The organism is Kribbella amoyensis (genome assembly GCF_007828865.1).
Classification (GTDB): Bacteria; Actinomycetota; Actinomycetes; order Propionibacteriales; family Kribbellaceae; genus Kribbella; species Kribbella amoyensis.
The window spans coordinates 1921186-2147308 of the sequence record NZ_VIVK01000001.1 but is presented as its reverse complement, the minus strand read 5'-3'; the positions used below and the strand labels follow the sequence as shown (position 1 = coordinate 2147308).

Here is a 226123-nt window from a genome sequence, read left to right as displayed (position 1 = left end):
CCGGACGTCGTCGAAGGTCAGCGTGGCCGGGACCGCCTGGCCCATCGTCACGATCCGCCCGGACGTCCAGCCGCGGTCCCGGTCGACCAGGAACGCGGTGAACCCACCCTTCGGGCCGAGCTCCGGGTCGGTCACCGCGATCACGATCGCGAAGTCGGCCTCGTTCCCGCCGGTGATGAAGGTCTTCTCGCCGCGGATCACCCAGTCGTCGCCGTCCCGCCGCGCCGTGGTCCGGATCGCGCGGGTGTCCGACCCGGCCCCGGGCTCGGTGATCGCGAAACAGGACCGCCGTTCGCCGGCGATCGTGGGCACCAGGTACTCCGCGCGCTGCCGCTCGTCGCAGTGGTACAGGATGTTGTCGGCCTCGCCGCCGAACGAGAACGGCACGAAGGTCCGGCCGAGTTCGCTGGTGATCAGCGCCTGGTCGACCGCGGGCAGCGCCATCCCGCCGTACTCCTCGGGCGTGCCGAGGCCCCAGAAGCCGAACGACTTCGCCTTCGTCCGGAGCGCGCGGACCACGTCGGACTCGAGGCCCGGCAGCCCTTCGCGTTCGCGGCGGAGGACCTCGTCCTCCAACGGCATCAGCTCGCGGCGGACGAACTCCCGGGTGGTGGACCGGATCGCCTGCTGCTCGTCGGTGAGCGAGAAGTCGACCATCACGCGCCTCCGTCCGTCGGGATGCCCCCCGACGACGACGTTAGACGGCGAGCGGGACCGCGCGCTTGTGCACGGTGCGTCGGTGGTACCCGATGATCGTCTCGGCCGCCTGGTCCTCGATCTCGTGCCCTTCGAGGAAGTCGTCGATCTGGTCGTAGCTGACCCCGAGCACGGTCTCGTCGGGGACGCCCGGGTTGTTCGTCTCCAGGTCCGCGGTCGGGACCTTGCCGGTGATCTCCGGGGCCGCGCCGAGCTGGGCGCCGACCGCGCGGACCCGGCGCTTGGTCAGGCCGGACAGCGGGGTCAGGTCGCAGGCGCCGTCGCCGTACTTGGTGAAGAAGCCCATCACCGCCTCGGCCGCGTGGTCCGTGCCGACGACCAGGCTGCCGCGGGCACCGGCCACCGTGTACTGGGCGATCATCCGCTGCCGGGCCTTCACGTTGCCGACGTGGAAGTCCTCGCGGTCGCCGAGGTCGGAGTGCCGGACCGCTTCGACCATCGCGTCGGTGGCCGGCTTGATGTCGACCGTCAGCGTCTCGTCCGGCCGGATGAACTTGAGCGCCCGCTGCGCGTCGTCCTCGTCGTGCTGCACCCCGTACGGGAGCCGCATCGCGACGAACCGCGCCGACCCGCCCCGCTCGCGGACCCGTTCCACGGCGAGCTGACAGAGCCGGCCGGCGGTACTGGAGTCGACGCCACCGCTGATCCCGAGCACGTACCCCGAGGCGCCGGTGCGATGCAGCTGGTCGGCCAGGAAGGCGATCCGGCGCTCGATCTCCAGCTCCGGGTCGAACGACGGCGTCACGCCGAGCTCGTCGATGATCAGTTCCTGCAGGTAGCGACGGTCCTCGCTCATCGGTCTCCCTCGGCGTCGGCGTGGAGCATCAGTATCTGATGCCGCCCAGCCTCGCCGACCGGCGGGCGTCCCCCACGGCCGGTCCGGGACTCGGACACAAAAAAGGATTCCCCGCGCACCCGGAAGAGCTCACTTACCCTTGCTGCCTTCCGGCCCTGGGGGGTTTGGGCGAGATACCGCCACGCGGGGAACCAGCCAAGAGTGTACGGGATGACCGGGGCGCGAGCAGAATCCGGGGTTGCCGACCCGGCCTACCGTGGCAGGGTGAGCACACTCTCCTTCGGCCCGTTCGGCATCACGACCGGGCTCACCAGCTCCCCCGAGTCCCTGCAGGCGGCGGCCGTCGCCGAGCAGCTCGGGTACCCCGCGATCTGGCTGTCCGGCGGCCCACTGCCCGGCCTGCAGACCATCGTCGACCTGGTCCGGGCGACCAGCTCGATCCGCTTCGTCAGTGGAATCCTTGCCGTCGACACCTACTCGCCGACGGATGTCACCGCGACGTACCAGGCGCTGGAGACCGAGCACCCCGGCCGCTTCACCGTCGGACTCGGCGGCGCGCACGGTCCTCGGCCGCTCGGGACGCTGACCACCTATCTCGACCAGCTCGACGACGTACCGGTGGATCATCGCCTGCTCGCCGCGCTCGGTCCGAGGATGCTGGAACTGGCCCGGGACCGCACGGGCGGCGCGTACCCGTTCCTGATCACGCCGGAGTACACGGCCGAGGCGCGGCGCATCCTGGGCGCCGACAAGCTGCTGTCGGTCTCGCACCTGGTCGTCGTGGAATCCGATGCCGACCGGCTCGCGCGATCGCCCGAGAACCGATCAGTTCCTTCGTCACCCTGCCGGGCTACGCGGCCTCGCTGCGCCGGATAGGCTTCACCGAGTCCGACCTCGCCGAGCTCCCCGATGCGATGGTCGACGCGCTCGCAGCGTGGGGGACGCCGGCCGACATCGCCGCCAAACTCCGCGAACACCACGCCGCCGGCGCGGACCACGTCGCCGTCAACGTCCTCACCGGGGTCACGGGGCCGCAGCCGGTCGAGCAATGGCGCACACTCGCCCCGGTGCTACTCGGCTGACTTCCGCTGGCGTTCGAGCAACGCGGGGATCCAGTGGTCGCCGTACCGCTGCTGGAGTTCCTCGCGTTGCCAGTCGTCCCCGGTGACCTTGCCGCGGCACAAGGGTGAGCCGCAGCGGCAGTCCAGCGCGTACTGCGTACCGGTGCTGGTGCCGTAGTCGCTGGTGATCTCCTCGCCGGTCGCGATGTCCCGGCGGGCCGTCAACGTGACCGCGTCCACCCACCAGGTGTTCGGATCACAGCTGTGGTTGCCATAGGCAATTGCGGGCCGTGGATCCGTCGGCAGGACCAGGTGCTCGTCGTCGGCCAGCGTGATCGTGTCGACCGGTGGATTCCGCAGCAGCCGCTCGAGCTCGGCGGTGCGGGTCCGACTCGATCAGCTTCTGGACCGCCGCCACGTCCTCCGGCGCTACCGGGCGGATTTCCACGCCGCCTCCAACGCATCCACGTCACCGGCCATGATCACCCGAACGTGCTCCGTGACCAGCTCGACCGGCCAGTCCCACCACGCGATCTCGAGGAGCCGCTCGATGTCGTCCTCGCTGAACCGCTTGCGAATCAGCTTGGCCGGATTCCCCCCGACGATCCCGTACGCCGGTACGTCGTCCACGACCACGGCCCGCGACGCCACGATCGCCCCGTCCCCGATCGTCACGCCCGGCATCACCGTCGCGCCGTACCCGAACCAGACGTCGTTCCCGACTACGGTGTCCCCACGCCCCGGCAACCCGGTGATCAGGTCGAAGTGCGCGCTCCACGCCCCACCCATGATCGGGAACGGGAACGTCGACGCCCCGTCCATCCGGTGGTTCGCCCCGTTCATGATGAACGTGGTCCCCTCCCCGAGAGCGCAGTACCTCCCGATCCGCAGCTTCTCGGGCCCGTAGTGGTACAGCACGTTCTTGGTCTCGAAAGCCGTCGGATCCACCGGGTCGTCGTAGTACGAGTACTCCCCGACCTCGATCAACTCCGACCGCACCACCGGCCGTAACATCACCACCCGCTCGACCCCGTCCATCGGATGAACCCGCAGCGGATCCGGCACACTCTCCATCCACCCGACCCTAGACGCACCCACCCACGCCCCGCCCCCCGATTTCACCCCCACCCCCTCCGTCCCGTATCCTCTCGCCTTGGAGGATTCGCCTAGAGGCCTAGGGCGCACGCTTGGAAAGCGTGTTGGGGGCAACCCCTCACGAGTTCGAATCTCGTATCCTCCGCCGCTCCCTCGGAGTCGCAAAACCACAGGTCAGACGGTGGTTTCGGGCTCTACAGGGATGAGTTGGGAAGAAGGCCGGTCGCATCCGCGATCGGCCTTCTTCTCGTTCGGTGTCCTGTCAGTCCGGAGCCATACCTGCGAGCCTGGGACCGCAAGAGACCTCGAGCGCCAGGAGGAGCGATGTCCGAGGAAACGATGGAGCGCGTGGTTCAGGAGGCTCTGACTCGCGACGGGATCACCGATCAGGTCATCGCCGCGGGCCAGTTCAACCCCCGCGGCCAGACCGGCTCGCTCTTCGCCGGCGGTTTGGTGAGCGGCAGCTTGGGCGAAGTCGGTGGCTCGGCAGGTCAGGCCGTCGGAAACGTCGCGGGCGGGATCGGTGGCATGCGCGCGAACGCGGCCGCCCACGGGATGCCCGAGTTCATGCTGGTCGGAGTGACCGCCGATGGGGTGTACGGCTTCGAGGGCCGGTCGCGCAGCAAGGAACCCGGCGCGATGGTCTTCAAGGTCTCAAGGGCAGGGCTGGAGGTGAAGGTCCACCAGCGAGTGAACGTCAGGGTGCTCGAGCTGATCCATCCCGAGACCAACTCGCGGATCGAACTCGAGGGCGGCAGGCTGCCGCTAACCCATTCCAAGGACGTGATCGAAGCACTGGCTCACGGCGACACCGTCTAGCTGGGTGCCCTGAAGAGCGGGCGGTTCGAGATGCGCCCCGCGTGGGTGTCGAGCAAAGTCAGGCACGAGAACCCCACCGGCACCCTCGTCGGGGGGCGTCGTCCTCCCCCCGCCTCTGTCTCGACCTGCACCGCTGACAGCGCCGAACAGGCTCCCCCACACCGGGGGAGCCTGTTCGCGTGGGTGCCCCGGTGTGGGGGAAACCGGAGCCAGTGAGGAGCGGTGTTCGTCAGCTGGCGAGGCCTGTGCAGCGGGCGTTGCTGCAGGCTCGCATTGGGCTGGGGGCTCCTTCCCACCAGGTGATGGTGTTCATCCAGATGGGGAGCACGCCGCCGGTGGTGTTCTTTTTGTAGCCGGCCAGGTGGCCGGCGGCGGTGCGGAGGGTTACGTTGCTGCCGGAGTTCAGCAGGGCCTGGGCGTGGTAGCCCCGGCGGGTGCCGCCGGTTCCGTTGCAGTACCAGAGCCGGATGGTGTCGCTGTGGGCCCTCGCGGCCACGCGGCACGGCGAGGCGGCGACCGCGGCGGCTGTGGTGGTTGAGCCGGTCGTGCTCGTTGCCGCTTGTGTCGGTGCGGCGACGAGTAGTGCTCCAGCGGTCAGTCCCGCGGCTGCCAGACCTGTCGCGATGATCGATCCCCGAGTCATCTTGTCCCAATCGGTAGACGTTGCCTGTTCTCCGCAGTACATCGGGCCGTACTTTCAGAATGCTTTCAATCCGGTCGAAAGGGTCCTGCGGTTTCACCCATGATCGGGAGTCGGCTCGAGGCCCAAAACCGGTTGCCTGGGTGTGACGTCGAAACAAGACTGCGGCGGCATGGATGACGATGAGCTCGATGGTCTGTTGAAGAATGAGCGCTACCCGCGATCCGGGCGGTATTCGGGGCGGTGGATGGTCGACGGGGTGATGGGGCCGAACGCCGTCTGGCAAGCGGAAGCCTTGGGCGAGGTCATCCCGCTGGAGGCGGGCATGCGAGTGCTGGACCTCGGCTGTGGGACGGCGCTGAGCTCGATCTTTCTGGCGAAGGAGTTCGGGGTCGAGGTGTGGGCCACCGATCTGTGGGTGAAGCCGGACGAGAACTGGGGACGGATCGTCGACGCGGGAGTCGAGGGGCAGGTCCATCCGGTCTCCGCGGAGGCGCATGAGCTGCCGTTCGCGGACGGGTTCTTCGACGCGGCGATCAGCATCGGGGCGTACCACTACTTCGGGACCGACGATCTCTACCTCGGGTACTTCTCGCGGTTCTTGAAGCCCGGTGGGTGGATCGGGATCGTTCAGCCCGGCCTGGCCGAGGAGTGTCCGAGCTATCCGCCCGCCGGGCTCGAGGAGTACTGGCATTGGGATTTCTGCGCGTGGCACAGTCCGGACTGGTGGCGCCGGCACTGGGAGAAGACCGGTTTGGTGACCGTCGATCTGGCGGATCGGCTGGCCGAGGGTTGGCGGGACTGGCTGCACTGGAACGAGGTCTGTGATCGCGACAGCGAGGCACCGCAGTGGGAAGCGGACATGCTTCGCACTGACGCCGGCCGGTTGCTCGGATTCACCCGTGTCGTCGCGCGCCGCAACCCGGAATGACAAAGCCCGGGCATGCACAGTCCGGTACCGGCGGAATCTCCGGGCCCGAGGCAACAGTCGGCCGAAGTACGGGACGAGTACGGTCAGCGAACTGCCGTTGCCGATCCGTAGGCTCGAGCGTCCGTCTCGTCGGACCTCGTAACCGAAGCGCCACCACGCGATCGGCGTCGGTGGCACCCCCCAAGGAGACTGTGTACATGTTGCTGGCTGTTCGAACAACCCTGGCAGGCGCCGCCTGTGTCCTGGTGGCCCTGACCGGGTGTTCGGTGAGCTTCGGCGATCCGTCCATCTCGAAGGAGACCCTGGAGAAGGGCATCACCGACGCGTTGGAGAAATCGGTCGGCAAGCGGCCCGACTCGGTCACCTGCCCCGGCAAGGTGAAGGCGAAGACCGGAGAGTCCATCCGCTGCGAGCTGGCCTCGGGTTCGTCGAAGTACGGGCTGACCGCAACCATCTCGTCGTACGACAAGGACACCAAGAGCGTGCGCTACGACATCAAGGTGGACCAGAAGCCTGCCAGCTAGGCAATGACCCGGAGAACGAAACCGGGGTGGCTTCCTGATCAGGAAGCCACCCCGGTTTCGGTTGCGCAGGTCAGGCGCGGAACACTCCGAAGGAGTGGATCGTCACCGTGCCGGACTTGCTGACCTTGTTGAAGCGGAGGCGGTAGGTGCCGCTGGGGACCTTGCCGAAGGAGAGCGTCGAGACTCGCTTGAAGGTGGAGCAAGCGAAGTCCGAGGTCTGGTCCGCGTCCCGCCAGACGCCGTTGACCTTCTTCTGCAGTCGCGCGTCCCAGTAGCCGCCGGCCGCCACACCGTAGGTGCAGGAAGCGTTGAAGGAGATCTTGATCGTGCCGCCGTTACCGCTGAAGGTGCGGAGCGCGACGACGGACTCCTTGAACTTGTAATTCGTGCCCTGGACCAGATAGGTCACCGCTTCACTCTGCTCCGCCTTCGCGACGAAGGAACCGGAAAGCACCAGGACAAAGGCGAGAACCGCCAGGGCGCAGTGTTTCAGCTTGCTCAAATCACACCTACTCGTCGAAATCCCCCGTGCCGCCCCCTGTACGCGCGCCATGCTACGAGCCACCCCCGCCAAACCTCTGCCCGTACCAGACCCGTACACCGCAGGTTGGGAATGCCTGTCAGCACAGGTAATTACGGATACGTGATGCTGACCTGTTCGCTGAGTAACCAGGCTGGGGTTCAGGTGAGTTGTTCGGCGAGGCCGACGATGATGCCGCCGGGGCCGCGGACGTAGCAAAGGCGGTAGGTGTCCTCGTACTGGGCGATACTGCCGACCAGCTCGGCGCCGTGGGTGCGTAGGCGGGTGACTACGTTCTCGATGTCGTCGACGGCGAACATGACGCGGTGCATACCCACTGTGTTGTGCGGCTGATTCTCCGGGACCGGGGCGATCGCCGCCGGGGTGACGTACTTCGCCAGTTCGAGGCGGCTGTGACCATCGGGGGTTCGCAGCATCGCGATGTCGCAGCGGACGCCGTCGAGTCCGGTGGTCTGGTCCGCCACCGGGCCCGCGACCTGCGCCTGGCCCTCCAGTTCGAGACCGAGTTCCTCGAAGAACGCGACCGCGGCCGTGAGGTCCTCGACCACGATGCCGACGTTGTCCATCCGCTTGATCGTCATGATGACGGTTCTCCCTCTTCGTTTCGCGGCCTGCCGTGGCCACCGTTGTACCTAGGACGAAGCCGGCGCCACGGACTCGACACCCGGAACGCCACGACTTCCGTGAACCTGACTTCGATTGCCGGACAGCCCTGGTTTGCAGGGGTTTTCGGGGCCGTTGACTGGCCTCGCGTGCCGGGCTAGCGTCGGCAGGGATCCCGTCGCTCTTTGTCGGTCACGCCTCTTCGCGTGGCTCGGTGACGGACGCCGGGGGGCTTTGGAGCAGCGATGACCGCGCCGCTTCCGCCTCGGCGCGTGGCCTTTCGGGTCCGGCATTCCGGCCGGCCCGGTCCGGACTGTCTTCCGCTGGTTCGTGAGCTGGTGATGCCTCTGGTCTGCCTATCGGCGGTCACCGCGGTTTGACATCACTTGCTCGGGCTCCGTCGGGACGACGGAGCCTCTCGGAGAGGAGCTAGCAGTCGTGCCAGGCAACAAGGCGGTTATTTACCAGGGTCCGGGTGAGGTCACGGTCGAGTCCGTCGACTACCCGACGCTCGAACTGAAGGACGGACCGGGAGTCAACCCCGCGAACGTGGGCCGCAAGGTCCCGCACGGCGCGATTCTCAAGGTCGTCGCCAGCAACATCTGCGGGAGTGACCAGCACATGGTCCGCGGCCGGACCACGGCGCCCGCGGGTCTCGCACTGGGCCACGAGATCACCGGCGAGGTGATCGAGACCGGGCCGGACGTCGAGTTCATCAAGGTCGGCGACCTCGTCTCGGTCCCGTTCAACATCGCCTGCGGGCGGTGCCGGAACTGCAAGGAGGGCAAGACCGGAGTCTGCCTGAACGTGAACCCGGACCGGCCGGGCTCGGCGTACGGGTACGTCGACATGGGTGGCTGGGTCGGCGGGCAGGCGGAGTACGCGTTGGTGCCGTACGCGGACTGGAACCTGCTGAAGTTCCCGGACAAGGACCAGGCGATGGCCAAGATCCGCGACCTGACGATGCTGTCCGACATCTTCCCCACCGGGTACCACGGCTGCGTCACGGCGGGTGTGGGCACCGGGTCGTCGGTGTACATCGCCGGCGCGGGACCGGTCGGACTGGCCGCGGCCACGTCGGCCTTCCTGCTCGGCGCCTCCGTCGTCATGATCGCCGATCTGCAGAAGGAGCGGCTGGACCAGGCCAAGAGCTTCGGCTGCGAGACCATCGACGTCTCCACGGGCGACCCGCGGGACCAGATCGAACGCATCCTCGGCCGGCCGGAGGTCGACTGCGCCGTGGACGCGGTCGGGTTCGAGGCGCACGGGCACGGTGGCGAGGCCGGGACCGAGCGGCCGGCGACGGTGCTGAACACGGTCATGGACGTCACCCGGGCCGGTGGCGCGGTCGGTATCCCGGGGCTCTACGTGACCGGGGACCCGGGCGCGAGTGACGAGGCGGCGAAGGTCGGTTCGCTGTCGATCCGGCTCGGCCTCGGCTGGGCGAAGTCGCTGGCGTTCACCACCGGCCAGTGCCCGGTGATGCGGTACAACCGGGCGCTGATGGAGGCGATCCTGCACGACCGCACCCAGATCGCGAAGAACGTGAACGCCACGGTCATCCCACTCGACCAGGCACCACAGGGCTACGCGGACTTCGACAAGGGCGCGGCCCGCAAGTACGTCCTGGATCCGCACGGAATGATCAAGTAGTCAACGGCGAGTCGGGAGCAGGGGTGATCCTGCTCCCGTCTCTCTGTCCGGACGCATCCGTACCGCGATCCGGCAGCGGGCGTAGCATCGAATGTCCCTTGGGGGGTTCATCACCCAGAGAGCAACGCCCATGAGCAACGACACCCAGTTAGACCTCGAGTTCGCTTACACCACATACCGCGACTCCTGCCGCGACCTCTATTCCCCGTACTACCTCTGCCGCCGGCCGAGCGGCCACGATGGTGCCCACGCAGCCGGCTTCGGTACAGACCGACTCCGCTGGGAGCACGAACACGGCCGCTCACCCCACCAGCTGTCCTGACTCCTCACAGCAACGGAATGAGCTTCGCCTCCTCGTGATCGAGGTGGTCGTTCAGGTCTGCGATCAGGCGGTCGACCTTGGGCAGTACCTCGGCCGGGGGTGCCGGCGTACCGACGAGGTGCTGGAGTTCTTCGAGCACGACGGCGATCTTGTCGTGCTCGGACTGGAGTTCGGCGATGGTCGGGGCCAGGTCCGGGTGGGCTTCGAGGAGGGCCGGGAAGAGGCCGATGCTTTCGCCCGTGTGGTGGTAGTGCAGGCCCTGACACAGGGTCAGGCAGTTGATCTTCAGCTGAGCACCGAGCTTGGGTCCGGCGGCGGCGAGTTCTTTGCCGATCACGGTCAGTTCGCGGCGGAAGAGGCCGTGGATCATCAGCAGGGTCTCGGCGAACGAGCCTCCGCGCGGTGAGCCGGGATCGATCTGGCTCAGCGCGACCACGGGAATCGTGCGGGTCGTCCTGGCCTGGTACTCGCCCCAGCCGGCGTCCGCCTCGACCAGGCGGGCGAAGATCTCGTCCCGCTCGGCACCCTCGAGGACGGCGGCGTCCGCCTCGTACGTGAAGGTGCCGGTCTCGACGGTGACGCGGGGCGTGGCGAGGAGGTTGTGGTACCAGTCGGGGTGCTTCGGGCCGCCGCCGGCCGAACCGACGACGAGTACGCGGCCGTCCTTGTCCGGGTAGTAGCCGAGGACGGTCGTGTGCGGCTGCCCGGAGCGGGCGCCGACGGTGGTGAGCAGGAGCAGCCGGGCACCGGCGAACGGTCCGCCGACCTCGCCCTGGTTGGCGCGGAACTCCTGGATGATCTGCTGGGTGAAATCGTTCAGCATTCGCTGCTTTCTGTGCACGGTGGGCAGCACGAAGTGCCCACGCGGAAACGCGGGATAAAGGATCCGTCGCAGCTACGACGGCAGTACCGAAGAAAGAAGCCCGGGGAGAAAGGAGGGCCCCGAGCGGCCCACGCCGCGCTCAGCGCGCAGCCGGGAACCCAACTCGTCCTTGGCTCGAGGCCGACCCGGCAGTCACACCGCGATCCTACGTGACTGCGAGGCCAGGTCGGAGAGAATATCCGCGTGGAAGCCGCACCGTTGCGTGATCGCCTCGTCCAGGCCGGCGTAGAACTCCTCGAGGAGACCGGCCCCGCGGACCTGAGTCTGCGCGCCATCACGCGCCGCGCCGGCGTCTCGCACGGCGCCCCGCGCCGGTACTTCCCGACCCACAACGCGTTGCTGGCCGCGATTGCCGCGACCGGGCTCGCGGATCTCGCCGAGCGCCTCGCCGCCCCGATCGAGGCACCGCCCGGATCCGAAGCGCCGCGCCCGGCCAAGGCCGGGCACAGGACCGGGACAGACCAGGCGGCCGAGGCGAGGTTGGTCGAGTTGGCCCGGCGCTACTTGGCGTTCGCGGCGGAGCGGCCGGCGATGTTCGAGCTGATCTTCCGCCACGACCTGCTCGAGGGTGCGGGTGGCAACCTACGCCGGACGTCGCTCCCCTTGCTGGAGTCGATCGCAACGCTGATCGGGACCGCCGCCCCCGACACCGACGACACTCGCGAACGCGCCCTCGGCCTGTGGACGAACCTGCACGGCGTCGCCGTACTCCGCGCCACCCGTTCCCTCGAGCTCACCTTTGGGGGCGGCGATCCAGCTGTCCTCGCCGACCGAGCAGTCCGCGCCTACCTGCGGTAGAGCTCCAGATCGGCGACGACGCCGTAGTGGTCGCTGAGCTGGGGCGGGTCGGTACCGACGAGACTGGCGTTGGTGACTTCTGCGCGGATGGCATGGGTGTGGGACGAGCCGGTGAAGATGTAGTCGATCCGGCGGTGGTGGATCGACTGGCCGAGGAGCTTGCGGATCTCGGCGGCACCCAAGGGGTTGCCGGTCGTCCAGGTGTGACCGGGTCCGCGGTCCGCGGTCGTCCAGGCGTCGACGTAATGCGCACTGCGGCCGTGCAGTGACTGCAGGCCGCAGAGGTACCTGATCCCCGCCGAGTCCGGAGCGGCGTTCAGATCGCCGGCGATCAAGGAGGGGACGTCGGTCCGGTGGCGCGCGTCGAGCTCGGTCAGGTCGAGCAGTTGGCGTTCGCGGGCGGCCGCGTGGTCGAGGCGCCATGGGGTCGTCGGGGTGATCACTAGTTGGTCGCCGAAGCCCGGCAGCTCCACCGCGACGGCGAGCGTCCACCAGTGCGGGTCCTCGGTGGACTCCCGGACATCGGCCACGCGATGGGGCCGACGGGTCGCGATCGCCGTCCCGTCGTGGGCGAAGTGGTCCGGCAGGCCGGGGAGGACGTCGGCCTGGTGAGTCGCGTGGGCCAGACCGGTGCCGGCGAGGATCTCGGCGAGCTGGTTCCATCCGTCGATCGGATACCGGACTTCCTGAAGGGCGACGACGTCCGGAGCCAGCCGGCGCAGTTCGGCGTTGATCGCCGCGCTCCTTTCCCGGCCGCCTGTGTCGCTCTGGACGTTCAGCGTGAGCACTCGTTGGCGCATGACTGCCTGAGTTCCCCAGAGATCGCCGGCCCAAAAGTCACGAAAGGTGAGCGCGTGAGTTCGGCCGGTCACAAACTTGCGGCAATAGCAAGGTTCTGACAGAAATCCTGCGGGGGTGTGGCGAAAAATATTGAGGAAAGCTGTAACGCACTTCACCTTGTGACGATAAATGGAACGAGCGGCCTGGCTGGGGGGCTTGGTGGACGCTCCGGTGTTTCTTCGGGACCACCGAACGTGGAGGGGCCCCTGCAGGTGCTCACCCGGGGCGGGGTGAGTACCTGCGAAGGGGACCCGACAAGGGGGGACAGTGCGTCCCACGGGGCGGTGGGACGCACAGCAAGAGCCGACGTCGGCCCAGGTGGCCGACGCCGGCTCTTCTCCTTGTCCGGGGTCGTCAGCCCTTGATGCCCACGTTCGCCATGCCCTCGACGAACCGCTTCTGGGCGAACACGAACATCACGATCATCGGCAGCGTCGCGAGCGCCGTCCCGGCCATCAGGTACGGCCACTGCACCTCCGCCGGGTTCTGCGCGAAGATCGCCAGGCCCAGCTGGAGTGGCCGCATCGAGTCCGACGTGGTGATCATCAGTGGCCAGAGGAACCCGTTCCAGGCCGCCTCGATCTGGAACACGCAGATGGTGATCAGGGCGGGCTTCACCAGCGGCGTCATGATCCGCCAGAAGATGCCGAACTCGCCGAGCCCGTCGACCCGGGCCGCCTGGGCCAGCTCGCTCGGGATCGACACGTAGAACTGCCGGGCCAGGAAGGTGAACAGCGGGGCCGCGCCGAGCGGGATGATCAGGCCCCACCACGAGTTCAGCCAGCCGATGCCGCCCTGGCCGAGGATGTTGTTGCCGCCGAACAGCGGGATCGACTTCACGATCAGGAACAGCGGCACCAGGATGATCTGGAACGGCACCAGCAGCAGCAGGATGAAGTAGCTGAGCAGCGCCTTCGAACCGCGGATCGGCAGCTTCGCCAGCGCGTACCCCGCGGTCGTGCAGACCGCCAGCGTGAACGCCGTCTCACCGACGGCGATGATCAGGCTGTTCCGGAAGTACCGCAGGAACGGCGCCGTCTGCATCGCCTCGACGAAGTTGCGCCAGCGCAGTTCGCCGGGCAGCCAGGAGAACTTCATGATCTCCAGGTCGCTCTTGAACGCGGTCAGCACCATCCACACGAACGGCGTGATCATCAGCAGCGCGCCGATCGTCAGCACCACGTACAGCACCACCCGGCCCGGGCGGATCGAGGGCTTGCCGGCGGAGACCGCGGGCACCGTTGCGCTAGTCATTGACATCCGCCTTCTGGAGCAGGCGCCCGACGCCGATGAAGAGCGCGATCAGGATCATCATGATCACGGTCTCGGCGGACGCGTAGCCGAGTTTGAGGTCCTGGAAAGCGTTCTGGTAGATGTCCAGCACCAGCACGCGGGTCTCGGTCCCGGGGCCGCCCCGGGTCATCACGTAGACCAGGTCGAACACCTGGAACGTGCCGACGATCGAGGTGATCAGGACGAAGAACTGGACCGGGCCCAGCGCCGGCCAGGTGACGTTGCGGAACTTCTGCCACCGGTTCGCACCGTCCAGGTCCGCCGACTCCAGCAGATCCCGGGAGACGCCCTGCAACGCGGCCAGGTAGATGATGATCTTGGTCCCAAGGCCCTGCCAGATCCCGACCACCATCAACGACGGCAGCGCGGTCCCCGGCTCGGCCAGCCACTGGTTCGGCGCGAACCCGAACAGGCCGAGGAACCCGTTCGCCAGACCCGAGCCCGGGTTGTAGATCCACAGCCAGATGGTGGCGATCGCGACCGTCGCGGTCACCGTAGGGATGTAGAACGCGGTCCGGAAGAAGCCGATCGCGCGGATCTTCTGGTTCAGCCCGATCGCGATCGCCAGCGAGATCGCCATCGACAGCGGGATCACCACGATCGCGTACAGGACCGTGTTCACCAGCGACGCCTGGAAGTCGACGTCGCGGAAGAGTTCGGAGTAGTTGCCGAACCCGACCCAGCTCCAGGAGTCACCGAAGCTGTAGTCGGTGAGGCTGAGGGCGAGCACCGCGATCACCGGGACGACGATGAAGATCGCGGAGTGCAGCAACGCCGGGGACAGCAGCAGCCAGCCGGTCCGGACCTGACTGCGGATCAGCTTGCGGCCGTCCTTGGCGGGCGCGACCTTGCGCGGCTCGGTGACCCTGCTGGTGGGGTGTTCCAGGGTGGCGCTCATCGTGACTGTCCTGCCAGGTTGGCCAGTACCTTGGCGGGATCCTTCTGACCGAGGACCGCCTGGGTGAGCTGGATGTCGAAGTTGCCGCGCATCTCCAGCCAGTTGGCCGGCGGGCTGTTCTCGTTGACCGCGTACGGCAGACCCTCGGCGACGAACTTGCTCAGCGGGTTCGACTGCGCCTGCGGCGAGTTCACCGCGTCCTTGTACGCCGGGATCTTCTTGTTCAGCTTGGCCATCGCGTCCAGCGTGGTCGGCTTGGTCATCGCCTCGATGAACGACCAGGCCGCGTCCTTGTGCCGGCTGCGGGAACCGATCGAGGCCAGGTCACCACCCAGGTACTCGATCTCCTTCCCGCTGTTGAACCGGAAGAACTTCAGGTCGTCGCAGTTCTTCTGGCCGATGCCCTTGTCGGAGCAGTCGACCGCGCCGCCCACGATGCCCATCGCCGCCTCACCAGTGAAGACGAGAGGCTGCTTGGCCGCGTTCTCCTGGCCGTACGGCTGGACGTTGTTGATCATCGACTTGACCCACTCCAGCGTCTCCAGGCCTTTCTGGTTGTCGAAGTTGGGCTCGCCGTTGACGTAGACCGGCGTGCCCGTCGAGGCCAGGAAGGTGATGTAGGACTGCCGGAACCCGCTCGCCGACGCGAGGTCGAACCCGCTCCGGGTGATGGTGCCCTCGGCGTCGCGCTTGGTCAGCTTCTCCGCCGCCACCTTGATCTCGGCGAGCGACGTCGGCGGCTTCTCCGGGTCCAGCCCGGCCTCGCGGAACGCGCTCTTGCGCAACGCGACCGCGCGGGCGTCGGCGATCAGCGGGTACGCGTAGATCTTGCCGTCGTAGGTGGCCGGCTCGACCAGGCCGGGGGTGCTCTTGTCCCGGATCAGCTCGGGCGTCACCCCGTAGTCGCCGAGGTCGGCGAAGATCCGCTTCGACGCGAACGGCTGGATCCAGCCGACGCCGGTCACCATCACGTCGTACGGGATGCCGGCCGCGATCGACGTCGACATCTTCTCGTTCAGGTTGTTGTACGTCGCGAAGTCCGGCTCGACCTTCATCTTCGGATAGGCCTTGTGGAAGTCTTCGACGACCTTGTCGAACGCCTCGCGTCCCCGGGTACTGGTCGGGAACGACGGGAGCAGTACCCGCAACGTCCCGGTCGCCTCCGCGGGCGGCACGCCGTCCGTACTCTTGTCGATCACCCCGTTGCCACAGGCGCTCGCGACCAGTCCCACGACCGCCGCCAGCACCACCAGTCCAGCACCACGTCTCACAGGGGAACTCCTTCGCTCCGAGGACCCCGGCGGCCCGTGAGCACCGGACCACCGAGTGCAGCGAAAGTATGGGAAAGGGCTTTCCTCGTCAATACCCCAGCGGTCGAATGAACAAAATCGATCACGGATGGGAACCTACCCGCGCTGGTTCCGTCAGCCGGAACGACTTTCGAGGATTCTCGGCTGGTTGGTGGCGCCACAGGACTCGCGGATTCTCAGCTCGGGGAGGAGGTTGAGGTGCTGGGTCGGGTGCGGCTGGGTGGCCTGGAGTTTGCGGAGGAGGAGCTCGCAGGCGGTCTCGCCGATCGTGTACTTCGGCGGGCAGACCGCGGTCAGCGGGACGACGGCGAGCGCCGCGGTCTCGTCGTTGTACGCGATGACGCTGAGGTCCTCGGGGATCCGGAGGCCCTTCTCCATGGCCCGGTCGAGGAGGCGGGCGGCGTGTTCGTCGGAGTGCACCAGGACCGCCTTCGCACCGAAGGACTCGCACTCGGCCAGGAAGGCGTCCAGCTGGGACAGGGTCGTCGGGTCCTCACCCCGGGCCGGGAGCTCGACCGGGGAGACGAAGACGTCGACGGCGAGCGCCTTGGCGGCCTGTTCGATGCCGTGGCGGAGCCAGTGCGCGGTGACGCTGGCGTTGAGGTTGATCCCGATCCGGGTGTGCCCGAGGGAGGCGAGGTGGCGCAGCGCCAGCGCCGTACCGTACGCGTGATCGGTGCGGACGTGGTCGTACTCGCGAGCCACGTGCGGGAACCCGAAGGCGCGTTCCATCAGCACCACCGGGACGTCGATCCGGTCCAGCCAGCGGCCGAGGTCCCTGGCCCGGCCGTCACCGAGCGCGGTACTGATCAGCAGCCCGGCCACGCCGAGACCGAGGATCCGCTCGACCCGTTCGCGTTCGACCTTCACGTCGTACCCGGACACGCCGAGCACCAGCCGGGCGCCGTACCGGTCGGCCGTCGCCTCGGCGCCGCGGATCACGTCGGTGTAGTAGAACGTCGAGCTGGGGACGACGATGCCGACGGTGAGCTGGCTGCCCGGGGTCGACCGGCCGGCCGAGCTGGTACCGACCGCGCCACCGTGGACCCGGCGGAGTTGCCCGGCCGCGTCCAGCTCGGCGAGATCACGGCGTACTGTGATCGCGGACACGCCGAGCTCGGCGGCCAGTTCGGCCACCCGGAGCCGGCCATGGCGGCGCAGGCTCCGCAGGATCAGCTCGTGACGCTCCGGTGCCAGCATGTGGTCGGTCCCTTGTGATCTGTGCGTGATTGTTTGTGATCATACGATCATCACCGGCCGGTGAAGAACCAGAAGGAGCCGAGGTGACCGAAGGAACCAGCAGGACCAACGTCGTGATGGCGAAGCTGTCGATCGTGGGCGACCTGCTGCTGTTGCAACTCCTCTTCCTGGTGCTGAGCTTCGGCATCGTGACGCTGTTCCCGGCCGCATTCGCGCTGCAGCGGGTGCTCCCGTACGCGATCGGCCAGGAGCACCCTGCGTTGCTGCGCCGGTTCTGGACCGAGTTCAAGTGGGCCTTCCGGCGGTTCTGGCTGACCGGGCTCGGGCTGTACTTCGGCGGGGTGGCGCTCGCGTTCGGGCTGCTGTTCTGGACGTCGACCGGGGGCGTGATCCGGTACTTCGCGCTGGCGGTACTGGTGCCGTTGACCGGGATGATCGTCGGGCTGTATCTCAGCGCGCTCGCCGTGCTCCCGGATGCCGGTGACGAGACGACACCACGGGCCCTGTTCCGCGCGGCCAACCTGTTCCTGCTCCGCAAGTCGCTGCCGATCGCGGGTGGCGTGGTCGCGCTGGCCACCTGGTTCCTGCTGGTCGCGCGGTTGCCCACCGTGTTCGTGATCGGTTCCGGGCTGGTTCCGGCGCTGCTCGCGTACTGGATCTCGCGAACGCCGGCGAAGCGCCAGGAAAAAAGTTCCGGGGACGTGTCAATCTGAGCACCTCTGGTCCGACGTAGGGGTGTAGGCACCCACACGGACCAGAAGGAGAACGACCGATGTACGCGACGACCGAATCCCTGGCGACAACGCCGACTGCGCCGGGCGGCCGCTCGCGCTGGGCGGCTCTCTACACACTGTGCGCGGGCATGTTGATGATCGTGCTCGACGTGACCGTGGTGAACGTGGCCCTGCCGGTCATCCAGGACGACCTGGGCTTCACCAACTCCTCCCTGGCCTGGGTGGTGAACGCGTACCTGATCGCGTTCGGCGGGCTGCTACTGCTGGCCGGCCGGCTCGGCGACCTGCTCGGCCGGCGGAACATCTTCGTGGCCGGGCTGACCGTGTTCACGCTCGCGTCGGTCTGGTGCGGGCTGGCCGGATCGCAGGAGATGCTGGTGGCGGCCCGGTTCGTCCAGGGCATCGGTGGCGCGCTGACCTCCGCGGTGATCCTGGGCATGATCGTGACGTTGTTCCCCGAGCCGCGCGAACAGGCCAAGGCGATCGGCGTGTACGCGTTCGTGGCGTCGGCCGGCGGGTCGATCGGCCTGCTCGCGGGTGGCGCCCTGACGCAGGCCATCAGCTGGCACTGGATCTTCTTCGTGAACCTGCCGATCGGCATCGTGACCGCGGCGCTGGCGATCCGGCTGATCGAGAAGGACAAGGGCCTCGGAATGGGCCGCGGGACCGACGTACCGGGGGCCGTGCTGATCACCGCCGCGCTGATGGTCGGCGTGTTCACCATCGTCAGCCCGGCCGCCGAGCTCGGCTGGACCGCGCCCCGGACGATCGCGCTGGCGCTGCTGACCCTGACCCTGCTGGCCTGCTTCGTCGTCCGCGAGGCGACCGCCGCGAACCCGCTGGTGCCGCTGCGGATCTTCCGGTCCCGCAACCTGACCGGGGCGAACCTGATCCAGGCGCTGTCCAGCTCCGGGATGTTCGGCATCTTCTTCCTCGGTTCGCTGTACCTGCAGCGCGTGCTCGGGTACGACGCGCTGGAGATCGGGCTGGCGTTCCTGCCGACCACGCTGGTGATGGGACTGCTGTCGGTCCGGTACTCCGAGAAGCTGGTGATGCGGTTCGGCGCGCGGCGTCCGCTGATCGCCGGGCTGGTGCTGATCGTGATCGGGCTGGCGCTGTTCACCCAGGCGCCGGTGGACGGTAACTACTTCGTCCACGTCCTGCCGGTGCTGCTCCTGCTCGGCCTGGGTGGCGGCATCTGCTTCCCGGCGTTGATGGGGCTGTCGATGGCGGACGTGAAGCCGGAGGACGCGGGTCTGGCGTCCGGCCTGATCGGGACGACCGCCGAGGTCGGCGCCGCGCTGGGCCTGGCCGTCCTGGCCACCCTCTCGGCCACCCGGACCGAGTCGGTCGCCGCCGCCAAGCCGGTCCTCGAGGCCCTGACCGACGGCTACCAGTTCGCCTTCGCCGTCGCCGCCGGCATCGTCGCAGCCGCCGTCGTCATCGCCTGCACCGTGATGCGGCCGGCCCGCGAAACCGAGCCGGTCGAAGAGGAGCTGGCCCTCGACGCGGCCTGAGTACCACCAGACGAACCCCGAGCCCGTCACCAACCGGTGGCGGGCTCGGGTGTTCTCGTGCGCGGACAGTTGTTCGCACGGGTTTTGTCCGCAGGGGGTGTGGGCTGGGTCGTGGTTCGGGGGTGGGATGGGGAAGGATGTCTGCCTGACGGGAACCGCCGACGGGGCGGCTGACATTCTCGTCGCCCAGTTGGACGTAGAGGGGATACGGCACAGTGGTTTTGCAGTCGATCGAGCAGCGGATCGCCGCCGAGCTGGAAGTCGGCGAGGGACAGGTCCGGGCAGCCGTCGGGTTGCTGGACGAGGGCTCGACGGTTCCGTTCATCGCCCGGTACCGCAAAGAGGTCACCGGGATGCTCGACGACGCGCAACTGCGCACACTCGAGGAGCGGTTGCGGTACCTGCGCGAGCTCGAGGAGCGCCGGCAGACCGTGCTCGAGTCGATCGAGAGTCAGGGCAAGCTGGACGACGCGCTGAAGGCGTCGATCCTGGCCGCCGAGACGAAGTCGCGGCTGGAGGACATCTACCTGCCGTTCAAGCCGAAGCGGCGGACCAAGGCGATGATCGCCCGCGAGGCCGGCCTGGAGCCGCTGGCCGACGGGCTGCTCGCGGACCCGGGCGTCGAGCCGCTGGCCGCGGCCGCGGTGTTCGTGAACGCCGCGGCCGGGGTGGCCGACGGGCAGGCCGCGCTGGACGGCGCCCGGGCGATCCTGGTCGAGCGGTTCGCCGAGGACGCCGACCTGATCGGCGAGCTGCGCGAACGGGTCTGGGGCCAGGGCCGGCTGGCGTCGACGGTGCGCGAGGGCAAGGAGACCGACGGCGCGAAGTTCTCGGACTACTTCGACTTCGACGAGCCGTTCGCGAAGATGCCGTCGCACCGGATCCTGGCGATGTTCCGCGGCGAGAAGGAGGACGTGCTCGCGCTCAGCGTCGAGCCGCTGCCGGAGGGCGCCGAGGTGGACGGCCCGACCGAGTACGAGACGACGATCGCCCGCCGCTTCGGTATCGAGAACCAGGGCCGCGCGGCGGACAAGTGGCTGGTCGAGACGGTCCGGTGGGCCTGGCGGACGAAGATCCTGGTGCACCTCGGCATCGACCTGCGGATGCGGCTGCGGCAGACCGCCGAGGACGAGGCGGTCCGCGTCTTCGCGGCGAACCTGCGCGACCTGCTGCTCGCGGCCCCGGCCGGTACCCGGGCGACGATGGGCCTCGACCCGGGCTTCCGGACCGGCGTGAAGGTCGCCGTCGTGGACGCCACCGGCAAGGTGGTCAACACCGGCGTCATCTACCCGCACGTCCCGCAGAACCAGTGGGACAAGTCGATCGCGACACTGGCCGCGCTGGCCGCCGCGCACAACGTCGAGCTGATTGCCATCGGCAACGGTACGGCCTCGCGCGAGACCGACAAGCTGGCCGGTGAGCTGATCGCCAAGCACCCCGAGCTCAAGCTGACCAAGGCGGTCGTGTCCGAGGCGGGCGCGTCGGTGTACTCCGCGTCCGCGTTCGCGTCCCAGGAACTGCCCGGGATGGACGTGTCGCTGCGGGGCGCCGTCTCGATCGCACGCCGGCTGCAGGACCCGCTGGCCGAGCTGGTGAAGATCGACCCGAAGTCGATCGGCGTCGGGCAGTACCAGCACGACCTCCCGGAGAACTCGCTGTCCCGGTCGCTCGACGCGGTCGTCGAGGACTGTGTGAACGCGGTCGGCGTCGACCTCAACACCGCCTCCGCGCCGCTGCTCACCCGGGTCTCCGGGATCACCCCGGGACTGGCCGACAACATCGTCCTGCACCGCGACCAGAACGGCCCGTTCAAGTCCCGGTCCTCACTGAAGGACGTCCCGCGGCTCGGCCCGAAGGCGTTCGAGCAGGCGGCCGGCTTCCTCCGGATCCCCGACGGCGACGACCCGCTGGACTCCTCCAGCGTGCACCCGGAGGCGTACCCGGTGGTCCGGCGGATCCTGGACCGGACCGGTTCGGACCTGAAGGCGCTGATCGGGAACAGCTCCGCGCTGCGGTCGCTGAAGGCGGCCGAGTTCGTCGACGACACCTTCGGGCTGCCGACCGTGACCGACATCCTGGCTGAGCTGGACAAACCGGGCCGGGACCCGCGGCCCGCGTTCAAGACCGCGACGTTCGCCGACGGGGTGGACAAGATCGCCGACCTCAAGCCGGGGATGAAGCTGGAGGGCCAGGTCACCAACGTGGCCGCGTTCGGCGCTTTCATCGACATCGGTGTCCACCAGGACGGGCTGGCGCACGTGTCCGCGCTGTCGAAGAACTACGTGAAGGACCCGCGCGAGGTGGTGAAGCCGGGCGACATCGTCAAGGTGAAGGTGCTCGAGGTCGACATCCCGCGCCAGCGCATCTCGCTCACCCTCCGCCTCGACGACGAGCCGGGCAGCGGTGGCGGTGGCGGCCGCTCAGGCGGCGAGCGTGGCCAGAACCGTGGCGGCGGCCGCGGCGGCAACTACAGCAGTGGTGGCGGTCGCGGGCCGGGTGGCGGTGGCCGCGGTGGTCAGGGCGGCGGTCAGGGCCGGGGCGGACAGGGCGGCCGCGGTCAAGGTGGCCAGGGCCGCGGCGGGCAGCAGAAGGAGACCCCGATGGACGAGGGCTCCCTCGCCGACGCCTTCCGCAAGGCCGGCTTCACCGTCCGCTGAGCCTGCAGCAGTAAGCACTGATCCGGCCGGTACCCCGCGGGGGTGCCGGCCGGTTCTGCGTCTGCGCCGGTCGCTTCTAGGCGGCGAGATGCGCCTCCAGCGTGCGTTGATGGGCGTCGAGCCAGTGGAGGGCGGTCTGGACGTCTTTGTGCTTCTGTGCGGAGAACGGGTCGGTCTGAGCCGCTCGGAAGGCGAGGATGCGCTCTTGTTCGCGCCGCAGGGCGGGGAGGAGGGCCGCGTGCAGCTTGGGCCCGTCGTCAGCGGCGTACGCGTCGCAGGCCAGGCGGAGAAGGCGAGCATGCTCCCCCGCCGACGTCGACGAGAGGCCGAGGTCCAGGAACGTCCACAGCAGATACGCCAGGTCGTCCGCCCGCGGTCCGGGCGCGGCTCCGTCGAAGTCGATCACGGCTGTCGGGTGGCCGGCGGTGAGGATCGTGTTCCACGGCGCCAGGTCGTGATGGCACACGGTCTCGGCGTCACCGGCCTCGGGCGTACCGGCCAGCGCGTCGTGGATCGCTCGAACCAGCCGCACCATCGCGACCAACTGCTCGTCGGTCCACTCGTACCGACCGTGAGCCGTCTCGCCCGCCTGGTAGCTGAGGATCTCGCGCCCGTACTCGTCGACCCCGAGGAACCGCGGCACGCCACCCACGTCCGCCTCCGCCAACCGCAGCAGAACCCTGTGCGCAAAGGGAGATCGCACGCTCATCGGCCGACGAACGGTCTCGCCGACTCGTACTACGCCGGCCACCGTCCGCCCGCCGGACAACGGCCGTTCCACGTCGCTCATACGGATCACGTTGCCCAGGACAACCTGCCCTAACCCTCGGACGACAGCAGGATCAAGTCGAGCAGCCGATCCAGATCGGCCTGGGTCGGTGGCCCGGGAAGGACCTCGGCCAACGCCTCCAACGTCGCCACGAGGCGCTGCTCGACCGTACGCCGGGTGCGCCCCTTCGCAAGCCGCCGCAGGACCGCCTGGGCGCGCGCCGAGGACGCGACCAACTCGCCGAGCTCCGACGTCGTACCACCATCCTCCACCGCATCCGAAGGGGACGCGATGGTGATCCGGAGCTCGGCCCCGAGTGCCGTGGAGAGGCGGTCGAGCGCGGCGACGGTGGGGTTGCCGCGGCCGTTCTCCAGGTTTGCGATGTACGGCACCGACAGGCCCGCGTCCATCGCGACCGACGCGATCGTCCGGCCGGCCGCCTTCCGGCGCTCACGCAACTCCGTGCCCAGGTCCATGCCGACAGCATATCCCTACAGAACACACTTGCCGAAAACTGTTCTGACAAGATAACGTCGCCGACCGTGCGGGACTTCCGGCTGGTGTGGGCGAGCAGCGCGATCTCGGGGATCGGATCGTGGCTGCTGATCGTCGCGATCCCGGTGCACGTGTTCCAGGTGACCGGATCGGTGGCGGCGACCGGGCTCGCCCTCGCGCTCGAATCCCTGCCCGCATTGGCGATCGGGCCATGGGCCGGCGTCCTGCTCGACCGGTGGCACCTGGCCCGCGCGATGTGGCTCGCGGATCTGGTCAGCGCGGCCGCGGTCGCGCTGATCCTGTTCGCCGACTCCCCGAGCCGGATCTGGCTCGTCTACGTAGCGATCCTGGTCGAGAGCGTGGCGACCACCGTGTTCCGGCCGGCGGCGCGCGCCCTGGTACCGGCCGTGGTCGGCACCGGGCCCGAACTCGCCAGGGCGAACGCGCTGACCGCCTTCTCCGGCAGCGTGATCCGGCTCGCCGCACCACCACTCGGCGCACTCCTCCTGGCCGGCCCGGGCATCACCTTCGTCCTCTACACCGACATCGCCAGCTATTTGTTGTCAGCAGCAATCATCGGCGCGATCCGGACCCAGCCACCGCGCTCCCAGGGCGAGGCCGCCCGGCCACTCGAAGGCTTCCGGTACGCCGGCCGCCACCAGGCACTGCGCGGCCTCCTGCTCGGCAACGGCATCTTCTTCACCGCCAACGCGGGCCTCACGGCGCTGCTCGTACCGTTGACGGTGGATCGCCTGCACGCCCCTGGATCCATGGTCGGCTACCTGATCTCCGGACTTGGCGCCGGCTACCTCGTCGGGGCCGCGCTGGCCACGAAGGCCCAGTCCTGGTTGGGGATTCGCGACCTCCTCGCGACGACCCAGGCCGTGGCCGCGGTCGCGTTCTTCGGGCTCGTCAACGCGCCGTCGGTTCCGTGGGCAATCGCGGCCACCTTCCTCCTGGGCATCCCCGGCAGCATCCTCCTGATCACCACCCAGACCACCCTTCAGCGAGCCACCCCAAGCGACCTGCTGGGCCGTGTCGGCGCCCTGTTCTTCGCGATGGACGCCCTCACCGTCATCGTCGGCGCACTCCTGGCGCCGGCCCTGACCCACCTGGCCGGGCTTCCCGTGACTCTCAACCTGCTTGCTGCCATGGCCGTCCTCGCGGCGCCCGTCACGCTCGCCGCGGTACCGCGTCATCCCGCCGACATCAGCCTGCCGAGGACGACGCCTTCCCCGAAGCCGTGACAGCGGATTCGCGGGCGTCGTACGCGGCGCGGGCGGCGGCGATCTGCGACTGGTGGGTCTCGGTCCAGGTGACGAGGGACTGGATCGTGGCGTGCAGGGTGACGCCGAGCGGAGTGAGCTCGTAGTCGACCCGGGGCGGCACCACCGGGTGGACGGTCCGGCTGACCAGGCCGTCGCGCTCGAGCTGGCGCAGCGTCACGGTGAGCATCCGCTGGCTGACGCCGTCGATCGTCTTCTTCAGCTCGGTGAAGCGCATCGATTGGTCGTCGAGCAGCGCGATCACCAGCAGCGACCACTTGTCGCCGATCCGGTCCAGGATCTGCCGGACGTCGCAGTCCTCGCGGGTGTCCCACTGGAACGCGTCCACGGTGCAGCAGGAGTGACTCGGTTCCTTTGAAGTGCCTTCTTCCACAAAACCTGATGGTTCCTCACGATGGGTTCAGTTACAAGAGATAACCGACCTCACGATGGGGAACCACCAATGTCCTCGACCGTCACCCCGGAGCGCCTGACCGGGCGCTCCTGGGCCGTTCTGCTCGTCCTCTGCGGCGCGATCTTCCTGGAAGGCATCGACGTCTCGATGATGGGCGTCGCGCTGCCCTCGATCCGGGCCGAGCTCGGCCTGTCCACCGCCGAACTGCAGTGGGTCGTCAGCGCGTACGTGCTCAGCTACGGCGGCTTCGTCCTGCTTGGCGGCCGGGCCGCGGATCTGCTCGGCCGGCGCCGGATGTTCGTCGGCTGGCTGGCCGTCTTCCTGGTCTTCTCCGGCCTGGGCGGCTTCGCGACCGAGGGCTGGGTACTGATCCTGGCCCGCTTCGTCACCGGGGTCGCGGCCGCCTTCATGACCCCGGCCGGCCTGTCCATCATCACCACCACCTACCCGGAGGGCCCGCAACGGACCAGGGCCCTGCTCGTGTACGCCGGGACCGCGGCGGCCGGGTTCTCGCTCGGCATGGTCACCGGCGGCCTGCTCACCGCGATCGACTGGCGCTGGGTGTTCTTCGCCCCGGTCGTCCTGGCCACGGCGCTTCTCGTCAGCGCGCTGAGACTGATCCCCCAGGAGGCCGCCGTCGCCAGGGTGTCCGGCGGCTTCGACCTCGCCGGAGCGCTGACGTTGACAAGCGGAATGCTGCTGCTGGTCGCGACCGTGGTCCGGGCCCCCGACGTACCGGTCGGGCAGACCGTGGCCACGGCGATCGCGGGAGCGTTGTTACTTGCGGTGTTCGTCGCGATCGAACGGCGAGTGGCGGCGCCCCTGATCCGGTTGGGGCTGCTGCGCAATCTCCCGTTGGTCCGGGCCAACCTCGGGGCGGTCCTGCTGGTCGGGTCGTTCGTCGGGTTCCAGTTCGTGGCCGTGCTCTATCTGCAGGAGTTGCGGCACTGGTCCGAACTGGAGACCGGACTCGCGTTGATGGTGATCGGTATCGACGCGGTCCTCGCACCGACGCTCACGCCGCGGCTGGTCGACCGATGGGGCAACAGCCGGGTGGCGTTCGGCGGATTCGTGTTCGCGGCCGCGGCGTACGCGTTGTTCCTGCCGGTCGGGGTGGACTGGACCTACCTCGCGATGCTGCCGACGCTGATCCTGCTCGGACTCTCGTTCGCGCTCGCCTACGGGCCGTTGACGATCGCGGCGACCGACGGAGTGGCCGAGGAGGAACAGGGCCTGGCGAGCGGCGTGCTCACCACCTCGTTCCAGTTCGGGTCCGCGCTCGGGCTGGCCGTGGTCGCCGCCGTCCTGGCCTCGTCCGAGGTGCTGACCCTCGAGAGTTTCCGGACCGCGTTGGTGGTCCCACTGGTCGCGGCGGTTCTCGGGCTCGCGGCGACCGGACCCGGCCTCGCGAGGAGAACGCTCGTCTCCTGAAGGAAAACCTTCCGCCGGCGGCGGGTGGACGGCGTGTCCGCGCCCACCGCCGGCGGTTCGGTCGGCGCTGCGTACCGGAACTGTTGCCGTGAGTTACCAGGGCATCCGACTATTCAGCGCTCACCGAAATTGCCCGCACTGCCCGAATCGTATCCCTAAATCCCTGCAAACATTCTTGACAGCGGTATTCACGTGACCTTCTCGAACCCCTCCCCGACGCCCTGACCTGCGGTTTCACCGGCCGGCGGCGAGCAGCGTCAAGGCTCTGTAAAGGTCCCTGCCGAACTGTTCCCGGTACGCCAGGCTTTGTTGTGTTCTTTATCCAACGCCGCAACCGTTGCGTCGCCCGGCAGCACACCGGGTGACCGATCAGCAGAAGAAGGCACAGGATGAGCGAGTCGCTGGAGATCGCCACGGAGCACCGCCGGGTGCGGGTCTGGTTCGGCGCTCACCCGATCGCGGACCACACCGCCGCGGCCGACCAGGCCGCGCAGTACGAAGAGGCCATGCGCCGGCGGTTCGCCTCGCTCCGGGTCACCAACGAGCCGGTGCCGGCGGCAACCACGCTGGAGACGGCGCGATGACCACCCGCCCCACCCTCCTCGGCTACCTGCGCGCCGACGCGCTCAGCTGCGCCGAGGAACTGGCCGACGCGACGGACTCGCTCGTCGCCTTCGCCAGCGCGGAGGGCTACACGCTCGGCACCGTGTACACCGAGCGGGACGCCGCCGAGTCGGCCGCGTTCCACGCGCTGCTCGACGAGGTCCGCCGGACCGACGTCCGGGCGGTCGTCGTCCCGACCATGCAGCACCTCGGCGCGGTCGGTTCGCCGGCGGCGCACCAGCAGATCGAGTTCCACCAGGCCGGCGGCTGGACGGCCGGCGCGTTGTAACCCACAGACAAGCGGAGCCGGCGTCTTGACCCCTGCATCGGCGCCGGTTCCGCTCTCCAACTTCCACAGCTGCACCGGGGATGCCCGGGTGGTAGTGGACCCGTCGAGGCCCCACCGGCTGCTACCGGTGGGGCCTTGTCGTTGCTCCGGCGCCCCGGCCGGGCCGGACGGTTGCGTCAGGCAATGATGGTGTAGCCGTAGCGCTTCATCACCGCGGCGGTGGCGGCGTTGAAGACGCCGGTCGCCGGGAGCCCGAACCGCTGCTGGATCTTCCGGGTCATCTGCTGGAAGTGCAGGTGCCACGGGACCCCGGACGGCGGCCGGACCTCGTGCCGGCCGATCGCCGCGACCTTCGGATGCGCCGCCCAGGCGAGCACCTGGGCCCGGTCGGCACCCCACACCCCGTTCATCGCGTCGTTCTTGCGGGCGTACTCCATCGCGCCGAGCGAGATCGTCCGGTTCGGCGGTGGCGGCAGGTCGACCACCGGCCCCGGTGCGCCCGGGTGGTGCTTGCGGAAGATCTCCCAGGTCATCCCGTAGTACCCGGGCGGTCCGTCGTCGCGGCCGCGGTTGGCCAGCCCGTTCTTCAGCCGCCGGTACTCCGCGATCTGGTGCGCGGCGCCGCGGGACAGGTCCTTGTCGCCGGCCGCGATCGCGTGCACGTGGTACGGCCAGTTGCCCTGTGCCGGCGTCCGCAACCAGGCGGCGAATCCGACCTGCCGGAGTACCAGGACCACCGTCCGGCGCTGGCCCGCGTCGAGGTCGGCGGCGGCCAGATCGACCGCGCCACCCCCGTCGTGAGTCCCGGCCGAGGCGGTCACGCCGCCCTTGTTGTACGAGCCCTGCAGGATGGTGAACTGGAACGTGGCCAGCTTCTCCGCGGCCTGCAACATCGCCACCGTCCGCAGGTTCAGCTGCTTTCCCCGCCAGGTGATCCTTGCCTCAGGCATCGATCTCCTCCGGCGGCGTGGCCAGGATCCGGTCCGCGTCCTCGGCGGCCCCGAGCGCCTCCAGCTCGTCCAGTTCGTCCTCGGTCAGCTCGTCGTCGTGGATCGCGTCGAAGCCGTCCGGCATCGTCCACCCCTTCCCCCGGGTCACGTCCGTGGCCTCCCCTGCCAGCGGAACCGCGGTTCAGCGTAGGTGGGCCCGGTGTCACCGTCCAGGTCGCACCCACGGCCGAACGTATGAGGAACGTGAACTTTTCTCCTGGTGGCGGGTGTGATCGCCCTTCGGCCGGGTACGAGTAGAGATGTCCCGCGGTTCAGTCGGCCCCATTCGGGCATGGGTGGAGCTCACCGAGCCGCGAGTTCTCCCACTGAGGGGCGGGAGAACGACCGACGGCGGCGGGCGTATCCCACGGTGCGCCCGCCCCTGGCGGTGATCCGGTGGCCACCGACTCCAGCCCCGTGCGTATCCCCGTGTACCGGGCGCCTCTGCGCTCCCGTCGCGACGACGTCACCCCGGACTCGACCGTCGACCGCGCCTTGGTACTTGGCCTCTGCGGCTTCGGTGGCATCCTCCGTCCACCGCCCATCGACCTCGACGACGCCGTCGCCGGCCTGGCCGCGGCGTACGACGTGCGCTCGGCACGCAGGCTTCGACGCTTCGCGGAGGTCGCCGACGGCGCTTTCGTCTGGACGCGGGAGCCAGGGGGCGACTATCACCTGGGGCGGATCGAGGGGCCTTGGTTCTATGACGATGCTCCCGAAGCGATCGCTGTTGATCTGGTGCAGGTGCGGCGGTGTTCGTGGCGCGCGGTCGACCCGGTGCGGGTTCCCGGTGGGGTTCAGGAGACGTTCGATCGGGGTGGGCGGAACTTCCAGCGGATCCGTAATCCGGAGGTGGAGATCGCTACCGCGAGGCTAGGGTGCCCGGGGTGATCGAGCTTCCCGCTTCCTTCCTTGCGATGCCGCGATGGTGGTCCGAGGGGCACGAGTGGCTGACCGGGTTGCCTGCTGCTGTCGAGGCGCAGTGTGACTTCTGGGGTTTACGGGCCGACGGCGACGTCCTGCACGGGTCCAACGCGATCGTTCTCCCGGTACTGCGGGACGGGGTGCGGCTGGCGCTGCGGATGTCGCCGCCCGGTGCCGAGGTCGAGGACCAGGCGCGGGCCTTGCGTTGGTGGGCGGGCCGGGGTGTCGTCGAACTGGTGGACGCCCAACCCGACCACGGCGCCCTCCTCCTCGAACGACTGGGCGAGCCACTCACCGAACAACCTTTGGACGAGGTCCTCGGCGTACTCGGGCAGCTGATACGCCGGTTGGCGGTCGCGCCCGATCCGGAGTCCCGCTCGACCGCCGACATCGCGCGGGTCCGCGGTGTGCAGTTGGGGCCCGAGTACGAGCGACTCGGGCGGCCCTTCGACCCGGCGTACCTGCGGGCGGCCGAGCGGATCGCGGACGAGCTGTCGACCGCGGTCACGGATCTCGCCGTCAACGGTGACTTCCACGCGGACCAGGTGCTGCGGGGCGGACGCGAGCCGTGGTTGATGGTGGACCCGGTGCTGTACCGGGGCGAGATCGAGTACGACCTGGCCCGGGTGCTCTGGACGAACGTCGACGCGATGCCGACCGGCGGCGCGATCCTCGAGCACTTCGGCACCGTGGTCGAGACGGCCGGGCTGGACCGGGACCGGGCCCGCGCCTGGGTGGTCTACCGGACCGTGGACTACTGGCTCTGGGGGCTGTCGGCCGGGCTGACCGAGGACCCGGTCCGGTGTGCGCGGCTGCTCGGCACCTTCCTGTAGTGGCAACCCCCTGACGCGGCAGGGGGCTGGCGGTGACAGCGGGTGAGGTGCACAATGCGGGCGAGGGGACCTGGGGAGGGATCGGATGGGGGAAGTCGTCGTCGCGCGGGACCTGAGAGGCGAGTCCGGTGGCCCGTAAGGCGCTCGTCGTGGCCACCGACGAGTACCTCGACACGGGTCTGCGGCAGCTCCGCAGCCCGGGCCGGGACGCCGTCGCGTTGACCGAGGTCCTCGGCGACCCGGCGATCGGCGCCTTCACGGTGACCGTGCTCCGCAACGCCGGAATCCAGGAACTCCGCGAGCAACTGGACGCCTTCTTCTCCACCGCGGACCGCCACGACGAACTGCTCGTGCACTTCTCCTGCCACGGTCTCAAGGACGACGGCAACGACCTGTACCTGGCCGCGTCCGACACCCGCGCCGCGATGCTCGCGTCGACCGGCCTGCCCGCGGACTTCGTCGCCCGGCGGATGCGCGCGAGCCGGGCCCGCAGCATTGCGTTGCTGCTCGACTGTTGCTATGGCGGCGCGTTCGAACGGGGCATGCTGGCCCGCGCCGGATCCGACGTACCGGTGCTCCACTCGTTCAGGCAGGACCATTTGGCCGAGGGTGCCGGGCGGGTCGTGATCACGGCGTCCAGCGCGGTCGAGTACGCGTTCGAGAGCGGCGACCTGACCGAGCAGGGATCGGCCGAGCCGTCCGTGTTCACGGCGGCCGTGGTCGAGGGCATCGCGAGCGGGGAGGCCGATACGGACGGCTCCGGCACGATCAGCGTCCACGAGCTCTTCGCGTACGCCGAGCGCCGGGTCCGCCAGGTGAATCCGCGCCAGACGCCGCACCTGTGGTCCTTCGGGACCCGCGGCGACATCGTCGTGGCCCGGTCTCCGTTGCGCCGGATCACGCCGGCCACGTTACCGGCGTCCGTACAGACCGCGTTGTCCGGTGACCGGATCAGCCGTCTCGGTGCGGTCCACGTGCTGTCCGACCTCGTCGACGATGCCGATCCGGCCATGGCCTTGGCCGCGGTCCAGGCGTTGCAGTACCTGGTCGGTGACGACAGCCGGTCCCTGTCCGAGGCGGCCCGCAATACGTTGCACCGGATCCGGTTAACCGCGGAGCCGAGGGTGGTCGAGGTCGTCGCCGGTTCAGCGGTGCGGGCGGAGGTCGTACTGGGTGGGTCGGCCCTGTCCGTCGCGGCGCGGGTGGAATCGAGCCCGGAGTGGATCGAGGTTCGCCAGGTCGGCGACCACCTGCACCTCACCATCGACACGGCGGACGCGGCCGAGGCGTACATCCAGGCGGCCGGGCCGACCGGGTCCGTCGACATCCGTGTGACGGCGACAGCGCGGGCGATGGAGCCGCCGCCCCGACCGGTACGCCCTGCGCCGGGCGAGGCCCAGTTGCTGGAGTTGCGGCTGTGGATGGCGGCGGCTGCCCTGCAGTTGCTGGTGTTGTTCCTGCCGTTGGACGGTGAGGGTTACCGCCTGATCGGCAGCGGTGACAGCGGTGCCGACTTCTGGCTGTGGTTCGTGGTGTTGCTGGGGACCGCCGGCCTGTTGGCGACCGCCGGAGTCCGTGGGCGCCACCCCGGACCGGGTGGACTCGTGGCCGGGATCGCGGGTCTGTTGCTGTCCGCGTTCTTCACGGTCGGGGCGATCTCCGTCTGGGTGTCCGACGGGGCCGGCGCCGGTAGCTTCGTCGCGGTCCTGGCGACTTTGCTGGCGCTCGCGGCCCTCGTCCTGATGGTGCACCGACGCCGAACCGCGCCGCCGGGCGAACCCGATCGGCGCGCTGCGGATCAGCGGGACTTGCGCAAACCGGTCAGCTGAAGCTCGGCGAACAGCCCGACCGCGGCCGCCTGGGCGATCACGAAGGCGATCCCCAGCCCGGTCAGGTCGACCAGGAAGAGCAGCGCGAGGCTGGCGATCACCCAGGCGACGTTGACGACGATCACCTCGGTCACGGCCGTCCGGTTCAGGGCCGGTCCGCGGCCGATCATCAGCAGGGCGGCGGCCCACAGCAGCAGGAAGGCTCCGGCGCCGAGGCTCAGCCCCAGCGGCAGGCCGAGCGGCCCGTCCAGGGCCCAGCCGGCGGCGAGCAGCAGGACACCGAGCCCGCCGGACGCGACCGCGTCCAGCCGGAGGACCTGGGTGAGGAACCGGCCGGTCACCACGTTGTTGCTGACAGCATCGAGGTTGGTGCTCATCTGGGTTCTCCTTCGAACTCTGTTCCGATGCCGAGAAGCTTGCCGCCGGACCACGGCGATGGTCGATGACGTCCGAGGTAATGGCGATGGTCACCTCAGCGGTTACCGTCGAGCCATGACTGCGATCGCCGAGGAAACCTTCCAGCGCCCGGTCGGGCAGCTGCTCCGCGGCTGGCGGGAGCGCCGCCGGCTCAGCCAGCTCGACCTGGCCAACCGGGTGGACGTCTCCACCCGGCACGTCAGCTTCGTCGAGACCGGTCGCGCCAAGCCGAGCCGTGACATGGTGCTGCGGCTGGCCGAGCACCTCGACGTCCCGCTCCGGGACCGCAACCAGTTGCTGCTCGCGGGTGGGTTCGCCCCGATCTACAGCGAGGCGTCCCTGCACTCGCCGGCGATGCTGGCGATCCGCGAGACACTGCGCCGGCTGCTCAAGGGCCACGACCCGTACCCCGCGCTGGTGGTGGACCGCTGGTGGAACGTGGTCGAGGCGAACGCCGGAATCGCCTTGTTCACCGAGGATGTCGCGCCCGCCCTGCTCGGCGCCCCGATCAACGCGCTCCGGTTGATGCTGCATCCCGACGGCGTCGCCCGGCGGATCACCAACCTGCCCGAGGTCCGCGCGAGCGCGCTGGCGAGCCTGCAACGCCAGGCCGCGAGTACGGCGGATCCGGAGTTGCAGGACCTGTACGAGGAGATCCGCGGGTACGCCGCGGGCGAGCGCGCCGAGTTGCCGGGCCCGGCCGAGGTGGTGATCCCGCTGAAGCTGCGGCACGGGGATCGCGAGCTGTCCCTGCTGACCACGATCGCGACGTTCGGTACGCCGTTGGACGTGACCGTGTCGGAGTTGATGATCGAGCAGTTCTTCCCCGCGGATGAGGCGACGGCCGAGTTCCTGCGGCAGCGCTGATGCTGCCGGACCAGGGGCTCGGTGACACGCGGGAGCTGCACCTCGCGTGGTTGCGGTACTACCGGTCGACCGTCGAGCGGAAGCTGACGGGACTGAGCGAGGAGGAGCTGCGGACCAGCCGGTTGCCGTCCGGGTGGTCACCGCTGGAGTTGCTGCGGCACTTGGTGTTCATGGAGCGACGGTGGATCCGCTGGGGGTTCACCGCCGAGCAGGTGGACGATCCGTGGGGCGATGCGGACGCGGACGACCAATGGCGGCTCGCTCCCGGCGACGACCTCGACGGGTTGCTGGGTCGCCTCCAAGCTGGCGGCGAGCGGACCGAGGAGATCGTGGCCGCGGCCGAGCTCGGTGCGTCGGCCGCGGTCGGTGGGAGATTCGGCGCCGGGGCGGAGGTTCCCACGTTGAACTGGATCCTGTTCCACGTGCTGCAGGAGTACGCACGGCACGTCGGTCAGCTCGATGTTGCCCGCGAGCTGGCCGACGGCCGTACCGGTGAATGAAGGCGAGGATCTCTACTTCTGCGCGCTGGGCGTCGCCTTGGCCGACGGCTCCACCGTGCTCGGGTCCGACGGCTCCTTACTCGGAGTCGGGTACGGCGGCTTCGCCGTGCTCGGGAGCGTCGGCGTCGCGCTCGGATCCGACGGCTCCTCACTCGGAGTCGGGTACGGCGGCTTCGCCGTGCTCGGGAGCGTCGGCGTCGCGCTCGGGTCCGACGGCTCCTCACTCGGTGTCGGGTACGACGGCTTCTCCGTCGGGGCGAGGGAAGGCGTGGCCGGTTCCCGCGGACCATCGCTGGACTCGCACGCCGGCAGCGAGGGCGTCGCGTCCGGGACCGCGGACGGCGTCGCATCCGGCACCGACGGCTTCTCGGTCGGCTGGCCCGGCAGGGACGGCTGCTCGGTCGGCGCGCCCGGTGTGGCCGGCACCGACGGCTTCTCGGTCGCGAGGGACGGCTGGCCGGGGAGCGAGGGCCCCGGGCTCGGCTCCGCGGTGACCGGCACGCAGGTCGGGGCGGCCTTGCTCGGCAGCCCCGTCGACGGGACCGGGTCGCCGGCCACCAGGGTGCGGACGCCGGAGGGCCCGCCGACCGCGGCGGACACCGTCGCGACGGTACCGGCCGCCGCGACCACCCCGGCGGCGGTCAGACCACGCCGGACCCAGGTGAACCGGCGGCCCCGGCGCATCAAGCTGGCCGGGTCCGGCTGCCACGGCTCCAGGTCGTACTCGAGCGCTGCGCGCACCCGCTGCTCGTCGCTCATCTGTGTCCTCCCACTCCGGTTTCGATCAGGTCGGGTGACAGCCGCAGCTTGGTCAGCGCGCGAGACGCGGTGCTCTTGACGGTGCCGAGCGCCATCCCGAGCAGCTCGGCCGTCTCCGCCTCGGAGAGGTCCTGCGAGTACCGCAGCGCCACCACCGCCCGCTCCCGTACGGTCAGTCCGGCGAGCGCCGCCAGGACCGCCTCCCGGGTGTGGACCTCGGCGGCGAAGTCGGCCACGGACCGCTGGTCCCAGTCGTTGTCGACCGGATCGCTGGGGACCTCCTTGGTCCAGCGCCGCCGGACCTGGGAGAGGAACCGGTTCACCAGCACCCTGCGGACGTACCGCAGTGGATCGCTGTCCAGCCGGTGCCATTTCGGGTACGACCGCATCAACGCCTGCTGGACGAGGTCCTCGGCCGTGTGCCGATCGCCGCACAGCATCTCCGCGAACCGGAGCAACGGGGTCGACTGCGCCTGCACGAACCGCTCGAAATCGGCGTCCGCGGCCCGGGTCATCGCGTCTCCTCTGCGTCTGTCACACCGGTCCAAACCCGCTCGGCCATCGAAAAGGTTCTGTCCGGTCAGCAGATCCTTCGAAGAAATTTATTGACGACGCTATACAAGACGGCGGTTCCTTTGTCACATTAGGTGAGCCGGGCCTCGCGCCCGGTAGCCGACACCTCACCGCCCCGGAGGTACACCGCCCATGCGCATCACCCGAAAGTCCCCAGCCGCACTCCTGGCCGTCGCCGCGCTGGCCGCGGCACCCCTGGCCGCCACCGTCCTGCCGAGCGCGGCCAGTACGCCGGACCCGGTCGCCGTCGCCGCGCGTCCGGCCGAGGGATCCACCAACGTCACGGTCGACGGCCACCGGATCATTCTCGGCGACGCCCGGGCCACGATGGGTTCGGCCGAGATCCGGCAGCGCTCCGGGATCGCGAACCTGGATCCCGTCCGCTTCCCCGCCCCCACCTCGGCCGTCGTGGTCGGCTACACCACCGGGACGCCGGACCGCTCGACCGCCGAGGTCGACGTCCGCGCCCTGGTCCGGGACCAGTGGTCGGAGTGGACGCCCGCCAAGCCCGGTACGCCGACCGCGCTGCCCGGCGCCAGCGACCAGGTGCAGCTGCGGATCATCGTCAGCGCGCCCCCGCAAGGCGCGAAGCCGTGGGTCGCCGACGTCACCGTGCAGCCGACCGACCAGGCGGACCCGAGCCGGATGGCGATCCAGGCGGCACCGTTGAGGTCCCGCGTCTTCGCCACCCGCGAGGGCCTGGTCGGCGGGACCACGGCGAACGGCCACGTGATCGTCAACCGGGACCACTTCGTCGCACTGCCGTCGCGCCGCGGCCTGGCGAACAAGGGGTCCGGCAACTACTCGGTCAAGGTGTGCACGACGACCGGGACGATCCGGTGCGCGTTCGAGCCGGTCTGGGACGTCGGCCCGTGGAACACCAAGGACGACTACTGGAACCCGAGCGCCACCCGGGAGATGTGGAAGGACCTGCCGCAGGGCAAGCCGGAAGCGCAGGCCGCGTACCAGAACGGGTACAACGGCGGGAAGGACCAGTTCGGCCGGACCGTGGCGAACCCGGCGGGGATCGACCTGGCCGACGGGACGTTCTGGGACGCGCTCGGCCTGTCGAACAACGCCTGGGTGGACGCCACCTACCTGTGGACCGGTGACGGCGGCCGTGGCACGGTCTCGATCTCGTCCGGCTATCTCAACGTCCGCAGTACGCCGAGCTCCAGCGGCGCCGTGGTCGGGATGGCGGGCAAGGCCGCACAGGTCCCGGTGGAGTGCCAGACCACCGGGCAGAGCGTGTCCGGTTCGCAGGGCACCAGCAACGTCTGGCTGCGGGTCCACGCCGGCATGTACGTCGCGAAGGCCTGGGTGAGCGCCGGGTCCTTCGGCGCCTGCTGAGCCAGGCTCGGAGTACGACAGAACCGCGGGGCCTCCGGAAGCCCCGCGGTTCTGCCTTGCCTGCCTACTTGGCGAGCGGGTCGCCCTTCGCGTCGCCGAACTTGCTCAGCAGCTTGCCGGCCGCGTCGTAGCTGAAGACCGACACCGCCGGCGGCTGCGGACCCGGCGACTTCTTGGCCGCGGGATCCGCGGTCAGCTGCGCGGAGGACTGCACCCAGCCGGGGATCCCGCCGAGCCGGTAGATCTTGCCGTACCAGGCCTTGCTGCCGCGGGTGTAGACCACGGTGCTCACCTCGGCGCTCTGGAAGACCGAGCTGACGACCGGGCCGACACTCTGGATCCCGGGCGTGCTGGGGTCGCCGAGGTTGTCGTTGCCCAAGGTGCGGCGCCAGCCGAACGGCTCGTACGCCGGTTCGCCCGGCACCCGGCTGATCACGGCCCACTCGGTGCCCTTGGTGGCGAAGAACAGGTGCGGCGCGATCTTCACCTCGGCACCGGCCGCGAGCCGGCCGACCGCGGGGCGCTTGTTCTGGAACACGTACTTCGTTGCCTTGGGCGCTGGTTTCGGGTTCGCCGCCGCCACGCGCCCGGCCGGGTTGTCCTGCTGCGGGACCTGCTGGGCCGCGCTGGTTCCCGGGCCGCCCGCGACGGCCTGCTGGTCGGTACCGGTGACGGCGGCGGTGGCGATCATGACGCCGGCGACCGCGGCGGCCGCGAGGCCCGTCGCGACCAGCCGAACGGTCCGCTGCCGGATAGGGGTACTGCGCATTTGGTTGCCCTCCACAAGGATTGGGGTTGCTGTCGGGCTGAAGGACGCCACGCACCCGGCGAAGGGTTCCGTCAACTGTGCAACGGATCCGGGGCAGACCCGAACCGGCCGACCAGCTTGCCGGTCCGGTCGTACGCGAAGACGGAGACGTTCGGCGGGAGCGCGCCGGGCTTCGTCGTGGGATGCGCGTCCAGCTGGACCGAGGCCTGGACCCAGCCGGGGATCCCGGCGAGCCGGTTCACCTTGCCGTACCAGGCCTTGGTGCCGTCCACGTAGATCACGGTGGTCGCCGTCGGGCTGCGGAAGACCGAGGTGTAGATGGCGCCGACGCTCTGCAGGCCGGGCGTGGTGGGGTCACCGAGGTTCTCGTTGCCCATGGTCCGTCGCCAGCCGAACGGCTCGTACGCGGGTTGCCCGGGCTCGCGCACGATCACGGCCCACTCCTCGCCCTTGGTCGCGACCGAGGTGTATTGGCCGATCTTGGTCTCACCGTCCCGCGGTACGGTCCCGACCGGCGGTTCCTCGTTCTGGAACTGGTACCGGCTGGACTGCACCGGCGTCGATGGGCTCGTCGACGGCGTGCCCGCGATCGCCGGCTCCGGCGGCGGACTCGACGTACCGGCGGTCGCCACCGTCACGGCGGCCACGGCAACCACCGCCGCCGAGGCGATCGCGCCCGTGGTGACGATACGGATCCGCTTGCGGCGATGGGCTCCCGCGATCACCTTGGCCGGGTCCAGCGGATCCGTGTCGGCCGGGGTCGATCGGAGGGCGGTCTGGATCTCCTCGTCGTTCATACGTGCTCTCCCACTTCGCTGCCGCTCAACTCGGGGGCCTCGCGCAACTTCCTCAGCGCCCGGGCGTTGGCGCTCTTGATCGTGCCGACCGCGACCCCGAGGACCGCGGCCGTGTCCGCCTCGGTGAGGTCCTCGACGTACCGCAGCACGATGACGGCGCGCTCCCGCCGGGTCAGGTGCCGCAACGCCCGGCCGACCGCGAGCCGCCGGTCCACACCGGCCGCCGGGTCGGTGACGGACCAGGTGAGCTCCGGTTCGAGCTCGGCGGCCCCACCACTCGGCCGCTCACGCCACGGCCGCCGCCGGACCCAGGACAGATGCTGGTTGACCACGGCCTGCCGGACGTACCCGAACGGGTCACCCAGCTCGATCCGGTCCCAGCGCTGGTACGCCTTCTCCAGCGCGGTCTGCACCAGGTCCTCGGCGAGCGCGGGATCGCCACAGAGCATCCGCGCGATGTGGACCAATCGCGCCGACCTGGCCACCACGAACGCGGTGAACTCCTCGTCCCGGCTCTGCCGCATGTCCTCTCCCGTCACCACCCCTTCACCCTCAGGACGCCCAACCCGTACACAAGGTTCTCCCCCAACCCCCGAAACCCCCACTTTGTGCACCAAGCGGCCGAACTGCCGCGCCGCCGCCGACTGAGCGGCGCACAAACTCGCGCTCATCGCGCGGGGGTGCGGGGCGCCGAGGGGGCGCCGGGCGCGGTGGGCCACTTTGTGCGCGAAGTGGTCGAACTGCTGCGCTGCCGACGGCTGAGCGGCGCACAAACTCGCGTTGATGGCGCGGGGGTGCGGGGGCGGGGAGGCACCGGGCGCGGTGGGCCACTTTGTGCACCAAGCGGTCGAACTGCCGCGCCGCCGACAGCTGAGCGGCGCACAAACTCGCGTTGATGGCGCGGGGGGCGCGGGGGCGCGGAGGCGCCGGGCGCGGTGGGCCACTTTGTGCACCAAGCGGTCGAACCGCCGCGCCGCCGACGACTGAGCGGCGCACAAACTCGCGCTCATCGCGGGGCGCGAGGCGCGGGGCGCGGGGCGCGGGGCGCGAGGCACGAGGCGCGAGGCGCGAGGCGCGAGGCGCGGGGGGCGAGGAGGCGCGGGGCGAGGAGGGCCACTTTGTGTACCAAGCGGTCGAACTGCCGCGCCGCCGACGACTGAGCGGCGCACAAACTCGCGCTCATCGCGCGGTGGCCAGGGCCGAGAAGGCGCCGGGCGCGGGCGCGGGGCGCGGTGGGCCACTTTGTGCGCGAAGTGGTCGAACTGCCGCGCCGCCGACGACTGAGCGGCGCACAAAGTCGGGTTGATGGCGCGGGGGGGGTGCGGGGGGCGGGGGGCGGGGGCGGGGGGCGGGGGCGGGGGGTTAGCGGGGTTGGAGGGTGGGGGCGGAGGTTGGGGTGGAGGTAGGGGTGGTGGGGGTGAGGTCGGCGGCCAGGCGGACTCGGTTGCGGCCGGCGGCCTTGGCGGCGTACATCGCGCGGTCGGCGCGGAAGATCAGGTCGTCCACGGTCGTCCCGTCGGACGGGTACACCGCGACGCCGATCGAGACGGTCAGGTGGAACGTGTCCGGGTCCAGCTCGGGATCGTCCAGGACGCCGGCGCACATCGCGGCCAGCGGGCTCGCGGCGACCGCGTTGCGGAGGCGGTCGGCGGTCACCGTCGCGTCGGCGAGATCGGTGTCCGGCAACGCGATCACGAACTCCTCGCCGCCGAACCGGCCGATCACGTCCTTGGCCCGGATCGCGCTGCGCAGGATCGTCGCGACCGCGCGCAGCGCCTCGTCGCCGACCAGGTGGCCGTGGGTGTCGTTGACCTGCTTGAAGTGGTCGATGTCGATCAGCAGCACCGCCATCGGCTCGCGCTGGGTGCGCGCGGTCCGCAGCATCTCCTCGGTCCGCCGCCGCCACCAGTCGACCCGGCCGAGGCTCGTCTTCGGATCGGTCTGCGCCTCGGTCTCCAACTGGCCGAGCAAGAGTGCCCGTTGCGCGGTCAGCATGATCGGGATCGCCACGAACGTGAACCACGGACTGACCAGCGCGGCCCCGGCCAGGACACAGCCGAAGGTGGCCGCGGTCGCGTCGACGCACAGGTCGTCCTTGCTGCCCAGGGTGTCCCGCCGGCCGCTGCCGGGGACGATCAGCGAGATCGCCAGCCCGCAGAGCAGGGTCTCGGTGGCTACGTACGCGATCGCGGCGGCCGTCATCGACACCACCAGGCCGAGCGAACTCGACCCGACCAGGTCGCGGGCGCCGATCAGGACAGCGTGCGCCGCGCCGACCGCGAGAACGTGCACCGCGGTCGAGTACGTCCACCGGTACGGGATGCAGCGGCCGGCCCGGATCCGCCACCAGCCCCGGAGCAGGACGACGACTCCGATGGCGAGGGCGGGGTGCAGGATCAGCGCGGCCGCGATCATCCAGGCCGGGGCGAGGTCCTTGTGCAGGGCGCCGCCACCACGTCGCCGGTGCTCCACCCGGCGGGCCCCTTCGACCGCGATCAAAGCCGACGCGACCAGCGCGCCGACCAGCTCGAGCTCCTGCCAGGACGGCAATTCGGTGAACGCGCGGACGACGTACCCGATCGCGAGCAGGTCGACGAGGACCACCACACCGAACGCCGGGACCGTCAGGGTCCAGAGCGCCCAATTCCGTACCGCTCGCCTACTCTGCGCAACCATCCCTCTCACGGTACGACGAGTGCGGGCTCAGGCCCAATCCACGACGGCGCGCCTGTGGACAACCCGTTGGACGGCTGACGATTCAGTCGTTTGATCAACGATCAGGCGCGTCAGCGCTTCCGTTTCGCGGCTCCGAAGAGACCGCGGACGATCTCCCGGCCGGCCGAGCGGGCGAACTGCTTGAAGGCCGACGAGCCGATCACCTGCTCGACCATCGACTTCTCCTGCTTGCGCGACCGCGGCGCCTCCTGCTGCTGCGGCGCGGGCGCCTCCGCCTCGGCCTGCTCGGCCCCGGCCTGCACCTTCGCCGCGAGCATCTCGTACGCCGACTCGCGGTCCACCACCGCGGAGTACTTCGCGTTGTTCGGCGAGGCGTGGACCGTGGCCGCCAGCTGCTCGGCCGTCGCCGGGGCCATCAGCGACTGCGGTGCGCGGAACCGGGTCCACGCGACCGGGGTCGGCGCGCCCTTCTCGTTCATCACCGTCACGATCGCCTCGCCGATCCCGAGCTGGGTGAGTACCTCGCCCAGGTCGTACGCCGACTTCGGGAACGTGGACACGGTCGCCTTGAGCGCCTTGGCGTCGTTCGGGGTGTGCGCCCGGAGCTGGTGCTGGACCCGCGAACCGAGCTGGGCCAGCACGTCGTCGGGCACGTCCTTCGGGGTCTGGGTGACGAAGAAGACGCCGACGCCCTTGGACCGGATCAGCCGGACCGTCTGCGCGATCGAGTCCAGGAACGCCTTGGACGCGTCGTTGAAGAGCAGGTGCGCCTCGTCGAAGAAGAACACCAGCTTCGGCTTGTCCACGTCGCCCACCTCGGGCAGGTCGTGGAACAGGTCGGCCAGCAGCCACATCAGGAAGGTGGAGAACAGGGCCGGCCGGTCCTGCAGGTTCGGCAGCTCGAGCAGCGAGATCACGCCCTTGCCGTCGCGCTGCTGGAGCAGGTCGGCGGTGTCGAACTCGGGTTCGCCGAAGAACGCGTCCGCGCCCTGGTCGGCGAACCCGATCAGCGCCCGCAGGATCACGCCCGCGGTCGCGCTGGACAGCCCACCGAGCTCCTTCAGGTCGGCCTTGCCCTCGTCACTGGTCAGGTGCTGGATGACGGCCCGCAGGTCCTTCAGGTCCAGCAGGGTCAGGCCGTTCTTGTCGGCATAGTGGAAGATCAGCCCGAGCGACGACTCCTGGACGTCGTTGAGGCCCAGCACCTTTGACAGCAGGACCGGGCCGAACGACGTGATCGTGGCCCGGATCGGGACCCCGGTGCCCTGGCCGCCGAGCGCGTAGAACTCGGTCGGGAACCCGGCCGCCGTCCACTCCTGGCCGATCGCCTTGGTCCGGGCGAGCAGCTTCTCGCTCTCCTGGCCGGGCTGGGAGACGCCGGACAGGTCGCCCTTGATGTCCGCGGCGAACACCGCGACCCCGGCCGCCGACAGCTGCTCGGCCATCAGTTGCAGCGTCTTCGTCTTGCCGGTACCGGTGGCGCCGGCGACCAGACCGTGCCGGTTCACCATCGACAGCGGGATCCGGACCGCCGCCTCCACGGTCGGCGTTCCGTCGACCAGCAGCGCCCCGAGCTCGAGCGCCGGCCCGTCGAACGCGTACCCCTGCTTCACGGTTTCCACGACGTCCGGTGTCTCGGCCATGTCAGCGCTGCCTTTCGAGCGACGAATTCCCCTGCGCTCGGCATGCTAGTGCCTTGGCTCGACCCGAAGGCCGAACTCAGCCGGGTTCGACAAACGGTTCCAGCAGGCCCGGTACCGCGTCGCGGGCGAAGTCGAGCCCTTCGGTGGCGTCGGCGTCGCGCGCGGAGTACGCCCCGGAGCCGGCCGCCGTGATCGCGCTGAAGGTGGCCAGGCCGCGGCGGCGCTGGAAGACGGTCTGCCGGACCCGCCAGCCGAGGACGCCGTCGCGCCGCAGCGCCGCGGTCGACCGGCGGATCGTCCCCGACCGGGTGACCAGATAGTTGCCGGTGATCCCATGACCGAGCGCCCGGTACGAGTCGCGCGCGAGCAGGATCGCCGCCGGGAGCAGCAGGACCGCCAGGATCACGGCCAGCTGGATCAGGACGCTGGTGAGCCACACACCGAGTACGGCCAGGACGGCGACCGGAAGGACGGCCATCGCCAGCGAGATCCGCAGCCGACGGCCCAGGGCGGCGCGCGGATGCGGGGTGAGCTGCGCGGCCGCGGTCGGGGCGACCTTCTCGCGCAGGACCGCGGCGGCGATCCGGTCGGCCACCTCCTTCGGTGCCGGGGGCAACAAGACCTTGTGGTCGGTCTTCTCGTCCTCCTTCTGCCGGACCAGGCCGGTCGCGATCGCGTCCACCCGGGCGGCGCCGACGAGCCGGGCGCCGAGCGGCTCGACCACGTCGACACCGCGGAGCCGGCGTTCCTCGATCGAGATCGACCGGGTGGTGAACAGGCCACGGCGGACCCGGAGCGTGCCGGGCTCGCGGTCCAGCCGGTAGTTCCACCACATCTCGACGAACAGGCCGAGCGAGCCGATCACCCCGAGCACGCCGAGCAGCGCGACCAGGACCAGGATCGCGCCGACCAGCGGGAACCCTGCGAACCGGTCCCGGACCCAGTGGATCAGCTCGTCCTGCAGGGTGAACCACTCCGACACCTGCATCGCCGCACCACCGGCGGCCAGGCCGAGCGTGGGCGCCAAGAACGAGATCGGCGCGTACCGGATCCAGGCCGGGTCGAGCACGGCGAGCGTCCCGTCCGCCTCACCACGCTGCCCCGGCAGCAGTTCGAGGCGGAGCCGCTCCCCCTCCGCGCGGGTGACCGGGCTCAGGGTGAGCGTCCCCTCGCCGGCGTCCGCGTGTTCGCCCGTCCCGATCTTCACCGCGACCAGGCCGAACAGCCGGAGCAGCGGATTCGCGGTCAGGTCGACACTGCGGATCCGCTCCCGCTTGAGCGACCGCCGGTGCAGTACCAGCACGCCCGTGTGCAACTCCGCCCGCTCCACGCCCACCCTGTACTGCGTACGCCGCCACCGCACGTACTCGAGGAGTGCCGCGGCCGCGACGAGCAGTACGGCCGCGGGAACGACCCACGCGAGCGCAGTAAGGACCGACCACCCGGACGCGATGCCGAAGACAGTCGGTACGCCGGCGCTGATCGCCACGCCGGCGCCGAGCACCGCGGCCACATGGACCGCGCGTCCGTCGAGCCGCTGCCAGGTCTGCTCGGAAGAGGGTGCGGCGGTTTCGGTGGTCCCGGGGTCGCTCATGTCGCGTCACCCGGGGTCGCCTGGGTGGTCCGGGTGAGTTGCTCGGCGAGGTCCGCGGCGAGCTCGTGGCCGAGCCCGCGGATCTTCACCGCCCCCTTGGCCGAGGCGGTGGTGACGACGACCGTGGACAGCTTGAACGCCTGTTCGACCGGGCCGCGCAGCGTGTCGACGGTCTGGATCCGTGACATCGGCGCGATCCGCCACTCCTGCCAGAAGTACCCGGCCCGGACGTACACGGCGTCGTCGGTGACCTCCCAGCGGTGCACCCGGTACCACCACAACGGCAGCACGGTCAGGTACGGCAGGCCGATCACGGCGACGACGGCGGCCGGTACCAGCAGCCAGGTCCGCGCGGGTGGGATCAGCAGGCCGAGCAGGACCAGGACCAGGACCGGTGGCCCGAAGACGAGGACCGCGTTCACCCGCCAGACGGCGAGGATACGGCGGTCAAGTGTGTTGGTGGGCGGCCTCAGCCGCACGGAGCCCGACATGATTCCCCAGATCTCGACAGCGGTGAGCGGTCTCGATGCTAAGGCGGCCGGACCCCGTGGGGCGTCCACCGAAAGTCTTACAGTTGTCCATCGATCAGCGGAGCACGACGACCTTCGTCGTGACCGTGGTGAAGGCCCAGATCGTGTCCGACATCGATTTCTGCACCCGGATACAGCCGTGCGAGGCCTTCTTGTTGGTCCCGAGCAGCCAGTCGCCGTGAATCTGCGCGCCGTTGCTCCGGTACGTCGGGATCTGGTGGAACCCGATACCGCACGGCGCGAACCGGACGAAGTTGTTCAGGTAGAGCTTGCCGCCGTCGGTGTTGCGCTTGACCCGGGCCGCGCGGCCGCACTTCGAACCGGTGCTGTACGTGCCCGGGCGCAGGTAGCTCGGGTTGTCGATGATGCCGCCCTGCCGGACGACCTTGCCCTTGGCATCGATCACCCAGAGCCAGTTCTGCCCCTGACTGATCACGATCCGGCGGCCGCCACCGCTCCCGGCCGGAACCGCCCGGACGTCGCACCGCTTGGCCGACGCGGCCATCAACCGGCCGTACGTCGTCCCGCCGAGCGAGCCGTTCTGGGTCATCCTGTTCGCCGCCTGGAACCGGATCGTGGCGGCCTGGGACATCTGGCCGATCTTGCCGTCCACCGGCCCGGCGTAACAGCCCAGCTTGTTCAGCCGGGTCTGGGCCGCCTTGTTCTGCGCGACGGTGAGCGCGTCGGCCGGCAAAGTGGTGCCCGCGATCGCGACGACGACGGTCGCCGCCCCCGCGGCCAGTTTGAACAACGTCTTCATGGATACCCCCTGTGTTGTCCTTCTTTCCCGAGCAGACGCACCGCGGCGAGTAAAGGTTGAGTCTTGATATCGACTTTTCCGGTGACATTCCCGACCTCTCCCCCGACCTTGTGCACCGCTAGACTTCGGGAGGTGATCTTCAAGCGCGTCGGGGAGGAAAGGCCGTACCCCGATCACGGGTACCGGGCCAAGGACTGGTCCGCGCTGCCGCCCAGGCAGGTGCGGCTGGACGAGCTTGTCACCACCAAGGGCACCCTGGACCTGAACGCGCTGCTCGACGAGGACTCCACGTTCTACGGCGACCTGTTCGCCCACGTCGTCGAGTGGAAGGGTGACCTGTACCTCGAGGACGGTCTGCACCGTGCCCTGCGCGCGGCCCTGCAGCAGCGCTCGGTCCTGCACGCGCGGGTCCTGGTCGTGGACTAGCGATGGCCGTCCTCCAGCCCCAGCCGAGACCGCGTTCGCGGATCCACTGGCGGACGCCGGTCACGATGATCGCCCTGCTCGCGATCCTGGCCGGTGGCTTCTGGTGGGGCTGGAAGTCGCTGACCACCAGCAACGCCGAGGCCAACTGCGTCGAGCAGACGCTGCCGAACAACCGGATGGTCCCCAAGCAGGTCGTGGTGAACGTCTACAACGGCGGCGCCAAGGCCGGGACCGCGGGTCGGGTCGGCGAGGAGCTCGAGAAGCGCGGCTTCAACGTCGGCAAGATCGCCAACGAACCCAAGGGCGACAAGATCGACGTCGTCTCCGTCCGCGGCAGCACCGACGACGCCCCCGAGCTGAAGCTGGTCGCGGGCCAGCTGAACCAGAAGGCCCTGACCGTCGGCGACAACCGCCCGGACCACACGGTGGACGTGGTCGTGGGACCAGGCTTCACCAAGCTGAACACCAAGGGCCTGCCGTCGGTGGCAGTCCCCGCGGACAGCATCCACTGCCTCCCCATCGTCCGCCCCACCCAACCGATCCCCAACGGCCAGAACCCGAACTGACCCCGCGGCCAGGGACCGGCAAACCTGACGAGACCTGAACAACCCGACCAGGCCTCGAACACACCTGGCCACGCCTGACACCAAACCGGGACCTTGAACACGACGGGGGCTGTCCCCGGTCCCCAGTACCTGTCCGAGGTTCGGCCGCGGGCGGCGGGAGGGGCGGGGAGCACGCAGGGTCAGTGCTGTTCGCGGCCTCGTTCGCCGAACCAGCCTGCTAGTCTGCCGGCTCTGCTTACTGCGCGTAGTCGGCGGACGGTTTGTTCGCGGAGGGCGTTGGGGGCGACCACCAGGACCGCGTCGCCGGCGCGCAGTACCGTCCTCCGCTCCGGGACGAACGCCTGCTGCTCGCGGATCACCAGCGAGACGGACACGCCGTGCGGCAGCCGGAGTTCGCCGATCTCCACGCCCGCCAACCGGGACTGGCTCGGGATCTGGACCTGGAGCATGTCCGCGCCCAGCGACTCCAGGGGCGCGACGTCGATGTCGACCTCGTGCGCCGCGTTGTCGTCGAGTACTCCGAGCCGCTTGGCCAGCCAGGGCAGCGACGGGCCCTGGAGCAGCGTGAAGAGCAGCACCAGCACGAACACCACGTCGAAGATCCGGTCCGCGTGCGGGACGTGCTCCGCGAGCGGGATCGTCGCCAGCACGATCGGTACGGCGCCGCGCAGCCCCGCCCAAGCGAGGAAGGTCTGTTCTCGCCACGGGATCCGGAACGGCAAGGCCGACAACCAGACGGCCGCGAACCGGCCCACCACCGTCACCGCGATACCGATGACCAGGGCGATCACCACGTCGTTCAGGCGGATCCGGCCCGGTGAGGCGAGCAGGCCGAGCATGACGAACAGGCCGATCTGGGCCAGCCAGGCGATGCCGTCGACGAAGGACCTGGTGGCGACGCGGTGCGGGAGCTCGGCCCGGCCGAGGACGAGGCTGGTCACGTAGACGGCCGCGAAGCCGCTGACGTGGAGGAGGACGGTGCCACCCGCGTACGAGATGACGGCGAGCGAGACGATCGCCAGCGGGTACAGGCCGGCCGAGCCGAGGGCGACGCGGCGGAGCAGCCCGACGCTGACCGCGCCGACCACGAAGCCGAACAGCGCGCCGACGACCAGTTCGTAGATGACCAGGCCGCTGAAGTGCAGGAAGCCCTTGTCGGCGACCTCGCCGGTACTGACCAAGGTGACCAGCAGGACGGTCGGGGCGTCGTTCAGACCGGACTCGGCCTCCAGCGCACCGCGGAGCCGTGGACGGATGGGGACACGGCGCAGTACCGAGAAGACGGCGGCGGCGTCGGTCGGGGACGTGACGGCGCCGAGCAGGACGGCGAGCTGCCAGTCCAGGCCGAGGACGAAATGGGCGACACAGGCCACCACGCCGACGCTGATGGCCACGCCGAGTGTGGCCAGGACGACACCCAGTGGCATCACCGGGCGGACTTCGTTCCAGCGGGTGGTGAGGCCGCCCTCGGTCAGGATGATCACCAGGGCGGCGAAGCCGAGCGCGTGCGCCAGTTCGGCGTTCTCGAACTCGACGCCGAGGCCGGACTCGCCCAGCAGCAGGCCCATCCCGAGGTAGATCAGCAGCGACGGCAGCCCGAGCCGGCCGGACAGCCGCACGGCGACGATGGCCACCAGCAACACCGCGGCGCCGGCGAGCAGGATCCGGTCGAGTTCGTGCACGTCCACAGCGGCCCTTAGGTCGGGGCCTGCATCCTAAACGAGCCGTGCCCGCGGCAACGAATCATCCACGGAACGGAATCACCGGTCGTCGCACCTCCGCCCGGACGGCCCGGAGACAAGCGAAGACCCTGACGCATCACACAGCATCAGGGTCTTCGGCGTAACGTCCGTCCCGAAGAACGGTTGGCGGTGGCGGAGGGATTTGAACCCTCGGACGGGGGTTGCCCGTCACGCGCTTTCGAGGCGCGCTCCTTCGGCCGCTCGGACACGCCACCGCCGGAGAGGCTATCAAGGTCTGTGCCCAATGAAGAAATCGCGCAGCCGGGAACCCGTCTCGTCGGCCATGACTCCGCTCACAACCTCGGGCCGGTGGTTGAGCCGGCGGTCCCGGACGACGTCCCAGAGCGAGCCGACGGCACCCGCCTTCTCGTCGTACGCGCCGAACACCAGGCGGTCGATCCGGGACAGCACGATCGCGCCCGCGCACATCGTGCAGGGCTCCAGGGTGACCACCAGGGTGCAGCCGCTGAGCCGCCATTCGCCGACGTGCCGGGCGGCTTCGCGGATCGCGAGCACCTCGGCATGGGCGGTCGGGTCGCCGGTCGCCTCGCGTTCGTTGTGGCCGCGGCCGATGACCTCGCCGTCCTCGTCGACGACGATCGCGCCGATCGGTACGTCCGCGCTGCCCTCGGCCTTCTCGGCCTCCGCCAGCGCCAGCAGCATCAGCCGGGACCAGGCCCGGTACGCCGGACTAACCAATGGCCTCGATCGCCTCTTGGAACTGGGTGCCGAACCCGAGCGCCTCGGCGACCTCCTCGAGCATCTCCTCGGGGTACAGGTCGACGTCGTCGATCAGCGCGCCGAGGTCCATCGCGCTCATCCCCAGGTCGGCCACGATCGCCAGGTCCCCGGCCGGGACCTGGTCGTCGTCGTCCTCGGCCAGCGGGATGTCGAGCTCGTCCAGCACCTGCCGGGCCAGCGGCCACTCGGTCGCGGCGGTGACGTCCGACATCAGCAGCCGGGCCCGGCCACCGACCACCCGGAGCAGCACGAAGAAGTCCTCGTCGACCGAGATCAGGCCGAGCACGCCGGTCTCGCCCGGGTACCGGCGCAAGGAACTGACCAGCGCGGACAGGTCGGGTTCGCCGCGCAGGACCAGTGGCGTCACGGTCCACACGCCGTCCTCGGCGTACGCCGCGAGCGCGAAGTCGAGCTCTGTCGTGGTCATCTGCCCAGGATCAGACACGGGCTCATCGTCGCAGACTCAAGCTCCGGACGGGAGGTGTCCGCGATCTCGACGCGGTATCGGTGCCGCCCCGATTCGCGCTCGACGCCTCCTAGGGCTGCACGGTGAACGGACCGAAGGTGCCGGAGCGGCTGCTGGCGACTCGCGGGAGCGCGGTCGGGTAGTCCAGAACCGCGGTGAAGGTCTCGCCGGCTGCGAACGGGACGGACCAGTGGGTGAAGAAGTAGCCGCTGCTGGTCGTCCGGGCCTGGCCGACCACGGCCCAGCCGGCGTCGGCCGGGCGCTTGGCGATCACCCGGACGACCTCGTTCGGGAGCCCGGTGTACGTGCCGTTGGGCTGCCTGGCCTTGAGGAAACCGAAGCTGGACATCGTCGTCCCGAACTTGACCGGCGGGCCCGCCGTCGGAGCCACGGTGCCGGTCAACCAGCTCGGCTGGGTCGGCAGCTGCTTGACCGTGACCGTGACCTCGCGGCTCCACGGGGTGTTGTCCAGCCGCTCGCCGGACACCACGACGCGCAGCCGGTACACGCCGGCCCTGGTCGGCCTCCAGTAGCGCTCGTACGCCCCGTTCGCGCCGATGAAGCCGTACGACCCGGTGGTTGCCCACGCCTTGCCGTTCCACAGTTGCAGATCGGCCTGCAGGCGGCCCGGGTACGCCGTCCCGCCGACCTTCCACCATGCGTTGGCGTAGGCGTTCGGGAGCGGCTGCAGGTAGCTCATCGCGATCAGCTTGTGTGCTGTCACCCACTCGGTCAGCTCGGCCACGTAGTTCCCGCCGGCCTCCGTGGTCGCGCGAAGCGTGGTGTTCTGGGTGAACGGGACCGTCACCTTGTACCGGCCGGCCGCGTCGGTCTTCGCTGTGGCGATCAGCAGGTTCCGGGTCCAGTGCCGGATCGTCACCGTGGTGTTGGCGGCCGGCACGAGGGCCCCGGTGTTCGAGTACCTGCGGAGCTGCCCGGACAACGTCGTCCGGGCGGCACCGCTGGTCCGGGCCGGCTGGTCCAGCGTCAGCTCGCTGCCGCGATAGACGTGGAACCGCACATCCGTCTCGAGGATGTTCGCGCCGTGCGTGACCCTGGTGATCACCCAGTCGCCACCCCCGGTCGCCGCGGTCAGCGAGAGGTACCCGTACCAGGTCCAACTCGGCGGCATCCCTCGGCCGCCCTGATGGGTCAGCGCGACTGTGGTCCTGCCGGTCCCGTCCGCTTTCTGCACGTCGACGGTCATGCCGCTGCAATCGACAGCGTCGTGGAAGGCCCGCATCTCGATCGGTACCTGCCGGGTGTTCTTCAGCACGATCGTCTCGACCGGGTCGGTGTCCTGGCTGATCGTCGGCGGCACGGACAGGCAGTCGTCCTCGGCGGCGGCCGACACACTCACCTGCCCCGTGACCCCGAGCAGTACCGCGGCGAGAAGGACAACGAGACGACGGCGCATGGCCCACACTCCTTGACGGGATCCCTGTCTGCTTGATGCCGGGATCCGGCCGGAAGTTGTGGGTCAGTGGTGGTACGTCGCCCGGCGCATCGCCTCGCGGAGCTGGCGGACCCGGGCCCGGCGGGGAGCGATCCGGTCCCGGAGGGCGCGGGCCTCCTCCAGCTCGCGGAGGAAGGCGGCACGGCGACGGAGCCGGTCGAGTTGTTCGGGCGTCTTGCCGGTGTTCTCGGTCACGGGCATACGTCCTTCGTCGGTCGAGGCCAAGCGCCCGGGGCGGGCAGGTGCGCAAACCCAAATCGACTGCGCTTCGACCGTAACAGCGTGCGAACTTTCCGGCAGCGAATCGCCGACGGTACGTTGGCGGCCATGCAGATCCTCGTCGTGGACCACCCGCTCGTCGCCCACAAGCTCACCGCGCTGCGGGACGAGCGGACGGACTCGCCGACCTTTCGGCGGCTCACCGAGGAGCTCGTCACGCTGCTCGCGTACGAGGCGACCCGGGACGTCCGGACCGGGCCGATCACCGTACAGACCCCGGTCGCCGAGGCCGAGGGGATCAAGCTGACCTCGCCGAAGCCGCTGGTGGTACCGATCCTGCGGGCCGGGCTCGGCATGCTGGAGGGGATGTCGCGGCTGCTGCCGACCGCCGAGGTCGGGTTCCTCGGGATGATCCGGAACGAGGAGACGCTGACCGCCTCGACCTACGCCGAGCGGCTGCCCGAGGACCTGCACGGCCGGCAGTGCTACGTGCTCGACCCGATGCTCGCGACCGGCGGCACGCTGGCGGCCGCGATCCAGTTCCTGGTGGACCGCGGCGCCGACCACATCACCGCGATCTGCCTGCTGGCCGCGCCCGAGGGCGTCGAGCGGGTCGAGCGCGAACTGGCCGATCTCAACGTCCCGTGCAACCTGGTGATCGCCGGGATGGACTCGCACCTGAACGACAAGGGCTACATCGTGCCCGGCCTGGGCGACGCCGGCGACCGGCTGTACGGCGTCGCCCAGTAGAGCTCAGACCAGCGTGTTCCGGTAGAACAGGTTGGCCCGTCGGTCACCGCCGACACCGGAAGCGAACCCGAAGAACAGCCGCGCCGTCGGATCGGTCGAGCCGTACACGGCCATCCCCTCGGCCTCGCGGTAGGTCAGGCTCTTCCCGGCGAGGGTCAGGAACGTCTCCACCACCTCGCCGGAGTTGATGTCGTAGCACCACAGCCGCGAGTTCGCCTTGGTCTCGTCGGGCTCACCGGGGTACGCCGTGCCTTCCCAGAAGTACGCGTACGAGCCGTACAGCGTCCAGCCCTGGAAGGAGACGCCGGCCGTCATCGTCGGCTGCTTGAAGCTGGCCAGCACGGTGCTGAAGTCACCGCGCGCCGCGGCGGCCAGCGAGTACACGTTGACATGCATGCCGTCGGCGAGCGAGTACCGCACCCCGAGCCGGCCGTACCGCTGGTCGACCGCCGGGGTGAACACGCTGCCGTCGGCCACCGGCTTCCACTTCGTCAGCGAGGCGGAGTCCTTGGTCAGAGTCGCGCCGTTCTGCCACGGAAAGCGGCAGATCTGCCGGCCCCGCCCGTTCGCGGTGTCGACGTCGGTCTCGGTCCACAGGTACGACGTGCCGCCGACGGCCTCGGCGCCGATCGAGACGGCGTGCCCGAAGCCGGACAGGTACATGTGGCCGAGGACGTTGCCGGCGAAGTCCAGCCTGGTCAGGGCCAGGTCACCGCTGTTGGCCGGGCTGCCGGCCTTCAACTGTCCGGCGAAGAGCCGGTCGTTCGGGGTGTCGAAGGCGAACGACTGCAGCACGGTGACATCGCGCAACGGCTTGTGCCGGAAGAACTCGTTGGTCGTGGCGCTCATCCGGAACCGCTTGGTCGGTGGCAACGAGAGCGCGCTCTGCGGCGGCAGACCCGGCGCACCGGGACGGCCCGAGGGGCGGGTGGACGGGGCGGCGGAGGCGGGGGTCCCGACGGTACCGGCAGCGAGGATCGCACCGGCCCCGGCGAGCAGCCCGCGACGGGAAAGGTCCATAGCCCGCGACGGTAAATGTCTTACCGGGAAAAGTCAGTAGCTCGCACACAAATTTCTGCGAACTCCCCAGGAATCAGTGTTACGAAGTCGGCAGGTCCGCCGCCTCCAGGCAGACCAGCTGGGCCGGGGTCGGCGCCGCCAGCTCGGCCAGCCGGTGCGCCTGCCGCTCGGTCATCGCCTGGAACACCTGCCGCGCCGACCGCCCGTTGCCGAAACCCTCGCCGCGCGGCAACACCTGGAACAGCTCCGCCAGCGCAGTCCGCGCGTCCCCGCTCAGCTCGTACTGGTGCTCGCCCGCGTGGTACTCCACGATCGCCACCAGCTCGTCGGCGGAGTAGTCGTCGAACAGCAACGTCCGGGTGAACCGCGACGACAATCCCGGGTTCGACCCGATGAACCGGTCCATGTCGTTCACGTACCCCGCCACGATCACCACCAGGTCCTCGCGGTGGTCTTCCATCATCTTCACCAGCGTCGCGATCGCCTCGGCACCGAAGTCGTTCCCGATCCCGACCGGCGCCAGCGAGTACGCCTCGTCGATGAACAGCACGCCACCGAGGGCCTGGTTCACCGCGGCCGTGGTCTTCGGCCCGGTGTGGCCCACGTACTCGCCGACCAGCGCGGTCCGGTCCACCTCGACCAGGTGGCCCTTGCGGAGCAGGCCGAGCGCCTTCAGGACCCGGCCGTACAACCGGGCGACCGTGGTCTTGCCGGTGCCCGGATTCCCGGCGAAGACGAGGTGCCGGCTCAACGGCGGTGCCGGCAACCCGGCCTCCTGCCGCATCCGGACCGCCTGCATCAGCTTCACCATCGACTGGACGTCCCGCTTCACCTTGTCCAGGCCGACCTGCTCGTCGAGCTCGGCGAGTACGTCCTCGAGGGTCTCGTCCTCGGGCGGCATGCTCTCGTCCAGCACCGGCTCCGGGACGGCGCCCGGCTCGTTCGCGGTGGCCGTGGCTCCGGTCCGCGCCGCTCCGGCCGACGGGGTCGAGGCCGCCATCGGTACGCCGTCGACCGTGCAGTCCTCGAACTTCGGGTTCGCGCCTTCGTCCAGACCGGCCGCGCCCACGCAGTCGCGGATCCGGAGATGCCGCAGGACCGGCGAGCTCCCCGCGCTCAGGTGCAGAGCCGGGTACTTCGTGCCGACCACGTCGCAGTCGGTGAACGTCCCGCCGGCCTTCTCGGCGAGGTAGATCCCGTTCTTCGCCACCCCGGTGACCCGCAGCCCGTTCACGGTCGGCGTGACCCCGGACCAGACGACCAGGCCGGACCCTTCGCTGTGCTCGATCGAGCCCCCGGAGATCTCCGCGCTCGCCCCGCTTCCGACGACGACGCCGGCCGCCTTGGTCTTGCTCACCCGGACAGCGTCCAGCCGCGCCGTACCGCTGCCGGCCAGCTCGACCCCGGTCCCCTTGGTCCCGGTCACCGAACACGCCACCAGGCTGGTCCCGGCCTTCGACTCCAGGTGCACCCCGGTCGATCCACCGGAGATCCGGCAGTCCTCGGCCCTGACCACCGCGTCGTCCACCACCGACAGGGCGGTCAGGCCGACGTCGGTGATGCCGCAGCCGTCCACCTCGACCCGGGCCGCGTCGGTCGCGTGAATGCCGTGCTCGGCACCACCCCGGACCAGGCAGCCGTCAAGCCGTACAGTCGTCGTCCCGGCCAGGTGAAGCGCGCTGAACGCCGACCGGTCGAACCGGGTGTCGGTCAGCACCGCCTGCGCCGCGTCGGTGATCAGCAGCCCGTTCGCTCCCGAGTCGGCGACGGTGCAGCCGGTCATGGTCAGCTCGGCCTCGTCCTGGACCACCAGGCCACTCGCCTGCGTGTCCCGCACCCGGCAGTCGGTCAGCTCGGCCTTGGCCTTGCCGGCCAGCTGGACCGCGGCCGCGCCCGCCTTGTCGATCGTGGCTTCCATCAACGAACCGGTCGATCCGTCCTCCAGCAGGACGGCGGCCATCCCGGTCCGGCGCAGCACCGAGTCGGTCATCGTCAGCCGGGCTGAGCCGCGCAGCCGGAACCCGTACGCGGCCGTCGCGGTCATCCGGAGACGGTTCACCTCCAGCTGCGCGGCCCCGGACAGGACGACGCCGATGCCGTCGATCTTCTCGATCGTGGTGTCCTCGAGCTGGGCCCGGATCCGGCCGGACAGGTGCATCGCGGCCAGCCGGCCAGTGCTCAGCGTCGACCGCTTCACCAGCACCGAGGTCACGCCGTACCCGCTCAGGTCCGCGCTCTGGCTGCCACCTTCGTTGCCGCGGGCATGGATCCGGCCGCCGGTGACGGCACAGTCCTCGATCAGGACACCGGCGCCGCCGGAGACCCCGATCGCCGGGGTGTCACCGTCGTCGGCGGACCGGACCACCAGACCACGTAGCCCGCACTCGATCCCCTCGACCACGAGCGTCGGCTCCCCGGCGCCCCGGATCCCGACCAGCTCGACACTGCCCTGACCCTGCTCGGCGACCACGGCCACGGAGCGGTCCAGGACGACCTGCTCCTCGTAGCGGCCGGCGGCGACCAGGACGACATCCCCTGGGCCGGCGGCGCGGACCGCGTCGGCGATCCGCCGGTAGGTCCCCCGCCCGCCCTTGGGCGCCACATACCTAGTCGTCACGACCGCTCCCCGTCGCCCGGTCCGGAGGCCGCGGGCGGCTGAGCACCGGGCGGCAGGACCAGGCCTGAGTTGGTTGTCTCCAGCGGTGGCACGGTAACACTGGGCGGCAGCTCCAGCGGTCGCGACCACGGCGGGTTCATCGACGCGCGCAGGGCCGGGCCGAGCAGTCCCAGTGCCATCCCCTTCTCGAAGAGCTTGAGCCCGAATCCGGCGGCCAGGTCGGCGACGCCGCCCTTCTGGAAGTACCGGCCGGCGCTGAAGCCCATCCCGATCGTCCGCACCATGCCGAGGCTGTTCGCCACCGCGTACCCGGTCGCCATCGACATCCCGCCCTCGGCCAGCGCCTCCCAGCCGGACAGCTGCACCGGCTTGCCGTCCGGACCGGTGACGCCGAAGATCGCCGCGTTCATGCTGCCGGTGACCAGGCCGGTGAGCGGCAGCAGCAACATGCCGAGCCCGTAGTCGAAGGTCCCGGCCCGCCACTTGGTGACGCCGGCGTTGCCCGCCCACTCCACGCCCCAGGTGGCGTTGTTGTTGGTCGGCCGGTTGGTGACCAGCTTGCCGCCGTCCAGGTTGCCCATCGTCGACTTCAGCTCGCGCAGCGAACCACCGAGCTTCGTCTCGGTCAGCGCGGTCCCGGCGACCGTCCGCAGGGTCGTCCCGACCGCGGCGCTCATCAGTGCCTTGAGGGCGTCGGTCCCGGTGAACGGCTTGTTCTGCGCCTCGGCGATGATCGCCAGGATGATCAAGCCGGCGGCGTAGTCGAGGACGAACTCCGTGCCGACGGTCAGCAGCACCTTCTGGGTCAGCAGCCGCGAGTACGAGGCGTAGTTCGCCTCCATCCGGAGCGGGTCCCGGCCCGGCCGCAACGTCTTCGCGTCGAACGACCAGTCCGAGTGCATCAGCCACGGCTGCCGCTGGGCATCACCGATCCGCGCGTTCCAGCCGCGGAACTCGGTCAACGGGCCACGGAAGTCGAACTCGTTGCCGGTCAGCCGGAGCCGGCCGTCGCGGAGCTCGAAGACCAAGCCGTTCTGGGACCGCTCACCGACGACCGCGCCGGTGTCGTCCCAGAGCTTCCACTGGCCGTGCACCTTGTCGGTCTCCAGGTAGTTCGCTCCGGACAGCGCCCGTTCCCGGACGATCTTGTCGAAGTCGAACTCCTTCCACTGGGCCAGATCGGAGCGGCCGTTCGCATCCACGGTGTACTCCCGGACCCGGACCGGCCGGCCGTCGCCGAGGTGCTGCGGCGTCTCGAACCGGACCTGCCGGACCGACTGTGCGGTCCCGGGCTGGAAGTCCGCGTGGTACTTGGCGTTCTGGCTCCAGCGCGCCGACCAGGTCCCGTCGCCGGTACCCCAGCGCCGGTCGAAGGTGATCGCGCTGTCGGTCCTGCTCCCGAACTTGTCGAACTCCGCGCTGTGCCAGTTGTTGTTGGCCGACTTCCAGGACTCGACGTACCGGCCCTCGTCGAGCATCCGGCGGTCCCGGACCAGGTTGCCCGCGGCATCGAAGTCGCGGAACGAGTTGTCCCAGGTGATCGACTCGTCCCGGGATCCCTTGAAGTGCAGGCGATCGCCGCCGGGGCCGGTCGGGGTCCCGGTGGCGTCCAGCTCCCGCCAGGTCCACCGCGAGCCGTCGGCCGGCCCGGTCGCCTGGACGTAGCGGGGCGGCTGGTTCCCCCGGACCCCGGGGACCAGGTGCTGCTCGCCGACCAGGTTGCCGTGCGGGTCGCGCTGGATCCACAGGTTGGTGTTGCCCGGCTCGGGGAACTCGCGGACCTGGCCGCCCGGCTCGCTCTTGCGGATCAGTACCCAGTCCGGGTCCTGGCCGGGCCGGCTCGGTCCGGGCAGCCGGACGAAGTCCTCCCAGCTGCGGGTGTCGTCGTCGAACACCCGCCAGCCTCGCGAGGTCTCGTTGTCCCACGCCTTCGCCGGCCGGCCGTTCAGGGTCGGCAGGGCTGTCTCCGGCGGAGTGACCTGGTCCCCGACCTTGAGCTTGCTGCCGTCGTGCAGCTTGCCCTCGAACCGGACGAAGTTCCCGGCCAGGTCGACGTCGACGAACGACTCGTCGCCGGCCTGGTAGCGGATCCCCCGCTGGTTGCCGCCGGCACCGGTCGTCTCCCAGCGGTGGATCTGGTACTGCTGATCCTTCGCGATGTGCGCGGTGTACCCGTCGAACGTGCGGTTGTTGTCCTGCACCAGCTCGCGGAACCACACCGGCGGCCGCTGCTCGCCGACCCGGGTGGCCACGACGAGGTCGCCGTTCGCCAGCGTCTTCCCGCTGCCGATCGGCTTGTCGCCGGTCCCCCGGACCTCGAACTCGCCGGACCGGGTCAGCCCGTCGGTCCCGTTCTCGAGCTTGTACTCCTGGTACTGGCGGGCCCGGTCGACGCCGTGGAAGGTGCCCCACTTCTGCTGCGCGACCTCGGTCCCGGTACCGATCGTGACCCGGTCGGTGAAGCCGTCGCCGACGCTCTCCCAGGTCCGCGGCCCGGACGCGACCAGGCCGCCTTCGGCGTCGAACCGGTTCCAGGTCCAGGTGTTGTCGGTGCCGCGGATCGCGAGTACGTGCCCGGTGATCTCCTTCTCGGCCTTGCCCATCGGGCCGACCTGTTCGGCGATCGGGTTGTCGTACTTCTGCAGCCCCTGCTCGTAGTGCCGCACGGTCCGGCCGGTGTGGTCGACGTCGCTGAAGGAGAAGCCGCCGGTGTCGTGGTGGCGCTTGCCCCAGTTCGTCATCGCGCCGGCGCTGTCGTACGTGGCCCAGGTGGTCCGGCGGTCGAAGTTACCGAAGCCGAGCGTGTCGGTCCGCCGGAAGCTGTCCAGGACGGTGCCGTCGGGCAACCAGCGGCGTTCGAAGACCTGCACCTCCTTGGCGGTGGAGCTGAGCAGCTTCACGTTGCCGTTGCCGGTCCCGGCGATCTCGACCTTGCCGTGCAGGAAGCCACCGGTCCCGACGTGGTCCGTCGAACCACCGGTCCGGCTCCAGGTCCCGGCGACGCGGTCCACCACGTACTGGTACTCGGTGGCCTGGCCGTTGCGCACGACCGGGAAACCTTGCTCGGTGAGCTGACCGGTCCGCGAGTACTGGTGGTACTCGCCGTGGCGCGGGCTGCCGGGCGCCTGCAGCTCGATCCGGACACCGCCCTGGGCGTCGATCGTGACCTGGTGCGGCGTCGTCGTCGGGGTACCGGACCTGTCGGTCCAGGTGATCGTCCCGTCGGGGTCACGGGTGACCCGCGAACCGAGCTGCCCGGCGCCGAGCGGATCCAGGTCCGTGACCTCGCGAATCAGCGTGCCGTCGGTGTCGTAGCGGAAGGTGCGGTTGCCCTCGGTGACGTCGAAACGGCCACCAGGCAGGGATTCCAGCTTGGTGCCCACGTTGGGATCGACCAGTTCGTGGGTGATGCTCAGGCCGGTGTTCTCCACCTTGACCTTGACGTCACCGGGGAGCTGCTGGATCTGCACCTCGACCACGTCCTCCGGCCAGGAAGCGGGCCGCGGCAGCGGGGCGAACTCGTCGCTGTCGTGCAGGATCGTGCTGCGCAGCTTGGCCGCGATCCCGCCCAGCTCGGTGCTCTCCCAGGGTCCCTTGGTGATCTCGCGGGCACCGCCGGCGAACTTCACCCCGACCGTCCCGGCGGCCGTGTCGTGGGTGACCGTGACGGTCAGCTCGTCGGTGGAACCCGGCCGGCTCACGGTCAGCGTGGTCAGGTTGCCGTCGGCACTCGTCTCGGTCCGGACCACGGCGTACTTGTACCCGGGCCAGTTGCCGATCGCCTGCTGGTCGAAGGCGCGGACCAGGTCGTCGTACGCGGTCGTCAGCGGCATCCCCGGCCACGGCTCGCGGAGGAACCGGCGGAGCTTGTCGGCCGGGATCTGGACCGCCTCGACCGGGATCACCTTCAGCGTCACCCCGTCGACCACGACCTCCTTGGTGTCGCCGGTCCGGACCAGCGTGGTCGGCGCGAGCGTCACCTCCGACTGGGCCTGGTTCAGCGCGGGTGGGTCGGTGTCGAGCCGCTGGTACCCCGGTGGGTACGACATCGCCAGCTTGCCGTGCCCGGCCGGGACGTCGATCTCGAAGACGTAGGTGTTCTCCGGCAGGCCCTTGCGGGTCCACTCGACCTGGAAGGCGAGATCCTGCGAGGTCGAGCTCGGCAGCCGCTCGACGAACTGGTGGCCGGACGCGGTCGCCTGGTCCATGTCGACGCTGCGGTACAAGGTGATCGGGCGGTCCGGGCCCTTGAACAGCAGCTCCTGGGTGACGTCGTGGAACCGCACCGTGTCGTCGATCATCGCCTCGGGATCCTTGACGAAGCCGCCGTACCCGCGCTTGCCGGTGAAGGCCGCGGTCTGCACCTTGCGGATCATCGCGTGCACCCCGGTGCTCTTGTCCAGCGCCTCGGTCAGGTGCAGGCGGGACGCGTCGAGCGCGTTGTTCCAACGGGCCGCGTCCCCGGCGAACCCGTCGGGAAGTGCGGCCGGGGCGAGCGGGGTCGAGGTCGGGTGCGGCGTCTGGAAGGACCCGCTGCGGGCGTACACCTGCGGGCCGTCCGGCGTCGCGACGATCAGGCCGTCGTCGGTGATCTTGACCGGCCACGGCTGACCGAGCGCGTCGACCACCTGGGCCGACTTGGGTACTCCGCCGGGGCTCAGCGACAGCGTCACCGACCGGCCGTCGAGGCCTCCGCCGACGAGCGCGAACTCGTCGGAGATCGGTACGAGCTTGCCGCCGAAAGGCTTGAACAGCCAGGTCTCGACGCTGCTGACACCGTCGTCGCCCAGCCGGTGCACCGCGACCAGGTTGTCCGCCGTGAGCTCGGACCGGAACCCGGCCGTCGTCCCGGTCAGCGAGAGACCCTCGTCCGCGAGCCGGATCCGCAGGTCCGTGCCCGGGACCACCCCGGTCCGCGGCCGGCCGGTGAAAGCGGTCAGGTCGCGCGCGTTCGGCTGGCCGATCGGTTCCGGCATCCGCCGCCAGGCCGTCGGCGCCAGCTTGCCGGCGAACACGTCGCTGTTGTGCAGCAGCCCGGACTTCAGGTCGGTCGCGAACCGGGCGTAGTCCGTCCCGCTCCAGGTCCCGCCGAAGAACCGCTCGCCGTTGAACCGCGCGACCACCGACACGGCATCGGCGTCGACGTCGCGGGTCACCGTGATCACCAGCCGGTCGTCGGTACCCGGTTTGGTCACCCGGATCACGTTCTCCAGCCGGTCCGGCCGGATCGCCGAGGTGACCGACACGTCCCGCAGCCCCTGGAACTTGCGCAGCGCGTCGCCCGACAGCGCCTCGGCGAAGTCGTCGAACGCGGTCCGCGAGCCCAGTCCCGGCCACTCCTCGCGGATCAGGCGGTCGTACTGGGCCGAGGGCAACTGCTCGGCGCGGACCGGGATGACGGTCAGGTCGCCCATCGGCCGGTTCTCGCCGGTCCGGATCAGCCTGGTCGGCGCCAGCGTCACCTCGTATTGCGCCTGGTTCACCGCCGGCGCGTCCCCGTCACCCGGCCGGTACCGCTCCGGGTAGGCCATCGCGAGCTTGGTGTGCTGCGGCGGGACGTCGATCTCGAACACGACCCGGCTGCCCTTGACGCCGTTGTCCGCCCAGGTCCGCTGGAACTCCAGCCCGTTGGACGTCGAGGACGGCAACCGCTCGACGAACTCGTCCGCCTTCGCCGCCATCGGGTCGAGCGACATCCCGCGGTACACCGTGACGCGCGGGTTGGGGCCGTGGAACGCGGTCTGGGTGGCCGTGGTGACGAACTCATCCACCTTGCTGATCAGGTCGTTGGCGTTCGTCGTCGACAGGTCGACAAAGCCGCCGTACCCGCGGTGCGAGGTGAAGGCAGAGTTCGTGACGTCGTCCATCAAGGTCAGGATCGTGTCGTCGGCCTGCGCGGCGGCCAGGTGGGTCCGGGACAGCTGCACGTTGTCGGCCCAGCGCTGTGCGGCCACCGGATCCTGCAAGTGGGCCGCTACCGGCGTCGGCGCGTCCGCGGTGACGCCCTGGTCGAGCTGGCGGAACGCGCCCGTCGCCCGGTCGTACTTCAGGGTGCCGCCCGGCGAGGCGATCGAGATGGTGTCGCCGTTCGCCTTGACGGGCCAGTGCACGCCGTCCAGGTCCTTGATCGTCCCCGCGTACAGGCTGCCGCTGAAGCCCTCGTCTGTCATCCGGAGCCACTGCCCGTTGAGGACGTCGCCGTTGAGCTGCAGCGACTCCCCGGTCAGCACCAGCCCGCCGCGGCGCGTCGGCCGGTACTCCCAGGAGTGCGCCACGCTGCCCTCGGGGGTCAGCTTGGTCACCGACACCGAGGACCCGGTGTGCTGGACGTCGATCTGGCCACCACGCGGAGCGTCGATCGAGATGACCGTGCTGCCCTGCACGGTGACCCGGACGTCGCCCGGGAGATCATGCGCCCGGACGGTCGTGTCGGCCATCGGGTTCATTCGGACCGAGCTGCCCTCGGGCCGGGTCGGTGCGCCACCGACGAGGCGCGGGCGGTCCTGGATCGAGGCCGCGAGCAGGTCGTCCAACTGCGCCCGCACGGTGTCGAACTGCATCCCGTGCTTCGCGTCGAACGACCCCTTCAGCGCGGTGAACCGGTCGGACGCTGCCCGCAGATCCTGCAGCGCGTTCTCGCCGAGCGAGGGACCGCTCGACGGACCGTCGACCCGCTCGCCCAGTTCGTCGTACTTGGCGCCGGCCGCGCGGTAGTCGTCGTACGCCCGCTGGACCCGGCCGAAGTCGTCGAGCCGGGTGGTGAGGTCCGCGTCGGTGTCACCGACCCGGCGGAACAGGTCGACCCGGGCAGCGTTCTCGGCGTCCCACACCTGCGAGATCGGCTGCGGCGAACCCGCGTTCTTCCAAGCGGCCGGCTCGATCCGTCCGGCGAACTGCTCGCTGTTGTGCAGCACACCACCGCGCAGGTCGGTCGCGATGTGCGCGAACTCCGCCTTGCTCCACGCCTTGTCGAAGACCAAGTCCCCGTGCAACTGCCCGCTGGTGACCCGGACCGAGTCGCCCTCGCGGGTCACGGTGATCACCATCTGCTCGGCCACGCCCGGCTTGCTGACGTGGATCGTGCGGACCAGTCCGTCCGGGCTCAGCGTCGAGTGCACCGACACGTCGGCCATCCCGTCGAACTTGCGCAGCCCGTCCGCCGAGAACGCGCGGCCGAAGTCGTCGAAGGCGGTTTCGGCCGGCAACCCGGACCACTTCGCCGTGATCATCTCGTCGTACCGGGCGGGCGGGATCTGCTCGGCCCGGACCGGGACGACGGTCATCCCGTTCTCCACCCTGGACGGGCCGGTGCGGACCAGGGTCGTCGGGGCCAGGGTGACCTCGAACTGGTCCTGGTTCCACGCCTTCGCCTCGTCGGCGCCGCGCTGGTAGCCGTCCGGGTACGACAGCGCGAGCTTGTTGTGCGCCGGCGGGACGTCGATCTCGAAGACGACCCGGTTGCTCAGTACGCCGTTCTTGGCCCACTCGTCCTGGAACTTCATCGTGCTGGAGGTCGAGATCGGCAACCGCTCGGTGAAGCTGGTCGCCTTCGCCGCGGCCGGGTCCATCGACACCCCGCGGTACACGGTGACGTGGTCGGCCGGGCCCTTGGTGAGCAGATCCTGGGTGACCGAGTGGAAGGTGCGGACCTTGGTGACCAGGGTGCCGTCGGCCAGCGCGCTCGGGTTCACGTACCCCTCGTAGCCGCGCTTGGACGTGAAGGAGCCACCCATCACGTCCTTCATCAGGTTCTCGACGGCCTTGGTGTTCGCCGCCTCGCCGAGATGGGTCCGGGACAGCTCGGCCTGCGCGGTCCAGCGGTTCGCGTCGGTCACGTCCGGCGGCGGGACCGGCCGGCCGAGCTGGTCGCCGGTGTGCGTGACCTGGCCTTGGAAGGTGCCGCTCCGGTCGTACTTGAAGACGCCACCCGGGGCCGCCACGACCAGGTCGTCACCGGACACCTTGACCGGCAGGCCGCCACCGAGATCGTCCAGGGCGCCGTCCAGCTTGCCCGCCATCCCGGTGGCCGCGCCGAACCTGCCGGCCAGTGGACCGTCGACGAGGTGGAAGCTCTGGCCGATCAGGTTCGGCCGGCCGAAGCCCTGCCGGAACGTCCAGCTCCGGACCACGTCCCCGGTGCCGCCGAGCTCGGAGACCGTCACCTCGCGGCCGTTGACCGAGCCGGTGAACGAGTCCGCGCGGCTACCGGTGAACGTGACCGTCGCCCCGTCGACCTGGTACGAGACACCCCCGCCGGGGACCTCGAACGACCGGCCCGCCCCGTCCAGCTTGGCCCGCTTCGGCAGTTGGTCGAGCTCGCCCCGGACGTCGTCGAACTCGACGTCGTGCTTGCGCTTGAACGTGGTCTTCGCGGCGTCCAGGTCGATCCGGACCTGCTCGCCGACCGGCAGGTCGGAGGCCGGCCCGTCGGCGCGATCCCCGTGCAGGTCGAAGGTCCGCTGCGCCTGCTGGAAGTTCGTGTCGGTCTGCTGCAGCCGGGCGAAGTCCTCCATCCGGGCGTCGACCATCGCATCGGTGTCGCCCGGCCGACGGAACACCGTGGCCTTGAGGGCCAGATCCTGGTCCCACCGCGGGTTGAACGAGCCGTTGCCGTGCCAGTCCGCGGGCTTCGACATCCCGACGAACAGGTCGTTGTCGTGCAGCGTGCCGGCCCGCAGATCGGTGGCGATGGAGCCGAACTCGTCGCCGCTCCACGGACCCCTGGTACTGGTGACGCCGTCCGCGGTCGAGGTCACCGTCACCGCGTCGTCCTCGACGTTCCGGGTGACCGTGATGGTCAGCTCGTTCCCGTCGAAGCCGGGCTTGCTGACGGTGATCGTGTTCACCAGGCCGTCGTCGCTGAGCTTGGACGTCGCGGTGACGTCGGACAGGTTCGCGAACTTCCGCAGATTCGCCTGGTCGAACGCCTTCCCGAAGTGCCCGAACGCCTCGGCCGACGGCATGCCGCTCCACCGCTCGAGGATCAGCTCGTCGACCTGGTCCGACGGGATCTGCTCGGCCTTGACCGGAATGACGGTCAGCCCGTCGCGCTCGAACGACTCACCGGTCCGCTTCAGCACGGTCGGCGACAGCGTCACCTCGAACTGCTCCTGGTTCAGCGCCTTCGCCTCGGCCGCACCCGGGGTGTACCCCCCGGGGTACGACATCGCCAGCTTGCCGTGCCCGGGCGGGACGTCGATCTCGAGGACGACCCGGTTCTGCGGGGCGCCGGCGCTCTTCGACCAGGTCGAAGGCTGGAAGTCCCAGGCGCTCGACGTGGAGATCGGCAACCGCTCGACGAACTCGTCCGCCTGCGCGGCCACCGGGTCCATCGACAGGCCGCGGTAGACCTTGGTCCTCCCGATCGGTCCCTGGCCGAGCAGGTCGTCGGCCGCCCGGTTGAAGTCGTCCACGGCCTCGATCAACCGATCGGCACCGAAGGACCGCACCGCGTCCGGGTCGAGGAAACCACCGAAGAACCGCTTGTTGGTGAACGCGCCTTCGCGGATCTGGAGCATCAACCGGCGCACGCCGTCGACCTGGTCGATCGCCGCCAGGTGGGTCCGGGACAGGTCGACCTGCGCGAGCCACTGCGCCTGACCTGCCTCGTCACCGTCCAGCCGGGTCGGCAGGTTGATCGCGGGCCGCGGACCGGCCACGCCCGGCTCGACCCGGAGGAAGTTCCCGGCCCGGTCGTAGAACTCCGGTCCGTGCGCCGACGGGACCCGGAACTCGCCCGTGGAGCCGGAGAAGGTGACGCCCAGCCGCCCGCCCTGGCCGTCGGGGACCCAGGTGGTCTGCGGCAGGCCGGCGTCGATGTCCACGGTCAGCCGGTGACCGTTGGCGCTGCCACCACCGCTCAGTACCAGGTCGTCTCCGGTCAGCATCGGCTCGCCGGTCCGGCGGTTGAGCTGGAAGGTCAGCGTCCGCAGGCCGTCGTCGGTCGAGACCGTGAGCGTGTTGCCGGTCAGCACACTGTCGTACTCGCCGGCGCGCCCGCCGCTGAAGTTCGCCCTGGTGCCGTCGAAGCTGAAGGTGGCACCACCACCCGGTACGACGACCTGCTGTGATCCCGCACCGAGCAGCCGCGGCCGGTCCTTGAGGGACTCGGTGATGAGGTCGTCCAGCTGCTGCTGGATCCCGTCGACCTTCATCCCGTGCTTGGTCTCGAAGGTCGCCGTCGCGATGTCCAGCTCGTTCCCCGCCCGCTGGACGGCGGCCTCCACGTCGAGGCCGACCGCGGGACCGTTCGACGGGCCGTCACCGCGGTGACCCAGCGCGGCCAGGTCGTCGAGGGCGACGTCGAGCCTCGCCTGCGCGACCTGGACCTCGCGGAAGTCGTCCATCCGGACGGAGACGACCGCGTCGGTGTCACCAGGCTTGCGGAACACCCCGGCCTTGGCGGCGAAGTCGTTCTGCCAGGCCTCGTCGAACGACTGCGTGATCGGCCGGGCCGGACGCGGCTGCTCCTTCAACGGATCCAGGGTCACGTCGTCCACGGTCTGCTGGACCGACCCGGTCTCCGGCTGCTTGCCCTTGACATCGATCTCGGGCTGCTTGCCGTTGACGTCGATCTCCGGTTGCTTTCCCTTGAGGTCCAGGTCCGGCGGCCTGCCGGTGAGGTCGGTCTCCGGGCGCGGCGGCGCCGGGGTCCCGGTGATCTCCTCCCACTTCGCCGGGTTGGTCGTGATCAGCCACTCGGCCTTCTGCGGCGCCGTACTGACCTTCACGATCTTGCCGGTGGACCAGTCCGCCTTGTCCGGGAACTCTCCCCGGTACCAGTTCGCCAACGCGTCGGCCTGATCCGGGTCGCGGACGAACGCGTTGATGTCCTTGACCGCCTGCGGCCGCCCGGCGCCGAGGTCCGCGAGCGCGTCGGTCACCGTCACGACCGGGACCTTCTGCTGCGGGACCAGGTGCTTCAGCCCGTCCGGTACGGAGCGGAACTCGAACAGCAGCGCCTTCTCCCCGGCGATGACGGCGTCGTTGATGCCGTGCCCGGCCACCTCGCCACCACCGAGCAGGTACGCCTTGACCTCCTTCCAGGCCAGCTGATCACCGGGCGCGGGGGTGTCCCGCAAGAGCTTGAGCGTCGCGAGCCGGTCGCCGTCGGACAGCGACTCGAGGACGATCTTCGGCTGCGTCCGCGGCAGTACACCCCAGTCGTTCTTCACCGCCGGGTCGGTCAGGCTCCGGTTCGTCGCACCCGGGAACTCGCCGATCGAGATGCCGTGCTTCTCCACCTGCTGCGAGGTGAACGTCATGATCGACTTCAGGTACGTGTAAGCACCCGCCACCGCGTCCGGGTCGTCCAGCTTGTTGCCCAGAGCCACCAATGCGGCGTCGTTCCGGAACTCCGCCTTGTACCAGGGGTTGTCGGCCAGCAGCCGGAGTTCGTTGGTCGCGCCGCCGCCGAAGTCGGAGGCCTTCACCCCGACCGTGATCTGCTGCCCGGTCACCGGCATCTGCACCGAGCCCACGTCGTCCAGGGCCATCCCGGCGCCGCCGGCCAGGACGTGCCGGTTGTTCGAGATCTGCAGCTCGAACCGTCCGTCCGGACTGCGCACCGGCTCCATCGGCTTGTGGTTCGCGGTGTTCAGCCGGCCCTTGAACACGTCGAGCAGGAAGTCGGTCGCGTCGTCGGCGACGCCGGCCGCGGCCTCGTCCCCCACCTTGCCCGGGTAGGTGACCAGCTCCACGGTGTGGGTCCGCCACTCCTTGCCGCCGGCGGCCACGTCCGGCAGGTCCGCCGGGTTCCCGTACTTGCCGTTGTTCATGTCCTTGGTGACCATGACCACCGGCTCGTCGGTGTCGACCCGCTTGACGAACGCGAAGGTCCGGTCGGTACCCACCGGCATCGCCACCACGAAGCCGCGCAGTTCGCTCTCGGACCCGTAGGAGGCGCTGTCGAACTCCTTCCGGAACGCCGGCGCCGGCACCTGCACCGGCCGATCGACGGCGGAGCCGCCGGGCGCGGGACCGCGGTTCACCACGGCCGGTGCGGGCGGAGGTGGCGGCGGCGCGGTGTGGGACGCCGCGGGAAGCGGAGGCGGGGGTGGTGGCGGCGCGGTGTGGGACGCCGCGGGGAGCGGGGGCGGAGGCGGTGGGGTGACCGAGTCGGTGGACCGTCCGTCCATACCGCCGAGCAGCCGCGGCCGCTCCTTCAGCGACTCCAGCGTCAGCTCGTCGAGCTGCTGCTGGAGGCCGTCGGCATCCATCCCGTGCTTGCCTGCGAACTCCGCCTTCGCCGCGGACAGATCGGCCTCGGCGGCGCGCAGGTCCAGGTGCACCTTGTCGCCGACCGACGGCCCGGAGGACGGCCCGTCGATCCGGTGCCCATGGATCGCGACGTCGTCGACCGCGGCGTCGAACTTGGCCTGGGCCCGCTGGACCTGGCCGAATTCGTCCATCTTGGCGTTGACCGCGAGGTCGTCGTCGCCCGGCTTGCGGAACACCCCGGCCCTGGCCGCGAGGTCGTTGTCCCAGGTCGAGCTGACCGCCTGGCTCTGGAACTTGCCCTGCGCGGTGTAGACCGAGCTGATGCCCTGGGAGTCGATCAGCTGGATCTCGCCGCTGTCGAGCTGCCGCACGCCCGGTCCACCCGGGACGGCGTCGCCGCTGATCGTGGTGACCTTGAGCTCGCCGTTCACGCCGCCCGGGACCAGGACGTGATCGTCCGGCCGCAGGATCCCGTCGGCCCGGGTGAGCCGCAGCCCCTCGTCGAGCTTGAGACCGCTGCTGTCGAACCGGATCGTGGTCCCGGTCGCGCTGTCGGTGAACCGGATGTTGCCGCCGGCCAGCACGTCCATCCGGCCGTTCGGGCCACCCCCGTACAGGTGGTAGTTGGAGATCCCGCCCGCGGTGCGCTCGACCTTGACGACGACGGCCGGGCGGTCCGGGATCCCGGTCAGCGGGATCTCGGCCCGGCTGGCGATCGTGTTCGTGCCGATCCCCGAGGTGGCGATGTCGGCGCCCTTGGCCAGCGAGTACCCGGGGTCGTGGACCAGGTTGGTGGCCTTCGGGGCGACCGGGACCAGCTGGGTCTCCAGCGCCTGGCCCGGGGTCGGCGCGTGCCCGGGGATCCCGACCTGGCCGAGGCTCTCCACCGGTGCCGTTGCGGTGGGCAACGGCTTGTCACCGACCAGGATCGTCGGGGTGTGCTCTTGCGAACCGGCGTTTCCGGGCAGGTCCTGCTTCGGGTTGGGCCCGGTGGTGTGCACGGTGGTCGGCTGGACGTCGAGGTCGACGGCCCGCGTCGGTACCGCGACCTGCTGCACGTTGACCGTCGGCGGAACCGGCGCGGTCTGGGACCCGGCCAGACCCGGGTTGTCGACCCTCGTGACGACCGGGGGTGTCGCCTTGAGGTCGGCGCCGGCCAGGTTCGGATTGACGGTCACGTCGGCCCCGGGCTTCACCGCGCCGACCGGGGGCGGGGTGACGCCCTGGGACACCGCACCCGGATTGTGGACCAGGTCGAGGGCGGCGCTGATCCGGTCGGCGACCGGCGACGGGACCGAGTGGGTACCGCTGAAGGTCGGGCCGTTGGGCGTACCGAAGAGCTCGTGGGCGATCGACCGGATCTGGCCGGCGTGGAAGCCGTTCGCCGCGCCGTCGAAGATCTGCTGGCCGAAGTGCGAGGTCACCGTCGGCGGGTTGGCCCGGATCGAGGTCCCGGCCAGATCGGTCAGGCCGGTCGAGCCCGACGGGTTCGAGACGTGCAACGAGCCGAGGTTGTTCAGCGCCGGCGTCTGCACGTTGGTCGTCCCCAGGTGCGTCGCTCCGACCTCCGGGGTCCCGACGTGCGGGGTCGGGACCCCGGTGACCCCGGTGGTACCGATGGCGACGTTGTTGACGTGCGGCGCGGGGACGTTCGTGGTGCCGATGTTCGCGAGCGCCGTGTTGTTCACGTGCACCGCCGGCGGGGTCGCGCCGGTGGCGACGTCGATCGGCCGGATCGCGACACCGGCCTGCGGCGTGGTCACGTTGGTGAGCGCCGTCGTCGGGATCTGCGGCGTCCCGGCGCCGGCGGCCGGGTTCACCACGCCGGGCGGGACGTTCGGGATCTGCAGGCCCGCGTTCGCCGGGACCTCCAGGCCGCCGGGCGTGGTGATGGTCGGCGTCACGGTCTTGCCGAAGTCGCCGTTGCGGAGCGGGATCAGGTCCGGCAGGTCGACGGTCAGGTTGCCACCGCGGAAGCCGGCGCCGATCGCCTCGCTCGGTCCCTTGAAGTTCAGCGGGACCAGCTCGACCGGCTTCAGCAGCTGCGCCTTGAAGTCGTGCCAGGCACCGGTCTTCCCACCGCCGGTGTCGGTCTGGATCGCCGGGCTCACCTTCGGGACCTGCGGCAGCCCGAACACGTTCTTGCCCAGCACGCCGCGGTCGAACACACCGATCTTCAGCGCCTTGGCGAAGGACTGGAAGTTGGTGAACCCGAGCGCCTTGAAGGCCCGGATCTCGTCCCCCGCGACCGGCAGGAAGATCCTGGTCCACTGCAGGTTGCCGAAGTGCGCCTTGGTGAAGTTCCAGGTCCCGGACAGACCGGTCTTGATGCCGTTCACGACCACCGAGAAGCCGCGGCCGAGCGCCGGCGGGATGGCGGCGATGCCGGTCGTCAGCTTGCTGATCCCGGTGAGGCTGATCTTGCCGAAGTTGTTGACGAAGTTCGCCGCCGTGACCGGGAAGTTGTGGATGTTCTTGATCACGAACAGGCCGGTCTCGGTGATCGACAGGGTGCCGAGCCCGGTCAGCCCCTTCAGCCCGGTGAGCAGGCCCTTGAAGGTGAAGTTCCCGTTGAAGATGGTCTTGATGCCCTGGGTGATGCCCTTGACCCCGGCCCCGATCCCGGACCCGACCGCCTTCATGATGCTGAAGATCGGCAGCGCCTTGGTGGTCGGCGCGATCAGCCCGAGGCCGGCCAGGAACAGGTCCAGGAAGCTCGCGTCCCCTTTGGCGACGTCGACGATCGTCTTGATGAACAGGGCCAGGTTCACCCCCAGCGCGATCAGCGCGATCGGGCCGCCGAAGATCAGCGCCGGGATGATCAGGATGATCGCCAGCCACTTGAAGGCTTCCCAGAACGCCTCGCACTCCGAGATCGGCAGCTGGATGTCGGAGACCCCGTTGATCTTGCCCGCGTAGGTCGAGGCCTGCTCGGACTGGTACTCACCGGCCGACTTGGCGGTCTCCTTGTGGGTGTCGCGGTCCGGGTCGTCCTCGGACAGCCCGCGGCCGGCCGCCAGCGCGGCGTCGGCCTTGCCCTGCTGCTCGATCACCACGTCGCGCCAGTCCCGCAGCGCCTGGGCCGAGGTCTCGAACGCGGACGCCACGTCCTCGACATGGCCGCGCAACCGGCCGTCCACCTTGCCGCGGAGCGCCTCGGCCGTCTTGCCGACGAACACGCTGTCGTCGTTCTTGTTCATCACGGCTTCGATGGCGTCGATGATCTCCCGCGCCTTGCCGCCCATCTTCTGCAGACCGTCGGCGAGCGACTTGATCTTCTCGGGGTCGCCGGGCGTGGGGTCGCTGCCGAGGCCGATCGCGTCCCAGTCTCCAGGCCGTGGCATCCGACCCCCTTCCCCGTGGCTGAAGTGGTCCTCCGCAGAGTCCACGCCGCAGGGCGCCCCACGGTTCAGTCCGGCGGCCGGAAATTCCGGCGGAGACCATTTCTGAACCTCGCGCGCCGCTGCGGCGTGGTCTGGGTGGAACCGGCTGGACAGCAGGAGGTGCGATGGCCGACATCAAGATGGACTACAACCTGCTCAACGACGCGAAGAAGGACCTGCACGAACTCGCCAACGACCTGATCCCGTCGATGGACGACGACGTGTTCAAGTCCCTCGGCGACGGCAGCGCGGACGACGAACTGGGCAGCAGCGAGATCTCCTCCGCCGTGTACTCCCTGCAGTCCAACGCCGAGTACACGATGGGCAAGGCGAAGGACGGGCTGACCAAGCTCGGCGACTCGTTCGGTTCCGTCGGTGAGGCGTTCCTGCAGTTCGACGCCGAGATCGCCCAGGGCATGCACGCCACCAACAGCAACCTGGCGCTGTCGAACTACCAGCGCGAGAAGGCCACCTGGGACTACTACCTGGAGCACAAGGACGAGTGCGTCGGCGACGACCCGCCGGACTTCTGCAGCGCCACCGACCCCGGCGACGACCCGCCGCTGGACCAGACGATCGTCACCGACCGGGGCAACGTCAACACCCACCTGACCCTGGACGACGAGGGCAACGTCATCAAGGAAGAGACCACCGTCACCTACGACGGCAAGACATACACCTCGGTGACCGACTACAGCGACGACGGCAACACGATCGTTTCCAACAGCAACTATCCCGACGGCAGCACGGTGCACAACGAGACCAAGCTGGACGACGAGGGCGGTTCACACAGCGTGTCGACCAGCACCGACACCGACGGGAAGAAGGACGTCACCGACACCACCATCGAGCCCGACGGCAGCGGTACCCAGACGGTGACCGACTCCGACGGCACGGTGCACGAGTACACCCGGGGACCGGACGACTGGCGAGGGACCAGCCAGGACTGGGTCGAGACTCCGGAGAGCATCGAGGAGAACGGCGGCGACACCACCTGATCCACCCCGCTACCGCGGGATTGTCCACGCCACCAGGAACGGCCGACCAGGAAGTGAGTGAACCGTCATGGCGCAAGACGGCATCAACCTCGAGTACGGCAAGATCGAAGAGGCGGCCGGCCTGCTGAGCGACGCGAACGCCCGGCTGGTGCCGCAGATCGCGACGCTGCACACCCGGGTGAACACCCTGGTCGAGGACGGCCTGGTCTTCAAGACGTCGAGCGACACCATCCGCAACCTCTACAACACCTTCGACACCTCGCTGCGGGAAGTTGTCCAGGGCATCAAGGAGTTCTCCCTGATGTTCGAGGCCATCGAGCAGAACGCGAAGGACTTCGACCAGGGCATCAAGGACGCGCTGCCGGGCTAGCACCCGACGGCGACCCGGCGCCCGGACATCCCCTCCCACCCCAGTTTTCAGCCCAACCAGGAAGTGAGTGAACCGCCATGGCGCAAGACGGCATCAACCTCGACTACGGCAAGATCGTCGACGTCACCAACCTGATGAAGAACGCGCACGAGCAGATCGTTCCGCTGATCGGCACGCTGCGGGACCGGGTGAACACCCTGGTCGAGGACGGCATGGTCTTCAAGCAGTCCAGCGAGGTCATCCGCAGCACCTACAACAACTTCGACTCCAGCCTGCAGGCCGCGGTGAAGGGCATCAACGACTTCTCCGACATGTTCAACGGCATCAAGAAGAACGCCGAGGAGTTCGACCAGGGCATCACCGACAGCCTGAACCAGACGAAATAGGGCCGGTCCGGCCGAGCTCGTCCGAAGAGCTCCGGAGAGATCCCCGCGGGGAACTCCCGGAGCTCTTTGCGTGCTGGGAGGTTCCGGTCCTCAGACGCGCAACGTGGTGAGCGGGAGCTGGACGGCGACCGGCGTGGAACCGGGTCCGGTGGTCCAGGCCCGGCCGGTCCGCGGGGCGGCCCGGGTGATGTTGTGGTTCAGGCGTACCCCGATCAGGTCGCCGTCGCCGAAGGAGCGGGGCTCGGTGACCACGCCGCGGCGGGCCCGTCGAGCCGCGGTCGGCCAGCCGCCCATGCCGGACTGGAAGCCGTCCGTGGAAGCGGCGAAGACGAGCCCGACGCCGTTGTCCCGGCCGGAGACGATGATCTCCTTGAGGACCCGGTCCGCCGCGGCCGACATGAGCAGGTCGGCGTCGTCGATCAGGACGACCTTGGGACCGCTGATCTGGTCGAGGGTCGAGCGGAGCACGTCCTCGCCGGGATCGGAGTCACTCATCAGCACCACCTGCGGATGCCGTTCGAGCATGCGCAGCTGGCTCTCCCGCGGGGTGATCAGGACCAGCGACGTCCCACCGGCCAGCAGCGAGACGGCCAGACAGGACAGCGTGTTGCTCCGGCCCGACCCAGGGGGCCCGAGGACCGCGAACGACGACGCGACCCCGGACAGGTCGACGCCGAGCGGACCGGCGTCGTCGCCACCGAGCCCGATCAGACCCCACAACGGTCGCCGGTCGTCGGCCGGGACCAGGTCGTACGCGGCCGAGAACTCCACCGACGTCGGCAGTTCGGCGACCGGGATCGGGCGCCGTGCCGCCGGGACCTTCGCGTCCCGCTTCCTGGCCGCGACGGCGATCTCGCGGATCGCCTCCACCTGCGCGGCTCCGCCGCCTTCGGCCAGGACCGCGACCTGGGTCTCGGAGCCGGTCAGGACGTGCCAGCCGCGACCGGCGTTCACGTGCGCGGGGACCTTGGTGAGCCGGAGGCCGGCCGCCTGGTAGTCGGTCCGCTCGGCCTGGCGCAGCAGCAGTTTGTGGTCGTTGTGCGAAGCCAGCCGCCCGCCGAGCAGGGAGCGTTCCGAGGTCATCACACAGTGGACGCCGACGCCCGCGCCCTCGCGCAGCAACCGGATGACGTCCTGCAGCATCTGGCCCTGGTCGTGGTCGTCCAGCGTCGCCGCCAACGCGTCCCAGCCGTCGATCAGGACCAGGATGTGCGCCGGGCGGTCTGCCTTCGGCAGGGCCTTGCGCAGCTCGGTCAGGCCGGTGGCGTTGTGCTTGCCGGCCAGCTCCTGGCGCTCGGTGATCTCCTGGTTGAGCCGGCGCAGGACGCGGCTCATGCGCTCCATGTCGTGCCGGGACGCGACGGCTCCACAGTGCGGCAGCGCCTCGAGTACGGCCAGACCGCCGCCGGCCGCGTCGAGCCCGTAGATGTGCAGATCGGCGACCCCGATGTTCTTCGCCGCGGACCCGGCCAGGGTGCGCAGCATCTGGGTCCGGCCGGTGCGCGGGGCCCCGATCACGTACAGGTGGCCGAAGGTCTCGAAGTCGACCCCGGCGACCCGCTGCTGCTGCAACGCGGGCAGGTCTTCCAGCGCGTACGGCGCGAACAGCGCCTGGTGGCTCGTGTCCGGCAGCTCCGACAGCAGCATCTGCTCCTTGAGCGCCGGCCGCCACGGTTGTGGCTGGGGCGTGAAGTCGTCCAGTTGCTCGGCCGCCTGCCGGATCGCCTCGACCAGCGCGTTCAGGTCGGTGACCGCGGGACCGGTCGGGGCCGCGTCCTCGATCACCGGCAGGTCGTCGAGCTGGACGGCCTTGCCGAGCGACGCCCAGTCGAGATCGGTGACGTGCACGTTCGACGGCTCGACCGGACCCTGCTCGACCAGGTCGTCGGCGAGATCGCGTTCGGCGCCGACCCAGGCGGTCTGGAACAGGTCGGCCAGCCGGGGTCCGCGCCGGATCACGGCCCGGCCGGGGATCGACGGGTTGATAGAGGCCGCCTCGTTGACGTCGACGACGTCCTGGCTCTCGGCCGGATCGGTCACCCGCAGGGCGATCCGCAGGTTGGTGTTCGCCCGGATGTCGCCGGTGACGACACCACCGGGCCGCTGGGTCGCCAGGATCAGGTGGATGCCGAGCGAGCGGCCGCGCTGGGCGATACCGATCAGCCCGGGGACGAAGTCGGGGATCTCGCGCACCATCGCGGCGAACTCGTCGATGATCAGCACCAGCCGCGGCAGCCGGGCGAGCTCCGGATCCAGGACCCGCTTGGCCTGGTAGTCGGGCAGGTCCTTGGCGTCGGCCGCGGCGAGGATCCGCTCCCGGCGGCGCAGCTCGGCCTCGAGGGACTCGAGCACCCGCTCCACCAGGTGGGTGTCGAGGTCGGTCACCATGCCCAGGGTGTGCGGCAAACCGGCACACTCCTTGAACGCGCTGCCGCCCTTGTAGTCGACCAGGACGAAGGTCAGCTCGTCCGGCCGGTTGACGGCCGCCAGCGACGCGACCATGGTCTGCAGCAGCTCCGACTTGCCGGACCCGGTGGTCCCCGCGATCAGGCCGTGCGGGCCGTCGGCCACCAGGTCCACCGCGAGCCGGCCGTCGAAGTCGGCGCCCAGCACGAACGCCGTACTCGCCGGGCGGCGCTGCCAGCGGCCGACCAGCGTCTCCGCGGTCGGCGGCTCCAGGTCCAGCTCGTCCAGCAGCTTGACCCGCTTGGGCAGACCGGCGTCGTGGTCCGGGCTGACGTCGCGGATCGGGGCCAGCGCCCGGGCGATCTGCTCGCACCACTCGGCGGTGACCAGGTCGATGCGCACGTTCTTCTGGTCCGGAAGGCCGGGCCGCTTCACGGTCAGGTGCTGCAGCCCGGTCGCGAGGACCGCGCCGCATTCCTCGGGCAGCAGCCGCTCGTCCCGGTCCAGGCAGATGCTGTACACCCCGACGGACGGGCCGTCGGTCAGAACCTGGATGAACCCCGGGACGTCGCGCAGCCGGCGGGCCCCGTCGGCGATCACGACGACCTCCGGGTCGGACAGCGGCGCGTTCCGGCCGGACGCCTCGATCCGGCGCTGCCGGCCCTGGACCTGGGAGATCAGCTCGGTGACCCGGGCCGTCGTGGTGGCGTCGTCGTTCGCGATCAGGACCGCCGCGGGCGCGCCTTCCGGCCGAAGATGCGGCAACCAGCGGACCCAGTTCCAGTCGTCGGCGCGGTCCGGCTCGGCCAGGACGACGATGCGCAGCATCCGCGGCGAGTGCATCACCGCGGCCTGGATCACCATCCAGCGGCTGAGCGAGCGGGATTCCGCATCCCGCCCGGCGATCCCGATGACGCCGTGTCCCCGCAGCGGAACAGCGACCGGCGCGTCCGGGATGGTCCACCGGATCGTCCGGTGGTTCTCCTCACGGCTCTGGTCGTCCAACTCCTTCAGCGACGGCTGGTCGGCGGTACCGAGCCGGAGCAGCAGGTAGTCGGGGTCGGACCGGCGGCGCTCCCACAACCGGCTGCCCGGCATCGTGGCGAGCTGGGCGATCCGGACCGGGTCCGGCGCGGTCACGTTGCGGATCAGGCGTTCCCGGGCGACCGCGTCGCTGATCTCCTCCTCCAGCGCCGCCTTCCGGGCGTTGTACCGGCGGATCGCCTCCAGGTGCTCGGCCCGGTTGTTCTTCCGGCCGCTGAAGAAGTTCATCCCCATCATCAGCGGGCTCAGCATCGTGAAGACCAGGAAGTAGTACGAGTTCAGCAGCCAGACCATCACCATGCCGAGCACCACCGGTGCGATCACGATCGGCCACGGGAACGGCCGCTTCGGCGGTGGGGTCGGCGCGGTCGGCAGCCGCAGCTTCTCGTCGTCCAGGTGCGGCGCGATCCGCGGTGGCCGGTTGTAGTCCAGCCCGAACCCGTCGTCGGAGAACCGGACCGCGGCCACCGGCTCCAGCGAACCGCTGCACCGCAACAACACCGAGCCGACCGAGAGGTCCTCCTCCGGCAGCCACTCGTTGATCTGGCCGACCGGGCTCTCCCCCGGGTCGATCGCGGGTGATCGCTCGTCGGCGGCCGGGTTCGCCAGGTCCTTGACCCGGATCGCGCTGGTCGCGGCGTCGTCGTCGGGCGGCCCGATCAGCCGGCTCATCACCTTGCCGTTCATCGGCTCGGTCTGGTGCCAGTACGTCTCACCGGCCGGCCCGACCGTGATCCACAGCCCACGCGGCGGTACGCCGGAGCCGTTCAGCCGGATCGCGCAGAGCGGGTCGGACCCGATCTCGTGGCTGCCGGGCCCGATCCGCCAGATCCGGCCCGCGTCCGGACCGGAGACCGCGTGCAGCTCGACGGTGACCGGGACGGGCCCGGCCGGTCGTTGCAGCAGGTCGGGCGTGTCGGCGGGGGCACCGATCCCGAGGACACCGCCGTCCCGGACCCCGGACCCGGCCAGCGGCGCGGCCGGGTTGAGCTTCCGGCGGCCCACGAACAACGCCTGGCCCGGGCTGCCCAGGCTTTCGGCGAGGGCGCCGACGGAGAGCCCGCGCGGGAGCTTGACCACCCGGTCGGTCCGCCGGGTGCCCTGCTGCTCGACGGTGGTGAGGTTCAGGTCCACGAGGTCGCCTTCGGTGTCGACGCGTCGGTGGGCCGGTCGATCGGCCGGCCCTGGTCCGGACCGAGCACCGAGACCCCGGACACCCCGGCCGGTACCCGCAGGTCGTCCAGGTCGTCGGTCGTGGTCGCCGGCCGGGCCGGTCCCCGGGTCTCGAAGTCGTGCGGCGGCAGCCGGCGGACCGACCGTGCGACGGCCCTTGCCAACGGCAACGGGTCGATCTTCAGCCAGGACGCCGCGCCGTGCAGCCGCAGGCCGCGCTCGGCGGTCGCTTCCACCAGCCGCGAACTCCCCCGAGCCACCCCGAGGCTGACGAGCCGGACGCCGGACGGGACCGCCTGCTCCACCGGCGCCGCGCCGACCACGAACCACGCCCCGATCCGCTTCAGCGCTTCGTCCAGCCGCAGCCCGTCGTGCCGGTCATGGATGCCCTCGGCAACATCGACCGCCCCGGCCGGCAGCCGGACGTCGAGCTGCGCGGCCAGCGCCTGGACGACGGCCTTGGCGGTCCGGGGCACGCCGTACACCGACAACGAGGGCGGTCCGGCCAGCAGGTCGATCATGATCGCGCTCCGGCCCTCGCTCCCGGTGCCGAGACAGACCAGCAACGGCGTTTGGGCCGGCGTATGGCTGGACGGCAGCGAGTACTCGGCGAGCTCGTCCCGCGGGATCCACCACAACCGCGGATCGTCCTCGTCCTTCTCCCACGGCTCGGGCAGCGGCCGCTCCACCGCGGAGCCCGCGACCAGGACGCCGATCCGGCGCTTGGTCAGTGCCAGTGCGTACGGCACCATCGCGGAGTCGACCGCGGCCGCGAACGTCATCGCCTGCTCGGCCTGGGCCCAGCCGGCGTGGTTCCGCAGCACGCGCATCAGGAAGCGCAGCCGGCGGCGGTACCGGACCCGGTCCCGGATCGGATCGGTGAAGGCGTGCACGGTCCGGCTGGTCTCCCGCTTGATCCAGCGGAACAACCGGCGCCAGCCGCCGAGTTTGCGGACCAGCAGATTGAGCAGGACGAGGAACAGCAGTCCCAGGCCGATGTACCCGAGCACCTGGTGGGTGCTGCTGCCTCCTCCCATCGCGCTCATGCAGCGGCCTCGCCCCAGTCGCGGCGCAACAGGTCGGCGCGCAACGCGCGGACCGCGGTGTGGGTCCGCGACTTCACGGTGCCGAGCGGTACTCCGAGGGCGGTGGCGACGACCTCGCCGGGCTGGCCGCGCAGGTGGACCCGGACGATCACCTCGCGGTGCGCGGGGGACAGCCGCCGGAGCGCGTCGACCAGGACGTGCCGGTCGGTGACCCGCTCGGCCGGGTCCGGCGCGCTGATGGTGGTCGCGAACTCGGCCTCGCACAGACCGCTCGGGACCGCGCGCCGCTCCCGGCGGTGCAGGTCGACGACCAGGTTGCGGGCGACCCGGAACAGCCACATCCGGATCGGCCGGCTCTCCCAGTCCAGCGTCTCGGCCTGCTGCCAGGCGCGCATCAGGGTCTCCTGGACCACGTCCTCGACAGCGAACGTGTCCCAGCCGACCAGGCTCTTCACGTAGCGGCGCAGGCTGTCGCGTTCGGCCAGACAGAGCTCGATCGCATGCATCCTGCCGGGGCTGATGTCGTTGATGACGGACCTCACAGGTTGGGGCGGTACAGAGCAGAGACCCGAAATTCGCTGTTTAATTTAACTTCTGAAGACAACCGATGCAATCGCTTCCGATGAACGATGCGTAACGCCTATGGTTCATCGAGTAACGGAACGGTGATCTTCGGGGTCACGTTCGATTCCGGCAACGACCCCGCGAACGCTCGACCTGGCCGCCCTTGCCGGAGGCGGCCGGCTGATCGCCCTAGACGCCTGGAGTTGACGTGCGGCCTCCTCGATTCGCCCGGTCCCGCCGGTCCGACGGTCCGGGCTCGACCCGGTTCGCCAAGACGTTCGCCCGCCGTCCGCTGACGCCCCGGGTGACGTCGCTGCCCGACCGGCGGGCCTGGATGACGACGGCCTTCGTCACCACCTTCGTGGCGGGCGCGGCCGTCGCCGTCCCGATCCTGACCCACCTCGGCGGCGGGAAGTCGGACACGATCGTCAGCGTGGACGCGCCGCTCACCTCACGAACCACCACCACCCCGACCGCCACGCCCACCAGCACGCCGACCACCGGCCCGGAGGTGACCAGGACCACGACCGTGACCGGGGAGCCGCGCGTGTCGGTGGCGACCGCGACCGTGACGGTGACCGCGCCGGGCGGCCAGGAGACCGTGGTCCGGCCCGGCACCACCGTGACGTTGCCGCCGACAACCACCACGGTGACCGCGCCGGGCAAGCCGTTGCCGCCGCCGGCGCCGCTGACCGCGACCACGACGGTGACCACCAAGGTGACCGAGAAGGTCGAGCAACCGCAGCCGATGGTGCAGAAGGACCCCGACGGCGTGCAGCCGATGCCGAACGCGCCGGCCAGGTTGCGCAGCGACGGCGCCGCGCGGTGCGTGGACGTGAAGGACGGCCGGGCCGGTGCCGGGACCGACGGCACCCCGTTGCAGGTCTGGGACTGCCACGACGCCGGTGGCCAGATCTGGTCGTTCAAGACCGACGGCACCGTCCGCGCGCTGGACCAGTGCATGGACCTGGCCTGGGGCTCGATCGCCGAGAACACCCCGGTCCAGCTGGTCGCCTGCAACGGCAGCGCCGCCCAGCAGTTCCGGATCACCAACTCCAACGAGCTGGTCAACCCGGCCGCGACCGGCAAGTGCGTCACCGTGGACGGCGGCGACAACGGCAAGCGGCTCTTCCTCCGCACCTGCACCGGCGCCGAGAGCCAGAAGTGGCACCGGAACGCGACCGACGCCGACCGCAAGATCGGCGCCCAGGGCAACTGAATCGCGCCGGGAACCCCTTGCCTAGAAGGCGTACGGGAACCCGGACCAGTCGGCCGGGCGCTTCTCCAGGAAGGAGTCGCGGCCCTCGGCGGCCTCGTCGGTGCCGTACGCCAGCCGGGTCGCCTCGCCGGCGAACAGCTGCTGCCCGACCAGGCCGTCGTCGACCAGGTTGAACGCGTACTTCAGCATCCGCTGCGCGGTCGGCGACTTGGCGCAGATCTTCCGGCCCCAGTCCAGCGCGACCGCCTCGAGCTCGGCGTGCGGGACGACCTTGTTGACCATGCCCATCCGGTGCGCGTCCTCGGCGGAGTACTCGTCGCCCAGGAAGAAGATCTCGCGGGCGAACTTCTGCCCGACCTGACGGGCCAGGTACGCCGAGCCGAAGCCGCCGTCGAACGAGGCCACGTCCGCGTCGGTCTGCTTGAAGCGGGCGTGTTCGGCGGAGGCGAGGGTGAGGTCGGCGACCACGTGCAGGCTGTGCCCACCGCCGGCGGCCCACCCCGGGACGACGCAGATGACCACCTTCGGCATGAAGCGGATCAGCCGCTGCACCTCGAGGATGTGCAGCCGGCCCGCCTTCGCCGGGTCGATCGTGTCGGCGGTCGTGCCCTCGGCGTACTTGTACCCGTCCTTGCCGCGGATCCGCTGGTCACCGCCGGAGCAGAACGCCCAGCCGCCGTCCCGCGGGGAGGGGCCGTTGCCGGTGAGCAGCACGCAGCCGACGTCGCTCGACATCCGCGCGTGGTCGAGCACGCGGTACAGCTCGTCGACGGTCCTCGGCCGGAAGGCGTTGCGTACCTCGGGCCGGTTGAAGGCGATCCGGACCACGCCGGCGTCGACCGCGCGGTGGTACGTGATGTCGGTCAGGTCGAAGCCGTCGACCGCCTTCCACGCCGACGGGTCGAACAACTCGGAGATCTGTACGTCCTCGGTCACGGCACCGAGGATATTTCAGCCCGCCGGGTCAGCGTTTCCCGGTGCTGTCCCGCAGCACCACCTCGGCGCTGAAGGTCTCCGTCTTCGGCTCGCCGCCCTCGACCGCGAGCTCCAGCGCCCGGCGGCCCATCTGCTCCAGCGGCAGCCGGACCGTGGTCAGCCCGGGCCAGACGTCCCGCAGGGTCGCGATGTCGTCGAACCCGGCCACACCGAGCTGCCCTGGCACGTCGACGCCGCGGCTGCGCAGCGCCGACATCGCGCCGACGGCCATCACGTCGTTGACGGCGAACAGGCAGTCCAGCTCCAGCTTGCGGGCGAGCAACTCCTCGGCCGCGCTGTGGCCGCCGTCGCGGGTGAAATCGCCCGGCAGGACGGCCACCGGCTCGAGCCCGGACTCGGCCAGCCCTTCGGCGAACCCGGCCCGGCGGTCCCGCGCGGTGGCGAGGTTCTCCGGGCCGGACAGGATGCCGAACCGGCGCAGGCCCTGGCCGACCAGGGACCGGGCCAGGTCGGCCGCGCCCTGCCGGTTGTCCGGCTCGATCGTGTGCGCCGGCATCCCGGACTGGCTGACCAGCGCGAGGCCCGCACCCGACGTGAGAAAGGTCTCGATCTCCACCGCGGTCCGGGCCAGCACCTCGGCGTCGGTCCGGCGGCTGCCGATCATCACCGCGGCCCGGGCGCGTTGCGCGCGCAGCGAGGACAGGTAGGCGATCTCGCGGTCCGCGTCCCGGAACGTACTGGCCATCATCACCAGCAGGCCGCGTTCGTCGGCGGCCCGCATCACGCCGTTCGCGATCGCCGCGAAGTACGGGTCCTCGATGTCGTGGACCAGGATGCCGACCACGTTCGTCGACGACTTCGCCAGCGCCTGCGCCTGCGCGTTCGGCGTGTAGCCGAGCTCGGCGGCGGCCGCGCGGACCCGTTCCTGCAGCTCGGGACGCGGCACCCGGTCGCCCCCGTTCAGCACGCGGGAGGCGGTCGCGACCGACACACCGGCGCGCTGCGCCACGTCCAGCAATGTCACCGGAGCTCGCAGATTCATCGGTACCCACCTTCCGGACAGCTCCCCCTGGGTGGCGGTCACCCTATCGGACCGGAGGAGTCCACTACGCTGCGTGGCGGTCAAGTGGCCGCGATTATCGTCAGAGCCTGGCGTCGGCGCCACAGGTTGACTAGCCTTCCCAGCCATGACGACCGTCCGCGCCAGGGTGACCGTCCTGGCCTCGTCCACCGTGCTCTGCCTGGTCACGGCCACCGGCACCGCCACGGCCGCCCGCATCCCGGACGGACCCCCATCGGCTCCGGCCGACGCTCCGGCCGTGGTGCCGTCGAGCCTGGCCACCGGTGTCCCCGAGCACGTCGACGCGCGGACCCGGAGCACCCAGCCGGTGTACGACTACGCCGGCGCGATCCGCGAGTCGGTCTTCGTCGACACCACGATGGACACCGACTCCGACGGGCAGCCGGACGTGATCGCGGTCGACATCGTCCGGCCCCGGGAGACCGAGGCGGCCGGCGTGAAGATCCCGGTGATCATGGACGCGTCGCCGTACTACGCCTGCTGCGGCCGCGGCAACGAGAGCGAGAAGAAGACCTACGACGAGACCGGCGTCATCCAGAAGATGCCGTTGTTCTACGACAACTACTTCGTCCCCCGCGGGTACGCAGTAGTCGGCGTGGACATCGTCGGCACCAGCCGCTCCACCGGGTGCGGCGACGTCGGCGGCAAGGACGAGATCGACTCCGTGGTCGCGGTGATCGACTGGCTGAACGGCCGGAACACCGCGCGGACCGGGGACGGCCGACCGGTGAAGGCGTCCTGGACCACCGGCGCCGTCGGGATGATCGGCAAGTCCTACGACGGCACCCTGGCCAACGGCGTCGCCGCCACCGGGGTCCGCGGGCTGAAGACGATCGTGCCGATCTCGGCGATCTCCTCCTGGTACGACTACTCCCGCTCCGGTGGCGTGCCGTACTCGATCGACTACATGCCCTGGCTGGGTGGGTACGTCGGCCACGACACCCCGGCCTGCGACGCGGTTCGTGCCGACCTCGGCGAGTCCGACGACGACGAGACCGGCGACTACACGAAGTTCTGGGCCGAGCGCGATTACCTGAAGGACGCCAAGAAGGTGAAGGCCTCGGTGTTCGTCACGCACGGGCTGGCCGACTACAACGTCCAGACCAACCATTTCGCCCAGTGGTGGGACGCGCTGGCGAAGAACAACGTGCCGCGGAAGATCTGGCTCGGCCTGGAGGACCACGTCGACCCGTTCGAGTTCCGCCGGGACGCCTGGGTGGACGAGCTGCACCAGTGGTTCGACTACTGGCTGCAAGGCCTGCGGAACAACGTGATGCGCGAGCCGCAGGCGTCGGTCGAGGTGGCGCCGGACCAGTGGCGCGACTACAAGACCTGGCCGGCCACCGGCAAGACCGTCGGCGTCCCGCTGGCCGAGGGCAAACTCGGTGCCTACGGCAAGGGCACGGTGACGGTGACCGACGACCCGACGCTGACCGAGGACACCGTGGTGGCCACGCCGACCGACGTGATCGCGGGCCGGCAGATGTTCCTGTCCGCGCCGCTGCCGACGCCGATCCGGGTCAGCGGTACGCCGACCGTGACGTTGCGGGTCAAGGCCGACTCGACGACCACGCCGATCACGGCCCGGCTGATCGAGTACGGCGAGGCCGAGCGGTACGCCGGGGTCCGGCGGACGGATGTCAGTACCTGCGAGGGTTCCAGCACGGAGTTCGACGACAGCTGCTACTACACGGTCGAGAAGTACACCGAGGCGAGCGACCACGGCATCGTCAGCCGCGGCTGGATCGACGCCGCGCACAGCGACTCGCTGAGCAAGCCGAAGCCGCTCACCCCCGGCCAGTGGACCACCGTGACGGTGCCCCTGCGGGCGCAGGACGAGGTCATCCCGAAGGGGCGTGTGCTCGGTCTCGCGGTGACCTTGAGCGACACCGAGTGGACCACGCCGAACGACACCGGCGCGACCATCGACATCGACCTGGCGCACAGCAAGCTCAACCTGCCGGTCACCGCCGGCAAGGTGACCGCCCCGGCGAAGCCGCAGCCGATCGACGTCCGGATCACCAACCCGACCGAACGCCCGAACCTGCACGACCCGCTCGGCTGATCCGCGCGGCCGCGTCCGCCCGGTGATCGGAGGTCTCCACCGGGCGGGTAGGGCGATTAGCCTTGGCCGGTGCTCACTCACGAGGTGCTTCCGCCGACCGTCGTCCCCACCGCCGCGCCCGGCCGGCTGACCTACTCCGCCCCGGCCACCCGGTGGTTCGAGGCGTTGCCCGTCGGGAACGGCCGGCTCGGCGGCATGGTGTACTCCGGCGACCGGGTCGAGCGGATCGACCTGTCCGAGTCCACCGCGTGGTCCGGCGCCCCCGGGTCATCCGATGTCAGCCCGACCGCCCTGACCAAGCTGCCGCAGATCCGGCGACTCCTGCTCACCGGGAAGTACGCCGAGGCGCAGGCGCTGGCCGGCGACCACCTGCTCGGCCGGCCCGGCAACTTCGGGACCAACGTGCCGTTGCCACCGCTGCTGGTCGAGTACGCCGGGAGCGGGACCGCGTCGGCGTACGAGCGGTCCCTCGATCTGGCCGACGCGATCGTGCGGACCTCGTTCGAGCTGGACGGGATCACGCATCGGCGCGAGGTGTTCGCCACCCACGCGCACGGCGTGCTGGTCGCGCGGTTGACGACGAGCGCGCCGACGACGTGCACGATCTCCCTCGGCGAGGGCGCCATCCCGGTCGAGGTTTCGGCCGACGAGGACACGCTGATCGGCAGCGGCCAGGCGTACGAGACCCTGCACAGCGACGGGCGGACCGGCGCGACCGTGGAGATCCGGGCCCGGGTCGCGACCGACGGCGTGCTGTCCACCGGGACGGACGAGGTGCAGGTGACCGACGCGACCACGGTGACGATTTTGGTTGCTGTGGGCACCGATTGGCAGGGCGAGGACCCGATCGCGCGGACCATGGAGCTGCTCGCCGACGTCCCGGGGTACGAGGTGTTGAAGGAAGCGCACCTGGCCGACTACGTGCCGCTGATCGGGCGGGCGGGGCTCGACCTCGGTCGTACCGACGATGCGGTCCGCGGGTTGCCGACCGACGAGCGACGGGCCCTGTTCGCCAAGGGTGGTGAGGATCCCGAGCTGCTCGCGCTGTACTTCCAGTACGGGCGGTACCTCACCATCGCAGGATCGCGGCCGGACTCGCCGTTGCCGCTGGCGCTGCAGGGTGTGTGGAACGACGGCCGCGCCTCGGGTGGTCCTTGGACGAACGACTTCCACCTCGACATCAACACTCAGCAGAACTACTGGGCCGCCGAGATCACCGGACTCGGCGAGTGCCAGCTCCCGTTGTTCGGGCTGATCGACCGGCTGCGCGCGAGTGGCCGGGTCACCGCCGCGGAGATGTACGGCGCGCCCGGCTGGGTCTCGCACACGGTCACGAACGCGTGGAGCTACTCGGCCCCCGGCTGGGGTCTCGGCTGGGGCCTGCACGTCACCAGCGGGATCTGGATCTCCCTGCAACTGTGGGAGCACTTCGAGTACCACCGGGACCTCACGTTCCTCGCCGACCGCGCGTACCCCGTGCTCCGCGACGCCGCGCAGTTCTTCCTGGCGTACCTCACCGAGGACCCCGAGACCGGCCAACTGCTCAGCGGTCCGTCGGACTCGCCGGAGAACTGGTACCTGACCCCGGACGGCGAGCAGTGCTCGATCTCGCTCGGCGCCACCTGCGACACGGTCCTGATCGAAGCGCTGTTCCGGATCTGCACCGAGGCCGCCGGCCTGCTCGACGTCGACGCGGAACTCCGCACCGAGCTCACCGCCGCCCGGGCGAAGCTGCCGCCGTTCCAGGTCGGCAAGCACGGCCAGCTGCAGGAGTGGCTGCACGACTTCGACGAGGCGGTCCCGAGCCACCGGCACACCAGTCACCTGATCGCGCTGTACCCCGAACGCCAGATCACCCCGCGCGCCACGCCGGACCTGGCCCGCGCCGCCGAGGTCACGATCGAACGCCGCCAGGCCGCCGACGGCTGGGAGCAGACCGAGTGGGTCGAGGCGAACCTGCTCACGTACTACGCGCGGCTGCTGAACGGGGACCAGGCCTTGCACCATCTCCGCGGCCTGGTCGCCGACGCGAGCGAACACAACCTGCTGTCGTACTCTGCGGGCGGCATCGCCGGCGTCGTCCAGAACGTCTACTCCTTCGACGGCAACGCCGGGGGGACCGCCGGGATCGCCGAGCTGCTGGTCCAGTCCACTCCGGACGAGATCGAACTGCTCCCCGCCCTCCCGACCAGCTGGCCGGCCGGATCGGTCCAGGGTCTCCGCGCCCGCGGTGGCCTCGCTGTCGATCTCACCTGGTCGGACAACGCGCTCACCGAGGCCCGGATCATCGCTGCGCTGCCGTCGTCGGTGCGGGTGCGCCTCGGCGAGGATGTCGCCGAGCTCGACCTGGCGGCGGGTCAGTCGGTCCGGATCACCCGGACCTGACCAGCCGCCGATTTCGGTGCCCTGGGCAACTCAACTCGGGGCGCCGTCGGCGATGTAGTGCATCGGGTCGCCGAAGCCGAGGTCGCGGATCCCGGCGGTGTGGAACGCGCCCACCAGCAGGGACCGTCGGTGCGCCGCGAAGGTGAGGACGTGCGCGACCATGCCGCCGTAGGTGAACACCCGCGGCGGTTCGCAGGTGGTGTCGACGAAGCTCTCGTCGAACCGGCCGTCGTCGTTCAGACGGTTGACCAGGGCAACAAAGCGGGAACCGGCCGCGGCATGCCGGTCGCGCAGCTCGCCGATCGGCGTGGTCACCTGGCGGCCGCACTCGGGCACCTGGAACGGCCGGTCCTCGACCGAGGCCAGCCACATCTCCTCCTGCCAGACCAGCCGGTCCAGCAGGTACCGGATCGACACGTCGTCGTCGATGCCCTCGACGGACAGCTCGATCGGCCGGTCCAGCGCCTCGGCGTCCAGCCGGGCGCCGCGTTCGATCAGCTCGCCGGTGAGCCAGACGTGGTGCTCGACCATCCTGACCAGTACGTCCATCCCTCTCGCCTCTTTCCTCGCGGGCAGGCGCAGACCTGCCGGTGGCTGGAAGTGCACCCCGCTGGGCGCGTCCAGGAAGAACACCCGGGACGTTTCCCGCCGCCAGACGCGCGGTGACATCCCGTACGCCCGGGCGAAGGCCCGGGTGAAAGCCTCGTGCGACCCGTAGCCGGCGTCGATCGCCAGCTCGAGTACCCCGACGTTCTCGGCCAGCAGCCGGTACGCCGCCCGCTCGAGCAGCAACCGCCGCCGGAACGCGGCCGGCGACTCCCCGGCCGCCGCCGTGATCACCCGGTCGTAGTGGTACCGCGACAGGTGCGCCCGCCGCGCCAGCTCGGCCCCGGCGGGACACGATCCGTCCAGGCTCTCGGCCACGGTCTCCACGAAGGTTGCGAACACGTCGGTCATGAACCCACTGTGCACCTCGCCGGCCACCCGGACTTGATCAAAATTGCTGACCTGTCGATTCCGCCGGTCCCCGTTCGTGTGGACAGTGAGAGCACTGCCTTCGAGAGGAGCCCCCCATGTCGTTCACCGCCGCCGAGGTCGAGTACCTCCAAGCCCATCGGCTGGCCCGGTTCGCCACGGTCGGGCCGACCGGCCAGCCTGACCTGGTCCCGGTCGCCTGCGAGTACGACGGCACCCATTTCTGGGTCGGTGGCGCCGGTCCGCAGGTCGTCCGCACCCGCAAGTTCCGCAATCTGCGCGAGCACCCGATGGTCGCCCTCGTGTTCGACGAGCTGCTGTCGCTCGACCCGTTCGTCGCCCACGGCATCCGCGTCTACGGTCTCGCCGACCCACCGATCACCCGGACCGGCATGGTCGGACCGGGCACCTACAGCCGCATCCACCCCACCCTCTCCTGGAGCTGGAACCTCGACGCCGAACCACTTCCCCCGGGCGAGGTCTGGTACCCCATGCACCGCACCGTCCACTGACCCGCGGACGCGCACCACTCACCAACGCGTCACAGTTGCGCGCTTGCCCCTGCGGCTGAGCCTGACCGCCGCCGAGCTCGTGAGGTTGGTGAGTGGTGGCGGTCCGCCGGCCAGCGGCGCTGCTTGCCGGAGTACTCTGCGATGTGTAGTAGTCTCCTGCGCAGAACACCGGAAGGAGAGGCCCCGATGGATCCGAGCCAGTTGCTCAAGGGAGTGCTCGACCTGGCCGTGCTCGCCGTGCTGCGAGAGGCGGACGGGTACGGGTACGACGTGTTGCGGCGGTTGCGCGCGGCCGGGCTGGAGGACGTCGCGGACGCCTCGGTCTACGGCACTCTCCGGCGGTTGTTCGCGGCCGGGGCGCTGACGTCGTACGTGCAGCCGAGCGAGGAGGGCCCGCATCGCAAGTACTACGGGCTGAACCCCCGCGGCCGTGAGCTGCTGACCGAGTCCACCAAGACGTGGAACCACTTCGCCGACACGATGTCGGGCCTGCTGCGCGAGGAGGCGGCGTGAACAGCACAGTGACCGGAGCGGTCGCGACCTACCTGGCCCAGGTCCGGGCCGAGCTGAGCGACCTGCCGGCCGGCGAGCTGGAGGACGTCCTCGAGGACGTGGCCGGCCACCTGAGCGAGGTCGCCGGCGAGTTCGAGACCGAACCGACCGTCGCGGGCCTGCAGGACCGGCTCGGGACACCCCGCCAGTACGCCGACCAGCTACGGACCGCGGCCGGGTACCCACCACCCAGCCAGTCGGCGGACCGGGTCGCCGGCCAGGAGGCGGCTCGCAAGGCGCTGCGGTGGGGCGTGATCGCGGCCTCGGTCGGACCGTTCTTCCTGCTGATCGGCCTCTTCGGCGGCTCCCGCGACGGCGCCGCCTTCCTCGGCCTGATCGGACTGACGGCCCTGATCGTCGCCGGGTACCTCGGGGTCCGCGCGCTCCGGGGCAACGATCCACGGGTCGTCCTGGAGACTCCCCGGGGCCACCAGGCGGAGGGCGCGATCCGGGAGACGATCGACCAGATTCCGCCGGCCGTCCGGCAGGAGCTCGTCGCGATCGGCCAGCCGGTCTGGTGGGTCGCCCGCGGCCTCGTCGGCGGCGGCGCGTTCTTCGCCCTCTTCGGCGCGGGGGCGGTCACCGTGGTCGGCGCGCTCGCCGGCGCCGCGATCTCGGTCTGGATCGGCCGGCGCACCCAGCAGGACCGCCGCTGGCTCTGGTACGTCGTCCCGCTCAACCTGGTCGCCGTCCTGCTGGTACCGGCCTGGCTGGCGGCGAGCTTCGTCGGCGCCTCGCCCAGCCTGTTCTCGTTCAACGACTACCGCCCCAGCAGCGGCTACAACTACACGCCGCGCGGCCTGTCCTACGACGGGGACCCGATCAGCAACGTCTACCCGTTCGACGAGCAGGGCCGGCCGGTCCAGGTCCGGCTGTACACGCAGCGCGGCGAGCCGATCAACCTCGACCTGCAGGACTGCGCCACCACGTACCGCACCCGGCCGGTTGACCAGAGCACGCAGACCGTGACGAACCTGTTCCCGCTGGCCGAGATCCAGCCCGACGAGAACGGTCTGAGCGACTCCGAGAGCTGCCAGGACTCCACCAAGGCACCGTTCGTCCCGCCGCCGGCCCCGGCGACCCCGACACAGACGAACCCGACGCCGACCCCGTCCGGCACCCCGACCACCACTCCGACCGACCGGCCGTCCGCCCCGCCGACCAAGCCGTCGGCGACACCGAGCGGGACGCCTGGAATGACGTTGACGGTCAGTCCGAGCCGCTGACTACCCGAGCTGGGCTACACCGAGGCCGCCGCCACCGGCCGGTACGTGTAGCCCAGCCGCCGGTACACCGCGATCGCGGCCGCGTTCTCCGCGTCGACCATCAGCCCGCACCGGCCGTACTGCTGGACCAGCTCGGCTGTCACGAACGCGCAGACCTGCCGCGACAACCCCTGTCCCCGGGCATCGACCCTGGTCGCAACGCCGGCGAGCAGCCCGATCTCCGGCGCACTCCACGCCTCCGCCGCGATGCTCTGCACGGACCCGGCCTCGTCCGTGATCCCCGCCCACCGCTGGACGCCGGCACGCCCCGGCCACGCGTACGACGACGGCGCCGCCTCGGCCAGCAACTCCTCGACCCCGGCATCGCCGTCGAACCAGGTCGCCGTGGTCGCGTCCGCCGGAGCCGCAGCCGTGTCCATCCAGCCGAACGCGGCCGCGAACGTCAGCTCCGGGACCCGCTCGACCAGGCCGCGGATCACCTGCTCGTCACCGAACGGCCGGAAGCTGGTCCCCACCTCGGCGAACACCCCGGTGACCAACGAAGCCAACGCATCGGCCGGGCCGTACACGGCGAGGCGGTCCCGCTTCGACAACAGCGGCGACGCCACGGCCACCGCGTCCCCGTCGGACCAGGCTCGGACCTCGTCGCCGAGGCGGCCCTGCCCGGACCAGACGATCATCGGGTCGTCGTCCACCGCCGCGGCGAGCTCGGCGGACGTCAGGATTTCGCGCACCCGGCCATTCTCAGTCCCCGGCCCGCTGGAGCGCGTACGGGGTCAGGTGGTGGTACCCGCGGACCGAGACCCGGCGGAGTCGCCGCAGCCGGTACTCGTGGTGGCCGTCGAGCGCCGCGGCCAGCTCGCGGTCGGCCAGGACGCGGCCGGGTTTGCACTCGGAGGTGAGCCGGGCGGCGAGGTTCACGGTCTCGCCGTACACGTCGCCGAGGCGGATCAGGATGCTGCCGTACGCCAGGCCGATCCGCAGCTCGGGCAGCTCCTCGTCGGCGGCGGTCGTCTCCTGCAGGGCGAGCGCGACGGCGGCACCCTGCGCGGCCGTGTCGGCGACGAACAGCACCTCGTCGCCGATCGATTTGATCACCCGGCCGCCGTGGTGCGCGACCACGTCGGCGGTGGTGCCCTCGAACCGTTCGATCAACTGGCCCAGCTCGGCCTCGCTCATCCGCCGGGTCAGCCGGGTGTAGCTGACGATGTCGGCGAACCCGACCGCCCGGATCCCGCGGGCCAGCTCCTCGGACCCGGCCATCGCCCGGCCGGCCGCGGCGGCGAGATGCCGGCGCCAGGCGTACCGCTGCAGCCGTTCCATCGCGGGCAGCAGCAGGTCGGCGACCTCGATCGCCTCGTCCGCGGACAGCTTGGACCGGCCGAGGAACTCCAGGAACATCGCCGACTGCCAGGACGCCAGCCGGGACTGGGTCTGGCCGAGCTTGCGGGCCAGCGACGACTCGACCGCGGGATCGATGAACCCGTCGTCCTCCAGCGCCGCGACCAGCCGGAGCGCCTCGACGTCGTCGTCGGTGAAGGCGACCTCGTCGTCCGGCACGGTGGCGAAGCCGAGCGCGCGCCACATCCGCTCGGCCCGGTCGCTGGAGATGCCGGCCCGCCGGGACACGTCGGCCCGGGTGAACTTGCGCTCCCCGCCGAGCAGCGTGCGCTCGAACTCCTTCTGCAGGTCGAGCAGGTCGGCCGGAGCACTCGGGCCCGACGTCGGGGCGGCGTCGCCGGCTGGGTCAGACCTGGTCACCGCGGCGCTCGGCGATGGTGGCGTCGATGGCGTCCCGGAAGTTCGGCAGCCGGCTGGTCAGGTCGTCGAACTTCTCCCGGGTGAAGTGCAGCAGCTGCAACCGGGACCGCGCCGTGACCGTTGCCGTCCGCAACCGGTTCTGCCGGACCGCGACCTCGCCGGCGATGTCGCCCGGCCCGAGCTCGGCGATCTCCTCGCCCTTGACCCGGACCGCGGCGGTCCCGGCCAGGATCAGGTACGCGGCGTCCGGTGGGGTCTGCTCCAGGATCAGCGACCAGCCGGCCGGGACGGAGACCTCCTCGCCGGCCCGGAAGATCTCCTTGATCTCCCGTCCGGTCAGCTCCGCGAACAGCGGCAGGTCCCGCGGGGACGTCCTACCCAGTGCCACGTCGATCCTCCGAGCCGCCGGGCGGCGAACCCAGCGCGGTAGCCGATGTTTCCAGTCGGTAACTCTAACGGCTGAAGCCTCCCGGGGTCACCGGCCAGTCACTCTTCGAGCCGTTGACCTGTGCCGGGGCGGCGGCTACGGTGACGAGAAATCGATTTCCGATGTGCCAGCCCCACTGAGGAGACTTCGCATGCCGAAGCGATTCCTGCTCGTCCTTCCCCTGGTTCTCGGCGCGGCCCTGCTGCCCGGTTCCTCGTCCCCACCGGCCGAGGCGGCCGCGGTCCCGTCGCCCGCGGAGAAGATCGCGAAGCTCACCGGACCCGGCTCGATCAACGACACCGAGGCCCGCTTCCAGCTCAAGTCGACCGACCTCGGCATCCTCTGGGACAACGGCTCCGGCGAGATCCTGACCGCGTTCGGCGACTCCTACGGCGCCGGCTGGACCGGCCCCGGGGGCGGCGCCGGCGACCCGGCCACGCTGGACTGGCGGTGCAACCTGCTCTTCCGCAGCAAGGACCGCGCCCTGGCCGACGGGATGTCGCTGGACAGCGCCGCCGAGGACCGGCCCGGTCACGCGAAACAGTTCCTCGACTGCAAGAAGGTCGACCGTGACGAGCACACGGTGATCCCGACCGCGGGCATCGCCGTCGGGAACCGCCAGTACGTCCAGTACATGTCGGTCAACTACTGGGGTCCGGCCGGCAGCTGGTTCACCAACTACTCCGGCTTCGCCTACTCCGACGACAACGGCGAGACCTGGACCAAGGACCCGAAGGCGCGCTGGCAGAACACGGCGGCCTGGGACGACACCTTCCAGATGACCGCGCTGATCCGCGATCGCGGGTACGTCTACATGGTCGGGACGCCGAACGGCCGCTTCGGCAACGCGTACCTGGCCCGCGTTCCCGAGCAGCAGGTGCTGACCAAGAACGCCTGGCGGTACTGGGACGGCCGGAACTGGTCCCCGCAGCAGAGCGCGGCCGTCCCGATCGTCGTCGGCCCGGTCAGCGAGGTCTCGGTGCAGTGGAACGCGCATCTCGGGAAGTGGCTGATGATGTACCTCGACGAGCAGCGCGCGTCCGTCGTGCTGCGCTCCGCCGACGCGTTGACCGGACCGTGGAGCGGCGAGCGGGTAGTTGCCAAGGGCACCGACTATCCCGGGCTGTACGGCACGTACATGCACCCGTGGTCGTCCGGGTCGGACCTGTACTTCACGATGTCGCAGTGGGACCCGTACAACGTGTTCCTGATGCGGACCAAGCTCACCGACGACGGCCCGGGCACCAACCTGGTCACCGATCCCGGCTTCGAGGAGCAGACCGGCGCCACCCCGTCGGCCCCGTGGCAGCTGAACGGACGCGGCGGCATCGACCGGACCGACCTCGGTCACACCGGCAAGAACAACGGGTACCTCCGGGACTCGATCGGCGCCCACGCACTCCAGCAGAACGTGGTCGTACGTCCCCATCACCGGTACCGGTTGTCCGCCTGGATCCGGACCGCGGACAACAACCGGGACACGGTGCTCGGGGTCCGGACGACGCAGGGAAAGCCGATCGCGACAAAGCCGGGCGGCGCTTATCCGCACTACACGAAGGTGAGTGTGGAGTTCGACTCCGGCCGGGAGTCGCTGGTCCAGCTGTACTCCGGCTTCGTCGGACACGGCCAGGACGTGTGGTTCCAGCTCGACGACGTGATGCTCGAAGAAATCCGCTGACGCCGGGTCGTCGAACTCAGGAGGCGGTCGGGCTCAGGACGAGTTCGACCGCCGGGAGCGGCGGGTCCGGCGGGGACGCGGTGTCCTCGGCCGGACCGGGCGCCGTGGCCCGACCAGCCGCGGACCGGCCAGGCGGTCCTCCAGCCGGCGGGCCTCGCGGCGGATCGGCTGCGCGACGTACTCGCCGAGGATCACGCCCGAGGCGATGGCGACGCCGATCGCGAGGGCGGTCGCGAGGCTGACGATGCCGACCAGGTTGCTCTGGCTCATCAACTCGAACAGGCCCTTGTAGATCGTCAGCCCGGGCAGCAGCGGCACCGTCCCGGACACCACCACGACCAGCGGCGGGACCCCGGCCCGGCGGCCGAGTGAGTAGCCGCCGAGACCGACGACGAACGCCGCGCTCGCGGTCGACCAGGCCGGACCGAAGTCGGCCCGGCTCATCAGCGTGAACACGGCGGATCCGGCCGCCCCGACCAGGGCGACCGGCAGCAGGGACCGCAGCGGCGCGTACGACGCGAACGCGAACGCGACCGCCATCAGGGCGCCGGATCCGACCATGATCGGCAGATTCGCGAGCTGGATCGTCTGCACGTCCAGGCTGAGCGGCAGCCCCAGCTTCAGCCCGATCGCGAGCCCCATACTGACGCCGGCGATGATCCCGCCGGTCAGCAGCATCGCTTCCAGCAACCGCGCGGACGAGGTCACGTAGTACCCGGTGAGCGCGTCCTGGACCGCACCGGTGAGGGCGATCCCGGCCAGCAGCAGGATGATGCCAGCGGCAACGACCAGGGACGGTTTCACCGGCGCGTGCACGGCGTACAGGATCAGGGCGACCGCGGTCGCGACGAAGGCACCGGCCACCTGCTGGTAGAAGGCGGGCAGCCGCTGCCGGGAGAACCACCGGTTGCCGGTCTCGATCGCGATCGCGGTGAGGAAGGCGACCAGCGTGATCAGCCAGCCACCGCCGAGCAGCAACGTCGCGCCGCCGGCCATCACGCCCCACGCGAGCACCGAGCTCCAGCGCGGGAAGGGCGGACCGGCCGAGACCAGCCGGTTCAGCTCGCGGCCCGCCTCGTCCCGGCTCACGTCACCGCGGGCGAACCGGCGGACCAACCGGTCGACGTCGGTGAGCCGCGAGAAGTCCTGGCCGCGGTACCGGACGATCCGCAGGTGCGTCTCCGGGGCGACGTCGGGCGCGGCCTGGTACGAGATGGTGATCGAGGTGTTGGTGATGTCGACCTCGCAGCCGCGGAGCCCACCGGCCGCGGCCACGGCCAGTACGGTCGCGGTGGCGTCCGCTGTACCGGCGCCGCTGGAGAGCATGACTTCACCGATGCGCATGGCGAGGTCGAGGGTTCGGTAGACGTCCCGTTGCTCGTCCCTGGCGTCCTGCTCGTCCTGGGCCGCCTGCTCGACCTGGGCCGCCGCGTGTTCGACGATCGCGACCTGCTCGCTCAGGACCTCGGCATCGAGCTCGAGCTGCCCGTCCGGCGGGGCCTGCGTCTCGTCCCGCAAGGCCCGGGTCTCGTCCTGCACTCCCCGGACCTCGTCGCGAACCCGGCCCAGCCTCCGCCCGGGTGCCACCTGTTCCTCCACCGGTCCACCGCCCTCGGCCACCGTGCTCCTTCCGTTCGTCCCCGACGCTAAGCCATCCAGCGTCACCCCTCGTACGCCGTACCCGCTCGCCGCGTCCGAAATCACGGCCCGGCCGGTCCGGCGGCGGGACCGGAGCGGGACCGGTCCGGATCCGGTCAGCGGTTTGAGCAATCGCTTTCCACCACAGGTTGACTCGCCGTGATAGCCCACCTAAGGTTGCGCTCACAAGCCTTGGAAAGCCCTTTCCAAGCGGAGCGGACCAGGAGGCGTGGATGTGTGAGCTCGACGGTGCACCGGCTGCGGCCGAGACGCCGGGCTCCGCGGCAGCGCTACCCGGGGGGATCGGGGTGTCGTTGCTGACCGTGTACGACCTCGAGGCGCCGGACGGCCTGGTCGGCGGCACCCCGCACCTCCACCTCGCCTGCCGCGAGGGGTACTACGTGGTCGACGGCACCGGCTCGGTCCAGACGCTCAACGCCACCGGGTACACCGAGACGCCGTTGCGGGCCGGGACCCTCGTCTGGTTCGACCCCGGCACGATCCACCGGCTGGTCAACGACGGCGGCCTGCGGATCTTCACCCTGATGGCGAACTCCGGCCTCCCCGAAGCCGGTGACGCCGTCCTGACCCTGCCGCCCGAGCACCTGACCGACCGCGAGACCTACCTGGCCGCGACCGCCCTCACCGGCGAGGGCGAGGACCGTACCGCGGCCGCGATGCGCCGCCGCGACCTGGCCCTGGCTGGGTACGGGGCGCTACGGGAGGAGTACGAGCAGGACGGGCCGGCCGCGCTGGACGAGTTCTACCAGGCGGCGATCCGGATCGTCCGGCCGCAGCTCGCCGACTGGCGGCGCCGCTGGGAGCAGGGTGCCCGGCGGCAGGCCGACGAGACCGGGCGCGTCCTCGACGCGCTCGAGTCCGGCGCGGGCCCGCATCTCGCCGGTGCCGAGGTGCACCGGCTCGTCGAACCCACCGAGACCGGCCGGCACGGGATGTGCGGCCATCTCGACGTCTACGACCTGCACTCCACCGCCTTGACCGCGTCCCCCGGGGCGCACGGCGTAAGAACCACCGCCCCGACACCAGAACCCAGCGCACCAACTGCGCGAGAGAGGTAGCGACAGTGAACGATCGACGCGTCGGCATCGTGATGAACGGCGTCACCGGCCGGATGGGCCTGCGCCAGCACCTGGAGCGGTCCATCGTGGCGATCCGCGAACAAGGTGGGCTGACCGCCGCGGACGGTTCGAGGATCATCCCGGACCCGATCCTGGTCGGCCGCAACGAGCTGAAGCTGCGCCGGATCGCGGAGCAGTACGGCCTGACCCGGTGGACCACGGACCTGTCCGAGGCGCTCGCCGAACCGGACGTGGAGATCTACTTCGACTCCCAGCTCACCCAGCTCCGGGAGAAGGGTGTCCGCGCCGCGGTCGAGGCCGGCAAGGCGATCTACTGCGAGAAGCCCATCGCCGAGGGCCTCGACGCCGCCGTCGACCTGGCCCGGCTGGTCCGCGACTCCGGGCTGAAGAACGGTGTCGTCCAGGACAAGCTGTCGCTGCCCGGTCTGCGCAAGCTGAAGCGGCTGGTCGACGGCGGGTTCTTCGGCCAGATCCTGTCGGTCCGCGGTGAGTTCGGCTACTGGGTCTTCGAGGGTGACTGGCAGGAGGCGCAGCGCCCGTCCTGGAACTACAAGCAGGAAGAGGGCGGCGGCATCATCGTCGACATGTTCTGCCACTGGCGGTACGTGCTCGACCAGATCTTCGGCCCGGTGCAGTCGGTGTACTGCCAGGGCGCCACCCACATCCCGACCCGGGTCGACGAGCAGGGCCAGGAGTACACCGCGACCGCGGACGACGCGGCGTACGGCGTGTTCGAGCTGGAGGGCGGGATCATCGCGCAGATGAACTCGTCCTGGACCACCCGGGTGTTCCGCGACGAGCTGGTCGAGTTCCAGGTCGACGGCACCGAGGGGTCCGCGGTCGCCGGGCTGCGCAACTGCCGGGCCCAGCACCGGTCCGCGACGCCGAAGCCGGTGTGGAACCCGGACCTACCGGCCACCGAGAAGTTCCGCGACCAGTGGGCGTCGGTGCCGGACAACGAGGTGTTCGACAACGGCTTCAAGGTGCAGTGGGAGATGTTCCTGCGGCACGTCGTCGAGGACGCGCCGTTCACCTGGGACTTCGTCGAGGGCGCCAAGGGTGTGCAGCTCGCCGAGCTGGGGCTGCAGTCCTGGCGCGAGGGCCGCAAGCTGGAGGTTCCGGCGCTGGACATCGAGGCGAAGGCATGACGCTGTCGCTGCGACTCCCGACCGGGCCGGCCGGCCTGGCGGAGTACCGGTTGACCGGCACACCTGTTGCCCAGGGCACCTATGAGCCGGCCCGCGGCCGGCTCGCCTTCGCGGCGGCGCACGTGGTCGCCGATCCGCTCGGGGACAACGCCCCGGGCGCGCCGGCCGTGATCGACTGGGAGCACACGCTCGAGTTCCGCCGGCACCTGTGGTCGCTCGGGTTGTCGGTCGCCGAGGCGATGGACACCGCGCAGCGCGGGATGGGCCTGGACTGGCCGGCGACGCAGGAGCTGATCCGGCGGTCGGCGGCCGAGGCACCGGACCAGCGCATCGCGGTCGGCGTCGGCACGGACCAGCTGCCGGCCGGTCAGCACCCGCTCGACGCTGTGATCGCCGCGTACGAGGAGCAGCTCGCCGTGGCCGAGGAGGTCGGCGCGCAACCGATCCTGATGGCCAGCCGGGCCCTGTGCGCGGCCGCGGCCTCCCCGGACGACTACCGCAAGGTGTACGACCGGCTGCTCGCGCAGTCGTCGCGTCCGGTGATCCTGCACTGGCTCGGCTCGATGTTCGACCCGGCGCTGGCCGGCTACTGGGGCAGCGACTCGCTCGACACCGCGGCCGACGTGGTGGTCGAGCTGATCGCCGAGAACCAGGCGAATGTGGACGGCATCAAGGTCTCGCTGCTGGACGCCGGCAAGGAGGTTGCCCTGCGCAACCGGCTGCCCGAGGGCGTCCGGCTGTACACCGGTGACGACTTCAACTACCCGGAGCTGATCCGCGGGGACGAGCAGCGCTACAGCGACGCCCTGCTCGGGATCTTCGCCGCGATCGCCCCGGCCGCCGCGGCCGCGCTGCACGCGCTGGACGACGGTGACGTCGCGCGGTACGAGGAGGTGTTCGCCCCGACGGTGCCGTTGGCGCGGCACATCTTCTCGGCGCCGACGTACTACTACAAGAGCGGGATCGCCTTCCTGGCCTGGCTGAACGGGTACCAGCCCGGCTTCACCATGGTCGGCGGGCTGCAGACCGGGCGGTCGCTGCCGCACCTCGCCGAGACCTTCCGGCTGGCCGACCAGGCCGGCGTGCTGACCCGGCCGGATCTCGCGGTCGAGCGGTTCCGGCAACTGCTGGTCGTCAGCGGGGTCGACGCGTGAACCGCTACAGCCTGAACCAGGCGACCACCAAGTACTGGCCGCTCGAGGACGTCGTCGCCGCCAGCGCCAAGGCCGAGCTGGACTGGATCGGGCTGTGGCGCGAACCGGTCCAGGAGTACGGCGTGGAGCGCGCGGCCAAGCTGGTCGCGGACGCCGGGCTGCGCGTCTCGTCGTTGTGCCGCGGCGGGTTCTTCACCGCGACCGACGACGCCGAGCGGCGGGCCAAGATCGAGGACAACCGCCGCGCGATCGACGAGGCGGCCACCCTCGGGACCGACGTCCTGGTGCTCGTCAGCGGCGGCCTGCCGGCCGGTTCGCGGGACGTCGACGGCGCCCGCGCGATGGTCACCGACGGCCTGGCCGAGCTCGCGCCGTACGCCGGGGAGCGCGGCGTCCGGCTCGCGGTCGAGCCGCTGCACCCGATGTTCTGCTCGGACCGCTGCGTGGTGTCGTCGCTCGGCGGAGCGCTCGACCTCGCCGAGCAGTTCCCGGCCGACCAGGTCGGCGTGATCGTCGACGCGTACCACCTGTGGTGGGACGCGGACGTGTACCGGCAGATCGCGCGAGCCGGTGACCGGATCTGCTCGTACCAGGTCAGCGACTGGATCGTCCCGCTGCCGGCCGACAACCTGCTCGGCCGCGGGATGATGGGCGACGGCGCGATCGAGCTGCGCCGGTTGCGCGAGGCCTGTGACGCGGCCGGGTACGACGGCCCGGTCGAGGTGGAGATCTTCAACCAGCAGTTGTGGGACGCGCCGGGTCAGGAGGTCTTCGACCTGGCCTACCAGCGCTACACCGAGCACGTTGCCTGACGCAAAGAAGTTTGCCTGAAGCCCCTGAATCACCAGCCGAAGGAGAACCCCGAGCGATGAGCGACCGGACCATTCCCGCCGACGGAATCGGCATGCACCTCTACACGATGCGCGAGGCCCTGGCCGAGGACTACCCAGGAACCCTGCGCCGGCTGGCCGACATCGGCTACCGGACCGTGGGGGTGAGCGGCCGGTTCGGTCATTCCGCGAAGGAGATCCGGACCTTCGCCGACGACGCCGGCCTGCGGATCGTGCTCGAACACGTCGGGTACGGCCGGCTGACCGACGACTGGGAGGGCGCGCTGGCCGACGTACGGACGCTCGGTGGTGAGTGGGTCGTGGTGCCCTCGTTGCCGAAGGAACTGCGCAGCCCGGCCGGGTTCCGGGAGGCGGCGGCCGCGTTCACGGTGGCCGGCCGGGCCGCCCGGGACGCTGGCCTGAAGCTGCTCTTCCACAACCACGGGTTCGACTTCGCCGAGGTCGACGGCGAGGTGCTGTTCGACATCCTGGTGAACGAGGTCGAGCCCGACCTGCTCGGCTTCGAGCTGGACCTGTACTGGGTGGTGAACGGCGGCAAGGAGCCGATCGACTACTTCCGCGACCACCCGGGCCGGTTCCCCGCGCTGCACGTCAAGGACATGGCGGAGGACGGGTCGTGGGCGGACGTCGGGACCGGTCGGCTCGACTTCGCCACGATGTTCACCGAGGCCGAGAGCGGTGGGGTCCAGCAGTGGCTGGTGGAGCACGACGCCCCGACCGACCAGTGGCAGTCGGCCCGGACGAGCTACCAGAGTCTGGCCGACTTGCGGTACTGATCCGTTCACTGTCCGTGAGATAGGCTCAGTTCTCGTCACTGTTCGCGAGCGCGGGCCCCCGTCCGGCATTTCTGGTCCGCGGTGACAGGGCGGAAGGCGCTGTCCCGAGCGCTGGATCTGTCACTCTGGAAGGGGGCCCTCACCACGGCGGGGTCCCGTGAGGCCGCTGACGCCGTGACGGAGAGAGCAGTGCCGAACGAGCCCACGGTGCGGTTGACCGCGGTGCGCCGTCTGTACGAGGTCAGCACCCGGATGGGGGCTGGGCGGAGCCTGGCCGAGACCTTGCAGGCTGTCGTCGACGGGGTCGTGACCGGACTCGGCTTCGGCATCGCGGTGCTCAACCTGCGGCATCCGGACGGCAAGTTCGAGGTGATCGCGGTGGCCGGCTCCCCGGAGGCCCGGGAGGCGCTGCTCGGGACGGTCAGCGCCGCGGACATCTTCGACGGCGAGTTCAAGATCGCGGACGAGTGGGGCCGGCTCCGGTTCGTGCCGCACGAGCGACTGCCCGAGGGCGAGGTCGTCGGCTGGGTCCCGGACGTCCCGGTGTCGGCCGATCCGAGTGCCTGGCATCCGCTGGACGCGTTGTTCGCGCCGCTGCACTCGCCGGACGGGGAGCTGGTCGGGATGCTGTCGGTCGACCTGCCCGAGGATCAGCGCCGGCCCGGCCCAATCCACCGGGAGCTGCTGGAGATCTTCGCCACCCAGGCCGGCCTGGCGATCGACAAGGCCCGGCTGACCGACCAGCTGCTGGCCGAGAAGGTCCGGCTGGAGGCCAGCGAGACCACTTTCCGGCTGGTCTTCGAAGGGGCCGGCAACGGGATGGCGACGCTCGCGTTCGACGGCCCCGAGGCGGGCCGGGTGCTGCGGGTCAACGACGCGTTCTGCCGGATCACCGGATACCCGCACGATCGGCTGATCGGCAGCCGGTTGCTCGACTACCTGACCGACGGGGACGCCGGCCGGACCCGGCGGGAGCTGCAGGAGCTCGCCACCGGGACCGGGCCGTACCGGTTCGAGCGGACCTTCCGGCGGGCCGACGGCCAGGACATCTGGCTCGGTGGCACCGCGGTGATCGTTGCGCAGGGCAAGGACCAGCCACGGATCCTGCTGATCCAGATCGACGACGTGACCGCGCGCAAGGACGCCGAGCGCGAGCTCCAGCATCACGCGGCCCACGATCCGCTGACCGGCCTGGCGAACCGGCGGCTGCTGCAGCACCGGTTCGAGGCCGCGCTGCAACGGTCCCGGCAGCGCGGGCGCCGCGGCGTCCTGCTGTTCTCGGACCTGAACCACTTCAAGCAGGTCAACGACCGGTACGGGCACGAGGCCGGCGACAACGCGCTGCGCGAGATCGCGGACCGGCTGCTGACCGCGGTCCGGCACGGCGACACGGTGGCCCGGCTCGGCGGGGACGAGTTCGTCATCCTGGCCGAGGAGATCGACGGCACCGACCTGGACGCCCTGATCCGCCGGGTCGAGGAGTCCATCGGCCGCCCGCTGGCCGGTATCGACGTCCCGGTCACCGCCAGCATCGGCACCGCCGTCGTCAGCCCGTACTCCGCCGACCTGGACGAACTCCTCCGCACCGCCGACCAGGCCATGTACGAGGCGAAGCACCGCGACCGCTGATCCGGGGCTTGGCGGGAGACCATACCAAAAGGTATGGTCTGGGCCATGAGCGTTGCAGCGGCAATCCAGGCACCCCCGCGGCTGACTCGCCGGGTGCCCGTGCTGACCAGCGGGTTGGGCGTCGTCCATCTCGTCTACGCCGTGGCCGAATCACCCGATGTACTCCGGGCGATGGCGGCCGACGGCATCCTCGCGGCGGCGAACGACTACCAGCGCGACTACGTCACCTGGTTCGTCGTCGCCGGCTTCACCCTCCTGATGACGGGCAGCATCCTCCGCTGGACCGTCCGCAGAACCGGCCAGGTCCCTCCATCGGCCGGCTGGTGGCTCCTCGGCACCGGGATCTTCGCGGTGATCCTCGAACCAACCGGCGGCGCCTGGGCCCTCGTCCTCCTCGGCGCCCTCACCGCCTACGCGAGCCGGCAGGAGGTCAGGAACCCAGCTTCGTCAGAGCCTCGTCGGTGAGGCGGTAGACGGTCCATTCGTCCTGGGGCCGGGCGCCGAGGGATTCGTAGAAGTCGATGGCCGGCTGGTTCCAGTTCAGGACGGACCACTCCAGCCGTTGGTAGCCGTTGGTGACGCATTCCTGGGCGAGGGCGACCAGGAGGGCTTTGCCGAGGCCGGTGCCGCGGTGGGTCGGGTCGACGAAGAGGTCTTCGAGGTAGATGCCGTGGACGCCGCGCCAGGTGGAGAAGTTGAGGAACCAGAGCGCGCAGCCGACCACCTCGCCCTCGGGTTCGGCGACGTGGCAGAAGACGGCCGGGGTCTCGCCGAAGAGGGCCTGCTCGAGCTGGTCCGCGGTCAGGTGGCACTCGTGCGGGGCGCGTTCGTACTCGGCCAGGCCGTAGACCAGGGTGACCAGGGCGGGGACGTCGTCCGGCCGGGCCCGGCGGATGCGTTCGTCGGTCTGCATGCCGCCTATCCTGCCTGGTCATCCGCTGACCGCGATCGGGAAATCCACGGCACTCGTTCACCTCGGCGTCGGATGCGGGTCACCTGGCGACTGCAGGCTGACCGGGATCCCCCATCCGCCAAGGAGGAATCCCCATGCCAGTCTCCCGTCGTCGGTTCCTGGGCTACGGAGGTGCCGGCACCGCCGCCGTGCTCCTCGGTACCGGGGCCTGGGACGCCTCGACCACCTACGCCGCGCCGTCCGGTACCGGCAACCCGTTCACGCTCGGGGTCGCGTCCGGCGATCCGCAGTACGACAGCGTGGTGCTGTGGACCCGGCTCGCGCTCGACCCGTTCGCGGTGGACGGCCACGGCGGGATGCCGGCCAAGCCGGTGCGGGTGGAGTACGAGGTGGCCCGGGACGAGCGGTTCAGGCACATCGTGCGCCGGTCCAGCGTGGTCGCGACGCCGGAGCTCGGGCACTCGGTGCACCCCGAGATCACCGGGCTGCAGCCCGACCACGAGTACTTCTACCGATACCGTACCGGCACCGAGGTGTCCGCGACCGGCCGGACCCGGACCACGCCGCACCCGTACTCGTCGCCGCGCGAACTGCGGTTCGCCTTCGCCTCGTGCAACGCGTGGCAGGACGGGTACTTCACCGCGTACCAGCACCTGGCGGCCGAGGACCTGGACCTGGTCGTCCACCTCGGCGACTACCTGTACGAGTCCGGGGTGAAGACGAACAAGCGCGGCGTGGTGACGGATCCGCGGTTCCACACCGAGACGTTCGACCTGGCCCGGTACCGGCTGCAGTACTCGCTGTACAAGGCCGAGGCACCGTTGCAGGCGGCGCACGCGGCGCACCCGTGGATCCACACGTTCGACGACCACGAGGTGGAGAACAACTGGGCCGGCGACCTGTCCCAGGCGGACACCGAGCCGGACCAGGACCCGGTGGTGTTCCGGGCCCGGCGCGCGCAGGCGTTCCAGGCGCTGTACGAGAACATGCCGCTGCGGCACGAGCAGATGCCGTCCGGCCCGGACATCCGGTACCACCGGCGGCTCCCGTACGGCCGGCTCGCGGACTTCACCATCCTCGACACCCGGCAGTACCGGTCGGATCAGCCCTGCGGTGACGGCGCCTCGTCGACCTGTGACGACCGGTTCGACCCGGACACCACGATGCTCGGCGGCAAGCAGCGGAAGTGGTTGCTGGACGGCTTCCGGCAGTCCCGGGCGCGCTGGCAGGTGCTGGGCAATCAGACCCCGATGGGCCAGACCGACTGGACCCCCGGCCCGGAGACGCACGTCTGGCTGGACCCGTGGGACGGTTATGTTGCTGAGCGCAACAAGGTGCTCGAGGCCGCGCAGGACGAGGGCGTCCGCAACCTGGTGGTCATCACCGGCGACCGGCACCAGAACTACGCGCTCGAGCTCAAGCGCGACTTCGCCGACCCGGACTCGGCGACGGTGGGTACCGAGTTCGTCGGGACCTCGGTGACCAGCGGCGGGGACGGTTCGGACAGCACCGCCCAGGGCGAGCAGTTCCTGGCCGCGAACCCGCACCTGAAGTTCTTCAACTCCCAGCGCGGCTACGTCCGCGTCACGGTCGACCGGGACAAGTGGCGCTCCGACTTCCGCGTGCTGCCGTACGTCAGCAAGCCGGACGCGCCGATCAGCACCCGCGCGACATACGTGGTGGAGGACCGCCACCCGCACGTCCACCTGGCCTGATCGCCGGCGGCCGTCGTCGCGAGGCGGCGGCCGCTCGCAGCCGGTCCGTCACGGCCGGTGAAGCCGGTCGAGGCCGGGCCTGGTGCGCCTATCATCGGAACCGTGGGCGTCCGGATCGACCCGCACGACAAGATCGACGCACTGACCGGTGCCGTCGAGGATCTGGCCGGGCAGTTCACCCTCCAGCCGCTGTTGCGGCGCATTCTCACCCGGGCGATCAGCCTGCTCGGCGGTGGCGCCGGGTCGATCTGCAGCGTGGACGAGCAGGCCGGGGTCTACCGCAAGGAAGCCGACCTCGGGGTGTCCTGCCAGGAGGGCAGGTCGTTCCCGCTGGACGAAGGCGTCACCGGTGCGGTCGTCGCGAACCGGGCGCCGATGGTGTTCGACAGCTACGCCGAGGTCCGCGGCGGCCACGTCGCACCGGGTGAACGCGACCGCCTGCACGCCACCGTCGGTGTACCGATCGAGTGGGCCGGCCGGATCATCGGGGTCTGCGTGGTGTTCAGTACCGATCCCGCGCTGCGGTTCCGCGACGAGGACGTGCGCCTGCTCGGCCTGTTCGCCAAGCACGCCGCGATCGCGATCACGAACGCCCGGTTGCACGCGGATGCCGACGACCGGACCCGGCGGCTGGCCGTGAGCGCCGAACGCGAGCGCGTGGTCCGCGACGTGCACGACGCCGTCGCCCGCGCCCTCGGCTCGATCCTGATGCACATCGACGCGGTCGACGGCGCCCTCGATCCGGCCACGGCCGCCCACCTCGCCGCGGCCCGGACCACCGCGGGCAACGCGCTCGCCGAGACCCGCCGGACCGTCCTCGGCCTGGGTCCCGCGTTGCTCGAACCGCACTCGCTGGACGACGCGCTGGCGATGGAGCTCGGCTGGGCCCGCTCCACCACCGGGATCCGCACCGACCTGGTGGTGACCGGTGAATGGCCACACCCGGCGCCCGAACTCGGCCAGCAGGCGCTGCGGATCGTCCAGGAAGCGCTGACCAATGTCGTACTGCACGCGCAGGCCAGCCTGGTTCGCGTCGGTGTGCTCTACGGCACCGAGGATCTGACGATCGTGGTCGAGGACAACGGCTGCGGCTTCGACCCGGCCCGGTTGGCCACCGGTCCCCGGACCGGTCTCGGCCTGACCGGGATCGTGGCCCGGGCCAAGCACCTCGGCGCGGACCTGCAGATCGAGTCGACGCCGGGCTGGGGGACACGGGTCCGCGCCCATGTCCCGTACGAGCGCACTGCGATCGGTGGACGGTCCGGCGAGGACAGCTGGCGGATCCTGGTCGTGCATCCACGACCGATCGTCCGGGCCGGCCTGGTTCGCTTGCTGGCCAGGGCGGAGCCGGAGATCCAGGTGGTCGGCGAGATCGGTGAGGCGCGTGCCGTGGTCGACGCGGTCCGCGTGCTCGAACCGGATGTCGTGCTCCTTGATCTGCAGATGCCCGAGTTGGACGGCGCACGGCTGACGTCGTACATCCGCGCCGCCCGGCCGGGGACCTCGATCCTGGTGCTGGCCGACGACACCGCGGACGACCTGTTGCGGGCCGCGGTGATGGCGGGTGCGCGCGGCTGTGTCGGATCGGCTGCGGACGGTCCAGCGCTGGCCCGGGCGGTACTCGCGGCGGCGCGTGGTGACGTCGCGCTCACCGAGCAGGTCCTGCACCGCTTCGTCGGAGCGCGGGCGGAATCGCTGGACGAGGCGCTCACCGAGCGCGAGCACGAGGTCCGCCGCCTGGTCGAACGCGGCCTGCCCGACAAGCGGATCGCGAGCTTGCTGGGGATCTCGGTGAAGACCGTCGAGAAGCACGTCGGCTCGGTGCTGCGGAAGACCGGATCGGCCAATCGGACCGCGCTCGCGCATCGGTCCGCGGTCCAGCGCGCGACCCCTCGGTAGGGGGAATCCCTACCGAGGAAATGGGGGATTCCACGCCTGAGCAAGGGCGTTCTCGCGGTTAGCGTCAGCTCTGTGCCAGTCGTTCCGTTGCAGGAGATCCTGTCCGACGCGTTCGCGCGCCGGTACGGCGTCCCGGCCATCAACATCCTCAACGACCTCACCCTGGAAGGCGTCCTCGCCGCCGCGGTCGAGAGCCGTTCGCCGCTGATCGTGCAGACGTCGGTGAAGACCGTGAGGTCGATCGGCAGTGACGTTCTGTACGCGATGTGGATCGCGATGACCAACGACATCGACGTCCCGGTGACGCTGCACCTGGACCACTGTCCCGAGCGCGCCGTGATCACCGAGTGCCTGGACCGCGGCTGGAACTCGGTGCTCTTCGACGCGTCCAGCATGCCGCTGGCGGAGAACACCCGGCAGACCGTCGAGGTGGTCGCCGAGGCCCGCCGGCACGGCGCCCACGTGGAGGGCGAGATCGAGGCGATCACCGGCGTCGAGGACGACCACGGGTCCGACGAAGAGGCGCAGCGGCTCAGCTTGGAGGCGTCGCTGGACTTCCTCGACGTCACCGGCGTGGACGTGTTCGCCCCGTCGATCGGCAACGCGCACGGGTCGTACAAGAAGGCGCCTGTCCTGGACGCCCAGCGCGTGTCCGACATCGTCGCGGCGCACCCGGTACCGATCGCGCTGCACGGTGGTAGCGGCTTGTCGGACGCGCAGTTCCAGGATCTGATCGCACGCGGGTGCGCCAAGGTGAACATCTCCACCGCGCTCAAGGAGACGTACATGAAATCGAACCTCGACTTCCTGCGCGCGACCGCGGAGAAGGACAAGTGGGACCCGCCGTCGCTGTTCCGCGCGGTCCGGGCCGACGTGATGGAGCTGACGAGCGCGCTGATGACGCAGTTCGGCAGCGCCGGACGGGCCGGGTGAGGCGCGTGCCCGCGGTGATCTTCGACTGCGACGGGGTGCTCGCCGACACCGAGCGGTTCGGCCACCTGCCGGCGTTCAACCAGACCTTCCAGGAGTTCGGGCTGCCGGTGCGGTGGTCCGAGGAGGAGTACGGCGAGAAGGTCAGGATCGGCGGCGGCAAGGAGCGGATGCGGTCGCTGCTGACGCCTGACTTCGTCGAGGAGGCGGGCCTGCCGACCGGCGCGGAGGCGCTGGGCGAGGTGGTCGCGCGGTGGCACCGGCGCAAGACCGAGATCTACGTCGGGATCATCGCCAGCGGAGCGATCCCACCACGGCCCGGGATCCACCGCATCATCGAGGAGGCCGCCGCGGCCGGCTGGATCCTCGCCGTCGCGTCCACGTCCGCCGAGGAGTCGGTCCGCAGCGTGCTGGAACGCGCGGCCGGCGCAGACCTCGCCCAGCGGTTCGGGGTGTACGCCGGGGACGTGGTCCAGCACAAGAAGCCCGCGCCCGACATCTACGAGCTGGCCGTGGCCGGTCTGCACGCCGATCGGGATCGGACCATCGTGATCGAGGACAGCAGCAACGGCCTGCTCGCGGCCCGGGCCGCCGGGCTGACCTGCGCCGTCACGGTCAGCGGCTACACCCGGGACGAGGACTTCACCGACGCCGCGCTGGTCGTGTCGTCGCTGGGCGACCCCGGCACGGACACCGAGGTGATCGCCGACCCGTTCGGCCTCGCGCCCCGGCCGTTCGTCCGGCTCGCCGATCTGGACGCCCTGCTCAGTACGGCCGGCAGTCCGGCCTGACCAGCCACCTTCGGGGGAGATGACCATGGCAACGCAGAGCTTCGCCGACCTGGAGTTCGTCGTCCGGACGATGGCCCAGACCGCCGTCGACAACGAGAAGGCGTTCGGGGACCTGGACGCGGTCGTCGGCGACGGCGACTTCGGCTACTCGCTGGCGCGTGGCTTCGAGATCGTGCTGGCCGAGTGGGACACGTTCGACCGGTCCGACGCGGGCACGTTCCTGCAGAAGGTCGCGCTGGTGATCTCCAAGCGGATCGGCGGCACGTCCGGACCGTTGTGGGGGACGGCCTTCCTGCGGGCCGCGTCCGCCGTGAAGGGCAAGCAGGACCTGACCGGTGACGACGTGGTCGCGATGTTGCGGGCCGCTGCCGAGGGCATCAAGGTGCGCGGCAAGTCCGACGTCGGCGACAAGACCCTGCTCGACGCGCTGGTCCCGCTGACCGACGCGGTCGAGCAGCGGCTGGACAGCGGCACCGGTACGAGTGGTCCCGAGGTCGCCAAGGTCGCGGCCGAGACGGCCCGGACCGCCGCCGACGCCACGGCCACGCTGCAGGCGATGCGCGGCCGGGCGAGTTACACCGGCGAACGGAGCATCGGCTCACCCGACGCCGGTGCCGTCGGCATCGCCGTGATGGCCGAACGGGTGGCGGCCGAGTGGCCGTCCTGAACCGCCCCGATCTTCCCGCACCCACGAGAGCAAGGAGCGACCCGTGAAGAAATTCGTCAACGACCCGAAGAACTTCGTCGCGGAGATGCTGGAGGGGCTCGCCCTCGCCAACCCGACGACGCTGAGGTACGTGCCCGAGTACAACCTGATCATGCGGGCCGACGCGCCCGACCCGAACAAGGTCTCGATCGTGCAGGGCTCCGGCTCCGGCCACGAGCCCGCCCACGTGATGACGGTCGGCAAGGGCATGCTGGACGCCGCCTGTCCGGGCGACGTGTTCGCCGCTCCGCCGACGGACTACGTGTACGAGACGGTCAAGCTGGTCTCGTCGCCGAAGGGCGTACTGCTGCTGGTGAACAACTACACCGGTGACCGGATGGCGTTCGAGATGGCGCAGGAGCTCGCCGAGGCCGAGGACATCACGGTGAAGACCTTGTTCATCAACGACGACGTGGCCGTCCAGGACTCGACGTACACGGTCGGCCGGCGCGGGGTCGCGGGCAACTTCTTCGTGATGAAGGCGGTCGGCGCGGCCGCGGAGCGCGGGGCGGACCTGGACGAGGTGGCCCGGATCGGCGAGAAGGTCAACAGCGTCACCCGGACGATGGGGATGGCGCTCACCGCGTGTACGCCGCCGGCCAAGGGCTCGCCGTTGTTCGACCTGCCGGCCGACGAGATCGAGATGGGCGTCGGGATCCACGGTGAGCCGGGCCGCAAACGCGAGAAGCTGATGCCGGCCAACCAGATCGTCGACGAACTGCTCACCGCGGTCGTGGACGACCTGCCGTTCCAGTCCGGCGACCGGGTCGCGCTGATGGTCAACGGGCTCGGCGGAACGCCGATCAGCGAGCTGTACCTGATCTACGGGTACGCCCACAAACAGCTGGACAGCAAGGGCATCACGATCGCCCGCAGCTACGTCGGCGAGTACTGCACCTCGCTCGACATGGCCGGCGCGTCGATCACGCTGGTCCGGCTGGACGACGAGATCGAGAGCCTGCTGCGGGAGCCGGCCGAGATCGCGATCCGGGTGTTCTGACCCGGGGGCCCGTGCCCGCCGTCCGTGCAGTGGAGGCGGGCACGGACCCGGTCAGGGCCGGCCGTACACGCCGAACGCGTCGAACGCGATCCAGGAGCCCTGGTCCTTCAGCAGCTCGACCACGTTCTGGCCGGGTTCGAAGAGGTTCCGCGGCAACGGGCGCTCGACGTACGACGGTTTCAACGGCGACCCCGGGTACGTCGAGTCGGCGATCAGCGAGCCCTTGGTGGCGCCGTTGGCGAAGGTGATCCGCTCCACCTGGGTGCCGTTCACCGACAGGATCGCGGACCCGGGGATCGTGGCGTGGCTGTCGATCAACCAGAGCGCCAGGTCGAGGTCCTTGGCGGGGACCGCGGCCAGGTCGAACCGGAACCGGACCCGGTGGTTCTTGGAGCCCGCCCACTTGTCCGACGGGCCCGGCTGCAGGTAGCTCCAGTGCGTCGCCGGGACCGACGTCCCGTAGGTGTAGTCCACGTCGTTCGGGAACTTCGCCGGGTACTGCGAGCTCTGGTCCGGCGAGAGGGCGAACTCGGATCCCTTGCCGTCGTACTGGCCGACCCGCGCGATCGGGCGGCCCGAGACGGTGACCGAGGTCTGGTTCGCCGCCTTGATCGTGGCCGACGGCTTCGAGGTGTTCCCGGCCGCGTCGACGGTGACGACCCGGTACGACCTGGTCACGCCGGCGAAACCGAGTCCGCGGTGGACGAAGTGCGGGTACACCGTCTTGCCGATCAGCGACCAGCCCGCGTTCGGCGCCGCGCAGTACACCGCGTAGTGGTCGACGACCGTTGCCCAGGGCACCGGGGTCCAGTCCAGCGTGGTGGTGCCGATCTGGCCGGAGCCGCGCAGGCCGGTGATCGGTGGGGTCGGGGGCATCAGAGGGCCTCCAGTCGGGGTGCGCCGGCGGGGGTACGGAACCGGGCCACGGTCTTCGGCTGGGCGTTCGCGTCGGCCTCGACGTACGGGAACGCGACGAACTCCGACACCATCTCGGTCGGGGTCAGGGTGGCGTGCACGTAGCCGCGGCGCGCGTTGTACAGCTTCACGTACGGGTGGCGGAGCCAGTCCTGCGCGTACTTGTCGGTGTCCGCGCCGTCGCCGTCGGACCCGATCGACGAGCAGACCAGCTCGACCCCGACGGTCCGCGAGGACGGATCGGCGAAATCCGCCTTCAGCTCGGACGCCACGTGACGGTGGATGTCGCCGGTCAGCACGACCGGGTTGCTGGTGTCCTGCAACGCGGTGACCAGGCGGCGCCGGTTCGCGGGATAGCCGTCCCATTGCTCGATCCGGTCGTTGCTGACCGCGCTGACCACGACGCCGTTGGCGATCAGGTTCCACGTTGCCGGGGAGCCGGTCAGGCCGTCGTACAGCCACTGCTCCTGGGTCGGGCCCATGATCGTGCGTTGCTCGGAGTTCTGGTCGGCGGCGTCGACCGGCACCGGGTCGCGGTGCTGGCGGGTGTCGAGCAAGTTGAGCCGGGCCAGGGTGCCGACGTCGAACCGCCGGTACACCTGGGTGTCCGGGCCCTGCGGCAGGCTGTTCAGCGAGAGCGGGAGGTTCTCGTAGAACGCGCGGTACGCCACGGCGCGACGATGCACGAACAGCTCCGGCGGGATGCCGTAAAGCGAGTTGTCCGAGCCGTAGTTGTTCTGCACCTCGTGGTCGTCCCACGTGTGCAGCCATGGCGCCGACGCGTGGGCGGCCTGCAGCTGCGGGTCCGTCTTGAAGAGGGCGTACCGAAGCCGGTACTGCTCCAGCGTCTCGATCTCCACACCGTGCTCCGGCCCGACCTCGACCCCCTGGCGCCAGAGGTTGCCCCCAGCAACGATGCCGTACTCGTAGATGTAGTCGCCGAGGAAGAACACCGCGTCCACCTCGCGCTGGGCGAGATCGCGGTACGCGGCGAAGTGCCCGTGGTACCAGGCCTGGCAGGACGCGAGCGCGAACGTGAACCGCGAGGCCGCGCCGGCCGGGAGCGTCTTCGACCGGCCGGCCGGGCTGACCTCTTTGCCGACGCGGAAGCGGTAGAAGTACTCGCGACCCGCGGCGAGCCCGCGGACCTCGGGGTGGACGGAGTGGCCGAGATCGGCCGAGGCGATCGCGGTGCCGGTCTTCACGACCTTGGCGAACCGCTCGTCCTCGGCGACCTCCCACTGCACCGGGACGTCCTCGCGTGGCATCCCGCCGTGTCCGTCGAGCGCGAGCGGCTCGGGCGCGAGGCGGGTCCACAGGACGAAGCCCTCGGTGGTCGGGTCACCGGACGCGACGCCGAGAGCGAACGCACCGGACGGTACGGCGCGGCGCGGGCTCGCGTCGGCACTGGCGGGTGCCGCGACGCCGAGGGCCACGGTGGCCGCGGTCAGGCCGCTGAGCTGGAGGAACGACCTGCGGCCGAGTCCCGGCGGCAGGGGAGGTTGGGAGGGTGGCGGACGGTGGGCCATGAGGCGGGGCTCCGATCTCGGATCTCGCGGGCGGCGATGCCACGATCTTTCCGCCACATTCTTACGTAATCACCGTTCGATAAGTAACCCCTTGACATCGATTCAGTGCCACCAGTCATCACAGCGAGCGGAATTCCGTGTTGGATTTGCGGCCACCCGCGCGCGAGGTTGGAACCATGGCAGACCAGACCCCCAGCACCCGCCGGATCCGTGACGTCGAGGTCAGCGCGATCGGCCTCGGCGGTATGCCGATGTCGATCGAGGGCCGGCCCGACGAGCAGCGCTCGATCGCGACCATCCACGCCGCCCTCGACGCCGGGATCACCCTGATCGACACGGCCGACGCGTACCACCTGACCGCGACCGACGTCGGCCACAACGAGTCCCTGATCGCGACGGCGCTCGGCTCCTACGGCGGCGACACCTCGAACGTCCTGGTCGCGACCAAGGGCGGCCACCTCCGTCCGGGCGACGGCTCCTGGCAGGTGAACGGCTCCCCCGAGTACCTCAAGCAGGCCGCCGACGCGTCGCTCAAGCGGCTCGGCGTGGACGCGATCGGGCTGTACCAGTTCCACCGGCCGGACCCGAACACGCCGTACGAGGACTCGCTCGGCGCGATCCGCGACCTGCTCGACGCGGGCAAGATCCGGCTGGCCGGCATCTCCAACGCGAACCCGGACCAGATCCGGCAGGCCAACGAGATCCTCGGCGGCCGGCTCGCCTCGGTGCAGAACCAGTTCTCCCCGCGGTTCCGCTCCAGCGAGCCCGAGCTGGACCTCTGCGACGAGCTCGGTATCGCGTTCCTGCCGTGGTCCCCGCTCGGCGGCATCTCCCGCGCCGCGGATCTCGGCGAGTCGCACCCGGCGTTCCACCAGCTCGCGGCCGAGCTCGGGGTCAGCCCGCAGCAGGTCACGCTGGCCTGGATGCTGGCGAAGTCACCGGTCGTCATCCCGATCCCGGGCTCGAGCCGGCCCGAGACGATCCAGGACTCGTACCGTGCGACCGAGCTGAGCCTGACCGCCGACCAGGTGCGCGCACTCGACGCCGCCTGAGCCCCGGAATACGGCGGTACCCCCTCGCGTTGCGGCAGGCAGCAAGATCGAGTCAGCAGCGACGGGAGGTCCGTGATGGAAGACATGCGTGCACTGAGCTACGGCCTCGGCCAGCAGTACTTCGAGGAGCGCGACTACCGCGGAGCGATCCGCGCCCTGGCCCCGATCGTCGAGGAGACGCCCGAGGACGTCGGGACGCGGCTGCTGCTGGCCCGCGCGTACTACCACGCGGCCCTGCTGAAGCCGGCCGAGGAGCAGCTGCGCGAGGTCCTGCAGCGGGAGCCGACCGAGTCGTACGCGCACCTGATGATGGCGCGCACGCTGGAGCGGCAGTCCCGCGCCGACGAGGCGGGTAAGCACCGCCGGATCGTCGCGGCGCTGACCGGCGACGAGGACCACCTCCAGCCGCACCGGCCGTAGCGATCGACCGCCCCGGAGAGACTTCTCCGGGGCGGTTGTCCATTCCGGGCCGGGTCGATCGTCGTGGTGTCGACGACCGATCGAACCTGGAGGATGCGATGGCGGACCACGTGTGGGATCTGGTGCGGGCGGAACGAACGGCGCTCGCCGAGGATCTCGCCGGCCTGACGGACGCGGAGTGGGAGACGCGCTCGCTCTGTACGGAGCTGTCGGTCCGTGAGGTGCTCGCTCATCTGACGGCGGGCGCGACGCTGACCTTTCCCCGCTGGATGGCGGGCGTGATCCGGCACCGCTTCAACTTCGACCAGCAGCTCGTGGTCCGGCTGCGGGAGTACCTGGGCGACTCGGCCGGGGAGACGCTGGCCGGCTTCCGCGCGACCGTGCCGCGGACCACCTCGCCGTTCGGGCGCTGGAGCGGCACCGTGAGCATGCTCGCCGAGACGGTCGTCCACGCGGAGGACATCCGCCGGCCCCTCGGCATCGAGCGCACCTACCCCGAAGAGGTACTGACCAAGGTCGCCGAGCACTACCACGGCAGCGATATGACCGTGCCGGCCAAGTCCCGCGTCAAAGGCCTCCACCTGAAGGCCACCGACTCGCCCTTCGAAGCCGGCCAGGGACCGACCGTCACCGGTCCGACCATCGCCCTCATCATGACCACGACCGGCCGACCGGCCCATTTCCCCCTCCTCAGCGGCCCCGGCAAGGCCACTCTCCAAAGCCGCTGCTGAGTCTGTCGCGGAATGGAGCGGGCCGGACTGGCGTTACCCCGAGCAGATGTAGTTTAATAATGAACTACAGAGCTCCTGAGGAGGGCAGATGCAGTTCGGTGTGTTCACCGTCGGCGACGTGACCGAGAACCCGACGACCGGGACCACGGTCAGCGAGGCCGAGCGGATCAAGGCGATGGTGACGATCGCGCTGAAGGCGGAGGAGGTCGGGCTGGACGTCTTCGCGACCGGCGAGCACCACAACCCGCCGTTCGTGCCGTCGTCGCCGACCACGCTGCTCGGTTTCGTCGCCGCGCGGACGTCGAAGCTGGTGCTGTCCACCTCGACCACACTGATCACCACCAACGACCCGGTGAAGATCGCCGAGGACTACGCGATGCTGCAGCACCTGGCCGACGGCCGGGTCGACCTGATGATGGGTCGTGGCAACACCGGCCCGGTGTACCCGTGGTTCGGCCAGGACATCCGGAACGGGATCCAGCTAGCGATCGAGAACTACGCCCTGCTGCGCCGGCTCTGGCGCGAGGACGTGGTCGACTGGGAGGGGAAGTTCCGTACGCCGCTGCAGGGGTTCACCTCGACGCCGCGGCCGTTGGACGGGGTCCCGCCGTTCGTCTGGCACGGGTCGATCCGCAGTCCCGAGATCGCCGAGCAGGCGGCGTACTACGGTGACGGCTTCTTCCACAACAACATCTTCTGGCCGGTCGAGCACACCCAGCGGATGATCGACCTGTACCGCCGCCGGTTCGAGCACTACGGCCACGGCAGCGCCGACCAGGCCATCGTGGGGTTGGGCGGCCAGGTGTTCCTGCGGAAGAACTCGCAGGACGCGGTGCGTGAGTTCCGGCCGTACTTCGACAACGCGCCGGTGTACGGGCACGGTCCCTCGCTGGAGGACTTCAGCCGGGAGACCCCATTGACGGTGGGCAGCCCGCAGGAGGTGATCGAGCGGACCCTGACGTTCCGGGAGAAGTTCGGTGACTACCAGCGGCAGCTGTTCCTGATGGACCACGCCGGCCTGCCGCTGAAGACGGTGCTCGAGCAGCTCGACCTGCTCGGCGAAGAGGTCGTCCCGGTGCTCCGCAAGGAGTTCGCCGCCAACCGGCCCGCGCACGTCCCGGACGCGCCGACCCACGCGTCGCTGAAGACGGCGGCCGAGCGGGCCCACGCGCTGGAGTCGCTGAGTACGCCGGAGTCCGTGGCCGTCGACGGGATCAACCAATGAGCCAGGGCGAGCGCACGATCGCGGTCGTGACGGCCGGGCTGACGACCCCCTCGTCGACCCGGCTGCTCGCCGACCAGCTCGCGGCCGGCGTCCGGGACGCCCTGGACGGCCGCGGAGTACCGCACAAGCTGGTCGTGATCGAGCTGCGCGACCACGCCCACGACCTGACCAACAACCTCCTCACCGGCTTCCCGACCGGGGCGCTGCGCGAGGTCCTGGACACGGTGGTGCGGGCCGATGCGCTGATCGCGGTCACGCCGACGTTCAGCGCGTCGTACAACGGCCTGTTCAAGATGTTCTTCGACGTCCTCGACGACAAGGCCCTGGTCGGCAAGCCGGTCCTGCTCGGCGCGACCGGCGGTACGGAACGCCACAGCCTGGTCCTGGAGTTCGCCCTCAGGCCGCTCTTCGCCTACCTCCAGGCGGTAGTGGTCCCGACCGCCGTCTACGCAGCCTCCTCCGACTGGGGCCCCCACGCCGCGGCGTTGAAGGCCCGCGTGGACCGCGGGGCCAACGAACTGGCCGACGTCCTCACCAACCAGGCCCCCAAACCCCCGACCGACCCCTTCGAGAACCCCACCCCGTTCGAGAACCTCCTCCAGCAGTAGGAATTGACGGGCGCCACGTGGGAGTGGCGCCCGATACTGCTGCGCATGGAGGTACTCGGTGGGTTTCTGCTCGCTGCTCCCGCTCAACGGGGTGAGTGGCAGCGCGACGTTGTGCCGAACCGCTTCCTGACGATCGGCGGCTGCGCACTGGACGACGCACTGCGGCCGGAGTTCACGGACTGGTTCACCAATCGCGAACGGGTCTTGCGGTGGATTCTGAGCCGGACGGGAGGCGACGCGGCGCTGGAGATGCCGTGGGTTGTTGTGTCCCTCGCCCGGTGTGGTTCGTCGGGTGAGAGCTGAGCTCAGAATCTTCTGAGATTTCTCTCGATCAGAATGTCGAGCGGGTGAGGATCGGTCTCGATGTAGCGTCTGAAGGGCCGATCGGCGGCCGCTCAGACGTTAGGGATCGAAGATGAAGTACGTCCTGCTGATTCACTCCACCCCGCAGCCGTGGGGCCACCCGACCGGCAACACCGTGGCCGAGCACCAGGCGCTCCCCAAGGCCGAGCGCGACCGGCTGAACTCGAACTTCGAGAAGCTCCTGAGCGAGCTCCAGGAGAACGGCGAACTGCTCGGCGGCGAGGCCCTGGGCGACCCGATCACGTCCCGCCTGTACCGCTACACCGGACGCCCGGTTGTCACCGACGGCCCGTACTCGGAGGCCAAGGAACACCTGGCCGGCTTCTTCCTCATCGACGTCGACTCCCCCGAACGCGCCGACGAGATCGCGCAGGTCTTCGCCGGTCCCGGCGAAACCATCGAGCTGCGGCCGATCCACGTCTTCTGAGGCGGTTGGCCGAGCCAGTCCGTCGTACTGGCTCGGCCAGGGATCAACTCCCCGCGGCGACCAAGCGGGTGTGCTGCTCGCCGAGGCCGTCGGCCCAGACGCGCAGTATCACTGGTTCAGCCACCCTTGCTGCTTCGCCCAGTTGAGGTAGGCGATCCCCAGGGCGTGCGACCCCTGGACGGGGACGAGCTGCACGGCGTCGTACAGCCGCAAGGTCTGTTCGTGGACGATCGAGTCCCGCTCGGCGTACGGCATCCAGCGGGCGCACTGCACCGCGTTGGCCGGGACGGCGTCGACCGTGCCGTCCACGCGGTACCAGATTTCGGTGGCGGACCGGACCACGTTCTGCCGGAACGTCGCGGCGAACCGGTCCATGTCCTGGCCCAGCCCGTCGTCGATGCCTGCCTCGAACGCGGCGTGCACGAACTCGAGGCTGATCGCCGCGTGGCTGATGTCCTCGCGCTGCCGGCTCGCCGGGTAGAACGGCGTGTACTCCGAGAGCCCCTCCTCCCGGCTGTAGCCGCGGCCCAGTTCGCTGTAGGGCGGCCAGTAGTTCCACACGTAGGCGCCGTCGGCTTCGAGGGTGAGCCCGGCGCGGTACGAGATGAGCATTTCGTTCACCCGCGTGCGGTAGCGCTGCTCGCCGGTCGCCCGGAACAGCTCGACCATGGCCAGCCCCAACCCCTGGCTCTGGTTGTACGGCTGGATGAGGCCGTCGAAGGGAATGGGGGCACCCTTCGGCCACACGTAGTCGCCGCCTCCGTCCGGGCGCGTTTGGTACTCGCGGTCGTGGAACGCGACCGCGTCACGCGCCGCACTCAGCACGTCGAGCGCCTTGCGACGGCGAGCCCCGCGGTTCAGGCCCGGCGTCTTCAGCACCATCCGCGCGTACCTGGCGAGTGGGTAGGCAACCTGGCCGGTGTGCACCGCGAACACGTAGTACTGGGGTGTGAAGGTGGTCGTGCCCGCGCTCGGAGGGCCACTACGGCGGGGCGACTTCCGGAGATCGACGGCCGTCCAGCGGGCCGCCGTCGCGTACGCCGCGTTCACCGCGGGGACGACGTAGGTGGCCGCGCCGGGGTCCAGCGAGACTCCGCGCAGCGTGACGACCGTGGTGGTCACGGGATTGCGCAGGACCAGGTCGAAGGTGTCGCCGGAGACGTTGAGCACCTCGGCGGTCGACTCGGCGCTCCGCGTTCCGGCCCACCGCAGCTGGATCGCGGCCTTTCCGGCGCCGTCCAGGAGCACGCCGTGGCCGGCGGTGTAGTTGGAGGCGGTCCGCCAGACCTTGCCCGAGCGGCCGGCGTAGTCCTTGACGCCGCGAGCGTGGTCGGTCGTCCTGATGACGTGGGCCGCGCGCTCCTCGAAGGTCCGCAGGTACTGCTCGTCCTGGTAGGCCTCGTACATGCGGAGCAGCCCGAGCATGAAGTAGGCCTCACCCCACGCGTACAGACCGGCCTCGTTGTGCATCGGATCGATGGCCAGGTACGCCGACTGGGCGGCGGCGAACGCCGCGGGCGACTCGTAGTCGAGCGCTGCCGCGAAGGGCTGCTCGGCCGCGAAGGGCTGGCCCACGGCGGACGCCGAGGCAGCCGGTACGCCGGTCCAGGCGAGGGCACCGGCGGCGGTGGAGCCGAGGAGGAGGTTGCGCCTGCTGATCGGTGGGGTCATCTCGTTGCCTCACTGGGAGAAGGGCCGGACGGGTGGGTTCAGGGCGCGGCCACCGAGACCCGACATAGCACGGCCGCTCATGTCTGAAACCTGGCTTCTGGAGTCACGATTTCGATGACCGTAGCTCACAACAACGAGACCAACCAGCGATGGCCCTCACAATTTTTCCTGAGAAGATCTCAACCTTCTCGTTGAAGAACGGCCGAGATGCCTGAGCATTTGATGTCTAGAAACAGCGTTTAGGACATCGGACAACGACGACAGCCGCGGGAACCGTTCGACCAGCCAGGTCTGGCACTCAGGGCACTCGGGATCGAGCTGAACGACCTCGGCCTGTTCACGGCATCAGTTGGCCGCCGTTGACTTCGATGATCTGGCCGGTGACGTAGGAGCTCATGCGCTCGGAGGCCAGGTAGAGGATGGTGCCGACGCATTCGTGCGGGGTGCCGGTGCGGCCCATCGGGATGGTGGTGAGCATGGCCTTGAGCTGGTCCTCGCCGGTGTGGCGGTCGTGGAAGGGGGTGCTGATGACGCCCGGGGAGATCGCGTTCACGCGGATGTTGTCGGCGGCCAGCTCCTTCGCCAGGCCGCGGGTGAAGGTGCTGACGGCCCCTTTGCTGGTCGCGTAGACGACGGAGCCGCCGCCTCCGCCGTGCCGACCGGCGATCGAGGTGACGTTGACGATCGCGCCGCCGTCCTGGGCGCGGAAGACCGGGACGATCCGCCGGCACATCGCGAACACCGAGGTGATGTTCACGTCCATGATCCGGTGGAACTCCTCGTCCGGGACCTCGCTCACCGGGGCCCGCCGGACCAGGTCGCCGGCGTTGTTCACCAGGACGTCGATCCGCCCGTACTTCGCCAGCACCGCGTCGACCAGCGCGTTCGCGGAGTCCGGGTTCGCCAGGTCGGCCTGGTGCACCGAGCCGGTACCGCCGGCCGTGGTCACCGCGTTCAGCGTGTGCCGGGCGCCGTCCTCGTTCGCGTGGTAGTGCAGCGCGACGGCGGCACCCGCCTCGGCGAACCCGACGGCCGCGGCCGCGCCGATCCCGCTGCTCGCGCCGGTCACCAGGACGACCTGATCCGTGAAGTCGAGGAGTCTCATGGCCCCCATCGTGCCCAACCGCCCGACCCACACACGACCCGGTCCCGCCCTGCGAACCAGCGACCGGCGATCAGCCTCTCCAGTTGTCCTGACGCAGCGGCTTGGTCGGCATGGACGTAACTTTCCGGGCCTTCCGTTCGCTTTCGCGACCGGATTCGGCCAGCTCCGAAGTCCCGCTAGCGCTCCGATTCTGCCGTCGCCCGCCGCGAGTCGGATCGGCTGATGAGTTGGAGGGCCAGTGGTGTCAGTGTGTGGAGGGCCGCGCCCCGCTGACGATGGGTGGAGATCAGACCGGCAGAACGCAGCACGGTGCAGTGCTCGGATGCCGACGCCGGTGAGATCTCGAGACGGCGGGACAGTTCGCTGGTGGTCGCGGCGAGGGTGAGGCTGCGGATCACTGTCGCGCGGGTCCTGCCGACGAGATCGATCAACGGATCGGCCGTCGCCAGCCGGCGCCGCGGGTCCGCAGACAGCTGAACGGTGGGATAGATCAGCATCGGCCGGTAGCCCGGCACATTGTGAATCATGCAGTTGGTGGTGAACGGGGAGGACTGCAGCGCCAGGCCCCGGCCTGCGAGGTCCAGTTCGTAGTCGTTGGTCCCGTCGACCTCCAGCGTCGGGCCGGCCCACCTGATCGTCGGGTGCAGGCCGGCCAGCAGCTCGCGCGCACCTGACGCCATCAAGGTCCGGGATCGGAGCGTGAGGTCGGCATTGTGGCGCCTCGCCAGCTCTGCGGCGGCCGGCCCCAGAACGGCCGTGTGGAACTCACGGACCGCGGCGCCGAGCATCCGCCTGGAGGTGGCGGTACCGGCCGCCAATCCGCGCAGAAAGGGATGCGTGTCGGTCTGCAACCACGGTTCGAGCTCATGGCGCAGCACGTCGGAGGGCGTGGCGATCAGCTCGTCGATCGCCGATTCGAGACCAGACTCGGTGAAGGGCGTCAGGAAATCCGGGAACTTGCCGTCCGGCGTCACCAACCTGAGCAACGGCTGAGCCGGCGACCGCAGCCGAGTACGCATCGACCGCTGCCACCGGCCAAGCTCTGGAGAAAGCTGCCGGCCCCTCATTGCCCGAGCCGCGAGAGCCGCCTGCCACAACGGTGACGGCTCCGTCGGGATTGTCACCCGACCGAGGTCCTCGGGACCGAAATGTATCCGGAACATAGTCCGGCAATCCTCAAGCCCCTCGAGGGTCACGGACAACGCCCTCGCCGTCTGCCGGGCGACGCGGTACGCGCCGACGACGCGTCCACAGCGCGGATCCCGGCGGTAGCCTCGACGGATGGGCTACGACCTGGCGAGGCTCGAGGTGCGCCGTTGGCGGGTGGCGGACGCGTTGCGGCTGACCGCGGCCCACGCCGACCCGGACATGGCGAACCAGGGCGGCATCCGGGACAAGGCGACCGCGGTCGACTGGATCGGCCGGGTCGCGGATCTCGACAACGGACACGTGTACGCCGTGGCCGACGCGGACGACCATCCCGTCGGTTGTGTCGCGGTGACCAACATCGACCGTCACCAGGTCGGCTGGACGTGGTACTGGACGATAGCCGACGTCCGCGGCCAAGGGGTCGCCCGTGACGCTCTGCGGGCCCTGGTCGACTGGGCCCACCACGACGCCGGCCTGTACCGGCTCGAGCTGGGTCACCGCGTCAACAACCCGGCTTCCTGCGTCGTCGCGGGCAACGCCGGCTTCCTGTACGAGGGCGTCGAGCGCGAACGCCTCGCCTACGACGGCACCCGGTACGACGTGGAACGGCACGCCCGGCTCGCCGCTGATCCGCTGGACGCGCCGCTGCGCCCGGTCCACGTCGTCCCCTGACGGATCAGCCAGTTCGGGGACACGACCGGACCCGTCGACAGGTGCGGGAGCCGTTCAGCACTTACCGTTACGAGCATGGCGAAACCGTCGAAGTTCGAGTCGTTCGTCTTTGTCGTCGTGGGGGTGGCGGGTGCGTTCGGGTTCCTGACCCTGGTCCGGCGGGCCTGGGACACCTGCGCGGTGAAGATCAACGACCTCGGCAACGGGGTGACGCTGCTGTTCCTCGGGCTGCCGGTCGCGCTGATCGTGAACATCGGGTTGTTCGGCCTGGTCTTCCGGCTGTCCAAGGGCCAGGGCAAGTTCGTCAAGCCGTTCCTCGCGGCCGCGATCGCCGTCGCCCTCGCCGATCTCGCGCTGTTCTCCTGGGCCGGGACGCCGGCCACGCTGCCGGCTTCGGTCTGCCCGGCGAACGTGCCGGCCTGGTGGCCGGAGTGGATCCCGACCTAGGTCTCGGCTCGCTTCACGCCGATGCGGGCGGTGAGAGCCTCCGCGTCGAAGGGCGCGTGCACCTTCACGTCGTTGTCGAAGTACGCGAACACGTCCCGGCGTTTGCGGCGCGCGGCCGGAGCGAGAGTACGGCCGTCCTTCGGCGTACCGCCCTCGTGCCAGGTCCGGATCTTGGCGGCCCAGCGGTCCAGCGCCTCGTCGTCGTATCCGCTCACATACAACTCGTCGGCGCCGTGCAACCGGACATAGACGAAGTCGGACGTCACGTCGTCGACCATCGGCCACTTCCCGGCCGTGTCGGCGCAGACCAGCGCGACGTCGTGGGCCCGCAGCAACTCGACGAACTCGGGGGTCTCGAACGACGAGTGCCGTACTTCCAGCGCGTGCCGGACCGGCGCGTCCACCGAACACGTGAGCAGGCTCCGGTCCTTCATCCGGTCGTCGTGGTGGTGGGCCAGCTCGGCCGCCTCACCCGTTGACCTGGGCAACTTCTCGAAGAACGCGGCGAGCCGGTCCGGGTCGTACCCGAGGGTCGGCGGCAGCTGCCAGAGCACCGGGCCGAGCTTGTCCGCCAACGCGAGCACGCCGGACGCGAAGAAGTTCGCCAGCGGCGCGTCCACGTCGGCCAGCTTCTTCAGGTGCGTGACGAACCGCGGCCCCTTCAGGGTGAACACGAAACCGGGCGGCGTCTCGTCGTACCAGCGCTGGTACGACGACGGCCGCTGCAAGGAGTAGAAGGACCCGTTCAGCTCGATCGAGTTCAGCCGGCTCGACGCGTACTCCAGCTCGGCCCGCTGCGGCAGTCCGTCCGGGTAGTACACCTTGCGCCAGGGCGGGTACCGCCAGCCGGAGATCCCGACCCGGTACGGCGTCGCGGCCCATCCGTTCATCGGTCTCCCGGTTCCTTGCCGGGGGCGCGAGATCGGTGGCCCCGCGCCCCTTCCTCGATCTGGTCAGCCCAGCTTACGGAGCTCCGGCACGACGTCCTCGGTGAACTGGGTGAGGAACCGCTCCTGGTCGTGGCCCGGGCCGTGCACCACGAAGTGGTTGAACCCGGCGTCCAGGTACGGCTGGAACTGCGTGACCACCTCGGCCGGGTCGGACGCCACGATCCAGCGCTTCGCGACCTGCTCGATCGGCAGCTCGTCGGCCAGCCGCTCCATCTCGGTCGCGCTGTCCACGCTGTGCTTCTGCTCCGGGGTCAACGACAACGGGGCCCAGAACCGGGTGTTCTCCAGGGCGTGCTCGTGATCGCGGTCGTAGGACACCTTGACCTCGAGCATCCGGTCCACGTCCTCGAACTGCTTGCCCGCCTTCTCGGCGCCCTCCTTGACGGCCGGGATCAGCTTCTCGGTGTAGAGGTCCATGCCCTTGCCCGAGGTCGCGATGAACCCGTCGCCCACCCGCCCGGCGTACTTGGCGACCAGCGGTCCACCGGCGGCCACGTAGACCTTCAGCGGGACGTCCGGCCGGTCGTAGATCGAGGCGTTGACGAGCGGGTAGTACGGTCCGTCGGAGTTCACCTCGTCCTTCGTCCACAGGTCCCGGATCAGCCCGACGGCCTCGCGCAACCGGGCGAACCGCTCCTTGAACTCGGGCCACTCCATCCCGGAGACGGCGATCTCGTTCAGCGCCTCACCGGTACCGACGCCGAGCATGATCCGGCCCGGGTACAGCTCGCCGAGGGTGGCGAACGCCTGCGCGATCACGGCCGGGTTGTAGCGGAACGTCGGGGTCAGCACCGAGGTACCGATCAGCACCCGCTCGGTCCGCTCGCCGACGGCGGCCATCCAGGCCAGCGCGAACGGCGCGTGCCCGCCCTCGTGCCGCCACGGCAGGAAGTGGTCCGAGACGGTCACGCTGTCCAGCCCGAGCTCCTCCGCCCGGACGGCGTACTCGACCAGCTCCCGCGGCCCGAACTGCTCCGCCGACGCCTTGTACCCGATCCGAATGCTCACCCTCGACTCCTCCACCTAGGTCCGTGCTCCAACACAACCCGATCATCCCCCGGGTTATGCCATCACCCCGGGGTGGTCACCGGAGCGGAGTGGCGAGGCGGCCGATTTGATCAGACCGGCGCCGAAGCTGTGCATCAGCGGCCCCGGCGGTTGGGAGCAGACTCAGTGGGCACCGGGAAAGCAATGGCTTTGGCCGGAAGGAGGGCCGTGTTCGTGCTCGTTGACAGGTTGCCCACCTACCGCCGGATGTGGACCATCGGCGCCTGCAGTCTCGCCGTCCTCGGCGCGGCGTGCGCGCTGTTGTTCGTCCGGCCGACGACCGCCGCCCTGGTGGTCGTCCTCTCGTTCACCATCGCCACCGGAGCCCAGCTGAGCATCCGGCTCGCACATGAGGACGGGCCGGGCGTCCCGGCCCACGAGATCATCAGCCTCTCCCTCGGCGCCGCCGTCGCCGTTCTGGGCGTCGTCGGCTACGCGATGACGGCAGGATTGTCGACGATCGCACTGCTCGCCGTGGTCGCGATCACCTCGCCTTGGGTGCTCGCCTATCTCACGGGCACTCCGGTGAGCCTCACCGGTACTCCGCGGAGCGCGCCGCGGTCCGCCGAGCAGACCGACGAGATCCCGGACGCGACGATCCGGGCGAAGATCTTCGACCCGACCCCGCCCGACGTCGGCGAGCTCAGCGACGAGGAGCTGTGCCGGGCCTGGCGCAAGAGCTTCACGGCGCTCGGGGAGGCCGTCTCCGCTCCGCAACGCGAGGCCGTCGTCAACGCGCGGCTGGCGTATCTGGACGAGTTGGAGCGCCGGAATCCGGAGAGCTTCGCGCGGTGGATCGAATCAGGTCCGCGGGCCGCGGGCGATCCGGGCCGGTTCATGCTCCCGCACCAGCAGCCTCCGCCCGGGTGAAGCGGATCAGGTGGATTCGTGCTGGTCGTTCGACCCGGGGGTGAAGAAGCGGGACGGGTTCCCGGCGGCGCGCGGGTTCGACTCGAGCCAGCGGGAGAAGCCGGCGGGATCACGGCGTTCGAGTTCGTCGAGGTAGGCGACCCGGGCGGCGATGACGTTCAGGCGCTCGCGGACGGTACCGGCCTTCTGCAACGAGGTGAAGCTCCGGCGCCAGGCGAGACAGAGTTCCGCGTCCGTGAGCCGTCGCGCGTCCATCCCCACGCCCGGCCGGTCACTCGCGTCCCGGCTGCCGCGGTCACTGTTGGTCCAGTCGTTCCCGCTCCGCTCGCGGCTCGTCCAGTCGTTCCCGGCGCGACTCTTCTCGCTGTTCTGGTGAGCGCTGCCGCTGTCGGTACGGGCCTTGTCAGCGTCGTCCTTGGCCCTGCGCCCTTGCTCGGTGTGCTCGGTGTTGCTGGTGTGCTCGGTCTTGCTCGGGCCAGGCTTGTGCCGGGTCACCTCGCGGTCTGGCTTGCCGCGGCGAGCCCTGCGTCGTCTGCCCCGGCCCGTCGGTTCATTCCCGGCATTCCCCCGATCCCGACCGCCGGTACTCGTCTGTGCCGGGTCGTCGTCAGGCGGGACCCGCCACGACCACTCCGACGGTGACGGCAGTTGCGGCGGCGTACTCTGCCCGGCCCAGGGCGCCCGGTCCCGCCGGGACTTGCCCCGCCGACTGGTGAACCACCCGACGACCGGCGGCGAGGTCAGCACGACCACCGCCACCAACCCGACCGTGGCCGTCCGGGCACTCAGCGCGTACCCGCACAGCGCCACCGCGACCACGCCCGCCACCACCGAGCTGCGGAACACCGAGCCGATGACCTTGCGCGGATCCTCCTCCTCGGCCAGCCGCCGGCTGAGGAACACGGTGATCCCGATCCCGAACCCGACCAGGAACAGCACCAAGCACGTCGCCGGCGTCGCCAGGAGCAGCGCGGTCAGTACTCCGATCCCGGTCAGCATCCAGACGCTGAAGAGCCACCCCCAGGCATACGACGACGACCGGTCCGCACCCGTCGACCACGACATCAGTCACGCCCCCTCCCAACCCCCAGAGCGTGCTCCCTCCAGCACCCTCGTCACCTCACCCAAGGGGGATGACCCGGGCACCAATTTCACCGGGATCCGGCCGCCGCCGACCGCCTTGTCCACAGGTGCGGCGGCTCGGTTGGATGGGGACCCCGCCGGGGTGGCATGGTTGGCGGCGGCCGGGTGGTTCCGCCGGTCCGGGTCCAGGTGAGAGGGGGCTGCTGGTGCCGGACGTCTTCGCCGGGCGGTTCGAACTCGTCGACCCGGCGGGTTCTGGTGGGACCGGTACCGTCTGGCGCGCCTGGGACCGTCGGCTGCAGCGGTTCTGCGCCGCGAAGGTGCTGCGGCAGCGGCATGCCGGGGCGCTGGTCCGGTTCGTCCGCGAGCAAGGGCTCCGGCTGGATCATCCGCACGTGCTCAGCCCGTACAGCTGGGCCGCCGAGGACGATCAGGCGCTGCTCGCGATGGACCTGGTCGGCGGCGGTTCGGTCAGCACCCTGATCGCCGACTTCGGCCCGCTGCCCGAGCGGTACGCGGCCGAACTCCTCCGCCAACTGCTCGAAGGCCTCGACCACGTCCACGAAGCCGGGCTCGTCCACCGCGACGTGAAACCGGCGAACCTGCTCCTGGAAGCCACCGGTACCGGCCACCCGGTCCTGCGGCTGAGCGACTTCGGGATCGCGCTCTCCCTCGGCGAACCCCGCCTCACCCAGCAGGGCGCCGTCGTCGGCACCCCCGGGTACCTGGCTCCCGAGGCCCTCGCGGACGAACCGCCGTCGCCCGCCCAGGACCTGTACGCCGTCGGCGTCACCGGCTGGCAGCTCCTCACCGGCGCCGAACCGCCCGTCGGCGGCGCGATCGAGCTCCCGCAGGACGAATCAAGCGTTCTCTGGAAGGTCGTCGAAGGCCTCCTGCATCCCGACCCGCTGCAGCGCACGCCGTCGGCCGCGGACGCACTGTCGGCTCTCGGGCCGACTCTCGAAGTCGCCTTGCAGATCCCGGCGGCCACGGCGGACGGCGAGCTCATCGAGGTCTTCAACCACCTCCCGCCGCTCCCGCCGCGCTACCGTTTCCGCACCGAGCCCACTCCCCAGCCAGAACCGCACCCGGCCCGACATCCCGAGCCGTCGCCAGAACCGCAGCCCGAGCCGCAGGCCCAACCGTCGCGCGAGCCGTCGCCCGGGCCGCATGCCGAACCGCAGGCCGTACCGTCGCCCGAGCCGCAGCCTGAGCCGTCGCTACCGGTGACGGGGCCGACTCCCGAGAACGCCCCTACCATCACCATGCCTCTCCCCGCCGACTCCCCAACTGGCGATCCAGCAGTCGGCACCTCAGGGGATCAGCGCGGTCGTCGGCGGCGGGTCCTGCTGGCCGGTGGTGGACTGGTCACCTTGGCGGCCGGCGTGGCCGCGGTCCTGCTGTTGCTCGACGGGATCGGCAACACTCCCGGGAACACCCCACCACCCACCAGTACGCCCAGCCCTTCGGTCACTCCGACAGTCGACAACCCTGCACGCACGGAGACGCCGGCGCCGAACGCAGAGGTGACGGCGGGGCAGTCCTGTGGATGGCAGGAGGCGGGCGAGGTCGAAACGGCCGCTGACGGCACCCAGGTCGAGTGCCGCCAGCAAGGGTCGTCGTACCGGTGGATCAAGGTCGCCTAGCGCCCCGCGTCGGAAGTTCTGTTGGCGCTACCGGCGCGGGGCTGAGATCCAGCCGCCGTTATCGCTGGTTGGGCCAGCCCTGCATCGGGTTGCCCGGGTAGGTGGGCGGTGTCGGAGGCTTACGGCGGCGGACGACGACGGCCGTGACGGTGACCGCGATCGCCAGCAGCAGGACCACGCCGGCGCCCGCGAGGATCCAGGGCAGCATCGAGGACTCGTCCGAAGTCGGTCGCGCGTCGTCGTCGTTCCCGATCGGCCCACCGGCTTCGGTGGTCGAACCGCTCGGCGTCGGCTCCGAGGCGCTCGGTTCCGGGGTCGGCGAGGCGGCCGGGGTCTCGTCCGCCGAGCCGCCGTACTCCGGACCGGCCACCTTGTCGCCCGCGACCGCGACGTCGACGGTGACCGGGACTCCGCCAGGCGGGGTGTCACCGGAGGCCACGCCGAGCTTGACGACGATGTAGTACCAGCCGTCGACGCTCGCCTTGCGGAGCGACGAGTCGTTCGCGTTCCGGTTGAGGTACACGGCCCGCGGGGTCGCGATCGGCTTGCCGTTGCTCGGCAGGACCTTGGTGGACCCGGTGTACGCGGTGGTGTCGAAGCGGATCTCGTTGCGGATCGGGCTGAAGAGGCCGGTCCGGATGTTCGTGGTCGCCCCGTCCGGCCGACCGGCGAAGGTGACCCGGTACGCCAGGCCCTGGCCCCAGTCCAGCTTCACGCGGTAGAAGAGCTCTTCGCCGTAGTAGATGGTCTCGCCGTACCGGCCGGGTCCGCTCAACGTGGTCGCCTCGTTGAAGGAGCCGCCACCGCGAACCCCGCGCACCGCACCCGCGGGCGGCTGGGCGAACTCGACCAGGCTCGTCTGCGCCGGCTCCCCCTGGCTCCCGGTCACCGGCGGCTCGATCCGGAGCAGCAGCTCGACCGGCACCCGGTCCGCACCTCCGCCACGGGCGTCGCGGGTCACACGGAACACGTACTTGCCGGGGACGCTGCAGCCCTTCGGTTTGGACGAGCCGGCGACCGTACCGTTCCAGCTCAGCATCGTGGTCAGGGAGCCGCCGTCCTTGGCTCGGGTGTTCAGCTCGCGCTCGGACTGGTAGCAGTCGGCGCCGTTCGGTCCGGTGACCTTGATGTCGAGCACCTCGAGGTCGCGCGGGTTGCCCCGCGGAAAGACGGCCGTCGCTGCGAAGTACGCCGTGTCGCCCGCCTTCAGGTCGACGGCGTAGAAGCGCTCCTCGACCGGGTCGAGCGTGTCCAGGTACTGCCCCGGCGTCATCGTCGGGGCGGTGACCGGGTCCGCGGTCCCGGTGATCGGCTTGCCGGTGGGCTCGTAGTGACGCAACGCCCGCTCGGTGACCCGGCCCAGTACGCCGAGGAGGGAGTCCGCGTCGGTCGCGTCGTGGTACGTGCCGCCGGTGTTCTGCGCGATGCAGGCCAGCTGGGCTCGCGCGTTGGCGTCGACACGGAAGCCGATCGTGTGGACGTGCAGATCCACGCCCTGCTTGCTCAGCTCCTTCGCCACCTCGCACGGCTGCGGCGGAGCGCAGGTGTCCTCGCCGTCGGAGACGAGCACGATCGACCGCTGCCCTTCCTTCGGCAGCTGGGCCGCCGCGGTCCGCAGGGCTTGCCCGATGGGCGTGTAGCCGCTCGCCTTGGTGGCGCTCACGGCCCGCTTCAACGCGGCCTTGTCGACGGTCGTCACCGGACGGACCACGCGCACGTCGCGGCACCCCGCGGCCTTCTCCGCCCCGCTCGACCCGGTGCCCGCGCCGTAGATCGCCAGCCCGACCTGCGCCTGCGCGGGCAGCCCGTCGACCATCGACCCGACGGCGCGCTTGGCGGCGTCCATCCGGGTGCCCTTGCCGCCGACGTCCCGCGCGGTCATCGACCCGGACGAGTCCAGCACGACCATCACGGGCGACAACTCACCCTCGGCGGCCGCGCTCGGAGCATTCGCGAATGAGAACGCGCAGGCGAGCGCGGCCAGCGCTGCGAGGGCGGCAGTACGGCGTATCATGGCGTCTCCAGGCTTGACGGCTTGGACTTTCCGGTTCGGACAAGGAAAATCTAGCGTTTGCAGATGCAATTTGCAAACCGTAATCGCGAGAGAGGTGCAGTGACGGACCCGCACGCACGGAACCTCGAGCTCCAGGTGGAGTGGTACGGCGAGCCGCTGGGCGGCCGGTTCCGCCGGTTGCTCGCCGGCTTGCAGATCTCCCAGGCGCAGCTCGCGGGCATCCTCGGCCTCTCCGCGCCGATGCTCTCGCAACTGATGTCGGGCCAGCGAGCGAAAATCAGCAACCCGTCGGTGCTCTCCAGACTGTTCCAGCTGGAGGAGGCCGTCAGCGAGCCGACGTGGCCCGCCCTGTCCAAGGAGGAGCGCGAGCACCGCCTCGACCTCATCCGCGCCGCCCAGGTGTCCACGCTGACCGCCGCCCCGCCGTCGACGGGCACGCCCGAGCAGACGACGGCCGGCGCGACAGACCCGGTCGAGATCGTCCAGTCCCTCCTCCGCAACGTCGCCTCGGCCTCCGAGCTGGAAGGCGCCGCCAAACTGCTCGACGACCAGTACCCGGACCTCGCCGAAGCCCTCCGCATCCTCGGCGCAGGGCGTACCCAGGAAGCCCGCACGTACTACACCCGCGTCACCCGCCACGGCTGATTGCCTAGCGCAACCTCACGGGGTACCAAGGCGTACGGTTTTGACAAACCCACTGACGGACGGTCTGTCCACTCACCCGACAATGAGGAAGGTGATCACCACCCTCACCTGCGAGGCCGTCCGCTGGGTAGCCGACGACCCGTTCCCCGGGCTGGTCGAAGTGACCTTCACTGAGGCGACCTGACAGGAAGCTTGTTCGCTCAAATTCTGGCGGCGATGAACGGTCGTCCCTGGATACTGGCGGCATGACGCTTCGTGCCCACAATCCGGCCTCGGTGTTTCCGCCCTATCGCAACTACGCCCACGCCGTCGAGGTACCTGCCGGGGCTCGCACGCTCCACATCAGCGGGCTCAACGGCTTCGACGAGACCGGCCAGATCATGCCCGCGACCTTCGAGGAGCAGATCACCAACGTCTGGCGGCACCTGGGCAACGTGCTGACCGACGCGGGCATGGACTACACCGATCTCGTCTCGTTGCGCTTCTTCCTGACCGCGGCAGATCTCGACCCGGCGAACGTCGACGCGATCGCCGAACACCTGGGCGATCACCTCGCCGCCCGAACCGTGGTGGTACAGCAACTTCTCGACCCCGCCTGGCTGGTAGAAGTCGAGGCAATCGCCGCGAAGGTCGACTGACGGCACCGCGGCTCAACAGACAGGGACAGACCGTGAGGACGAATATCTCATCCGGCTACGCCTACGAGGAGACGTACGGCTATTCCCGCGCTGTCCGCGTCGGCGATCAGATCTTCGTCTCGGGCACCACAGCCCGCGCACCCCACCTCGACGGCGACGCTTACGAACAAGCCCAAGCAGCTCTGGCGACTGTGGCTGATGCCTTGGCCCAGGCGGGCGCATCTCTGGAACACGTGGTGCGCACGGTCGTCTACGTGCGCGACATGGCGGACGCCGACCTGGTCGCCCGAGCCCACTCGGAAAGCTTCGGAGACGTCCGCCCGGCCAGCACCATCGTCCAGGTCTCCGCACTGACGCCCGCCACAGCGAAGGTCGAGATCGAAGTGACAGCCATCCTCTCCGATTAGCTCGGCACAGCTGAAGTGCTGAAGGTTCGCAGGCTTAGGCGTTCTGGTGCTTGAGCCATTCCTCTGAGGACACGCGTTTGCCGTCAACAGTTGGGTGCAGGCGTTCCCAGGCAGCCCGTAGCCGAGTACTGCCTTGGCACTCGCCACTCGGAAGCCTCCCGCGTGGATGTCGAACACGTCTGACGGCCACTCGTGCCGATTGACCCCCCAGAAGTTGGTGAACGGGTGGGCTTCCCGGGATTCCACGAGGAAGAGTTCGACCATGATGCCGTCGATCTCGAATGCTCGCTTGTGCGGGAATCGTTTGGCCGCGATCTCGTCCACGTCGCCGGTTGCGAAGTACGTGTCCACGGCATCGAACGTCTCCGCCGGATACAGCAGGTCGATGTCGCGGTGCGGTCGGGGCGTGGTCAGTCCGAGTACTTCCGCGGCCCAACCACCGAAAAGCCACGTCCTCAGGCCGGCCAGCTCCAGCCGAGTGACGACATGCCTAACGAAGTCGAGGTCATTGGTCCCAACCATGGTGCGAACCGTAGGCGATAGCCGCCCGGCTTGGGGACGAGCATTCAACTGAACGGATATCGGCGTCCCGTGCCCTCCTGATCGCACGTCATGACGGCATCGACGCCGCATCTTCCCCGTCCGTCTGACAGCCGCCGAACTCGCCTCACAGCAGTCCCTTGGTTTCATCGGCCGGGAATCTCGTGGTGTGACAGCGAAATGGCAGTGGTGGTGGCAGAGGTTTGGCAGAGGCGGCTCCTAGGTTGCTTGGTGACCGATTACAGGAGGGACGCAGATGCGTAAGAGTGTTGGTGCGGCGGCGATGGCTGCGGCGGCGATGGGTTCGTTGGTGTTCAGTGCTGGGCCGTCTGCCGCACAGACCACAGGTGTCGACCGTGTCGGCGAATACCTGGCGTCGACGTTGCCGGCCGGGCCGCCGGAGGCTCGTGCGGTCACGGCCAACGGCGACGTGAAGTGCACGCGGAGCGATGTCAGCAACTCGTGGGTCACCTGGTGCAACCGGAAACCGGTCGATGGTGACGACGGGGGTGTCAGCGGCTTCGCGAACGTCCACAACACGCGGGTCAGCGGGTACGCCGACCTCGAGTTCACAGCTCTCGGCGAGAAGATCAACCTCCGGGCCAGCTCAGGGCTGGTGACCCATTTCGGCGTGTACGTCTGGCGCGGGTCGAAGTGGCAGACCGTCTTCAGGCACACCGAGTACGACGGGCACATCAGCAAGAAACTCGAACGGGACTGCCCCGAGTTCAGTTGACTCGTGGGGTGTGGTGGTTCAGGCCGCGAGTACGACCGGTTGAAGTGTCTCAAACTCGATGGGTGTGAGTTTGCCGAGGCCGCGTTGGCGGCGTCGGCGGTGGTAGGTGGTCTCGATCCAGGACACGATCGCCAGACGCAGTTCGTGTCTGGTGGTCCAGCGTCGTCGGTCCAGAACATTCTTCTGCAGCAGGGCGAAGAATGACTCCATCGCGGCGTTGTCGCCGCAAGCTCCGACGCGGCCCATTGATCCGCGCAGCTGGTAGGCCTTCAAGACCCGGACGAATTTCGTGGACCGGAACTGGCTGCCGCGATCCGAGTGCACGATCAGATTGGCAGTTGGTGCCCGCAAGGCGATCGCGTTCCGCAGCGCTGACACCGCCAGGGACGCCTTCATTCGTGACCCGATCGAGTAACCGACGATCCGGTTGGAGTAGACGTCCTTGATCGCGCAGAGGTAGAGCTTGCCCTCAGCTGTGGCGTGTTCGGTGATGTCGGTCAGCCAGATCAGGTTCGGTCCGGCCGCGCTGAACCCGCGTTTCACCAGGTCGTCGTGCACCGGTGGGCCGGCCTTGCGGGTCAGGCCGCGTTTCTTGGCGTGGATCGACCAGATCCGCTCCTGCGAGCACAACCTGGCGACCCGGTTCTCACCCGCGGCGACTCCGGCGTCGGCGAGCTCGTCGGCGATCAACCGGTACCCGAACGTCGGGTCATCGGCGTGAATGTCGATGGCGACGTTGATCAGGTGCGCATCGTCGAAATCTCTTTGCGTGACAGGATTCTTGCGCCACTTGTAGAAGGCTTGGGTGGTGAAGCCGAGTACCCGGCAGGTCACCGCGACAGGGATCGCGTCGGCGGCGAGGTCAAGGACCAGCGGGTACATCATTTTGGGTTGACGTCGCGGGCGAAGTAGGCCGCGGCGCGCCGCAAGATCTCGTTCTCCTGCTCCAACTGCCGGTTGCGCTTCTTCACCTCGCGCAGCTCAGCCGACTCCTCCCGAGTGGCGCCCGACTGGTGACCGTCCTCGATATCGGCCAGCTTCAGCCAGCGCTGCAGACACGACACGGAAATCCCGAAGTCCTTCGCGACCTGCGCGATCGGCGCCTCACCCTTGCGGGCAACCGCGACCACATCACGACGGAACTCCAACGGAAACGCTTTCGGCACGACAGACATCCTTCCAGCAAGGACCCAAGTCCTCACAGATCAGGAGTCAACCGAACCCGGGGCAGTCCCAACTCAGCATCCCCGACGGCACACCGGTCTACGTCGGCGTTTGCACCGACTACGGGGACCAGTGCGCGGGCCTGGGAACGCTGAAGGCCTGACCCGGGCGCCCTTGCGACTGACCGCTCCCAGTCGCAGGGCATTCGCAGACCTTCAATGGCCGCCTCTCAGCTCCTTGCGTAGCTGGGCGCAGGTGGTCTCGTAGCGGGTGATCGAGCCATCGGGATTCTGCTGGTCCCAGGCTTCGAGTTGCTCGCCGTACGCGACGTAGCCCAGGCGCTCGTACAGGGCCTGGGCTCGGGGGTTGCTCAGTTCGACCGAGATCTCGGCGCGGTCCAGGCCGCGGGCCAGGATCCGTTGCTCAGCAGCCCCGATGAGTACCGTCCCGATCCCGCAGGACTGCAAGGCCGGGTGCACGGCCAACTGCCACAGCGAACCCGCACCGGGATGCGGCACGTAGTCGACACCGCCGATCGCAACGGGCAGGTCGGTCTTGGTGCAGACGGCGAGATAGTCGACCTCCCCGTCACGTGCTCGGTCGAGTTGCCTGGCTACCTGCTTCAGATGCAGGTCACTGCCGGCGAAGCCACACGCGGCCAGGTCCGCGTCGGTCAGATCTCTCACGGCCAGATCGAGTACGACTTCGGTCATCCTCATCACCTCCTCGCGCAGTCTTCTGTGGAAATCCCCAAGGTGACAACGGGTTTCCCGACCTCAGACAGCTCGAACTTCGGCGAGACGCTTGACCGAGTACTCGTCGTCCCAGCACACGGCGGCTTCCCAGGCAGCCGACGCTTGAACGGCGACGTCGTACGCGCGATCCTCAAGTCCGGCGGCGTTGTCCGGCAACACCAGGTCGAGGTCGGGCACGTCGACATGCGCCTCGTCCCAGTCGATGAGCGCAACGTGATCCGCAGACATGCGGACGTTGCCGGGGTTGGGATCGCCATGGACGACGGAGGTCTCACGTCCGGTGAGCCGCGCCCACGCTGCACGGCATCGGACAACACCCTCGGGCGGCATCGCGCCGAGGTCGACCTTTGTCCCGGTCTCGGCGTGCAGCAGATCGGTCGACGATCGCCAGCCCGGACGCTGCGGCCAGCCCTGCGTCAACCGATGCAGCTCGCGCAACGTACCGGCCACCCGCCGCCAGTCGTCCTGCGTCTCGGGTGGCCCACCCTCCACGTACGTCATCACCACGAGGCCATCGGCGAACAGCCGGCCGTCCGCGGTCGGGATAGGTACCGGAACGGTCAGACCTTCACGGTCGAGGTGTTGGAGGAGCTCGGTCTCCCACGCGAGGTCGGCATCGCTCCTGGAGCCGAGCCGACCAACCGCCAACTGTCCATTGACGCCCAAGCTCCACACGTCATTGGCGACACCGCCGGCGAGCCGTTCGACACGAACGACGTCCTCACCCCACTGCCCGAGCACTTCCCAACCCACCGACCAGATCCTACGGGCTTCCGAGCTTGGCCGGCGCTGGTGTGGCAGGGGTCGGGAGGTAGCGGGTCGTGGTGAGAGCCGCAGCCGCCAGGGCGCAGGCGGAAGCCGCAGTGAGGATGAGGAGTGTGTAGCCGTGGGCGGTTGCCACGGCGGCGGCGATGGTGGTTGGGGTGCCGAGGATTCCGGCGATGGTGGCGTATCCGCGATCGCCGTACCGGTCGAGGATGATGGCGGGTTTCGCCAGCGAGGCGACTCCGAAACCTAGGCCGAAGGCGATCAGGCAGCCTGCAGCTCCGGCGATGCTGTGGCCGGCGGCGGGTAGGAGCGCCAGAGCCGCGCCTTGCAGAAGAACGATGCCTGCGGTGATCGAGGTCATGGGCAACCATCGGCGCAGGATCGTGACAGTGACGCGGCCGGTGACTGACAGGAGACCGAGGAGGCCGGTCAGGGTTGCGGCGGTTGTCGGGCTGTGGCCGAGCCGGGTCAGGTACGTGACGAGGTGGACGCCGATGACGGCCAGGGCCGAGCTGTGCAGAACGAACGCGACCGCGAGCATCCAGAAGCCGGCATCGCGCAGCACCCGGCTGGGTCGACCTGCGTTGCGGTGTACCTGTGACCGTGCTGGTGCCGGCGCGGTCGAGCGCAGTACGAGGGCGTGCAGCGGGATGGTGACGACGGCGAGCACGGCCGCGAGTACGACGAGGGTTTGCCGCCAGCCGTAGGCGTGGATGAGGTGGCCGGTGAGCGGGATGAAGATCGAGCTGGCGAAACCGGCGACCAGCGTCACGCTGAGCAGAGCTGTTGTCCGGTGTTCCGGTGCGGTGACGGCGACGACGACCGCGAAGGCCGACGGATACAGCACCATCGCCGACGCGACGCCGAGGACGACGAACACGCCGTACAGCTGACCCGGCGACTGCACCCGCGACCATGCCAAGACCGATCCCGCGGCGATGATCGCACCGACCGTCATCAGCGCGTGACCGCCGCGGCGGTCGAGCCAGCGTCCGACCGGGATGCCGAGGACGGCGCTGATCAGCGACGCTGCCGTGAGCGCTCCGGTCGCGAGTGTCGCGGAGACGCCGAGCTCGGTCCGGATGGGCTCGAGCAGGGCGCTGAAGGCGTAGTACAGCGTGCCGTAGCTGACCGTCGTGGTGATCGCGAGCGCCGCGACGACGTCTCGACGGACACCTCCGCGACCGGTGGTGACGCGGCCGGTCGCGGAGGTTGCCAAAGGCATCAGCCGCAGCAGCCGGAAGACTTGTCCTCGACGACGGTCAGCAGTCCGCCGCTGATACCGGTGGCCAGTCCGCGGCCTGCCGGTGCGGAGACCTCAACCGCCTGGGGGCCCGGGCCGCAGCAACCGCCGGCCGTGTCGGCGGTGTCTCCATAAGCGAGGTTGGACGAACACACACCGGTCTCCGGGAGATCGAGCTGGACGTCCCGTGCGGCTTCCCAGTCCCCGGCCAATGCGGCGACGACAGACCTGGCCTGCTCGTAGCCGGTCGCGAGCAGGAACGTCGGCGCACGACCGTAGGACTTGGCGCCCACCGCGTAGTACCCGGGCTCGGGATGCGCCAGCTCGTCGACGCCGTGCGGCGGAACCGTGCCGCACGAGTGCTTGTTCGGGTCGATCAGCGGTGCCAGCGCGCGAGTGGAGCCCAGGATCGGGTCCAGGTCCAGGCGCAGCTCGGACACCATGCCGTGATCGGGCCGGAAGCCGGTTGAGTTGACGACGGTATCCGCGACCACCTCCCGCTCGCCGGACACGAGCCGCACCCGGCTGTCCGCGGCGCGCGCGATGGCCTCGATCCGGAACGAGCTGACCAGCTCGACACGGCCGGACTGTACGAGCTTCTTGAGCCGGGAGCCGAGTGCACCCCGGGCGGGCAGTTCGTCAGCCTCGCCACCGCCGTACGTGCGCGCCTGGTCGGTGCCTCGCACAACCCACACAACCTCGGTCCCCGGTACCTCCTTGGCGAGCTGACCAAGGTCGAGCAGCGTCGTCGCGGCCGAGTGCCCCGCGCCGACGACCGCCGTACGACGCCCCGCGTAGCGATCCCGGTCGGCGCCGAGGACGTCGGGCAGCGCGTGCGCAACGCCTTCGACGGTCTCGACCTCGCCGCGGGCCGGGATGCCCGAACCGCCGAGGACGTTCGGCTCACGCCAGGTACCGGCCGCGTCGATGACGGCCGACGCCAGCAGCTCGGTCCCGTCAGCGAGCCGGATCAGGAAGGGCGCGGCCTCGCGGCCGGTGGTGCGGATACGGTCGAAGCCGACCCGCGTCACGGCGACCACGGGCGCGTCGTAGCGGATCCGGCCGTCCAGCTCCGGCGTCTTCGTCAGCGGCGCGAGGTAGGAGTCGATGAGGTCGCCGCCGGTCGGGAGCTTGCCCAGGTCGGGTTCGGTCCAGCCGGAGCGTTCGAGCAGTCGGCGAGCCGCGGAGTCGATGTCGTAGCGCCACGGGCTGAACAGCTTCACGTGCCGCCATTCCTCGATCGCCGCCGCGACACTCGGACCGGACTCCAGGACGGTGAACTCCACGCCACGCTCCGCGAGGTGCGCGGCGGCCGCAAGACCGACCGGCCCCGCACCGATGACGACGACCGGCGCCCCTGTCTGCTCGCTCACGATGCCAACTCCCTATCTTGAAGATCATCGAAACAACAGTCAGCTTGCCTCGTGATTCGACAACAGTCAAGATAGACACATGTCAAAACAGGAGATCGTGTTGACGCCCGTCCCGGGCGCGGGCTGCTGCGCGCCGATCTCTGACACCGCCCTCGACCCAGCGGGGGCCGCCGAGGGCGCGGTCGTGTTCAAGGCGCTCGCCGATCCGATCCGGCTTCGGTTGTTCTCGATCATCACCTCGGCCGGTGACGAGGTCTGCGTCTGTGATCTGACGCCTCAGTTCGACGTGAGCGGGCCGACGATCTCGCATCATCTGAAGGTGCTGCGGGAGGCTGGCCTGGTCGACTGCGAGCGGCGCGGCACCTGGGTCTACTACTGGCCGGTGCCCGAGCGGCTGCAGTGGATCGCCGGCCTCCTGGCCGTACCGGAGACCACCTCGGCACATTGAGCACCGAAACCAGCGCAGGAGCGTCCTCGTGAGCAAGCCCACCGTCCTGTTCGTCTGCGTCCACAACGCCGGACGCTCCCAGATGGCCGCCGGATGGCTCCGGTCCCTGGCCGGTGACGACGTCGACGTACTGTCGGCAGGCTCCGAACCCGGAGGCCGGATCAACCCCGTCGCCGTCGAAGCCATGCGAGAGGTCGGCATCGACATCACCGCGAACACACCACGGCTGCTGTCGCCCGCGGACGTGCAGGCCAGTGACGTCGTCATCACCATGGGATGCGGCGACGCCTGTCCCTTCTTCCCCGGCAAGCGCTACGAAGACTGGAAGCTCACCGACCCGGCCGGCCAACCGATCGAGGTCGTCCGCCAGGTCCGCGACGAGATCCGTGCCCACATCGAGAAGCTGGTCGACGAACTGCGAGCCGACCAGGACCGGCTCCAGCTTTGATGTCCTGGGAGGTTGATCAGGCTCGAGCCTGTCGGATGTCCATGCTCTACTGCACGAATGCACAAGGTCGTTCTTGGCGCGCTGGTTCGCAGGGATCGAGTTCTCCTCGTCCATCGGAGCCCGAACAAGCGCGCGTATCCCAACGTGTGGGACCTGCCCGGGGGAATCATCGAGACCGGCGAGTCAGAACTGGGCGCACTCACGCGGGAACTGCACGAGGAACTCGGCGTAGAGATCGCGACGGACTCGGCCTCTCACCTGTGTCGGCTGACCGCAAGACCTGCCGAAGAGCCGGTACTCCTCAGCGCCTGGCTCGTCCGTGACTGGCAGGGAACACCGGCGAACGTCGCCCCCGAGGAACACGACGACATCGGATGGTTCGGCCTCGACGAGATGCCGCCCCTCGCTCACCTACCCGTACACACGGCCCTGGTGGAAAAGACCAGGTCATCCACCTGACGGATCCGGTCTTCCGCTGGTGGCGAGCGTGTCGGTTGCGCCGCCGGGCGGCCAGCTCGCCGTGCTAATCTCAACGTCGCAGGCGCGGGTTCAACCCCGGTCGTAGGGCGCAGCGGCACAGCAGCCGAAAGGGCAAGGCCCACCTACTTCAGGACCGAAGAGGGAGCGCCATGCCCAAGCTCGAAACCTACAAGAAGCAGGCGAAACTGCTCGTTCGCTGGCACCGCGAAGGAAACTTCTCGATCGGTGGTCGCATCCGACAGCTCGCGCGCTATCGCACGCTGTCCGACCGCGAAGCACTCGCGCTGAAGTTTCCCCTCACCGAAGCCCAAGTGATCATCGCCCTCGAAGCGGGCTGCGCCAGCTGGGCCGAACTCAAGGCGAGCACGGAAGCGGCCCCGCCCACCGACGAGCAGCCGGAGACTCGGAACACGGCGGCCGCGAGCGCCAAACCGGTGCTGTACGTCGCCGACGTCGAGGCCTCCGCCACGTTCTATCGGGACCAGCTCGGCTTCCGGATCGACTTCTTGCACGGCAACCCGCCGTTCTACGGGTCGGTGTCGCGCGGCGGCGCGACCTTGCACCTGAAGTTCGTCCACGAGCCGGTGTTCGCGGCCGGTGCCGCAGAACGAGAAGGGCTCATCATGGCGTTCGTCGATACGCCGAACGTCCGCGAGATCTACCGGGAGTATCTGGCCGCCGACGCCGAGATCGTGCAGAAGCTGACCAAACAAGCGTGGGGCGGCACCGACTTCATCGTGCGCGACCCGGACGGCAACGCGATCGCGTTCGTCGGCTGAGTCCCGACGCGGGCCGAGGCATGCCGGCCGACCTCCTTGTTCGGGCCTCTGGACAGAAAAAAGCCCAGGTCAGAGAGTCTCTGCCTGGGCCTTCGATCTGCGCGCTCGGAGGGATTCGAACCCCCAACCTTCTGATCCGTAGTCAGATGCTCTATCCGTTGAGCTACGAGCGCTGGACAACGTCGAGTAACGATACATGGAGACGGGCTGGGGGTGTTAATCGGCTGCCCGAGGGCGACTCGCGGGGATCTGGTCGGGGGTCGGCGGGAGGGTCTGGGGCTAGATTCCGGGCATGGATATCGGGGCCCTGCTCGGTGGGCGGGACATGGGGGACGTGTCGAAGGCTGTCGGGTTCGTGGTGGAGAACTCGGACGACTTCGAGAAGGTGCTCAAGCTGGTGCGTGGGCTGCCGGACGACGCGGTCGGGTTCATCGGGCGGTTGCCCGAGTTGCTGAAGACGATCGGTGGTGGGTTGGCCGAGGCCGGGGATCAGGCGGCGAAGGCGGCTTCCGCGTTGGTCGGGGACGACGGCGAGGGCGGGGCCCGGCGGGCGCTGAGCGGGAGCGCGGACACGATGAACGCGGCCAAGGACCGGTTGAAGGACGCCGCCGGGATGCTGGCCGGGCTGGCCGGTGAGCTGGACAAGATCCCCGGCATCGGGGACGCGGCGGCGAAGCGGCTGAACGACGGGAGCGGGCAGATCGGCGGGGTCGCGACCGAGATCGAGAGCCTGGCCGGGAACCTGCAGGACCTGTCCGGGATCCTCGCGTCGGTCGGCGAGGCGCTGGCCGGCCTCGGCGGCAAGTTGTCCGAGTCCGGCGGCTCGGTCAAGACCCTCCTCGGCTGAGAACACCGACGCAGCGGAACTCAGTGCAATTAGTCCGGAACTCGGTGGAACCGGTGCGATCCGGTTCCACGTCTAAGACCGCATGCCGAGGCAGCGAACGTTGAGTGGTCAGGGAGAACCCAGCCATGGCTAAGGTCACGGGGGTGGCGCGTCGAGTGGTTCGGGGTACTGCGATCGCCTGCGGTGTTGCCGCGGTCGCCGGGGTGGGATTCGGGTTCGCGGCCGGGAAGCCGGTGAGCCCCGACGAGATCGCGGTGGCGCGGAAGCTGCCCGGGGACCTGTGCGAGCGGATCGGTGACATCTCCGCCTTGTTGCCCAAGGCCACGACCCCGGCCGCGCTGGTGCAGACCGGGAGTACCGAGGTGCACTGCCATGCCGAGGTCGCGGCGTCGCAGCAGACCACGTACACGTCCGGCACGCTCGACATCTACGTCACGCCGCACGCCGGCAAGCAGGGCGGGGCGAACCAGCCGCCGCTGCGCCCGGACACGATCGCGCGGCAGGCGTTCGACCGGGAGACCGGGCAGGCGTTGAAGGACCGCCCGTACCCGACGAAGGTCGACCGCTCCGGCCGGACCGGTGGCCAGGACTGGTCGATCTCGGTGGCCGTGGTCCGCGACGACCTCGTCGTCCGGGTCGAGTACTCGGCCCACCCGGTCACCAAGGAGAAGGCCGAGCAGGCCGCACTCGTAATCGCGGACCGCGCGATCTGGGAGGCGAAGTGACCAGCACCCCGGAGATCAACGGGTACCGGTTCGACCAGCGGCTGCTGGACCACCCGCTCGCGGAGATCTGGCGCGGCCGGTCGTTCACCGGGATGGAGGTCGTCGCCCTCGTACTGAGCGAGGCGGGCGCGGCCGATCCCGTGGTGCGCGAGCGGCTCGACCAGGCCAGCCGGGTCGCCGCGCTCGAGCCCGGCCGGCAGCAGACCCCACTCTGGGCGGCCAACCTGACGGCGGTCCGGCCGTACGCGATCACCCAGCTGGTACCGGGCGAGTCCGGCGCCGAGCGGTTGATCGATCCGCTCGACGGGTTGATCGGCAACGACACGGCCTCCGTCGACGCCGTCCGCGCCCAGCTCGCCCAGTACGGCGCCGCCCCCATCCCCGCCGAAGCCGTCCAGGCCACCGCCCAAGACGCACAACCCCTAGCCGATCCCACCCAAACCCATGCGCCCGCGACCGGCCCGGAGACCGATCTCGCGACCGGCGCGAGCGGTGGCAGCCTGGGCGCCGACGGGGCTGATGGGGGCGACGCGACGGATGAAGACGGGGAGCGGAAGCGGCCTTGGATGTATGTGGCTGCCGTTGCTGCTGTCTTGGTGGTCTTCAGTGTCACGTTCTCGGCCGGGGCGGCGATCGGGGCGGCGGTGAAGGACGACGGGCAGGCTCCGCAGAGTGCGCCGCCGGTCGCGGTCAGTCCGAGCCCGTTGCCGACGCCGATCCTGCTGCCCGGGATCCCGAAACCGTCCGGGATCACGTACGTCCCGCCGGCGGTCGGGTTCGAGGGGCTCACCGGGGTCTCGTACGAGAAGGGCGCGGACATCCAGGTGGTCGATGATCTCGGATTGCCGTTCAACTTCGGGTTCCCAGCGCCGCCGATCGCCGACGAGCGGATCGCGGCCGAGTCGTCCTCGATCATCTACCGCCGGGTGACGAACTCGGACCCCCGGAACGCGCGTCTCGACGTCCGGATCGCGGTGCACCCGTGCCGCGACCTGGCCGGCTGCCTCGCGGACCGGGCCGGGTTCGACCAGGCGTGGACCAAGGAGTACAAGGCGCCGCGGCCGACGGACGCCAAGGACGGGCGGACCTGGTTCACCCGGCAGCAGGGACCGCCGTACGCGCTGACGATGACGCACGCGTTCGCCCGCAACGGACAGTGGTGGCTCGTCGGGGTCGCCGCGACCGGGCTGCCCGGCGAGGAGCAGGCCGTCCAGCGGATCGTCAACGACATCTGGCGCCAGACCCCCTGACCGACCGCTCCGACGGCCGCCGGACCACAAGCACTCCGACCCCGGCCGTCGTGACTCGACCACCGGACGTCACCACCGGACGAAGTACCGGAAAACAGCTCTTCGGACCGCAGACCGGCCCGCGCGATCACCGCGCGTGGCCGGTCTTTTCGTGGGAAAGCGATTGTCGGACAAAATCTGTGACCCGCCTCACGCGGAACCGGTTCTCAGCACCCCATACGGTCGCTTATCGTTAGTACCACTTGCACACTGGTATACGTCCACTGGACACACTGGTCTGCGATGCACACACCGCCAGCCAGAGCTAGATCGAACCGTCGGAGACCCCGGCGGCCGGTGTCGTACCCCTCAACGCCGAGGGGCGCCGGCGCCGGGACCGATCGCGAGAGGGAAAGAGCCGCCGATGACGACCACCGCCAGCCCTGCCCAAGAAACCGCCCATCCCGGGGACGCCCTCAGCGTCGAGAGTCCCGCCGCCGACCTGAGCGCCGCCCCGACTGAGCACGCAGGCTTGCTGGCCTGGGTCGCCGAAGTCGCTGCCCTGACCCAGCCCGACCGGATCCACTGGGTCGACGGCTCCGACGCCGAGTACGCCCGGCTGACCGACGAGCTGATCGCCGCCGGCACCCTGGTCCGGCTGAACGACGAGAAGAAGCCGAACTCCTTCTGGGCCCGGACCGACCCGTCCGACGTCGCCCGGGTGGAACAGCGCACGTTCATCTGCTCGGTCGACGAGGCCGACGCCGGTCCGACCAACAACTGGATGGACCCGGGCCAGATGAAGGCGCTGATGACCGAGCTGTACCGCGGCTCGATGCGCGGCCGGACGATGTACGTGGTGCCGTTCTGCATGGGTCCGCTGACCGCCGAGAAGCCGATGTTCGGGGTCGAGATCACCGATTCGGCGTACGTCGTCGCCTCGATGCGGATCATGGCCCGCACCGGCGCCGAGGTGCTCACCAAGATGGCCACCGACGCTCCGTACGTGCCGTGTCTGCACTCGGTGGGCGCCCCGCTACAGCCGGGCCAGGCGGACGTGCCGTGGCCGTGCAACGAGGAGAAGTACATCGTCCAGTTCCCCGAGGAGCGGGCGATCTGGTCGTACGGCTCAGGCTACGGCGGCAACTCGCTGCTCGGCAAGAAGTGCTACTCGCTGCGGATCGCCAGCGCGATGGCCCGGGACGAGGGCTGGCTGGCCGAGCACATGCTGATCCTGAAGCTGATCTCGCCGGCGAAGAAGGTGCACTACGTCGCGGCCGCGTTCCCGAGCGCGTGCGGCAAGACCAACCTGGCGATGCTCGACCCGACCCTGGAGGGGTGGGAGGTCGAGACGCTCGGCGACGACATCGCCTGGATGCGGTTCGGCGCGGACGGCCGGCTGTACGCGGTGAACCCGGAGTTCGGCCTGTTCGGCGTCGCCCCGGGCACCGGCTGGAAGACGAACCCGAACGCGATGCGCACGATCGAGAAGGGCAACTCGGTCTTCACCAACGTCGCCCTGACCGACGACGGCGACGTCTGGTGGGAGGGGTACTCCGAGACCCCGCCGGACCACCTGACGGACTGGAAGGGCCGGGACTGGACGCCGGACTCGGGCGAGCTCTCCAGCCACCCGAACAGCCGGTTCTGCACTCCGATCAAGCAGTGCCCGATCATCGCCGACGAGTACGAGGACCCGAACGGCGTGCCGATCTCGGCGATCCTGTTCGGCGGCCGCCGGGCCACCACGGTGCCGCTGGTCACCGAGGCGCGGGACTGGGAGCACGGCGTGTTCATGGGCGCGACGCTGTCCTCGGAGACGACGGCCGCCGCGGTCGGCGAGGTCGGCGTGGTCCGGCGCGACCCGATGGCGATGCTGCCGTTCATCGGCTACAACGCGGGCGACTACCTGAACCACTGGATCACGGTCGGCAAGGACAACGACGCGGCCAAGCTGCCGAAGATCTTCTACGTGAACTGGTTCCGCAAGGACGAGGCCGGCAAGTTCGTCTGGCCGGGCTTCTCCGAGAACAGCCGGGTGCTCAAGTGGGTGATCGACCGGCTCGAGGGGGAGGCGGCCGCGGTCGAGACGCCGATCGGCCGGGTGCCGACCCCGGAGTCGCTGGACGTCAGCGGGCTGGACCTGACCCCGGAGGCGCTGCAGGTCGCGCTGCACGTGGACGCCGAGGAGTGGAAGGCCGAGATCCCGTTGATCGAGGAGTGGTTCGCCAAGCTCGGCGACAAGGTGCCCACCTCGCTGAAGGTCGAACTCGACCACTTGAAGGCTCGACTGGGCTGACGGTCGGGGGTAGGAGAAGAGGCGCCTCGGTCCTGGCGGGCCGAGGCGCCTCGCCCTGTCCGGACCGGCGATCAGGCCGTACTGCCGTGGTGCGCGGCGAGGATCGCGCGGACCGCGTCGCCGGGGACCGGGGCGAAGTCGCGGTACGCCTGCCCGACGGCCGAGAAGTGGTCCGGGATCCACGCGCAGACGACGTCGTCCACCTCCGCGGCCAGCCGCCGGCAAGTACGGGCACCACCGACCGGTACCGCGACCACCACGCGCGCCGGTCGTTCCCGGCGGACGGCCTGGATCGCGGCCCGCATCGTCGAACCGGTCGCGAGTCCGTCGTCCACGAGCACCACGGTCCGGCCCTGGATCGGCGCCGCGGCACGGCCCTCGCGGTACCGGGTCTCGCGGAGCCGGAGCTCGGCCTCCTCACGATGGCGGACCTCCTCGAACGCGGACTCGGAGACCCGGGCGAGCACCGACTCGTTCCGGATCACCTGGACCTCCGTCCCGGGCCCCGCGATCGCGCCCATCGCCAACTCGGGCTGCCCCGGCAGACCCAGCTTGCGCACGATCAGGACGTCGAGCTGCCCGCCCAGCGCGGCCGCGACCGGAGCGGCGACCGGTACGCCACCTCGGGCCAGTCCGAGGACCAGGACGTCATCGTCGTCGACCACCTTGGCCACGTGCTCCGCGAGCGCTCGTCCCGCGGCGGTCCGGTCGTGGTACGGCCTGCGCATCGCCGCTCACCTCCCCACCTCTGCCGTGGTTCCGGCATCGGGTCGATCAGCACCAGCTTCTCGCTTCCGGCGGCCGCGTGCAGCCGTAGCTTGGAAGCATGGTGGAAATCCCGGAGAGCGCGCGGGCGGTGCTCACGTCGAACGCGCTGGCGCACCTGGTCACGATCAACCCGGACGGCAGCCCGCAGGTCTCGGTGGTCTGGGTCGGGCTGGACGGCGACGAGATCGTCGCCGGCCACGTCCCCGAACACCGCAAGGTCAGGAACATCCGCCGCGACGGCCGGGTCGCGCTGTCGCTGGAGACCACGCACCGCAACGAGTTCGGCCTGGTCGAGTACCTGGTGGTGACCGGGACCGCGCGGATCACCGAGGGCGGCGCCGTCGAACTCCTGCGCGAGCTGGCCCACACCTACCTCGGGCCGGACGCGGAGTTCCTCCCGGGCGACGACTACCCACCCGGATTCGTCACACACATCACGGTCGACCGCCTCGGCGGGGTCGGGCCGTGGGTGTCCTGACGCTCAGAGACTGATCTGGTCGATCGGTACCCGGACGGTGCATTCGTGCCCGTCGTCGTCGGTGTACTGCACGAGGGCGAGCAAGCCTTCGGCAGTGTGCAGGCGGCCGATCAGCCACGCCGGGCGGCGGTGCCGGCCGACCACGGCCAGCACATGGGCCGGCAACGGGGCCTGCAGAATCGGACGGGGGTCGTTTCCAGGCGGCCGGACGAGGGAGTCCGTCATCGCCAATCACACCCTTTCGCGAGGGGACCAAGCGCAAACCTTCACCCGCTCCTCACCCGGTGACCCTGTGCCTTGTGGGCGGATCACCTCGGGCCATTCCACAACGTACCCACGTGGCGCGCGATCACCCGTGGTGCACAGCTTTATGTTGGTTCAATGAAGGTTGGCGTGATGCTTCCGGTCGGCGACAGCGACGGCGTGGCCGGGGCTCCCCCGAGCTGGGCCGACATCCGTACGTTCGCGCGGACGGCGGAGAGTACGGGACTCGACTCGGTCTGGCTGGCGGACCACTTCCTCTACCAGGCACCGGACGGCGCGCGGTACGGGACGCACGAGGCGTGGACCCTGCTCAGCGCGGTCGCCGCGGTGACGGACCGGGTCGAGCTCGGCACGATGGTGCTGTGCGCGACGTTCCGGGATCCCGGGCTGGTCGCGAAGATGGCGGCGGCGGCGGACCTGGTGTCCGACGGCCGGCTCGTCCTCGGGGTCGGCGCGGGCTGGCACGACCCGGAGTACGAGGCGTTCGGGCTGCCGACCGATCACCGGGTCGGCCGGTTCGCCGAGTGGCTGGAGATCGTCGCGCGGCTGGTCCGCGGTGAGACGGTGACGTTCGAGGGGAAGTACCACCAGGTCCGGGACGCCGCCCTGCTGCCGCCACCCGCTCGGCGGATCCCGCTGCTGGTCGCGAGCCGGCAACCGCGGATGCTGGACCTGACGGCGCAGTGGGCCGACGCCTGGAACACCGCCTGGTTCGGCGCGGTCGACGAGCGCGTCCAGAGCCGGTTGCGCGACCTCGGATCGGCGGTGAGCCGCAGTGGCCGGCCCGACGACGCGATCGCCCGGACGGTCGGGATCGTCGTCCGCGACCCGGACCAGCCGGCCGGCCCGGATGCGGAGCCGAACGCCCTGACCGGCAGCGTCGAGGATGTGGCGAGGGTCATCAAGGACTACGAGGCGCTCGGCGTCGACCACCTGATCGCGGTGCTCGAACCGATGACGCCGCGCTCGGTCGAACGCCTCGCCGAGGCCGGCCGGCTGGCCACCGGCGGCTAGGGCAACCCGCCCGGAAACGAACGAGCCGCTCGGGACCAGGCCCTGAGCGGCTCGAACTCAACTGCGGAGGCGGCGGGATTTGAACCCGCGAGAGGGGATCACCCTCAACCCGCTTAGCAGGCGGGCGCCATCGACCGGACTAGGCGACGCCTCCTCCGACGGTCCCCTGCGGGACACGACGACGGCCAAGACTATCCGGACAGACGCCCCGGCGGCAAAGCGGGGCCTGGGACGGCTTGGGAGTGTCGTCCTTTCGCTGTGTACCCTGGCCCGAATCGACGGGGATCGAAGCGTCAGGTCAACCGAGGAGGCCGTGCCGGCGTCTGAAGAAGTGGAGTACTGAGCCTTAACGGGCTCGAGGACGCAATCAGGGCCGCCAAAGTGCGGCCCTTGTCGCCGCCACGTCGTCGATCCAGGGAACGGAGCCCATGTCGCGGAGCACTCGCGCAGCCGGCCGGAGGTCTGCGCCCAGGGGCAGCCGGTCGAAGCACCGGGCGCACCGGGCTCGCTCCATGTCGAAGGCCATCGGTCTCACCCTGGTCAGCGCACTGATCCCCGGCTCCGGGTTCCTGATGGGCGGCCGGACCAAGCTCGGCGCCTTCGTGGTCACGCTCAGCGTCGGCCTGCTCGGTCTCGGCGCGTACATCGGCCTGACCAAGCGGGAGGCGGTGCTCGAGCTCGCGGTCGACCCGCGCCAGCTGCTGATCGCGACCGCCGGTGTCGTGGTGGTCGGCCTGCTCTGGATCTGGGTCGTCGTGCAGTCGCACAAGTTGCTCCGCCCGGTCAGCCTGACCGCGGTCGGCCGGTTCGCCGGCTCGGCGTTCGTCGGACTGCTCTGCTTCGCGATCGCCGTCCCGACCACCGTCGCCGCCCAGACCGTGATGGCGCAGCGCGACCTGGTCGGCAGCGTGTTCGCCTCCGAGGGCAGCTCCAAGTCGGCCACCCGGCCCAAGGTCGAGGACAAGAAGGACCCGTGGGCGAACACGCCGCGGCTGAACATCCTGCTGCTCGGCGCGGACGACGGCGCCGGCCGCGACGGCACCCGGACCGACACCGTGATGGTCGCCTCGATCGACACCAAGACCGGTGACACCAAGCTCGTCTCCCTGAGCCGGAACTGGATGCGGATGCCGTTCCCGGAGGACTCACCGCTGCACAAGTTCTACCCCGAGGGCTTCTGGGACCCGAGTCTCGGCAATGTCGAGCAGCCGGAGTTCTACCTGGACGCGATGTACCGGAACCTGCCGGCCGCGCATCCGCAGGCGCTCGGCGCGTCGGACAACGAGGGCGCCGACGTGCTCAAGGTCTCGGCCGGCGAGGCGCTCGGCCTGGACATCGACTACTACATGCAGGTGAACCTCAAGGGGTTCGAGTCGATCGTCGACGCGCTCGGCGGGATCAAGGTCAACATCAACTACAAGGTGCCGATCGGCGGCGACTACAAGGGCCCGGGCTCGGCCGACGACGTGCTGCCGAAGGACTACCTGCAGCCCGGCCCGGACCAGAAGCTGAACGGGCACGACGCGCTCTGGTTCGCCCGCGGCCGGTACGGCCTGAGCGACCCGTCCCGGCAGGAGCGGCAGCGCTGCACGATCCACGCGATGGTGAGCAGCGCGAACCCGGCCACCCTGGTGACCAAGTACAAGGAAATCGCCGCGGCCAGCAAGAAGCTGCTGCAGACCGACATCCCGCAGGAGATCCTGCCGGCGTTCATCGAGCTCGGGCTCAAGGTGAAGACCGCGAAGGTGTCCAACATCGACCTGGACAAGGACAAGAACTTCCCCTCCGGCAAGAACCCGGACTACGAGGCGATGCGCGAGATCGTCCAGAAGGCGATCGCGCCGAAGCCGGCCGCGTCGCCGACCACGACCGCCGGCGAGCCGTCGACCACGCCGTCCCGCAAGCCCACCACCAAGCCGACGGGCAAGCCGAAGCCCACCAAGCCCGGTGGTACCGAGGACCTGAGCGACGCCTGCGCGTACCACCCGGCGAACCCCTGACGGCAGGAAACGGCCACCACCGCCGACCAGCACCCGTGGAGCTTCGACAATGAAGCTGACGGACGACCTGGGGACGGACGGGATGCGGATCAGAAGTATCGCCACGAGTGCCCTTGCCCTTGTCCTGCTCGCCGGGTGCAGCTCGTCGGGCGAGGAACCGGCGGCCGCACCTCCGCCGAGTCCGGCCCCGACGACGCCGACTGTCCGGCCACCGCTGACGGTCCCGCAGTACCAGGCGCTGCTGGCCGGGATCGAGCAGCGGATCCGGCCGCTGCTGGTCCAGGCGATGGCGACGAAGACGCTGCCGGCGACCGATACCGCGCGGGTCCGGCTGGCTATCGCGCTGGAACGTGAGTACAAGGCGGCCGAGCCGGTCACCGCGCCACGGGGCCTGTCGTCGGAGCACCACAGCCTGCTGGCCGTCCTCGGGAGCTACCGCAATCTGCGGACCCTGTTCAGCACCGCGATGCTGGAGAAAAAGAACGGCTGCGGACTGCCGAAGCCGGTGGCCTCACTGCTGTACGAGGCCAAGCGCGACGTCTACTACTCGGTCGGCGGCAGCTCGCTGAAGGCGCTCACCGAGGACCTGGCCAAGGTGAAGATCAGCTTCGGCAAGACGATGATGCCGGCCGGGCCGGCGGATCCGCCGCGCCGCGACCGCCGGGGCGTGAACGGCAAGGTGCTGCAACGCTCCGGGCCACGCGGTTCCGGGGTCCTGCAGATCACCAACGACGACGACTCCGACGTCGTGATCGCCGCCGTCGCCGGTGACCCGAAACGGCCGCTCGCGTCGATCTACGTCCGCGGCGACTCCAAGGCCACGCTGTCCGGGATCCGCGGCACGTACTCGGTGTACGTGAAGTCCGGGTCGGACTGGGACTCCCGGCGCGGCCTCCTTCAACGAAAGCTGCTCGTACGAACGGTTTCAGCGGTTGTTCGACCAGCGCTCGAACTGGCGGATCAGCCTGGCCAAGACCGAGCTCGGGAACGCGATGACGAGTGAGGTGCCGGCCTTCTGAGATCCTGGGTCGATGCGTACGACGTACCGGATGCGGGCAGGGCGGTTCCTCGGGATCCTGGCCGCCGGGTTGATCCTGCTCGGGGTGGCCGCGATCCTGTGGGCCTTCGGGGTGCCCGCTGCGGTGGTGGCGGTGTTCCTGGTCCTCGGTGGGCTGGTCGCCCTGGCCGGGTTGTGGATCCTCGCCCGTCCCCCGGTTCTGCTCCGGCTGTCCGACGACCGGATCGAGGTCCGCGGGCTCCGGACCGAGTGGACCGACATCACCGAGGTCGGCCGGGCGGAGACGACCCACGGTGAGGCCGTCGTGCTGCGGACCAAGCAGGAGGACGGCTCGATCCTCGTCCCGCTGGGCTGGCTGGCTCCGGCGAAGGCGGGTCAGCTCGAGACCGAACTGCGGGACCGGCTGAACAAGGCCCACGGCTACACCATCTGGGACGGCACTGCCGGCGAGGACGGCGATCCCGCAGAATGACCGTGCCCTTCGTTCCGGTTCGTTCCTGAGGAGTCGCCGCGTGCTGTCGTTCGACCTGTCCGCCGAGGACCTGGCCGTCTACCCGGGCACGAACCCGCGACCGGCGGACTTCGACCAGTACTGGGACAAGGCGCTGGCCGAATTGGCCGCGATCCCGGCCGACGCCGAGTTCGCCGAGGCGACCGAGTTCCCGCTGCCGTTCGCGCGGGCCGAGCACCTGTACTTCACCGGCACCGGCGGCTACCGGGTGCACGCGAAGATGATCCGGCCGCACGAGCCGACCGGTCCGGCGGTGCTGATGTTCCACGGGTACGGCGGGGAGCAGCCGAAGTGGATCGACCTGCTCCCGTACGCCGCTCGCGGGTACACCGTGGCCGCGTTGGACGTGCGCGAGCAGGTCGGGTACCGCAGCGGGACCCAGCAGCCGAACTCGTTCGACCTGCACCACCACCTGGTCCACGGCCTCGACGGTGGCCCGGACGCGTTGCTCTACCGGCACGTGTTCCTCGACACCCGGCGGCTCGCCGACCTCGTCCGCGCCCTGCCCGAGGTGGACGCGGCCCGGGTCGCGACCACCGGCTGGAGCCAGGGCGGCGGCCTGAGCCTGGTCTGCGCCGCGCTCACCCCGGAGATCAGGTACGCCGCGAGTGTGTACCCGTTCCTCACCGACTACCGGCGCGCCTGGGACCTGAACCTGGATCGCGAGCCGTACAACGAGATCACCACCTGGTTCAGGAAGCGGGATCCCCGGCATCTGCGCCGGGACGAGGTGTTCACGACCCTCGGGTACATCGACCTCCAGCACCTGGCCCCGCGGATCCAGGCCGAGGTCACCCTCTTCGTCGGTCTCGAGGACCAGGTCTGCCCACCGTCCACCCAGTACGCGGTCTACAACAAACTCCGGTGCCGCAAGGAGATCCGCACCTATCCCGACTTCGGCCACGACGACCTCCCGGGCGCCATGGACGACATCTACCAACTCATCGGCGAGAAACTCTGACCGCGCTCACGATCCTCGGCACGGCCGCGCCTTATCCCCAACCGGACCGGCCCTGCTCGGGGTACCTGCTGAGGGGCGGCGGCGCATCGGTCTGGGTCGACGCGGGCCCGGGTTCGCTCGCCGAGTTGCTCCGGCACACGACGATGGCCGAGCTGGATGCGATCTGGATCTCCCACCTGCACCTCGACCACGTGGGCGATCTGCTCAACGCGTACTACGCCCTCGCTTATGGTCAGCTGCCGGCGCTGAGCCGACCCGTACCCGTGTACGCGCCGGCCGCGCTCGGTGCTCGGATCGCGGGGTTCTTCGAGCAACCCGATGCGGGCTTCGTCGGTGACGTACTCGAGCTCCGTCCGCTGCACGACGGGCACGTTCTCGAACTCGGTGGTCTCACGGTGACCAGCCGCTTGGTGGATCACGGGATCGAGGCGTACGGGCTCCGGGCGAGCGCCGACGGTCACACGCTCGCGTACTCCGGTGACTGCGCTCCCTGCTCGGCATTGGACGAGCTGGCGGACGGGGTGGATCTCCTGCTCTGCGAGGTGGACTCGGATACGCCGACCGAGGTGCACCACACGCCGGAGCAGGCAGGCGCGTTGGCGCGGCGTACCGGCGTCGGGCGGTTGGTGGTGACGCACGTCGGACCGTCGCTGGTGCCTTCGGTGGCGACCGCTCGGGCCGCCGAGGTTTTCGGCGGCCCGACGGTGTGCGCGGAGGTCGGCGAGACCCTCAGCCCCTGGTAGACCCGCAGCACCCGCCACCACCTGATCGCTTGGTGAGTGCTGCGCGTCCGCCTGGGTCAGTTGGCTTCCTTGCCCGCCCAGTAGTGCCAGGCGGGTGAGACCACCGGCGACCTGGTCAGGCCGTCCGGCCAAGTGGCCGGCAGATCGTGGCTGCGGGCGGCGTAGAGCACCACCTCGGCGGCGATGCGATCACCGCGGACCGCGACCCTGGCCGCTGTCTCCGCCCGCATGTCCGAGAGGTAGTGGATGGCCGGCAGGAACTCCGCGCTGAGCCGTGGACTGAGCCGGCCCACCGGTTCGTCGTCGAGCCGGATCTCCACCACGATCCGGTGCCGGTCCTGGTAGCCGTCGTCCTCCTCGACCGCGTGCAGGGTGCCGTACGCCCAGCACTCGCCCTCGGGCCGGAAGAACGGCGCCAGCACCTCCGGCCGGACGTTGCCGCCCGGGACCACGATGCCGCTGCCCGGCGGCAACAGGTGATGGCTGCCCGGTGGTGGCAGGTTCACCGGGACCAGCATGTGCGGCTGTCCCAGCGCGACCGCCACGCTGGCGTGGAACGCGATGCCCTGGTCCTCGGCATCGGCCCAGGCCGCCGGCTCCCACTCACTGACCCACAGATGGCACGGCACCTGCGGTTGCAGGCCTTGCGCCACCAGATCCGCCAGCACCGGGTGGTACCGGTGCGCGTCGTCCCTCGGCAGGTAGCCGACCACTTTGTCCTGCACCCGCACGGCGATGGAGCGCGGGTCGAAGCGGTTGTGCGGTTCCGGGACGAGATCCGCCACGGTGTCCAGGTCTGCGCCGCGCGCCGGGATCGGGTCCGGAAACAGGCTACGGATGGCCTGCTCGTGCTGGCTCTCGCGCACGACTTCCTGACCACACCACAGGGCGTCTCCCCACAGACTGAACGGAATCAGTTCCATACCTTGCCCCTCCAGTCCCCCGTGACCGGTTTACTCGGCTCATCCCGTCCAGGGCCCTGGCCGTTACACCGAGTGAGCGTATGAGAACTAGACTGCCCCACCGAAGGCCGTTTCACGCATGGATCGACGACCTGTTGCGGAACGGTGTCCGCTCGTCCGGACTCTGGACGCGTTTCGTCCTGTGGAGCGGGCTTTTCGGGAGAATCGTGCATTTGCACGGGAAGGAATGCCATGCAGGACAGAGATTCCGCGGTCGCGCCGATCGTCGACGCCGACGCCGTCGAGCACGCGGTCAAACGCCTCGACGGGGTCGCGGTGCGTACTCCCCTGCAACGCAACCTCCGGCTCTCGGAACGGACCGGTGCCGAGGTCTGGCTGAAGCGCGAGGATCTCCAGATCGGCCGCTCCTACAAGCTCCGCGGCGCCTACAACCTGATCGCCCAGCTCGACGACACCGCGAAGCAGGCCGGCGTGGTCTGCGCCTCCGCCGGGAACCACGGCCAAGGTCTCGCGTACTCGTGCCACGCCCTCGACGTCAAAGGCCGCGTCTTCGTCCCCCGTACGACGCCCCGGCAGAAGCGGGACCGCATCGCGGCACTCGGCGGCAGCCAGGTCGAGGTGATCGTCACCGGGGACACGTACGACGACGCCGCGGCCGCCGCTTCGGCCGAGTCGGCGACGACCGGCGCGACGATCGTGCCCGCCTTCGACGATCCCCGAACCGTCGCAGGACAAGGGACCGTGGCCGTCGAGCTCGTCGACCAGCTCGGCGCACCCCCCGACGTCCTGGTCGTACCGGTCGGTGGTGGCGGCCTGGTCGCGGGTGTCGCGACGTGGCTGGCCGAGCGGCATCCCGGGGTCCGCATCATCGGGGTGGAACCGGCCGGCGCGGCAAGTATGGCGGCGGCCCTGGCAGCCGGGGAGCCGGTGACCCTCGACCACCTGGACAGCTTCGTCGACGGCGCCGCGGTCCGCCGGGTCGGCGAGGTGACCTTGCCGCTGGTCGCCGCGGCCGGGGTCGAGCTGACCTCGGTACCGGAGGGCCTGGTCTGTTCGGAGATGCTCGCGCTCTACCAGACCGACGGCCTGATCGCGGAGCCCGCGGGGGCGCTGTCGCCTGCTGCGCTGGGCAACGGGGTCGCCGTGAAACCCGGTGAGACGGTGGTCTGCTTGTTGTCCGGCGGCAACAACGACGTCAGCCGGTACGGGGAAATCCTCGAACGCTCGTTGGTGCACGAAGGGCTCAAGCACTACTTCCTGGTGACGTTCCCCCAGGAGCCGGGCGCGTTGCGGCAGTTCCTCGACGAGGCGCTGGGGCCGGACGACGACATCACCCGGTTCGAGTACGTGAAGCGGAACAACCGTGAGACCGGCGTCGCCCTGGTCGGTATCGAGATCGGCCGCCCGGGAGACCTCACCGGCCTCCTCGACCGGATGACCGCAGCGCCCCTGGACATCGAACGGATCCAGCCCGATTCGGTCGAGTTCCGCTACCTGGTCTGAACCCCACCTGGGGACCGTGAACAAGGAATAGCCTGTTCAAGGTCCCCAGTTCCTGGTCACTGTCGACTACCTGCGCTTCGACGAGTGCCGGGGCCCGCGTTCGTCGAGCACCCGCTCCTGCGGCTGCGTGGTTTGTTGCCCTGGGCCCATAGGATCCGGTCCGCCCGCTTCGGCGGCCGTCGGGGAGCGCCTGATTTCGGATTCCTGCGCGCCGTCGGTGCCCCAGGTGTTCGCGTGGGGGTTGCCGCCGGTGGGCTGGTCCGGGTCGACGGTCTCGGCGTGGGTGCGGTGTTCGTCGGACTCGGCTCGGGCTTGGTCGGCGGCTTGCTGCCGCTCGGTGGCGCCGGCGGCGAGACGGCGAGCTTCGGCAGCCTTCTCGTCCGCTACTGCCTGGGCCTTGCGGGACCTGGCTTCGACCTCGTCGGCCGCGGCTTGCTGCTTGTCGGCCTGGGCCGCGGCCACGCGGGCCTGCTGTTCGTGTTCGTGGGCTTCCTGCCGGTCATGGTCGAGGCGCCGCTGCTTCGACTTCTTCGCCGTCGCGGCGATCAGCGCCAGCAGGATCGCCACGACCACCACGGCCAGGACGATCCACACCACTGTCATGCCGTCCATCGCTCCTCCTCGGCTCGATGTTCGGCGCCCCCGGTACCCGCCCGCCAACCAGCCAACCAGCGGCCGGCGCGCGGTGGTGCGGACACGCGCCGGCCGAAGACGGGGAGGTCGGACGAGGCGGGCTCAGACGAGGCCGCGGTGGGCGGCCCAGACGATCGCCTCGATGGCTGTGCCGACGCCGAGGCGGTCGCAGGTGGCGCGGACGCGGCGGCGGACCGTTCGTTCGGAAAGGTCGAGGCGTCGGGCTACCGCGTCCATCGGGAGGCCGGTGGCGAGGAGGCGGAGGAGTTGGAGGTCCTCGTGACTGATCTCGCGGTGCAGGACCAGCCGGGGCGGCGGGCTGAGGGTCTCGTTGTGCAGTGCGGTCATGCTGATCACCTGGTTCCGAACACCCGGGACTCGGCGGCGTCCCAGTCGGCCAATTTGCCCTGCGGTGCGTAGCGCCGTAGGGGATGGGTCGCGCGGACTAGTGCGCGCAGTGCGGTCAGGTCCGGCAGCGGCGCCCCCAGCGCGCGAGCCTGGACCAGGACGTTGCCAAGGGCCGACGCCTCGACCGGACCCGCGAGAACGGGCAGGCCGCACGCGTCGGCGGTGAGTTGGCAGAGCAGTTCGTTCTGCGAGCCGCCGCCGATCACGTGCACGACGTCGACCGCGCGGCCGGTCACCTCCTGCGCCTGCCGCACCGTCCGCCGGTACGCCAGCGCCAAGCTCTCCAGGACGCACCGGGCGACCGCACCTCGGGAGGCCGGCTTCGTCTGGTCCGTCCGGTCGCAGAACTCGTCGATCCGGGCCGGCATGTTGCCCGGGGCAAGGAACATGCTGTCGTCCGGGTCCACGAGGGCCCCGAACGCGGGCGCGGCGGCCGCCTCCTTGAGGACCTGGGTCAGCTCGTCGGTCGCCCACACCCGCAGGCATTCCTGCAGGATCCACAGGCCCATCACGTTCTTCAGGAACCTGGTCCGGCCGTCGACCCCACCCTCGTTGGTGAAGTTCGCCTGCCGCGCCTCGGCGGTCAGCACCGGCGCGGGCAGCTCCAGGCCGACCAGCGACCACGTCCCCGAGGAGATGTAGGCGAAGTTGTCGGTCTCGGTCGCCGGCACCGCCACCACCGAGGACGCCGTGTCGTGTGACCCGACCGCGATCACCGGAGTCGCCGGATCCAGCCCGGTCTCCTCGGCGACGGCGGGCAGGATCGGCCCGATCACGTCCCCCGGCTCGCGGATCGCCGGGAACACCTCGGGTGGTAGGCCGACGCGCCGGGCCAGGTCCTCGCTCCAACGGCGCGCGCGGACGTCGTACAGCTGGGTGGTGGAGGCGTTGGTCGCCTCGGCACCAGGGCGACCGGTGAGCCAGTAGCCGAGCAGGTCCGGGATCATCAGCAACGACTTCGCCTGGGCGAGCAACGGCTCCGCGACCACCTGGTACAGGGTGTTGAAGGGCAGTTGCTGGAGCCCGGTCACGGAGTACAGGTCCTCGGCCGGCACCGTGCGGAGTACGCGCTCCATCACTCCGTCGGTGCGGGCGTCCCGGTAGTGCACCGGATTCCCGAGCAGGCGGCCTTCGCCGTCGAGCAGGCCGTAGTCGACCGCCCACGAGTCGATGCCGATGCCGTCGACCGCACCGATCGACCGCAGCCCGGCCAGGGTCTCGCGGTACAGGCCGAGCACGTCCCAGTGCAGGGTGTCGTGGACCCGCACCGGCCCGTTCCAGAACCGGTGCACCTCGGTCAGCTCGAGCACGTCGGCACCGACCCGGCCGAGCATCACCCGACCGCTGGAGGCGCCGAGGTCGACGGCGGCCAGTCGAAGACTCATCTACGGCAACTCCTCTCCGGTGTCATGGCGGGGTGGGATCGGCTACCGCAGGAACGCGGCCGCGACCCCGGCGTCGACGGGGACGTGCAGGCCGGTCGTGTGGGTCAGGTCCCCGCCGGTGAGGGCGAAGACGGCGGCGGCGACGTGCTCCGGCAGGACCTCGCGCTTGAGCAACGTCCGCTGCGCGTAGTACGCGCCCAGCTCGGACTCGGGGACGCCGTACACCGCGGCGCGCTTGGCACCCCAGCCGCCGGCGAAGATGCCGGAGCCGCGGACCACGCCGTCGGGGTTGACGCCGTTGACCCGGATGCCGTGGTCACCGAGCTCGGCGGCGAGCAGCCGGACCTGGTGTGCCTGGTCGGCCTTGGCCGCGCCGTAGGCCACGTTGTTCGGTCCGGCGAAGACCGCGTTCTTGCTGGAGATGTAGACGATGTCGCCGCCGATGCCCTGGTCGATCAGCACCTTCGCCGCGGCCCGGGAGACCAGGAACGAGCCCTTGGCCATCACGTCGTGCTGCAGGTCCCAGTCCTTCTCGGTGGTCTCCAGCAGCGGCTTGGAGATCGAGAGGCCGGCGTTGTTCACCACGAGGTCGACGCCGCCGAACGCGAGCACCGCCTGCTCGAACGCCTCGGCCACGGCGTCCCCGCTCGACACGTCGGCGCTGACCGCCACGGCCTTGTCCGGACCACCGATCTCCTTGGCGACCGCCTCGGCCGCCGCGGCGTCGAGGTCGGCGACCACGACGCACGCACCCTCGGCGGCGAGCCGGAGCGCGATCGCCTTGCCGATGCCGGATCCGCCACCGGTGACGAAGGCGATCCGGGTGGCCAGCGGCTTCGGCTTCGGCATCCGCTGGAGCTTGGCCTCCTCCAGCGCCCAGTACTCGATCCGGAACTTCTCCCGCTCGTCGATCGGCGCGTACGTCGAGACCGCCTCGGCCCCGCGCATCACGTTGATCGCGTTCACGTAGAACTCACCGGCGACGCGCGCGGTCTGCTTGTCCTTGCCGAAGCTGAACATGCCGACACCGGGCACCAGCACGATCGCCGGATCCGCACCCCGCATCGGCGGGCTGTCCGGCGACGCGTGCCGCTCGTAGTACGCGGCGTAGTCCTCGCGGTAGCTCTCGTGCAACTCACGCAGCCGGGTGATCGCGTCCTCGAGCGGAGCGGTGGCCGGCAGGTCCAGGACGAGCGGGCGCACCTTGGTCCGGAGGAAGTGGTCCGGGCAGGACGTACCGAGCGCGGCCAGCTCCTGCAGCCGCTCGCGGGCCGTGAACTCCAGCACCACCTGGTCGTCGTTGAAGTGGCCGACCTGCGGGTTGTCGGTCGACGCGAGCCCGCGGATCACCGGGGCCAACGCGGCCGCGCGCTTCCGCCGCTCCGCCACCGGCAGGGCTTCGTACCCGGCGACGACGGCGCCGAACGGCTCGGCGGACCCGCGCTCGGCGAGGAACTTCTCGGCGGTGTGGATGATCTCGAGCGAGTTCGCCTCGCACTCGGCCGAGGTGTCGCCCCAGGCGGTGATGCCGTGGCCGCCGAGGATGACGCCGATGGCCTGCGGGTTCTCCTGCTTGGTGCGGGCGATGTCGAGGCCGAGCTGGAACCCGGGCCGCCGCCACGGCACCCAGACCACCCGGTCGCCGAAGCACTCGGCGGTGAGCTTCTCACCGTCGGCGGCGGTCGCCAGCGCGATCCCGGAGTCCGGGTGCAGGTGGTCGACGTGGGGCGCGTCGACGAGGCCGTGCATCGCGGTGTCGATCGAGGGTGCCGCTCCGCCCTTGCCGTGCAGGCAGTAGTCGAACGCGGCCACCATCTCGTCCTCGCGGTCGACGCCGGGGTAGACGTCGACGAGGGAGTTCAGCCGGTCGAGGCGGAGCACCGCCAGTCCGGCCGGGGTGAGCGTACCGAGGTCGCCGCCGGAGCCCTTGACCCAGACCAGGTCGACCGGCTGCTGGGTGACCGGGTCGGTCGCGGTGCCCTTGGCGGACGTGTTGCCGCCGGCGTAGTTGGTGTTGCGCGGGTCGGCACCGAGTCTGTTGCTCCGGGCAACAAGCTCCGCTGCGGTGTCGCTCACTCTCATGCTCCCCATCCGGCCTGCTGGCCGTCGGCTCGGTCCTTGCTGATCTGCTCGAAGTAGCCGCTGCGCTTGTACGCCGCGACCGGGTCCGGGTCCAGGCCCTGCTCCGCGCGCAACTCGGCGAGCAGCGGGCGGACGTCGGTGTTGTAGGCGTCCATCAGGGCGGCGTTGGCCCCGAGGACGTCGCCCTCGCTCTGCGCCTTCCGCAGCGCGTCACGGTCGACCAGCAGCGCCTTCGCGGTCGCCTCCTGGACGTTCAGCACCGAGCGGATGATCGCGGGTATCTTCTCCTCGATGTTGTGGCACTGGTCGAGCATGAACGCGATCCCGCGGTCCGGGTCGAGCGCGTCGCCGCGGACGATCTCGTTCATGATCCGGAACAGCTGGAACGGGTCGGCAGCGCCCACCATCAGGTCGTCGTCGGCGTAGAACCGGCTGTTGAAGTCGAAGGCGCCGAGCTTCTTCGCCCGGAGCAGGAACGCGACGATGAACTCGATGTTCGTCCCCGGCGCGTGGTGGCCGGTGTCGATGCACACCGTGGCCTTCGGGCCGAGCTCCAGGCAGTGCGCGTACGACGTGCCCCAGTCCGGGACGTCGGTGGTGTAGAAGGCCGGCTCGAACAGCTTGTACTCCAGCAGCATCCGCTGGTCGTCGCCGAGCCGGTCGTACACCTCCCGCAGCGCGGTCGCGAGCCGGTCCTGCCGGTCCTGGATGTCGTCCTGGCCCGGGTAGTTGGTGCCGTCGGAGAACCACAGCTTCAGGTCCCGCGACCCGGTGGCGTCCATGATGTCGACGCACTCGAGCAGGTGGTCGGTGGCCTTGCGGCGGACCCGGGGATCGGGGTGCGTCACGCTGCCGAGCTTGTAGTCGTCGTCCTGGAACACGTTGGAGTTGATCGCGCCGAGCCGGACGCCCTGACCCTTCGCGTACGCCGAGAGCGCCGCGTAGTCGGACACCTTGTCCCACGGGATGTGCAGCGCGACGCTCGGGGCGACCCCGGTGTACCGGTGCACGACGGCCGCGTCGGCGATCTTCTCCTCCGGGGACCGCGGCACGCCCGGCTGGCTGAACACCTTGAACCGGGTGCCCGAGTTCCCGAACGCCCAGGACGGCAGCTCGATCTCCTGGCGGCGCAGCGCGGTCTTCACGGCTTCGGTCGTCATGGCTCAGTCCTCTGCGGGTGGGGTCAGGTGGAAGATCTCGCGGAGCAGCAGGAACGACTCGTCCGGCGGCCGGCCGTCGTCCCCGGCGAAGAACTCGGTCATCTCGGCCTGCCAGCGGGCGTTCACCTCGGTCGCCGCCATCGCCTTCTGGGCGGCGTCCAGGTCCTCGGCCTCGACATAGCCGATCAGCAGGCCGTCGTCGCGGAGGAAGAGCGAGTAGTTGTGCCAGCCGGCGTCCCGCAGCGCGGCCTGCATGTCGGGCCAGACGGTCCGGTGCCGTTCGACGTACTCCTCCAGGCGGTCCGGGCGGACCTGGAGGCAGAAGCAGTAGCGGTTCACGAGATCCCCAGCGGCGGAATTGAAACGACGCAGTCACCGGCGAGGGACCGCGCCGAGCCCGGCCGCACACAGGGTCGGGGACGGGTCATGGCCACCTCCGTGGGTTCCGGGCCGATTGCTGAAAGGTTTCAAGAAGATTGCACGAAAGTACGGGCGGGCGGCCCGGCGCGTCAAGGCCTGGCCGGCAAGTCTGCGGACATCCGCAGGCACCTGCTGCGGAAATCCGCAGGTGGACCTGGCGGACAACCACAGGTTCGGCGGGTACGCTTCGACCGCTATCACGTTTCAAACCGGGGAGGCCGCGTGGCACCATCCAGCGCAGGGCGCGCCGGCCGCCTGCCCGATCCCAAGGAGCCGGTACCGTCCCCGGGCGCGCGCACCACGGCCCGGCCGGGAGCCCGCGTCGCCGGCCGCCGGGTCCCGGTGCAGAAGTCCGGCAAGCCGGGCAAGTCGCGTCAGGTCCGGGCGGCCGCCGGGGTCAAGGACGTCGCCGCCGCGGCCGGGGTCTCGCTCGGCACCGTCTCGAACGTGCTGAACCGGCCCGAGATGGTCAGCCCGGCCACCCGGGCCAAGGTCGAGGCGGCGATGCAGTCCCTCGGCTTCGTCCGGAACGAGTCGGCCCGCCAGCTCCGGGCCGGGAGCAGCCGGATCCTCGCGTACCTCATGCTCGACGCGGGCAACCCGTTCTTCACCGACGTGGCCCGCGGGGTCGAGGAGGCGGCGACCGATGCCGGGTTGTCGGTCTTCCTGTGCACGAGCAACGAGGACGCCGCCCGTGAGGCCGACTACCTCGACCTGCTCGAGCAGCAACGCGTCCAGGGCGTCCTGATCACGCCGATCGACTCCGACTCGACCCGGCTGCGTACCTTGCCGATGCGTGGCACCCCGGTGGTACTGGTGGACCGTTCGCTCGACGACGCGCAGCACTGTTCGGTCGCGGTCGACGACGTCCTCGGTGGCGAGGTCGCGCTGGCCCACCTGATCGAGCTGGGGCACGAGCGGATCGCGTTCGTCGGTGGGCCTACCACGATCGGCCAGGTGACCGATCGACGCCAGGGGGCCCGGCAGGCGCTCGAACGGGCCGGTCTGCCCGCCGCGAACCTGGTCGAACTGACCACCAAGGCACTCACCGTGGCCGAGGGTAGGGGCGCTGGGCAACGACTTGCCGGGCTGCCCGCGGACCGGCGTCCGACGGCCGCCTTCTGCGCGAACGACCTGCTGGCGTTGGGATTGCTGCAACAGTGCGTGAGCCTGGGGCTGCGGGTACCGGAGGATCTCGCGATCGTCGGGTACGACGACATCGAGTTCGCCGCGGCCGCCGCGGTACCGCTGACGTCGGTCCGCCAGCCACGCCAGCTCCTCGGCAAGACCGCGGCCGAACTGCTGCTGGACGAGTCGTCGAACCCCGATCACGAACACCAGCGAGTCACCTTCACCCCCGAGCTCGTCGTCCGCACGTCGACCCGAGGAAAGACCGCCCGCTAGTGTCCTGAGTCGGAAGTTCGGCGTGAGATTTCGGTGTTCAGGTGCGTGCCTGGGCGCCGAGAGCGCCGGCGAACTTCCGACTCAGGACACTAGGTCCTGACTTGACCTGGAGTCCACTCCAGATCAGATCGTGGCGGGTATGACGAAACTGAAGCTCGCGCTCGGCGCGATGGAATTCGGCACCCGGATCGACGAGAAGACCTCGTTCGCCCTTCTCGACGAGTACGTCGACGGTGGTGGCGAGTGGATCGACACGGCCAACTGCTACGCGTTCTGGCAGGACGAGAGCGGCCGCGGTGGACAGAGCGAGGAGCTGCTCGGCCGTTGGTTCGCGGCGCGCCCCGGCGTCCGCGACCGGGTCAAGCTGGCCACGAAGGTCGGCTGCGAACCGCTCTGGCCCGGCAGCTTTCCCGAGCACACCGAGGGCCTCGGCCGGCAAGCGATCGACGCGGCCGTGGAGACGTCGCTGCGCAGGATGGGCATCGACCACATCGACCTGTACTGGGCGCACCGCGACGACCTGACCACGCCGTTGGAGGAGACGGTCGAGGCCTTCGGCCGGCACGCGACCGGGGGAAGGATCGGCCGGCTCGGCCTGTCGAACTACGCGCTGTGGCGGGTCGAGCGGATGCGCGGCCTCGCGGAACAGCAGAACGTGATGGGCCCGACCGCGCTGCAGATGCGCTACTCGTACCTCCAGCCGCGCCCGTTCGTCCGCGACCACACCCACGACCACCGGTTCGGCTGGATCACCGACGAGATGCTCGACTACGCCGACCGCAATCCCGAGCAGCAACTCTTCGCGTACAGCCCCCTGATGTCCGGCAGCTACGAACGCCAGGACCGCCCCATCCACGAAGGTTTCGACCACCCAGGCACCACCCGCCGCCAGGAAGCCCTCGCCAAAGCCGCAGCCGAACTAGGCGTCAGCAAGAGCGAAGTGGTCATCGCCTGGCTCACCGGCGGCACCCCGACATCATCCCCATCGTCGGCATGAGCACCCCAACCCAGCTCCGCACAGCCCTGTCAGGCGCCCACCTGAGCCTCCCCACCGAACTCCGCACCCAACTCGACGAACCCTGGTGAGCCGAAGCATCCTCGTCGGGGGTTATTCGTGACACGCTTTGAAGGTGGACAGGGATCGGTTCTGGGGGCTCGTGGAAGCGGCTCGGGCGATGGTGGACGACACCGTCGCGGATCCTGATGGCGTCGCGGACGCGCTGGTGAAGGCGCTGAGCGGGATGGGCGCGGAGGAGATCGTCGGGTTCGGGGTGCAGTTCGACCTGTTGCAGGCCGAGGCGTACCGGTGGGACCTGTGGGGTGCGGCCTATCTGATCAACGGTGGCGCCTCGGACGACTCGTTCGACTACTTCCGTGGCTGGCTGGTCGCGCAGGGGCAGGAGACCTGGGACGCCGCGCTGGCCGACCCGGACTCGCTGGCCGACGTGATCGACGAGGACCTGGACGAGGACTTCGAGGGGTTCGACGGCGAGGCGCTGCTCGCGGTCGGCAGTGAGGCGTACGCCGCCGGGGCCGGGTCGGCGAAGGACTTCTGGGGTGCCGTGGACGCGGCGACGCCGGAGGCACCCGACGTCCCGGGCGGGCAGACGTTCGACTTCGACGACGAGGGCGAGATGCACTCCCGGTTCCCGCGGCTGGCGGCGTTGTACCTGGAGGAGTGACTTGCCCTAAGCTCCCGGTTCGCCGCCGAGGCGATCGATGAAGGTGCGCAGGGAGCGGCGCCAGCCGGCCTGGCCCGCTTCCGGGTCGGCGGCGGCCAGGCTGACCAGGTGCTGGGTCATCTCGAAGCCGGCCACCGCGTCGCGGATCAGGGTGAGCGTCTCGTCCGGTACGCCGTCGTCCTGCGGGACCGGGTGACTCACCCAGCCGGAGCCGAAGCCGGACGGGATCAGCAGCTCGGGGACCAGGGACTCGTGCGACAGCGACGCGAGCTCCTTGCTGCCGTTGTCGATGCTGAAGATCGTGGTGCCGCGGCGGCGGACGTCGTCGATCCGCTCGAGCAGCGTGTCCGCCGGATTCGCCTCGCTGACGACCAGCAGCGACTCGCCCTTGCCGGAGTCGCGCAACCGGTCCAGGCCGATCGCGAGATGCGGCGGAGCGTCCGGCGGCGGCGCCCAGCGGACCAGGGACGGGCGGACGTCCTCAACCCCGGCCCGGTGCAGCTCGTCGTCCAGGTGCGCGGTCAGGTGCCACGGCTCGTCCTCGGCCGGGCCGAACAGCAACAACCCACCCCTGCGGGTGGTGTAGCGGCGCAAGGAGTGGGCGAAATCGGTGGTCCTGGTGCCCAGTTCGGTGCCGGTGATCATCTCGCGCAGCATCGACGCCTTGGTGAGGTCCACGGCTCCAACCGTGACATACCGGGGGTGCGTCGGCGACCGGAACCCGGTCGGGTCAGAGCGAGTCGGCGCGGGACTTGAGGTAGTTCTGCTCCGGGACGGACGTGGTCCGGCGGGCCGCCAGCAGGTAGCTCGCCCGGGCCGCCTCCTTCTCGCCGGACATCTCCAGCAGGTGCGCGCGGACCGCCTCCAGCCGGTGGTGATCCTTCATCCGGCCGTCGGTGTCGAGCGGTTCGAGCAGCGCGAGCCCTTCCTTCGGACCGCTCGCCATCGCCACCGCGACCGCGTGGTTGAGCCGGACCATCGGGTTGTCGGAGATCTGCTCGAGCACCTGGTACAGCGCGACGATCTGCCGCCAGTCGGTGTCCTCCGCGCGTTCCGCGGTGCCGTGGACGGCGGCGATCGCGGCCTGGACCTGGTACGGGCCGAGCTGGCTCCGCGACAGCGCGTCCGTGACCAGCGCCTCGCCCTCGACGATGGCGTCCTTGTTCCACAGCGAGCGGTCCTGGTCGGACAGCGGAACCAGAGCGCCGTCCGCGTCCGTACGGGCCGGGCGGCGCGCGTCGGTGAGGAGCATCAGTGCGAGCAATCCGGCGACCTCGCCGTCGTCGGGCAGCAGCCGGCGTACCCCGCGGGTCAGGCGGATCGCCTCCGTAGTCAGCTCGGCGCTGTGCAGGGCGACCCCGGAGGACGCGGTGTAGCCCTCGTTGAAGATCAGGTACAGCACGTGCAGGACGACGCCCATCCGCGCGTCCCGCTCGGACTCCGGCGGCATCTCGAAGGTGGAGCCGGCTTGCTTGATACTTCTTTTGGCGCGGCTGATCCGTTGCGCCATCGTTGCCTCGGGCACCAGGAATCCGGCCGCGATCTGCGCCGTGGTCAGACCACCGACGGCCCGCAGCGTCAACGCGATCTGGGACGCCGCCGACAACGACGGGTGACAGCACAGGAACAGCAGCGTGAGCGTGTCGTCCCGGCCGCCGTGGTCGCCGATCTCCGGGCCGGAGGCAACGAATTCCTCGGGCGCGGACAGCGAGGCGACGTTCTCCTCGCGCTTGCGCCGGGCCGACTCGCTGCGCAGCAGGTCGGTCAGCCGGCGGGACCCGACCCGGATCAGCCAGCCGCGCGGGTTCGACGGTACGCCCTCGCTCGGCCACTGCTGAGACGCGGCCAGCAGCGCCTCCTGGACCGCCTCCTCGGCGAGGTCGAAGTGCCCGTAGTGCCGGACCAGCGCACTCAGGACCTGCGGCGTCTCCTCCCGGAGCAGGAGCTCGAAGTCGCTCACATCTCCAGCCCGGAAGCGTCCATCACCGGCCGCACCTCGACGGCCAGGTACTTCGCGTCCGGCATCCGGGCCGCGTACTCGATCGCCTCGTCGATGTCGTCGCACTCGACCAGGTAGAACCCGGCCAGGTGCTCCTTCGCCTCCGCGTACGGCCCGTCGGTGGTGGTCCGGGTGTCGTCCTCGCCGACCGACACGGTCCGCGTGGTGATCGGGTCGGCCAGCCCGGCCGCGCTCACCAGCTGGCCCTGTTCGGTCAGCTCGCGGGTCAGCTCCTGGTGCGAACGGGTCAGGTCGTCCCGTTGCTCGGCCGACAGGCTCGCCCAGCTCTCCGGGTTCGAGTAGATCAGCAGCATGTACTTCACGGTCACCATCCTGACGTCCCAGGAGGCCGCTGTGACCCCCTCGTACCCGGGACGTCGGATCAGCGGTCCCGAATCTCGACAGATTTGTCGAACCAACGTCCCCCGGTACCGACGTCCCCGGTGGAACGGCGCCCGGCCCGGGCGCCCGCAGTACTGGAGGAGTCATGCGGAACGCACCTGACCCGAAGCGCTGGTACGCCCTGGCGCTGCTCTGCCTGACCGGGTTCATGATCATCCTGGACGCGTCGATCGTGCTGGTCGCGGTGCCGTCGATCGAGCGCGACCTGACCTTCTCGGCGGGTGGCGTGCAGTGGGTACCGAGCGGCTACGGGCTGATGTTCGGCGGCCTGCTGCTGCTCGGCGGCCGGGTCTCCGACCTGCTCGGACGACGTCGGGTCTTCATGACCGGACTGGGCCTGTTCGCGGCGTCGTCGCTGCTCTGTGGGTTCGCGTGGACCGGAGACGCGCTCGTGCTGGCCCGCGGGCTGCAGGGGATCGCGGCCGCGGTCCTGGCACCGAGTGCGCTGTCGATCGTGATGACGACGTTTCCGGACGGCGCGGAACGCAACAAGGCGCTCGGGATCTGGGGCGCGACCAGCGGCGTCGGCGGGACCGCGGGCTCGCTGATCGGCGGCCCCGTCACGGACGGACTCGGCTGGCAGTGGATCTTCTTCATCAACGTGCCCGTCTGCCTGCTGGTCCTGGTACTGGCGCCCGTCCTCCTCCAGGACAGCCGTGGACCCGGCCGGCGCGGCTTCGACGTTGCCGGTGCGATCACCGTGACGGCCGCGTTGATCGTGCTCGTGTACGCCGTGATCGAGGCACCCGAGTCGTCCGCGGGGAGGACCACGGTTCTCGCGCTGGTCTCGGTCGCCCTGTTCGCGGTGTTCGTCCGCATCGAGCAACGGTCCGCGGCCCCGCTTCTCCCGCTGCGCCTGTTCCGCTCCCGCGCGCTGGTCGGCGGGAACCTGATCACGATCGCCTTCGGCCTCGGCGCGTTCGGGCTGAACTTCGTCTACACCCAGTACGCGCAGCTGGCGCGCGGGTACTCCGCGGTGGAGTACGGGCTGATGTCGTCGGTCCTGGCGGCGACGGCCGTGGCCGGGTCGATCGCCGGGCAGCACCTGGTCACGCGGATCGGGATGCGCCCGGTCGCCGCGGTGTCGCTGCTGCTGAGCGGGATCGGCGCGACCGTGATGAGCCGGTCCGCCGTCGACTCGGCGTACTTCGAGGTGGCGTTCTGGGGACTCGCGATCTTCGGTGCGGGGCTCGGTGCGGGCACGGTGGCCGGCGCGATCGCGGCGCTGCGGGACGTGACGGGCGACGACGCGGGTGTGGCGTCCGGGCTGCAGAACGCGAGCTTCCAGATCGGCGGTGCGATCGGGATCGCGATCCTGTCCGCCATCGCCGTCTCGCACACGAGCGGGACGACCCCGGCCGCGCTGACCGAGGGGTACCAGGTCGCGTACCTGTGGTGCTGGGTGTTCGTCGCCGCCGGGCTCGTGGGGACCGCACTGCTCATCGGCCGCAAGCAGACCGTGGAGGGTGAGGTCACGGAGCCGACAGCAGAGTCCCCCGCAGTTCGACTCGGTCCTTGACCAGGGCGGCGACGCGTCCGGCGATCTGCTGGGCGCGTTCGTCGTCCGCGACGTCGACCATGAAGTAGCCGGCCAGCAACTCCTTCGCCTCGCCGAACGGCCCGTCGGTGACGACCCGCACGCCGTCGCGGATCTGCACCACCCGTCCGTCGGCCGGGAGGCTGAGCCCCTCCGAGCTGACCAGCTCGCCGGACTCGGCCAGCTCCTGCTTGAGCGCCGTCAACGCCCGGATCGCGGCGACGTCCTCGGCGGACCCCGTCCAGGTGTCGTCGGTGGTGCCGTAGATGAGTACCAGGTACTTCATCTTCCGGATGTTAGTGCTCTGAACGGACAGAACCCCCGCGAACCGAGGTCGCGGGGGTTCTGGGCTCTCAGCCGATCAGTACCAGTGCTTCCGGCCTCCGACGGCACGGCCGGTGGAGCCGAGCACGAACAGAACCGCGCCGATCACCAGCAGGACGATGCCGATCGTCCACAGGATCGAGACCTTCAGCAGGAATCCCAGCAACAGCAGGATCAGGCCGAGGATGAGCATGGAGCCTCCTTCTCAGAACGCCACCAGGGCGGCGGCGGCAGCAGACCAGTGCCCGGCCGCCTCCGGCCCGAACCTCCAACGACCGTTTGACCTTCAGCGCCAGGGAAAGACCGGCGCCCGCTTCTCCTGGAACGCGGCCACACCCTCGCGCAGTTCGCCGCTCGCGATCGTCTCGGCGTACCGCGCGACCGCCGCCTCGTCCGCGTCGACGCCGGCCAGCAACGCGGTCACCGACTCCTTCACCGACCGGATCGTCAGCTGGGACCGCGCGACCAGCTTCGCCGCGAACGCGTCCACCTCGGCGTCCAGGTCGTCGGCCGCGACCACGCGGTCCACCAGCCCGCGGAGTTCGGCCTGCTGGGCGGTCAGGAACTCCCCGCTGAACAGCAGGTACTTCGCGGTCGCGGGCCCGACCAGGTCGAGCAGGACCTTGATCGCGACCGGCGGGTACACCACGCCGATCCGGGCCGGTGTCACCCCGAACGTGCTGCCGTGCGCCGCGAACCTGAAGTCGCAGTTCACCGCGAGCTCCAGCCCACCGCCGATGCAGTGCCCGCGGACCACGGCGACAGTCGGCTTCGGGAACTCCCGCAGCACCCGTTGAGCGTCCAGATTGGCCGCCCGCAGCTCCGCCATCGGGTCCCGCGGATCCGCCCCGGAGACCAGCTCGCCGATGTCCGCCCCGGCCGAGAACGTCGGTCCGGCGCCGGTGACCAGCAGGACCTTGACCGCGGGATCGGCGGCCAGCGGCGTGAGCAGGCCCGGCAGCGCCGCCCACATCGCGCGGGTGAGCGCGTTCCGCTTCTCGGCCCGGTCGATCACGAGCCGGGACACCTCCCCGGCGACGACCCGCAGTCCCGCGCTCATGACGCGCAGTCAAACAGATCGACCGCCCCGGTACCGCTGGGTAGATCACATTCGCTGAGCGTACGAACACTCACAGCCATGTTCGTAATGCGTTAAAACTCGCGGCGAGTTGGCCGAGTCGCCGCGATGTGTGTTTGACTCCACCGGTCGATAACGGTTTGGTCTCGGCAGATGGGAAGTTCCAGTGGCAGAAGGACGGCATAGGCAGGCGCGGCACCGTCAACCGCGCCGAAAGGTCGGCCCCGGCCTCGTGAAGGTCGCGATCCCCGGAGCGACGGTGGCGTTGGTGGCCACCGGCTCGGCGGTGGCCCTCCAGCCCGACCAGCCGGTCCAGACGATGACCGACGCACCGCTCGCCAGCTCGTCCCTGCAGCTGGCGCGCGAAGCGAAAACCAGCCGGGACGCGCTCCGGCCGCCGGTCAACCTCCCCAGCGTCACCCCGTCGGCGAAGCCGAAGGCGCCGCCGGTCGCGAAGCACCTGAAGAAGCAGGCTCCGATCCCGAAGCCGACGACGGCGAAGACCCGCGCCGCGGAAACCGCGAAGACGCAGCCGCCGAAGATCACCGGCAGCAAGTACACGACCACCGACCTCAACGTGTGGTCCGCGCCCGAGCAGAAGGGCACGCTCCTCACCGTGCTCTCGAAGGGCAGCAAGGTCTCGATCACCGGCGAGGTGCAGGGCATCTGGGCCGAGATCGTCCGGGACGGCGTGGCCCGCTGGGTCAAGGCCGAGTACCTGGCCGCGACCAAGCCGGTCGCGGAGCCCGTGGTCGACAGCGGCCCGTCCGCGGCGGCCTGCAAGTCCGGCTCCGGCGTCGAGGACGGCCTGACCGAGGACGCGATCCGGGTGCACCGGGCCGTCTGCGCGCTGTTCCCGTCGGTCTCCTCCTACGGCGGCGTCCGCAGCGGCGACGGCGGCGAGCACGGCACCGGCCAGGCGCTCGACATCATGGTCAGCGGCTCGACCGGCGACGAGATCGCGGCGTACGTGCGCTCGCACTACAAGGAGCTCGGCGTCAGCGAGGTCATCTGGGAGCAGCGGATCTGGACCGTGCAGCGCAGCAGCGAGGGCTGGCGTGGCATGGAGGACCGCGGCGGCGCCACCGCGAACCACTACGACCACGTGCACGTCACGGTCTACGGCAACCGCGGCACCGCCTGACAGGACCTCTGACACGGCACTGCCTGACAAAGCTCGGGGCACCGCCCAGCACCGCCCTGCCGAAGGGCCCGGTCTCCACCACCAGGCGAGACCGGGCCCTTCCGTCACGTCAGGGGCGGATGTTGTGGTTCAGGTGGAAGAAGTTCTCCGGGTCGTAGGCCCGCTTCACCGTGCGGAGCCGGGCCAGGTCACGCTCGGCGTACGCCGTGGCGGTGCGGCCCGGGTCGGCCAGGAAGTTGACGAACGTCCGCCCGCTGGTCCGCAGTACCGGGGCGAGGCCGGGGACCTCCTGGTCGATGATCAGCGAGTACGGCGCGTCGCGATGCCCGACCGGCCCCGCGTCCGGACCCGGGTTCGCCATCGCGCCGGCCCAGTGCCGGAGTTCCACGGTCGGGTCGTCCGCGTCGGTCAGCCCGGCGAGCGCGTCGATCAGGTCGTCCGGCAGCGCGTCGACCAGGTCGAGGTACCGGGCCGGGGTCCCGCCCATCGCGGCCGCGCCGAACTCCGTCGTGGTCAGCTCACCGGCGACGACCGGTCCGGCCACGTCGAACAGCGGCTTGAGCAGGTGCTCGGCCAGCTCCGCTTCCCCGGCGTACATCACCTTGACGCCCAGGACGCGGGTCCCGTCCGGGCGCTTGGTCAGGACGATCGCGGTGCTCAGCTCGTTCGGGATCGTGGTGGTCCACTCGCGGTAGTACCGCAGCGTCTCGGCGGCGCGGTCGATCCCGAAGTACACGATGCCGGCGTGCACCTGGCGGACCGGGTACAGCCGGAACTCGAGCGACGTGACGATGCCGAAGTTCCCGCTGCCGCCGCGGATCGCCCAGAACAGCTCCGGGTGCTCGTCCGCGCTCGCGGTGACGACGCGTCCGTCCGCGGTGATCACCTCGGCCCGGACCACGCTGTCCGCGGCGAACCCGTACTTCCGCGCGATCCAGCCGAGTCCGCCACCGAGCGTGTACCCGACCACCCCGACGTCCCGCGAGGACCCGGCCAGCGGCGCGAGCCCGAACTTCCCGGCCGCGTCGATCACCGCACCCCACCGGACCCCGGGACCGACCTTCGCGATCCGCCGCTCGGGATCGATCAGCAAAGAGGTCATCGCCGAGGTCCGCAGCAGAATCCCACCGTCCGCCGGAACCCGCGTCCCGTGCCCGGTCGCCTGCACAGCGAGCGGCAACCCGTACTCCCGGGCCGTCCGCACCGCAGCCTGCACATCGGTCCGCCCAGCCGCCTCGGCCACGACCAGCGGGCGCGACTCGAAGGTCGGCACGATCGCCTTCCGCAACTCGTCGTACCGCGAGTCCCCAGGCCGATGAACCGCCCCGCAGAACCCGTTCCCCAGCAGCCCCGCAACAACATCCGCCCCCACCGGAACAACAACCTGCAAGCTCATCGGAATCTCCCTCACGTGTTCGCCCGTCACCAAGACGTCGAAGGAGCCCACCCAGAATTGACACCTCCCCCAGAAACTTTCTGGAAGGGTCCGTGGAATGAGCCAGACGCACCAGGTGGCCGTCACCGGAGACGTCGTCACGAAGACATACGTCGACCACGCCCGAGGTGAGCACCACCGCGAGTGGGAAGCCCTCACCGCTCTCACCGAAACAACGCCGGGCCTAGTCCCGACACCCCTCCGCCGCACCGGGGATCCGTCGATCACGATGACCCGGCTGCCCGGAAGCCCGCTCGGCGGCAGCCTCACCGAGCAACAGCTCGACGCCTTGGAGCGAGCCCTTCACGAGCTGTGGTCAGCCCGTCCGGCCGGCCTGCGGCCGATCTCTCTGACCGGCGTGATCCAGCGGATCACGTCTGCTGTCTCGAGCTGGACCGGCGGCGGGGTCCTCGGGGAGGCGAACGCGGTGGCCGGCGAGTGGTTACCCCGGGCAGAGGTGCTCGTCCGGCCGGCCGATCCCGTCGTTGGTCACGGCGATCCGAACCTCGCGAACTACCTCTGGGACGGGCAGCGCATCCGGATCGTCGACTTCGAGGACGCCGGCCTGAGCGACCGGGCCGTCGAGCTCGCGAACCTGGTTGAACACCTGGCGTCCCGGCAGACGGACTGGACCAAGTTCGCCGACCGGTTCGCCGTCGACCGTGAGCGGTACGCCATCGCCCGCGTGTTGTGGGCGACCTTCTGGTTGACGCTCATCCGCCCCGGTGGTCCGTCCGCGGACCGGAATCCGCCGGGGACCGCCGAAGCGCAGGCCGAGCGAGTACTGACGCTGATCAGGCAGGAAGAGGGAGGTGGTTGAGGCGGTCGGGGTCGGCGAGGATGTTGATCTCGGTGATGCGGCCGTTGCGGACCTCGAGCGACATGACGCCGAAGAGCTTGCCATTGACCACGGTGACCGCGCCGGGGAGGCCGTTGACCTCGGCCGGCTGGGAGTGCGGGGAGAGCTTGGCGAAGAGGAGGGCCTGGCGGACGACGTCCTCGGCGCCGCGGATGAGGCGGGAGGCCGCGAGGGCGTCGGCGGGGATGTTGCCGGCGTCGGCGCGGAGGACCACGTCCGGGTCGAGCAGCGACAGGAGGGCCTCGAAGTCGCCGCTGCGGGACGCGGCGAGGAAGGCGTTGACCACCTCGCGCTGGCGAGTGACGTCGCCGTCGCCCTGCGGAGCGCCCTGGACCCGGCGGCGCGCGCGGCTCGCGAGTTGCCTGGTGGCGACGGGGGTCTTGCCGACGATGGCCGCGATCTCGTCGAAGCTCACGCCGAACAGGTCGTGCAGGACGAAGGCCAGCCGCTCTGCCGGGGCCAGGGTCTCCAGGACGACCAGCATCGCCAGGCCCACCGCGTCGGCCTGGACGGCCTCCTCCTCCGGGTCGACGCGGGGCGCGCCGGCCGGTTCGATCCGGGTCACGATCGGGTCCGGGACGAAGGTGTCGTAGGAGTCCTCGCGACGCGACTTGCGGGTGCGGAGCTGGTCCAGGCAGACCCGGGAGACGACCGTGGTGAGCCAGGCGGCCAGGTTCGCGACCTCGCTCACGTCGGCCCGGCTCAGCCGCAACCACGCCTCCTGGACCGCGTCCTCGGCCTCGCTGACCGATCCGAGCATGCGGTACGCCACCGCGCGCAGGTGGCCGCGGTTCCGCTCGAACTGGGCAGCAAGCTGGTCCTGGTGATCCACGGTCACATTCTCCTGTCGACAGCCTTCACCCTGATGACGGACCCGGTCGCCAAGGTGTGACAGGCCGGCCGGGTCCCCTCGATGATGGGGCCCCTGCAGGTCTTCGAGGACGACTTCGACGGACCCGGGCTGGTCGGCCTGGACGACCGGCCGGACCGGTGCGCCGAGATCTGCGTGATGGAGGTCTTCGGCACTGCGGTCGAACCAGGGTCCACCGCGATCGGGATGGGGCTGCACCAGTTCCGCGATCCTTCGACACCCGAGGACTTCGAGGTGGTCCGGCTGCCGATCGACGTCGCCGACTTCCACACGTACGCCGTGGACTGGACCGCCGACAGGGCCGAGTTCTTCGTGGACTCCGTTCGCGGTCGGACCGCGCCGAGGTACTAGAGTCAGGACATGACCACGCGCCTGAGCAGCTGGTGGGCCGTCTCCTAGACGGTCCAGTTGTTCGTGCGTTCACCGGCCGTCTCGTCGAGGCGGCCGTTTTCGTTGGTCCTCGGTGGGGCGACCCGCATCCCGAGGAGTACCGATGACACTGGCTGCCCCGCCTTCCCCCGCGCGTCCCGCCGGCCGGACCTGGTCCGGACTCATCGTCGACCTGCTCGACGGCCGGGACCTGCGGACGGCGGACACCGGGTGGGCGATGGAGCGCGTGGTCCGCGGCGAGGCGACGTCCGCGCAGATCGCCGGGTTCCTGGTCGCGCTCCGGGCCAAGGGCGAGACCGCGGCCGAGATCGCCGGACTAGCGGCCGCCGTCCGCGCGCAGGCGACGCCGGTCGAGATCCCGGGCCCGGTCGTCGACATCGTGGGGACCGGCGGGGACCGGCTCGGCGTGGTGAACGTGTCCACGATGGCGGCGATCGTGGTGGCGTCCACCGGGGTCACGGTGGTCAAGCACGGCGGTCGCGCGGCCTCGTCGCCGACGGGCGGTGCGGCGGACCTGGTCGAGGCGCTGGGGATCCGGCTGGACCACTCTCCCGCCGAAGCGGCCCGCGTCGCGTCGGCGGCCGGGATCGCGTTCCTGCACGCGCCGCAGTACAACCCGAGCCTGCGGCAGGTGGCCGCGGTACGCCGGGAACTCGCGGTACCGACCGCGTTCAACGTGCTCGCTCCTTTGATCAGCCCGGCGGATCCCGGATACGGGCTGGTCGGGGTGGCGGATGCGCGGCTGTTGCCGGTCGTTGCTGGAGTACTCGCTGCGCAAGGCCGGTCGGCGCTCGTGGTTCGTGGGGAGGACGGCCTGGACAAGCTGACGACGACCGGCCCGTCACGGGTCTTCGTCGTGCGGGACGGCGCGGTCGTGGAGACCGTGCTCGATCCGCGGTCCCTTGGTCTGCCGCTGCGCTCGGTGGATGAGCTGCGGAGCCCTGACGCCGTTGGGGTTGCGCGGCGTTTCCTCGCGGGCGAACGGGGCGCCGTGCGGGACGTAGTACTGCTCAATGCAGCTGCGGCGTTGAGCACGTTGCCGGATGCGGCGCCGATCGAGGTCTGTCTGGAGCAGTGCGCCGCAGCTGTCGACAGTGGTGCTGCAGCGGCCACGTTGGAGCGCTGGGTGGCCGTAGCCTGAACGGATGGACGAGGACGCCTTCGCCCGCTTGGTCGGACCGCTTCGGGGCGAGCTGCACGCGCACTGCTACCGGATGCTCGGGTCCGACCACGACGCAGAGGACGCCGTCCAGGAGACCTTGCTGCGCGCGTGGAACCACCGGGAGCGCTACGAGGACCGCGGTACGGTGCGGGCCTGGCTCTACAAGATCGCCACGAACCGCTGCCTCACCCTGATCGAACGGCATGGACGCAGGGAACTCCCGACCGACCTGAGTGCACCGCAGACCGAGGTGACCTGGCTGGAGCCGTACCCCGAGCACCGGCTCACCTGGACGGCCCAGCTGAGCCCCGAGGCGCGCGTGGTCGCGTTGGAAAGTGTCGAGCTCGCCTTCGTCGCCTCACTGCAGCACCTGTCCCCGCTGCAACGCGCCGTGCTCCTCCTGCGCGACGTGCTGTCGTACCCCGCGCAGGAGGTGGCCGAGTTGCTCGACACCACGGTCGCCGCGGTCAACAGCGCGTTGCAGCGAGCACGGAAGGTCGTCGGCGGGACCAGTTCGCAACAGGCCGAGCTGGCCGCACTCGGCGAGGACGGTCAGCGCGAGGTGGCTCGCCGGTACCTCACCGCGTGGGAGGCGGGTGACATCGACGCGATCGTGGCGATGCTGACCGAGGACGCGCGGTACTCGATGCCGCCGCTGCCGCAGTGGTTCGCGGGGCGGGCGGAGATCCGCGAGTTCCTGGTGGAGGGGCCGTTGCAGGACAAGTGGCGGTTCCTGCCGACCCGGGCGAACGGCCAGCTCGCGTTCGCGACGTACCGGTGGGAGGGCGGCCGGTACATCCCGTCCGGGCTCGACCTGGTGATGGTCCGAGGGACCGGGATCGCCGAGGTGGTGTCGTTCCTGGCGGCCGACTTCCCCGCGTTCGGGCTGCCGGCCGAACTTTTCTGAGCCACGTGCGATGAGTTTCCGCGCCGGCCCGGGTTCTAGGTGGTGAACGCATCCCCGCTGAAAGGAATCCCGTGATGACGAAGGACGAGCAACTGATCCGCGATCTGATCGAGCGCTGGGCCGCCGCGGTCCACGTCGGCGATCTGGACACCGTGCTCGCGCACCACTCCGACGACGTGGTGATGTTCGACGTGCCGCCGCCGCACGACGGGGTGCGCGGGCTGGACGCGTACCGCGCGACCTGGCCCGGGTTCTTCGAGTGGCAGGCGTCCGGGGCGTCGTTCGACCTGCTGTCGCTCGATGTGACCGCCGGGACCGACGTGGCGTTCGCCGTTGCCCTGCTGCGCTGCGGGACGGCGGACGAGAACCCGGACAACCGGCTCCGCCTGACGATCGGGCTGCGCAAGGTGGAAGGCGAGTGGGTGATCACCCACGAACACCACTCGTTCCCGCACGACGACATCCCGCGAGCCGTGGCAGAGTCCGCGGTCCGGGACCTGATCGCGCACTGGTCGGACCGGACCGCCGCCAAGGACCTCGACGGGCTGATGGAGGGGATCGCCGACGACGTCGTGTCCTACGAGCACGAGGGACCGCTGCAGTACGTCGGAAAGCCGGCCGTCCGCGAGGTGTGCGAGGCGGGCCTGGCCTCCGGGACGGGCGAGGTCAGCTTCACCGTCCCCGCGATGGAAGTTGCTGCGAGCAACGACCTCGCGGTCGCCTGGGGGATCGACCAGGTCACGGTGGAGACCGAGGACGGACCGGTACTGAGCGAGTCGCGGGCGACCCGGGTGTTCAGGCACGGCCCTCGTGGCTGGGAGCTGGTGCACCAGCATCTGTCGTTTCCGCGATGACGTCGAGGATCGTCCGGGCGACCAGGTCGGGAGCGCGCAGCGCCGGGAAGTGATCGACCCCCGGCGCCCAGACCAACCGGCTGCCCTCGATTCTGGCGGCGATCGCGCCCGCACACGCCGCCAGGATCGGCCGGTCCCGGTCCCCGACCAGCACGGCGGTCGGTACCCGGATCTCGCCCAGCCGCCCGTACGCCGCGACGTCGGGCCGGCGGAAGTCCGACTGCGCCAGCCACCCGGGAACCGCGGCGCGCACCTGCTCCGCCACCTCGCCGTCGGATCCCGCGGCGGCCCAGAGATCCAGGCCGAACCGCACGAGCCCTTCCACGTCCCCGGCCGCGGCCAGCTCGTCGTACACCTTGTCCAGCTCGGGTTCGTCGGGCCAGGGGTAGCCGGTGAGCCCGGGACAGAGCAGGACGAGCCCGGCGACGCTCTGTGGATCCACGAGCGCCTGGCAGATCGCCGTGCTGCCGCCCAGGCTGCACCCGACGAGTACGGCGCGTTCGACCCCGCAGTACTCGAGCACGGCCGCGAGGTCGCCCTGCATGGTGAACGGGGTGGTCGGACGCGGGGACCGGCCGTAACCGCGGACGTCGTACCGGATCACGCGCTGCGGCAGCCGGTGCACCACGGCGTCCCAGCCGCGCGAATCCCCGGCGCCCGAGTGCAGGAAGACCAGCGGCAGCCCGTCGCCCCCGCTGTCCTCACCCCAGACGACCCCGCCCGGAACCTTGAAGTCCATGCCCCCACAGTGACATCACTCCGGCCACACTGCGCTCCCACTCACTCCCAGCAGCGCGTCGAACCAGACGACCGGGCGCTGATCGGGTCAGTCGGGGCTTGCTCGTACAGTCGGGGCCGGCTGGTGCTGTCCGGGCTGCCCGGTGCTGTCGTCAGGGCTTCTTGGCGACGCCGACCCAGAGGCTGCACATGATGTCGGTGAAGTCGCCCTTCGCGACGAGCCGGTCGGTCTCCGCGTCCGGATGCCAGCGGAACGGCGACACGACCCCCGGCTCGACCAGCTCGAGCCCGTCGAAGAAGCGCGTCACCTCCTCCTTGCTGCGGACCTGCGCGTCGCCGCCGTCGGCCTTGTAGACCTGCATCGCGCGCTTCCACAGCTCCGGCGCGAAGTCGGGCGTGCAGTGCGAGAAGATGAAGTACGAGCCGGGCGCGACCGCGTCGACCAGTTCCTTGATCAGGTCGTACGGCTTCAGCGCATCCGGCAGGTAGTGGAACACCCCGACCACGCTCAACGCGACCGGCTTGCTGAGATCGAGGGTCTGCTTCACCTCGTCCGAGGACAGGATCGCCCGCGGATCGGTGACGTCGGCCTCGAGGTACGCGGTCTTGCCCTGCGGCCCGCTCCGCAGCAGCGCCCGCGAGTGGGCGAGCACGATCGGGTCGTTGTCGACGTAGACCACCCGCGCCTCGGGCGTGATCTCCTGGACCACCTCGTGCAGGTTCGGGCTGGTCGGGATACCGGTGCCGACATCGAGGAACTGCGTGATGCCCCGCTCGGCGGCGAACTTGGCGGCGCGGTGCATCCACATCCGGTTCGACAGCGCGGCCGTCCGGAACCCCGGGAACGCCTCCAGCAGGTGCTCGGCGGCCTGCCGGTCCATCGCGAAGTTCGTCTTGCCACCGAGGAAGTAGTCGTAGACCCGCGCGCCGTGCGGCCGGTCGAGCATCAGCCGCTCGTCGATGTTGGTGTCCGTGCTGTCACTCATCGATGAAAGTCCAATCCACAGCGTCGTCGCGGGAGAACCACATCGTAGCGATCCGGCCGCACCCAGTAACACCCACCGCCCACAACCCTGCCCAAACCCTTGCATTACAAGGCCGACAAGCAGCGCTCAGCGCCTTACCTCGTACCTGGTCAGGAGCGCGCCGCCGGGGAAGGTCCGCGTCTCCACCAGGTTCAGGTTCACCCAGCTGTCCACCGCGGTGTAGAACGGTTTGCCGCCGCCCAGCAGCACCGGATGGGTGACGATCTCGTACTCGTCGACCAGCCCGGCCCGCATGGCCGCGCCGGCGAGCGTGGCGCCACCGACCCTCATCGGCTCGCCGTCCTCGGCCTTGAGCCGGGCGATCTCCTCGACCGCGTCGCCGGCGACCACCCGGGCGTTCCAGTCGACCTTGTCGATCGTCGAGGAGAACACCACCTTCGGCGTATCCCGCCAGTTCCGCGCGAACTCGACCTGCGCCGGCGTGGCGCCCGGCTGCTGATCGCCGGTCGGCCAGTAGGAGCTCATGTTCTCCCACAGCCCGCGCCCGTAGAGGAACAGACCGATTGCCAGCTCCTGGTCGAGCCAGAACCGAAACAGCTCGTCGCTCGGCGCGCTCCACCCGAGGTCGTCCCCGGGCGCGGCAACGAAGCCGTCCAGGGACACGTTCATGCCGTAGACCAGTTTCCGCATGAGGCCATGCCTTTCTGTCAGTCCGGCGACCTGCGTCGAGCCGCCCGTCACCCCTACTACGAACGCCTCACTCCGGATCCGACAAGTCGTCGGCGGAAATTCTCACAGCGCAGGCGACGCGCAGGGACGATCGGCCCGGCCACGAAGGCCGAGCACGCCGCGGCGGCGAGCACAGCCCAGATCAGGTGAGCCCGGTTCCACTGCGGATCGCCGGGCGGCAGGACGAGATCGAGCTGCGGTAGGCGGGCAAGCAGGCCGGTGACCAACGTCGCAACGGCTCCGGCGAGGCCGCCGTCACCTTTGCGGCCGGCAGCCACGGCGATTGCGATGGCGAACAAGGCCGCGGCTTCGATGGTGAGTCCAGCCAACGGCAGACCAGTTGCAGCGTCGTCAGGCAGAGTGAGCAGTGCAGCGACCCACCAGAGGGCCGCCAGGGGTAGCAGCAGCGCTACCGCGACCGTCCGTCGGAGCAGGCTCGGGGTCGGCACCACCGACGTGGAGGGATAGGAGGGGTCGTCGAGGATGAAGGCGGCCCCGGTGGCTCCGGCCAGGGCTGCAAGGCGGAGAACGGTCGACCAGCCCTCCGGCCTGAGCTCGACCAGGGCGGCGGGCAGGGCGACGGCGATCAGGCCAAGCAGTGCCCCTGCGACCAGAGGAGGCCAGCGCACGGCACGGGCGGTCGGACGCACCAACTGGTAGGCGATGGTCACGCGGACCTTCGCTGCCATCAGCAGTCCTCGGTACCGACAGAGCGCTCTCCGACAGGCGGTAGCGGAGGCGGCTCGGGGAGACCGAAGCGGGCCGCAATGTCGGCTGTGCGAACTCCAGGACCGGTCAGCTGGGCCCAGTCCCTGTGAACTTGCGCCTGCACCCGGTCAGTCGGCAGACCGAGCATGCCTTGCACCACCGTCACGTCCCGCGAGTCGATGAGCAGCGACTGTCCGCCGTCGACGACCGGGAGTGCGAGCGAGCTTCCCATCGACATCGCCAGCTGTGTCTTGATCGCCGCCACACCGTCCGGGCGGGAGCTGGCGGCCAGCCAGAGTGCGACGATCGCGCGGCCGCCGCACTGCACTCCATGAGCGAACTCGACGTCGCTGGTGCCGACAGCTCGGGCAGCCACCGCGTACGCCAGACCAAGCGGGAAGTCCGCCCGGCCTTCGCTGCCTGGGCGCCAGGTCGTACTCACGCTGACAGCACCCGGCGTACCAGCGGCGAGGTCATCGGCGCGCCAGGACTCGACCGGCGCGGGTCCTACTACCCAGCTGCCGCCTTGTGGCGGTGGGTTGGTGGCAGCAACTCGTTGACGCACGGTCAACGGCTGCTGCGCCGCCTGAGGTGGCATGAGCTTGCGCACGCCCTCCACGACCGGCTGCCACTGAGCGACCCGCGCCTCGTACCCGGCGAACATGCAGTACTTCACCCCACCGGCGACTACACAGGTCTGCCGTGACGCTGGTTGCTCTGTAGCGGCCACTCGCGCGAGGCGAACCTGCTCAGGCAACGGGCGCAGCTGCGCGGAACCGGCGACCACCGTACCCAACACCGCGACCACCAGCATGCCCGCTACCGGAACCCACGGGCCGCGGTCACGTAGTAGCACCGCGCCAGCGACGAACAGGGCGAGGCCGACGAGGTACAGGGCGTGCCAGCCGGCCGGGCGAGCCAGTAGATCAGGGGTGAATGCCTGCTCGTTGCCGAGTTGCAGTCCGACCAGGCCGAGCCACCGCGCCGACCCGTCGGCGGACGCGCGGATTATGTCACCCGCGAAGCTGCCGAACAGCAGCAGGACCACCGCCAGAGGCGCCCCGGCCGGAGAGCGCACCAGCCTGCCGAGCAGCACCCCGGACGCGCCGAGAAGCAGGACCAGGGCCGGTGCGGTTGCCAGCTCAGCAGGGTTCACCCGGCCCACTGCTGCGGGGACCGTGCTCAGCGCGGCGACGTGGGCAATTGCTGCGCCACTGACCAGTACTGCAAGCGGTACTACCGCGAGGAGATGTGCGGCGGTACGTCCCCAGCGCGGGACCAGCCGCACTCCGTACAGCTCCTCCGTACCGTGGCGGTGCGCCCTCAGGACAGCGCGGTTCGCGGCCACCAGCGCGGCGAACCCCACGACCATGGCAGGAAAGGCGGTGGCCTGATCCTGTTCGTGAAGCACCGGAAAGCTGTTCTGCGCCGTTCCGAGGATCCAGGGCAGCAGCCACCAGGCGGCCAGAGCGACAAGAGCAAGCAGCACCACGGGGTGACGCAGCAGGCGGACCGCCTCGATCCGCGTCAAGGCGAACACGGCACCGCCCGTCTGCGGCGCTACCGGGGCGATCACCGGAGCAGGATGCTGAGCGGTCGTCACGCGGTCACCCCCGCGGCCGGCGCACCGTCGAGCAGGAGCAGGTAGCCGTCTTCCAGCGTGGGCTCGACCAGGTCTGCCTCTGCGGGCGCGCTGCCGACGTTGCGGAACACACCGGTACCGGTCTGCCAGGACGCCAGCGCGGCCACCGGCGGTCTCGTACTGGTCCAGACGCGGCCTTGAGCGACCTCGACGAGCCCCGCGGGAGTGCCGTCGAACCGCACTCGGCCGCCGTGCATGACGACCACTCGGTTGCACAAGGCCTGGACGTCTTCGGTCTGGTGCGTGGACAGCAGTACGGTCCGCTGCTGGCCGAGTGAGGCGATGAGCTCGCGGAAGCGCAGCCGCTGCTCCGGGTCGAGGCCGACCGTGGGTTCGTCGAGCACCAGCAGGTCGGGGTTGCCGATCAGTGCGGCAGCCAGGGCCACCCGACGCCGCATACCGCCCGACAAGGTCTTGATCCGGGCTGAACGGCGGTCGTCGAGGCCGACCTCGTGCAGAACCCGTCGTACCTCGGCATGCCTGGCGCGGCGATCGACCTGTTCGCAGAGGATCGCGACGTAGTCGACGAACTCGAACGCGGTGAAGCGTGGGTGCAGCCCCGGTTCCTGGGGGGCGTATCCCAGGCGTCGGCGCAGCGCGAGGCGGCCGGCCGAGTCGCCCGCGTCCGTCCCGAAGGCGCGCACGGTACCGCTGTCCGGCGCGAGCGCGGTGGCCAGGACCCGCAGCAGGGTGGTCTTGCCCGCACCGTTCGGGCCGAGCAGTCCGGTCACTCCTCGCTCCAGCTGGACCGACACGTCATCGAGAGCGACGGTGCGGCCGAAACGGACGTGAATGCCGGCGAGGGCAACTGTCGAGGTCATGCGTGGCTCCAGGGATTACGTGGCAGACGGCCGGCGTCGAAGCGCCTGCGGGTCGCTAGGAGGACCAGGGTGGCCAGTACGGCCAGAAGTGCGGCCAGGACCTGGCCGATAGGGGTGAAGAGCACCGAGGCATTCCGGTCGAGGGTTACCGCGACCGTGAGAATCCAGCCGAGCCCTACGCAGACAGCCGCCGGTACTGGGCCTGTCCAGCCGGCCAGCGCGAGCATGGTCGCTGTCAGCGCGAGCGCCGGAAGCAGCCAAGCGAGGGCAGCCAGCCCGGCGGCGGGCAGCAGGAGCGTGACAAGACCGATCAGCCCAGCGGATGCGGTGAGGACGGCCGTGGCGCGCAGGAGCACCAGGCGAAAGGAGTCGTACGGCGTAGCCAGGCTGCGTTCATAGGCGGGGTCGATACCGGGTCCGAAGGCGGCGGCGACTCCGGCGAGGGGTACGAGTGGCGCGATGGCGAGGAAGGGCCAGGGGGTGGCGAGGCCGGGCGCCAAGACTGAAACGGCCGCGGCAGCCAGCAGGGTCAGGAGTACGGCCAGCAGCCAGGAGGTCCGCAGTGTCGAAGTAGCGACGAGGAGCCGGGCTGTGGACTCCCGAACGCCCAGACGGCCCAACAGGCGCTCGATCAGCCCTACTCGCGGTGCGTCGATCTCCGCGTCCAGGCGGTCCCAGATCCGGCCCATCGGCTCACCGACCAAGCGGGCCAGGGCCGAGCGGCAGTTGGCGCACTTGGCAGTATGCGCCTCGATGGACCAGCGGACGCTGTCCGTCGGTACTCCGCGCGCGTACAGCGCGAGCAGGTCGTCGTTGGGGTGCCACAGGTCCTCGCTCGCGTTCATGAGAATCGGCTCCGAAGCTCGCGGCGGGCGCGCATGGCCCGGGTTTTGACGGTTCCAGGTGGCACGCCGAGCAGAGCGGCGGCTTCACGGGTGGTCAGGCCGTCCAGGACGGTTGCTTGGAGCACCGCACGCAGCTCCGGTGGCAGCCTGTCCAGAGCAGCTCCGAGATCACCGTGCTCGACACCGAGCAGTACCTGGTCCTCTGCTGACGGCTCATCCTTGGAGGGGCGTCCGCGCAGTACTCGCCACAGCCGGTCACGGGCACCGGTACGTCGCAACGCGTCGACCAGCCGCCGCTGACCGATGCGCCAAAGCCAGCCGGCTACGTCGGCGCCCGACTGCTCCCGGTACCGGTCAGCGCCGTGCCAGACCGCCAGAAAGGTCTCCTGGACGACATCCTCGACGAGTTGAGCATCGGCACAGCGGTGCCGCAACCGGAGCAGGAGCCAGCCCGCGTGCCGCTCGTACAGCAGCGCGAAGGCGGCACGGTCACCGCGAGCGACCGCGCGCAGCACCTCGCCGTCGCTGCTCGTTCCATCCACGCACACTCATCGTATTGAGCACCGCGAACGGTTCACCGACTCGTCCCAAGCTCGGGACTGCCCCGAGTTCAGTTGACTCGTGGGGTGTGGTGGTTCAGGCCGCGAGTACGACCGGTTGAAGTGTCTCAAACTCGATGGGTGTGAGTTTGCCGAGGCCGCGTTGGCGGCGTCGGCGGTGGTAGGTGGTCTCGATCCAGGACACGATCGCCAGACGCAGTTCGTGTCTGGTGGTCCAGCGTCGTCGGTCCAGAACATTCTTCTGCAGCAGGGCGAAGAATGACTCCATCGCGGCGTTGTCGCCGCAAGCTCCGACGCGGCCCATTGATCCGCGCAGCTGGTAGGCCTTCAAGACCCGGACGAATTTCGTGGACCGGAACTGGCTGCCGCGATCCGAGTGCACGATCAGATTGGCAGTTGGTGCCCGCAAGGCGATCGCGTTCCGCAGCGCTGACACCGCCAGGGACGCCTTCATTCGTGACCCGATCGAGTAACCGACGATCCGGTTGGAGTAGACGTCCTTGATCGCGCAGAGGTAGAGCTTGCCCTCAGCTGTGGCGTGTTCGGTGATGTCGGTCAGCCAGATCAGGTTCGGTCCGGCCGCGCTGAACCCGCGTTTCACCAGGTCGTCGTGCACCGGTGGGCCGGCCTTGCGGGTCAGGCCGCGTTTCTTGGCGTGGATCGACCAGATCCGCTCCTGCGAGCACAACCTGGCGACCCGGTTCTCACCCGCGGCGACTCCGGCGTCGGCGAGCTCGTCGGCGATCAACCGGTACCCGAACGTCGGGTCATCGGCGTGAATGTCGATGGCGACGTTGATCAGGTGCGCATCGTCGAAATCTCTTTGCGTGACAGGATTCTTGCGCCACTTGTAGAAGGCTTGGGTGGTGAAGCCGAGTACCCGGCAGGTCACCGCGACAGGGATCGCGTCGGCGGCGAGGTCAAGGACCAGCGGGTACATCATTTTGGGTTGACGTCGCGGGCGAAGTAGGCCGCGGCGCGCCGCAAGATCTCGTTCTCCTGCTCCAACTGCCGGTTGCGCTTCTTCACCTCGCGCAGCTCAGCCGACTCCTCCCGAGTGGCGCCCGACTGGTGACCGTCCTCGATATCGGCCAGCTTCAGCCAGCGCTGCAGACACGACACGGAAATCCCGAAGTCCTTCGCGACCTGCGCGATCGGCGCCTCACCCTTGCGGGCAACCGCGACCACATCACGACGGAACTCCAACGGAAACGCTTTCGGCACGACAGACATCCTTCCAGCAAGGACCCAAGTCCTCACAGATCAGGAGTCAACCGAACCCGGGGCAGTCCCCTCCACATCACAAGGCGGAGGGTGTGGTGTTGTGGTTCAGGACATAGGCGACAGATGTCTCAAGACATAGGCGACACGTGTCTCGGGTGATCGGCGACAGGGCTGTCGGGCTGGACGCTCGGGCATGTCGAAGGCTCGGTTGGTTATCACCGCGTTGGTTGTGGAGGGTCAATCGGCCTCTGAGGTGGCCCGGCGGTACGGCGTACACCGGGCGTGGGTCTACAAGCTGAGGGCCCGTTACGAGTCGGAGGGCGAGGCGGAGTTCGAGCCACGGTCACGGCGGCCGAAGACCTCACCGCGAGCCACTGCGGTCGAGACGGTGGAGCTGGTACTGCGGCTGCGCAAGCAACTAACCGAGCAGGGCCTGGACGCCGGGGCGGACACGATCGGCTGGCACCTACTGCACCACCATCAGGTGAGGCTGTCGCGGGCCACAATTCACCGGATCCTGGTCCGGGCGGGCGCCGTGGTGCCGGATCCGGGCAAGCGGCCGCGGTCGTCGTATCTGCGGTTCGCCGCCGAGCAGCCGAACGAGTGCTGGCAGTCCGACTTCACCCACTACCGCCTCACCCGCCCCGACGGGCGTGCCGGCACCGATGTGGAGGTCATCAGCTGGCTGGACGACCACTCCCGCTACGCCCTCTCCGTGACCGCGCATCCGCGGATCACCGGCCCGATCGTGCTGAGCAGCTTCTGCGAAACCGTTGCCCAGTACGGGATCCCCGGCCTCCACGCTCACCGACAACGGCATGGTCTACACCACGAGGCTGGCGGGCGGGAAAGGCGGCCGCAACGGCCTCGAGACCGAACTACGCAACCTGAACGTGGTGCAGAAGAACTCCCGCCCGAACCACCCCACCACCTGCGGGAAGGTGGAGCGGTTCCAGCAGACGATGAAGAAATGGCTGCGCGCCCAGCCGGACCAGCCGACCACGATCGCCGCACTCCAGATGCTGCTCGACGCCTTCACCGAGGAGTACAACCAGCGCCGCCCGCACCGGTCACTGCCCCACCGCGCCACCCCCGCGGCCGCCTACCACGCCCGCCCGAAAGCCGGCCCGACCACGGACCGGACCGGTGAGGTCCACCACCGGGTCCGCACCGACCGTATCGACGACACCGGCGTGGTCACACTGCGGGTCAACGGTCGGCTGCACCACATCGGCATCGGGCGAACCCACGCCCGAACCCACGTCCTGCTCCTCATCCACGACCTTCAAATCAGGGTCGTCGACGCCGCGACCGGCGAACTCCTGCGCGAACTGGTCCTCGACCCCACCAAGGACTACCAACGCACCGGAAGACCGCCCGGCCCAGCCCCCAAACGACCCCCCCAAATGAAAACAGCCGAACCCACGAATCGTAGGTTCAGCTGTCGCCTATGTCTTGAGACATCACAAGGCGGAGGGTGTGGGATTCGAACCCACGAGGACGGTCACCCGCCCTACCGGTTTTCAAGACCAGCGCACTCGGCCGCTATGCGAACCCTCCTGGTGGGTGGGCTTCGGCCCTTCCACTCGGCGTCGAGGATAGCGGGCTCGGTCTGCCGCGGGCGAAATGTGGTGCGGGGTGGCGGGGTGGCGGGGTGGCGGTTAGGGTCTGGCGGTGACGAGGCGGACGGACCGCCTGGTCTGACGAGGACGGGAGGTGGGTTCGATGTCTCGGCTGTTCGAGGACGTGGCCCGCAGCTTCCGGTCCGCCCGCTGATCAGTTCCTGATCCCGGGCGTCGACCGGAGTCGCCGGTGTGTGCGTACGCCGGCTGTCCTGTCTTGCCGTCATGCCCTCTGGAGCTCACGCATGCGATCCCTCCGTACCCTCGTCCTGCCGCCCGAACTGGGCCGGGACTTCCGCCGGATCTGGCCCGCCGCGGCCATTTCGAACCTCGGCGACGGCGCTCTGCTCGCCGCCGGTCCGCTGCTCGTCGCCTCGATCACGGACCAGCCAGCGGCCGTCGGTGCGGCCGTCTTCGTTCAGCAACTGCCCTGGCTGCTGTTCGCGTTGTTCAGCGGCGCCCTGGCCGACCGGCTGGACCGCCGGTTGATGGTGGTCGTCGCGGACGTCTTCCGGGCCGCGGTACTGGCCGCGCTCGGTCTCGCCGTACTGCTGGACGCCTCGCCGTTGTGGGCGGTGTACCTGGCGCTCTTCCTGCTCGGATCGGCCGAGACACTCGCCGACAACGCGGCCGGGGCGTTGCTCGTCACCGCCGTCCCCAAGGAGCATCTCGGTAAGGCGAACGCCCGGCTCTACGCGGCCGCGACCGTACTGAACCAGCTAGGTGGTCCGCCAATCGGCGCGCTGTTGTTCGCCGTTGGCGCGAGTGTGCCGTTGTTCCTCGACGCGATCACGTTCGCCGCTGCGGCCGCACTCATCTCCCGGGTCTCTGTCCGCCCACCCGCGGTCCGCGACGAGCCCCGTACCGCGCTTTGGCACGACGTGCGCGAGGGGATCCATTGGTTGTGGAACCACTCCGGCGTACGCACGTTGGCGTGGGCGATCCTCATCATGAACATCACCTTCTGCGCTGCGTTCGCGACGTGGGTACTGTTCGCGCGGGAACGCCTTGGCCTCACCGACACGCAGTACGGGCTGCTGATCTCGGCGGGAGCGATCGGTGCGATCGCGGGGACGCCGGTGTACCACGTACTCGAGCCCCGCGTCGGCAGTCTGACCCTGCTCCGCGCGGGCCTCGTCATCGAGACGGCGGTGCACCTGATCCTCGCGCTGACCAGGAACCCGTGGATCGCCGGCGTGACGATGGCCGTCTTCGGTGTCCACGCTGTTGTCTGGGGCATCGTTTCGACGACGGCACGGCAGCTCGCGACACCGGACGCGCTGCTGGGCCGCGTGAACAGCGTGTACCTGCTGGCCTCTGTCGGTGGTGCGGCCCTGGGATCGTTGCTGGGTGGCGTACTGGCGCAGCGGTTCGGTCTGGTCGCGCCGTTCACGTTCGCGTTCGTGGGGATGGTCGTGATGACCGTTGTCGGGTGGAGGCCGCTGCGGCATGTCTCTGTCCGAACGGAGACACCGCAGCGCTGAGAAAACGGGTGGAGGGCTCCCGATCCCCTTGTTACGCTCGACGGCTGCGATCGGAGCCCTCTGCCATGCCTACAGCCATGTCCCTTGGCCTGCCAAACGTGCGCGGCCGCGTTCCTCTCCTCGTCGGCCTCGCCATCGACTCCTTCGGCGGCGGCTGCGCCGGACCGCTGCTGCTGTTGTTCTTCGTGCGCGTGGGGGACATCCCACTCGGTACCGCGGGTCTGTTGCTGACCGTTGCGACCCTGTTCTCCCTGGCTGCCCCGGCGGTGGTCGGGGTGGTGATCGACCGAGTGGGCCCGCGCAACCTGGTCATCGGCGCGCAATTCGCGCAAGGGCTCGCGTTCGCCGGGTTCTTCGTCGGCCGGGCGACCTGGCTGCTCTTCCTCTGCGCCCTGGTCATGACGACCGGGCAACGCGTGTTCTGGTCGTCGATCTTCAGCCTGCTGTCGGACATCGCGGACGAGGGTGACCGGGACCGGTGGTTCGGGCTCGGCGGCATGATGCAGGCAGGCGGCTTCGGACTGGGCGCACTGGCCGCCGGTGCGCTGCTCACCATCCCCGGGGACGAACCCTTCCTCGTGGCGATGGCGCTGAACGCGGTGTCCTTCTTCCTCGCCGGACTGCTCCTGATGCGGATCCGCGCCAGCCATGCCAAGCGGGCGGCGGACAACATCGGCGGACCGGCCCCCCTGCTGCGCAAGGACAAGCCGTTCCTCGTCCTGATCGCCGCCAACACGGTGCTCGCCCTGTGCACGATGGTGATGGGCATCGGGCTCCCCGTGTATGTGACGGAAGCGCTGCCCGCTCCGAAGTGGCTGGTCGGCGTACTGCTCGCCGCGATCTCCATCGTGCTCGCGACGGGTCAGACGCTGGTGGTGCGCCACACGGAGAAGCGGCGGCGGACCAACGTACTGATCCTGGCCGGCGTGCTCTGGGCGGTGTGGGGCGTCCTGATGGCCGGACTGCTGCACATCCCGGTGTGGGCGGTCGTCCCTGGCCTACTGCTGGCGACCGCGGTCTTCGCAGCTGCCGACGTGCTGCACGCGGCGACCTCCAACGCGCTGGCGGCCGCGGTCGCGCCGGTCCGCGGGCACGGGAAGTACCTGTCGTACTGGCAGTACTCGTTCACCTTCGCGAGCGTCCTGGTCCCGGCGTTCTTCGCGCAACTCTTCGAGGTACGGCACGAGTTCCCGTGGCTCGCGATCTCGGCCCTCGCCCTGGTCGCCGCGGGGACGATCTACGTCCTGGACCAGAAGCTCCCGCACGCCACGACACGGCGTGACTGATTCGTCAGGATTTGTTGCGGCTCTTCGAACAGATGTTCTAATGTTTTCGGTGTAGCCAGCGGTTGCTCCACCCTCCCGTTGACCACCGACGGCCGAACCTCCCACCTCCGATGTGGCCGGCCGGCGGACCGGGCGACGGCCGGCCCGGGGAGTGAGGCGCCCCGGGCTGTGGAGTACCGCAGACCGCCAACCGGTAGAACAGACAGGAATGTCGAGGTGATGCAGCAGGGAAAGGAACAGCCCGATGTTGCTCGAACACCGCGGCCGTCAACCGGTCGTGCCGGAATCCGCGTACGTCGCACCGTCCGCCGTACTCTGCGGCGCCGTCGTCCTGAGCGAGGGCAGCAGAGTCCTGCACGGAGCAGTACTCACCGCGGAGAACGGCGAGGTCCACCTGGGTGAGAACAGCGTGGTGATGGAGAACGCCCTGGTCCGCGGTCGCGAAGACCACCCCGCCCTGATCGGCGACGCGGTCCTGGTCGGTCCGCACGCCCACGTCAACGGCGCCACGGTCGAGAACGAAGTCTTCATCGCCACGGGCGCCTCGCTCTTCCCAGGCTCAGTCGCCGGCGAGGGCGCGGAACTGCGCATCAACAGCGTCCTCCACGTCAACTCCCACCTGCCCGCGGGCGCGGTCCTCCCCATCGGCTGGATCGCAGCAGGCAACCCGGCCACCCTCTACTCCCCCGACCAACACGAAGCCCTCTGGCAAACCCAAGAACCCCTGGACTTCCCAGGCACCGTCTACGGCGTCCCCCGAGGCACTCCCCTGCGCGAAATCATGGCCCGCCAATCAGCCTTCTACGCCCACCACCAATCCGACCGCCGCATCGACTGACCTTCAGCCAGGCTGACTTTTCAGGGCTGAGGGCAACTAATTTTTGGGTGTGGGAACAGGCGAGTTGAGGGTGAACTGACGGACTACGCCTGGGGGTTGGGCCGCGCAGGTCATCTGGCCGTCGATGGTGATCTGGTGGGATTCGACCTCGACCTCGAGCTCTGTCATGTCTGTGGTGAGCTTGATCGACCAGCGGCTGCCGGCCAGCGGGACGACGGCCGACGGGCGGAGGGAATCGAGCGTCGTGGGGTGACCCGCGGCGCGGGCGAAGTGCTGGGCTGCTTGGACGTGGGGTGGCAGGGCGCCCGAGCCACGGAAGGACTTCGGGACCACCTCGCCTTTGTCGTACGCGTTCGCGATGGCGACGGCGCCGGGTGGCGTGACGTGGCCGTAGTAGAGGCTGTGGGGGAGCAGCACCACGTTGGGGGCGAAGCGGTCGCCGCCTACGTGGCTGCTTTCCCAGGTGCGCTCCGGGTACGCGGCGGCGAGGGCGGAGGCGACCGGGCGGCCGCGGACGGCGCAGCACGCGTCGTGGCGGCCGTGGGTGCAGACGAGGTAGATCGGTTCGGTGCTCGGGGTCCCGGGGTCGGTGCCGGCGAGGACCTTCAGGACGTGCTCGTCGGTGGGGAGTTCGCCCCAGCGGATGGATTCGCTGCCCGGCCGGCTGTCGATCAGGGCCCAACGGCGTGGAAGGTCTCGGTCCGTGCGGCCATGCCGGCGGATCAGCACCGGCCGGCACCGCAGCTCCGCACACAACCGTGCGACCTCGGCCCCCAGACCAGCGGCCCGTACCCGCGGACGACCACCGTCCGTGGGTACGCCCTGCGCGGTGACGGGTTGGTCGTCCGCGAGAGCCGACGAGTACTGCAGAGCTTCCAGGGCGACGCGCGGCCAGGGCCGATTGGTTTCGATGAGGAGCCAGCGTTCGGCGGGTGGGGCGGAGGCGAGCAGCAGATCGCCGCGGCGTTCGGCGGAGGCGGCGCAGCCCGTCTCCGGTCGGTACCTCGCGGGATCGCCCGCGTCGGAAGACCCGAAGCCGGCCGTCAGAGCATCACCGGATCCGCGGTCCACACCACCCGACCCTACGCCCGCCTCCAACAACCCCTCGCCGCCCGTCCACCCCACGAGCAGGCCCGGTCACAGCCCCGCGACCAGGACGCCTTCCTTCATCAAGCGCCGCACCAACACGACCTGATCAGACTCATCCAGCGACGGCAGTGAACCCACCTCGAACGGTTCCCCCGACACCGCCCTCGCCACAGCAGCCCCGGTCGACGACGGAAAAGTGATCGTCCGATCCGACAACTGCAGCCGCACCGGATCCCCCGGCACCAGGTGTACCCGCAAACCAGCCCGCAGGCGCACCGGCGTACCAACAGCCAGGTCCGCCAGAGCAGCTGCGTGCGCAAGCGGTGCAAGTGGAGCGGGACGGTTGCCGGACCACGTACGGCGACGGAGGCGGCTCGCCAGCTTCTCCGGGGTCGCCGTGTCGAGGTAGTCGGTGAAGAGCTTCGCCACCTGCTCCAGCTCACCCGCCACCTGCGACGGATCACCTGGATCGAAGCCGAGCGGCAACGCGGTCCGAAGCTCGCCGTGCTCTGCCGCAAGCGCAGCCAGCTCCTGGACGAGCAGGTACCGCGTCATCGTGTGCAGCCCGACCGTCAGATGGGCACTCACCCCACCCAGCGCCCTCGCCGAATGCAGGAAGCCGCGCGGTACGTACAGCGCATCCCCGGGCCGTAGTACGGCATCCACGACGGGCTGCTGATCGCGGGCAGCCTCGGCGACCGCATCGGAGTGGTCTGTCCACGGCTGGTTACGCAGTGGGTCGACGTGCACCGGTTCGTGCACCGTCCAGTGCTTCTCGCCCGCTACCTGCAGGACGAACACGTCGTGCACGTCGTAGTGCGAGGAGAAGCCCTGCGACTGCGCAGGAGTGATGTACGCGTTGATCTGGACCGGGTGGCCCGCATCCGTCGACAGTTGCGTCGCGAAGTCGACCAGCGGCGGCCAGGTGCGGTGGAGAGCCTGCAGTACCACTGTGTGCCCGTCGGCGAACAGTGCGGCGACCTTGTCGTCGCGGACCTGGTCACCGATCTCCGCTCCAACACCGCCCGGCCCCGTGAACTGGTTGTCGCCGACGACCGCACCGTTCTTCGCGATGCGCAGGAACGGCGTCCGCAGGCCGCGGCGCGACAGGAGCTCGTCCGCGTCGTCCAGCGTGAACAGGTCGTCGAAGGGACCGGCCAGCTCGGCCGCAGGGGACAACAGCGCGCGCAACCCCCAGTAGTTGCGCGCGAACTCGTCAGCGTCCCCCGCGACGCAGCGCCGGAGAGCCGGGCGCCGGTCCGGCGGCGGCCCGGTCTCCGGCACCGGGGTCACCAACTTCCGGAGTTCCCGCCGGCACCGCCGTCGGCCCCGCCATCGGTACCGCGTGGATTCGCGCCACCGTCGGCCGGTCCTTCCGCACCACCGTCGGCTCCTCCGTCAGCGCCGCCATCGCTGACACCAGGCGAGGCGCCGCCGTCCGCCGGCCCTTCCGAGCCGCCTCCGCCGGCGCCGCCATCGGCGCCGCCGTCACTCACACCGGGCGACGCACCGCCGTCCGCGGGGCCCTCCGCGCCGCCGTCGGCGCCGCCATCGGTCGCGCCGGGCGTCGCCCCGCCGTCGGCCGGACCCTCGCCGCCCGCACCGCTGTCCGCTCCACCGTCCGCGCCGCCGTCACTCACCCCGGCAGCGGCCCCACCGTCCGCAGGACCTTCCTGGCCGGACCCGCCGGCGCCCCCGTCAGCACCACCGTCAGCGCCTCCGTCGGTCGCGCCGGGCGTCGCGCCCCCGTCCGCCAGACCCTCGCCATCACCGGACGAAGTGGTCATGTCGTCGTCGTTCAAGCCCATGATGCTGCTCCCTTCGAGAGGCTTTTCGGTGCCATCCCAGTGCGCAAAGTAGATCGGCGGTAAACCCCCGTCCGGGTTACAGCCAGTACACGGTTCCGCCGCGATCGACGGACCCCCTCCAGCGCACTCCCTCCTCCGATGATGGGTCAGCCGAGCAGGTCGTACCAGACCTTGAGGAACGCGTCCGTGGTCGCCTCCGGACGAACCGCGATTCGCAGCCAGCTCCCGTCCAGCCCAGGAAACGTGTCCCCCCGCCGTACGGCGAACCCGCGCTCGCGCAGGCGTTCCCGGAGGACGTCGGCCTCGGGCACCTGGACCAGTACGAACGGCGCGCGCGGTACGCCGTACATGCGGACGCCACCTGGTCCGCCGGTCAAGCCTTCGACCAGGTGGTCGCGTTGGCGGTCCAGCTCCACGGCGGCCTGGTCGGATTCGGCCTGTGCTCGCGGGCTCATACAGGCGAGAGCGGCAGCCAAGGCGGGTGTGGAGACCGGCCAGTGCGGCTGGACAGCGGCCAGTTGCTCGATCAACGAGGCAGCGGCGACCACGTACCCGACGCGGAGACCCGCGAGTCCCCACGTCTTGGTGAGGCTCCGGATCACCACGAGACCCGGGACGGACGCGCCGGCGAGCGACTCCGGTTCGCCCGGAACGGCGTCCATGAACGCCTCGTCGACCACGAGGATCCGCTCCGGCCGGGCGAGTTCGCGCAGGTCGTCGGCACGATGCAGGACCGAGGTCGGGTTGGTCGGGTTGCCGATGACGACCAGGTCCGCGTCGTCGGGCACCCGCCGCGGATCGAGGACGAACCCCTCGTCGGGACGCAGCACGACCCGGTCGACCAGGTGCCCCGCGGACCTCAGCGCCGCCTCCGGCTCGGTGAACTGCGGATGCACGACGACGGCATGGCGCGGACGGAACGCGCGAGCGATCAGCACGAACGCCTCGGCCGCCCCCGCCGTCAGCAGTACCTGGTCGGGGTCGCACCCGTGGCGCGCGGCGACCGCGGCGACCGCGGCGTCCTGCCGTGGGTACGCCGCGAGGTCGGTGAGGCTGCCGGCGATCTCGTCGACCAGCCAGGCGGGTGGAGTCCCCGCTCGCACGTTGACGGCGAGATCGACGAGGCCGTCCCCCACCTCGACGTCCCCGTGATGATCCAGGTCGAACCCGTCCGCAGCCACGCGCAGCAGGCTAACCCGTGGTCGCCTGCGGAGTCGGCGAGGCAGAATCCTGGTCACGGGGCAGGGTTGCGCCGACGACGGATGCGGCACCATGGAGAGGTGAAGATCGCCGTGGTGCAGACCGCCAGCTCCGACGACAAAGCCGCCAATCGGGAGGCCGTGGCGCGGCTGGTCGGCGAGGCCGCGCGGGACAGACCCGATCTGGTCGTGCTGCCGGAGGCGATGATGGCGGACTTCGCGGTCGCGGGTGGTTCGGTCGGTGCACTGGCCGAGGCGCTCGACGGGGAGTTCGTCGGCGTCCTGCGCAAGGCGGCCGCCGAGCACGGGACCGCGATCGTGGCCGGCATGTTCGAACGCAGCTGCGACGAGGACCGCCCGTACAACACGCTGCTCGCGGTCGGCGCCGACGGCGAGCTGCTCGGTGCGTACCGCAAGATCCACCTGTACGACGCGTTCGGGTACAAGGAGTCCGACCAGCTGACCCCTGGTGACGTCTCACCCGTGGTCGTCGAGATCGGGGCGCACAAGTTCGGTCTGATGACGTGTTACGACCTGCGGTTCCCCGAGTTGTCCCGGGCCCTGGTCGACGCGGGCGCCGAGGTGCTCGTCGTCCCGGCGGCGTGGGTCCGTGGCCCGCTGAAGGAGTTCCACTGGTCGACGTTCCTCACGGCGCGCGCGATCGAGAACACCTGCTACGTCGCCGCCGCCGCGCAGAACGGCAAGAAGTACTGCGGTCTCAGCCAGATCGTCGATCCGCAGGGCGTCGGAGTCGCCGCGGTCGGCGAGGACGACGGGTACGCCACCGCCGAGCTGTCCGCGGACCGTCTGACCGAGGTGCGCAAGCGCAATCCCTCGCTGCAGAACCGCCGCTTCACGGTGACTCCCCGCTGACCACCGTGACGTTCGACGCGATCGTCCTGGCCGGCGGCGGCTCGACCCGGTTCGGCGGGGTGGACAAGGCGATGCTCGTGCTCGAAGGCGTCAGCCTGCTCGATCGAGTGCTCACGGCAACCAAGAACGCCGGTACCACGGTCGTCGTCGGCCCACAACGCTCCACCGTCCGCCCGGTCGAGTGGACCACCGAGCAACCCCCGTCAGGCGGCCCGGTCGCCGGTATCGCCGCCGGCCTCGCTCACGGGGACGCCCCGATCGTCGTGATCCTCTCCTGCGACCTGCCCTGGCTGACCGACTCGGACGTGACCACCCTCGTCCAAGACCTCACCGGAGACGGCCACGGGCTTCGCGACACCGACGGCCGCGAACAGTACCTGGTTGCCGCCTACCGCCGCGAAGCCCTCGCCGAAGCCCTGAAATCCATCGGCGACCCCCGTGACAAGTCCGTCCGCCGCTTCCTGAGCCCCCTCGCCCTGACCTGGACGAACCCCACCAGAGCAGGCGACGACGTGGACACCTGGTCCGATCTCGACGACTAAGTGCCTTGGGCAACAACCAGCATCTATGGATGCGGCTCGGTTCGATAGGCGATGCCGATCGGCCGACACCGGCGCTGTGGATGACGGCGAGCGCCTGCCGATCGAACGCAGTACCGTGGCTCGCATGCGAGCTGTCGTGTGTGAGGGTGCGGGTGGCGTCGAGGTTCTGACCGTCGGGGAGATCGAGGATCCGGCGGCCGGGGCCGGTGAGGTCGTCATCGAGGTGGTCGCCGCCGGGGTGAACCGCGCGGATCTGCTGCAGCGGCAGGGCTTCTACCCACCGCCGCCGGGTGCTCCGGGGACGATCGGGCTCGAGGTGTCGGGGCGGATCGCCGAGGTCGGACCGGACGTCGACGGCTGGAAGGTCGGCGACGAGTGCTGCGCGTTGCTGGCCGGCGGTGGCTACGCGGAGAAGGTGCTCGTCCCGGCCGCGCAGGTCATGCCGGTACCGGAGGGCGTGGACCTGGTCAGCGCGGCGGCGTTGCCCGAGGTGGTCGCCACGGTCTGGTCGAACGTGTTCATGACCGCGCAGCTCAAGGAGGGCGAGACCCTGCTGGTGCACGGCGGCTCGTCCGGGATCGGCACGATGGCGATCCAGCTCGCGGTCGCCCACGGTGCGCGGGCGCTCTGCACGGTCGGGAACACCGAGAAGATGGACTTCTGTACCCGGCTGGGCGCGGACGTCGCGATCAACTACAAGGAAGCCGAGTGGGCCTCGGTGGTGAAGGAAGCCACCGCGGGCGCCGGCGCCGACGTGATCCTGGACATCATGGGCGCGAAGTACCTGACCGACAACGTGAAGTCGCTGGCCTTCGACGGCCGGCTGGTCGTGATCGGGATGCAGGGCGGCACCAAGGGCGAGCTCGATCTCGGCCGGTTGATGTCGCGCCGCGGTTCGATCACCGGGACCGGGCTGCGGTTCCGCTCGGTCGAGGACAAGGGCAGGATCCTGACCGACGTGGTCGGCCACGTCTGGCCGTTGATCGAGGCGAAGAAGGTCCGCCCGATCGTGCACAGCACCTTCGCCCTGGCCGAGGTTGCCCGGGCGCACGAGACGCTCGAGCAGTCCGCCCAGATCGGCAAGGTCCTGCTCACCCTCTGACCGCCAAGGCCTTTCCGGTACCGCGGACCCGGCCGCCCGGATCCGCGGTACGCCGGCTGCCGGTCACGACGGCAGGTTGGCGGCGAGCCACTCGGGATCCGGCGCGACCAGCTGGATCACGTCCAGGTGGGTCCCCTCCGGATCGCGGACGAAGAAGTGCCGCTGACCCCAGGGCTCGGTGACCACCTCGGTGTCCAGCTTCACGCCCGACTCGGTCAGCCGCCGGGCCACCTCGTCGACGTCCTCGACGACGAACCCGAACACGTTCGAGCTGGCCGTGGTCGCGGACACCGCCGCCGGGACGGACGCGTGTCCTCGTTCGGTGACGGCGATCTCCCATTCCGCCTCACCCCGGCGCAGGCAGATGAACCAGCCCAGGTCGACGGTGATCTTCAGGTCGAAGTACTGCTCGTAGAAGGCGGCCACCTCCGCCGGGCGGGCGGTGATGACGGTGGCGCCGAAAGCCGCGGGTTGCATACATTCTCCTGACTAGCACTACAGATGTTGTGGTTGAGTACGACATCTGTAGTGGATGGCTGCTAGGCTTGTCAACATGCCGAGAAACCCGGAACGACGCACCCAACTCGCCGACGCCGGCCTCACCGTCCTGGCCGAGGCAGGTGCGCGCGGGCTCACCCATCGCGCCGTGGACGCCGCGGCCGGCCTGCCCGCCGGGACCGCGTCGAACTACTTCCGCACCCGTGACGCCCTGCTCGGCGCACTCGGCGAGCGCATCTTCGAGCGGTTCACCCCGGACGAGGCGCGGCTGGCCCCACTCGCCGCGCGGGAGCCGTCGGTGGACCTGGTCGTCGACTATGTCCGGTACATCGTCGAGCGGCTGCTCGGCCAGCCCGAGCTCACCCTCGCCCTGATCGAACTGCGGCTCGAGGCGGCCCGTCGCCCCGGACTGCACGAGATCCTCTCCCGCACCCTGCGGCAGGGATTCGACGCCGACGTCTCGTTCCACGTCCAGGCCGGTCTGCCCGGCGGCGCGGAGGAGGTCCGGCTGCTGCGGTTCGCGGTCGACGGCATGATGCTCGACCAGCTGACCCCGGGAATCGGCCGGGAGTACGACGTGGACGCGATCACGGCGCGCCTGGTCCGCCGGTTGGTCCGCGCGGACTGACGTCGGGGTTACCGTCAGCACGTGACTGGGGAACACCACGGGCGGCGAGGCGCGCACATCCTCGAAGCGGTCCAGGACGTCATCGCCGAGCGCGGGCTCGAGGCGGCGACGATGCGTACGGTGGCGGCCGCGGCCAACATCTCACTGGCCCAGGTCCAGTACTACTTCCGCAGCAAGGACGAACTGGTCGCCGCCGCGTTCCAGTACGTCACGGAGCGTTTCGACGAGAAGCTCGCGACGATCGACCTCGCCGGACCGCCCCGCAAGGTCCTCCGCTCCGCCTTGGAACTCTGGCTTCCCCTGGACGAGGACCGCGCCCGCGACGCCCGGGTCTGGCTCGCGTTCAGCGCGGCCGCGGCGACCTCGCCCGCACTCCAGCAGATCGCGGCCGCCACCGACGCCGAACTCCGGATCGCCTTCGCCCGCTTGCTCGACGCAGCCGTGGCCGACGGCGACCTGGCCGAGGTGGACGACACGGAGACCGAGGCGGCCGTGTTGCTCGCGGTCCTGGACGGCCTGGTGATCCAGGGGCTCACGCTCCCGGGGGCCGAGCGGCCGGCCTTCCTGACTCGCTCACTGGACGCCCACCTCGGCCGGCTGTTCCGGTAATTCCGTTGCCTCAGGCCCCGATCTCGCCGGCCACCTCGGGGTACGCCACCGGGTACGCGGGGGTGCTGGTCACCCGCCATCGCCCGCACGCGCAGCGCAGGTACACGAGCAGCCCCTCGCTGACCTGATGGGAGGACGAGACCTGCCAGCGATGCCGGTGTACTTCTTCTCTGGTGGGCATGCGGCCATCGTGCTGTAATGGCATTGTGCATCTCAACCCTTACGGCGCCGACGCGGTCCTGCTCGCGGTGAACCTGGTCAACCAGCCCGCGACCAGTACGGTCGAGCTGGCCGAACGCTGCGAGCAGAACGGCGTGGAGAATCGGCTGGTCCGCGAGCGCGAGGTGACCGAGGCCGACCTGGCCGCGGTCCGGGTCGCGCTGGACGAGTGGCTCGCCGTGGTCGACGCGAGCGACGAGCTCACCCGGGTCGAGCTGGTGAACGCGATGCTGGCCAAGTACACCGAGCATCCCCGGCTCACGAACCACGCGGGCGACGGCTGGCACATGCACTACCGGCCGGACCACGTACCGGTCGGGCGACTGGTCGCGACGCTGATCAGCACCGGTACCGCGCTGCACCTGGCCGGACGCGGCATCACCCGCCTCGGCCGCTGCTGCACGGACGGTTGCGACAACGTGTACGCCGACCTGTCGCGCGGTGGACGCCAGCGGTACTGCAGCCCCGCCTGCTCCAACCGGGACGCCGTCCGCCGGCACCGCGCCCGTACGATGTGAAGATGACCGAGAGCAGCAGCGAGGGCAGGGAAGCCCCGATGGCGGGCGCACGGACCGAGGACGGCAAGGTGCTGATCGTCGGGCCGGACGGGATGGCCGTGGAGGGTCCGCCGCGCGGCGACGACGACACCGAGCAGGGCGACGAGCCACGCTCCGTCACCGAGCTGGTCGAACAGCCGGCCAAGGTGATGCGGGTCGGCAACATGATTCGCCAGCTGCTCGAGGAGGTGAAGGCCGCACCGCTGGACGAGGCGTCCCGGCAGCGCCTGAAGGCGATCCACGAGGCGTCGATCAAGGAGCTCGAGAGCGGGCTCGCACCGGAGCTGGTCGAGGAGCTGGAGCGGCTCAGCCTCGACTTCACCGACGACAGCACCCCGACCGAGGCCGAGCTGCGGATCGCGCAGGCCCAGCTGGTCGGCTGGCTGGAGGGGCTGTTCCACGGCATCCAGACGGCGTTGTTCGCCCAGCAGATGGCGGCGCGTCAGCAGCTCGAGCAGATGCGGCGCGCACTGCCCGGCGGCCAGCAGGTGCACGGCGAGGAAGGCGCTCCGTTCCCCGGCGCCCCGCAGGCCAACGGCACGACCGACGGCCCCGGCAGCGGAGGCATGTACCTGTAGCCGGTCAGAGGTCGAAGAGTTGCTCGAGGACGGTGGCGACACCGTCCTCGTCGTTTGTGGGGCACACCTCGTCGACCACCGCGAGCACCTCCGCGTGCGCGTTGGCCACGCCGTACGACGTCCCGGCCCAGGCGAGCATCGGCAAATCGTTGAGCGAGTCACCGAACGCGATCGTCTCGTCGGCCGCGATCCCTTGCTCTGCGGCGAAATCGGCGAGCATCGTCGCCTTCGAGACACCGTCCGCGGAGATCTCGACCAGGCTGTGCCCACCGCTGTGACTCGCGGCGACACGTCCGCCGACCACCGGCGAGATCTTCGCCAGCAGTTCGTCGGAGTGCCAGCTCGGATGCCGGACGAGCAACTTCGCCGTCGGTTCGGCGAGCAGAATCTCCAACTCGGCCACCAACGTGTCATCCGGCGTAGGCCAGCGGTTCACGTACCGCGGCTCCTGTCCGTAGCGGTCCGGTCGCTCGATGGCGAACTCCACCTCGGGAATCTCGGCCCGGATCGCCTGTGCCACTTCGAGAGCGACCGCGGGATCGATCAGGCTGGTCCGGATCGGCCGGCGCGCGCCGACGTCGTACAAAATGGCGCCGTTGGCAACAATCGCGATCCCGTGCGCGCCGACCAGGTCGGACAGGTCATGCAACCAGCGCGGCGGCCGAGCGGTGACCATCACGAAGACGGTGCCCACATCCTGGACAGCGAGCACTGCTCTCTTGGTCCGGGGCGCGATCGATCCGTCGCTGCGGACCAGCGTTCCGTCGAGATCGGTAGCCACCAGGCGGGGTGTTCTACGGTGCGGCACCCCCCTACCGTAGCCGCTCGGCAGACAGCGCCCTTTACCCTCCCGAACCGTCATCGCGCAAGCACTTGGAGATCGGTTTCCTCTTGATCTGATTGACCGTTGAACAACGTCATCAGACCGTTACGGCAGGATCCTGCAAAGGCAGCAAGTTCCCGTGCACTGCCCTGTTTGTGCATGATTTCATGCGGAGGCTGGCGGGGAACCGGGGGCTGTTCGGCCGCGTCGTACGCCTTGTTCCGGACCCTCAAGTCTGGTGCGACCCTCGCCAGGAAAGCGTCGGTAAACCGATGGGAATTTGGGTGCAACCAAAAACTCACCGGCGACGTCAACAGTTATGGATCGGTGCGCCTAGCGCCGGACGACACGGGTGGGTCGGCAACAGACGGGTCGGTCCATCAGCTATCGGGCCTGCGTGTTCGAACGACGTTCATCGTTCGTTCACACGGGTCCTGGAACTTGGGGAGCCACGATGACTGTCAACACCACTCTCGCACGGCCCAGCGCCGGCACCTCCCGAGCGGCTGTCGACACATCTTCCATCATGGAAGGGGCCATGACGGGCTGTACTGCACGACCGGAGATTTTTCAGCACCGACTGATGGAAGAGCCGCCGCCCGCTTCGGCGACGCGGCGGACCCGGGAGCGTTACGACCAACTGGTCCGTGAGGCCAAGAAGTTGTGCGCTTCGTGCCCGATGTTCACCGACTGCCTGTTCAACGCCGTGGCCGAGCACGATGTCAGCGGCTTCGTCGCCGGCACGACCGCGGTACAGCGACGCTCGATGCGCAACCTGCTCGACGTCGAGGTTCAGGCCGATGATTTCGACCAGCTCGCCGGGGCCCGCGGGACCCGCCGGCCGGTCAGCCACGAAGAAGTACTGCGGCTGCGCACGCAGTACCCGAACGACAGCTTGGAATCGCTGGCCATGCGGCTGGGATGCTCGCTGTCGACGGTCAAGCGTCACCTGCGCCGGGCCCGCCGGGGGCAGAGCCCCGCGGCCAAGGCTCCGCGTACCCGCCCCGAGGTCAGCGCCGTCCTGGACGCGTTCGACACCGTGGTGGACCAGCCGTGCGCGCCCCCGCGCGCGGGTGGCACCCGGGTTGCCTGAGCTGACACTCGGCCCGCCAGCGGACTGTCACTCACCGCAAGCACGAGGCCCGGAACCCTGCACCAGCAGGAGTTCCGGGCCTTTTTGTTGCCTTGATTAACTATTGCGCCGGGCCGCCAGGTCAGAACCAGCGGTTCAGGACCGCCGCGACGCCGTCGTCCTGGACCGACTTGGTCACCTCGTCGGCCGCGACCTTGACCTCGTCCGGCGCGGACGCCATCGAGACGCCGAGGCCGGCGTAGACGAGCATCTCGATGTCGTTGCGTCCGTCCCCGATCGCGACCAGGTCCGCGGCGTCCACGCCGAGCTGGGCCAGCGCCACCTTCAGGCCGGTGCTCTTGTCCACGCCCTCCGGCGCGATGTCCAGCCAGGCGGTCCAGCCGACGAAGTAGCTGACCCCGTGCAGGCCGAGGCGTTCGGCCAGTTCGACGAAGTCGGCCTCGGACTTCTCCGGGTCGCGGATGATCAGCCGGGTCACCGGTTCCGGCGCGAGCTCGGCGTCCGAGACCACCCGGATCCCGGTGCCGTCACCGAGGTCTCCGGCCGGGAACGGCGCGGTCACCCGGTAGCCGAAGTCGTGTTCCTCGACCGCCATCCGGGCGTTCGGGGCGTGCTCGCGGACCGACGCGATCACCGTGCTCGGGTCGAAGGTCCGCTCGTCCACCACCTCGCCGCCCGGATGACGCAACGTACGCGCGCCGTTGCTGCAGACAACGAACCCGCCGGTCAGCCCGAGCAGTTCGGCGACCGGCGCGGTGGCCTGCCAGGACCGGCCGGTGGCCAGCACGACCGGGACCTCGGCGGCGGCCCGGCGGACCGCCTCGACGACGGCCGGCGAGATGTTCTCGTCGTGGTCGATCAGCGTGCCGTCGATGTCCAGGGCAACGGCCTTGGGCCGCCAGCCGCCGGTCATCCGCGGACCGGTTCGAGGACCTCACGTCCGCCGAGGAACGGGCGCAGCGCGACCGGCACCCGGACCGAGCCGTCCGCCTGCTGGTGCGTCTCCAGGATGGCGACGATCCAGCGGGTGGTGGCCAGGGTGCCGTTCAGCGTCGCGAGCGGGCGGGTCCGGCCGTCGGCTTCCCGGTGCCGGATGTTCAGCCGGCGGGCCTGGAAGTCGGTGCAGTTCGACGTCGAGGTGAGCTCGCGGTACCGGCCCTGGGTCGGCACCCACGCCTCGCAGTCGAACTTCCGGTACGCCGAGACGCCGAGGTCGCCGGTCGCGGTGTCGATCACCCGGTAGGCCAGTTCCATCTTGTCGAGCATCTCCTTCTCCCAGCCGAGCAGCCGCTGGTGCTCGGCCTCCGCCTCGTCCAGGCTGCAGTAGGAGAACATCTCGACCTTGTCGAACTGGTGGACCCGGATGATCCCGCGGGTGTCCTTCCCGTACGAGCCGGCTTCCTTGCGGTAGCAGGACGACCAGCCGGCGTACCGCAACGGGCCGGCCGACAGGTCGACGATCTCGTCCATGTGGAACCCGGCCAGCGGAACCTCCGAGGTCCCGACAAGGTAGAGCTCCGGGTCGTCCAGCCGGTACACGTCGTCGTGGGCGGACAGGTACCCGGTACCGCCCATCACCTCCGGCTTGACCAGCGAGGGCGTGATCATCGGGGTGAAGCCGTTCGCCACCGCCTGCTGGATCGCCAGCTGGAGCATGCCGAGCTGGAGCAGCGCGCCGACGCCCTTGAGGAAGTAGAACCGGGCCCCGGAGACCTTGGCGCCGCGCTCCATGTCGATCGCGCCGAGCAGCTCGCCGAGCTCCAGGTGGTCCCGCGGCTCGAAGCCCTCGGCGGCGAAGTCGCGCGGCTTGCCGATCTCCTCGACCACCCGGTAGTCGTCCTCGCCGCCGACCGGGGCCTCGTCGGAGACCAGGTTCGGCAGCGCCTTGGTCAGCTCCTCGAACCGGGCCTCGGCGTCGTTCGCCGCGCTCTCGTGCGCCTTCACCTCGGCGGCCAGCGCCTTGGTCCGCTCCAGCAGCGCGGTGCGGTCGTCGCCCTTGGCCTGGGCGACCTGCTTACCGAGCGCCTTCTGCTCGGCCCGCAGCGATTCGAAGGACGCGATGGACGATCGACGCTCACTGTCGGCCACCAGGATCTGGTCGACCTGGTCCGGATTCTCGCCGCGCTTGGTCAGCGCGGAACGGACGGCATCGGGGTTCTCACGGAGGAGTTTCGCGTCGATCACACCGTCAGGTTATCGGGGTGTGTCGGGGCCGCGGAATTTTATTCGGGATGATGAGCTTGCACCAGCCATCTGCCGGGGAACGTCGAGGGGGTCACGGGCGGGCCATGAACCACCATCCACCCAGCCACCTCGGACGCGCGTTGACCGTGGTGCTGGGGGCCCTGCCGTTCGCGGTGATCACCATCCTGGTCTTCGAGGACTGGCCCCCGCTCCGCCGCTGGGACCTGTCCGTCGCCGCCCGCGCCGCGGAGTACGGCGCGACCCGGCCGGACTGGGTGGACCTGTGGCAGGTGCTGGGCGCGGTGATCCTCCCGTGGGTCTCACGAGCCGTCATCCTCGGGGTCGCGATCTACCTCTGGCATCGACGGGCCCGGCTGCTCACCGTCTGGCTGGTCGTCACGGCGGCGTCCGAGCTAATCCTCGTGTTCGTGGTGAAGAACATCTTCGAGCGGCCCCGGCCGGCCGATTTCCTGGTCGAGACCGACAGCTGGTCCTACGTGTCCGGGCACGCCACCGCCGCGTTCGTGATGGCCGGTGCGCTCGGTGTCGTCCTGCCGTCGGTCCGTGGCTGGCGACGCCGGTTCCGGTTGCTGGTGACCCTGCCGACGATCGCGATCGTGCTGCTCGTGTCGGTGGACCGGATCGCGTTGAACGTGCACTACGTGTCCGACGTCCTCGGCGGCTGGGCCCTCGGCCTGGCGATCCTGACGACCACCTCGATCTGCTTCGGCCTCCGGCCAGGGCTGCGCCGGCGCCGCCGGAGTACGCCGTCGGGGGACGACGACGGGACCACGCCACCCCGGGCCGCCGTGATCGTGAACCCGATCAAAGTCGGTGACGGGGTCGCGTTCCGGCGCAAGGTGACCCGGGCGCTCGCGGTCCGCGGGTTCGAGGAGCCGTTGTGGCTGGAGACCCGGGAGGACGACGCGGGCAACGCGATGGCCAAGCGCGCGATCGAGTACGAGTCGGACCTGGTCCTGGTGGCGGGCGGCGACGGTACCGTCCGGGTGGTCACCGCGGCGCTCGCGTCCACCGGGATCCCGGTCGGCGTGATCCCGGCCGGGACCGGCAACCTGCTGGCCCGGAACCTGCACGTCCCGCTCGACCTGGACGACGCGCTGGAGCGGATCCTGGACGGGCGGGACCGGCGGATCGACCTCGTCAAGGTGCACGGGGACGGCCTGGACACGGACCGGTTCGCGGTGATGGCCGGGCTCGGCCTGGACGCGGCGATCATCTCCGACGCGCCGCCGCACCTGAAGGCGCAGATCGGCTGGACCGCATACCTGGTCTCGGCGGCGAAGAACATCAACCACCCGTCGGTGAAGGTCCGGATCACGCTCGACGACCAGGAGCCGGTGGAGCGCCGGGTCCGGACGGTCGTGGTCGGCAACGTCGGCATGCTGCAGGCCAACATCCCCTTGCTCCCGGACGCCCGGCCCGACGACGGCCTGATCGACGTCGTGGTGATCGCGCCGCGCCGGGTGACCCAGTGGCCGCTGGTGTTCTGGCGGGTGATGACCCGGACGACCCGGACCGAGCTCTACCTGGAGCGGTTCACCGGGCGGAAGGTCGAGATCACCGCGTCGGTGGACGTCCAGCGCCAGCTCGACGGTGACGGGATCGGCCCCGGCCGGTCACTCACGGCCGAGGTGGAGCCGGGCACCCTCATCGTGCGAGTGCCCAGACAACGCTAGTGCCCCGCGTCGGAAGTGCCGGCGGCTCGTTTGCGCAGGGTGTCGAGTGCCTCCTGCTCTTCGGGGGAGAGCTTCGCGTCGCTCGCGAACCCCTTGACCTCCTTGGCGTACGACCTGGCGTCGTTGCGGCTGTTGATCGACGTCAGAACCACACCGTCCCCCTTGTCGTCCAGCAGCGCCATCGACCAGGACAGCTGGCCGCCGCTGTCGCCGAACGCGTCGTACCGGACGACGGCGAGGTGCTGCAGCGTCTCGCGGACCTCGCCGCGGGTCTTGTCCAGGTCCTTGGTGAGCTTACGCAGCTCGGCTTTCACGGTGCCCGGCTTGGGCTCCGGCTGGGTGTCCTGCGGTTCGGGCCGCGGTACGGGCGGTGCCGGCGCGGACTTGGCCGGGTCGGACTGCGCTCGCAACGCCTGGATGGCGAACACGAGCGCGAGCACCGCCACGAAGAGGGCGGCGATCCCGAAGGCACCGGCTAACGTCGAAGACACGCACTGCAGCCTAACGGGTGCCGTGTCCGGCCGAGTGCGGTGCGTCGCCCGGGCGGGCCTCGGGGTGCGACGCCGCGTGGCTTGGCACCGCCGGCTGGGCCGGAATCGGCGGATCGGGGTGCGGGCACGTAGATTCGCAGCGTGACTCATCTGCCTGACCCCGGCCCGCAACCCGGCGTGCACGACCTCGGGTACGCCCGGCTCGACACCGATCGGCTGGAACGTACCGGTGACGCCGAGGTGGTCTACGGCGCCGGTAAGACGCCCGCCCAGGTCGTGGAACTGCTCCGCACCCTGCACGCGAACCACCCCGGCCACGCCGTCCTCGCCACCCGCCTGACCGCGGAGGCGCAGGAGCTGGTCGCCGTCGAACTGCCCGACGCGACCGTCGACCCGGTCGGCCGGACCGCGGTCCTGGGTACGCCCCCGGTCTCGAGCGGCACGGTCGCCGTGGTGTCCGCGGGGACGTCCGACGCGCCCGTCGCTGCCGAGGCGGCGACCACCGCGCAGGTCTTCGGTGCGGGCGTCGACCTGATCACCGACGTCGGGGTGGCCGGGCTGCACCGGGTGATGGGTGTCCGCGAGCGGCTGGCCGCGGCCGACTGCCTCATCGTGGTGGCCGGGATGGAGGGTGCGCTGCCGAGCGTCGTCGGCGGACTGGTCGGGGTACCGCTGGTCGCCGTACCGACGTCGGTCGGGTACGGGGCGTCCTTCGGTGGGTTGGCCGCGTTGCTGGGGATGCTGAACTCGTGCGCGCCGGGGGTCTCGGTGGTGAACATCGACAACGGGTTCGGCGCCGGGGTGTTCGCGGCCCGGGTCGCGCGGCAGTCGGTTCCCGCGGAGGTGAAGGAGCGGTGAGGGTCGCCTGGATCGACTGCTCCGCGGGCGCGTCCGGGGACATGCTGCTCGGCGCCTTCCTGGACGCGGGCGCCGATCGCGACGTCGTGAACGCGGCCGTGGGTTCGGTGGACCCGTCCCTGTCGGTCCGGACCGAGGCGGCGCTGCGGCACCAGATCGCGGCGACGAAGGCCTCGGTGTTCGTCGGGGACAGCCCGCATCCGGAGAACGACCCGGAGGCCGCGTACGCCGATCCCGCCGACGCTGCGCAGAACCACGGGCACGGCCATGGGCACGGTCACGACGACGCTGGTCATGGGCACGGCCACGGTCACGCGCCCGGTGGTGAGGGCGGCGGGACGCGGTCGTGGGCCGAGGTGCGCGGGGTGATCGAGGCGGCCGGGCTGGATCCGGCGGTCCGCGACCGCGCGCTGGACACGTTCGCGCGGCTGGCCCGGGCCGAGGCGAACGCGCACGGGGTCGAGCCGGACGCCGTGCACTTCCACGAGGTCGGCGCGCTCGACGCGATCGCGGACATCGTCGGCGTCGCGGCCGCGTCCGTGTCGCTCGGGCTGGACCGGATCGTCGTCTCCACGATCACGCTCGGCGGCGGCCGCCAGGTCCGCGGTCAGCACGGCGGGATCCCGGTCCCGGGCCCCGCGGTCCTGCACCTGCTGACCGAGGCGGAGGCGCCGGTGGTCGGTGGGACCGCGCCGTACGAGATGACCACGCCGACCGGTGCCGCGCTGCTCGCCACGCTGGCCGACGAGTTCGGGATGATGCCGCCGATGCGGATCGTCCGGACCGGCGTCGGCGCGGGCGGCCGGGATCCGGTCGAGGTACCGAACATCGTCCGGGTGATCATCGGCGAGACCGCCGACCGGCCGGCCACCGAGCTCGTCTACGAGACCAACGTGGACGACCTGGACCCGCGGATCTGGCCGCAGGTGCTGGCCCGGTTGCTGGAGGCGGGCGCCGCCGACGCGTGGCTGACGCCGATCCTGATGAAGAAGGGCCGGCCCGCGTACACGTTGTCGGTGCTGGTCGGCAGCGCGAACGCCGACGCGGTGCGCGCGGTGGTGCTGACCGAGACGTCCGCGATCGGGTTGCGCGAGTTCCCGATCAGCAAGCACGCGGCCGAGCGGTCCTTCGAGAGCGTCCAGGTGCGGGGCCAGCGGATCAGCGTGAAGATCGCCCGGTACTCCGGTCGCGTGGTCAACGTGCAACCGGAGTACGACGACGTGGTGGCGGCCGCGGCCGAGCTGAAGCAGCCGGTCAAGTCGGTACTCGCCCAGGCGATCGCCGCGGCCCGCGAGCTCTGGGACTGACGGTCAGCGGCCGGAGTACGGCGGCGCGAAGAAGACGAGCAGGGCGAGGTCCTCGGTGACGTCGGTGAAGCGGTGCTCCTCCTCGGCCGCGACGAACAGCACGTCACCGGGACCGACCGGCTCGGCCCCGTCCGGCGTCACGAAGGTCGCGCGCCCGGTCGTGACGACGTAGATCTCCTCCTCGTGGTGCGGCGCCTGGTCGTCGACGCCGCCGGCCGGGATGGAGTACGTGCCGACCGACAGCGAGGAGGTCCGGAGCTGTTCGACGTAGTTGTTCGGGTCCGCGTGCTCGAAGACGCCCGCCCCTGAAAGCTTCTGCATCCGCCCGAGGGTAGTACCGGACGGTTAGTGCGCGGAGGCCTTTTCCGGGGCAGTTTTCGCTTTGCGCTTCGGCCAGTCGTACGGCCACCACTGAGCGCCGCCCCGACGGGCCCAGATGATCAGGCCGATCAGCACCGCCAGCTCGATCGCGGGGCAGATCGTGTCCCGCAGCCGCGCGGAGAACCACTCCAGCGAGTCCGACAACGAGGCGGCGACCTGGCGCGCGTTCGGATCGCGGCCCGGTACGTAGGCGATCGCGAGCATCGTCGTCCGGACCACCATCAGTTTGTCCACTTGTGAGGACGCCACCGCCGCGAGCGCGATCCACGCGATCAGGTCGTACCAGGGCAGCGTGTACATCGAGGTGAGCAGCCAGGCGACGGCATAGATCGCGGTGTACCGGATCGCGTCGGGGGTGCGGTCCTCGGGATGCGTCTGCGGGACCAGCGACTTCGGGAACACCTGGGAGATCAGGATCGCCACGAAGACCAGACCGACCCAGGCCGCGATCGCGAGCAGCGTCCGGACCAACGCGCCGGGCAGGAACAGGTCGAAAAGGCTCAGCAGCACCTTGTGCGGGGTGCCGGTGGAGATGAACGACGTCTGCGACCGGGCCTGCTGGAACGCCTGCAACCCGACCACGGCGTACAGGCCGACCATCGCGACCGCGCCGCCGAGGCAGAACATCACCGCACGCCGTCGGTCCGCGCGCAACGACCAGAGCATGGCCACACCGACCAGGCCGATCGACAGCTTCGTACACCCGGCGACGCCGAGCATGATGCCGGCCCAGAACACGTGCCGGCGGAACAGCACCAGCGCGATCACCGCGAACATCACCGCGATCGCGTCGTTGTGCGCCCCGGCGAGCACGGTCCACAGGATCAGCGGGTTGGCCAGGCCGAGCATCGCCACCCGGCGACGGCCGGCCGGGTTCTTGCCCACGAGCTTGATCAGGAGCAGACCGGAGACCACGAGGCTGATCGCGACCGACAGCTGCAGCATCCACACGGTCAGCTGCATCGAGTCGCCGCCGACCCAGGAGGAGAACCACTGGATCCACGTCGCGATCGGGCCGTAGACGCTCTTCGCGCCCTGCCACGGCCGCTCGGTCGCCGCGATCACCGGGTCGTAGCCGAGCCGGATCGTGTCCGCCGGCGCCGTCGTGTACGGGTTGCCGCCGAGCGACATGATCCGCCCGTACGCGGCGTAGATGAGCACGTCGCCGGAGGCCATCGGCGGGACCACGGTGATGGCCGCGATCGTACCGATGCCGAGGGCAATCAATCGGTCGAGCCGGGGGGCCCAGCCGTTCTTCAGCGCCCGGGCGGCCAGGAAGACGCCGTACCCGCCGAGCAGGATCGCGACGTAGATCAGCACGCTGACGAGCCAGTCGTTCGGCTTGCTGTCGAACCAGTACGAGGGCAGCCAGGCGTGCCGGTTGGTCAGGGTGAGCACGACGACCGACGGGCCGAGCAGGCCGACCGTGACGATCAGGGCGGCGGAGGCCAGGTACAACCCGACGGCGCGGCGGCCGTCCCGGTTCGCCTGATCGGTCGGTGCGGTGACTTCGGTGGAGCTCATCGGGCCGGCTTCCGCGCGGGCAGGGCGCTGCGGGCGGCCAGGGCACGACGGACGTGCAGGAACTGCCGGCCTCGGTGCAGCTGGCCGCGCAGGTCGGTCCCGGTCGCGCGGTGCCGCACGTCGATCGGGACCTCGAGAATCCGGAAGCCCTTCCGGCCGAGGTCGATGCTCAGGGCGGTCTCCACCCCGAACCCGCCGGCCAACGGCAGCGCGGCGTCGAACGCGGCGCGCGTCAGGCAGCGCTGCCCCGACAACGGCTGCTCCGGCGCCCAGCCGGTGGCCTCCTCGATCCCGGCCCGCGCCAGCCGCACGACGAACCCGTGGCCGCCGGCCTTGCTGCCGTCGGCGCGGACCTGGACGGGCAACGTGCCGATCGTCATGTCGGCGCGCCCGGACTGGACCGGCTCCAGCAGCGGCTCCGCGCCGGTGGCCGAATCGGTCAGGTCCGCGTCCAGGAAGAGCAGGTGCCGGGCCCGGGCCCCGTCCCGGCGGCCGACCTCGGCCGCTCCGGTCTCCATCGCGGCGGCCTTGCCCTGGTTCTGCTCGTGCTGGACCACGACCGCGCCCGCGCGCTCGGCGGCTTCGGCCGTCCCGTCACCGGATCCGTCGTCGACGACCACGACGAGATCGACCCCGACGATCTTGCGGACGGCGTCGACGGTGGCCGCGATCCGCGCGACCTCGTCCTTCGCCGGAATCACACAAGCGACTCCACGCTGCTGCTCGACGGACGGCTGATCATTCCCGGACACGCACCGCAGCCTAATTGCTCCCGAGCCGATCGCTCTCCTCCGCACCCGTCGGCTGTGGATATCTCGTCCTTTCGTACGAAAGATCAGGAGCGGACGCGGTCGTAGTAGAGGCAGAGCGCGCCGGACTCGGTCGGCACCGAGTGGGTGAGCCGCCACGACGTCGCCGGGAGGCCGTCCTCGAACAGGCGGTCGCCGCCGCCGACCAGTTCAGGGGCCAGGGTGATGCTGAGCCGGTCGAGCTCGTCCGCGGCCAGCAGGGCCTTGATCACGCTGCCGCTCGCCAGCACGACGATGTCGCCGCCCTCCTGCTGCCGGAGCTCGCGGACCACGGTGGCCGGGTCGGCGTCGACGATCCGGGAGTTCTGCCACGGCGACTCGGTCAGCGTCGAGGAGAAGACCACCTTGTCCACCTCGTTCAGCCAGCGGGAGAAGGCCCGGTCCTGCGGGGCCGCGTTCTCGTCGTCGGCCACGGCCGGCCAGAAGCCGCCGAAGCCCTCGAAGTTCTTCCGCCCGAGCACTGCGGTGGTAGCCGGGCTGGTCACCTTCGTCATGTGGTCCCGCGCGCCCTCGGTGATCGCGTGCGGCACGATCCAGGTCATGTCGAAGTCGCCGCCGGCGCCGTTGACCCGCCCGTCCAGCGAGAGGGTGATGTTGCCGACGACGGTGCGGGCGTTCTGCTGGGTCATTCTGGTTCCTCCGGTTCGGTACGCCCTGGTCGGCGTGGGCACCATCCTGTTCCCGGCCCCGGGTCCGGAACATCGGCCAGCTGGCCGATCTGTCTCCGCCGCGCCGGCCGACCCGTCCGGCACCGGTTTGGCGTTCGCCCGAAATTGTCGGACAATCAGACAGATTGGTGCGGGTCCGCGCGTTCGGAGCGAGCCTGCCGTAGCTTGGTGAGAGCGACTCAACGGAGAGGGCACGGGCATGACTGAGGCCTACGGCGTCGACAGCGAGGTCGGCCCGCTGCGGACGGTGATGCTGCACCGGCCGGGCAACGAGCTCCGCCGGCTGACCCCACGCAACAACGACAAGCTGCTGTTCGACGGCATCCCGTGGGTCGGCCGGGCACAGGAGGAGCACGACGCGTTCGCCCAGGCCCTGCGGGAGCGCGAGGTCGAGGTGCTCTACCTCGGCGAGTTGCTCACCGAGGCCCTGGCCGACCCCGCCGCCCGGCAGACCGCGATCGACGGCGCCGGCGAGGACCTCCGGCTCGGCGACACCCTGCGCGACTACCTGCGCACCGCGATGAGTTCGCTGGACCCGGCCGGGCTGGCCGAAGCGCTGATGGCCGGCGTGCGGAACGACGAGGTCCGGGCCGGTGGGCTCGTCACCTCGCTGCTCGCCCACGAAGACTTCCTCATCGACCCGCTGCCGAACCTGCTCTTCACCCGCGACTCCAGCGTGTGGATCCGCGATTCGGTGGCGGTGACGTCGCTGGCGATGCCGGCCCGGTCCCGCGAGACCCAGCTGACCGAGCTGATCTACAGGTTCCACCCGCGCTTCACCGGCGCCGACAAGGTGTACGACCACCAACTCGAGCACGTGGAAGGCGGCGACGTGCTCGCCCTCGGCCCCGGCGTCCTCGCGGTCGGTGTCGGCGAGCGGACCACCCCGGCCGGCGTCGAACGACTGGCCCGCCGGGTCTTCGCGAAGGACCTGGCCCACACCGTCCTCGCCGTCCCGATCGCCCAGCAGCGGGCCACGATGCACCTCGACACCGTCTGCACGATGGTCGACGTCGACGCCGTGCTGATGTACCCGAACATGGCCGAGGAGATGCGGGCCCTCGCCGTCACGACCGACGGCGACCAGCTGCACGTGGCCGAGCCGGAGCCGTTCCTGGTGGCGGCGGCCAAGGCGCTCGAGATCGACACCCTCCGTCGCATCGACACCGGCCTCGACCCGGTCACGGCCGAACGCGAGCAGTGGGACGACGGCAACAACACCCTCGCCCTGGCCCCGCGGGTCTGCATCGCCTACGAGCGGACCGTCGAGACCAACGCCCGCCTGGAGGAGTCCGGGATCGACGTCATCCGGATCTCCGGCTCCGAGCTCGGCTCCGGTCGCGGCGGCCCGCGCTGCATGTCCTGCCCGATCCTTCGCGACCCGCTCACCAGGTCGGCCGACTCGGGTCGATGACGCTCTGTCGACCGTCGTTCGATCCACCCCGTGGAACGCGATCACTCACAGTGAAGTAAGCCTTGCGACACACGGAGTGAAATCGGGGGTTGTCCCCGGCCCGTCTTGTGAGTAGTCTTCATGCCTAGGCCCAGGCCCTGTTGCTCCCCCGTCAGCAGGACTTGGGCCGTCCACGTTCCTGGGGCCAACCCAGGCCTCCGAAGGGCCCGCACCTCGTGCGGGCCCTTCGGCATTTCCGGCCGCGCCCTGGTCCGGGGCTCGGTTGTGTGGTGAAGTCGGAAGGAAATCCACGGGCCGCGGCGCGAATCCGGTGCTAAGGTCCGCGACAGGTCAAGAGCGCCAGCGCGAAGCCCCGGCTCGCTGGCCGGCAACCCTCGTAGCAGCGGGTGGGGTGCCCCGGGTGATGACCTGGTCCGGTACGCCGAGTACCGGGCAAGCCGCGACCCGAAAGGACCGTGCGTCTCATGCGCTCCGGCGAACCTCCCCCGCCTTCCACCGCGGGCCCCCCGACACCGGCACGACCCGAGCAGGATCCCGGCGACTCCGTGACGGCGGATCCGGCCCGGTACGACGGCCGCGGTGCTCGGATGGCCGGCGAGTTCGTGTTGACGGCACCCGTGCTGGTGGGGGAGTTCGTGCGGCTGGAGCCGTTGGAGTACCGGCACGCGGCCGATCTCGCGGTCGCGGCCGAGGAGGATCGGAGCAGTTACCGGTACACCTGGGTACCGACGGCCCAGGAGATCGACGACTACCTCGCGGCCCAGCTCGCTCGGGCCGATACCGGGCGACTGGCCCCGTACGCGCAGGTGGACCCGGCCACCGGACGGGCGATCGGCGCGACGGCGTACTGGGATCCGCGGCCCTGGCCGGACGGTACCGGGCTGAGCGCGATCGAGGTCGGGTTCACCTGGCTCGCGGCGTCGGCGCAGCGGACGGGGGTGAACGCCGAGGCGAAGCTCCTGCTCTTCAGTCACGCCTTCGAGCAGTGGGGTGTCGCCCGCGTCGACTGAAGACCGATGCCCGCAACCTGCACTCCCGCGCCGCCATCGAGAGCGTCGGCGCCACCTACGAGGGCACCCTGCGGAGCTGGTCCCGCTCCTGGGTCCCGGGTGAGGAAGATCGCCTCCGCGACTCCGCGATGTACTCGATCATCGACAAGGACTGGCCGACCCGCCGCACCCGTCTCCAAGCCCGGCTGGCCCTGCTCCGCCCCACCAGCCAGGGCACCAACCAGCCCCTGCCCAAAGTCCGTCGAGGCAAAGCCCGAACCGGCTGGGCCACCGGCTGGTAATCCGGGCCCTCCGCAACAACCCGGGAAGGCATCGGTCCTGGCGGCAGATCCGCGGCAGTTCCATGACAGTGCCGACGGCAACTATTGCCGGCAGACACCGACGAAGGGACTCCATGAAGAAATCGCTGACCAGAACTACCGCCGCACTCGCGACGGTCGCTGCTGCCACGGCAGTACTTACGCCCGCCGAGGCCGCTACGACTGCGGCGTGGGACTGCCCCGCGGACGCCTACGGCTGCCTGTGGGACGGCTACCACGGCACTGGCGACCGCTACGTGGTTCGCGCGACCGGCGGGTACCTCCTGCCCGCCGGGTACAAGGACAAGATCTCGTCGATGCGGGCCGTCCGGGCCCGAAAGATCATCCTGTACAACTGGCACGCAGACAAAGCTGCGTACGTCCCCATCTACGAGGTGTTCGGTCCCAACGGCGTGGGGGCCAACGTCCTTCCCCACGAGAACACCGCGGACCGAATTGTGGTCCAGGTCTGAGCGCTGCGGGATAGAGCTGGTCCCCTGCTGCCCGTCTGCAGCAGGGGACCACTGGTTTCAGCGGATGGTGAGCTGGCGGCTGGCCAGGCCGGCTCGGGCGGCTCGCTCTTCGGTGCTGAGCGGGGCTTCGGTGGCGAGCGCCTTGTCGAGGGCGGCGGCGAAGTCGGCGGCCGGCTTCTCCAGGTCGGCGGCCTCGGCGTCGGCGGGGAGCTCCCAGACCGGGGCAAGGACCCCGAGGGCCCGGAACGAGCCGATCAGGCGGCTGCCGTCGGTGAGGGCCGAGCCGCCGGCCGCGTGCAGCCGGGCCAACGCGTCGAGCAGGGTGTCCTCGGCGTGCGGCATCACCCAGCGCAGGTACCGGCGGTCGCCGATCTGGGTCCAGTACGCCGCGTCGACCGAGTCCAGGCGGACCGTCGGGGAGGCGGCGGCGTTGGCGCGTTCGAGGCCGGCGGCGACCTCGCCGGTCGGGTCCTCGACGTTCTCGCCGACCCAGAAGTCGAAGCCCTCGTGCACCTTCACGGTGATCGGCTCGCTGGTGTCGATCAGGTCCTGCAGCCGCGGACCGTCCTTCAGCAGGTCACCGAGCTGGATCGGGTTGCCCGGCTCGGTGGTCAGCGCGGCGGTGATCGCGTGGCCGACGTCGCGACTCGGGTCGCCGGTGGAGGCGTGCGTCTGCAGGCCGATCCAGATCGACTCGTCGTCGCGGACCAGGCCCGGCATCGCCATCGGCAGCAGGGTGACCAGATTGACCTTCTTGCCCGCGTGCTCGCCGGTCAGCGTCACCTCGGCGGACCCGGCCGGGACGATCTCGCGGAACGCGATCAGGTCGCACTCGGCCGGCAGCCCCTCGAACGGCCGCACCACGAAAGTGTCCGCGGCCTGCGCCTGCTCCCGCCCGTGGCACTGCTTGAACCGCTTGCCCGAACCACAGGGGCAGGGCTCCCGCGGCCCGACATCGACCAGGTCGGCCGGGTCGAGCGTGACGGTGGAGGTGTTCTTGGCGCGGTTGCGCGACTTCTTTCCCATGACCGCAGTCTTGCAGCTACCCCCACCCGGTCGTTAGTCAGCGCGGGATGACCGCGTAGACCGTGCGATGGGTGGTGCCGGTACGGATGCCCCAGTCGCTGGTCAGGACGTCGACGATGGCCAGGCCGCGGCCGCCGATGGACTCGGGGTGCGCGTCGGCGATCCGCTGCGGCTCCGTGTCGCCGCGGCCGTCGGTGACCTCGAGGTGGATCCCGGCCTTGTCGACCCACCAGGTGGCGCGGACCTCGCCGGTGGGGAGTGCGGGGGCGTAGCGGATCGCGTTCGACAACAGTTCGGAGAGGACCAGTTGCGCATCGTCACGAGCGTTCTCGGCGACCCGGAGGCGCTGGAGGTAGCCGGCCAGGCGGCGACGGGCATCCGCCACCGCGGACACTTCGTGCGGCAGGACGACATCCACAACGCTCACATCAGCAGGCATGGTCGCAGAGGACAAGCAGGGTCTCCTCGGTCATCGGAACAGCACTGACAGTTCTGCCCAAGATCGAGGCATTGAAAACACCTGCCGTTATTCCGTTACAGATCGGCATGAAACATCACACGTTTAGCAGAGAAACCGTGACAAACCGGACGAAATCGAACGTGCAAATTACCGGTCGCATTCATCTCGTCACGCAACCGGACTCATTCCAGTGGATCTCCGGCCGCGGCTGAACGACCGCCCGGCCGGACGGCCGAGAGGGATGTACCCCAGCGCGGGCCCACCTATACCTCCGACCCGGAACCTTGCAGGAAGCTGCAGCGCCCTAAAGCTTGCGGGGAGTGCGGCGGAGCGGGCGGCGGGCCGTCCTGGGGCGGCGGAGGGCCAGCGGGAGGGCCGGAGTGGGGTCGGCGAGCGTCTTCAGGGCCTGCTGCGGGCGGTCGCTGATGATGGCGTCCACGCCGATGTCGCGGCAGTGCCGGACGTCCTCGTCCGCGTTGACGGTCCAGACGTGGACCTGGTGGCCGTGCTTGTGCGCTCGGTCGACGTACTCGGGGTGGGCGGTGACGATCTCCAGGCTCGGACCCGCGTACGAGACGCCGGTCGGGAGCGAGCCGTCGCGGAAGCGCAGCGGCACCCGGTCCATCAGCAGGACCGTCCGCAGCCCCGGCGCCATCGTGCGGACGCGGCGGAGCGAGAGCCAGGAGAACGACATCACCCGGGCCGGGGACTCGGTCCCGATCCGGGGATGGGCCCAGCCGAAGCGGTCCAGCGCCTCGATCAGGCGGCGTTCGACCAGCCCGGCGTACCGGGTCGGGTGCTTGGTCTCGATCGCCAGCTCGATCGGGCGGCCGGCGTCGCGGACGGTGGCGAGCAGGGTTTCCAGGGTCAGCACCTTGGTGACGTCCGGGTCGGGCAGGTCGGCCTCCTCGTCGAGGTCGGCCCACGGGTGCTTCCAGGAGCCCCAGTCGAAGGCGTCGAGCTCCTCCAGGCTCATCGTCGACAGCACGCCGGTCCCGTTCGAGGTGCGCTCGATCCGGCGGTCGTGGACGCAGACCAGGTGGCCGTCGGAGGTGAGCCGGACGTCGCACTCGAACCCGTCCGCGCCGGCGTCCAGAGCGCGCCGGTACGCCGCCAGGGTGTGCTCGGGACTGTTCTCACTCGCGCCGCGATGAGCAATGACGCTCGGGCGTTTCGCCATGAGGTCAACTCTGGCACGTCGGTCCGGGGCCGCGTCACCCAGCCACGCCGAGTCGCGGGAAAACGATTGCAGCCGGGGCCGCCGATAAACCCGGAAGGCGAAAAAGATTCACGCGCGGACAAAGCCGGTCCCGGCCTCCGCGCGGGGAATACGAAACCACCCGGCAAACTGGACCGGTGAATGAGATGCGCGCCGTCGTCCTGACCGGCCCCGTTCCGCCCGAAGAACTCCGCGTCACCCGGGTGCCCATTCCCGTCCCGCCGGCCGGCTGGGTCCGGATCAAGGTCGAGGCCTTCGGGCTGAACCGGTCCGAGTACCACCTCCGGGCCGGCCTGGCGACGAACGCCCGGTTCCCGGTGATCCCCGGGATCGAGGCCACCGGCACGATCGACCTCGCGCCCGGCGGCGAGTTCGAGCCCGGACAGCAGGTGGTCGCGATGATGGGCGGGATGGGCCGCGAGTACGACGGCGGGTACGCCGAGTACGTCGTCGTCCCGGCCGGCTCCGTGATCCCGGTCCGTACCGAGCTCGACTGGGCCACGCTCGGCGCCCTCCCCGAATGCTGCAGACCGCCCACGGATCGCTGCACACCGGCCTCGGTATCCAGGCCGGCCAGACGTTGCTCGTCCGTGGCGGCACGTCCTCGATCGGCGTCGCGGCGGCCGTACTCGCGAAGGAGGCCGGCCTCACCGTCCTCTCGACGACGCGGAACCCGGATCGCCTTGCCCTGCTGGCGAAACTCGGCGTCGACCACCCTCTTGTCGATGACGGCGACGTCGCCGGCCAGGTCCGCGCGATCCGGCCCGAAGGCGTCTACGCGGCCCTCGAGCTTGTCGGCACCAACACCCTGCCGGACACCTTGCGCGCGACCGCGATCCACGGCACCGTTTGTTTCACCGGCATGCTGAGCGACGCGTGGACGATCCCCGACTTCTACCCGATCGGCTATCTCCCGAACGGCGTCCGGCTCACCGCGTACGGCGGGGAGAGCTCGGACCTGCCCGCCGACGCGTTCCAGCGGTACGTCGACCTGGTGGCCGCGGGCCGGCTGCCGATCCGGATCGACCGGGTCTTCGCGCTGGAGGAGATCGGCGCGGCGCACCGGGTGATGGAGGACGGCGCCGCCGTCGGCAAACTCGTCGTCCGGGTCTGAGGTCCAACAGAAGAAGGCCCGGGACGGCCGCCACCGTCCCGGGCTCCTTCACCCAGGTCAGGCAGTTGCCTCCTGCAACGAAGACGTCCGGCCCACCGGGCGGGCGAGACCGTAGTGCTCGCGCAACGTCGTCCCCTCGTACTCCCGCCGGAACAACCCGCGCTCCTGCAGCAACGGCACCACGTGCTCCGCGAACGCGACCAACCCCGACGGCAGCACCGCGGGCATGATGTTGAACCCGTCGGCCGCACCCTGGTCGAACCAGTCCTGGATCGCGTCCGCCACCTGCTCCGGCGTCCCGCTGAAGGTACGGTGACCGCGGCCACCACCCAGCCGGCCGATCAGCTCCCGCACGGTCAGCTTCTCCCGGTGAGCCAGGGAGACGATCAGCGTGTACCGGCTCTTCGCGCCCTCGATTTCGTCCTCGTCCGGCAACTCGGCCGGCAGTTGCTGGTCCAGCGGCAGGTCGTCCGGGGACACCCGCAACGTCCTGGCCAGCTGGGCCCGCGCGTACTCGGGCTTGATCAGCTCGTCCAGTTCGCGTTCCAGCGCGAGCGCCTCGGTCTCGGTCGACCCGATCACCGGCACGATGCCCGGCAGGATCTTGATCCCGTCCGGGTCCCGGCCGAGCGCGGACGTCCGGGCCTTCAGGTCGGCGTAGAACGCCTGCGCGTCCGCCAGCGTCTGCTGCGCGGTGAACACGGCCTCCGCGTACCGCGCGGCCAGGCCCTTCCCGTCCTCGGACGAGCCGGCCTGGACGATCAACGGGTACCCCTGGGGCGCCCGCGGCAGGTTGAGCGGCCCGCGGACCTGGAAGTGCCGGCCGAGGTGGTCGATCGGCCGGACCCGCTCGTTGTCGCCCCAGACGCCGGCCGCCTTGTCGGCGATCGCGGCACCGTCCTCCCACGAGTCCCACAGCTTGAAGGCGATCTCCAGGAACTCGGCCGCCCGCTCGTACCGTTCCGCGTGCGCGGGCTGGTCGGATAGGTTGAAGTTCCGGGCCGCCTCGGGACCCGCGGTGGTGACCACGTTCCACCCGGCCCGGCCACCGCTGACGTGGTCCACACTGGCGAACCGGCGAGCCAGGTTGAACGGCTCGTTGTACGTCGTGGACGCGGTCGCGATCAGGCCGATCCGGGAGGTGGCGGCCGCGATCGCGGTGAGCAGGACCGTGGGTTCGAGCGAGCCCGCGGGCCGCCGGCCGATGTCGCCGAGCAGGACCGGGGAGTCGGCGAAGAAGATCGAGTCGAACTTCGCCCGTTCGGCGATCCGGGCCAGCTCCCGGTAGTGCTCGACCTCGGTGTTCGCGAACGGGTTGCTCTCCGGCAGCCGCCAGGACGCCTCGTGGTGCCCGGTGCTCATCAGGAACGCGTTCAGGTGCAGATGTCTGGTCACAGCGAAACTCCCAGAGCGTCGAGAAGGCGGGCCCGGATCGCGGCGAACCCGGGGTCGGCGGGACTGCGCGGAGCGGCCAGCTCGATCCGCTCCTCGGCGACGATCCGGCCCTCGTCCAGCACGATCACCCGGTCGGCGAGCACGATCGACTCGTCCACGTCGTGGGTGACCAGCAGGACCGCGGGCTGGTGCGCCTCGCAGAGTTTCCGCAACAGGACGTGCATCTTCAGCCGGGTCAACGCGTCCAGGGCGCCGAACGGCTCGTCCGCGAGCAGCAGCTCCGGTTCGCGGACCAGTGAGCGGGCCAGGGCGACGCGCTGCTGCTCGCCCCCGGACAGCTCGTTCGGCCAGGCCTTCTCGCGACCGGCGAGCCCGACCTCGGCCAGGCTCTGCCGCCCCTTCTCGGCCGCGTCACCGGACAGCCCGAGCACGACGTTGTCGAGAACACGGGCCCAGGGCAACAACCGGGAGTCCTGGAAGACCACCGACACGTTCGCCGGGACGGCCAGCTCGCCGGTACCGGTGACGTCGTGGTCGAGTCCGGCCAGCGCGCGCAGCAAGGTGGATTTGCCCGAGCCGCTCTTGCCGAGCAGGGCGACGAACTCGCCCGGCGCGATGGTCAGGTCGAGCTGGTCCAGGACCGCCCGCCCGTCGTAGGAGCGGACCAGGTCACGGACCTCGACCGCAGGAGCCAGTGTCGTCAGTCCGCCAGGGTGCGTCGCCATGACAGGGCCCTCCTCTGAACCAGTCGTACGATGCCGTCGGAGAGCAGGCCGAGGATGCCGTACAGGACCAGGCCGACGATGATGATGTCCGTCTGCCCGTAGGTCCGGGCCAGCTCCATCATGTAGCCGATGCCGCTGGTCGAGTTGATCTGCTCGACCACGACCAGCGAGAGCCAGGCCCCGGTGACCGCGAACCGCAGGCCGAGCAGGAACCCGGGCAGCGCGCCCGGCAGGACCACCCGGCGGATGAACTCCGACCGGGACAGGCCGACGGTCTGCGCGAGTTCGACGTACCGGCTGTCGATGGTGCGCAGGCCGTTGTGGGTGTGGATGTAGATCGGGACGAAGACGCCGAGGGTGATCGTGGTGATCTTCATCGACTCACCGATGCCGAGCCAGAGGATCAGCAGCGGCAGCAACGCCAGCGACGGGATCGCCCGCTTGATCTGGATCGGCCCGTCCAGGATCGCCTCGCCGATCCGGCTCAGGCCGGACAGCAACGCCAGCACCGTGCCGAGCAGGACGCCCAGGCCGAGCCCGACGACGGCCCGCTGCGTCGAGGTGAGCAGGTTGGACTGCAGCCGGCCGTCGGCGATCAGGTCGCCGGCGGTGGTGACGACGGTCCACGGTGCCGAGAGCACCCGTGGATCGAGCCAGCCGACGGCGGATCCGATACTCCAGATCACCAGCAGCAGAGCGGGTCCGATCGCGGCGCCGAACCGGATCGGCCGGCCGGGACCGAGCCGCTTGCGGGCCCGGACCGGCTGGGTGACGACGGTGCGCTCGCGCTCGGCGCGCACCCCGGACAAGGTCGCTGTCTGTCCGCTCATTTCGCTGCTCCCGCTCCGGCGGCCTTGATCGCGTCGGGCGCGACGCTCTGGAACCGCAGGTCGTAGAGGTCCTTGGCCTGGATCACGTCGTTGCCGGTCTCCTGTGCCAGCAACTCGATCGTTTCCTGCTGCCGCTCGATCGCGGCACTCCAGTCCCCGCTGATGTCCGGGTGCCCGGCGTTGTCGACGAGCCACTGCCCGTCGGCCGCGGTCAGGCCCTGGTCCTTCACGTAGTACCCGTCGATCCATTCCTTCGGGTGCTTGTCGGTCCAGTCCTGGGCGACGCCCCAGGCAGCGACGTACGCACGGATCGCGGCGGCCTTGCCGGCGTCCTCCAGCGACTCGGTCGCGACGTACAGGTGACCCGCGTCGTCGCGGATGCCGTGCCGGATGGTGGCGGCGCCGTCCTTGCCGTACTTGCTCAGGTACCGCTTGATCTGGACGCCGCCGATCGGGGCGACGTCGACCTGCTTGGCCGACAACGCGCTGGAGTAGACGTCACCCGTACTGGGCAGCTCGACCAGCTTGACGTCCTCCTTGGTCAGACCGGCTTTCTTCAGCACCTTGAGGACCAGCGCGCCCTGGGCCTGGCCGGGGCTGAACGCGACCTTCTTGCCCTTCAGGTCCGGCAGTGTCTTTACCTGGACCCCGGGCGCGATGCCGAGCTCGTAGATCGGGTGGTTCAGCGCGTCCTGGCGGAACTTCGAGGCGACGATCTTGACCTGCAGCCCGGTCCAGGTGGCGTGGATCGGCGGGATCTCGGCGACCGAACCGACGTCGAGCGCCTTGGCCCGGAACGCCTCGGTGGTCTGCGGACCGCCACTCAGGTTGGCGAACTGGACGAACTTGTCCACCTTGCCGAGTTGGCCGGAAAGCTTCAGCGCCTTCTCGGTGGTCGGGTCGCCGACGACGATCTTCACGCCGTCCGGGACCTCGGTCGGGAGCGCGGCGTCGAGGGCCAGCTTCGGGCCACCGGCACCCGCGTTGGCGTCACCACCGCAGCCCGCGAGCAGCGTGGCGGCTGCCAGGGCTCCGGCGAGGGCGACGAGTGATTTCTTAGGCATGGGCGGAGTGCCCTCCTTCGTGCGTCAGGGGTGTCAGGCGGTGGTGACGTACTGGCCGTCGTGGTAGAGCAGCGGGCTGTGCTCGCGGCGTTCGGCGTGGCCGGCGAGCCGGGCCACGACGATGTGGTTCTCGCCGACCGCGAACCGGTGCTCGACCTGGGCCCGCAGGAAGCTCGGGGCGTCGTCCAGGACGGGTTCGCCGGTGCCCAGCCGGGACCAGCGGGTCGGCTCGGCGAACCGGTCGATCCCGCTGGTGGCGAACCGGCCGGCCAGGTCGCGCTGGCCGGCGTCCAGGAAGTTGATCACCAGGCTGCCGGTGCTGCTGATGGCCGGCCAGCTGGACGCGGAGGTGGCGAGCGAGAACGACACCAGCGGCGGCAGCAGGCTGACCGAGACGAGCGAGGTCGCGGTGAAGCCGACCGGGCCGTGGCCGGCGTCGGCGGTGATCACCACGACACCGGCGGCGTGCCGGCGGAAGACCGAGCGGAACACGGCGGCGTCGACGGTCCGCTCCTCGGTGTGGTCGGGCACGACGGTGAGCCCGGGCCGGCCGTTCTGGGCAGGGTTGAACGCATGGACGGACATGGCACTCCCTCGGGGCAGGGACGAACCGATCGCGACCGACGGTGGTGCGACCGGGTGGGTGGGATTCAGCGGGCCGTCAGCGGCCCCTCATCGGCGTACGGCGTGGTCCGCGCCCGGCGGTGGGCGGGGACCCGGTCCGGCGGCCTCGGCAGGCCGCGGGGTACGGGTGATCAGCGACAGGTGGCGCTGGCCGTGAGCATCTGATCGATGACCCGGCGGCGGGTGAGCAACCGGGAGGTCAGCACCGGCAGCAGGTGGTCGTGCGCGTGGCGCGTCGCCACTCCACCCTCTGTCCCGCGCGGCCCGGTCGTCGTCATGTCAACGACTCTCTCATCAAAGTCGACTCGATCAGTAGACAATCTCGGGATACGGGACGGTTGTCCGGAACTGACCACACCGTGGGACGACACGGCAGCGGGTTGCCCTCACACCTTGCACGGCCGGTGCGTTCTACTGGCGTGATGGTCGAGAAGGTGGTCGGACTGCCACCGTTCCAGGTGCTCGTGGACACGCACTGGCGCGACGTGGCCCGGTTGGCCCGCGCCCTGGCGGGGCCGGTCGACGGCGACGACGTGGCCCAGCGCGCCTGGGAGAAGGCGTTCGCCGCGTACCCCAAGCTGACGTCGGCGCGGAACCTGCGCAGCTGGCTGCTGACCATCACCGCACGCTGCGCCACCGACCTGCACCGGTCACGCCGCCCCCAGAGTCCCCTGGACGAAGCGCCACCGGTACAGGTCGACGGTCCGGACGCGGCCGACTGGCCCGACCCGGATCTGTGGAAGGCGGTGAACGCGTTGCCCGAACGGCAGCGGGTGGCCGTCACCTTGAAGTACGTCGGCGACCTGGACCACCACGGGGTGGCCGCGGCTCTGGAAACCACTCCGGCCGCCTCCCGCCGACTGGTCAGCGACGCGCTGACCGCCCTGCGTACCCGACTCGGAGTAGACGATGACTGATCTCGAGCACCGGCTGGCCCGGCTCGGCCTGACCGGCGGCGATCCCGCCCCGGCCGGCGGACGGCTCGGCGGACCCGACCTGAAGCCGCCGGTGCTGCCCGCGGCCGACGTCTCCTACGCCCTGCACGACACCCCGATCGGCACGATGCTGCTGGCGACCGCGGCCGGCAAGGTCGTGGCCAGCTCCTTCGCCGACGAGGAGACCATGACGAACCGGCTGGCGCGGGCGGTCTCACCGCGCGTCCTGCGCCAACCGGGTCAGCTCGACGACCTCCGTCGCCAGCTGGACGAGTACCTGGCCGGGCGGCGGCACACGTTCGACGTCACGGTCGACCTGGTCCTGGCGACACCGTTCCAGCAGCTCGTGCTGACCGACCTGCGGAGCCACACCAGCTACGGCGGCACCACGACGTACGGGCGGCTGGCGGGGGAGATCGAGCGGCCGAAGGCAGCCCGCGCGGTCGGTACAGCACTGGGCGCGAACCCGGTCTGCGTCGTCCTGCCGTGCCATCGGGTGGTGGGCGCGAACGGTGCGCTGACCGGCTACGCGGGAGGCCTGGAAGCGAAACGCTTCCTGTTGAATCTGGAATCGAAAAGCTGAGTTTTCCGCGATTCCGGAAAAGCATTTAGACTGGCCGGACAAAGGAGCAGATCCCCAATGTGGAGTGGGGATCTGCTCTTTGTTCGTCCTTGTGCACAAGGGATCCTGGGACATCGGTCCCGGACCGGGAAATCTGACGGGTCAGGAATTCATTCGGCCGGCTGGTGAATCTCCAGGATCAACCGGCGGCGGCCGTCCCACTCCCGCTTGGTCACCTTGTAGTCCTTGATTCCGGCGGCCGCGCAGAGCCGGCCGTAGCTGGTCTCGTCGTGGATGAAGTGGATGCTGCTGGTACCGAAGTGCTCGGTGGTGACGATCCGGTGCTCGGGTCCCTGCCGGAAGCCGTTGGCGATCTCGGACGCGGTCGCCGGGCCCCAGATCGGGCCCTCGATGACCGCCAGGCCGCCGGGCTTCAGGACCCGGGAGATCTCCCAGATCGTCGACAGCTGCTCGTCCTCGGCGAACAGCTCGTGGAACGCGGTCCACAGGCAGACCACCGCGTCGAACGAGTCCGACCGGTACGGCAGGTCGGTCATCGACCCGATCGCCCAGTCGATCGCCAACTCCTCCTCGTCCGCCTTCTGCTTGCCGGCCTCG

At 70.0% G+C, this 226123-nt stretch carries 221 protein-coding genes, 5 tRNA genes, 1 other RNA gene, 4 pseudogenes and 1 riboswitch (2 of these 232 running past the window's edge); of the genes and pseudogenes, 112 read left to right on the top strand and 119 right to left on the bottom strand.

The features are described from left to right. The 3 genes from FB561_RS10285 to ffs form a co-directional block, all read right to left on the bottom strand. Nucleotides 1–657: the 5' portion of an acyl-CoA dehydrogenase family protein gene (locus tag FB561_RS10285; RefSeq protein ID WP_145805432.1), read on the bottom strand. Its footprint begins 516 nt before the window's first position; 657 of the gene's 1173 nt are visible here — the first part of the coding sequence; its start codon is at nt 655–657; its stop codon lies off the left edge, out of view. 40 nt (nt 658–697) lie between these two features. Further along, entirely contained in the window at nt 698–1513 is an 816-nt protein-coding gene (nadE, locus tag FB561_RS10280) for an ammonia-dependent NAD(+) synthetase (RefSeq protein WP_145805430.1), read from the bottom strand. A 99-nt stretch (nt 1514–1612) separates the two neighbouring features. Beyond that, nucleotides 1613–1709, bottom strand: an RNA gene (gene ffs / locus FB561_RS10275) — signal recognition particle sRNA small type. 68 nt (nt 1710–1777) lie between these two features. On the opposite strand from ffs, the gene FB561_RS10270 reads away from it, so the two are divergent. Together FB561_RS10270 and FB561_RS37830 are read left to right on the top strand one after the other, a co-directional pair. Then, on the top strand, nt 1778–2389 hold the full coding sequence (locus FB561_RS10270) for an LLM class flavin-dependent oxidoreductase (protein WP_170284621.1): 612 nt from the start codon (nt 1778–1780) through the stop codon (nt 2387–2389). Nucleotides 2390–2427: 38 nt separating this feature from the next. Further along, entirely contained in the window at nt 2428–2595 is a 168-nt protein-coding gene (locus FB561_RS37830; RefSeq protein ID WP_170284620.1) for a hypothetical protein, read from the top strand. Here FB561_RS37830 and FB561_RS10265 read toward each other — a convergent pair. Together FB561_RS10265 and FB561_RS38955 are read right to left on the bottom strand one after the other, a co-directional pair. Further along, nucleotides 2584–2856: an SET domain-containing protein-lysine N-methyltransferase gene (locus FB561_RS10265; protein WP_272952579.1), complete on the bottom strand. Its 273-nt coding sequence runs from the start codon at nt 2854–2856 to the stop codon at nt 2584–2586. The two genes, FB561_RS37830 and FB561_RS10265, sit on opposite strands and share 12 nt — an antisense overlap. Before the next feature lie 147 nt (nt 2857–3003). Further along, nucleotides 3004–3648, bottom strand: coding sequence for a CatB-related O-acetyltransferase (locus tag FB561_RS38955; protein WP_145805424.1), 645 nt, complete (start codon nt 3646–3648; stop codon nt 3004–3006). Between the two features lie 81 nt (nt 3649–3729). Here FB561_RS38955 and FB561_RS10255 point away from each other — a divergent pair. Both FB561_RS10255 and FB561_RS10250 read left to right on the top strand, forming a co-directional pair. Continuing rightward, nucleotides 3730–3814, top strand: a tRNA-Ser gene (locus FB561_RS10255). A 179-nt stretch (nt 3815–3993) separates the two neighbouring features. Further along, nucleotides 3994–4488: a hypothetical protein gene (locus tag FB561_RS10250; RefSeq protein WP_145805422.1), complete on the top strand. Its 495-nt coding sequence runs from the start codon at nt 3994–3996 to the stop codon at nt 4486–4488. Nucleotides 4489–4717: 229 nt separating this feature from the next. On the opposite strand, the gene FB561_RS10245 is transcribed toward FB561_RS10250, so the two are convergent. Then, complete coding sequence (locus FB561_RS10245; protein WP_145805420.1) at nt 4718–5173, bottom strand: hypothetical protein; 456 nt, start codon at nt 5171–5173, stop codon at nt 4718–4720. A gap of 127 nt (nt 5174–5300) precedes the next feature. Between FB561_RS10245 and FB561_RS10240 the strand changes: the two genes are divergently transcribed. Together FB561_RS10240 and FB561_RS37825 are read left to right on the top strand one after the other, a co-directional pair. Further along, nucleotides 5301–6059 carry an SAM-dependent methyltransferase gene (locus tag FB561_RS10240; RefSeq protein WP_145805418.1) on the top strand — a complete coding sequence of 253 codons (759 nt, stop codon included), beginning with the start codon at nt 5301–5303 and terminating at the stop codon, nt 6057–6059. Nucleotides 6060–6256: 197 nt separating this feature from the next. Then, entirely contained in the window at nt 6257–6583 is a 327-nt protein-coding gene (locus FB561_RS37825; protein ID WP_170284619.1) for a DUF4333 domain-containing protein, read from the top strand. Nucleotides 6584–6653: 70 nt separating this feature from the next. On the opposite strand, the gene FB561_RS10230 is transcribed toward FB561_RS37825, so the two are convergent. Next, nucleotides 6654–7136: a hypothetical protein gene (locus tag FB561_RS10230; RefSeq protein WP_145805414.1), complete on the bottom strand. Its 483-nt coding sequence runs from the start codon at nt 7134–7136 to the stop codon at nt 6654–6656. Between the two features lie 128 nt (nt 7137–7264). After that, entirely contained in the window at nt 7265–7705 is a 441-nt protein-coding gene (locus FB561_RS10225; protein ID WP_145805412.1) for a VOC family protein, read from the bottom strand. A 460-nt stretch (nt 7706–8165) separates the two neighbouring features. Here FB561_RS10225 and fdhA point away from each other — a divergent pair, with 460 nt between their 5' ends. Then, nucleotides 8166–9380 carry a formaldehyde dehydrogenase, glutathione-independent gene (fdhA, locus tag FB561_RS10220; RefSeq protein ID WP_145805410.1) on the top strand — a complete coding sequence of 405 codons (1215 nt, stop codon included), beginning with the start codon at nt 8166–8168 and terminating at the stop codon, nt 9378–9380. A 326-nt stretch (nt 9381–9706) separates the two neighbouring features. On the opposite strand, the gene FB561_RS10215 is transcribed toward fdhA, so the two are convergent. Beyond that, nucleotides 9707–10525 carry a nitroreductase/quinone reductase family protein gene (locus FB561_RS10215; RefSeq protein ID WP_145805408.1) on the bottom strand — a complete coding sequence of 273 codons (819 nt, stop codon included), beginning with the start codon at nt 10523–10525 and terminating at the stop codon, nt 9707–9709. 243 nt (nt 10526–10768) lie between these two features. Between FB561_RS10215 and FB561_RS10210 the strand changes: the two genes are divergently transcribed. After that, the gene (locus FB561_RS10210) at nt 10769–11383 is read left to right on the top strand and encodes a TetR/AcrR family transcriptional regulator (RefSeq protein WP_145805406.1); all 615 of its coding nucleotides are present in this window, start codon (nt 10769–10771) and stop codon (nt 11381–11383) included. Here FB561_RS10210 and FB561_RS10205 read toward each other — a convergent pair. From FB561_RS10205 to FB561_RS10185, 5 genes are all read right to left on the bottom strand, one after another. After that, nucleotides 11371–12183 (bottom strand): endonuclease/exonuclease/phosphatase family protein, encoded by an 813-nt coding sequence (locus FB561_RS10205; protein ID WP_145805404.1) that lies wholly within the window; start codon nt 12181–12183, stop codon nt 11371–11373. The genes FB561_RS10210 and FB561_RS10205 overlap by 13 nt on opposite strands. 394 nt (nt 12184–12577) lie before the next feature. After that, entirely contained in the window at nt 12578–13477 is a 900-nt protein-coding gene (locus tag FB561_RS10200) for a carbohydrate ABC transporter permease (protein ID WP_145805402.1), read from the bottom strand. Continuing rightward, nucleotides 13470–14414 (bottom strand): carbohydrate ABC transporter permease, encoded by a 945-nt coding sequence (locus tag FB561_RS10195; protein ID WP_145805400.1) that lies wholly within the window; start codon nt 14412–14414, stop codon nt 13470–13472. The genes FB561_RS10200 and FB561_RS10195 overlap by 8 nt, the downstream gene beginning before the upstream one ends. Then, entirely contained in the window at nt 14411–15685 is a 1275-nt protein-coding gene (locus tag FB561_RS10190; protein WP_145805398.1) for an extracellular solute-binding protein, read from the bottom strand. Before FB561_RS10190 ends, FB561_RS10195 begins: the two co-directional genes overlap by 4 nt. 153 nt (nt 15686–15838) lie before the next feature. Then, the gene (locus FB561_RS10185) at nt 15839–16924 is read right to left on the bottom strand and encodes a LacI family DNA-binding transcriptional regulator (protein ID WP_145805396.1); all 1086 of its coding nucleotides are present in this window, start codon (nt 16922–16924) and stop codon (nt 15839–15841) included. 83 nt (nt 16925–17007) lie between these two features. On the opposite strand from FB561_RS10185, the gene FB561_RS10180 reads away from it, so the two are divergent. From FB561_RS10180 to FB561_RS10170, 3 genes are all read left to right on the top strand, one after another. Continuing rightward, nucleotides 17008–17637, top strand: coding sequence for a DUF624 domain-containing protein (locus FB561_RS10180; RefSeq protein WP_145805394.1), 630 nt, complete (start codon nt 17008–17010; stop codon nt 17635–17637). Between the two features lie 59 nt (nt 17638–17696). Continuing rightward, complete coding sequence (locus FB561_RS10175; RefSeq protein WP_145805393.1) at nt 17697–19175, top strand: DHA2 family efflux MFS transporter permease subunit; 1479 nt, start codon at nt 17697–17699, stop codon at nt 19173–19175. Between the two features lie 215 nt (nt 19176–19390). Continuing rightward, a complete protein-coding gene (locus FB561_RS10170) occupies nt 19391–21832 on the top strand; it encodes a Tex family protein (protein ID WP_145805391.1) in 2442 nt (813 codons plus the stop codon). Between the two features lie 76 nt (nt 21833–21908). On the opposite strand, the gene FB561_RS10165 is transcribed toward FB561_RS10170, so the two are convergent. Together FB561_RS10165 and FB561_RS10160 are read right to left on the bottom strand one after the other, a co-directional pair. Then, nucleotides 21909–22622 carry an aminoglycoside phosphotransferase family protein gene (locus FB561_RS10165; RefSeq protein ID WP_145805389.1) on the bottom strand — a complete coding sequence of 238 codons (714 nt, stop codon included), beginning with the start codon at nt 22620–22622 and terminating at the stop codon, nt 21909–21911. 29 nt (nt 22623–22651) lie between these two features. Then, complete coding sequence (locus FB561_RS10160; RefSeq protein ID WP_145805387.1) at nt 22652–23077, bottom strand: helix-turn-helix domain-containing protein; 426 nt, start codon at nt 23075–23077, stop codon at nt 22652–22654. A 66-nt stretch (nt 23078–23143) separates the two neighbouring features. Between FB561_RS10160 and FB561_RS10155 the strand changes: the two genes are divergently transcribed. Beyond that, nucleotides 23144–24343, top strand: coding sequence for an MFS transporter (locus tag FB561_RS10155; protein WP_170284618.1), 1200 nt, complete (start codon nt 23144–23146; stop codon nt 24341–24343). Here the strand turns inward: FB561_RS10155 and FB561_RS10150 are convergent. Next, complete coding sequence (locus tag FB561_RS10150; protein WP_238334749.1) at nt 24306–24710, bottom strand: winged helix-turn-helix transcriptional regulator; 405 nt, start codon at nt 24708–24710, stop codon at nt 24306–24308. The two genes, FB561_RS10155 and FB561_RS10150, sit on opposite strands and share 38 nt — an antisense overlap. 114 nt (nt 24711–24824) lie before the next feature. Between FB561_RS10150 and FB561_RS10145 the strand changes: the two genes are divergently transcribed. From FB561_RS10145 to FB561_RS10135, 3 genes are all read left to right on the top strand, one after another. Beyond that, a complete protein-coding gene (locus tag FB561_RS10145; RefSeq protein WP_145805380.1) occupies nt 24825–26207 on the top strand; it encodes an MFS transporter in 1383 nt (460 codons plus the stop codon). 389 nt (nt 26208–26596) lie between these two features. Beyond that, complete coding sequence (locus FB561_RS10140) at nt 26597–26791, top strand: hypothetical protein (protein WP_145805377.1); 195 nt, start codon at nt 26597–26599, stop codon at nt 26789–26791. Next, entirely contained in the window at nt 26788–27099 is a 312-nt protein-coding gene (locus tag FB561_RS10135; RefSeq protein WP_145805375.1) for a hypothetical protein, read from the top strand. Before FB561_RS10140 ends, FB561_RS10135 begins: the two co-directional genes overlap by 4 nt. A 176-nt stretch (nt 27100–27275) precedes the next feature. Here the strand turns inward: FB561_RS10135 and FB561_RS10130 are convergent, their stop codons facing one another. Both FB561_RS10130 and FB561_RS37820 read right to left on the bottom strand, forming a co-directional pair. After that, nucleotides 27276–28049, bottom strand: a complete 774-nt coding sequence (locus FB561_RS10130) for a hypothetical protein (RefSeq protein ID WP_145805373.1) — start codon at nt 28047–28049, stop codon at nt 27276–27278. Next, a complete protein-coding gene (locus FB561_RS37820; RefSeq protein WP_170284536.1) occupies nt 28042–28197 on the bottom strand; it encodes a hypothetical protein in 156 nt (51 codons plus the stop codon). Before FB561_RS37820 ends, FB561_RS10130 begins: the two co-directional genes overlap by 8 nt. A gap of 287 nt (nt 28198–28484) precedes the next feature. On the opposite strand from FB561_RS37820, the gene FB561_RS10125 reads away from it, so the two are divergent. The 3 genes from FB561_RS10125 (at nt 28485) to FB561_RS37815 (ending at nt 31674) form a co-directional block, all read left to right on the top strand. Then, nucleotides 28485–28979, top strand: coding sequence for a GAF domain-containing protein (locus FB561_RS10125; protein WP_238334748.1), 495 nt, complete (start codon nt 28485–28487; stop codon nt 28977–28979). After that, on the top strand, nt 28976–29845 hold the full coding sequence (locus FB561_RS10120) for an aminoglycoside phosphotransferase family protein (RefSeq protein WP_145805371.1): 870 nt from the start codon (nt 28976–28978) through the stop codon (nt 29843–29845). Before FB561_RS10125 ends, FB561_RS10120 begins: the two co-directional genes overlap by 4 nt. Nucleotides 29846–29973: 128 nt before the next feature. Next, entirely contained in the window at nt 29974–31674 is a 1701-nt protein-coding gene (locus tag FB561_RS37815) for a caspase family protein (RefSeq protein WP_170284617.1), read from the top strand. Here the strand turns inward: FB561_RS37815 and FB561_RS10105 are convergent. Then, nucleotides 31644–32051 (bottom strand): hypothetical protein, encoded by a 408-nt coding sequence (locus FB561_RS10105; RefSeq protein ID WP_145805367.1) that lies wholly within the window; start codon nt 32049–32051, stop codon nt 31644–31646. The two genes, FB561_RS37815 and FB561_RS10105, sit on opposite strands and share 31 nt — an antisense overlap. A gap of 115 nt (nt 32052–32166) precedes the next feature. Between FB561_RS10105 and FB561_RS10100 the strand changes: the two genes are divergently transcribed. Together FB561_RS10100 and FB561_RS10095 are read left to right on the top strand one after the other, a co-directional pair. Then, nucleotides 32167–32958 (top strand): helix-turn-helix domain-containing protein, encoded by a 792-nt coding sequence (locus tag FB561_RS10100; protein WP_145805365.1) that lies wholly within the window; start codon nt 32167–32169, stop codon nt 32956–32958. After that, the gene (locus tag FB561_RS10095) at nt 32958–33458 is read left to right on the top strand and encodes a DinB family protein (protein ID WP_145805363.1); all 501 of its coding nucleotides are present in this window, start codon (nt 32958–32960) and stop codon (nt 33456–33458) included. The genes FB561_RS10100 and FB561_RS10095 overlap by 1 nt, the downstream gene beginning before the upstream one ends. A 12-nt stretch (nt 33459–33470) precedes the next feature. Here FB561_RS10095 and FB561_RS10090 read toward each other — a convergent pair whose 3' ends face one another. Further along, nucleotides 33471–34217 carry a hypothetical protein gene (locus FB561_RS10090; protein WP_145805361.1) on the bottom strand — a complete coding sequence of 249 codons (747 nt, stop codon included), beginning with the start codon at nt 34215–34217 and terminating at the stop codon, nt 33471–33473. Beyond that, nucleotides 34214–34732, bottom strand: coding sequence for a SigE family RNA polymerase sigma factor (locus FB561_RS10085; protein ID WP_145805359.1), 519 nt, complete (start codon nt 34730–34732; stop codon nt 34214–34216). The genes FB561_RS10090 and FB561_RS10085 overlap by 4 nt, the downstream gene beginning before the upstream one ends. 190 nt (nt 34733–34922) lie before the next feature. Between FB561_RS10085 and FB561_RS10080 the strand changes: the two genes are divergently transcribed. Then, nucleotides 34923–36140 (top strand): hypothetical protein, encoded by a 1218-nt coding sequence (locus FB561_RS10080; protein WP_145805357.1) that lies wholly within the window; start codon nt 34923–34925, stop codon nt 36138–36140. Nucleotides 36141–36204: 64 nt separating this feature from the next. Here the strand turns inward: FB561_RS10080 and FB561_RS10075 are convergent, their stop codons facing one another. The 8 genes from FB561_RS10075 to FB561_RS10040 all read right to left on the bottom strand — a co-directional run bounded on the left by FB561_RS10075 (nt 36205) and on the right by FB561_RS10040 (nt 44909). Further along, a complete protein-coding gene (locus FB561_RS10075; protein WP_145805355.1) occupies nt 36205–36909 on the bottom strand; it encodes a hypothetical protein in 705 nt (234 codons plus the stop codon). 71 nt (nt 36910–36980) lie between these two features. Further along, entirely contained in the window at nt 36981–37706 is a 726-nt protein-coding gene (locus tag FB561_RS10070) for a hypothetical protein (protein ID WP_145805349.1), read from the bottom strand. Further along, a complete protein-coding gene (locus tag FB561_RS10065; RefSeq protein ID WP_337692296.1) occupies nt 37703–38245 on the bottom strand; it encodes a SigE family RNA polymerase sigma factor in 543 nt (180 codons plus the stop codon). Before FB561_RS10065 ends, FB561_RS10070 begins: the two co-directional genes overlap by 4 nt. A gap of 823 nt (nt 38246–39068) precedes the next feature. Then, complete coding sequence (locus FB561_RS10060; RefSeq protein WP_145805341.1) at nt 39069–40382, bottom strand: GGDEF domain-containing protein; 1314 nt, start codon at nt 40380–40382, stop codon at nt 39069–39071. A 110-nt stretch (nt 40383–40492) separates the two neighbouring features. Then, nucleotides 40493–42025 (bottom strand): helicase HerA-like domain-containing protein, encoded by a 1533-nt coding sequence (locus tag FB561_RS10055; RefSeq protein ID WP_145805333.1) that lies wholly within the window; start codon nt 42023–42025, stop codon nt 40493–40495. A gap of 76 nt (nt 42026–42101) precedes the next feature. Beyond that, nucleotides 42102–43619, bottom strand: coding sequence for a PH domain-containing protein (locus FB561_RS10050; RefSeq protein ID WP_145805325.1), 1518 nt, complete (start codon nt 43617–43619; stop codon nt 42102–42104). Beyond that, nucleotides 43616–44041 carry a PH domain-containing protein gene (locus FB561_RS10045; protein WP_202880582.1) on the bottom strand — a complete coding sequence of 142 codons (426 nt, stop codon included), beginning with the start codon at nt 44039–44041 and terminating at the stop codon, nt 43616–43618. The genes FB561_RS10050 and FB561_RS10045 overlap by 4 nt, the downstream gene beginning before the upstream one ends. Before the next feature lie 163 nt (nt 44042–44204). Next, nucleotides 44205–44909: a L,D-transpeptidase family protein gene (locus FB561_RS10040; RefSeq protein ID WP_145805315.1), complete on the bottom strand. Its 705-nt coding sequence runs from the start codon at nt 44907–44909 to the stop codon at nt 44205–44207. 132 nt (nt 44910–45041) lie between these two features. On the opposite strand from FB561_RS10040, the gene FB561_RS10035 reads away from it, so the two are divergent. After that, nucleotides 45042–45335, top strand: coding sequence for a type II toxin-antitoxin system VapB family antitoxin (locus tag FB561_RS10035; protein ID WP_145805313.1), 294 nt, complete (start codon nt 45042–45044; stop codon nt 45333–45335). 2 nt (nt 45336–45337) lie between these two features. Next, entirely contained in the window at nt 45338–45901 is a 564-nt protein-coding gene (locus FB561_RS10030; protein WP_145805311.1) for a LytR C-terminal domain-containing protein, read from the top strand. Between the two features lie 179 nt (nt 45902–46080). On the opposite strand, the gene FB561_RS10025 is transcribed toward FB561_RS10030, so the two are convergent. The 6 genes from FB561_RS10025 to FB561_RS37810 form a co-directional block, all read right to left on the bottom strand. Next, nucleotides 46081–47589, bottom strand: coding sequence for a potassium/proton antiporter (locus FB561_RS10025; RefSeq protein WP_145805309.1), 1509 nt, complete (start codon nt 47587–47589; stop codon nt 46081–46083). 178 nt (nt 47590–47767) lie between these two features. Continuing rightward, nucleotides 47768–47858: transfer RNA gene (locus FB561_RS10020), tRNA-Ser, on the bottom strand. 13 nt (nt 47859–47871) lie between these two features. After that, a complete protein-coding gene (tadA, locus tag FB561_RS10015; RefSeq protein WP_145805307.1) occupies nt 47872–48306 on the bottom strand; it encodes a tRNA adenosine(34) deaminase TadA in 435 nt (144 codons plus the stop codon). A gap of 28 nt (nt 48307–48334) precedes the next feature. Continuing rightward, nucleotides 48335–48811, bottom strand: coding sequence for a tRNA adenosine deaminase-associated protein (locus FB561_RS10010; protein WP_145805305.1), 477 nt, complete (start codon nt 48809–48811; stop codon nt 48335–48337). Nucleotides 48812–48920: 109 nt separating this feature from the next. Continuing rightward, nucleotides 48921–50267: a hypothetical protein gene (locus tag FB561_RS10005; RefSeq protein ID WP_145805303.1), complete on the bottom strand. Its 1347-nt coding sequence runs from the start codon at nt 50265–50267 to the stop codon at nt 48921–48923. A 63-nt stretch (nt 50268–50330) separates the two neighbouring features. Next, nucleotides 50331–50501, bottom strand: a complete 171-nt coding sequence (locus tag FB561_RS37810) for a hypothetical protein (RefSeq protein WP_170284535.1) — start codon at nt 50499–50501, stop codon at nt 50331–50333. A 132-nt stretch (nt 50502–50633) separates the two neighbouring features. Between FB561_RS37810 and upp the strand changes: the two genes are divergently transcribed. After that, nucleotides 50634–51275 carry a uracil phosphoribosyltransferase gene (gene upp / locus FB561_RS10000; protein ID WP_145805301.1) on the top strand — a complete coding sequence of 214 codons (642 nt, stop codon included), beginning with the start codon at nt 50634–50636 and terminating at the stop codon, nt 51273–51275. A 3-nt stretch (nt 51276–51278) separates the two neighbouring features. Here the strand turns inward: upp and FB561_RS09995 are convergent, their stop codons facing one another. From FB561_RS09995 to FB561_RS09985, 3 genes are all read right to left on the bottom strand, one after another. Next, entirely contained in the window at nt 51279–52295 is a 1017-nt protein-coding gene (locus tag FB561_RS09995; RefSeq protein WP_145805299.1) for a phage baseplate protein, read from the bottom strand. Between the two features lie 79 nt (nt 52296–52374). Then, entirely contained in the window at nt 52375–54912 is a 2538-nt protein-coding gene (locus FB561_RS09990; protein WP_145805297.1) for a right-handed parallel beta-helix repeat-containing protein, read from the bottom strand. Further along, entirely contained in the window at nt 54909–70475 is a 15567-nt protein-coding gene (locus FB561_RS09985; RefSeq protein WP_145805295.1) for an actin cross-linking domain-containing toxin, read from the bottom strand. The genes FB561_RS09990 and FB561_RS09985 overlap by 4 nt, the downstream gene beginning before the upstream one ends. Nucleotides 70476–70639: 164 nt before the next feature. Between FB561_RS09985 and FB561_RS09980 the strand changes: the two genes are divergently transcribed. From FB561_RS09980 to FB561_RS09970, 3 genes are all read left to right on the top strand, one after another. Continuing rightward, nucleotides 70640–71512, top strand: coding sequence for a hypothetical protein (locus tag FB561_RS09980; RefSeq protein ID WP_145805293.1), 873 nt, complete (start codon nt 70640–70642; stop codon nt 71510–71512). 67 nt (nt 71513–71579) lie between these two features. Further along, nucleotides 71580–71882, top strand: coding sequence for a hypothetical protein (locus tag FB561_RS09975; RefSeq protein WP_145805291.1), 303 nt, complete (start codon nt 71580–71582; stop codon nt 71880–71882). Between the two features lie 77 nt (nt 71883–71959). Continuing rightward, complete coding sequence (locus FB561_RS09970) at nt 71960–72268, top strand: hypothetical protein (protein ID WP_145805289.1); 309 nt, start codon at nt 71960–71962, stop codon at nt 72266–72268. 90 nt (nt 72269–72358) lie between these two features. On the opposite strand, the gene FB561_RS09965 is transcribed toward FB561_RS09970, so the two are convergent. Genes FB561_RS09965 through FB561_RS09955 form a run of 3 tightly spaced genes read right to left on the bottom strand, consistent with a single transcriptional unit; the run spans nt 72359 to nt 78443 of the window. Beyond that, nucleotides 72359–76852 carry an FtsK/SpoIIIE domain-containing protein gene (locus tag FB561_RS09965; protein ID WP_145805287.1) on the bottom strand — a complete coding sequence of 1498 codons (4494 nt, stop codon included), beginning with the start codon at nt 76850–76852 and terminating at the stop codon, nt 72359–72361. Beyond that, a complete protein-coding gene (locus FB561_RS09960) occupies nt 76843–77937 on the bottom strand; it encodes a hypothetical protein (RefSeq protein WP_145805285.1) in 1095 nt (364 codons plus the stop codon). The genes FB561_RS09965 and FB561_RS09960 overlap by 10 nt, the downstream gene beginning before the upstream one ends. Then, entirely contained in the window at nt 77934–78443 is a 510-nt protein-coding gene (locus FB561_RS09955) for a sigma-70 family RNA polymerase sigma factor (RefSeq protein ID WP_145805283.1), read from the bottom strand. Before FB561_RS09955 ends, FB561_RS09960 begins: the two co-directional genes overlap by 4 nt. Before the next feature lie 266 nt (nt 78444–78709). Here FB561_RS09955 and FB561_RS09950 point away from each other — a divergent pair, with 266 nt between their 5' ends. Next, on the top strand, nt 78710–79720 hold the full coding sequence (locus tag FB561_RS09950; protein ID WP_145805281.1) for an RICIN domain-containing protein: 1011 nt from the start codon (nt 78710–78712) through the stop codon (nt 79718–79720). 21 nt (nt 79721–79741) lie between these two features. On the opposite strand, the gene FB561_RS09945 is transcribed toward FB561_RS09950, so the two are convergent. Both FB561_RS09945 and FB561_RS09940 read right to left on the bottom strand, forming a co-directional pair. Then, complete coding sequence (locus tag FB561_RS09945; RefSeq protein ID WP_145805279.1) at nt 79742–80656, bottom strand: 1,4-dihydroxy-2-naphthoyl-CoA synthase; 915 nt, start codon at nt 80654–80656, stop codon at nt 79742–79744. Nucleotides 80657–80684: 28 nt separating this feature from the next. Further along, on the bottom strand, nt 80685–81698 hold the full coding sequence (locus FB561_RS09940; protein ID WP_145805277.1) for a LacI family DNA-binding transcriptional regulator: 1014 nt from the start codon (nt 81696–81698) through the stop codon (nt 80685–80687). Nucleotides 81699–81843: 145 nt separating this feature from the next. On the opposite strand from FB561_RS09940, the gene FB561_RS09935 reads away from it, so the two are divergent. Both FB561_RS09935 and FB561_RS09930 read left to right on the top strand, forming a co-directional pair. Beyond that, nucleotides 81844–83802 (top strand): Xaa-Pro dipeptidyl-peptidase, encoded by a 1959-nt coding sequence (locus FB561_RS09935; protein ID WP_145805275.1) that lies wholly within the window; start codon nt 81844–81846, stop codon nt 83800–83802. Nucleotides 83803–83871: 69 nt separating this feature from the next. Next, a complete protein-coding gene (locus tag FB561_RS09930) occupies nt 83872–86187 on the top strand; it encodes a glycoside hydrolase family 95 protein (RefSeq protein WP_202880581.1) in 2316 nt (771 codons plus the stop codon). Nucleotides 86188–86217: 30 nt separating this feature from the next. Here the strand turns inward: FB561_RS09930 and FB561_RS09925 are convergent, their stop codons facing one another. Further along, a complete protein-coding gene (locus FB561_RS09925; protein WP_145805274.1) occupies nt 86218–87144 on the bottom strand; it encodes a helix-turn-helix domain-containing protein in 927 nt (308 codons plus the stop codon). 116 nt (nt 87145–87260) lie between these two features. On the opposite strand from FB561_RS09925, the gene FB561_RS09920 reads away from it, so the two are divergent. From FB561_RS09920 to FB561_RS09910, 3 genes are all read left to right on the top strand, one after another. Beyond that, nucleotides 87261–87674 carry a PPOX class F420-dependent oxidoreductase gene (locus FB561_RS09920; protein ID WP_145805272.1) on the top strand — a complete coding sequence of 138 codons (414 nt, stop codon included), beginning with the start codon at nt 87261–87263 and terminating at the stop codon, nt 87672–87674. Between the two features lie 186 nt (nt 87675–87860). Further along, nucleotides 87861–88187 (top strand): PadR family transcriptional regulator, encoded by a 327-nt coding sequence (locus FB561_RS09915; protein WP_145805269.1) that lies wholly within the window; start codon nt 87861–87863, stop codon nt 88185–88187. Next, nucleotides 88184–89452: a DUF1700 domain-containing protein gene (locus FB561_RS09910; RefSeq protein WP_145805267.1), complete on the top strand. Its 1269-nt coding sequence runs from the start codon at nt 88184–88186 to the stop codon at nt 89450–89452. The genes FB561_RS09915 and FB561_RS09910 overlap by 4 nt, the downstream gene beginning before the upstream one ends. Before the next feature lie 14 nt (nt 89453–89466). Here the strand turns inward: FB561_RS09910 and FB561_RS09905 are convergent, their stop codons facing one another. Genes FB561_RS09905 through FB561_RS09895 form a run of 3 tightly spaced genes read right to left on the bottom strand, consistent with a single transcriptional unit; the run spans nt 89467 to nt 91601 of the window. Continuing rightward, the gene (locus FB561_RS09905; protein WP_145805265.1) at nt 89467–90186 is read right to left on the bottom strand and encodes a GNAT family N-acetyltransferase; all 720 of its coding nucleotides are present in this window, start codon (nt 90184–90186) and stop codon (nt 89467–89469) included. Nucleotides 90187–90196: 10 nt separating this feature from the next. Further along, nucleotides 90197–91213, bottom strand: a complete 1017-nt coding sequence (locus FB561_RS09900; protein WP_145805263.1) for an adenylate/guanylate cyclase domain-containing protein — start codon at nt 91211–91213, stop codon at nt 90197–90199. Beyond that, the gene (locus tag FB561_RS09895; protein WP_145805260.1) at nt 91200–91601 is read right to left on the bottom strand and encodes a cyclic nucleotide-binding domain-containing protein; all 402 of its coding nucleotides are present in this window, start codon (nt 91599–91601) and stop codon (nt 91200–91202) included. Before FB561_RS09895 ends, FB561_RS09900 begins: the two co-directional genes overlap by 14 nt. A gap of 190 nt (nt 91602–91791) precedes the next feature. Here FB561_RS09895 and FB561_RS09890 point away from each other — a divergent pair, with 190 nt between their 5' ends. After that, entirely contained in the window at nt 91792–93318 is a 1527-nt protein-coding gene (locus FB561_RS09890) for a DUF4185 domain-containing protein (protein WP_145805258.1), read from the top strand. 33 nt (nt 93319–93351) lie between these two features. Here FB561_RS09890 and FB561_RS09885 read toward each other — a convergent pair whose 3' ends face one another. Continuing rightward, complete coding sequence (locus tag FB561_RS09885) at nt 93352–94938, bottom strand: threonine/serine exporter family protein (RefSeq protein WP_238334747.1); 1587 nt, start codon at nt 94936–94938, stop codon at nt 93352–93354. Between the two features lie 251 nt (nt 94939–95189). On the opposite strand from FB561_RS09885, the gene FB561_RS09880 reads away from it, so the two are divergent. The 7 genes from FB561_RS09880 (at nt 95190) to FB561_RS09850 (ending at nt 102079) form a co-directional block, all read left to right on the top strand. Further along, nucleotides 95190–96035: a cupin domain-containing protein gene (locus tag FB561_RS09880; protein ID WP_145805254.1), complete on the top strand. Its 846-nt coding sequence runs from the start codon at nt 95190–95192 to the stop codon at nt 96033–96035. A 5-nt stretch (nt 96036–96040) separates the two neighbouring features. Further along, nucleotides 96041–97204 (top strand): Gfo/Idh/MocA family protein, encoded by a 1164-nt coding sequence (locus FB561_RS09875; RefSeq protein ID WP_145805252.1) that lies wholly within the window; start codon nt 96041–96043, stop codon nt 97202–97204. Then, nucleotides 97201–98358 (top strand): dihydrodipicolinate synthase family protein, encoded by a 1158-nt coding sequence (locus FB561_RS09870; protein WP_145805250.1) that lies wholly within the window; start codon nt 97201–97203, stop codon nt 98356–98358. Before FB561_RS09875 ends, FB561_RS09870 begins: the two co-directional genes overlap by 4 nt. After that, a complete protein-coding gene (locus tag FB561_RS09865) occupies nt 98355–99170 on the top strand; it encodes a sugar phosphate isomerase/epimerase family protein (RefSeq protein ID WP_145805248.1) in 816 nt (271 codons plus the stop codon). Before FB561_RS09870 ends, FB561_RS09865 begins: the two co-directional genes overlap by 4 nt. 56 nt (nt 99171–99226) lie before the next feature. Beyond that, complete coding sequence (locus FB561_RS09860; protein ID WP_145805246.1) at nt 99227–99985, top strand: sugar phosphate isomerase/epimerase family protein; 759 nt, start codon at nt 99227–99229, stop codon at nt 99983–99985. Nucleotides 99986–100174: 189 nt separating this feature from the next. Further along, nucleotides 100175–101614: a diguanylate cyclase domain-containing protein gene (locus FB561_RS09855; RefSeq protein ID WP_238334746.1), complete on the top strand. Its 1440-nt coding sequence runs from the start codon at nt 100175–100177 to the stop codon at nt 101612–101614. 45 nt (nt 101615–101659) lie between these two features. Next, nucleotides 101660–102079 carry a DUF6463 family protein gene (locus FB561_RS09850; protein WP_145805244.1) on the top strand — a complete coding sequence of 140 codons (420 nt, stop codon included), beginning with the start codon at nt 101660–101662 and terminating at the stop codon, nt 102077–102079. Here the strand turns inward: FB561_RS09850 and FB561_RS09845 are convergent. Further along, on the bottom strand, nt 102045–102527 hold the full coding sequence (locus tag FB561_RS09845; RefSeq protein WP_145805242.1) for a GNAT family N-acetyltransferase: 483 nt from the start codon (nt 102525–102527) through the stop codon (nt 102045–102047). The two genes, FB561_RS09850 and FB561_RS09845, sit on opposite strands and share 35 nt — an antisense overlap. 134 nt (nt 102528–102661) lie before the next feature. Here FB561_RS09845 and FB561_RS09840 point away from each other — a divergent pair, with 134 nt between their 5' ends. From FB561_RS09840 to dhaK, 6 genes are all read left to right on the top strand, one after another. Continuing rightward, nucleotides 102662–104242 (top strand): alkaline phosphatase D family protein, encoded by a 1581-nt coding sequence (locus FB561_RS09840; RefSeq protein WP_145805240.1) that lies wholly within the window; start codon nt 102662–102664, stop codon nt 104240–104242. A 102-nt stretch (nt 104243–104344) separates the two neighbouring features. Further along, entirely contained in the window at nt 104345–106141 is a 1797-nt protein-coding gene (locus FB561_RS09835) for a hybrid sensor histidine kinase/response regulator (protein WP_170284616.1), read from the top strand. 72 nt (nt 106142–106213) lie between these two features. Next, nucleotides 106214–107074 carry a class II fructose-bisphosphate aldolase gene (locus FB561_RS09830; RefSeq protein WP_145805236.1) on the top strand — a complete coding sequence of 287 codons (861 nt, stop codon included), beginning with the start codon at nt 106214–106216 and terminating at the stop codon, nt 107072–107074. A gap of 5 nt (nt 107075–107079) precedes the next feature. Continuing rightward, nucleotides 107080–107862: an HAD-IA family hydrolase gene (locus FB561_RS09825; protein WP_145805233.1), complete on the top strand. Its 783-nt coding sequence runs from the start codon at nt 107080–107082 to the stop codon at nt 107860–107862. 25 nt (nt 107863–107887) lie between these two features. Continuing rightward, on the top strand, nt 107888–108529 hold the full coding sequence (gene dhaL / locus FB561_RS09820) for a dihydroxyacetone kinase subunit DhaL (protein WP_145805231.1): 642 nt from the start codon (nt 107888–107890) through the stop codon (nt 108527–108529). 43 nt (nt 108530–108572) lie between these two features. Next, nucleotides 108573–109568 carry a dihydroxyacetone kinase subunit DhaK gene (gene dhaK / locus FB561_RS09815; RefSeq protein WP_145805229.1) on the top strand — a complete coding sequence of 332 codons (996 nt, stop codon included), beginning with the start codon at nt 108573–108575 and terminating at the stop codon, nt 109566–109568. 51 nt (nt 109569–109619) lie between these two features. Here dhaK and FB561_RS09810 read toward each other — a convergent pair whose 3' ends face one another. Together FB561_RS09810 and FB561_RS09805 are read right to left on the bottom strand one after the other, a co-directional pair. Beyond that, the gene (locus FB561_RS09810; protein WP_145805227.1) at nt 109620–110444 is read right to left on the bottom strand and encodes a polysaccharide lyase family protein; all 825 of its coding nucleotides are present in this window, start codon (nt 110442–110444) and stop codon (nt 109620–109622) included. Further along, nucleotides 110444–112012 (bottom strand): alkaline phosphatase D family protein, encoded by a 1569-nt coding sequence (locus tag FB561_RS09805; RefSeq protein WP_145805225.1) that lies wholly within the window; start codon nt 112010–112012, stop codon nt 110444–110446. The genes FB561_RS09810 and FB561_RS09805 overlap by 1 nt, the downstream gene beginning before the upstream one ends. A gap of 176 nt (nt 112013–112188) precedes the next feature. On the opposite strand from FB561_RS09805, the gene FB561_RS09800 reads away from it, so the two are divergent. The 7 genes from FB561_RS09800 to FB561_RS09770 all read left to right on the top strand — a co-directional run bounded on the left by FB561_RS09800 (nt 112189) and on the right by FB561_RS09770 (nt 116838). Next, the gene (locus tag FB561_RS09800) at nt 112189–113064 is read left to right on the top strand and encodes an aldo/keto reductase (protein WP_145805222.1); all 876 of its coding nucleotides are present in this window, start codon (nt 112189–112191) and stop codon (nt 113062–113064) included. A gap of 75 nt (nt 113065–113139) precedes the next feature. Continuing rightward, a complete protein-coding gene (locus FB561_RS09795) occupies nt 113140–113484 on the top strand; it encodes a tetratricopeptide repeat protein (protein ID WP_145805219.1) in 345 nt (114 codons plus the stop codon). A 98-nt stretch (nt 113485–113582) separates the two neighbouring features. Next, on the top strand, nt 113583–114215 hold the full coding sequence (locus tag FB561_RS09790) for a maleylpyruvate isomerase family mycothiol-dependent enzyme (protein ID WP_145805217.1): 633 nt from the start codon (nt 113583–113585) through the stop codon (nt 114213–114215). Nucleotides 114216–114303: 88 nt separating this feature from the next. Further along, entirely contained in the window at nt 114304–115440 is a 1137-nt protein-coding gene (locus FB561_RS09785) for an LLM class flavin-dependent oxidoreductase (protein ID WP_145805215.1), read from the top strand. Continuing rightward, complete coding sequence (locus FB561_RS09780; RefSeq protein WP_145805213.1) at nt 115437–116048, top strand: FMN reductase; 612 nt, start codon at nt 115437–115439, stop codon at nt 116046–116048. The genes FB561_RS09785 and FB561_RS09780 overlap by 4 nt, the downstream gene beginning before the upstream one ends. A 45-nt stretch (nt 116049–116093) precedes the next feature. Beyond that, nucleotides 116094–116351, top strand: a complete 258-nt coding sequence (locus FB561_RS09775) for a hypothetical protein (protein WP_145805211.1) — start codon at nt 116094–116096, stop codon at nt 116349–116351. A 112-nt stretch (nt 116352–116463) separates the two neighbouring features. Continuing rightward, entirely contained in the window at nt 116464–116838 is a 375-nt protein-coding gene (locus FB561_RS09770; protein WP_145805209.1) for a YciI family protein, read from the top strand. 108 nt (nt 116839–116946) lie between these two features. Here FB561_RS09770 and FB561_RS37805 read toward each other — a convergent pair whose 3' ends face one another. From FB561_RS37805 to FB561_RS09755, 3 genes are all read right to left on the bottom strand, one after another. After that, entirely contained in the window at nt 116947–118509 is a 1563-nt protein-coding gene (locus FB561_RS37805) for a hypothetical protein (protein WP_170284615.1), read from the bottom strand. A gap of 337 nt (nt 118510–118846) precedes the next feature. Then, nucleotides 118847–119614, bottom strand: a complete 768-nt coding sequence (locus FB561_RS09760) for an SDR family NAD(P)-dependent oxidoreductase (RefSeq protein WP_145805207.1) — start codon at nt 119612–119614, stop codon at nt 118847–118849. A 176-nt stretch (nt 119615–119790) separates the two neighbouring features. Then, a complete protein-coding gene (locus tag FB561_RS09755; protein WP_238334745.1) occupies nt 119791–120588 on the bottom strand; it encodes a winged helix-turn-helix domain-containing protein in 798 nt (265 codons plus the stop codon). A 307-nt stretch (nt 120589–120895) separates the two neighbouring features. Between FB561_RS09755 and FB561_RS09750 the strand changes: the two genes are divergently transcribed. Together FB561_RS09750 and FB561_RS09745 are read left to right on the top strand one after the other, a co-directional pair. Next, the gene (locus FB561_RS09750; RefSeq protein ID WP_145805206.1) at nt 120896–121435 is read left to right on the top strand and encodes a GNAT family N-acetyltransferase; all 540 of its coding nucleotides are present in this window, start codon (nt 120896–120898) and stop codon (nt 121433–121435) included. A 75-nt stretch (nt 121436–121510) separates the two neighbouring features. Continuing rightward, nucleotides 121511–121882 (top strand): hypothetical protein, encoded by a 372-nt coding sequence (locus FB561_RS09745; protein WP_145805204.1) that lies wholly within the window; start codon nt 121511–121513, stop codon nt 121880–121882. On the opposite strand, the gene FB561_RS09740 is transcribed toward FB561_RS09745, so the two are convergent. Together FB561_RS09740 and fgd are read right to left on the bottom strand one after the other, a co-directional pair. Next, nucleotides 121879–122772, bottom strand: coding sequence for a DUF72 domain-containing protein (locus FB561_RS09740; RefSeq protein ID WP_145805202.1), 894 nt, complete (start codon nt 122770–122772; stop codon nt 121879–121881). The two genes, FB561_RS09745 and FB561_RS09740, sit on opposite strands and share 4 nt — an antisense overlap. A 63-nt stretch (nt 122773–122835) precedes the next feature. Next, nucleotides 122836–123840, bottom strand: coding sequence for a glucose-6-phosphate dehydrogenase (coenzyme-F420) (gene fgd, locus FB561_RS09735; RefSeq protein WP_145805199.1), 1005 nt, complete (start codon nt 123838–123840; stop codon nt 122836–122838). Nucleotides 123841–124047: 207 nt separating this feature from the next. Here fgd and FB561_RS09730 point away from each other — a divergent pair, with 207 nt between their 5' ends. Further along, nucleotides 124048–124749: a hypothetical protein gene (locus FB561_RS09730; RefSeq protein ID WP_145805197.1), complete on the top strand. Its 702-nt coding sequence runs from the start codon at nt 124048–124050 to the stop codon at nt 124747–124749. Nucleotides 124750–124755: 6 nt separating this feature from the next. Here the strand turns inward: FB561_RS09730 and FB561_RS09725 are convergent, their stop codons facing one another. Further along, entirely contained in the window at nt 124756–125814 is a 1059-nt protein-coding gene (locus FB561_RS09725) for a hypothetical protein (RefSeq protein ID WP_145805195.1), read from the bottom strand. 224 nt (nt 125815–126038) lie between these two features. On the opposite strand from FB561_RS09725, the gene FB561_RS09720 reads away from it, so the two are divergent. Further along, a complete protein-coding gene (locus FB561_RS09720) occupies nt 126039–127478 on the top strand; it encodes a serine/threonine-protein kinase (protein ID WP_145805193.1) in 1440 nt (479 codons plus the stop codon). Between the two features lie 58 nt (nt 127479–127536). On the opposite strand, the gene FB561_RS09715 is transcribed toward FB561_RS09720, so the two are convergent. Then, nucleotides 127537–129492, bottom strand: a complete 1956-nt coding sequence (locus FB561_RS09715) for a vWA domain-containing protein (protein ID WP_145805191.1) — start codon at nt 129490–129492, stop codon at nt 127537–127539. Between the two features lie 99 nt (nt 129493–129591). Here FB561_RS09715 and FB561_RS09710 point away from each other — a divergent pair, with 99 nt between their 5' ends. The 3 genes from FB561_RS09710 to FB561_RS39200 all read left to right on the top strand — a co-directional run bounded on the left by FB561_RS09710 (nt 129592) and on the right by FB561_RS39200 (nt 131182). Further along, a complete protein-coding gene (locus FB561_RS09710; RefSeq protein ID WP_145805189.1) occupies nt 129592–130137 on the top strand; it encodes a helix-turn-helix domain-containing protein in 546 nt (181 codons plus the stop codon). A gap of 245 nt (nt 130138–130382) precedes the next feature. Continuing rightward, nucleotides 130383–130775, top strand: coding sequence for a RidA family protein (locus FB561_RS09705; protein ID WP_145805187.1), 393 nt, complete (start codon nt 130383–130385; stop codon nt 130773–130775). 32 nt (nt 130776–130807) lie between these two features. Further along, entirely contained in the window at nt 130808–131182 is a 375-nt protein-coding gene (locus FB561_RS39200) for a RidA family protein (RefSeq protein ID WP_145805186.1), read from the top strand. A gap of 345 nt (nt 131183–131527) precedes the next feature. Here the strand turns inward: FB561_RS39200 and FB561_RS39195 are convergent. After that, a pseudogene (locus FB561_RS39195) lies at nt 131528–131704 on the bottom strand (nucleotidyltransferase domain-containing protein); the annotation flags it as partial. A 274-nt stretch (nt 131705–131978) separates the two neighbouring features. Between FB561_RS39195 and FB561_RS09695 the strand changes: the two are divergent. After that, nucleotides 131979–132458 (top strand): hypothetical protein, encoded by a 480-nt coding sequence (locus FB561_RS09695; RefSeq protein ID WP_145805184.1) that lies wholly within the window; start codon nt 131979–131981, stop codon nt 132456–132458. Between the two features lie 18 nt (nt 132459–132476). Here FB561_RS09695 and FB561_RS09690 read toward each other — a convergent pair. The 5 genes from FB561_RS09690 to FB561_RS09670 form a co-directional block, all read right to left on the bottom strand. After that, nucleotides 132477–133624, bottom strand: a protein-coding gene (locus FB561_RS09690) for an IS3 family transposase (RefSeq protein ID WP_145801226.1) whose coding sequence is annotated in 2 segments (ribosomal slippage) — nt 132477–133345 and nt 133345–133624 — 1149 coding nt in all. Because the reading frame shifts where the segments join, the coding sequence is not laid out codon by codon here. A 213-nt stretch (nt 133625–133837) separates the two neighbouring features. Beyond that, nucleotides 133838–134335, bottom strand: a complete 498-nt coding sequence (locus FB561_RS09685) for a GNAT family N-acetyltransferase (RefSeq protein WP_145805182.1) — start codon at nt 134333–134335, stop codon at nt 133838–133840. Nucleotides 134336–134398: 63 nt separating this feature from the next. Then, nucleotides 134399–135130: a phosphotransferase enzyme family protein gene (locus FB561_RS09680; RefSeq protein ID WP_145805180.1), complete on the bottom strand. Its 732-nt coding sequence runs from the start codon at nt 135128–135130 to the stop codon at nt 134399–134401. 10 nt (nt 135131–135140) lie between these two features. Beyond that, nucleotides 135141–136370: an MFS transporter gene (locus FB561_RS09675; RefSeq protein ID WP_145805179.1), complete on the bottom strand. Its 1230-nt coding sequence runs from the start codon at nt 136368–136370 to the stop codon at nt 135141–135143. Beyond that, nucleotides 136370–137761 (bottom strand): FAD-dependent oxidoreductase, encoded by a 1392-nt coding sequence (locus tag FB561_RS09670; protein WP_145805176.1) that lies wholly within the window; start codon nt 137759–137761, stop codon nt 136370–136372. The genes FB561_RS09675 and FB561_RS09670 overlap by 1 nt, the downstream gene beginning before the upstream one ends. 79 nt (nt 137762–137840) lie before the next feature. On the opposite strand from FB561_RS09670, the gene FB561_RS09665 reads away from it, so the two are divergent. The 4 genes from FB561_RS09665 (at nt 137841) to FB561_RS09650 (ending at nt 139916) form a co-directional block, all read left to right on the top strand. Then, the gene (locus FB561_RS09665; protein ID WP_145805174.1) at nt 137841–138209 is read left to right on the top strand and encodes an ArsR/SmtB family transcription factor; all 369 of its coding nucleotides are present in this window, start codon (nt 137841–137843) and stop codon (nt 138207–138209) included. A 28-nt stretch (nt 138210–138237) separates the two neighbouring features. Then, entirely contained in the window at nt 138238–138657 is a 420-nt protein-coding gene (locus FB561_RS09660; RefSeq protein ID WP_145805172.1) for an arsenate reductase ArsC, read from the top strand. Between the two features lie 57 nt (nt 138658–138714). Beyond that, nucleotides 138715–139116 carry an NUDIX domain-containing protein gene (locus tag FB561_RS09655; RefSeq protein WP_145805170.1) on the top strand — a complete coding sequence of 134 codons (402 nt, stop codon included), beginning with the start codon at nt 138715–138717 and terminating at the stop codon, nt 139114–139116. A 170-nt stretch (nt 139117–139286) separates the two neighbouring features. Next, nucleotides 139287–139916 carry a VOC family protein gene (locus FB561_RS09650; RefSeq protein ID WP_145805168.1) on the top strand — a complete coding sequence of 210 codons (630 nt, stop codon included), beginning with the start codon at nt 139287–139289 and terminating at the stop codon, nt 139914–139916. Nucleotides 139917–140016: 100 nt separating this feature from the next. On the opposite strand, the gene FB561_RS09645 is transcribed toward FB561_RS09650, so the two are convergent. Next, nucleotides 140017–140089: transfer RNA gene (locus tag FB561_RS09645), tRNA-Arg, on the bottom strand. 119 nt (nt 140090–140208) lie between these two features. Here FB561_RS09645 and FB561_RS09640 point away from each other — a divergent pair. The 4 genes from FB561_RS09640 (at nt 140209) to FB561_RS09625 (ending at nt 145016) form a co-directional block, all read left to right on the top strand. Continuing rightward, nucleotides 140209–140763: a hypothetical protein gene (locus FB561_RS09640; RefSeq protein ID WP_145805166.1), complete on the top strand. Its 555-nt coding sequence runs from the start codon at nt 140209–140211 to the stop codon at nt 140761–140763. Nucleotides 140764–140888: 125 nt separating this feature from the next. Beyond that, nucleotides 140889–141488: a hypothetical protein gene (locus tag FB561_RS09635; RefSeq protein WP_145805164.1), complete on the top strand. Its 600-nt coding sequence runs from the start codon at nt 140889–140891 to the stop codon at nt 141486–141488. After that, nucleotides 141485–142738, top strand: a complete 1254-nt coding sequence (locus FB561_RS09630; RefSeq protein ID WP_145805162.1) for a hypothetical protein — start codon at nt 141485–141487, stop codon at nt 142736–142738. Before FB561_RS09635 ends, FB561_RS09630 begins: the two co-directional genes overlap by 4 nt. A gap of 403 nt (nt 142739–143141) precedes the next feature. Next, nucleotides 143142–145016: a phosphoenolpyruvate carboxykinase (GTP) gene (locus FB561_RS09625; RefSeq protein WP_202880579.1), complete on the top strand. Its 1875-nt coding sequence runs from the start codon at nt 143142–143144 to the stop codon at nt 145014–145016. A 71-nt stretch (nt 145017–145087) separates the two neighbouring features. Here the strand turns inward: FB561_RS09625 and FB561_RS09620 are convergent, their stop codons facing one another. Beyond that, nucleotides 145088–145744 (bottom strand): phosphoribosyltransferase, encoded by a 657-nt coding sequence (locus FB561_RS09620; protein ID WP_145805160.1) that lies wholly within the window; start codon nt 145742–145744, stop codon nt 145088–145090. A 98-nt stretch (nt 145745–145842) separates the two neighbouring features. On the opposite strand from FB561_RS09620, the gene FB561_RS09615 reads away from it, so the two are divergent. Further along, on the top strand, nt 145843–146262 hold the full coding sequence (locus FB561_RS09615) for a PPOX class F420-dependent oxidoreductase (protein ID WP_238334743.1): 420 nt from the start codon (nt 145843–145845) through the stop codon (nt 146260–146262). 3 nt (nt 146263–146265) lie between these two features. On the opposite strand, the gene FB561_RS09610 is transcribed toward FB561_RS09615, so the two are convergent. Continuing rightward, nucleotides 146266–146487 carry a hypothetical protein gene (locus tag FB561_RS09610; RefSeq protein ID WP_145805158.1) on the bottom strand — a complete coding sequence of 74 codons (222 nt, stop codon included), beginning with the start codon at nt 146485–146487 and terminating at the stop codon, nt 146266–146268. Nucleotides 146488–146643: 156 nt separating this feature from the next. On the opposite strand from FB561_RS09610, the gene FB561_RS09605 reads away from it, so the two are divergent. Beyond that, nucleotides 146644–147540, top strand: a complete 897-nt coding sequence (locus FB561_RS09605; protein ID WP_145805156.1) for an LLM class flavin-dependent oxidoreductase — start codon at nt 146644–146646, stop codon at nt 147538–147540. Between the two features lie 64 nt (nt 147541–147604). Here FB561_RS09605 and FB561_RS09600 read toward each other — a convergent pair. After that, nucleotides 147605–147694: transfer RNA gene (locus tag FB561_RS09600), tRNA-Ser, on the bottom strand. A 358-nt stretch (nt 147695–148052) separates the two neighbouring features. Here FB561_RS09600 and FB561_RS09595 point away from each other — a divergent pair. From FB561_RS09595 to FB561_RS09575, 5 genes are read left to right on the top strand one after another with little or no spacing between them, the layout of a single operon-like run. Then, complete coding sequence (locus FB561_RS09595; protein ID WP_238334742.1) at nt 148053–149540, top strand: LCP family protein; 1488 nt, start codon at nt 148053–148055, stop codon at nt 149538–149540. A gap of 49 nt (nt 149541–149589) precedes the next feature. Next, nucleotides 149590–150543, top strand: coding sequence for a hypothetical protein (locus FB561_RS09590; protein ID WP_145805152.1), 954 nt, complete (start codon nt 149590–149592; stop codon nt 150541–150543). Between the two features lie 28 nt (nt 150544–150571). Then, nucleotides 150572–151030 (top strand): hypothetical protein, encoded by a 459-nt coding sequence (locus tag FB561_RS09585; RefSeq protein WP_145805149.1) that lies wholly within the window; start codon nt 150572–150574, stop codon nt 151028–151030. Between the two features lie 40 nt (nt 151031–151070). Continuing rightward, complete coding sequence (locus tag FB561_RS09580; RefSeq protein WP_145805147.1) at nt 151071–152030, top strand: acetylxylan esterase; 960 nt, start codon at nt 151071–151073, stop codon at nt 152028–152030. Next, entirely contained in the window at nt 152027–152773 is a 747-nt protein-coding gene (locus FB561_RS09575) for an MBL fold metallo-hydrolase (RefSeq protein ID WP_145812907.1), read from the top strand. Before FB561_RS09580 ends, FB561_RS09575 begins: the two co-directional genes overlap by 4 nt. Nucleotides 152774–152829: 56 nt before the next feature. Here the strand turns inward: FB561_RS09575 and FB561_RS09570 are convergent, their stop codons facing one another. Further along, nucleotides 152830–153696, bottom strand: a complete 867-nt coding sequence (locus FB561_RS09570; RefSeq protein WP_145805145.1) for an HIRAN domain-containing protein — start codon at nt 153694–153696, stop codon at nt 152830–152832. A gap of 231 nt (nt 153697–153927) precedes the next feature. Here FB561_RS09570 and ilvA point away from each other — a divergent pair, with 231 nt between their 5' ends. Then, nucleotides 153928–155199 carry a threonine ammonia-lyase IlvA gene (ilvA, locus tag FB561_RS09565; RefSeq protein WP_145805143.1) on the top strand — a complete coding sequence of 424 codons (1272 nt, stop codon included), beginning with the start codon at nt 153928–153930 and terminating at the stop codon, nt 155197–155199. Between the two features lie 66 nt (nt 155200–155265). On the opposite strand, the gene FB561_RS09560 is transcribed toward ilvA, so the two are convergent. From FB561_RS09560 to FB561_RS09535, 6 genes are all read right to left on the bottom strand, one after another. Continuing rightward, nucleotides 155266–155811, bottom strand: coding sequence for a hypothetical protein (locus FB561_RS09560; protein ID WP_145805141.1), 546 nt, complete (start codon nt 155809–155811; stop codon nt 155266–155268). Between the two features lie 123 nt (nt 155812–155934). Further along, complete coding sequence (locus FB561_RS09555) at nt 155935–156180, bottom strand: LuxR C-terminal-related transcriptional regulator (RefSeq protein WP_145805139.1); 246 nt, start codon at nt 156178–156180, stop codon at nt 155935–155937. 5 nt (nt 156181–156185) lie between these two features. Further along, entirely contained in the window at nt 156186–157625 is a 1440-nt protein-coding gene (locus FB561_RS09550; RefSeq protein ID WP_145805137.1) for a rhamnulokinase, read from the bottom strand. A 42-nt stretch (nt 157626–157667) separates the two neighbouring features. Beyond that, complete coding sequence (locus FB561_RS09545) at nt 157668–159707, bottom strand: bifunctional aldolase/short-chain dehydrogenase (protein ID WP_145805135.1); 2040 nt, start codon at nt 159705–159707, stop codon at nt 157668–157670. After that, entirely contained in the window at nt 159704–160867 is a 1164-nt protein-coding gene (gene rhaI / locus FB561_RS09540) for an L-rhamnose isomerase (protein ID WP_145805132.1), read from the bottom strand. Before rhaI ends, FB561_RS09545 begins: the two co-directional genes overlap by 4 nt. A 3-nt stretch (nt 160868–160870) precedes the next feature. Continuing rightward, a complete protein-coding gene (locus FB561_RS09535) occupies nt 160871–161206 on the bottom strand; it encodes an L-rhamnose mutarotase (RefSeq protein WP_145805130.1) in 336 nt (111 codons plus the stop codon). A 303-nt stretch (nt 161207–161509) separates the two neighbouring features. Here FB561_RS09535 and FB561_RS09530 point away from each other — a divergent pair, with 303 nt between their 5' ends. The 3 genes from FB561_RS09530 to FB561_RS09520 all read left to right on the top strand — a co-directional run bounded on the left by FB561_RS09530 (nt 161510) and on the right by FB561_RS09520 (nt 164373). Next, nucleotides 161510–162691 (top strand): LacI family DNA-binding transcriptional regulator, encoded by a 1182-nt coding sequence (locus FB561_RS09530; RefSeq protein ID WP_238334741.1) that lies wholly within the window; start codon nt 161510–161512, stop codon nt 162689–162691. Between the two features lie 139 nt (nt 162692–162830). Beyond that, on the top strand, nt 162831–163688 hold the full coding sequence (locus FB561_RS09525; protein ID WP_238334740.1) for an aldo/keto reductase: 858 nt from the start codon (nt 162831–162833) through the stop codon (nt 163686–163688). 133 nt (nt 163689–163821) lie between these two features. Next, nucleotides 163822–164373, top strand: a complete 552-nt coding sequence (locus FB561_RS09520; protein WP_145805128.1) for a DUF4240 domain-containing protein — start codon at nt 163822–163824, stop codon at nt 164371–164373. Between the two features lie 6 nt (nt 164374–164379). Here FB561_RS09520 and FB561_RS09515 read toward each other — a convergent pair whose 3' ends face one another. From FB561_RS09515 to FB561_RS09505, 3 genes are read right to left on the bottom strand one after another with little or no spacing between them, the layout of a single operon-like run. Then, the gene (locus tag FB561_RS09515; protein WP_145805126.1) at nt 164380–165051 is read right to left on the bottom strand and encodes a hypothetical protein; all 672 of its coding nucleotides are present in this window, start codon (nt 165049–165051) and stop codon (nt 164380–164382) included. A 52-nt stretch (nt 165052–165103) separates the two neighbouring features. Beyond that, nucleotides 165104–166333, bottom strand: coding sequence for an RNA polymerase sigma factor (locus FB561_RS09510; RefSeq protein ID WP_145805124.1), 1230 nt, complete (start codon nt 166331–166333; stop codon nt 165104–165106). Next, nucleotides 166330–166704: a YciI family protein gene (locus FB561_RS09505; RefSeq protein ID WP_238334739.1), complete on the bottom strand. Its 375-nt coding sequence runs from the start codon at nt 166702–166704 to the stop codon at nt 166330–166332. Before FB561_RS09505 ends, FB561_RS09510 begins: the two co-directional genes overlap by 4 nt. A gap of 155 nt (nt 166705–166859) precedes the next feature. Between FB561_RS09505 and FB561_RS09500 the strand changes: the two genes are divergently transcribed. Next, on the top strand, nt 166860–168293 hold the full coding sequence (locus FB561_RS09500; protein ID WP_145805120.1) for an MFS transporter: 1434 nt from the start codon (nt 166860–166862) through the stop codon (nt 168291–168293). Here the strand turns inward: FB561_RS09500 and FB561_RS09495 are convergent. From FB561_RS09495 to FB561_RS09490, 3 genes are all read right to left on the bottom strand, one after another. Further along, nucleotides 168247–168597: a YciI family protein gene (locus tag FB561_RS09495; RefSeq protein ID WP_145805118.1), complete on the bottom strand. Its 351-nt coding sequence runs from the start codon at nt 168595–168597 to the stop codon at nt 168247–168249. The two genes, FB561_RS09500 and FB561_RS09495, sit on opposite strands and share 47 nt — an antisense overlap. A 75-nt stretch (nt 168598–168672) precedes the next feature. Further along, nucleotides 168673–168828, bottom strand: coding sequence for a DUF6131 family protein (locus FB561_RS37800; RefSeq protein ID WP_170284613.1), 156 nt, complete (start codon nt 168826–168828; stop codon nt 168673–168675). 93 nt (nt 168829–168921) lie between these two features. Continuing rightward, a complete protein-coding gene (locus FB561_RS09490) occupies nt 168922–169695 on the bottom strand; it encodes an enoyl-CoA hydratase/isomerase family protein (RefSeq protein WP_145805116.1) in 774 nt (257 codons plus the stop codon). A 250-nt stretch (nt 169696–169945) separates the two neighbouring features. On the opposite strand from FB561_RS09490, the gene FB561_RS09485 reads away from it, so the two are divergent. Beyond that, nucleotides 169946–170857 (top strand): SH3 domain-containing protein, encoded by a 912-nt coding sequence (locus tag FB561_RS09485; protein ID WP_145805113.1) that lies wholly within the window; start codon nt 169946–169948, stop codon nt 170855–170857. Nucleotides 170858–170966: 109 nt separating this feature from the next. On the opposite strand, the gene FB561_RS09480 is transcribed toward FB561_RS09485, so the two are convergent. Next, complete coding sequence (locus FB561_RS09480; protein ID WP_145805111.1) at nt 170967–172253, bottom strand: FAD-binding oxidoreductase; 1287 nt, start codon at nt 172251–172253, stop codon at nt 170967–170969. Between the two features lie 97 nt (nt 172254–172350). On the opposite strand from FB561_RS09480, the gene FB561_RS09475 reads away from it, so the two are divergent. Next, nucleotides 172351–173112: an aminoglycoside phosphotransferase family protein gene (locus FB561_RS09475; protein ID WP_145805109.1), complete on the top strand. Its 762-nt coding sequence runs from the start codon at nt 172351–172353 to the stop codon at nt 173110–173112. On the opposite strand, the gene sigJ is transcribed toward FB561_RS09475, so the two are convergent. Beyond that, the gene (gene sigJ, locus FB561_RS09470) at nt 173087–173983 is read right to left on the bottom strand and encodes an RNA polymerase sigma factor SigJ (RefSeq protein ID WP_145805107.1); all 897 of its coding nucleotides are present in this window, start codon (nt 173981–173983) and stop codon (nt 173087–173089) included. The genes FB561_RS09475 and sigJ overlap by 26 nt on opposite strands. 81 nt (nt 173984–174064) lie before the next feature. Between sigJ and FB561_RS09465 the strand changes: the two genes are divergently transcribed. The 4 genes from FB561_RS09465 to FB561_RS09450 all read left to right on the top strand — a co-directional run bounded on the left by FB561_RS09465 (nt 174065) and on the right by FB561_RS09450 (nt 177335). Continuing rightward, nucleotides 174065–174373, top strand: a complete 309-nt coding sequence (locus FB561_RS09465; protein ID WP_238334738.1) for a glycoside hydrolase family 16 protein — start codon at nt 174065–174067, stop codon at nt 174371–174373. A 142-nt stretch (nt 174374–174515) separates the two neighbouring features. Then, nucleotides 174516–175553, top strand: coding sequence for an anthranilate phosphoribosyltransferase (gene trpD, locus FB561_RS09460; protein ID WP_145805104.1), 1038 nt, complete (start codon nt 174516–174518; stop codon nt 175551–175553). Nucleotides 175554–175557: 4 nt separating this feature from the next. Further along, on the top strand, nt 175558–176481 hold the full coding sequence (locus FB561_RS09455) for a sigma-70 family RNA polymerase sigma factor (protein WP_145805102.1): 924 nt from the start codon (nt 175558–175560) through the stop codon (nt 176479–176481). A 74-nt stretch (nt 176482–176555) separates the two neighbouring features. After that, nucleotides 176556–177335, top strand: a complete 780-nt coding sequence (locus FB561_RS09450; protein WP_145805100.1) for a nuclear transport factor 2 family protein — start codon at nt 176556–176558, stop codon at nt 177333–177335. On the opposite strand, the gene FB561_RS09445 is transcribed toward FB561_RS09450, so the two are convergent. From FB561_RS09445 to FB561_RS09405, 9 genes are all read right to left on the bottom strand, one after another. Beyond that, the gene (locus tag FB561_RS09445) at nt 177277–178074 is read right to left on the bottom strand and encodes an alpha/beta fold hydrolase (protein WP_145805098.1); all 798 of its coding nucleotides are present in this window, start codon (nt 178072–178074) and stop codon (nt 177277–177279) included. The genes FB561_RS09450 and FB561_RS09445 overlap by 59 nt on opposite strands. Nucleotides 178075–178225: 151 nt before the next feature. Continuing rightward, on the bottom strand, nt 178226–179059 hold the full coding sequence (locus FB561_RS09440; RefSeq protein WP_145805096.1) for an SAM-dependent methyltransferase: 834 nt from the start codon (nt 179057–179059) through the stop codon (nt 178226–178228). A gap of 126 nt (nt 179060–179185) precedes the next feature. Continuing rightward, entirely contained in the window at nt 179186–179749 is a 564-nt protein-coding gene (locus FB561_RS09435) for a dihydrofolate reductase family protein (RefSeq protein ID WP_145805093.1), read from the bottom strand. A 56-nt stretch (nt 179750–179805) separates the two neighbouring features. After that, nucleotides 179806–180477, bottom strand: a complete 672-nt coding sequence (locus tag FB561_RS09430; protein WP_145805091.1) for an ABC transporter — start codon at nt 180475–180477, stop codon at nt 179806–179808. Then, entirely contained in the window at nt 180477–182072 is a 1596-nt protein-coding gene (locus FB561_RS09425; protein WP_145805089.1) for a hypothetical protein, read from the bottom strand. The genes FB561_RS09430 and FB561_RS09425 overlap by 1 nt, the downstream gene beginning before the upstream one ends. A gap of 23 nt (nt 182073–182095) precedes the next feature. After that, complete coding sequence (locus FB561_RS09420) at nt 182096–182959, bottom strand: ABC transporter ATP-binding protein (RefSeq protein ID WP_145805087.1); 864 nt, start codon at nt 182957–182959, stop codon at nt 182096–182098. Further along, nucleotides 182956–183804, bottom strand: coding sequence for a cupin domain-containing protein (locus FB561_RS09415; protein ID WP_145805085.1), 849 nt, complete (start codon nt 183802–183804; stop codon nt 182956–182958). The genes FB561_RS09420 and FB561_RS09415 overlap by 4 nt, the downstream gene beginning before the upstream one ends. Further along, on the bottom strand, nt 183801–184346 hold the full coding sequence (locus tag FB561_RS09410) for an RNA polymerase sigma factor (RefSeq protein WP_145805083.1): 546 nt from the start codon (nt 184344–184346) through the stop codon (nt 183801–183803). The genes FB561_RS09415 and FB561_RS09410 overlap by 4 nt, the downstream gene beginning before the upstream one ends. 94 nt (nt 184347–184440) lie before the next feature. Then, a protein-coding gene (locus FB561_RS09405; protein WP_145801226.1) for an IS3 family transposase occupies nt 184441–185588 on the bottom strand; the annotation gives its coding sequence in 2 pieces (ribosomal slippage) (nt 184441–185309 and nt 185309–185588; 1149 coding nt in all). A gap of 193 nt (nt 185589–185781) precedes the next feature. Here FB561_RS09405 and FB561_RS39190 point away from each other — a divergent pair. Both FB561_RS39190 and FB561_RS39185 read left to right on the top strand, forming a co-directional pair. Beyond that, nucleotides 185782–186048, top strand: a pseudogene (locus FB561_RS39190) (helix-turn-helix domain-containing protein); the annotation flags it as partial. Between the two features lie 358 nt (nt 186049–186406). Continuing rightward, nucleotides 186407–186610, top strand: a pseudogene (locus FB561_RS39185) (IS481 family transposase); the annotation flags it as partial. A 48-nt stretch (nt 186611–186658) separates the two neighbouring features. Here the strand turns inward: FB561_RS39185 and FB561_RS38210 are convergent. After that, nucleotides 186659–186868: a hypothetical protein gene (locus FB561_RS38210; RefSeq protein WP_202880947.1), complete on the bottom strand. Its 210-nt coding sequence runs from the start codon at nt 186866–186868 to the stop codon at nt 186659–186661. Nucleotides 186869–187059: 191 nt separating this feature from the next. Next, nucleotides 187060–187148, bottom strand: a tRNA-Ser gene (locus FB561_RS09395). A gap of 307 nt (nt 187149–187455) precedes the next feature. On the opposite strand from FB561_RS09395, the gene FB561_RS09390 reads away from it, so the two are divergent. The 3 genes from FB561_RS09390 to FB561_RS09380 all read left to right on the top strand — a co-directional run bounded on the left by FB561_RS09390 (nt 187456) and on the right by FB561_RS09380 (nt 190818). Then, entirely contained in the window at nt 187456–188694 is a 1239-nt protein-coding gene (locus FB561_RS09390; RefSeq protein WP_145805081.1) for an MFS transporter, read from the top strand. 98 nt (nt 188695–188792) lie between these two features. Then, complete coding sequence (locus tag FB561_RS09385) at nt 188793–189980, top strand: MFS transporter (RefSeq protein WP_238334737.1); 1188 nt, start codon at nt 188793–188795, stop codon at nt 189978–189980. A gap of 244 nt (nt 189981–190224) precedes the next feature. Then, entirely contained in the window at nt 190225–190818 is a 594-nt protein-coding gene (locus FB561_RS09380; protein ID WP_145805077.1) for a gamma carbonic anhydrase family protein, read from the top strand. 36 nt (nt 190819–190854) lie between these two features. On the opposite strand, the gene FB561_RS09375 is transcribed toward FB561_RS09380, so the two are convergent. From FB561_RS09375 to cobC, 4 genes are all read right to left on the bottom strand, one after another. Next, nucleotides 190855–191889, bottom strand: coding sequence for a sucrase ferredoxin (locus FB561_RS09375; protein ID WP_170284612.1), 1035 nt, complete (start codon nt 191887–191889; stop codon nt 190855–190857). A gap of 66 nt (nt 191890–191955) precedes the next feature. Continuing rightward, a complete protein-coding gene (locus FB561_RS09370) occupies nt 191956–193191 on the bottom strand; it encodes a cupin domain-containing protein (RefSeq protein WP_238334736.1) in 1236 nt (411 codons plus the stop codon). A gap of 5 nt (nt 193192–193196) precedes the next feature. Further along, entirely contained in the window at nt 193197–193715 is a 519-nt protein-coding gene (locus tag FB561_RS09365; protein WP_145805071.1) for a BatC protein, read from the bottom strand. A gap of 146 nt (nt 193716–193861) precedes the next feature. Then, the gene (gene cobC / locus FB561_RS09360) at nt 193862–194896 is read right to left on the bottom strand and encodes an Rv2231c family histidinol phosphate aminotransferase CobC (RefSeq protein ID WP_202880576.1); all 1035 of its coding nucleotides are present in this window, start codon (nt 194894–194896) and stop codon (nt 193862–193864) included. Between the two features lie 99 nt (nt 194897–194995). On the opposite strand from cobC, the gene FB561_RS09355 reads away from it, so the two are divergent. The 3 genes from FB561_RS09355 (at nt 194996) to FB561_RS09345 (ending at nt 197431) form a co-directional block, all read left to right on the top strand. Continuing rightward, nucleotides 194996–195787, top strand: a complete 792-nt coding sequence (locus tag FB561_RS09355) for a carbon-nitrogen hydrolase family protein (RefSeq protein ID WP_238334735.1) — start codon at nt 194996–194998, stop codon at nt 195785–195787. A 5-nt stretch (nt 195788–195792) separates the two neighbouring features. Further along, nucleotides 195793–196329, top strand: coding sequence for a molybdenum cofactor guanylyltransferase (mobA, locus tag FB561_RS09350; RefSeq protein WP_145805065.1), 537 nt, complete (start codon nt 195793–195795; stop codon nt 196327–196329). Between the two features lie 124 nt (nt 196330–196453). Further along, the gene (locus FB561_RS09345) at nt 196454–197431 is read left to right on the top strand and encodes an NAD(P)H-quinone oxidoreductase (protein ID WP_145805063.1); all 978 of its coding nucleotides are present in this window, start codon (nt 196454–196456) and stop codon (nt 197429–197431) included. A gap of 63 nt (nt 197432–197494) precedes the next feature. Here FB561_RS09345 and FB561_RS09340 read toward each other — a convergent pair whose 3' ends face one another. Further along, nucleotides 197495–197908, bottom strand: coding sequence for a VOC family protein (locus FB561_RS09340; protein ID WP_145805061.1), 414 nt, complete (start codon nt 197906–197908; stop codon nt 197495–197497). Between the two features lie 76 nt (nt 197909–197984). On the opposite strand from FB561_RS09340, the gene FB561_RS09335 reads away from it, so the two are divergent. Together FB561_RS09335 and FB561_RS09330 are read left to right on the top strand one after the other, a co-directional pair. After that, the gene (locus FB561_RS09335) at nt 197985–198557 is read left to right on the top strand and encodes a TetR/AcrR family transcriptional regulator (RefSeq protein ID WP_145805059.1); all 573 of its coding nucleotides are present in this window, start codon (nt 197985–197987) and stop codon (nt 198555–198557) included. A 21-nt stretch (nt 198558–198578) separates the two neighbouring features. Further along, nucleotides 198579–199166, top strand: coding sequence for a TetR/AcrR family transcriptional regulator (locus tag FB561_RS09330; protein WP_145805057.1), 588 nt, complete (start codon nt 198579–198581; stop codon nt 199164–199166). Between the two features lie 10 nt (nt 199167–199176). Here FB561_RS09330 and FB561_RS37795 read toward each other — a convergent pair whose 3' ends face one another. Then, nucleotides 199177–199347 (bottom strand): hypothetical protein, encoded by a 171-nt coding sequence (locus FB561_RS37795; protein ID WP_170284611.1) that lies wholly within the window; start codon nt 199345–199347, stop codon nt 199177–199179. Between the two features lie 25 nt (nt 199348–199372). Between FB561_RS37795 and FB561_RS09325 the strand changes: the two genes are divergently transcribed. Further along, nucleotides 199373–199903 (top strand): CGNR zinc finger domain-containing protein, encoded by a 531-nt coding sequence (locus tag FB561_RS09325; protein WP_145805055.1) that lies wholly within the window; start codon nt 199373–199375, stop codon nt 199901–199903. A gap of 2 nt (nt 199904–199905) precedes the next feature. Next, nucleotides 199906–200520: a bacterial proteasome activator family protein gene (locus tag FB561_RS09320; RefSeq protein WP_337692294.1), complete on the top strand. Its 615-nt coding sequence runs from the start codon at nt 199906–199908 to the stop codon at nt 200518–200520. 4 nt (nt 200521–200524) lie between these two features. On the opposite strand, the gene FB561_RS09315 is transcribed toward FB561_RS09320, so the two are convergent. Then, nucleotides 200525–201328 carry an HAD family hydrolase gene (locus FB561_RS09315; protein ID WP_238334734.1) on the bottom strand — a complete coding sequence of 268 codons (804 nt, stop codon included), beginning with the start codon at nt 201326–201328 and terminating at the stop codon, nt 200525–200527. Between the two features lie 469 nt (nt 201329–201797). Between FB561_RS09315 and FB561_RS09310 the strand changes: the two genes are divergently transcribed. Then, entirely contained in the window at nt 201798–202436 is a 639-nt protein-coding gene (locus tag FB561_RS09310; RefSeq protein ID WP_238334733.1) for a WhiB family transcriptional regulator, read from the top strand. A 121-nt stretch (nt 202437–202557) separates the two neighbouring features. Here FB561_RS09310 and FB561_RS09305 read toward each other — a convergent pair whose 3' ends face one another. Together FB561_RS09305 and serS are read right to left on the bottom strand one after the other, a co-directional pair. Further along, complete coding sequence (locus FB561_RS09305) at nt 202558–203349, bottom strand: HAD family hydrolase (RefSeq protein ID WP_145805051.1); 792 nt, start codon at nt 203347–203349, stop codon at nt 202558–202560. Next, nucleotides 203346–204620, bottom strand: a complete 1275-nt coding sequence (gene serS, locus FB561_RS09300; protein WP_145805049.1) for a serine--tRNA ligase — start codon at nt 204618–204620, stop codon at nt 203346–203348. Before serS ends, FB561_RS09305 begins: the two co-directional genes overlap by 4 nt. A gap of 104 nt (nt 204621–204724) precedes the next feature. On the opposite strand from serS, the gene FB561_RS09295 reads away from it, so the two are divergent. Beyond that, nucleotides 204725–206317 (top strand): bifunctional phosphatase PAP2/diacylglycerol kinase family protein, encoded by a 1593-nt coding sequence (locus tag FB561_RS09295; RefSeq protein ID WP_145805047.1) that lies wholly within the window; start codon nt 204725–204727, stop codon nt 206315–206317. On the opposite strand, the gene FB561_RS09290 is transcribed toward FB561_RS09295, so the two are convergent. Beyond that, nucleotides 206314–206808 (bottom strand): DUF4446 family protein, encoded by a 495-nt coding sequence (locus FB561_RS09290; protein ID WP_238334732.1) that lies wholly within the window; start codon nt 206806–206808, stop codon nt 206314–206316. The two genes, FB561_RS09295 and FB561_RS09290, sit on opposite strands and share 4 nt — an antisense overlap. Before the next feature lie 141 nt (nt 206809–206949). Here FB561_RS09290 and larB point away from each other — a divergent pair, with 141 nt between their 5' ends. After that, on the top strand, nt 206950–207666 hold the full coding sequence (larB, locus tag FB561_RS09285; protein ID WP_145805043.1) for a nickel pincer cofactor biosynthesis protein LarB: 717 nt from the start codon (nt 206950–206952) through the stop codon (nt 207664–207666). Further along, nucleotides 207663–208973: a nickel pincer cofactor biosynthesis protein LarC gene (gene larC / locus FB561_RS09280; RefSeq protein ID WP_145805041.1), complete on the top strand. Its 1311-nt coding sequence runs from the start codon at nt 207663–207665 to the stop codon at nt 208971–208973. Before larB ends, larC begins: the two co-directional genes overlap by 4 nt. Nucleotides 208974–208976: 3 nt before the next feature. On the opposite strand, the gene FB561_RS09275 is transcribed toward larC, so the two are convergent. The 4 genes from FB561_RS09275 to FB561_RS09260 form a co-directional block, all read right to left on the bottom strand. Further along, entirely contained in the window at nt 208977–209294 is a 318-nt protein-coding gene (locus FB561_RS09275; RefSeq protein WP_145805039.1) for a cupin domain-containing protein, read from the bottom strand. Between the two features lie 24 nt (nt 209295–209318). Then, entirely contained in the window at nt 209319–210878 is a 1560-nt protein-coding gene (locus FB561_RS09270) for an MptA/MptB family glycosyltransferase (RefSeq protein WP_145805037.1), read from the bottom strand. Beyond that, entirely contained in the window at nt 210875–211630 is a 756-nt protein-coding gene (locus FB561_RS09265) for a glycosyltransferase family 2 protein (RefSeq protein ID WP_145805034.1), read from the bottom strand. The genes FB561_RS09270 and FB561_RS09265 overlap by 4 nt, the downstream gene beginning before the upstream one ends. An 83-nt stretch (nt 211631–211713) precedes the next feature. Continuing rightward, the gene (locus FB561_RS09260; protein WP_145805032.1) at nt 211714–212316 is read right to left on the bottom strand and encodes a dihydrofolate reductase family protein; all 603 of its coding nucleotides are present in this window, start codon (nt 212314–212316) and stop codon (nt 211714–211716) included. A 238-nt stretch (nt 212317–212554) separates the two neighbouring features. Here FB561_RS09260 and FB561_RS09255 point away from each other — a divergent pair, with 238 nt between their 5' ends. From FB561_RS09255 to FB561_RS09245, 4 genes are all read left to right on the top strand, one after another. Beyond that, complete coding sequence (locus tag FB561_RS09255; RefSeq protein WP_145805030.1) at nt 212555–213769, top strand: arginine deiminase; 1215 nt, start codon at nt 212555–212557, stop codon at nt 213767–213769. Nucleotides 213770–214097: 328 nt separating this feature from the next. Beyond that, nucleotides 214098–214214, top strand: a riboswitch (SAM riboswitch). Nucleotides 214215–214314: 100 nt separating this feature from the next. Continuing rightward, complete coding sequence (locus FB561_RS38205; RefSeq protein WP_202880575.1) at nt 214315–214779, top strand: GNAT family N-acetyltransferase; 465 nt, start codon at nt 214315–214317, stop codon at nt 214777–214779. After that, nucleotides 214755–215060: a GNAT family N-acetyltransferase gene (locus tag FB561_RS38200; RefSeq protein WP_202880574.1), complete on the top strand. Its 306-nt coding sequence runs from the start codon at nt 214755–214757 to the stop codon at nt 215058–215060. The genes FB561_RS38205 and FB561_RS38200 overlap by 25 nt, the downstream gene beginning before the upstream one ends. Nucleotides 215061–215173: 113 nt before the next feature. Next, nucleotides 215174–215551 carry a peptidase inhibitor family I36 protein gene (locus tag FB561_RS09245; RefSeq protein WP_170284610.1) on the top strand — a complete coding sequence of 126 codons (378 nt, stop codon included), beginning with the start codon at nt 215174–215176 and terminating at the stop codon, nt 215549–215551. A 57-nt stretch (nt 215552–215608) separates the two neighbouring features. Here FB561_RS09245 and FB561_RS09240 read toward each other — a convergent pair whose 3' ends face one another. The 3 genes from FB561_RS09240 to FB561_RS09230 all read right to left on the bottom strand — a co-directional run bounded on the left by FB561_RS09240 (nt 215609) and on the right by FB561_RS09230 (nt 218217). Next, nucleotides 215609–216577: a DUF5926 family protein gene (locus FB561_RS09240; RefSeq protein ID WP_145805025.1), complete on the bottom strand. Its 969-nt coding sequence runs from the start codon at nt 216575–216577 to the stop codon at nt 215609–215611. A gap of 37 nt (nt 216578–216614) precedes the next feature. Then, nucleotides 216615–217016, bottom strand: a complete 402-nt coding sequence (locus FB561_RS09235; RefSeq protein ID WP_238334731.1) for an ATP-binding protein — start codon at nt 217014–217016, stop codon at nt 216615–216617. A gap of 325 nt (nt 217017–217341) precedes the next feature. Next, complete coding sequence (locus tag FB561_RS09230) at nt 217342–218217, bottom strand: glycerophosphodiester phosphodiesterase (RefSeq protein WP_145805020.1); 876 nt, start codon at nt 218215–218217, stop codon at nt 217342–217344. 185 nt (nt 218218–218402) lie between these two features. Between FB561_RS09230 and FB561_RS39180 the strand changes: the two are divergent. After that, a pseudogene (locus FB561_RS39180) lies at nt 218403–218723 on the top strand (alcohol dehydrogenase catalytic domain-containing protein); the annotation flags it as partial. A 53-nt stretch (nt 218724–218776) separates the two neighbouring features. Continuing rightward, complete coding sequence (locus FB561_RS38190; RefSeq protein ID WP_202880573.1) at nt 218777–219370, top strand: zinc-binding dehydrogenase; 594 nt, start codon at nt 218777–218779, stop codon at nt 219368–219370. A gap of 57 nt (nt 219371–219427) precedes the next feature. On the opposite strand, the gene FB561_RS09220 is transcribed toward FB561_RS38190, so the two are convergent. The 6 genes from FB561_RS09220 to FB561_RS37790 all read right to left on the bottom strand — a co-directional run bounded on the left by FB561_RS09220 (nt 219428) and on the right by FB561_RS37790 (nt 224286). Beyond that, nucleotides 219428–220765, bottom strand: coding sequence for an LLM class flavin-dependent oxidoreductase (locus tag FB561_RS09220; protein ID WP_238334730.1), 1338 nt, complete (start codon nt 220763–220765; stop codon nt 219428–219430). After that, the gene (locus tag FB561_RS09215) at nt 220762–221490 is read right to left on the bottom strand and encodes an ABC transporter ATP-binding protein (protein ID WP_145805018.1); all 729 of its coding nucleotides are present in this window, start codon (nt 221488–221490) and stop codon (nt 220762–220764) included. The genes FB561_RS09220 and FB561_RS09215 overlap by 4 nt, the downstream gene beginning before the upstream one ends. Next, on the bottom strand, nt 221466–222320 hold the full coding sequence (locus FB561_RS09210) for an ABC transporter permease (protein WP_145805016.1): 855 nt from the start codon (nt 222318–222320) through the stop codon (nt 221466–221468). The genes FB561_RS09215 and FB561_RS09210 overlap by 25 nt, the downstream gene beginning before the upstream one ends. Further along, complete coding sequence (locus FB561_RS09205; protein WP_145805014.1) at nt 222317–223384, bottom strand: ABC transporter substrate-binding protein; 1068 nt, start codon at nt 223382–223384, stop codon at nt 222317–222319. The genes FB561_RS09210 and FB561_RS09205 overlap by 4 nt, the downstream gene beginning before the upstream one ends. 33 nt (nt 223385–223417) lie before the next feature. Next, nucleotides 223418–223969 (bottom strand): flavin reductase family protein, encoded by a 552-nt coding sequence (locus tag FB561_RS09200; RefSeq protein ID WP_145805012.1) that lies wholly within the window; start codon nt 223967–223969, stop codon nt 223418–223420. Nucleotides 223970–224139: 170 nt separating this feature from the next. Further along, a complete protein-coding gene (locus FB561_RS37790) occupies nt 224140–224286 on the bottom strand; it encodes a hypothetical protein (RefSeq protein WP_170284609.1) in 147 nt (48 codons plus the stop codon). A gap of 144 nt (nt 224287–224430) precedes the next feature. Between FB561_RS37790 and FB561_RS09195 the strand changes: the two genes are divergently transcribed. Further along, entirely contained in the window at nt 224431–224925 is a 495-nt protein-coding gene (locus FB561_RS09195) for an RNA polymerase sigma factor (protein ID WP_145805009.1), read from the top strand. Further along, nucleotides 224918–225526, top strand: coding sequence for a methylated-DNA--[protein]-cysteine S-methyltransferase (locus FB561_RS09190; RefSeq protein ID WP_145805007.1), 609 nt, complete (start codon nt 224918–224920; stop codon nt 225524–225526). Before FB561_RS09195 ends, FB561_RS09190 begins: the two co-directional genes overlap by 8 nt. A gap of 149 nt (nt 225527–225675) precedes the next feature. On the opposite strand, the gene FB561_RS09185 is transcribed toward FB561_RS09190, so the two are convergent. Then, nucleotides 225676–226123, bottom strand: the 3' portion of a protein-coding gene (locus FB561_RS09185; protein WP_145805005.1) for a class I SAM-dependent methyltransferase. 230 nt of this gene lie beyond the right edge of the window; 448 of the gene's 678 nt are visible here — the last part of the coding sequence; its start codon lies off the right edge, out of view; it ends in the stop codon at nt 225676–225678.

What these genes read in the sequence shown, in the direction of transcription:
- FB561_RS10030 (WP_145805311.1), top strand. Translation starts at nt 45,338, where the DNA reads ATGGCCGTCCTCCAGCCCCAGCCGAGACCGCGTTCGCGGATCCACTGG.
- FB561_RS09740 (WP_145805202.1), bottom strand. Translation starts at nt 122,772, where the DNA reads ATGAACGGATGGGCCGCGACGCCGTACCGGGTCGGGATCTCCGGCTGG.
- FB561_RS09940 (WP_145805277.1), bottom strand. Translation starts at nt 81,698, where the DNA reads ATGAATCTGCGAGCTCCGGTGACATTGCTGGACGTGGCGCAGCGCGCC.
- FB561_RS10005 (WP_145805303.1), bottom strand. Translation starts at nt 50,267, where the DNA reads ATGCGCCGTCGTCTCGTTGTCCTTCTCGCCGCGGTACTGCTCGGGGTC.
- FB561_RS09200 (WP_145805012.1), bottom strand. Translation starts at nt 223,969, where the DNA reads ATGTCCGTCCATGCGTTCAACCCTGCCCAGAACGGCCGGCCCGGGCTC.
- FB561_RS10095 (WP_145805363.1), top strand. Translation starts at nt 32,958, where the DNA reads ATGCTGCCGGACCAGGGGCTCGGTGACACGCGGGAGCTGCACCTCGCG.
- FB561_RS09500 (WP_145805120.1), top strand. Translation starts at nt 166,860, where the DNA reads ATGCGGAACGCACCTGACCCGAAGCGCTGGTACGCCCTGGCGCTGCTC.
- FB561_RS10250 (WP_145805422.1), top strand. Translation starts at nt 3,994, where the DNA reads ATGTCCGAGGAAACGATGGAGCGCGTGGTTCAGGAGGCTCTGACTCGC.
- FB561_RS09805 (WP_145805225.1), bottom strand. Translation starts at nt 112,012, where the DNA reads ATGGCCCACCGTCCGCCACCCTCCCAACCTCCCCTGCCGCCGGGACTC.
- FB561_RS09320 (WP_337692294.1), top strand. Translation starts at nt 199,906, where the DNA reads ATGACCGAGAGCAGCAGCGAGGGCAGGGAAGCCCCGATGGCGGGCGCA.
- FB561_RS09455 (WP_145805102.1), top strand. Translation starts at nt 175,558, where the DNA reads ATGGACGAGGACGCCTTCGCCCGCTTGGTCGGACCGCTTCGGGGCGAG.
- FB561_RS09340 (WP_145805061.1), bottom strand. Translation starts at nt 197,908, where the DNA reads ATGCAACCCGCGGCTTTCGGCGCCACCGTCATCACCGCCCGCCCGGCG.
- FB561_RS09785 (WP_145805215.1), top strand. Translation starts at nt 114,304, where the DNA reads ATGCAGTTCGGTGTGTTCACCGTCGGCGACGTGACCGAGAACCCGACG.
- FB561_RS10075 (WP_145805355.1), bottom strand. Translation starts at nt 36,909, where the DNA reads ATGCGCAGTACCCCTATCCGGCAGCGGACCGTTCGGCTGGTCGCGACG.
- FB561_RS10245 (WP_145805420.1), bottom strand. Translation starts at nt 5,173, where the DNA reads ATGTACTGCGGAGAACAGGCAACGTCTACCGATTGGGACAAGATGACT.
- FB561_RS10215 (WP_145805408.1), bottom strand. Translation starts at nt 10,525, where the DNA reads ATGCTGAACGATTTCACCCAGCAGATCATCCAGGAGTTCCGCGCCAAC.
- FB561_RS09505 (WP_238334739.1), bottom strand. Translation starts at nt 166,704, where the DNA reads ATGGTGACCGTGAAGTACATGCTGCTGATCTACTCGAACCCGGAGAGC.
- FB561_RS10055 (WP_145805333.1), bottom strand. Translation starts at nt 42,025, where the DNA reads ATGGCCGAGACACCGGACGTCGTGGAAACCGTGAAGCAGGGGTACGCG.
- FB561_RS09795 (WP_145805219.1), top strand. Translation starts at nt 113,140, where the DNA reads ATGGAAGACATGCGTGCACTGAGCTACGGCCTCGGCCAGCAGTACTTC.
- FB561_RS09640 (WP_145805166.1), top strand. Translation starts at nt 140,209, where the DNA reads ATGGATATCGGGGCCCTGCTCGGTGGGCGGGACATGGGGGACGTGTCG.
- FB561_RS09925 (WP_145805274.1), bottom strand. Translation starts at nt 87,144, where the DNA reads ATGACCGACGTGTTCGCAACCTTCGTGGAGACCGTGGCCGAGAGCCTG.
- FB561_RS10165 (WP_145805389.1), bottom strand. Translation starts at nt 22,622, where the DNA reads ATGAGCGACGTGGAACGGCCGTTGTCCGGCGGGCGGACGGTGGCCGGC.
- FB561_RS09750 (WP_145805206.1), top strand. Translation starts at nt 120,896, where the DNA reads ATGGGCTACGACCTGGCGAGGCTCGAGGTGCGCCGTTGGCGGGTGGCG.
- FB561_RS37795 (WP_170284611.1), bottom strand. Translation starts at nt 199,347, where the DNA reads ATGCCCACCAGAGAAGAAGTACACCGGCATCGCTGGCAGGTCTCGTCC.
- FB561_RS10205 (WP_145805404.1), bottom strand. Translation starts at nt 12,183, where the DNA reads ATGCGCCAACGAGTGCTCACGCTGAACGTCCAGAGCGACACAGGCGGC.
- FB561_RS09440 (WP_145805096.1), bottom strand. Translation starts at nt 179,059, where the DNA reads ATGAGTGACAGCACGGACACCAACATCGACGAGCGGCTGATGCTCGAC.
- FB561_RS09655 (WP_145805170.1), top strand. Translation starts at nt 138,715, where the DNA reads ATGCACAAGGTCGTTCTTGGCGCGCTGGTTCGCAGGGATCGAGTTCTC.
- FB561_RS10195 (WP_145805400.1), bottom strand. Translation starts at nt 14,414, where the DNA reads ATGAGCGCCACCCTGGAACACCCCACCAGCAGGGTCACCGAGCCGCGC.
- FB561_RS09960 (WP_145805285.1), bottom strand. Translation starts at nt 77,937, where the DNA reads ATGAGCGCGATGGGAGGAGGCAGCAGCACCCACCAGGTGCTCGGGTAC.
- FB561_RS10050 (WP_145805325.1), bottom strand. Translation starts at nt 43,619, where the DNA reads ATGAGCGACCCCGGGACCACCGAAACCGCCGCACCCTCTTCCGAGCAG.
- FB561_RS09415 (WP_145805085.1), bottom strand. Translation starts at nt 183,804, where the DNA reads ATGAACGCGAGCGAGGACCTGTGGCACCCCAACGACGACCTGCTCGCG.
- dhaL (WP_145805231.1), top strand. Translation starts at nt 107,888, where the DNA reads ATGGCAACGCAGAGCTTCGCCGACCTGGAGTTCGTCGTCCGGACGATG.
- FB561_RS09810 (WP_145805227.1), bottom strand. Translation starts at nt 110,444, where the DNA reads ATGCCCCCGACCCCACCGATCACCGGCCTGCGCGGCTCCGGCCAGATC.
- FB561_RS09775 (WP_145805211.1), top strand. Translation starts at nt 116,094, where the DNA reads ATGGAGGTACTCGGTGGGTTTCTGCTCGCTGCTCCCGCTCAACGGGGT.
- FB561_RS09980 (WP_145805293.1), top strand. Translation starts at nt 70,640, where the DNA reads ATGGCCGACATCAAGATGGACTACAACCTGCTCAACGACGCGAAGAAG.
- FB561_RS09970 (WP_145805289.1), top strand. Translation starts at nt 71,960, where the DNA reads ATGGCGCAAGACGGCATCAACCTCGACTACGGCAAGATCGTCGACGTC.
- FB561_RS10085 (WP_145805359.1), bottom strand. Translation starts at nt 34,732, where the DNA reads ATGACCCGGGCCGCGGACGCCGATTTCGAGCGGTTCGTGCAGGCGCAG.
- FB561_RS09845 (WP_145805242.1), bottom strand. Translation starts at nt 102,527, where the DNA reads ATGCAGACCGACGAACGCATCCGCCGGGCCCGGCCGGACGACGTCCCC.
- FB561_RS10140 (WP_145805377.1), top strand. Translation starts at nt 26,597, where the DNA reads ATGAGCGAGTCGCTGGAGATCGCCACGGAGCACCGCCGGGTGCGGGTC.
- FB561_RS09890 (WP_145805258.1), top strand. Translation starts at nt 91,792, where the DNA reads ATGCCGAAGCGATTCCTGCTCGTCCTTCCCCTGGTTCTCGGCGCGGCC.
- FB561_RS37825 (WP_170284619.1), top strand. Translation starts at nt 6,257, where the DNA reads ATGTTGCTGGCTGTTCGAACAACCCTGGCAGGCGCCGCCTGTGTCCTG.
- FB561_RS09870 (WP_145805250.1), top strand. Translation starts at nt 97,201, where the DNA reads ATGACGCTGTCGCTGCGACTCCCGACCGGGCCGGCCGGCCTGGCGGAG.
- FB561_RS10100 (WP_145805365.1), top strand. Translation starts at nt 32,167, where the DNA reads ATGACTGCGATCGCCGAGGAAACCTTCCAGCGCCCGGTCGGGCAGCTG.
- FB561_RS09495 (WP_145805118.1), bottom strand. Translation starts at nt 168,597, where the DNA reads ATGAAGTACCTGGTACTCATCTACGGCACCACCGACGACACCTGGACG.
- FB561_RS09955 (WP_145805283.1), bottom strand. Translation starts at nt 78,443, where the DNA reads ATGCATGCGATCGAGCTCTGTCTGGCCGAACGCGACAGCCTGCGCCGC.
- FB561_RS09790 (WP_145805217.1), top strand. Translation starts at nt 113,583, where the DNA reads ATGGCGGACCACGTGTGGGATCTGGTGCGGGCGGAACGAACGGCGCTC.
- FB561_RS10200 (WP_145805402.1), bottom strand. Translation starts at nt 13,477, where the DNA reads ATGACTAGCGCAACGGTGCCCGCGGTCTCCGCCGGCAAGCCCTCGATC.
- FB561_RS09595 (WP_238334742.1), top strand. Translation starts at nt 148,053, where the DNA reads ATGTCGAAGGCCATCGGTCTCACCCTGGTCAGCGCACTGATCCCCGGC.
- FB561_RS09560 (WP_145805141.1), bottom strand. Translation starts at nt 155,811, where the DNA reads ATGGACGGCATGACAGTGGTGTGGATCGTCCTGGCCGTGGTGGTCGTG.
- FB561_RS09190 (WP_145805007.1), top strand. Translation starts at nt 224,918, where the DNA reads ATGACTGATCTCGAGCACCGGCTGGCCCGGCTCGGCCTGACCGGCGGC.
- nadE (WP_145805430.1), bottom strand. Translation starts at nt 1,513, where the DNA reads ATGAGCGAGGACCGTCGCTACCTGCAGGAACTGATCATCGACGAGCTC.
- FB561_RS10185 (WP_145805396.1), bottom strand. Translation starts at nt 16,924, where the DNA reads ATGCTGGCACCGGAGCGTCACGAGCTGATCCTGCGGAGCCTGCGCCGC.
- rhaI (WP_145805132.1), bottom strand. Translation starts at nt 160,867, where the DNA reads ATGACGACCGAAGCCGTGAAGACCGCGCTGCGCCGCCAGGAGATCGAG.
- FB561_RS09975 (WP_145805291.1), top strand. Translation starts at nt 71,580, where the DNA reads ATGGCGCAAGACGGCATCAACCTCGAGTACGGCAAGATCGAAGAGGCG.
- FB561_RS37790 (WP_170284609.1), bottom strand. Translation starts at nt 224,286, where the DNA reads ATGACGACGACCGGGCCGCGCGGGACAGAGGGTGGAGTGGCGACGCGC.
- FB561_RS09695 (WP_145805184.1), top strand. Translation starts at nt 131,979, where the DNA reads ATGCGTAAGAGTGTTGGTGCGGCGGCGATGGCTGCGGCGGCGATGGGT.
- FB561_RS09195 (WP_145805009.1), top strand. Translation starts at nt 224,431, where the DNA reads ATGGTCGAGAAGGTGGTCGGACTGCCACCGTTCCAGGTGCTCGTGGAC.
- FB561_RS09570 (WP_145805145.1), bottom strand. Translation starts at nt 153,696, where the DNA reads ATGGAACTGATTCCGTTCAGTCTGTGGGGAGACGCCCTGTGGTGTGGT.
- FB561_RS09915 (WP_145805269.1), top strand. Translation starts at nt 87,861, where the DNA reads ATGGATCCGAGCCAGTTGCTCAAGGGAGTGCTCGACCTGGCCGTGCTC.
- FB561_RS09665 (WP_145805174.1), top strand. Translation starts at nt 137,841, where the DNA reads ATGTCAAAACAGGAGATCGTGTTGACGCCCGTCCCGGGCGCGGGCTGC.
- FB561_RS09525 (WP_238334740.1), top strand. Translation starts at nt 162,831, where the DNA reads ATGACGAAACTGAAGCTCGCGCTCGGCGCGATGGAATTCGGCACCCGG.
- FB561_RS09635 (WP_145805164.1), top strand. Translation starts at nt 140,889, where the DNA reads ATGGCTAAGGTCACGGGGGTGGCGCGTCGAGTGGTTCGGGGTACTGCG.
- FB561_RS09620 (WP_145805160.1), bottom strand. Translation starts at nt 145,744, where the DNA reads ATGCGCAGGCCGTACCACGACCGGACCGCCGCGGGACGAGCGCTCGCG.
- FB561_RS09335 (WP_145805059.1), top strand. Translation starts at nt 197,985, where the DNA reads ATGCCGAGAAACCCGGAACGACGCACCCAACTCGCCGACGCCGGCCTC.
- FB561_RS09840 (WP_145805240.1), top strand. Translation starts at nt 102,662, where the DNA reads ATGCCAGTCTCCCGTCGTCGGTTCCTGGGCTACGGAGGTGCCGGCACC.
- FB561_RS38955 (WP_145805424.1), bottom strand. Translation starts at nt 3,648, where the DNA reads ATGGAGAGTGTGCCGGATCCGCTGCGGGTTCATCCGATGGACGGGGTC.
- FB561_RS10010 (WP_145805305.1), bottom strand. Translation starts at nt 48,811, where the DNA reads ATGACCACGACAGAGCTCGACTTCGCGCTCGCGGCGTACGCCGAGGAC.
- FB561_RS09800 (WP_145805222.1), top strand. Translation starts at nt 112,189, where the DNA reads ATGGCAGACCAGACCCCCAGCACCCGCCGGATCCGTGACGTCGAGGTC.
- FB561_RS09480 (WP_145805111.1), bottom strand. Translation starts at nt 172,253, where the DNA reads ATGAGCTTGCAGGTTGTTGTTCCGGTGGGGGCGGATGTTGTTGCGGGG.
- FB561_RS09685 (WP_145805182.1), bottom strand. Translation starts at nt 134,335, where the DNA reads ATGACCGAAGTCGTACTCGATCTGGCCGTGAGAGATCTGACCGACGCG.
- FB561_RS09920 (WP_145805272.1), top strand. Translation starts at nt 87,261, where the DNA reads ATGTCGTTCACCGCCGCCGAGGTCGAGTACCTCCAAGCCCATCGGCTG.
- FB561_RS10240 (WP_145805418.1), top strand. Translation starts at nt 5,301, where the DNA reads ATGGATGACGATGAGCTCGATGGTCTGTTGAAGAATGAGCGCTACCCG.
- FB561_RS10090 (WP_145805361.1), bottom strand. Translation starts at nt 34,217, where the DNA reads ATGAGCGACGAGCAGCGGGTGCGCGCAGCGCTCGAGTACGACCTGGAG.
- FB561_RS09305 (WP_145805051.1), bottom strand. Translation starts at nt 203,349, where the DNA reads ATGACCGGCGGCTGGCGGCCCAAGGCCGTTGCCCTGGACATCGACGGC.
- FB561_RS09490 (WP_145805116.1), bottom strand. Translation starts at nt 169,695, where the DNA reads ATGAGCGCGGGACTGCGGGTCGTCGCCGGGGAGGTGTCCCGGCTCGTG.
- FB561_RS09450 (WP_145805100.1), top strand. Translation starts at nt 176,556, where the DNA reads ATGACGAAGGACGAGCAACTGATCCGCGATCTGATCGAGCGCTGGGCC.
- FB561_RS09230 (WP_145805020.1), bottom strand. Translation starts at nt 218,217, where the DNA reads ATGGCGAAACGCCCGAGCGTCATTGCTCATCGCGGCGCGAGTGAGAAC.
- FB561_RS10175 (WP_145805393.1), top strand. Translation starts at nt 17,697, where the DNA reads ATGTACGCGACGACCGAATCCCTGGCGACAACGCCGACTGCGCCGGGC.
- FB561_RS10230 (WP_145805414.1), bottom strand. Translation starts at nt 7,136, where the DNA reads ATGGCGCGCGTACAGGGGGCGGCACGGGGGATTTCGACGAGTAGGTGT.
- FB561_RS09390 (WP_145805081.1), top strand. Translation starts at nt 187,456, where the DNA reads ATGCGATCCCTCCGTACCCTCGTCCTGCCGCCCGAACTGGGCCGGGAC.
- FB561_RS09435 (WP_145805093.1), bottom strand. Translation starts at nt 179,749, where the DNA reads ATGCGGAAACTGGTCTACGGCATGAACGTGTCCCTGGACGGCTTCGTT.
- FB561_RS09770 (WP_145805209.1), top strand. Translation starts at nt 116,464, where the DNA reads ATGAAGTACGTCCTGCTGATTCACTCCACCCCGCAGCCGTGGGGCCAC.
- FB561_RS09475 (WP_145805109.1), top strand. Translation starts at nt 172,351, where the DNA reads ATGAGCCAGACGCACCAGGTGGCCGTCACCGGAGACGTCGTCACGAAG.
- FB561_RS10070 (WP_145805349.1), bottom strand. Translation starts at nt 37,706, where the DNA reads ATGAACGACGAGGAGATCCAGACCGCCCTCCGATCGACCCCGGCCGAC.
- FB561_RS09215 (WP_145805018.1), bottom strand. Translation starts at nt 221,490, where the DNA reads ATGGCGACGCACCCTGGCGGACTGACGACACTGGCTCCTGCGGTCGAG.
- FB561_RS09345 (WP_145805063.1), top strand. Translation starts at nt 196,454, where the DNA reads ATGCGAGCTGTCGTGTGTGAGGGTGCGGGTGGCGTCGAGGTTCTGACC.
- FB561_RS38190 (WP_202880573.1), top strand. Translation starts at nt 218,777, where the DNA reads ATGCTGCAGACCGCCCACGGATCGCTGCACACCGGCCTCGGTATCCAG.
- FB561_RS10040 (WP_145805315.1), bottom strand. Translation starts at nt 44,909, where the DNA reads ATGAAGACGTTGTTCAAACTGGCCGCGGGGGCGGCGACCGTCGTCGTC.
- FB561_RS09210 (WP_145805016.1), bottom strand. Translation starts at nt 222,320, where the DNA reads ATGAGCGGACAGACAGCGACCTTGTCCGGGGTGCGCGCCGAGCGCGAG.
- FB561_RS09615 (WP_238334743.1), top strand. Translation starts at nt 145,843, where the DNA reads ATGGTGGAAATCCCGGAGAGCGCGCGGGCGGTGCTCACGTCGAACGCG.
- FB561_RS09550 (WP_145805137.1), bottom strand. Translation starts at nt 157,625, where the DNA reads ATGAGTCTTCGACTGGCCGCCGTCGACCTCGGCGCCTCCAGCGGTCGG.
- FB561_RS10135 (WP_145805375.1), top strand. Translation starts at nt 26,788, where the DNA reads ATGACCACCCGCCCCACCCTCCTCGGCTACCTGCGCGCCGACGCGCTC.
- FB561_RS09705 (WP_145805187.1), top strand. Translation starts at nt 130,383, where the DNA reads ATGACGCTTCGTGCCCACAATCCGGCCTCGGTGTTTCCGCCCTATCGC.
- FB561_RS37805 (WP_170284615.1), bottom strand. Translation starts at nt 118,509, where the DNA reads ATGACCCCACCGATCAGCAGGCGCAACCTCCTCCTCGGCTCCACCGCC.
- FB561_RS10105 (WP_145805367.1), bottom strand. Translation starts at nt 32,051, where the DNA reads ATGAGCACCAACCTCGATGCTGTCAGCAACAACGTGGTGACCGGCCGG.
- FB561_RS10130 (WP_145805373.1), bottom strand. Translation starts at nt 28,049, where the DNA reads ATGCCTGAGGCAAGGATCACCTGGCGGGGAAAGCAGCTGAACCTGCGG.
- FB561_RS09240 (WP_145805025.1), bottom strand. Translation starts at nt 216,577, where the DNA reads ATGGGAAAGAAGTCGCGCAACCGCGCCAAGAACACCTCCACCGTCACG.
- FB561_RS09860 (WP_145805246.1), top strand. Translation starts at nt 99,227, where the DNA reads ATGAGCGACCGGACCATTCCCGCCGACGGAATCGGCATGCACCTCTAC.
- FB561_RS09780 (WP_145805213.1), top strand. Translation starts at nt 115,437, where the DNA reads ATGAGCCAGGGCGAGCGCACGATCGCGGTCGTGACGGCCGGGCTGACG.
- FB561_RS09585 (WP_145805149.1), top strand. Translation starts at nt 150,572, where the DNA reads ATGCGTACGACGTACCGGATGCGGGCAGGGCGGTTCCTCGGGATCCTG.
- tadA (WP_145805307.1), bottom strand. Translation starts at nt 48,306, where the DNA reads ATGCTGCTGGCGCTGGCGGAGGCCGAGAAGGCCGAGGGCAGCGCGGAC.
- FB561_RS09850 (WP_145805244.1), top strand. Translation starts at nt 101,660, where the DNA reads ATGAGCGTTGCAGCGGCAATCCAGGCACCCCCGCGGCTGACTCGCCGG.
- FB561_RS09880 (WP_145805254.1), top strand. Translation starts at nt 95,190, where the DNA reads ATGTGTGAGCTCGACGGTGCACCGGCTGCGGCCGAGACGCCGGGCTCC.
- FB561_RS09465 (WP_238334738.1), top strand. Translation starts at nt 174,065, where the DNA reads ATGATGGGGCCCCTGCAGGTCTTCGAGGACGACTTCGACGGACCCGGG.
- FB561_RS37830 (WP_170284620.1), top strand. Translation starts at nt 2,428, where the DNA reads ATGGTCGACGCGCTCGCAGCGTGGGGGACGCCGGCCGACATCGCCGCC.
- FB561_RS09310 (WP_238334733.1), top strand. Translation starts at nt 201,798, where the DNA reads ATGACTGTCAACACCACTCTCGCACGGCCCAGCGCCGGCACCTCCCGA.
- FB561_RS09270 (WP_145805037.1), bottom strand. Translation starts at nt 210,878, where the DNA reads ATGAGCTCCACCGAAGTCACCGCACCGACCGATCAGGCGAACCGGGAC.
- FB561_RS09235 (WP_238334731.1), bottom strand. Translation starts at nt 217,016, where the DNA reads ATGCCTGCTGATGTGAGCGTTGTGGATGTCGTCCTGCCGCACGAAGTG.
- ilvA (WP_145805143.1), top strand. Translation starts at nt 153,928, where the DNA reads ATGCAGGACAGAGATTCCGCGGTCGCGCCGATCGTCGACGCCGACGCC.
- FB561_RS09365 (WP_145805071.1), bottom strand. Translation starts at nt 193,715, where the DNA reads ATGGGCTTGAACGACGACGACATGACCACTTCGTCCGGTGATGGCGAG.
- upp (WP_145805301.1), top strand. Translation starts at nt 50,634, where the DNA reads ATGCAGATCCTCGTCGTGGACCACCCGCTCGTCGCCCACAAGCTCACC.
- FB561_RS09760 (WP_145805207.1), bottom strand. Translation starts at nt 119,614, where the DNA reads ATGAGACTCCTCGACTTCACGGATCAGGTCGTCCTGGTGACCGGCGCG.
- FB561_RS09430 (WP_145805091.1), bottom strand. Translation starts at nt 180,477, where the DNA reads ATGGCAGCGAAGGTCCGCGTGACCATCGCCTACCAGTTGGTGCGTCCG.
- FB561_RS09590 (WP_145805152.1), top strand. Translation starts at nt 149,590, where the DNA reads ATGAAGCTGACGGACGACCTGGGGACGGACGGGATGCGGATCAGAAGT.
- FB561_RS09995 (WP_145805299.1), bottom strand. Translation starts at nt 52,295, where the DNA reads ATGGACCTTTCCCGTCGCGGGCTGCTCGCCGGGGCCGGTGCGATCCTC.
- FB561_RS09420 (WP_145805087.1), bottom strand. Translation starts at nt 182,959, where the DNA reads ATGACCTCGACAGTTGCCCTCGCCGGCATTCACGTCCGTTTCGGCCGC.
- FB561_RS09610 (WP_145805158.1), bottom strand. Translation starts at nt 146,487, where the DNA reads ATGACGGACTCCCTCGTCCGGCCGCCTGGAAACGACCCCCGTCCGATT.
- trpD (WP_145805104.1), top strand. Translation starts at nt 174,516, where the DNA reads ATGACACTGGCTGCCCCGCCTTCCCCCGCGCGTCCCGCCGGCCGGACC.
- FB561_RS09675 (WP_145805179.1), bottom strand. Translation starts at nt 136,370, where the DNA reads ATGCCTTTGGCAACCTCCGCGACCGGCCGCGTCACCACCGGTCGCGGA.
- FB561_RS09260 (WP_145805032.1), bottom strand. Translation starts at nt 212,316, where the DNA reads ATGACCCAGCAGAACGCCCGCACCGTCGTCGGCAACATCACCCTCTCG.
- FB561_RS10225 (WP_145805412.1), bottom strand. Translation starts at nt 7,705, where the DNA reads ATGACGATCAAGCGGATGGACAACGTCGGCATCGTGGTCGAGGACCTC.
- FB561_RS09555 (WP_145805139.1), bottom strand. Translation starts at nt 156,180, where the DNA reads ATGACCGCACTGCACAACGAGACCCTCAGCCCGCCGCCCCGGCTGGTC.
- FB561_RS09380 (WP_145805077.1), top strand. Translation starts at nt 190,225, where the DNA reads ATGTTGCTCGAACACCGCGGCCGTCAACCGGTCGTGCCGGAATCCGCG.
- FB561_RS10145 (WP_145805380.1), top strand. Translation starts at nt 24,825, where the DNA reads ATGTCCTCGACCGTCACCCCGGAGCGCCTGACCGGGCGCTCCTGGGCC.
- FB561_RS09715 (WP_145805191.1), bottom strand. Translation starts at nt 129,492, where the DNA reads ATGATACGCCGTACTGCCGCCCTCGCAGCGCTGGCCGCGCTCGCCTGC.
- FB561_RS09650 (WP_145805168.1), top strand. Translation starts at nt 139,287, where the DNA reads ATGCCCAAGCTCGAAACCTACAAGAAGCAGGCGAAACTGCTCGTTCGC.
- FB561_RS09985 (WP_145805295.1), bottom strand. Translation starts at nt 70,475, where the DNA reads ATGCCACGGCCTGGAGACTGGGACGCGATCGGCCTCGGCAGCGACCCC.
- FB561_RS09255 (WP_145805030.1), top strand. Translation starts at nt 212,555, where the DNA reads ATGACTGAGGCCTACGGCGTCGACAGCGAGGTCGGCCCGCTGCGGACG.
- FB561_RS10160 (WP_145805387.1), bottom strand. Translation starts at nt 23,077, where the DNA reads ATGGACCTGGGCACGGAGTTGCGTGAGCGCCGGAAGGCGGCCGGCCGG.
- FB561_RS37800 (WP_170284613.1), bottom strand. Translation starts at nt 168,828, where the DNA reads ATGCTCATCCTCGGCCTGATCCTGCTGTTGCTGGGATTCCTGCTGAAG.
- FB561_RS10060 (WP_145805341.1), bottom strand. Translation starts at nt 40,382, where the DNA reads ATGGTTGCGCAGAGTAGGCGAGCGGTACGGAATTGGGCGCTCTGGACC.
- FB561_RS09935 (WP_145805275.1), top strand. Translation starts at nt 81,844, where the DNA reads ATGACGACCGTCCGCGCCAGGGTGACCGTCCTGGCCTCGTCCACCGTG.
- FB561_RS09605 (WP_145805156.1), top strand. Translation starts at nt 146,644, where the DNA reads ATGAAGGTTGGCGTGATGCTTCCGGTCGGCGACAGCGACGGCGTGGCC.
- FB561_RS09445 (WP_145805098.1), bottom strand. Translation starts at nt 178,074, where the DNA reads ATGGACTTCAAGGTTCCGGGCGGGGTCGTCTGGGGTGAGGACAGCGGG.
- FB561_RS10080 (WP_145805357.1), top strand. Translation starts at nt 34,923, where the DNA reads ATGCGCATCACCCGAAAGTCCCCAGCCGCACTCCTGGCCGTCGCCGCG.
- FB561_RS09625 (WP_202880579.1), top strand. Translation starts at nt 143,142, where the DNA reads ATGACGACCACCGCCAGCCCTGCCCAAGAAACCGCCCATCCCGGGGAC.
- FB561_RS09245 (WP_170284610.1), top strand. Translation starts at nt 215,174, where the DNA reads ATGAAGAAATCGCTGACCAGAACTACCGCCGCACTCGCGACGGTCGCT.
- FB561_RS09205 (WP_145805014.1), bottom strand. Translation starts at nt 223,384, where the DNA reads ATGCCTAAGAAATCACTCGTCGCCCTCGCCGGAGCCCTGGCAGCCGCC.
- FB561_RS09275 (WP_145805039.1), bottom strand. Translation starts at nt 209,294, where the DNA reads ATGCAGAAGCTTTCAGGGGCGGGCGTCTTCGAGCACGCGGACCCGAAC.
- FB561_RS09745 (WP_145805204.1), top strand. Translation starts at nt 121,511, where the DNA reads ATGGCGAAACCGTCGAAGTTCGAGTCGTTCGTCTTTGTCGTCGTGGGG.
- FB561_RS09295 (WP_145805047.1), top strand. Translation starts at nt 204,725, where the DNA reads ATGAACCACCATCCACCCAGCCACCTCGGACGCGCGTTGACCGTGGTG.
- FB561_RS09545 (WP_145805135.1), bottom strand. Translation starts at nt 159,707, where the DNA reads ATGAGAGTGAGCGACACCGCAGCGGAGCTTGTTGCCCGGAGCAACAGA.
- FB561_RS09725 (WP_145805195.1), bottom strand. Translation starts at nt 125,814, where the DNA reads ATGTCGTGGTCGACGGGTGCGGACCGGTCGTCGTCGTATGCCTGGGGG.